General features: G+C 66.8%; 182 protein-coding genes, 3 tRNA genes and 6 pseudogenes (1 of these 191 running past the window's edge). 94 read left to right on the top strand and 97 right to left on the bottom strand.

The window, feature by feature from the left end:
• The first annotated feature begins 156 nt into the window (after window positions 1-156).
• From BMZ69_RS11185 to BMZ69_RS11175, 3 genes are all read left to right on the top strand, one after another.
• Window positions 157-387 carry a hypothetical protein gene (locus BMZ69_RS11185; protein WP_092156694.1) on the top strand — a complete coding sequence of 77 codons (231 nt, stop codon included), beginning with the start codon at window positions 157-159 and terminating at the stop codon, window positions 385-387.
• Window positions 388-845: 458 nt separating this feature from the next.
• Entirely contained in the window at window positions 846-1,196 is a 351-nt protein-coding gene (locus BMZ69_RS11180; RefSeq protein WP_092156693.1) for a hypothetical protein, read from the top strand.
• A gap of 1 nt (window position 1,197) precedes the next feature.
• Window positions 1,198-1,560, top strand: a complete 363-nt coding sequence (locus tag BMZ69_RS11175) for a hypothetical protein (protein WP_092156692.1) — start codon at window positions 1,198-1,200, stop codon at window positions 1,558-1,560.
• 28 nt (window positions 1,561-1,588) lie between these two features.
• Here the strand turns inward: BMZ69_RS11175 and BMZ69_RS11170 are convergent.
• Window positions 1,589-1,678, bottom strand: a tRNA-Ser gene (locus BMZ69_RS11170).
• A 342-nt stretch (window positions 1,679-2,020) separates the two neighbouring features.
• Between BMZ69_RS11170 and BMZ69_RS11165 the strand changes: the two genes are divergently transcribed.
• From BMZ69_RS11165 to BMZ69_RS11155, 3 genes are all read left to right on the top strand, one after another.
• Window positions 2,021-2,707 (top strand): 50S ribosomal protein L21, encoded by a 687-nt coding sequence (locus BMZ69_RS11165; RefSeq protein ID WP_092156691.1) that lies wholly within the window; start codon window positions 2,021-2,023, stop codon window positions 2,705-2,707.
• 99 nt (window positions 2,708-2,806) lie between these two features.
• The gene (rpmA, locus tag BMZ69_RS11160) at window positions 2,807-3,073 is read left to right on the top strand and encodes a 50S ribosomal protein L27 (RefSeq protein WP_091842353.1); all 267 of its coding nucleotides are present in this window, start codon (window positions 2,807-2,809) and stop codon (window positions 3,071-3,073) included.
• Window positions 3,074-3,228: 155 nt separating this feature from the next.
• Window positions 3,229-3,885 carry a GNAT family N-acetyltransferase gene (locus tag BMZ69_RS11155; RefSeq protein ID WP_092156690.1) on the top strand — a complete coding sequence of 219 codons (657 nt, stop codon included), beginning with the start codon at window positions 3,229-3,231 and terminating at the stop codon, window positions 3,883-3,885.
• Window positions 3,886-3,924: 39 nt separating this feature from the next.
• Here the strand turns inward: BMZ69_RS11155 and BMZ69_RS11150 are convergent, their stop codons facing one another.
• Window positions 3,925-5,076 (bottom strand): extracellular catalytic domain type 1 short-chain-length polyhydroxyalkanoate depolymerase, encoded by a 1,152-nt coding sequence (locus BMZ69_RS11150; RefSeq protein ID WP_092156715.1) that lies wholly within the window; start codon window positions 5,074-5,076, stop codon window positions 3,925-3,927.
• 172 nt (window positions 5,077-5,248) lie between these two features.
• Here BMZ69_RS11150 and obgE point away from each other — a divergent pair, with 172 nt between their 5' ends.
• Window positions 5,249-6,292, top strand: a complete 1,044-nt coding sequence (obgE, locus tag BMZ69_RS11145; protein ID WP_092156689.1) for a GTPase ObgE — start codon at window positions 5,249-5,251, stop codon at window positions 6,290-6,292.
• An 80-nt stretch (window positions 6,293-6,372) separates the two neighbouring features.
• Window positions 6,373-6,945, top strand: coding sequence for an invasion associated locus B family protein (locus BMZ69_RS11140; RefSeq protein ID WP_092156688.1), 573 nt, complete (start codon window positions 6,373-6,375; stop codon window positions 6,943-6,945).
• Window positions 6,946-6,951: 6 nt separating this feature from the next.
• On the opposite strand, the gene BMZ69_RS11135 is transcribed toward BMZ69_RS11140, so the two are convergent.
• The 3 genes from BMZ69_RS11135 to BMZ69_RS11125 form a co-directional block, all read right to left on the bottom strand.
• Complete coding sequence (locus BMZ69_RS11135; RefSeq protein WP_244543316.1) at window positions 6,952-8,484, bottom strand: MFS transporter; 1,533 nt, start codon at window positions 8,482-8,484, stop codon at window positions 6,952-6,954.
• A 120-nt stretch (window positions 8,485-8,604) separates the two neighbouring features.
• A complete protein-coding gene (locus BMZ69_RS11130; protein ID WP_092156687.1) occupies window positions 8,605-9,168 on the bottom strand; it encodes a GNAT family N-acetyltransferase in 564 nt (187 codons plus the stop codon).
• On the bottom strand, window positions 9,131-10,951 hold the full coding sequence (locus BMZ69_RS11125; RefSeq protein WP_092156686.1) for an ABC transporter ATP-binding protein: 1,821 nt from the start codon (window positions 10,949-10,951) through the stop codon (window positions 9,131-9,133). Before BMZ69_RS11125 ends, BMZ69_RS11130 begins: the two co-directional genes overlap by 38 nt.
• 107 nt (window positions 10,952-11,058) lie before the next feature.
• Between BMZ69_RS11125 and BMZ69_RS11120 the strand changes: the two genes are divergently transcribed.
• Together BMZ69_RS11120 and BMZ69_RS11115 are read left to right on the top strand one after the other, a co-directional pair.
• On the top strand, window positions 11,059-12,195 hold the full coding sequence (locus BMZ69_RS11120; protein WP_092156713.1) for a DSD1 family PLP-dependent enzyme: 1,137 nt from the start codon (window positions 11,059-11,061) through the stop codon (window positions 12,193-12,195).
• Between the two features lie 2 nt (window positions 12,196-12,197).
• Window positions 12,198-12,992, top strand: coding sequence for a hypothetical protein (locus tag BMZ69_RS11115; RefSeq protein ID WP_092156685.1), 795 nt, complete (start codon window positions 12,198-12,200; stop codon window positions 12,990-12,992).
• On the opposite strand, the gene BMZ69_RS11110 is transcribed toward BMZ69_RS11115, so the two are convergent.
• Together BMZ69_RS11110 and BMZ69_RS11105 are read right to left on the bottom strand one after the other, a co-directional pair.
• Window positions 12,981-13,448 carry a GNAT family N-acetyltransferase gene (locus BMZ69_RS11110; protein WP_211200695.1) on the bottom strand — a complete coding sequence of 156 codons (468 nt, stop codon included), beginning with the start codon at window positions 13,446-13,448 and terminating at the stop codon, window positions 12,981-12,983. The two genes, BMZ69_RS11115 and BMZ69_RS11110, sit on opposite strands and share 12 nt — an antisense overlap.
• A 32-nt stretch (window positions 13,449-13,480) precedes the next feature.
• The gene (locus tag BMZ69_RS11105; RefSeq protein WP_175506759.1) at window positions 13,481-14,638 is read right to left on the bottom strand and encodes a M20 aminoacylase family protein; all 1,158 of its coding nucleotides are present in this window, start codon (window positions 14,636-14,638) and stop codon (window positions 13,481-13,483) included.
• Between the two features lie 226 nt (window positions 14,639-14,864).
• Between BMZ69_RS11105 and BMZ69_RS11100 the strand changes: the two genes are divergently transcribed.
• The 8 genes from BMZ69_RS11100 (at window position 14,865) to BMZ69_RS11065 (ending at window position 23,207) form a co-directional block, all read left to right on the top strand.
• Window positions 14,865-15,731, top strand: coding sequence for a molybdate ABC transporter substrate-binding protein (locus tag BMZ69_RS11100; protein ID WP_210188015.1), 867 nt, complete (start codon window positions 14,865-14,867; stop codon window positions 15,729-15,731).
• Between the two features lie 19 nt (window positions 15,732-15,750).
• A complete protein-coding gene (gene tsaA / locus BMZ69_RS11095; protein WP_092156683.1) occupies window positions 15,751-16,257 on the top strand; it encodes a tRNA (N6-threonylcarbamoyladenosine(37)-N6)-methyltransferase TrmO in 507 nt (168 codons plus the stop codon).
• Window positions 16,258-16,476: 219 nt separating this feature from the next.
• Complete coding sequence (locus BMZ69_RS11090) at window positions 16,477-18,015, top strand: serine hydrolase (protein WP_175506758.1); 1,539 nt, start codon at window positions 16,477-16,479, stop codon at window positions 18,013-18,015.
• 17 nt (window positions 18,016-18,032) lie between these two features.
• Entirely contained in the window at window positions 18,033-18,362 is a 330-nt protein-coding gene (locus BMZ69_RS11085; protein WP_092156681.1) for a hypothetical protein, read from the top strand.
• Window positions 18,363-18,488: 126 nt separating this feature from the next.
• Window positions 18,489-19,517: an amino acid ABC transporter substrate-binding protein gene (locus tag BMZ69_RS11080; protein WP_092156680.1), complete on the top strand. Its 1,029-nt coding sequence runs from the start codon at window positions 18,489-18,491 to the stop codon at window positions 19,515-19,517.
• A gap of 123 nt (window positions 19,518-19,640) precedes the next feature.
• Window positions 19,641-20,804: an amino acid ABC transporter permease gene (locus BMZ69_RS11075; protein ID WP_210188013.1), complete on the top strand. Its 1,164-nt coding sequence runs from the start codon at window positions 19,641-19,643 to the stop codon at window positions 20,802-20,804.
• On the top strand, window positions 20,801-21,847 hold the full coding sequence (locus tag BMZ69_RS11070; protein WP_092156679.1) for an amino acid ABC transporter permease: 1,047 nt from the start codon (window positions 20,801-20,803) through the stop codon (window positions 21,845-21,847). The genes BMZ69_RS11075 and BMZ69_RS11070 overlap by 4 nt, the downstream gene beginning before the upstream one ends.
• Window positions 21,848-21,905: 58 nt before the next feature.
• Window positions 21,906-23,207: a hypothetical protein gene (locus BMZ69_RS11065; RefSeq protein ID WP_092156678.1), complete on the top strand. Its 1,302-nt coding sequence runs from the start codon at window positions 21,906-21,908 to the stop codon at window positions 23,205-23,207.
• Here the strand turns inward: BMZ69_RS11065 and BMZ69_RS11060 are convergent.
• The 5 genes from BMZ69_RS11060 to BMZ69_RS11040 all read right to left on the bottom strand — a co-directional run bounded on the left by BMZ69_RS11060 (window position 23,155) and on the right by BMZ69_RS11040 (window position 26,481).
• Complete coding sequence (locus BMZ69_RS11060; protein WP_092156677.1) at window positions 23,155-23,718, bottom strand: hypothetical protein; 564 nt, start codon at window positions 23,716-23,718, stop codon at window positions 23,155-23,157. The two genes, BMZ69_RS11065 and BMZ69_RS11060, sit on opposite strands and share 53 nt — an antisense overlap.
• Complete coding sequence (locus tag BMZ69_RS11055) at window positions 23,711-24,277, bottom strand: hypothetical protein (RefSeq protein ID WP_092156676.1); 567 nt, start codon at window positions 24,275-24,277, stop codon at window positions 23,711-23,713. Before BMZ69_RS11055 ends, BMZ69_RS11060 begins: the two co-directional genes overlap by 8 nt.
• The gene (locus BMZ69_RS11050; protein ID WP_092156675.1) at window positions 24,274-24,870 is read right to left on the bottom strand and encodes a hypothetical protein; all 597 of its coding nucleotides are present in this window, start codon (window positions 24,868-24,870) and stop codon (window positions 24,274-24,276) included. The genes BMZ69_RS11055 and BMZ69_RS11050 overlap by 4 nt, the downstream gene beginning before the upstream one ends.
• A 71-nt stretch (window positions 24,871-24,941) precedes the next feature.
• Window positions 24,942-25,688 (bottom strand): acetoacetate decarboxylase, encoded by a 747-nt coding sequence (locus BMZ69_RS11045; protein ID WP_092156674.1) that lies wholly within the window; start codon window positions 25,686-25,688, stop codon window positions 24,942-24,944.
• A gap of 10 nt (window positions 25,689-25,698) precedes the next feature.
• Window positions 25,699-26,481: a 3-hydroxybutyrate dehydrogenase gene (locus BMZ69_RS11040; protein WP_092156673.1), complete on the bottom strand. Its 783-nt coding sequence runs from the start codon at window positions 26,479-26,481 to the stop codon at window positions 25,699-25,701.
• A gap of 216 nt (window positions 26,482-26,697) precedes the next feature.
• Here BMZ69_RS11040 and BMZ69_RS11035 point away from each other — a divergent pair, with 216 nt between their 5' ends.
• Entirely contained in the window at window positions 26,698-27,861 is a 1,164-nt protein-coding gene (locus tag BMZ69_RS11035; protein WP_092156672.1) for a patatin-like phospholipase family protein, read from the top strand.
• Between the two features lie 3 nt (window positions 27,862-27,864).
• Here BMZ69_RS11035 and BMZ69_RS11030 read toward each other — a convergent pair whose 3' ends face one another.
• Entirely contained in the window at window positions 27,865-28,176 is a 312-nt protein-coding gene (locus tag BMZ69_RS11030; RefSeq protein WP_092156671.1) for a DUF1272 domain-containing protein, read from the bottom strand.
• A gap of 63 nt (window positions 28,177-28,239) precedes the next feature.
• On the opposite strand from BMZ69_RS11030, the gene BMZ69_RS11025 reads away from it, so the two are divergent.
• Window positions 28,240-29,241: a GlxA family transcriptional regulator gene (locus BMZ69_RS11025; RefSeq protein WP_210188012.1), complete on the top strand. Its 1,002-nt coding sequence runs from the start codon at window positions 28,240-28,242 to the stop codon at window positions 29,239-29,241.
• Here BMZ69_RS11025 and BMZ69_RS11020 read toward each other — a convergent pair.
• Window positions 29,238-29,720 (bottom strand): Lrp/AsnC family transcriptional regulator, encoded by a 483-nt coding sequence (locus tag BMZ69_RS11020; protein WP_092156670.1) that lies wholly within the window; start codon window positions 29,718-29,720, stop codon window positions 29,238-29,240. The genes BMZ69_RS11025 and BMZ69_RS11020 overlap by 4 nt on opposite strands.
• A 121-nt stretch (window positions 29,721-29,841) precedes the next feature.
• Between BMZ69_RS11020 and BMZ69_RS11015 the strand changes: the two genes are divergently transcribed.
• A complete protein-coding gene (locus BMZ69_RS11015) occupies window positions 29,842-32,235 on the top strand; it encodes a transketolase-like TK C-terminal-containing protein (protein WP_092156669.1) in 2,394 nt (797 codons plus the stop codon).
• Window positions 32,236-32,250: 15 nt separating this feature from the next.
• On the opposite strand, the gene BMZ69_RS11010 is transcribed toward BMZ69_RS11015, so the two are convergent.
• The 5 genes from BMZ69_RS11010 to BMZ69_RS10990 form a co-directional block, all read right to left on the bottom strand.
• Window positions 32,251-32,712 (bottom strand): hypothetical protein, encoded by a 462-nt coding sequence (locus tag BMZ69_RS11010; RefSeq protein ID WP_139219031.1) that lies wholly within the window; start codon window positions 32,710-32,712, stop codon window positions 32,251-32,253.
• Window positions 32,713-32,823: 111 nt separating this feature from the next.
• Window positions 32,824-34,215, bottom strand: a complete 1,392-nt coding sequence (locus tag BMZ69_RS11005) for an MFS transporter (RefSeq protein ID WP_092156667.1) — start codon at window positions 34,213-34,215, stop codon at window positions 32,824-32,826.
• A gap of 172 nt (window positions 34,216-34,387) precedes the next feature.
• Window positions 34,388-35,059, bottom strand: coding sequence for an LON peptidase substrate-binding domain-containing protein (locus BMZ69_RS11000; protein ID WP_092156666.1), 672 nt, complete (start codon window positions 35,057-35,059; stop codon window positions 34,388-34,390).
• 20 nt (window positions 35,060-35,079) lie between these two features.
• Window positions 35,080-35,979 (bottom strand): thioredoxin, encoded by a 900-nt coding sequence (gene trxA / locus BMZ69_RS10995; protein WP_092156665.1) that lies wholly within the window; start codon window positions 35,977-35,979, stop codon window positions 35,080-35,082.
• Between the two features lie 86 nt (window positions 35,980-36,065).
• The gene (locus BMZ69_RS10990) at window positions 36,066-36,593 is read right to left on the bottom strand and encodes a prolyl-tRNA synthetase associated domain-containing protein (protein WP_092156664.1); all 528 of its coding nucleotides are present in this window, start codon (window positions 36,591-36,593) and stop codon (window positions 36,066-36,068) included.
• 367 nt (window positions 36,594-36,960) lie between these two features.
• Between BMZ69_RS10990 and BMZ69_RS10985 the strand changes: the two genes are divergently transcribed.
• Window positions 36,961-37,035, top strand: a tRNA-Gly gene (locus BMZ69_RS10985).
• A 629-nt stretch (window positions 37,036-37,664) separates the two neighbouring features.
• Here the strand turns inward: BMZ69_RS10985 and BMZ69_RS10980 are convergent.
• From BMZ69_RS10980 to BMZ69_RS10950, 8 genes are all read right to left on the bottom strand, one after another.
• Window positions 37,665-38,504 carry an ABC transporter permease gene (locus BMZ69_RS10980; protein ID WP_244543314.1) on the bottom strand — a complete coding sequence of 280 codons (840 nt, stop codon included), beginning with the start codon at window positions 38,502-38,504 and terminating at the stop codon, window positions 37,665-37,667.
• Window positions 38,501-39,355, bottom strand: a complete 855-nt coding sequence (locus BMZ69_RS10975) for an ABC transporter permease (RefSeq protein ID WP_092156663.1) — start codon at window positions 39,353-39,355, stop codon at window positions 38,501-38,503. The genes BMZ69_RS10980 and BMZ69_RS10975 overlap by 4 nt, the downstream gene beginning before the upstream one ends.
• An 8-nt stretch (window positions 39,356-39,363) precedes the next feature.
• The gene (locus BMZ69_RS32100; RefSeq protein WP_244543313.1) at window positions 39,364-39,978 is read right to left on the bottom strand and encodes an ABC transporter ATP-binding protein; all 615 of its coding nucleotides are present in this window, start codon (window positions 39,976-39,978) and stop codon (window positions 39,364-39,366) included.
• A gap of 15 nt (window positions 39,979-39,993) precedes the next feature.
• Window positions 39,994-40,461 (bottom strand): ABC transporter ATP-binding protein, encoded by a 468-nt coding sequence (locus BMZ69_RS32095; protein WP_244543312.1) that lies wholly within the window; start codon window positions 40,459-40,461, stop codon window positions 39,994-39,996.
• A 122-nt stretch (window positions 40,462-40,583) separates the two neighbouring features.
• Window positions 40,584-41,189 carry an extracellular solute-binding protein gene (locus BMZ69_RS10965; protein ID WP_244543311.1) on the bottom strand — a complete coding sequence of 202 codons (606 nt, stop codon included), beginning with the start codon at window positions 41,187-41,189 and terminating at the stop codon, window positions 40,584-40,586.
• A 205-nt stretch (window positions 41,190-41,394) separates the two neighbouring features.
• Window positions 41,395-42,798, bottom strand: a complete 1,404-nt coding sequence (gene hydA / locus BMZ69_RS10960) for a dihydropyrimidinase (RefSeq protein WP_092156661.1) — start codon at window positions 42,796-42,798, stop codon at window positions 41,395-41,397.
• On the bottom strand, window positions 42,795-43,496 hold the full coding sequence (locus BMZ69_RS10955) for a GntR family transcriptional regulator (protein WP_092156707.1): 702 nt from the start codon (window positions 43,494-43,496) through the stop codon (window positions 42,795-42,797). The genes hydA and BMZ69_RS10955 overlap by 4 nt, the downstream gene beginning before the upstream one ends.
• Before the next feature lie 44 nt (window positions 43,497-43,540).
• Window positions 43,541-44,302, bottom strand: coding sequence for a maleate cis-trans isomerase family protein (locus tag BMZ69_RS10950; RefSeq protein ID WP_092156660.1), 762 nt, complete (start codon window positions 44,300-44,302; stop codon window positions 43,541-43,543).
• 293 nt (window positions 44,303-44,595) lie between these two features.
• On the opposite strand from BMZ69_RS10950, the gene BMZ69_RS10945 reads away from it, so the two are divergent.
• The 4 genes from BMZ69_RS10945 to BMZ69_RS10930 are packed head-to-tail and all read left to right on the top strand — an operon-like array spanning window position 44,596 to window position 49,086.
• On the top strand, window positions 44,596-45,639 hold the full coding sequence (locus BMZ69_RS10945) for a TRAP transporter substrate-binding protein (protein WP_092156659.1): 1,044 nt from the start codon (window positions 44,596-44,598) through the stop codon (window positions 45,637-45,639).
• Window positions 45,640-45,688: 49 nt separating this feature from the next.
• Window positions 45,689-46,285, top strand: coding sequence for a TRAP transporter small permease subunit (locus BMZ69_RS10940; RefSeq protein WP_092156658.1), 597 nt, complete (start codon window positions 45,689-45,691; stop codon window positions 46,283-46,285).
• A complete protein-coding gene (locus BMZ69_RS10935; protein ID WP_092156657.1) occupies window positions 46,282-47,583 on the top strand; it encodes a TRAP transporter large permease in 1,302 nt (433 codons plus the stop codon). The genes BMZ69_RS10940 and BMZ69_RS10935 overlap by 4 nt, the downstream gene beginning before the upstream one ends.
• 3 nt (window positions 47,584-47,586) lie before the next feature.
• Window positions 47,587-49,086: an amidohydrolase family protein gene (locus tag BMZ69_RS10930; RefSeq protein ID WP_092156656.1), complete on the top strand. Its 1,500-nt coding sequence runs from the start codon at window positions 47,587-47,589 to the stop codon at window positions 49,084-49,086.
• A gap of 342 nt (window positions 49,087-49,428) precedes the next feature.
• On the opposite strand, the gene BMZ69_RS10925 is transcribed toward BMZ69_RS10930, so the two are convergent.
• Genes BMZ69_RS10925 through BMZ69_RS10900 form a run of 6 tightly spaced genes read right to left on the bottom strand, consistent with a single transcriptional unit; the run spans window position 49,429 to window position 54,852 of the window.
• Entirely contained in the window at window positions 49,429-49,734 is a 306-nt protein-coding gene (locus BMZ69_RS10925) for a hypothetical protein (RefSeq protein ID WP_092156655.1), read from the bottom strand.
• Window positions 49,735-49,787: 53 nt separating this feature from the next.
• Window positions 49,788-50,468: an orotate phosphoribosyltransferase gene (locus BMZ69_RS10920; protein ID WP_092156654.1), complete on the bottom strand. Its 681-nt coding sequence runs from the start codon at window positions 50,466-50,468 to the stop codon at window positions 49,788-49,790.
• Window positions 50,465-51,760, bottom strand: coding sequence for a Zn-dependent hydrolase (locus tag BMZ69_RS10915; protein WP_244543310.1), 1,296 nt, complete (start codon window positions 51,758-51,760; stop codon window positions 50,465-50,467). The genes BMZ69_RS10920 and BMZ69_RS10915 overlap by 4 nt, the downstream gene beginning before the upstream one ends.
• The gene (locus BMZ69_RS10910; protein ID WP_092156653.1) at window positions 51,757-52,719 is read right to left on the bottom strand and encodes a dihydroorotate dehydrogenase; all 963 of its coding nucleotides are present in this window, start codon (window positions 52,717-52,719) and stop codon (window positions 51,757-51,759) included. The genes BMZ69_RS10915 and BMZ69_RS10910 overlap by 4 nt, the downstream gene beginning before the upstream one ends.
• Window positions 52,716-53,621: a dihydroorotate dehydrogenase electron transfer subunit gene (locus BMZ69_RS10905; RefSeq protein ID WP_244543309.1), complete on the bottom strand. Its 906-nt coding sequence runs from the start codon at window positions 53,619-53,621 to the stop codon at window positions 52,716-52,718. The genes BMZ69_RS10910 and BMZ69_RS10905 overlap by 4 nt, the downstream gene beginning before the upstream one ends.
• Window positions 53,605-54,852: an MFS transporter gene (locus BMZ69_RS10900; protein ID WP_244543308.1), complete on the bottom strand. Its 1,248-nt coding sequence runs from the start codon at window positions 54,850-54,852 to the stop codon at window positions 53,605-53,607. The genes BMZ69_RS10905 and BMZ69_RS10900 overlap by 17 nt, the downstream gene beginning before the upstream one ends.
• Here BMZ69_RS10900 and BMZ69_RS31090 point away from each other — a divergent pair.
• A complete protein-coding gene (locus BMZ69_RS31090) occupies window positions 54,830-55,135 on the top strand; it encodes a hypothetical protein (RefSeq protein WP_139219030.1) in 306 nt (101 codons plus the stop codon). The two genes, BMZ69_RS10900 and BMZ69_RS31090, sit on opposite strands and share 23 nt — an antisense overlap.
• Before the next feature lie 7 nt (window positions 55,136-55,142).
• On the opposite strand, the gene BMZ69_RS10895 is transcribed toward BMZ69_RS31090, so the two are convergent.
• Window positions 55,143-56,066, bottom strand: coding sequence for a helix-turn-helix domain-containing protein (locus BMZ69_RS10895; RefSeq protein WP_092156651.1), 924 nt, complete (start codon window positions 56,064-56,066; stop codon window positions 55,143-55,145).
• Between the two features lie 244 nt (window positions 56,067-56,310).
• Between BMZ69_RS10895 and BMZ69_RS10890 the strand changes: the two genes are divergently transcribed.
• From BMZ69_RS10890 to BMZ69_RS10875, 4 genes are all read left to right on the top strand, one after another.
• Window positions 56,311-56,676 carry a DUF1127 domain-containing protein gene (locus BMZ69_RS10890; protein ID WP_092156650.1) on the top strand — a complete coding sequence of 122 codons (366 nt, stop codon included), beginning with the start codon at window positions 56,311-56,313 and terminating at the stop codon, window positions 56,674-56,676.
• Window positions 56,677-56,768: 92 nt separating this feature from the next.
• Window positions 56,769-57,611, top strand: coding sequence for a class I SAM-dependent methyltransferase (locus BMZ69_RS10885; RefSeq protein WP_092156649.1), 843 nt, complete (start codon window positions 56,769-56,771; stop codon window positions 57,609-57,611).
• Between the two features lie 400 nt (window positions 57,612-58,011).
• On the top strand, window positions 58,012-58,956 hold the full coding sequence (locus BMZ69_RS10880; protein ID WP_092156704.1) for an ABC transporter substrate-binding protein: 945 nt from the start codon (window positions 58,012-58,014) through the stop codon (window positions 58,954-58,956).
• 33 nt (window positions 58,957-58,989) lie between these two features.
• Window positions 58,990-60,726, top strand: a complete 1,737-nt coding sequence (locus BMZ69_RS10875; RefSeq protein WP_092156648.1) for a cache domain-containing protein — start codon at window positions 58,990-58,992, stop codon at window positions 60,724-60,726.
• A 140-nt stretch (window positions 60,727-60,866) separates the two neighbouring features.
• On the opposite strand, the gene BMZ69_RS10870 is transcribed toward BMZ69_RS10875, so the two are convergent.
• Window positions 60,867-61,550: a Crp/Fnr family transcriptional regulator gene (locus BMZ69_RS10870; RefSeq protein ID WP_092156703.1), complete on the bottom strand. Its 684-nt coding sequence runs from the start codon at window positions 61,548-61,550 to the stop codon at window positions 60,867-60,869.
• 267 nt (window positions 61,551-61,817) lie between these two features.
• On the opposite strand from BMZ69_RS10870, the pseudogene BMZ69_RS31580 reads away from it, so the two are divergent.
• Window positions 61,818-61,949 (top strand): annotated as a pseudogene (locus tag BMZ69_RS31580) (IS3 family transposase); the annotation flags it as partial.
• Between the two features lie 247 nt (window positions 61,950-62,196).
• On the opposite strand, the gene BMZ69_RS10865 reads toward BMZ69_RS31580, so the two are convergent.
• The 9 genes and pseudogenes from BMZ69_RS10865 to BMZ69_RS10825 form a co-directional block, all read right to left on the bottom strand.
• Window positions 62,197-62,991 carry a putative hydro-lyase gene (locus BMZ69_RS10865; protein WP_092156647.1) on the bottom strand — a complete coding sequence of 265 codons (795 nt, stop codon included), beginning with the start codon at window positions 62,989-62,991 and terminating at the stop codon, window positions 62,197-62,199.
• Between the two features lie 4 nt (window positions 62,992-62,995).
• Window positions 62,996-64,351, bottom strand: a complete 1,356-nt coding sequence (locus tag BMZ69_RS10860) for an amidase (RefSeq protein ID WP_092156646.1) — start codon at window positions 64,349-64,351, stop codon at window positions 62,996-62,998.
• Window position 64,352: 1 nt separating this feature from the next.
• A complete protein-coding gene (locus tag BMZ69_RS10855) occupies window positions 64,353-65,039 on the bottom strand; it encodes a DUF2848 domain-containing protein (protein WP_092156645.1) in 687 nt (228 codons plus the stop codon).
• 48 nt (window positions 65,040-65,087) lie between these two features.
• Window positions 65,088-66,371, bottom strand: coding sequence for a TRAP transporter large permease (locus tag BMZ69_RS10850; protein ID WP_092156644.1), 1,284 nt, complete (start codon window positions 66,369-66,371; stop codon window positions 65,088-65,090).
• Window positions 66,368-66,988: a TRAP transporter small permease subunit gene (locus BMZ69_RS10845; protein ID WP_092156643.1), complete on the bottom strand. Its 621-nt coding sequence runs from the start codon at window positions 66,986-66,988 to the stop codon at window positions 66,368-66,370. Before BMZ69_RS10845 ends, BMZ69_RS10850 begins: the two co-directional genes overlap by 4 nt.
• 64 nt (window positions 66,989-67,052) lie before the next feature.
• Window positions 67,053-68,090: a TRAP transporter substrate-binding protein gene (locus tag BMZ69_RS10840; RefSeq protein WP_092156642.1), complete on the bottom strand. Its 1,038-nt coding sequence runs from the start codon at window positions 68,088-68,090 to the stop codon at window positions 67,053-67,055.
• A 44-nt stretch (window positions 68,091-68,134) separates the two neighbouring features.
• Window positions 68,135-69,328, bottom strand: a complete 1,194-nt coding sequence (locus BMZ69_RS10835; RefSeq protein ID WP_092156641.1) for a M24 family metallopeptidase — start codon at window positions 69,326-69,328, stop codon at window positions 68,135-68,137.
• 186 nt (window positions 69,329-69,514) lie between these two features.
• Complete coding sequence (locus BMZ69_RS10830; RefSeq protein ID WP_092156640.1) at window positions 69,515-70,420, bottom strand: LysR family transcriptional regulator; 906 nt, start codon at window positions 70,418-70,420, stop codon at window positions 69,515-69,517.
• Between the two features lie 295 nt (window positions 70,421-70,715).
• Window positions 70,716-71,650 (bottom strand): annotated as a pseudogene (locus tag BMZ69_RS10825) (GlxA family transcriptional regulator).
• On the opposite strand from BMZ69_RS10825, the gene BMZ69_RS10820 reads away from it, so the two are divergent.
• Both BMZ69_RS10820 and BMZ69_RS31575 read left to right on the top strand, forming a co-directional pair.
• On the top strand, window positions 71,649-72,686 hold the full coding sequence (locus BMZ69_RS10820) for an HlyD family secretion protein (protein ID WP_175506756.1): 1,038 nt from the start codon (window positions 71,649-71,651) through the stop codon (window positions 72,684-72,686). The pseudogene BMZ69_RS10825 and the gene BMZ69_RS10820 sit on opposite strands and share 2 nt — an antisense overlap.
• Before the next feature lie 70 nt (window positions 72,687-72,756).
• Window positions 72,757-72,894: a hypothetical protein gene (locus BMZ69_RS31575; protein WP_175506755.1), complete on the top strand. Its 138-nt coding sequence runs from the start codon at window positions 72,757-72,759 to the stop codon at window positions 72,892-72,894.
• A gap of 146 nt (window positions 72,895-73,040) precedes the next feature.
• On the opposite strand, the gene BMZ69_RS10815 is transcribed toward BMZ69_RS31575, so the two are convergent.
• The 5 genes from BMZ69_RS10815 to BMZ69_RS10795 form a co-directional block, all read right to left on the bottom strand.
• On the bottom strand, window positions 73,041-73,871 hold the full coding sequence (locus BMZ69_RS10815) for an ABC transporter permease (RefSeq protein WP_092156638.1): 831 nt from the start codon (window positions 73,869-73,871) through the stop codon (window positions 73,041-73,043).
• 68 nt (window positions 73,872-73,939) lie between these two features.
• Window positions 73,940-75,016 carry an extracellular solute-binding protein gene (locus tag BMZ69_RS10810; protein WP_092156637.1) on the bottom strand — a complete coding sequence of 359 codons (1,077 nt, stop codon included), beginning with the start codon at window positions 75,014-75,016 and terminating at the stop codon, window positions 73,940-73,942.
• 29 nt (window positions 75,017-75,045) lie between these two features.
• Entirely contained in the window at window positions 75,046-76,083 is a 1,038-nt protein-coding gene (locus tag BMZ69_RS10805; protein WP_092156636.1) for an ABC transporter ATP-binding protein, read from the bottom strand.
• Window positions 76,080-76,868 (bottom strand): ABC transporter permease, encoded by a 789-nt coding sequence (locus BMZ69_RS10800; protein WP_092156635.1) that lies wholly within the window; start codon window positions 76,866-76,868, stop codon window positions 76,080-76,082. The genes BMZ69_RS10805 and BMZ69_RS10800 overlap by 4 nt, the downstream gene beginning before the upstream one ends.
• 82 nt (window positions 76,869-76,950) lie before the next feature.
• Complete coding sequence (locus BMZ69_RS10795) at window positions 76,951-77,466, bottom strand: TIGR00725 family protein (protein WP_244543307.1); 516 nt, start codon at window positions 77,464-77,466, stop codon at window positions 76,951-76,953.
• A 190-nt stretch (window positions 77,467-77,656) separates the two neighbouring features.
• Between BMZ69_RS10795 and BMZ69_RS10790 the strand changes: the two genes are divergently transcribed.
• Window positions 77,657-78,442 carry a DeoR/GlpR family DNA-binding transcription regulator gene (locus tag BMZ69_RS10790; protein WP_092156633.1) on the top strand — a complete coding sequence of 262 codons (786 nt, stop codon included), beginning with the start codon at window positions 77,657-77,659 and terminating at the stop codon, window positions 78,440-78,442.
• A gap of 81 nt (window positions 78,443-78,523) precedes the next feature.
• On the opposite strand, the gene BMZ69_RS10785 is transcribed toward BMZ69_RS10790, so the two are convergent.
• From BMZ69_RS10785 to BMZ69_RS10760, 6 genes are all read right to left on the bottom strand, one after another.
• Complete coding sequence (locus BMZ69_RS10785; RefSeq protein ID WP_092156632.1) at window positions 78,524-79,459, bottom strand: glutaminase; 936 nt, start codon at window positions 79,457-79,459, stop codon at window positions 78,524-78,526.
• Between the two features lie 186 nt (window positions 79,460-79,645).
• Window positions 79,646-79,981: a hypothetical protein gene (locus BMZ69_RS10780; protein WP_092156631.1), complete on the bottom strand. Its 336-nt coding sequence runs from the start codon at window positions 79,979-79,981 to the stop codon at window positions 79,646-79,648.
• Window positions 79,981-80,865 carry a DUF6772 family protein gene (locus BMZ69_RS10775; protein WP_175506754.1) on the bottom strand — a complete coding sequence of 295 codons (885 nt, stop codon included), beginning with the start codon at window positions 80,863-80,865 and terminating at the stop codon, window positions 79,981-79,983. Before BMZ69_RS10775 ends, BMZ69_RS10780 begins: the two co-directional genes overlap by 1 nt.
• A gap of 5 nt (window positions 80,866-80,870) precedes the next feature.
• Entirely contained in the window at window positions 80,871-81,698 is an 828-nt protein-coding gene (locus BMZ69_RS10770; protein ID WP_244543306.1) for a carbohydrate ABC transporter permease, read from the bottom strand.
• A complete protein-coding gene (locus BMZ69_RS10765) occupies window positions 81,691-82,563 on the bottom strand; it encodes a carbohydrate ABC transporter permease (protein WP_092156630.1) in 873 nt (290 codons plus the stop codon). Before BMZ69_RS10765 ends, BMZ69_RS10770 begins: the two co-directional genes overlap by 8 nt.
• The gene (locus tag BMZ69_RS10760; protein ID WP_092156629.1) at window positions 82,563-83,687 is read right to left on the bottom strand and encodes a mandelate racemase/muconate lactonizing enzyme family protein; all 1,125 of its coding nucleotides are present in this window, start codon (window positions 83,685-83,687) and stop codon (window positions 82,563-82,565) included. Before BMZ69_RS10760 ends, BMZ69_RS10765 begins: the two co-directional genes overlap by 1 nt.
• A 95-nt stretch (window positions 83,688-83,782) precedes the next feature.
• Between BMZ69_RS10760 and BMZ69_RS10755 the strand changes: the two genes are divergently transcribed.
• Genes BMZ69_RS10755 through BMZ69_RS10740 form a run of 4 tightly spaced genes read left to right on the top strand, consistent with a single transcriptional unit; the run spans window position 83,783 to window position 87,921 of the window.
• Complete coding sequence (locus BMZ69_RS10755) at window positions 83,783-84,574, top strand: FadR/GntR family transcriptional regulator (RefSeq protein ID WP_092156628.1); 792 nt, start codon at window positions 83,783-83,785, stop codon at window positions 84,572-84,574.
• Window positions 84,546-85,847 carry an ABC transporter substrate-binding protein gene (locus BMZ69_RS10750; protein ID WP_092156627.1) on the top strand — a complete coding sequence of 434 codons (1,302 nt, stop codon included), beginning with the start codon at window positions 84,546-84,548 and terminating at the stop codon, window positions 85,845-85,847. The genes BMZ69_RS10755 and BMZ69_RS10750 overlap by 29 nt, the downstream gene beginning before the upstream one ends.
• 32 nt (window positions 85,848-85,879) lie before the next feature.
• Entirely contained in the window at window positions 85,880-87,169 is a 1,290-nt protein-coding gene (locus BMZ69_RS10745) for an ABC transporter substrate-binding protein (RefSeq protein WP_092156626.1), read from the top strand.
• Complete coding sequence (locus tag BMZ69_RS10740) at window positions 87,169-87,921, top strand: SDR family NAD(P)-dependent oxidoreductase (RefSeq protein ID WP_092156625.1); 753 nt, start codon at window positions 87,169-87,171, stop codon at window positions 87,919-87,921. The genes BMZ69_RS10745 and BMZ69_RS10740 overlap by 1 nt, the downstream gene beginning before the upstream one ends.
• A 40-nt stretch (window positions 87,922-87,961) precedes the next feature.
• Here the strand turns inward: BMZ69_RS10740 and BMZ69_RS10735 are convergent, their stop codons facing one another.
• The 9 genes from BMZ69_RS10735 to BMZ69_RS10695 form a co-directional block, all read right to left on the bottom strand.
• Window positions 87,962-88,858: a polyphosphate kinase 2 family protein gene (locus tag BMZ69_RS10735; protein ID WP_092156624.1), complete on the bottom strand. Its 897-nt coding sequence runs from the start codon at window positions 88,856-88,858 to the stop codon at window positions 87,962-87,964.
• A gap of 75 nt (window positions 88,859-88,933) precedes the next feature.
• A complete protein-coding gene (locus BMZ69_RS10730; RefSeq protein ID WP_092156623.1) occupies window positions 88,934-89,926 on the bottom strand; it encodes a hypothetical protein in 993 nt (330 codons plus the stop codon).
• 5 nt (window positions 89,927-89,931) lie between these two features.
• Window positions 89,932-91,047, bottom strand: coding sequence for a GNAT family N-acetyltransferase (locus BMZ69_RS10725; protein ID WP_092156622.1), 1,116 nt, complete (start codon window positions 91,045-91,047; stop codon window positions 89,932-89,934).
• Window positions 91,044-92,264, bottom strand: coding sequence for a hypothetical protein (locus BMZ69_RS10720; RefSeq protein ID WP_092156621.1), 1,221 nt, complete (start codon window positions 92,262-92,264; stop codon window positions 91,044-91,046). The genes BMZ69_RS10725 and BMZ69_RS10720 overlap by 4 nt, the downstream gene beginning before the upstream one ends.
• Entirely contained in the window at window positions 92,261-93,142 is an 882-nt protein-coding gene (locus BMZ69_RS10715) for a ThiF family adenylyltransferase (protein ID WP_092156620.1), read from the bottom strand. The genes BMZ69_RS10720 and BMZ69_RS10715 overlap by 4 nt, the downstream gene beginning before the upstream one ends.
• Complete coding sequence (locus tag BMZ69_RS10710) at window positions 93,139-94,101, bottom strand: hypothetical protein (protein WP_092156619.1); 963 nt, start codon at window positions 94,099-94,101, stop codon at window positions 93,139-93,141. The genes BMZ69_RS10715 and BMZ69_RS10710 overlap by 4 nt, the downstream gene beginning before the upstream one ends.
• On the bottom strand, window positions 94,101-97,508 hold the full coding sequence (locus BMZ69_RS10705; RefSeq protein WP_092156618.1) for an acyl-[ACP]--phospholipid O-acyltransferase: 3,408 nt from the start codon (window positions 97,506-97,508) through the stop codon (window positions 94,101-94,103). Before BMZ69_RS10705 ends, BMZ69_RS10710 begins: the two co-directional genes overlap by 1 nt.
• Window positions 97,509-97,624: 116 nt before the next feature.
• Window positions 97,625-97,903, bottom strand: coding sequence for a YiaA/YiaB family inner membrane protein (locus tag BMZ69_RS10700; protein ID WP_092156617.1), 279 nt, complete (start codon window positions 97,901-97,903; stop codon window positions 97,625-97,627).
• A gap of 38 nt (window positions 97,904-97,941) precedes the next feature.
• Window positions 97,942-98,625: a PspA/IM30 family protein gene (locus BMZ69_RS10695; protein WP_244543318.1), complete on the bottom strand. Its 684-nt coding sequence runs from the start codon at window positions 98,623-98,625 to the stop codon at window positions 97,942-97,944.
• A gap of 117 nt (window positions 98,626-98,742) precedes the next feature.
• On the opposite strand from BMZ69_RS10695, the gene BMZ69_RS10690 reads away from it, so the two are divergent.
• Together BMZ69_RS10690 and BMZ69_RS10685 are read left to right on the top strand one after the other, a co-directional pair.
• Window positions 98,743-99,360 carry a TetR/AcrR family transcriptional regulator gene (locus tag BMZ69_RS10690; protein WP_092156615.1) on the top strand — a complete coding sequence of 206 codons (618 nt, stop codon included), beginning with the start codon at window positions 98,743-98,745 and terminating at the stop codon, window positions 99,358-99,360.
• A gap of 58 nt (window positions 99,361-99,418) precedes the next feature.
• Complete coding sequence (locus BMZ69_RS10685) at window positions 99,419-99,937, top strand: ECF-type sigma factor (RefSeq protein WP_139219029.1); 519 nt, start codon at window positions 99,419-99,421, stop codon at window positions 99,935-99,937.
• Here the strand turns inward: BMZ69_RS10685 and BMZ69_RS10680 are convergent.
• The 4 genes from BMZ69_RS10680 to BMZ69_RS10665 are packed head-to-tail and all read right to left on the bottom strand — an operon-like array spanning window position 99,928 to window position 104,653.
• On the bottom strand, window positions 99,928-102,396 hold the full coding sequence (locus BMZ69_RS10680) for a serine/threonine-protein kinase (protein ID WP_092156613.1): 2,469 nt from the start codon (window positions 102,394-102,396) through the stop codon (window positions 99,928-99,930). The two genes, BMZ69_RS10685 and BMZ69_RS10680, sit on opposite strands and share 10 nt — an antisense overlap.
• Before the next feature lie 12 nt (window positions 102,397-102,408).
• Entirely contained in the window at window positions 102,409-102,744 is a 336-nt protein-coding gene (locus tag BMZ69_RS10675; RefSeq protein WP_092156612.1) for a hypothetical protein, read from the bottom strand.
• An 8-nt stretch (window positions 102,745-102,752) separates the two neighbouring features.
• The gene (locus BMZ69_RS10670; RefSeq protein ID WP_092156611.1) at window positions 102,753-103,322 is read right to left on the bottom strand and encodes a LemA family protein; all 570 of its coding nucleotides are present in this window, start codon (window positions 103,320-103,322) and stop codon (window positions 102,753-102,755) included.
• A 14-nt stretch (window positions 103,323-103,336) separates the two neighbouring features.
• On the bottom strand, window positions 103,337-104,653 hold the full coding sequence (locus BMZ69_RS10665; RefSeq protein ID WP_139219028.1) for a DUF3137 domain-containing protein: 1,317 nt from the start codon (window positions 104,651-104,653) through the stop codon (window positions 103,337-103,339).
• Between the two features lie 298 nt (window positions 104,654-104,951).
• On the opposite strand from BMZ69_RS10665, the gene BMZ69_RS10660 reads away from it, so the two are divergent.
• Window positions 104,952-105,560 carry a helix-turn-helix transcriptional regulator gene (locus tag BMZ69_RS10660; RefSeq protein ID WP_092156609.1) on the top strand — a complete coding sequence of 203 codons (609 nt, stop codon included), beginning with the start codon at window positions 104,952-104,954 and terminating at the stop codon, window positions 105,558-105,560.
• Between the two features lie 9 nt (window positions 105,561-105,569).
• Here the strand turns inward: BMZ69_RS10660 and BMZ69_RS10655 are convergent, their stop codons facing one another.
• Genes BMZ69_RS10655 through BMZ69_RS10645 form a run of 3 tightly spaced genes read right to left on the bottom strand, consistent with a single transcriptional unit; the run spans window position 105,570 to window position 108,813 of the window.
• Window positions 105,570-106,838, bottom strand: a complete 1,269-nt coding sequence (locus tag BMZ69_RS10655) for an acetoin dehydrogenase dihydrolipoyllysine-residue acetyltransferase subunit (protein WP_092156608.1) — start codon at window positions 106,836-106,838, stop codon at window positions 105,570-105,572.
• Between the two features lie 11 nt (window positions 106,839-106,849).
• Window positions 106,850-107,824, bottom strand: a complete 975-nt coding sequence (locus tag BMZ69_RS10650; RefSeq protein ID WP_092156607.1) for an alpha-ketoacid dehydrogenase subunit beta — start codon at window positions 107,822-107,824, stop codon at window positions 106,850-106,852.
• Between the two features lie 2 nt (window positions 107,825-107,826).
• A complete protein-coding gene (locus tag BMZ69_RS10645) occupies window positions 107,827-108,813 on the bottom strand; it encodes a thiamine pyrophosphate-dependent dehydrogenase E1 component subunit alpha (protein WP_092156606.1) in 987 nt (328 codons plus the stop codon).
• A 251-nt stretch (window positions 108,814-109,064) separates the two neighbouring features.
• On the opposite strand from BMZ69_RS10645, the gene BMZ69_RS10640 reads away from it, so the two are divergent.
• Genes BMZ69_RS10640 through BMZ69_RS10620 form a run of 5 tightly spaced genes read left to right on the top strand, consistent with a single transcriptional unit; the run spans window position 109,065 to window position 112,845 of the window.
• Window positions 109,065-109,388 carry an NIPSNAP family protein gene (locus BMZ69_RS10640; RefSeq protein ID WP_092156605.1) on the top strand — a complete coding sequence of 108 codons (324 nt, stop codon included), beginning with the start codon at window positions 109,065-109,067 and terminating at the stop codon, window positions 109,386-109,388.
• Window positions 109,389-109,435: 47 nt separating this feature from the next.
• Window positions 109,436-110,305, top strand: coding sequence for a hypothetical protein (locus BMZ69_RS10635; RefSeq protein ID WP_092156604.1), 870 nt, complete (start codon window positions 109,436-109,438; stop codon window positions 110,303-110,305).
• A complete protein-coding gene (locus tag BMZ69_RS10630; protein WP_092156603.1) occupies window positions 110,302-111,132 on the top strand; it encodes an alpha/beta fold hydrolase in 831 nt (276 codons plus the stop codon). The genes BMZ69_RS10635 and BMZ69_RS10630 overlap by 4 nt, the downstream gene beginning before the upstream one ends.
• A gap of 2 nt (window positions 111,133-111,134) precedes the next feature.
• The gene (locus BMZ69_RS10625; RefSeq protein ID WP_175506753.1) at window positions 111,135-112,070 is read left to right on the top strand and encodes a 3-hydroxyacyl-CoA dehydrogenase NAD-binding domain-containing protein; all 936 of its coding nucleotides are present in this window, start codon (window positions 111,135-111,137) and stop codon (window positions 112,068-112,070) included.
• Window positions 112,071-112,092: 22 nt separating this feature from the next.
• Window positions 112,093-112,845 carry an SDR family oxidoreductase gene (locus BMZ69_RS10620; RefSeq protein WP_092156601.1) on the top strand — a complete coding sequence of 251 codons (753 nt, stop codon included), beginning with the start codon at window positions 112,093-112,095 and terminating at the stop codon, window positions 112,843-112,845.
• Window positions 112,846-112,850: 5 nt separating this feature from the next.
• Here BMZ69_RS10620 and BMZ69_RS10615 read toward each other — a convergent pair whose 3' ends face one another.
• Window positions 112,851-113,630 carry a pyrroline-5-carboxylate reductase family protein gene (locus BMZ69_RS10615; RefSeq protein WP_092156600.1) on the bottom strand — a complete coding sequence of 260 codons (780 nt, stop codon included), beginning with the start codon at window positions 113,628-113,630 and terminating at the stop codon, window positions 112,851-112,853.
• 132 nt (window positions 113,631-113,762) lie between these two features.
• Between BMZ69_RS10615 and BMZ69_RS10610 the strand changes: the two genes are divergently transcribed.
• From BMZ69_RS10610 to BMZ69_RS10560, 11 genes are all read left to right on the top strand, one after another.
• Window positions 113,763-114,527, top strand: coding sequence for a GntR family transcriptional regulator (locus BMZ69_RS10610; RefSeq protein WP_092156599.1), 765 nt, complete (start codon window positions 113,763-113,765; stop codon window positions 114,525-114,527).
• Between the two features lie 353 nt (window positions 114,528-114,880).
• Window positions 114,881-115,720, top strand: coding sequence for a VOC family protein (locus tag BMZ69_RS10605; protein WP_175506752.1), 840 nt, complete (start codon window positions 114,881-114,883; stop codon window positions 115,718-115,720).
• Between the two features lie 47 nt (window positions 115,721-115,767).
• Window positions 115,768-117,372 (top strand): ABC transporter substrate-binding protein, encoded by a 1,605-nt coding sequence (locus tag BMZ69_RS10600; RefSeq protein WP_092156597.1) that lies wholly within the window; start codon window positions 115,768-115,770, stop codon window positions 117,370-117,372.
• A 133-nt stretch (window positions 117,373-117,505) separates the two neighbouring features.
• Entirely contained in the window at window positions 117,506-118,483 is a 978-nt protein-coding gene (locus BMZ69_RS10595) for an ABC transporter permease (RefSeq protein ID WP_092156596.1), read from the top strand.
• A 3-nt stretch (window positions 118,484-118,486) separates the two neighbouring features.
• The gene (locus tag BMZ69_RS10590; protein WP_092156595.1) at window positions 118,487-119,317 is read left to right on the top strand and encodes an ABC transporter permease; all 831 of its coding nucleotides are present in this window, start codon (window positions 118,487-118,489) and stop codon (window positions 119,315-119,317) included.
• Window positions 119,314-120,927, top strand: coding sequence for an ABC transporter ATP-binding protein (locus BMZ69_RS10585; RefSeq protein ID WP_092156594.1), 1,614 nt, complete (start codon window positions 119,314-119,316; stop codon window positions 120,925-120,927). The genes BMZ69_RS10590 and BMZ69_RS10585 overlap by 4 nt, the downstream gene beginning before the upstream one ends.
• 12 nt (window positions 120,928-120,939) lie before the next feature.
• The gene (locus tag BMZ69_RS10580) at window positions 120,940-121,452 is read left to right on the top strand and encodes a cupin domain-containing protein (protein ID WP_092156593.1); all 513 of its coding nucleotides are present in this window, start codon (window positions 120,940-120,942) and stop codon (window positions 121,450-121,452) included.
• Window positions 121,453-121,463: 11 nt separating this feature from the next.
• Window positions 121,464-122,258 (top strand): aspartate dehydrogenase, encoded by a 795-nt coding sequence (locus BMZ69_RS10575; RefSeq protein ID WP_092156592.1) that lies wholly within the window; start codon window positions 121,464-121,466, stop codon window positions 122,256-122,258.
• A gap of 12 nt (window positions 122,259-122,270) precedes the next feature.
• Entirely contained in the window at window positions 122,271-124,061 is a 1,791-nt protein-coding gene (locus tag BMZ69_RS10570) for a cobalamin-dependent protein (protein WP_092156591.1), read from the top strand.
• A gap of 80 nt (window positions 124,062-124,141) precedes the next feature.
• Window positions 124,142-124,519: a CopM family metallochaperone gene (locus BMZ69_RS10565; RefSeq protein WP_092156590.1), complete on the top strand. Its 378-nt coding sequence runs from the start codon at window positions 124,142-124,144 to the stop codon at window positions 124,517-124,519.
• A 283-nt stretch (window positions 124,520-124,802) separates the two neighbouring features.
• Window positions 124,803-125,897 (top strand): lysylphosphatidylglycerol synthase transmembrane domain-containing protein, encoded by a 1,095-nt coding sequence (locus BMZ69_RS10560; protein WP_092156589.1) that lies wholly within the window; start codon window positions 124,803-124,805, stop codon window positions 125,895-125,897.
• Between the two features lie 4 nt (window positions 125,898-125,901).
• On the opposite strand, the gene BMZ69_RS10555 is transcribed toward BMZ69_RS10560, so the two are convergent.
• Window positions 125,902-126,789 carry a DMT family transporter gene (locus BMZ69_RS10555; protein ID WP_092156588.1) on the bottom strand — a complete coding sequence of 296 codons (888 nt, stop codon included), beginning with the start codon at window positions 126,787-126,789 and terminating at the stop codon, window positions 125,902-125,904.
• A gap of 141 nt (window positions 126,790-126,930) precedes the next feature.
• Here BMZ69_RS10555 and BMZ69_RS10550 point away from each other — a divergent pair, with 141 nt between their 5' ends.
• Window positions 126,931-127,485: a helix-turn-helix domain-containing protein gene (locus BMZ69_RS10550; protein WP_210188011.1), complete on the top strand. Its 555-nt coding sequence runs from the start codon at window positions 126,931-126,933 to the stop codon at window positions 127,483-127,485.
• A 6-nt stretch (window positions 127,486-127,491) separates the two neighbouring features.
• Here BMZ69_RS10550 and flhA read toward each other — a convergent pair whose 3' ends face one another.
• Window positions 127,492-129,618: a flagellar biosynthesis protein FlhA gene (gene flhA / locus BMZ69_RS10545; protein ID WP_092156587.1), complete on the bottom strand. Its 2,127-nt coding sequence runs from the start codon at window positions 129,616-129,618 to the stop codon at window positions 127,492-127,494.
• 244 nt (window positions 129,619-129,862) lie between these two features.
• Here flhA and BMZ69_RS10540 point away from each other — a divergent pair, with 244 nt between their 5' ends.
• From BMZ69_RS10540 to BMZ69_RS10530, 3 genes are all read left to right on the top strand, one after another.
• Window positions 129,863-130,165, top strand: a complete 303-nt coding sequence (locus tag BMZ69_RS10540) for a hypothetical protein (RefSeq protein ID WP_092156586.1) — start codon at window positions 129,863-129,865, stop codon at window positions 130,163-130,165.
• An 84-nt stretch (window positions 130,166-130,249) separates the two neighbouring features.
• Window positions 130,250-131,680 carry an MFS transporter gene (locus tag BMZ69_RS10535; protein WP_092156585.1) on the top strand — a complete coding sequence of 477 codons (1,431 nt, stop codon included), beginning with the start codon at window positions 130,250-130,252 and terminating at the stop codon, window positions 131,678-131,680.
• A gap of 188 nt (window positions 131,681-131,868) precedes the next feature.
• Complete coding sequence (locus BMZ69_RS10530) at window positions 131,869-132,150, top strand: hypothetical protein (RefSeq protein WP_092156584.1); 282 nt, start codon at window positions 131,869-131,871, stop codon at window positions 132,148-132,150.
• 64 nt (window positions 132,151-132,214) lie between these two features.
• Here the strand turns inward: BMZ69_RS10530 and BMZ69_RS10525 are convergent, their stop codons facing one another.
• The 8 genes from BMZ69_RS10525 to BMZ69_RS10490 form a co-directional block, all read right to left on the bottom strand.
• Complete coding sequence (locus BMZ69_RS10525; protein WP_092156583.1) at window positions 132,215-133,579, bottom strand: sigma-54-dependent transcriptional regulator FlbD; 1,365 nt, start codon at window positions 133,577-133,579, stop codon at window positions 132,215-132,217.
• A gap of 44 nt (window positions 133,580-133,623) precedes the next feature.
• On the bottom strand, window positions 133,624-133,977 hold the full coding sequence (gene fliN, locus BMZ69_RS10520; protein ID WP_092156582.1) for a flagellar motor switch protein FliN: 354 nt from the start codon (window positions 133,975-133,977) through the stop codon (window positions 133,624-133,626).
• 84 nt (window positions 133,978-134,061) lie between these two features.
• Window positions 134,062-134,670, bottom strand: a complete 609-nt coding sequence (locus BMZ69_RS10515) for a FliH/SctL family protein (RefSeq protein WP_092156581.1) — start codon at window positions 134,668-134,670, stop codon at window positions 134,062-134,064.
• Between the two features lies 1 nt (window position 134,671).
• Complete coding sequence (gene fliG / locus BMZ69_RS10510) at window positions 134,672-135,745, bottom strand: flagellar motor switch protein FliG (RefSeq protein WP_092156580.1); 1,074 nt, start codon at window positions 135,743-135,745, stop codon at window positions 134,672-134,674.
• A 14-nt stretch (window positions 135,746-135,759) separates the two neighbouring features.
• Complete coding sequence (fliF, locus tag BMZ69_RS10505; RefSeq protein WP_092156579.1) at window positions 135,760-137,439, bottom strand: flagellar basal-body MS-ring/collar protein FliF; 1,680 nt, start codon at window positions 137,437-137,439, stop codon at window positions 135,760-135,762.
• A 202-nt stretch (window positions 137,440-137,641) separates the two neighbouring features.
• The gene (locus BMZ69_RS10500) at window positions 137,642-137,917 is read right to left on the bottom strand and encodes a CtrA inhibitor SciP (RefSeq protein ID WP_057191455.1); all 276 of its coding nucleotides are present in this window, start codon (window positions 137,915-137,917) and stop codon (window positions 137,642-137,644) included.
• Window positions 137,918-138,029: 112 nt separating this feature from the next.
• Complete coding sequence (locus tag BMZ69_RS10495) at window positions 138,030-138,704, bottom strand: flagellar hook assembly protein FlgD (protein WP_092156578.1); 675 nt, start codon at window positions 138,702-138,704, stop codon at window positions 138,030-138,032.
• Between the two features lie 14 nt (window positions 138,705-138,718).
• Entirely contained in the window at window positions 138,719-140,329 is a 1,611-nt protein-coding gene (locus BMZ69_RS10490) for a flagellar hook-length control protein FliK (protein WP_139219027.1), read from the bottom strand.
• A 249-nt stretch (window positions 140,330-140,578) separates the two neighbouring features.
• Here BMZ69_RS10490 and mnmA point away from each other — a divergent pair, with 249 nt between their 5' ends.
• The 3 genes from mnmA to BMZ69_RS10475 all read left to right on the top strand — a co-directional run bounded on the left by mnmA (window position 140,579) and on the right by BMZ69_RS10475 (window position 142,556).
• A complete protein-coding gene (gene mnmA / locus BMZ69_RS10485; protein ID WP_092156576.1) occupies window positions 140,579-141,763 on the top strand; it encodes a tRNA 2-thiouridine(34) synthase MnmA in 1,185 nt (394 codons plus the stop codon).
• Window positions 141,760-142,389 carry a class I SAM-dependent methyltransferase gene (locus tag BMZ69_RS10480; protein WP_092156575.1) on the top strand — a complete coding sequence of 210 codons (630 nt, stop codon included), beginning with the start codon at window positions 141,760-141,762 and terminating at the stop codon, window positions 142,387-142,389. Before mnmA ends, BMZ69_RS10480 begins: the two co-directional genes overlap by 4 nt.
• A gap of 90 nt (window positions 142,390-142,479) precedes the next feature.
• A tRNA-Met gene (locus BMZ69_RS10475) sits at window positions 142,480-142,556 on the top strand.
• 379 nt (window positions 142,557-142,935) lie between these two features.
• Here the strand turns inward: BMZ69_RS10475 and BMZ69_RS10470 are convergent.
• Window positions 142,936-143,858: pseudogene (locus BMZ69_RS10470) on the bottom strand (IS630 family transposase).
• 464 nt (window positions 143,859-144,322) lie between these two features.
• Between BMZ69_RS10470 and BMZ69_RS10465 the strand changes: the two are divergent.
• From BMZ69_RS10465 to BMZ69_RS10455, 3 genes are read left to right on the top strand one after another with little or no spacing between them, the layout of a single operon-like run.
• Window positions 144,323-145,201 carry a hypothetical protein gene (locus BMZ69_RS10465; protein WP_092156574.1) on the top strand — a complete coding sequence of 293 codons (879 nt, stop codon included), beginning with the start codon at window positions 144,323-144,325 and terminating at the stop codon, window positions 145,199-145,201.
• 22 nt (window positions 145,202-145,223) lie between these two features.
• The gene (locus tag BMZ69_RS31085; protein ID WP_139219026.1) at window positions 145,224-145,451 is read left to right on the top strand and encodes a hypothetical protein; all 228 of its coding nucleotides are present in this window, start codon (window positions 145,224-145,226) and stop codon (window positions 145,449-145,451) included.
• A gap of 14 nt (window positions 145,452-145,465) precedes the next feature.
• Window positions 145,466-145,981, top strand: a complete 516-nt coding sequence (locus tag BMZ69_RS10455) for a cupin (RefSeq protein ID WP_092156572.1) — start codon at window positions 145,466-145,468, stop codon at window positions 145,979-145,981.
• Between the two features lie 18 nt (window positions 145,982-145,999).
• Here BMZ69_RS10455 and BMZ69_RS10450 read toward each other — a convergent pair whose 3' ends face one another.
• The 3 genes and pseudogenes from BMZ69_RS10450 to BMZ69_RS31080 form a co-directional block, all read right to left on the bottom strand.
• Window positions 146,000-146,311 carry a hypothetical protein gene (locus tag BMZ69_RS10450; protein ID WP_092156571.1) on the bottom strand — a complete coding sequence of 104 codons (312 nt, stop codon included), beginning with the start codon at window positions 146,309-146,311 and terminating at the stop codon, window positions 146,000-146,002.
• Window positions 146,312-146,377: 66 nt separating this feature from the next.
• Window positions 146,378-147,239: pseudogene (locus BMZ69_RS10445) on the bottom strand (alpha/beta hydrolase).
• 309 nt (window positions 147,240-147,548) lie between these two features.
• Window positions 147,549-147,800 carry a hypothetical protein gene (locus tag BMZ69_RS31080; RefSeq protein ID WP_139219025.1) on the bottom strand — a complete coding sequence of 84 codons (252 nt, stop codon included), beginning with the start codon at window positions 147,798-147,800 and terminating at the stop codon, window positions 147,549-147,551.
• Between the two features lie 136 nt (window positions 147,801-147,936).
• On the opposite strand from BMZ69_RS31080, the gene BMZ69_RS10440 reads away from it, so the two are divergent.
• Both BMZ69_RS10440 and BMZ69_RS31075 read left to right on the top strand, forming a co-directional pair.
• Entirely contained in the window at window positions 147,937-148,428 is a 492-nt protein-coding gene (locus BMZ69_RS10440) for a pyridoxamine 5'-phosphate oxidase family protein (protein ID WP_092156570.1), read from the top strand.
• A 41-nt stretch (window positions 148,429-148,469) separates the two neighbouring features.
• On the top strand, window positions 148,470-148,751 hold the full coding sequence (locus BMZ69_RS31075) for a hypothetical protein (protein WP_139219024.1): 282 nt from the start codon (window positions 148,470-148,472) through the stop codon (window positions 148,749-148,751).
• A gap of 24 nt (window positions 148,752-148,775) precedes the next feature.
• Here the strand turns inward: BMZ69_RS31075 and BMZ69_RS10435 are convergent, their stop codons facing one another.
• Window positions 148,776-149,012 (bottom strand): hypothetical protein, encoded by a 237-nt coding sequence (locus BMZ69_RS10435; RefSeq protein ID WP_092156569.1) that lies wholly within the window; start codon window positions 149,010-149,012, stop codon window positions 148,776-148,778.
• Between the two features lie 103 nt (window positions 149,013-149,115).
• Complete coding sequence (locus BMZ69_RS10430; protein ID WP_092156568.1) at window positions 149,116-149,325, bottom strand: cold-shock protein; 210 nt, start codon at window positions 149,323-149,325, stop codon at window positions 149,116-149,118.
• A gap of 152 nt (window positions 149,326-149,477) precedes the next feature.
• Between BMZ69_RS10430 and BMZ69_RS10425 the strand changes: the two genes are divergently transcribed.
• The 10 genes and pseudogenes from BMZ69_RS10425 to BMZ69_RS10375 all read left to right on the top strand — a co-directional run bounded on the left by BMZ69_RS10425 (window position 149,478) and on the right by BMZ69_RS10375 (window position 157,068).
• Window positions 149,478-150,971 (top strand): sensor histidine kinase, encoded by a 1,494-nt coding sequence (locus BMZ69_RS10425; protein ID WP_092156567.1) that lies wholly within the window; start codon window positions 149,478-149,480, stop codon window positions 150,969-150,971.
• Window positions 150,968-151,411 (top strand): response regulator, encoded by a 444-nt coding sequence (locus tag BMZ69_RS10420; protein ID WP_244543305.1) that lies wholly within the window; start codon window positions 150,968-150,970, stop codon window positions 151,409-151,411. The genes BMZ69_RS10425 and BMZ69_RS10420 overlap by 4 nt, the downstream gene beginning before the upstream one ends.
• Window positions 151,412-151,433: 22 nt before the next feature.
• Window positions 151,434-152,477 (top strand): sensor histidine kinase, encoded by a 1,044-nt coding sequence (locus BMZ69_RS10415; protein WP_092156566.1) that lies wholly within the window; start codon window positions 151,434-151,436, stop codon window positions 152,475-152,477.
• A 303-nt stretch (window positions 152,478-152,780) separates the two neighbouring features.
• A complete protein-coding gene (locus BMZ69_RS10410; RefSeq protein ID WP_092156565.1) occupies window positions 152,781-153,077 on the top strand; it encodes a SemiSWEET family sugar transporter in 297 nt (98 codons plus the stop codon).
• A 12-nt stretch (window positions 153,078-153,089) separates the two neighbouring features.
• A complete protein-coding gene (locus tag BMZ69_RS10405) occupies window positions 153,090-153,830 on the top strand; it encodes a Crp/Fnr family transcriptional regulator (protein WP_092156564.1) in 741 nt (246 codons plus the stop codon).
• 33 nt (window positions 153,831-153,863) lie between these two features.
• Entirely contained in the window at window positions 153,864-154,100 is a 237-nt protein-coding gene (locus BMZ69_RS10400) for a DUF6894 family protein (protein ID WP_175506751.1), read from the top strand.
• 153 nt (window positions 154,101-154,253) lie between these two features.
• Entirely contained in the window at window positions 154,254-154,553 is a 300-nt protein-coding gene (locus tag BMZ69_RS10395; protein ID WP_092156562.1) for a PepSY domain-containing protein, read from the top strand.
• Window positions 154,554-154,588: 35 nt separating this feature from the next.
• Window positions 154,589-155,119 (top strand): hypothetical protein, encoded by a 531-nt coding sequence (locus BMZ69_RS10390; RefSeq protein WP_092156561.1) that lies wholly within the window; start codon window positions 154,589-154,591, stop codon window positions 155,117-155,119.
• A 404-nt stretch (window positions 155,120-155,523) separates the two neighbouring features.
• A pseudogene (locus BMZ69_RS10380) lies at window positions 155,524-155,794 on the top strand (PRC-barrel domain containing protein).
• Window positions 155,795-155,968: 174 nt separating this feature from the next.
• Window positions 155,969-157,068 (top strand): IS3 family transposase gene (locus BMZ69_RS10375; RefSeq protein WP_244543304.1). Its coding sequence is split into 2 segments (ribosomal slippage): window positions 155,969-156,230 and window positions 156,230-157,068, totalling 1,101 coding nucleotides; the frame shifts between segments, so codons are not numbered across the junction.
• Between the two features lie 174 nt (window positions 157,069-157,242).
• On the opposite strand, the gene BMZ69_RS10370 is transcribed toward BMZ69_RS10375, so the two are convergent.
• The 5 genes from BMZ69_RS10370 to BMZ69_RS10355 form a co-directional block, all read right to left on the bottom strand.
• Window positions 157,243-157,536 (bottom strand): DUF982 domain-containing protein, encoded by a 294-nt coding sequence (locus BMZ69_RS10370; protein WP_092156558.1) that lies wholly within the window; start codon window positions 157,534-157,536, stop codon window positions 157,243-157,245.
• 126 nt (window positions 157,537-157,662) lie between these two features.
• Window positions 157,663-158,139 (bottom strand): Hsp20 family protein, encoded by a 477-nt coding sequence (locus tag BMZ69_RS10365; protein WP_092156557.1) that lies wholly within the window; start codon window positions 158,137-158,139, stop codon window positions 157,663-157,665.
• A 256-nt stretch (window positions 158,140-158,395) separates the two neighbouring features.
• On the bottom strand, window positions 158,396-158,518 hold the full coding sequence (locus tag BMZ69_RS32360) for a hypothetical protein (RefSeq protein ID WP_280142081.1): 123 nt from the start codon (window positions 158,516-158,518) through the stop codon (window positions 158,396-158,398).
• Between the two features lie 14 nt (window positions 158,519-158,532).
• Window positions 158,533-158,883, bottom strand: a complete 351-nt coding sequence (locus BMZ69_RS10360; protein ID WP_092156556.1) for a hypothetical protein — start codon at window positions 158,881-158,883, stop codon at window positions 158,533-158,535.
• Between the two features lie 100 nt (window positions 158,884-158,983).
• Entirely contained in the window at window positions 158,984-159,253 is a 270-nt protein-coding gene (locus BMZ69_RS10355) for an usg protein (protein WP_092156555.1), read from the bottom strand.
• A gap of 262 nt (window positions 159,254-159,515) precedes the next feature.
• On the opposite strand from BMZ69_RS10355, the gene groES reads away from it, so the two are divergent.
• The 6 genes from groES (at window position 159,516) to BMZ69_RS10325 (ending at window position 164,683) form a co-directional block, all read left to right on the top strand.
• Window positions 159,516-159,830 carry a co-chaperone GroES gene (gene groES, locus BMZ69_RS10350; protein ID WP_092156554.1) on the top strand — a complete coding sequence of 105 codons (315 nt, stop codon included), beginning with the start codon at window positions 159,516-159,518 and terminating at the stop codon, window positions 159,828-159,830.
• Window positions 159,831-159,889: 59 nt separating this feature from the next.
• Window positions 159,890-161,515 carry a chaperonin GroEL gene (gene groL, locus BMZ69_RS10345; protein ID WP_092156553.1) on the top strand — a complete coding sequence of 542 codons (1,626 nt, stop codon included), beginning with the start codon at window positions 159,890-159,892 and terminating at the stop codon, window positions 161,513-161,515.
• 72 nt (window positions 161,516-161,587) lie between these two features.
• The gene (locus tag BMZ69_RS10340) at window positions 161,588-161,803 is read left to right on the top strand and encodes a hypothetical protein (RefSeq protein WP_092156552.1); all 216 of its coding nucleotides are present in this window, start codon (window positions 161,588-161,590) and stop codon (window positions 161,801-161,803) included.
• Between the two features lie 310 nt (window positions 161,804-162,113).
• Window positions 162,114-163,994: a molecular chaperone HtpG gene (gene htpG, locus BMZ69_RS10335; protein WP_092156551.1), complete on the top strand. Its 1,881-nt coding sequence runs from the start codon at window positions 162,114-162,116 to the stop codon at window positions 163,992-163,994.
• Window positions 163,995-164,102: 108 nt separating this feature from the next.
• Window positions 164,103-164,372 (top strand): hypothetical protein, encoded by a 270-nt coding sequence (locus tag BMZ69_RS10330; RefSeq protein WP_175506750.1) that lies wholly within the window; start codon window positions 164,103-164,105, stop codon window positions 164,370-164,372.
• Window positions 164,369-164,683: a hypothetical protein gene (locus tag BMZ69_RS10325; RefSeq protein ID WP_092156549.1), complete on the top strand. Its 315-nt coding sequence runs from the start codon at window positions 164,369-164,371 to the stop codon at window positions 164,681-164,683. The genes BMZ69_RS10330 and BMZ69_RS10325 overlap by 4 nt, the downstream gene beginning before the upstream one ends.
• Here BMZ69_RS10325 and BMZ69_RS10320 read toward each other — a convergent pair.
• Window positions 164,680-165,375, bottom strand: a complete 696-nt coding sequence (locus BMZ69_RS10320; protein WP_092156548.1) for a TetR/AcrR family transcriptional regulator — start codon at window positions 165,373-165,375, stop codon at window positions 164,680-164,682. The two genes, BMZ69_RS10325 and BMZ69_RS10320, sit on opposite strands and share 4 nt — an antisense overlap.
• Before the next feature lie 244 nt (window positions 165,376-165,619).
• On the opposite strand from BMZ69_RS10320, the gene BMZ69_RS10315 reads away from it, so the two are divergent.
• The 8 genes and pseudogenes from BMZ69_RS10315 (at window position 165,620) to BMZ69_RS10275 (ending at window position 173,369) form a co-directional block, all read left to right on the top strand.
• Window positions 165,620-166,483 (top strand): sugar phosphate isomerase/epimerase family protein, encoded by an 864-nt coding sequence (locus tag BMZ69_RS10315; RefSeq protein WP_175506749.1) that lies wholly within the window; start codon window positions 165,620-165,622, stop codon window positions 166,481-166,483.
• Window positions 166,480-167,565 carry a Gfo/Idh/MocA family protein gene (locus BMZ69_RS10310; RefSeq protein WP_092156547.1) on the top strand — a complete coding sequence of 362 codons (1,086 nt, stop codon included), beginning with the start codon at window positions 166,480-166,482 and terminating at the stop codon, window positions 167,563-167,565. Before BMZ69_RS10315 ends, BMZ69_RS10310 begins: the two co-directional genes overlap by 4 nt.
• Before the next feature lie 134 nt (window positions 167,566-167,699).
• Window positions 167,700-168,368: an amino acid ABC transporter permease gene (locus BMZ69_RS10305; RefSeq protein WP_092156546.1), complete on the top strand. Its 669-nt coding sequence runs from the start codon at window positions 167,700-167,702 to the stop codon at window positions 168,366-168,368.
• Window positions 168,369-168,376: 8 nt separating this feature from the next.
• Entirely contained in the window at window positions 168,377-169,018 is a 642-nt protein-coding gene (locus BMZ69_RS10300; RefSeq protein ID WP_092156545.1) for an amino acid ABC transporter permease, read from the top strand.
• 37 nt (window positions 169,019-169,055) lie between these two features.
• Window positions 169,056-169,898, top strand: coding sequence for a transporter substrate-binding domain-containing protein (locus tag BMZ69_RS10295; RefSeq protein WP_092156698.1), 843 nt, complete (start codon window positions 169,056-169,058; stop codon window positions 169,896-169,898).
• Between the two features lie 116 nt (window positions 169,899-170,014).
• Window positions 170,015-170,746: an amino acid ABC transporter ATP-binding protein gene (locus BMZ69_RS10290; RefSeq protein ID WP_092156697.1), complete on the top strand. Its 732-nt coding sequence runs from the start codon at window positions 170,015-170,017 to the stop codon at window positions 170,744-170,746.
• A pseudogene (locus BMZ69_RS31070) lies at window positions 170,745-171,463 on the top strand (efflux RND transporter periplasmic adaptor subunit); the annotation flags it as partial. The gene BMZ69_RS10290 and the pseudogene BMZ69_RS31070, both read left to right, overlap by 2 nt.
• A 196-nt stretch (window positions 171,464-171,659) precedes the next feature.
• Entirely contained in the window at window positions 171,660-173,369 is a 1,710-nt protein-coding gene (locus BMZ69_RS10275; protein WP_092156542.1) for an MFS transporter, read from the top strand.
• A gap of 148 nt (window positions 173,370-173,517) precedes the next feature.
• Here the strand turns inward: BMZ69_RS10275 and BMZ69_RS10270 are convergent, their stop codons facing one another.
• The 3 genes in view from BMZ69_RS10270 to BMZ69_RS10260 are tightly spaced (at most 2 nt apart) and all read right to left on the bottom strand, a layout consistent with a single transcriptional unit that may run on beyond the window.
• Entirely contained in the window at window positions 173,518-174,456 is a 939-nt protein-coding gene (locus BMZ69_RS10270; protein WP_092156541.1) for an ROK family protein, read from the bottom strand.
• Window positions 174,453-175,484, bottom strand: a complete 1,032-nt coding sequence (locus tag BMZ69_RS10265; RefSeq protein ID WP_092156540.1) for an SIS domain-containing protein — start codon at window positions 175,482-175,484, stop codon at window positions 174,453-174,455. The genes BMZ69_RS10270 and BMZ69_RS10265 overlap by 4 nt, the downstream gene beginning before the upstream one ends.
• 2 nt (window positions 175,485-175,486) lie before the next feature.
• A protein-coding gene (locus BMZ69_RS10260) for a carbohydrate ABC transporter permease (protein WP_092156539.1) crosses the window boundary here: on the bottom strand, window positions 175,487-176,072 show its 3' portion. Its footprint extends 236 nt past the window's final position; only the last 586 of its 822 coding nucleotides appear in the window; its start codon lies off the right edge, out of view; it ends in the stop codon at window positions 175,487-175,489.

Genomic DNA, 176,072 nt, shown 5'->3' with positions numbered 1-176,072 from the left:
TCCTTGAATTCCGGTGCAAATCTCTGCGAACTCATGACCAACCTCCTATGCTCAAAGGATAGGTCGGCGATGTCTAACGGACCGGGGGCAGTCCACTCTGCGCAGTTCCGCCGCGTTCATGATGCGTAGCAGAAAATTTGGGAGCGGTTTTACTTTGTGCCAACCGGAAGCGCCGAACGCGATCAGTTAAATATTGAGATCGACCAGCATTACGATGCTTGGGCCGCCGCTTCTGATAGCTGCTATTCGATCGCGCCGCAGACGCTTACCGGCGCCGCCGCCATGCTCGATGTCATCATGATCCGCGATGGCGACAACATCGACGATGCTGTCCTGAAGCCGTTGCTCATCCTTCGGGACAGCCTGTGCGCCATGGTGCAGGCATGAGCCTTGCTCGCATCATAGCCGGCGCGGCAAGGGCAAGCCCGCGCGCTCCTTCGTCGTGAAGCCCATCAGCCTTCCGACCTTCAGCTTCTACGGCCACCTGCCGGTGGTCTACGTCGATGGTCAGCTTGGTCATCGGCAAGCGCGTCATTCCGCTGGAGCGCCGCGCATGAACCGCCAGCAGCTATTGCGCGAGGCGCCGCTGATCGGCGCTGCCATCTACGATCATGAAGTCGAAGCCGAGGCCAAACGGGTCCTCGCGTCATGGCCTGTCTCGATCGCTGCGGCGCGACTTTCGAGGCCGTGCCTGGGTGGCCCAACTGGTACGCCGCCCGTTGGCGAGACGAAGCCAGCTTCGGCGTACACCCCCACCGTTGGGCCTGCTGTGCCGATCTCGAGATGGATCGCGAATGGCCCTTTGCGGTCGCCTTCAAGGCGCGCGTCGAAGCGGGAGCGCGGTCATGAGCCTCGCAGCTGAGAACATTTTCCCGCTGTTCGCTCAGCCCCATGAAGCTGAAGAGCTGACCGCCGCCGAAGCTCGCGACGTGCTCCTGATCTTGGGCGAGGTCGCAGCCCAACTCAGGCGCTGCACCTACAGCGCGCCCGGCATCCGTCGCCGACTCGATGCGATAGCAGGCTCTATCATCGCCTTCATGGATCAGTTCGACGGCGATTGCGAGGATGAAGGCGCCCAATGCGAGGACGAGGGCGGCCAGTGTGACGACGAGGGCGAGCCCGATGACAACGGCATCGCCGACTTCGATGGGGAGGCCGAGCAATGGGGCTACCAGCACCGACAAGGCGGGGGGTGACATGAAGGTGCACGACATCACCGACGCCATCGGCGGCGCTGACAAGCCGACACTGCGGCGGGCGTTCCGCTCGCTCGTCAGCCTTCCCCGCGAAGAAGAGATAGAAGCTTCTTCGCCCGGACTGCTGATCGTCGCTCTAGACCGGGTCTGCGTTGCGCTCGCCGACGACAGCGCCTTTATGCCACCCGTGACCTGCGAATCTCTCGGACTGGAGGCTGGCGAAAGCTACGGGCAGGGTGCAGCGGCAACGAAGGCGCAGTGGAGCCGGGTTTCGCGAGCGATTGTGGATGCGGCTGACCGCCAAACAAATTCGCCCGGTGGGGTAATTGGTGTGGTGACGACTCATCGCCCCATAACTTCCTGAGCGATTTCAATATCATAGAGCTAGAGAGTGGCGGACAGGGAGGGATTTGAACCCCCGATACCCTTGCAGGTATGCCGCATTTCGAGTGCGGTGCATTCAACCACTCTGCCACCTGTCCGCGGTCGCTCTGGTCGAGGCGGGGTGCTTACTACACATTGCATCCGCCCGGCACAAGCCTTTCCGACGCGATGCGTCCACAACACCGTCATCGCCCTGAAATCCTTCGCCGCCATGCTGCTTTTCCTTGACGGCTCGCCCCTGCGCGACTAGGAAGCCGCGTCCGGCGTGGGGAAACCCGCGCCTGATCTCTTTTGGCCGCCGCCGACCGCGCCGCTTCGATACGGCAAGAGCAGCGAGCTTCAAGAGCAAACCCGACCACGCAACCGACTGCCAAAAAGCCGTCCCGCGTGCGCCCTTTTGGGCACATGACCGGGCGGGGCTCAACATGGAGAACACTAAGATGTTCGCAGTCATCAAGACCGGCGGCAAGCAGTTCCGCGTCGCCGCCAACGACCGCATCACCGTCGCCAAGATCGAGGGCAACCCGGGCGACACCGTCGCTTTCGGCTCCGTCCTGATGCTGACCGATGGCGAGAAGTCGACGATCGGCGCTCCCTTCCTCGGCGACATCACCGTTGCCGGCGAGATCGTCGAGCAGGCCCGGGGCGAGAAGGTCATCGCCTTCAAGAAGCGCCGTCGCCAGAATTCCAAGCGCAAGCGCGGCTTCCGCGCCGAGCTGACCGTGGTGCGCATCACCGACATCCTCACCGGCGGCAAGAAGCCGGAGATGAAGAAGGGCGAAGCCGCTCCCGTCGCGCTCAAGGCCGGCAGCGAAGCCGTCAAGGGCAAGGCTGCGCCGAAGGCCGCCAAGGCTGAGAAGGCCGAGGGCCTCGACGCTTCCAACCTCTCGCTGATCTCGGGCGTCGGCCCGACCATCGAGAAGAAGCTGCGCGCCGCCGGCATCACCTCCTGGAACGACATCGCCGCCTGGACCGAGGCCGACGTCGCCAAGTGGGACGAAGAGCTCAAGCTGCGTGGCCGCGCCACCCGCGAGGAGTGGGTCGAGCAGGCCAAGGAGCTGCTTGCCGGCAAGCCGCCGCGGGCCAAGGCCGACCAGGCCGAGCTCGCTTCCGGCGAGGACTACTGACCGGCGCTGACAGGCACCGCGCAGCTTCACGCCCGGTCGGGGTGGCTTTTGCCGCCGATTCGGGTTACATGGACTGAAGAGTTTTTGAGGTAGGGCGTTATGGCTCACAAAAAGGCAGGCGGTTCGTCGCGCAACGGGCGCGACTCCGAAAGCAAGCGTCTCGGCGTGAAGCGTTTCGGCGACCAGGCGGTCGTGGCCGGCAACATCATCATTCGTCAACGCGGCACCAAATGGCACGCCGGCGTGAACGTCGGCATGGGCAAAGACCATACGCTCTTTGCCACGTCGAACGGTCGCGTCCGATTCACGACGAAGCTCGGCCGAGCTTTCGTGAACGTAGTCCCGGCCCAAGAGGCCGCAGAATAAACGGCGGATAGGGAATGTTCTCGATCCGCCGGTTCCATCGAACCGGACGGATCAAGGGAATAAGAACCCCAAACGGGTTTCCCGAAGGTCAAGCGAGGGGGAGATGGGACCAAAGCCCAGCTCCCCCTTTCGTTTGCGCCGACGGAGAGACCAAGATGTTCCCCGAATTGACGAGAGACGACGTCTTCCGGCTCGAGACCAGGCGGCTGTGGCTGCGCTGGCCGCGGATCGCCGACGCCACCGCCATCCTGCGCCTCGCCGGCGAGAAGGCCGTGGCCGAGATGACCGCGGCGATCCCGCATCCCTATCCGACTCAGGCGGTCGATCCCTTCGTCTTCGCCACCCGCAAGGGCAATGCGCTCGGCGAGCATCTCGTGCTGGCGATCACCCCGCGCGAGAAGCCGAACGAGCTGATCGGCATGATCGGCGCGCACAAGCAGGCGAGCGGGCGGCCCTTCATCGGCTACTGGCTCGGCACGCCGCATTGGAACAAGGGCTATGCCACCGAGGCGGTGCAGGCGCTGATCGACACGATGTTCTCGCTGGTCGAGATCGATGCGATCGAGGCCGACACCCGCGTCATCAACCCGGCCTCGCGCCGGGTGCTGGAGAAGAGCGGCTTCCGGCAGGAAGGCTCCTTCCTCAAGTCGCTGCCGGCACGCGGCGGGCTCTTTCCCTGCGAGCAGTTCCGGCTCGATCGCTCGACCTGGTCGGCGCTGAAGAGCTGGAGCGCCTCCGGCTGGGCGCCGCTGCCGGCAGCCGAACAGCAGCAGCAGGCGGAGCGCTTCAGCGAAGAGCCCTGCATGGCTTGAAGCGTCCGGTCCCGCCCTCGGGCGGGACCGGCAATTTGGTCACCGCATCAGCCCGGCCGAACGCAGTGCATCCTCGATGATCTTGCGCACGCCGGCGGCTGCAGGTGGCGCAGCCCACTTGTTGGTCTCGCGCGGCCGTTCAAGCTCCTGCCGCGCCGGACCGGCGGCCATGGCAGGCTCTTGTACCGGGAGCGGAACAGCCGGCGTTTTCACCTCTGGCCTCGCCTTCCCGGCCTCATCGGCCGCCAGCCCCCAGAAACCCGCGATCCGCTGCGTCGAGGAAATGCCGGCAGCCAGCATATACGGCCCCGGTCGGCCGATAACGTCGCCGGCGATCGGCGTGCCGTGGCCCATTCCGGCGATGCTGTACTCCTCGACCAGGTCGCGGCCACCCGCGTCACGCCAGACCCGGCGCCGCTGGCCGTCCACCACTTCGCTTGCCGATGGCTCGGAGCGCAAGCTGTGAACGCCGCGCCATTGCGTGATCAATGCTGCGGCATTGGCGGGACTGACGGTGCGGTCGGCGCTGCCCTGCCAGATCGAGATCGTCGGCCAAGCGCCTTCATGCCGGGATGCGGAGCGCACCAGATCCTGCAGCCTTTTCTCCCCAGGCAGCCCATGGGCCCGCATGCGGTCGAACGCCTCGGGGATCGTCGCAGCCACCCCATAGGGCAGTCCGGCGATGATCGCGCCGCCGGCGAAGAGCTCCGGATAGGTCGCAAGCATGACGGCAGCCATGGCTCCACCGGCCGACAAGCCGGTGATGAACACGCGGCGCCGGTCGAGGCCGTGGCGCGTGATCATCGTTTCGATCATCCGGCTGATCGACAGCGCCTCGCCCCTGCCGCGCTGCGTATCGCCCGGCTCGAACCAGTTGAAGCAGAGATTGGCATTGTTGGCGCGCTGCTGCTCGGGAAACAGCAGCGCGAAGCCGTCGCGATCGGCCAGCGTCGACCAGCCGGAGCCCAGGTCGTAGCCGGACGCGGTCTGGGTGCAGCCATGCAGCACCACGACGAGAGGCGCGCCGGCAGGAAGCTCGGGCGGAAGATGGGTCCGTGCGAGCAGCGCCCCGGGATTGCTGCCGAACTCCGGCAAGGTGCCGAGGCGGCCCGGCGCATCGACGCCCGCCCCGGCCCCCAGCTGCGTACGGTAGGCCGAGAGTCGGGCGATCGTGTCGGAGAGCTTTCGCATCGTCATGGCCCTTGTGTCGTCAGCTGCCGGAGTGGCGCTGGCGGGTGACAACGTCCGAGATGGGCATTCGTTGCTGCACTGCAACATAATTCTGCATGAAGCGCGCTTCGGACCGTCCTGAGACGCGCACGACGCATTGCTCTCCCGCGCTCATGCGACTACCTACTCCTCCATGAAATTCCTCGACCAAGCCAAGATCTATGTGAAGGCCGGCGACGGCGGCGCCGGCTGCGTCTCGTTCCGGCGCGAGAAGTTCATCGAGTTCGGCGGGCCCAATGGTGGCGATGGCGGACGCGGCGGCGACGTCGTGGTCGAATGCGTGCAGGGCCTGAACACGCTGATCGACTTCCGCTTCCAGCAGCACTTCAAGGCCAGGATCGGCGAGCACGGCATGGGCAAGGACCGGCACGGCGCCAATGGCCCGCCGATCGTGCTCAAGGTCCCGCCGGGTACCGAGATCCTCGACGAGGACGGCGAGACGCTGATCGCCGACCTGACCGAGCCCGGCCAGCGCTTCGTGCTGTGCAAGGGCGGCAATGGCGGCTTCGGCAACGCCTATTTCAAGACCTCGACCAATCAGGCGCCGCGCCATGCCAATCCCGGCCTGCCGGGTGAGGAGCGCTGGGTCTGGCTGCGGCTCAAGCTGATCGCCGATGCCGGCCTGGTCGGCCTGCCCAATGCCGGCAAGTCGACCTTCCTCGCCACGGTGACGGCGGCGAAGCCGAAAATCGCCGACTATCCCTTCACCACGCTCCACCCCGGCCTCGGCGTCGTCCGCGTCGATGCGCGCGAGATGGTGCTCGCCGACATTCCCGGCCTGATCGAGGGCGCGCATGAGGGCCATGGCCTCGGCGACCGCTTCCTCGGCCATATCGAACGCTGCCGCGTGCTGCTGCATCTGGTCGAAGGCACCAGCGAGCATGCCGGCAAGGCCTACAAGACCGTGCGCAAGGAGCTCGCCGCCTATGGCGCCGAGCTCGACGAGAAGCCCGAGATCGTCGCGCTCTCCAAGGTCGACGCGCTGACGCCGGAGGTGCGCAAGGAACAGCTCGCCCGCCTGAAGCGCGCCTGTGGCCGCACGCCGATCGCTCTGTCGGCCGCATCGGGCGAAGGTGTCGAGGCGGCACTGCGCGCCGTCTTCGCCGTGGTCGAGGAAGCGCGCGCGCAGGAGGCCAAGGACGAGGCCCCTGCCGAGGAGACCGGCTGGCATCCTTGACAGCCGTTCACAGTCCCGGCTTGCGTCCTGCGCGATCTTCGCCTTGAACTCGACGCTGTCGCAGTCTTCCGGATGCCTCCATGCTCAGACCCTTGACGATCATCGCCCTGTCGGTGCTCGCCGGCCCTGCAGTTGCGCAGGCCCAACGCCCCGCCCCTGCCCAGCGGCCGGCCCCGGCGCAAACCGCGCCTGCGCCCGGCGCCATCTCCCAGCCCGACAACACCACCGCGACCTATGGCGACTGGGTGATGCGCTGCCAGCAGAGCGTCGCAGCCCGGATCTGCGAGATCGTCCAGACCCTGGAGCAGCAGGGCCAGCGCGGCCCGATCGCCCTCGTCGCGATCGGCCGGCCGGTCAAAGACGAGCCGATCAAGCTGGTTATCCAGGTGCCGCCGAACCTGTCGCTCGGCGACAAGGTGAGCGTTCGCGTCACCGTCGCGGACAAGGACGAAGCGGTCGCAATCTTCCAGCGCTGCCTGCCCGGCGGCTGCTTCGCTGAAGCCAGCCTGAGCGATGATGCGCTGAAGCGCTGGCGTGGCTTCGGCGAAGCCGGCCAGATGCGCTATCTCGACGCCGCCAAGCGCGAGGTCGCACTGCCGCTCTCCTTCCGCGGCTTCCCGGCCGCGGCCGAAGCGCTGCTGCGCGAGCCCTGAAAGGCGTCAATGCGCCCCTGAGGGCCTTGCGTCGCGCAAGGTCGTCAACGCCACCGCGAGGCAGAAGACCATGCCGGCGATCGCGATCAGCGCGACCGCATGGAAACCGGTCATGAAGGCCTCGCGCGCCGCCCGAAGCAGATGCGCCGACTGGTCCGGCGCCAGCCGCTCGGCCGTCGCCAGCGCTCCGCCGAGCGTCGAACGTGCCGGCGCCAGCACCGCGCCGTCCACGCCCGCGACCGACAGATCCGACATGCCCCGGCGATAGAGCGCCGTGCCGAGGCTACCGAAAACGGCGATGCCGAGCGCGCCGCCGAGTTCGATGCTGGTCTCGGACATGGCCGAGGCTGCACCGGCCCGCTCCTGCGGCGCCGAACCGACCACGATACCGGTCGTCAGCGCGACCACCGGCGTGAAGCCGATCGAGAACACGATCGAGGAGGCAACAATCTGGACAAGATTCGGCGCGAAGGCGAGCCAGGCGAAGCCGAGACCCGAGAGCACCATGCCGCCGGCCATCAGCGTCGCCGGCTTGAAGCGCAGGGTCAGCGGCGTCACCGCGAACGAGGCGAGCGTGAAGGCGATTGCCGAGGGCAGTGACCAGAGGCCCGCCTCAAGCGGCGTCAGCCCGGCGACGAGCTGGAGATACTGCGCCATGAAGATGAAGCTGCCGAACATCACCATGATGCCGGCGAGGTTGATCGCCAGCGCGGCCCGGAACGCCGGAATCCCGAACAGCGTCAGATCGACCATCGGATCGGCGAGTTGCTTCTGCCGGCGCGCGAAGACGACGCCGAGCACGAGGCCGACGACGATGAAGCTAAGCACATAGGCCGAGAGCCCGAACTCGGCCCAGTGCTTCACCCCGTAGATGACCGGCAGGATCGTCGCCAACGAGAGCAAGGCGCTGGCGAGGTCGAGCCTGCCCGCCTGGGGCGCCTTGTACTCCGGCAGCAGAATCGGGCCGATCACCAGCAGGATCAGCATCGGCGGCACCGCGATCAGGAAGACCGAACCCCACCAGAAATACTCGATCAGCGCGCCGCCGATCAGCGGGCCGATCACGGCGCCGGCCGAGAAGCTGGCGATCCACATCGAGATCGCGAAGGTGCGCTCGGTCTCGTCCTCGAACATCACCGCGATCAGCGAGAGCGTCGAGGGCGCCAGCGTCGCCCCGGCGATGCCGAGCAGCGCCCGCATCACGATCAGCATCTCGGTGCTGGTCGAGAAGGCGGCGACCGCCGAGGCGACGCCGAATGCGGCCGCTCCGATCAGCAGGAGCTTGCGCCGGCCGATGCGGTCGCCGAGCGTGCCCATGGTCATCAGGAAGCCGGCGACCATGAAGCCGTAGATGTCGATGATCCAGAGCAGCTCGCCTGCGGAAGGCTTGAGCTCACGCGTCAGCGTCGGAACCGCCAGGTTCAGCACCGTCAGGTCCATGGAATAGATCATGCAGGGGAAGGCGATAGCGATCAGGCCCAGCCATTCGCGGCGTGTGGCCTTGCGCGCCGGCACGGCGACAGTAGTCGAGGTCGTCACGGAAAATCTCTTTCAAATATTCAGGACAGCACACTGTCAGCGGAATGTGGCAAGTCCTGTCAGCAGTTGCCCGCGCGCGCCGCATGCCCGCCATGCTTGCATCAGAGCCGGCTCACGACCTCATTGCCAGACCGACCGCGGACGCCGAAGCAGCAAAGTCTCCTGCCCCAGGAAGCTCACGGCGCGCTCGTTGCTGAATCCAAAGCGGAGGGCAAGTCGAAGCGACGGCTCGTTCTCCGGCGCGATCAGGCAAACCGAGCTTTCATGAATGCCTTGCGCATCGAGCCAGTCCAGTGCCGCGGCGAGGGCCTCGCTCGCAAACCCCTGGCCATGCGCCCAGCTCGCGAGCACCCAGCCGGCCTCCGGAACGCCACGGATCGACGGCTCGATCGCCCGGTGGAAATCGGCGAAGCCGAGATCGCCGACGAAGCGCCCGCTGGCCTTCTCGGTCAGCGCCCAATAGCCGTAGCCCAGCAGCGGCCAGAGCCCGCGATAGCGCAGGAGACGCATCCAGGCCTCCTGCGCGCTCGAGGGCTGGCCGATATGATGCACCACCGTCGCATCGGCCCACATCTCGCGCAGCGGCTCGAAATGCTCGAGGCCGTGCAGGTCAAGAATAAGGCGCTCGGTCTCCAGGCGAATCGCTCTAGTCCTCCGCGAATTGCAGCCGGTAGAGCCGCGCATAGGCGCCGTCGCGGGCGACCAGTCCGTCATGGTCACCGGTCTCGATCACCTTGCCTTCCTCGAGCACGACGATCTGGTCGGCCTCGCGCACGGTCGAGAGCCGGTGCGCGATGACGAGCGTGGTCCGGCCCTTCATCAGCTTCGCCAGCGCCTGCTGCACCAGCCGCTCCGACTGGGTGTCGAGCGCACTCGTCGCCTCGTCGAGCAGCAGGATCGGCGCGTCCTTCAGGATGGCGCGGGCTATGGCGAGACGCTGGCGCTCGCCGCCGGAAAGCCGCGAGCCGCGCTCGCCGACCCTGGTGTCATAGCCGTCCGGCATCGCCATGATGAAGTCGTGCGCCGCCGCCGCCCTGGCCGCCGCGACGATGTCGTTCTCGCTCGCACCGGGACGGCCGAAGCCGATATTGGCGCGCACCGTGTCGTCGAACAGCACCACATCCTGGCTGACCACGCCGATCTGGCCGCGCAGGCTGCGCAAGGTCACGTCGCGGATATCCTGTCCATCGATCTCGACCCGCCCCTCGGTGGGATCGTAGAGCCGGGGCACCAGCGCCAGCATCGTCGATTTGCCCGAGCCGGAGCGACCGACCAGGGCCGTGGTCTTGCCGGCCTCGGCGACGAGATCGATGCCTTCGAGGCCGCGCTGGTCGTCACGATAGCGGAAGCGCAGGTCGCGAAAGGCGACCTCGCCGCCATTCACCGCTAGCGGCCTGGCATCCGGGCGTTCGATGATGAGCGGCTTCTCGTCGATCAGCGCATAATAGCGCTTCAGCGAGGCGCCGGCCTCCTGGACGATGGCATTGAGGTTGCCGAGCGAGCGCATCGGCTGCGCCGCCAGCAGCAGCGCCGAGACATAGCCGGTGAAGTCGCCGACCGTGGAGCTGCCCGAGGTGATGCGCACGCCGATCGCGGCGAGCACGCCGGCGACCGCAAGCCCACCGGCGACCTCGAGCAGCGGATCGAGCCGGCCGCGAGCATTGGCCGCCTTCATCTTCAGGGTCCGAATCGTCTCGAAGGCGGCGCGGGCACGGCCCTTCAGATAGGGCTCGAGCGAATCGGTCTTGGCGACGCGCGCGCCCTGCAGGCTCTCGGTGACCAGGCCCGCCATGAGGCCGGTCTGCTCTTGCTGCGACGTCGCCATCCGGCGCAGCTTCTTGCCGATCCGGCCGATCGGCCGGGCGACGACCGGCGCGATCAGCAGCACGACGGCCGTCATCTTCCAGTCGATCCAGAGCATGGCGCCGACCAGCGCGATCGTCGTCATCACGTCGCGGACCGCGATGTTGACCAGCCGGGTCAGCGCCTCCTTGACGAAGGTGAAGTCGGTGGTGAAGCGCTGGGTGAGCGAGGCGGGATTTTCCCGTTGGAGCTGCGCGAGATCGGCGTCGATCAGATGATCGTAGAGCGCGCTCTGCATGTCGGCCTCGATCCGGCTGACGACGCTGTTGGTCATCACCGTCTGCGACAGCAGCGAGAAACCCTTGATCGCGGTGACGATCACCACGACCACGGCGACGGCGTTGACGACGCCGATCTCGATGCCGAGTGATTTCGACACCAAGCGCTCGGCGCGGCGGACGAAGCCGGTGGCCTCGGCCGTCAGCGGATCGGCGAAGGCGTCGAACGCCGCCTTGATCAGAAGCGGATAGAGGCTCGTCGTCGCAGCGATGACCACGACGAGGGCAAGGATGCCGATGAGCTGCGGCAGGTATTGCCGCCCACGCTCGCGCCAGATTCTGACGAAGAGCGCAAAGGTATCGTCGGTGACGTGGCCGATCTTCATGGGGCGCGGCCTAACATGGCCGCCATGCGAGCGCCACTGCCGGTCTTGCTCCGGACACGAAGCTGACGTCCGATAGCCTCGGAATGATTCATCAGATTCGAGAGCTCATGCCCCTTTCTCCGCCGGCCCGGCCCGGACAGTCCTTCGCCGAGATCGACACTCCCGCTCTGATCATCGATCTCGACGCCTTCGAGCGGAATCTCGTCACCATGGCGGCCTTCGCCGAGGCGAGCGGCATGCGCCTGCGTCCGCATGCCAAGACGCATAAGAGCCCGGAGATCGCGCTGCGTCAGATCGCCCATGGCGCAGTCGGGCAATGCTGCCAGAAGGTCGGCGAGGCGGAGGTTCTGGTCGCCGGCGGCGTCACCGACGTGCTCGTCACCAACGAGATCGCCGGCGCGGCCAAGCTCGACCGGCTCGCCAAGCTCGCCCGTGACGCCCGCATCGGGCTGTGCGTCGACCATATCGACGGCGTGCGCGAGGCCGCCGAAGCGGCAGCCCGCCACGATGTCGTCCTCGACGTGCTGGTCGAGCTCGACATCGGCGGGCGCCGCTGCGGCGTCGCGCCCGGCGAGGCGGCGGTCCGGCTGGCCGAGGCGGTGGCGCGCAGCAACACGCTGCGCTTTCGCGGCGTGCAGGCCTATCACGGCTCGGCCCAGCACATGCGCTCGATCGACGAGCGCAGCGAGGCGATCGAACGCGCCGGTCTGCTCGCCCGCAATGCGATCGAGCGTCTGGCCCAGGCCGGGCTCGCCTGCGAGACCGTCGGCGGGGCCGGCACCGGCACCTTCGAGCTGGAGAGCCGTTCCGGCGTCTGGAACGAGCTGCAATGCGGCTCCTACATCTTCATGGATGCCGACTACGCCAGGAACCGCATGGCAGACGGCTCGCCCTTCCACACCTTTCAGCACGCGCTGTTTGTGCTCGCCGGGGTGATGAGCAAGCCGGTGCCGGACCGCGCCATCGTCGATGCCGGCCACAAGGCGGCGGCGGTCGATTCCGGCATGCCGGTGCCTTGGCGCCGCGACGGCGTGATCTACACCAAACCCTCCGACGAGCACGGCATCCTGACCGGCGACCCCGTCGCCGTGCCGCATCGCGGCGACCGTGTTCTGCTCGTGCCCGGCCATTGCGACCCGACCGTCAACCTGCATGACTGGTATGTCTGCGTGCGCGGCCTCGGCGGCGCCGACGCGCATGTCGAGGCTGTCTGGCCGGTCGCGGCGCGCGGCGCGCTCAGCTAGCCGTGCTGGCGGAGCTGACGCTGCGAGCCCTGACGCCGGCTGCGCCACTGGCGCGCCGGTTCGGCCTGCTGCGAGAAGGCATCGCCCTCTGGTCGCGCGGCCTCCGCCAGCGCAAGGCCTGGGAGCCGCATCAGGCGCGCTGCCGCGCCATCATCGCCGACATCGCAGCCGCCCTGCCCCGACGTCGCAAGGTCGTGGTGCTCGGCTCCGGCCCCGCTCGCGACATCCCGCTGGAGGCCCTCTGCGCGAGCTTCGACGAGGTCGTGCTCGTCGACATCGTCCATCTGCCGCTGCTGCGCCTTAAGCTCTGGCGGCGACCGAAGGTCATCCTCGTCAGCCGCGATCTCACCGGCGCGATGGCCTGGCTGGCCGGCGAGGCGGAAAGCCGGCAGGACCCGCTCGCCGACCTCGCCAACGACGGCAGCGTCGATCTTGTGATCTCCGCCAACCTGCTTTCGCAGCTCGCCTGGCCGGTGGCCGAATGGCTGGAGGACAACCCAGCCCGAGCCGCCGCTTTGCCCGACGATCTCCCGGGCCGCTGCATCGCCTGGCATCTTGACGACCTCGCCCGCTTCGAGGGCCATGTCTGCCTGATCAGCGATGTCGAGATGGTTGAGCGCGACCGCGGCGGAGCGATCCATGACCGGCTCGACCTGATGTACGGGGTCGCCCTGCCGAAGGAGGACGAAAGCTGGCTCTGGCCCGTCGCGCCCTTCGGCGAGGCCGAACGCGACCGGGAATATGTGCACAAGGTCTGTGTTTGGCGACGATACCAGGGCCGCTCGTCAGCCCTCTGACACCGTGTAGACCTTGTGGACCACACCATTCTCGATTCGGTGGGTCCGGAAGCCTCGCGCCTCGTAATAGGCAAGGCCCAGAGGATTGTCGTCGCGGATCGCAGCGTCGATCCGGCCGATGCCCGCTTCCGAAGCAGCCTGCCGCGTGACCGCGAACAGCGCCGTGCCGACGCCCTTCCGGCCGGCGCGCGGCGAGACATGCGTTCCGATGCTCCCCCAGCCATCCGGCGTCCCATAGGGATCGCCAGGCCGCGCCCGGCGCAGGGACTGGAAACCGACGACCGTTCCGGCCTCGTCGAGCGCGACCGTGCAGGCGACGCGATCGGGATGGGCGATATAGGTCGAAAGAACGAAATCGGGATCGCTGGGGCGCTCTCGCCCATATGCGGCGATGATGGCGCGCAGCACCGCGCTCATCGCTTCCGCGTCGCTGGGGACCGCAGGTCGTGTGCGCATTTTGCCAAGCTCTTCTCCAGCAGGGTTGGTCATCACGCGACAGCCAGCCGGCGCCTGACGATCTCGGCGTGGAAACGCGCGCCGTGGATCAACCCTGCGTCGTCGAAATCATAGCGCGGGTTGTGCAGTGGTGCGCTGTCGCCATTGCCGACGAAGGAGAAGCAGCCCGGGACATGATCGAGGAAGCGGGCGAAGTCCTCCGAGCCGGTGAAGGGTTCGGAGACGGCCGAGACATTCTCAGTCCCGAGCACCGCCCGCGCCGCCTCCAGCGCCGCTTCGGTCTGAGCCGGCTGGTTGAGCAGCGGCACGAATTCCCGCGTATAGCTCACCGACTGCTCGACATTGTAGGCGCGGGCGATGCCTTCGCTGATGACGCGCATCTGCGCTTCGATATCGGCGCTGACCTCCGGGCGGAAGCTGCGGGCGTCGCCGAGAATGCGCGCCTGGCCCGGCAAGGCGTTGCGGGTGCCGTCGGTGATCAGCTCGGTTACCGAGACCACGGCGATCTCAGCCGGGCTCAGGCGCCGCGAGACGATGGTCTGCAGGCTGGTGACCAAGGCGCAGGCAGCGACCAGCGTCTCGTTGCCGGCATGCGGGCGGGCGGCGTGACCACCGACGCCGGTGAGGACGATCTCGAAATTGTCCTCCGCCGACATGATCGGCCCGCAACGCGTCTGGAACTTGCCGACCGTCAGCCCCGGCGCATTGTGCAGCCCGTAGATCTCCTCGAACGGGAAGCGCTCCATCAGCCCGTCGGCGAGCATGGCGAGTGCGCCACGCCCCCATTCCTCGGCCGGCTGGAAGACGAAGCGCACCGTGCCGTCGAAACCGCCCTCCTCCGCCAGCAGCTTCGCCGCGCCGAGCAGCATGGCGGTGTGCCCGTCATGGCCGCAGGCATGCATCACGCCGGGATTGCCCGAACGGTATGGCAGCTCGCTTTGCTCGGATATGCGCAGCGCGTCCATGTCGGCCCGCAATGCGATCGCCCGGTTGCCGCTGCCGCGCGTCAGCGTGCCGACGACGCCGGTGCCCCCGATGCCCTCGGCGACATCGTCCAGCCCGAATTCGCGCAGCTTGCCGGCGACGAAGGCGCTGGTGCGCCTCTCTTCGAAGCCGAATTCCGGATGGGTGTGCAGGTCGCGCCGCCAGCCCGTCATCTCTTGCGCGAGCTTGTCGAGATCGATCGTCACGGGAGGGTCCTTGCCTGCTCAGCCGCCTTGGCAGCCGGTTGAAAGAATAAACCTCCGCCAGCGCAAGAGGCGCTGCAATCGACGGCCCAATTTGCAAGCTTGTTTCGTAGGAATGAATGACGCCGTCCGGCGTGTCCTGTCGGAGGGCGACAAGCGCCCGTTCAACCGGTACGGTCCGGATCGAGCAACCTCGCTGGACGCCGCATGCGGCGCCCTGGCGACGAGATTGACCGCCCGCAGCCTGTCTTCGCTGATGCCGGGCAAACCGGGGCATGACATGATCCGCAGGCTCGCTCTTGTCATCCTGGTCAGCCTGTGGCCTGCATTCACATCCGCACAGCAGGTCCAGAAGCCGGTCCTGCTCCATGCCGCCGGCAGTCTCAAGAACGCCCTGACCGAAGTCGCGCAGGCTTTCGAGACCTCGGCCGGCATCCCGGTCAAGACCAGCTTCCGCCCCTCCGGCCTGCTTCGCGAGGCTCTCGCCAAGGGCGAGCCGGCAGAGGTCTTCGCCTCGGCGAACATGGAGCACCCGCCCATGCTGGCGAAGGACGGCAAGGCCGGCCCGGTCGCGCTCTTCGTCCGCAACGAGACCTGCGCCTTCGCGCGTCCGGGGCTGAACGTGACCAGCAACACGCTGCTCGCCCACATGCTCGATTCCAAGGTCAAGCTCGGCACCTCGACGCCACGTGCCGATCCTTCCGGCGACTATGCCTGGCACATCTTCGCCAAGGCCGAGGCGCTCAAGACCGGCGCCAGGGCGGCGCTGGAGGCCAAGGCGCTGCAGCTCGTCGGCGGCCCGAACAGCGCCCCGCCCCCGCCCGGCCGCAACGCCGCCGGCCACCTGCTGGCGACCGGCGCCGCCGACCTGTTCCTCGGCTACTGCACCAATGCCGATCCGATCGCCCGCGAGCAGCCTGGCATCCGCATGGTCCGATTGCCGGCGAACCTGCTGGTCGGCGCCGATTACGGGCTGACGGTGCTGAACGGTGCCTCGCCGAACGCCTATCGGCTCGCCATGTTCATCCTCTCGCCCGACGGGCAGCGCATCCTGGCGAGGCACGGCTTCGTCGCCCCAGGCCTGCCGCGCGAGTGATGGCAGGGCGGATCGAATGATGGATTGGCAAGCGACCCGGCCAGGCGAGACCGAAGCGCCTTTGCCCGACCGGGCCGACGCCCGCCTCGTCTTCATCGGCCGCATCCGCACCCCCTTCGCGACGCGTGACGATTGTCCGCGCCAGGGCCGGCAGGACGGGCCCCTTTGCCGGGTCGAGATCGACGCGTATTGGCATGCCGCGCTCAAAGGCATCGAAGCCTTCGCCGAGCTCGATCTGCTCTATTGGATGCACGAGGCCAGGCGTGACCTGCTGACGCAGACGCCGCGCGGCGGCGGCACGCTCGGTACTTTCGCGCTACGCTCGCCGGTGCGGCCGAACCCGATCGCGTTGTCCCGGGTGAAGCTGGAGAGCGTCGAGGGGGCGACCTTGCTCGTGCGCGGGCTCGATTGTCTCGACGGCACGCCGCTGCTCGACATCAAGCCGCATCGCTGCAGCCAGTCGCAGGTTCCCTCCCCTCCCTCTTGCGGGGAAGGATCGGGGATTGGGAGGCGAACGATCGGGTGAGCGATCCCCGAGCGGAACCCCTTCCACCCAGAGGGCGGCGGAAAGCTCGCCTTTCTGCCCGGCAAAACGATCTCTCGGAACGAGCGCCGATCCCGTCACAATCTCCTGATCCCGTTTACCTAAGGTCAGAACATGGCATGTGATCTTGGCGCCGCCGGCCGGCTTGCCCGCTTTCGGCAGCATGATCGGTCGGCCTTTGCGATGCCTAGGGGGCAGTGGATGAAGAGCATCATCAGAGCCGCGCTCCTGGTCGGCCTCGCCGCCATCTCCGGCATCTCGGACACAAGCGCGCAGCAGCCCAGCCAGGCTTCGATCGAAGCGCTGCTGCCGGACTTCGAGAAGCAGGTCACTGAGGGCATGAAGGCCTTCTCGGTGCCGGGCCTCGCCATCGGCATCGTCCATGACGACAAGCTGATCTACGCCAAGGGCTTCGGCGTCCGTGAGCTCGGCAAGCCGGACCAGGTCACGCCGGAGACGATCTTCCAGGTCGGCTCGACCACCAAGGCTTTCCTCGCCACGACGCTCGCGCAGGCGGTCGATGCCGGCCGGCTCGGCTGGAACGATCCCGTCATCGACCATGTCCCGGAATTCCAGCTCGCCGATCCCTGGGTCACCCGCGATTTCCGCGTGCTCGACCTCGCCGCCCAGCGCTCCGGCCTGACGGCATACGTCAACGACGCGCTGACCATGCTCGGCTACGACAAGCAGACATTGATCCGCTCGCTGCGCGTCGCGCCGCAGCTCGGTATGTTCCGCTCGGATTTCCGCTACCTCAACATCCCGCACATTGTCGGCGGCGAGATCGTCGCCAAGGTCAATGGCGCGCCGTCCTGGACCGACTCACTGCAGCAGAGCCTGCTCACCCCGCTTGGCATGGGCGCGACCACAGCGACCGCCGAAGCGATCACAGCCGCCCCCAACCATGCACAGGGCCACCGCCTCGCCAACAAGCCCATTCCGGTGCCTTTCCACCCGTCCTTCCCCTATGCGATGGGCCCGGCCGGGGCGCTGAACTCCAACATCCCCGACATGGCGAAGTGGCTGCGCCTGCAGCTCGGCCGCGGCCAGTTCGAGGGCAAGGTCCTGGTCTCCGAGGACAATCTCGACGTCACCTGGACGCCGCGCGTCGCCATGAACGAGCGCACCTCCTATGCCGTCGGCTGGGTCGCGACCGCGACGCCGCGCGGCCGGATCATCTGGCACAATGGCGGCACCGCCGGCTTCGGCGCCCATGCCGGCTTCCTGCCCGACGGCAAGACCGGCATCGTCATCCTGACCAATCTCGAGAATGGCGGCATGCCGGATTCGCTGGCGATGTGGTTCTACGACCGCGTGCTCGGCAATCCCGTCGTCGACAATATCGCGCTCGGCGCAGCCGCGTTGAAAACACGCCGCGAGGCGGCGCGAGCTGAAGCGGCCGGCTTCGTGCCCGGCCCGCTCTCGCCGCTCGCCACCGGCTTCGCCGGCAGCTACGCCTCACCGATCCTGGGCGACGCCACCATAGTCCTCGCGGACGGCAAGCTCGGCCTGACGCTGGAGAAGACCGAGGCGCAGCTTCTGCTCGAGCCGAACAAGGACGATCCCTACCTGTTCCAGGCTCGCCTCGCGCCGACCGGCGCCTTCGTCGCGCCAGCCGAGATGTCCGGCGGAGAGCCGTTCGTCCGCCTGCGCTTCGAGACCGACGCCGCCGGCAAGATCACGCAGATGCGCTGGCTCAGTCCCGAGCTGCCGCATTCCTTCGCGCGCGCGGCGCAGTGACGGGAGGAAGCAGCATCATGACGATCCGTCCCGTTCTCCTGTCGCTCGCCATCGCCCTCACTGCCGCTTCCGACGCCTCCGCAGCGCCGGCCTTCATGCCCGTCCCGAAGGTGACGCCTACCCTGCTGATCGAGCCCGCGCGTTCGATGCTGCGCAAATTCTTCGACGCGCTCGGCGACGACGACGTCCATGACGATCATTACGACTGGAACGATTATCGCAACGCGACCTCGCGCAAGGACCGCATCCGCGACTGGCAGCGCATGCAGCTCGACGCCCAGAAGGACTACTGGCGCCAGCAGAAGGAGATACAGAAGCGGGCGATCAAGGCTCAGCGCGGCTGGTAGATTGCCGGCGCTGCGATTGCGTCAGGCACTGGCAGGAAACTGCGAACGCCCCCTTACCTTCCCCTGCCCGGTTGTTGCATAGTCGCCCAGACGTGGCGTCATGACGCTACAGGATGGGGAACGGACATGAAGACGATCACTTTCGCCGCGGCGCTGCTCGCCGCCGGCACACTCGCCGCTTCCGCGCAGCAGCTCGCGCCCAGCCCGACGCTCGACGCCATCAAGGCGCGCGGCCATCTCGAATGCGGCGTGCATCTCGGCCTGCCCGGTTTCTCCTTCGCCAACGACAAGGGCGAATGGACCGGGCTCGACGTCGATTATTGCCGCGCCCTCGCCGCCGCCGTGCTCGGCGACGCCACCAAGGTGAAGTACACGCCGACCTCGGTGCAGCAGCGCTGGCCGATCCTGCAATCGGGACAGGTCGACGTGCTTTCGCGCAACTCGACCATCACCTTCTCGCGCAACGCCACGCTCGGCCTGAACTTCCAGGGCATCAACTTCTACGAGGGCCAGACCTTCATCGTCCGCAAGAAGGCGAACGTGAAGTCGGCCGAGGAGCTCGACGGCGCCTCGGTCTGCGTCGCCGCCGGCTCGACCGAGGAGAAGAACGCCGCCGACTGGTTCCGCGAGCGCAACCTCAAGGTCACCATCACCAATTTTCAGAAGAACGACGACGCCATCACCGCCTATGACAGCGGCCGCTGCGACGCCTACACCGCCGGCGTCGGCGCCCTCGCCGGCCAGCGCGCCAAGCTAAAGGTTCCGGACGACCACGTCATCCTGACCAAGCCGATCTCGAACGACCCGCAGGGACCGGTCACCCGCTATGGCGACGAACGCTGGCAGCTGATCGTGCGCTGGGTGCTGAACGGCACCATCGCCGCCGAGAATCTCGGCATCACCTCCAAGAACGTCGACGAGATGAAGGCGAACTCGAAGAACACCGAAGTCCGCCGCCTGCTCGGCGCCGAGGGCGGCTTCGGCGCGATGATGGGCCTGCCCGACGACTGGATGTACAAGGCGATCAAGCAGGTCGGGAATTATGGCGAGAGCTATGAGCGCACCGTCGGCATGGGTTCCCCGCTGAAGCTCGAGCGCGGCCAGAACCAGCTCTGGACCAAGGGCGGCCTGCTCTTCACCCCGCCGTTCCAGTGAGATGCTCCCGTCATGGTCGGGCTTGACCCGACCATCTCGGAAACCAGCCTTCGTGTCAGGAGATTCTCGGGTCGCAGCGTTGTCTGCACCCGAGAATGACGCCCCAAGCCGGACGGCCGCCCCTTGAGCAAAGCCTTCGCCTTCATCAACGACAAGCGCGTCCGCGACGTCTTCTACCAGGCGGCGCTGCTGATCGGCCTCGTGGCGCTGCTGGTCTATTTCATCCGTAACGCCTCGCAGAACATGGTCCAGGCCGGCATCGCCTCCGGCTTCGACTTCCTCTGGCGCACCTCCGGCATCGAGGTGCCCTTCGTCCTGACCAACTACACCCAGTCGGACAACATCCTCAGCCTGTTCTGGGCCGGCGTCGCCAATACGATGCTGGTCACGGTGATCGCGCTGGTGCTGTCGACGGCGCTCGGCTTCCTGATCGGCATCGCCCGGCTCTCCTCGATCTGGCTCGTCCAGGCGATCGCCGGCGCCTATGTCGAGTTCGTCCGTAACATCCCGCTGCTGTTCTTCGTGCTGTTCTGGTATTTCGGCGTCATCGCCGCTTTGCCGGCGCCACGCGAGAGCCTCTCGGTCTTCGGCGTCGCCTTCCTCAACAATCGCGGCCTGACCATCCCGCTGCCCGATGCCGGCGCGAACTTCAAAGTCGCCTTCATCGCGATCGCGATCTCCTGCTTGCTGCACTGGCTCTTCCTGCGCTGGGCCAGGCGCCGCAAGGAAGCGACGGGCCAGGACGCACCGATCCTGCGCGTCGGCCTTGTCCTGCTGCTGCTCGTCCCCACCATCGCGCTCGCCTGGGCGACGCTGGCGACGCGCTGGGACATTCCCGTGCTGCGCGGCTTCAACTATCGCGGCGGCTTCGTCGTCATCCCTGAATTCGTCGCGCTGCTCGCGGCGCTCGTCACCTACACCGCCGGCTTCATCGCCGAGATCGTGCGCGGCGGCATCCAGTCGGTGCCGCATGGCCAGATCGAGGCGTCCAGTGCCCTCGGCTTGAAGCCTGGCCAGACGCTGCGCCTCGTCACAATCCCGCAGGCGCTGCGGGTGATGACGCCGCCGATGACCAACCAGTACCTCAACGTTCTCAAGAACTCGTCCTTCGGCGCGGCGATCGCCTATCCCGACGTGGTCAGCCTGTTCATGGGCTCGGCGCTCAACAACACCGGCCAGGCGATCGAGATCATCGCCATGACGCTCGCGGTCTATCTCGTCATCGGCCTCGCCGTCTCGGCCTTCATGAACTGGTACAATGCCCGCATCGCGCTGGTGACCCGATGAGCGCCGCTTCCGCCCTCCGGACCAGCTGGCGCGAGCGCCTGTTCGGCTCCCCGACCATCACCGTGGTGACGCTGCTGCTCGCGGCGCTGATCGCCTGGATCGCCGTGCCGATCATCCGCTGGGCCCTGATCGATGCGACCTGGAGCGGCCAGACCCGCAATGACTGCACCGGCACCGGTGCCTGCTGGGTCTTCATCAAGGCGCGCTTCGGCCAGTTCATGTACGGGTTCTATCCGATCGAGGAGCGCTGGCGGCCGAACCTCGCCGGCATCCTGTTCGCGCTCTCCGGCGCAGCGATCGTCTTCGCGCCGAAGCGGCTGAAGCTGAGCCTCGGCCTCGCCGCGCTCGTCATCCTGCCGCCGCTCGGAATCTGGCTGCTCTCCGGCGGCTTCGGCCTGCGCGCGATCGAGACGCGCGAATGGGGCGGGCTGATGCTGACCGTCTTCATCTCGATCTATGCCAGCCTGATCGCGATCCCGCTCGGCATCCTGCTCGCGCTCGGCCGCCAGTCCGAGCTCAAGGTGGTCAAGCTGATAGCGGTGCTGTTCATCGAGTTCTGGCGCGGCGTGCCGATCATCGCGGTGATCTTCCTGGCCTCGCTGCTGCTGCCGCTGATCATGCCGGCCGGCATTGGCGTCGACCGGCTGGCGCGCGCCGTGATCGGCCTCGGCTTCTGCATCGCCGCCTATATGGCCGAAGCCGTGCGCGGCGGCCTGCAGGCGCTGCCGAAGGGCCAGCGCGAGGCGGCGACCGCGCTTGGCCTGTCCTATTGGAAGGCGACCTGGTTCATCATCCTGCCGCAGGCTTTGCGCATCTCGCTGCCGGCGATCACCAACGAGTTCATCGCGCTGGTCAAGAACACCACGCTGGTGCTGGTGGTCTCGATCCTCGACCTGCTCGGCATCGCCCAGGCCTCCCTCGCCGATCCCAACTGGGTCGGCATGAACATGGAGGCTTATGTCTTCTCCGGCGCCCTCTACTGGCTGATCTGCTTTGCGCTCTCGCGCTGGAGCAAGAGCCTGGAGACAAAGCGCGGGCGATAGCGCTGCGATCGGTCCCGGAGGGTTCACCCTCCGGGCATGAGCCTGTACAACCCAGCCCATGCAAGAGATCGCCGGCCTCGCCCGCCTCTTCCTCCGGCTCTGGCGCCAGGCCTGGCCGTTCCTGCTGCTGCTCGCGGCGCTCGGCTCCATCGCCAATGAGCTCCTGCTGCCGCTGGCAGTGAAACTCGGCTATCTCAACAGCCTCGCCGGCTTCGCCATGCTCGCGCTATTGGTCCTCGCCAAGCTCGTCGTCACCGTGCTGATGTTCATGGCCCTGCGGCCCTATCTGCCTGCGGTCGCGGCCCTGCAGATCGCCGGCGCGAGCCCGCAAGCCGACGCGCCGCAGCCGGTCGGTGCTCGCGCCGTGATCGGCCTCGTCGCACTCGCCCTCGTGCCCTTCTTCGCCTACTACGCCGCCTGGGGCTTCCTCGGCGATACCGTCCGCGACTACTCGGTCAGGGCTCTCGCCGAGGCGGGCCTTGGCGAGAAGGTCAACGTTCTCGACGCGCCGCTCTCGCTCTGGCTCGTGCTCGCCATCGGCCTCGCCTGGCTGGTGCGCAAGCTCGCCAAGGCTGCCCAGACACGCCGGCCCTCGCCCTTCTGGCAATTCCTGATCATCGCCTGCGACGCCAACTGGATCTTCGTCGGCCTCTACGCCCTGTCGCGCTGGAAGGACACGGGCTGGACCTGGCTCAAGACGATCGGCCTGCCCTATCTCAGACTCATCCACGACTGGACGTTCTCACTGGTCGGCAGGGTGCAGGCAGCGATGCCGGAGGCGATCGACCTCGCCGCACCGCCTTTCAGTACAAGCCTGCAGAGCCTCTTCCTCTATGCGCTGCTGCCACTGGTCTGGTTGCTGATGGCCGCGACGATCTATGGCTATGACGCCAAAGACCCGTCTGCGCTGGCCCGCGACCGGCGCGCCGCGGCAGCCCTGGCGCGCTGGCAGGCAGCGCCGAAGGCCATTCGTGACTTCGCCGAGCATTTCATCGGCGGTTATCGCTCGCGCTATCTCCCGGTCGTCAACAGCGTCCGCCTCGCCTTCGGCGCCAGCCTTTCGGTGCTGATCGCGCTGGTCGTTGGCTATCGCCTGATCGGCTTCGCCGCCGCCTGGCTCTGGATCGGCCTGGCGCGCCTGATCGGACCGCTCGATCTCGACAGCTGGCAGGTGATCGCCAACGCCATCGCCTTCCTGCTCGGCGGACCCAGCGACATCCGCGGCGGCATCCTGGTCGAGAGCCTGCGCATCTGCCTGCTCGCCGCGGTGATGGAGGCCGCCGTCGCCGCGCAGAGCCGCGGCAACGCTAGCCCGGAACCTCGAAGCGCAGATAATGCGGCCGCCCAGTCGGCAGGCTGAGCACCGGCCTCACCTGCCCATTCATTCCGCCAGGCAGCACGAAGCCCTCGCTGATCCTGAGCATCGCACCCGCCTGTGGCTTGCTCGCCAGCGCCTGGGTACAGGTCGGGATGGTCTGGCCGCGCCGCTCTGGCAGGCGGTTGACTTCGCTGGGCGTCAGGAATTGCGGCGACCAGCGTCGCCCGTCCGACGCCTCCAGCACCAGCCGGCAGGGCAGCACGGCGAAGGCCTCGGGATCACGCACCACCGCTTCCATGTCGAGCAGCATGACGGCTCGCCCGTCCGAGCGTTCGCCGACACGGCGCAGGCCCACCAGCTTCCACTCGGCGCCGCCCAGGCTCGCAGCGGTCCCAGCCGGAACCTGTCGCGCGAAGAGCTCGCGCGAACGCCACCATTCCCAGGCGTTCTCATGGGATTGCAGAAAGAGGCCGAGCGCCAACGCTAGCGGCAGCATCCACAGGCTGATGCGCCGCATTCTGATGGCGCCGGGCGAGATGGCGGCTTCACTCATAGGCGAGCTCGCTGAGGTCGATGACCAGCGCGGGCGCGTCCGGCTTCACGGGCAAGGCGATCTCGACTTGCGTATCGAGCCGCGGCCAGCGCGAAGCCGCCACCAGCAGCGTCGCACCGTCCACCGCCTCGCGCGGCACTTCGAAGATGAAGACGCCACGCTGTGGCAGGCCAGGTTCGAGCCGGTCTGCCCCAAGCAGCCTCGGCGCGCCCTGAAAACGCGCGCTCGCGACGAAACGGGCGCCCTGAGCGCTGCGCCAGGTCGCGCTGCCGATGGTGATCGAAGCGGGCTGCGCCTCGAGCCGGGCGATCACGAGCGCGAAGACGCCGCCCGTATCGCGCTCGACCTCGCGGCCATAGGCCTTGAAGCGTAGCTTCCGCGCAAGCAGCACCTTGTCGGCCCGCACCGTGAAGCCACGGCCAGCCAGCGTCTCGCCGAATTCGCCCCTGAGCGGGATCGGCCCGGTGATCTCGGCATAGCCCGGCGTATAGCGCTGCATGCCGGCCAGCAGCATTGCAGCCAGCACGAGCGCGCCGAGCTTGGCGAAAGCGCCGCTCACGGCTTCGGCTCCGCGGGGACGACCGGCAGGGTCGCCACTGCGATCGGCTTGCGATTGAACCAGCCCGGCGCCGCGAACAGATTGTCGCGTGGCTTGAAAGTCTCGCCATTGACGACGAGCCGTAAGCGCTCGGGCGCCTTTGCTCCCGGCGCCAAGCGCCAGATCACCTGCACGCGCTCGGGCAGCCCCGGCTGCAAGGCGCTCAGCATCGCCTTGTCGCGCAACAGCCAGAAGGTCGGATTGGGCTGCAGGCCCTCGATCGGCGGCTCAACGGCGACGATGCGGGCGAAGGTGTTGTCGGTTTCCGAGCTGCGATTGGCGATGTCGAGATCGAGTGCCAGGAACTGCGCTCCGCCGGGCGCAGGCGACCCGTCCGGCCGCGAATGCGTGGTCAGCCGCGCCTCATGCAGCACGATACGCCAGCGGCCGGCATCGAGCGGCGTGCCGGCAGCGAGCGCCGGCAGCACCGGCTGCTCCAGAGCCTCGAGCAGGCTCTGGCCAGAGGTGATGGCGAGTGCCAGCAATCCGCCAATGCCGATGGTGAGCTTCGAACTGACGGCCTGGCGCAAGTTCGCCAGCCAGGAGACAATCATGCGCGCTAAAAATCCCTCGCGCCCCCGGCGCGGCAAGATAGTCGGCGCGGCCGCGAGTGCAACCCGTGGTATCAGCCTTTCATGTAGTCATGGATCTTGCGGCCGAAGGGCAGCGTCAGGTCGGCGATGAAGTGATGCGCGCCGAGCACCTTGCGCACCGGCAGATCGGCGACCGGCGCGTTGACATGCGGGATCAGGTGCAACCGGCCGGGGCCGATCCAGGAACCCTTCACCGTGATGTCGGTGAGGTTGAGCGCGACGAGCTGGCAGATCTCCGGCTCGCCGTCGACGCCGGGGATGATCTTCAGGTTGACCTGGGTCTTGGTCAGCATCGCCGTCGTCTTCACGCCGTTGCCGGCCAGGCTCTCATGCTTGTAGCCCATCGTGCCCATGGCGACCTGCTGGCCGGCATATTCGAGCGTGCCGGTCAGCGTGTCCTTGACGACTTCCAGCTTGGGATGGGCGTATTTCTTCGGGAAGCCCCAGATCTCGCGGCCGGCCGAGATCGGCGGCTCGATATCGAGATACATCTGCGAGACGAAGCTGACCTCCTCCTCGCCGAACAGGCAGGGGATGACGATGCCGGTCTCGGTATAGGTGCCGAAGCCGGAGGAATCCGGCATCTTGATCCATTCGTAATGCACGACCGGCTGCGCGATCGGCATCAGCGGCTCGGGCAGGTGGTGGCGGATCAGCTCGGGATCGGTCTCGTAGCTGATCACCATGTATTCGCGGTCGATGAAGCGGTAGGGCCCGGCCGGATAGCTCGGCCCGGCGAGCGGCATCGACGGCAAGTCGAGGATCTGCTGGCGGTTCATGGCGATACCCTCACTGCGCGGTCCAGCCGCCATCGACCGGCAGGATGACGCCGGTGATCGACTTTGCCGCATCGGAAGCGAGGAAGACAGCGAGCGCCGCCACCTCCTCGCTGGTGACGAACTGCTTGGTCGGCTGGGCGTGCAAGAGCACGTCGTTGATGACCTGCTCCTTGGTCAGCCCGCGCGCCGCCATGGTCTCGGGAATCTGCTTCTCGACCAGCGGCGTCCAGACATAGCCCGGGCAGATCGCGTTGGCGGTGACGCCGAAGGTCGCCGCTTCCAGCGCGACCGTCTTGGTCAAGCCGGCGATGCCGTGCTTGGCCGCGACATAGGCCGATTTGAACGGCGAGGCGACCAGCGCATGCGCCGAGGCCGTGTTGATGATCCGGCCCCATTTGCGCTGCTTCATCCCCGGCAGCGCCGCGCGGATGGCATGGAAGGCAGCCGAGAGATTGATCGCGATGATCGCGTCCCATTTCTCGACCGGGAAGTCCTCGACCGGCGAGACGAACTGGATGCCGGCATTGTTGACGAGGATGTCGACGCCGCCGAACTCGGCTTCCGCCTCGGCGATCATCGCTGCGATTGCGCCGCCATGGGCCATGTCGGCCGGCGAATAGCGCGCCTTCACGCCGAAATCGGCCTCGATGCCGACTCGCTCCTGCTCGATCGCCTCCGGCGCGCCGAAGCCGTTGATGACGATGTTGGCGCCCTGCGCCGCATAGGCCCGGGCAATCGCGAGCCCGATGCCGGAGGTCGAGCCGGTGACGACGGCGGTCTTGCCCTTGAGCATGTGTGATCTCCAGCCGCGAGAACGCGACGCAAAACCGCGTCGCAAGGTCCATGCCGCTGAGGTGGAAGAGCAAGCTGACGGGGCGATGAAGCTTGTCTGACGGGCCGGTGACACCGATATCCAACATTGCCCGCGTCACATGCCTGTCACCGCCAGCCCCTCAGACATGGGCAAATCCAGCTCTCCCCTCACGATCGAGCGAACGGAATCTGCGCCATGAACGCCCCTTTTGCGCCGTCCTCCACCGACCGCTATCTCGGCTGGCGCCCCGAGCGCTGCGACCGCGTCGCGCTCGTGCTCCAGGGCGGCGGCGCGCTCGGCGCCTATCAGGCCGGCGTCTATCAGGCGCTCCACGAAGCTGACATCGAGCCGGACTGGGTGTCCGGCGTCTCGATCGGCGCGATCAACTCGGCGATCATCGCCGGCAATCCGCGCGAGCGCCGACTGGAGCGGCTCGAAGCCTTCTGGGATCGCATCACCGACCGCAAGGTCTGGTGGTTCACGCCCGAGGGTGACATCTTCCGTCAGGCGCGCAACGCGACCTCGTCCTTCCTGACGACCATGCTCGGCCAGCCCGGCTTCTTCGAGCCGCGCCCCACCAATGCCTGGCTGGCGCCAGCCGGCGCGAGCGACGCGACCAGCTTCTACGACACCTCGCCGCTGCGCCAGACCCTGCTCGAACTGGTCGATTTCGACCTGATCAACTCAAAGCAGGTCCATTTCTCGGTCGGCGCGGTCAACGCCCTCTCCGGCAACTTCGTCTATTTCGACAACACGCTGGAGGAGATCGCGCCCGAGCACGTCATGGCCTCGGGCGCCCTCCCGCCGGCCTTCCCGACCGTCCAGATCGGCACAGAGCACTACTGGGACGGCGGCATCGTCTCGAACACGCCGCTGTCGCATCTGCTCGCGCAGGACGACACGCTCAACTCGCTGATCTTCCAGGTCGACCTGTTCTCGTCACGCGGGCCGATGCCCAGGACGATGCAGGACGTGATGGGCCGGCACAAGGACATCATGTACTCCTCGCGCACCCGCATGGTCACCGACCTCTTCCAGACTCTGCAGGGCTGGAAGAAGAAGACCCATGAGGCTCTCAGCCACATCCCCGAGGATGCCCTGAGCGAGGATGACCGCAAGCTCCGCGACGAGCTCGCTTTGATCCCCGAGCACACCATCCTGCAACTGATCTACCAGCAGAAAACCTATGAGAGTCACGCCAAGGACCACGAGTTCTCGCGCACCTCGATGAAGGAGCACTGGCACTCCGGCTACGAGGACACCAAGCAGACGCTGACCCGCAAGGACTGGCTGGTGATCCCGCCTGACGGCGCCGGCATCTGGACCCACGACGTCCACCGCGATTTTGAGCGGCGCTGAACGTCACCGTTCCTGCGGCGGCACGTTGCGCAGCAGTTCGCTGCGCTCGCGCCGCTGCGCCTCGGTCCATTGCGAGTGATGGCGCTTGGTCGAGGCCGGGCGGTTGGCGAGGCCAAGGCCAAGCCCGCCCCAGTCGCCGACCGGCCGGATCGGCCGCTGCACGAAGCCGCCGCCGCAGCTCGGGCAGACGTTTTCGAGCAGCCGTTCGGCGCAATCGGCGCAATAAGTGCATTCATAGCTGCAGATCCGCGCCTCCAGCGAGGCCGGTGGCAGGTCGCAGTCACAGAGTTCGCAATTCGGCCGCAGCTCCAACATGGCGTCTTTCCCTCTCGTTGCGGGGACTGGATGCCATGAGGGGACGATGTCATAAATGACAAGATGACCTCGTTTCCTGCCATCCCTGTAACGGCGCCGATCCGCATCGTCATCATGCTCTTCCCGCGCACCAAGCTGCTCGACGTCACCGGCCCTCTGCAGGTCTTCAACGACGCGAAACGCGCCGACGGCAGCGCGGTCTATGAGATCATCCTGACCTCCGAGGACGGCGGCCCGGTCGAGACCGATGCCGGCGTGCCGCTGCCGAGCATCCCGCTCGCCGAGGCTGCGGCCAGGCCGATCGATACGCTGCTGGTCTCAGGCGGCCGCTCGGCACTGGAGGCGGCCGGCTCGGTGGCGCTGCTCGCCTTCCTGCGCGAGCAGAACGGCAAGACCCGCCGCCTCGGCTCGATCTGCCTCGGCGCCTTCATCCTCGCCGCCGCCGGCCTGCTCGACGGCTGCGAGGCGACGACGCATTGGGAATACGCCGAGCGCCTCGGCGCGACGCACCCGGCGACCACGGTCAGGCCGGACGCGATCTTCGTCAGCAATGGCCGGATCTGGACCTCGGCCGGCGTCTCCACCGGCATCGACATGGCGCTCGCCATGGTCGAGGAGGACCTGGGACGCAAGGCGGCGCTCGATCTGGCGCGCGACCTCGTGCTCTATCTCAAGCGTCCCGGCGGCCAGTCACAGTTCAGCGGCGAGTTGCAGCGCCAGTCGCGCGATGCCGCCGGCCGCTTCGAGGCTCTGCACGCCCATATGCGCGAGCATGCCGCCGGCGACCTTTCCGTACCCGAGCTTGCCCGGGTCATGGCGATGAGCCCGCGCCATTTCGCCCGGGTCTATGCGCAGGAAACCGGCGTCAGCCCGGCCAAGGCGGTCGAGGCGGTTCGGCTCGAACTCGCCAGCGACCTGCTTGAGGAAACGAATATCGGCATCCAGCAAATCGCGGTCCGCACCGGCTTCGGCGACGACGAGCGCCTGCGCCGCGCCTTCCTGCGCCGCTATGGCGTCGCGCCAGGGGAATATCGCGCGCGGTTCGGAAACGGACGAGCCGGTTAGCCTCGCCCCAGCCCCACCGGCACCGAATAGGAGCGCTTCACCCGCCCGAGCGCGAAGCTCGATTCGATCGAAGCCACATTGTCGAGCCGCGTCAGCTTGTCCTTGAGGAAGCGCTCATAGGCGGCAAGATCGCTGACGATGATGCGCAAGAGATAGTCACGCTGCCCGGTCATCAGGTAGCAGTCGGCGACCTCGGGCCAGCGCGAGACCGCCGCGGCGAAACGGTCGAGCTCCTCCTCGCGCTGGCGCTCCAGCTTGATCGAGGCGAAGACCGAGACGGGCAGGCCGAGCTTCTCCTGGTTCACGATGGCGACATAGCCCTCGATGATCCCGGCCTCCTCCAGCAGGCGCACCCGCCGCGCGCAGGGGCTCGGCGAGAGCCCGACCTTGCCGGCGAGTTCCTGCACGCTGATGCGCCCGTCGGCCTGCAGGGCCTGGACGATGCGGCGGTCGATCTCGTCGAGCTTGAACTCTGGCATTTTCCCTCGCCTCGCTGTGGGAGCTTAGCGGAAACCGCCAATTCCGTCAGCCGGCGAGGCGGTCTTTAGCTGCCTTCCCCAAGGCAATTGTGCATGATGTCTCGGCCCAAGGAGCACCGCGATGTCCGATCCCCGTCTGCCCATCCTCGCCGAGCTCGAGAAGAAGATCCTCTGGTTGGCGTCGTGGACGATCCACAACGCCAACCACATCCGCGCCAATGAGGACGGGATGAAGGTCGGCGGCCACCAGGCCTCCTCGGCCTCGCTGGCGACGATCATGACGGCGCTCTACATGGCCGCGCTGAAGCCGCAGGATCGGGTCGCGGTCAAGCCGCACGCCTCGCCGATCTTCCACGCCATCAACTATCTGATGGGCCTGCAGACGCAGGAGAAGCTCGAGAACTTCCGCGGCTACAAGGGCGCGCAGAGCTATCCCTCGCGCACCAAGGACATCGACGACGTCGATTTCTCGACCGGCTCGGTCGGCCTCGGCGTCGCCCAGACACTCTTCTCCTCTCTGGTCCAGGACTATGTGAAGGCGCATGGCTGGGGCGGGGATACGCCGGAAGGGCGTATGGTCGCCCTGATCGGCGATGCCGAGCTCGACGAGGGCAACATCTTCGAGGCCCTGATGGAGGGCTGGAAGCACGGCGTGCGCAACACCTGGTGGGTGATCGACTATAACCGTCAGTCGCTCGACGCCGTCGTCCGCGAGGGCCTCTACGACCGGATCGAGCAGATGTTCCGCGCCTTTGGCTGGGAGGTCGTCACGCTGAAATACGGCTCGCTGCAGCAGGCCGCGTTCAAGGAGAAGGGCGGCGAGCGGCTGAAGGCCTGGATCGATTCCTGCCCGAACCAGCTCTATTCGGCGCTGACCTTCCAGGGCGGCGCTGCCTGGCGCAAGCGCCTGATGGACGATCTTGGCGACCAGGGTCCGGTCACCAAGCTGATCGAGAAACGCTCCGACGCCGAGCTCTCGGCGCTGATGTGCAATCTCGGTGGCCACGATTTGCCTTCGCTGCTCGAAGCCTTCGAGGGTATCGACCACGACCGGCCGGTCTGCTTCCTCGCCTACACCGTCAAGGGCTTCGGCCTGCCGCTCGCCGGCCACAAGGACAACCATGCCGGCCTGATGACCAAGGAACAGATGGAAGGCTTCAAGGCCGCCAACAAGGTCCGGCCCGGCCATGAATGGGATCTGTTCGAAGGCCTGACGCTTCCGGAGAAGGAGATCCGCGCCTTTCTCGACAAGGTGCCGTTCTTCGCTAAGGGGCGCCGGCGCCATTCGGCCCCTGCTTTGCCCGTCCCGGCCAAGCTCGAAGCCGGCATCCAGGCGACGATGTCGACGCAGATGGGCTTCGGCAAGGTGCTCGACGAACTCGCCAAGCTCGGCGGCCCGCTCGCCGACCGCATCGTCACCACCGCGCCCGACGTTACCGTCTCGACCAATCTCGGCCCCTGGGTCAACCGGCGCGGCCTGTTCGCACGGGCTTCGATGGCCGATACCTTCAAGGACGAGCGCATCCCCTCGATGCAGAAATGGGAGTTCTCGCCGAAGGGCCAGCATATCGAGCTGGGCATTGCCGAGATGAACCTGTTCATCAACCTCTCGGCGCTCGGCCTGTCGCACTCGATCTTCGGCGAGCGGCTGATCCCGATCGGCACGCTCTACGATCCCTTCATCTCGCGCGGTCTCGATGCGCTGAACTATGCCTGCTACCAGGACGCCCGCTTCATGGTCGTCGCGACGCCGGCCGGCGTCACGCTGGCACCCGAAGGCGGCGCACACCAGTCGATCGCGACGCCGCTGATCGGCATGAGCCAGGACGGGCTCTGCGCCTTCGAGCCGGCCTTCGTCGACGAGCTCGCGGTGATGATGCGCTGGTCGTTCGAATACCTGCAGAAGGATGGCGAGGGCGATCCGGACGAGCGCACCTGGCTGCGCGACGAAACCGGCGGCTCGGTCTATCTCAGGCTCTCGACCCGCCAGGTCGAGCAGCCCAAGCGCGCCATGACCCCGGAGCTGGAGCGCGACATCATCGACGGCGCCTATTGGCTGCGCAAACCCGGCCCGAACGCCTCCGTCGTCATCGCTTATACCGGTGCCGTCGCGCCGGAAGCGATCGAGGCCGTCGGCTTGCTCGGCGAAGACCGCCGCGATGTCGGCCTGCTCGCCATCACCTCCGCCGACCGGCTCAACGCCGGCTGGCAGGCGGCCGAGCGGGCGCGCCAGCGCGGCAACCATGAGGCGACAAGCCATGTCGAGCGCCTGCTCGGCGATCTCCAGCGCGATTGCGGCATCGTCTCGGTGCTGGACGGCCATCCGGCGACTTTGGCCTGGCTCGGCAGCGTCCATGGCCATCGGCAGAAGGCGCTCGGCGTCGAGCATTTCGGCCAGACCGGCACGGTCGCCGATCTCTACCGCCATTTCGGCATCGACGCGAACGCGATCGTCCACGCGGCGAACGCCGCGGCGCCGGGCCGGCCTGTGCGATACCTGAAGGCACTGCCGTAGGGCGCGGCGGCGGCGTTACGCCTCGCCGGTGTAACGGCTGCGCAGATAGGCTTCGAGGTCGGCCTCGCGGCGCGGCGAGAGCAGGAACTGTCGCCACGCCGCGGTCTCATGCGAGACCGCCGTCATCTCCCAGATGCAGAAGGTCCCGCGATGAGCATGCGGCGCGTCGAACGGCGCGAACCCCATCATGCCCTCATCGATGAACTGCACGGTTTCCCAGAGCTCGTTGGTGCCGCGCCAGGTGCAGAGCAGCAGGAAATGGAAATGCTCGCCGCAGCGATGCAGGATGGCGAAGCCGACCTCGCCTTGCCGGCCGGCGGCAAAGCCTTCCGCCGCCTGCCGCGCCAGCGCGACGATCGGTGCCTCGATGCCGGCTTGGGCGATCTCGTACCATTTCAGCACGGACTGCGGCACGACGAGGTTGTCGCCAATTGCCACTACCTTCCGCTGGGCGCCCTGCCCTGCAGGCGCGTCCATCTCCACGATCCGCATCGCAACTCTCCCGCGCCGGCCAGGCTCTGAAATCGCGTGCCGAACACGATAGCGCGCCTGCTGCCAGCTGGAGTCGGCAGTGGTGTCGGGAGAAGCCTACGGTCGCTTGACCTTCACCCCAGCAATCAGCCAGGCGCCGGTCAGGAAGAACAGGATTAGTACCGCCAAACCCGCACGCTGGCTCGCGAAGATCGTCGTCGCCAGCGCGACCAGCGTCGGCCCGAGGAACGAGGTCACCTTCCCGGCCAGCGCGAAGAGGCCGAAGAACTCGCCGATCCTCGCCGGCGGCGCGATGCGCGCGAGCAGACTGCGCGACGACGCCTGCAAGGGCCCCGCGACGAGGCCGATCAGCAGGCCCAAGGCCAGATAGACCTTCTCCGGCAGCGAGGCGAAGAGGCCGTCACCCGGCGTTGCCGGCACAGCCTCGATCACGAAAGCGACCTGCCCGGGCCCGAGCGAGAGGATGCCGATACAGGCGAAGAGCAGGCAGGCGATGGCGCCGAGGATCACCGTCTTGCCGCCGATCGCATCGTCGAGCTTGCCGCCCGCCCAGGCGCCGAGCGTGCCGGTGATGGTCAGCAGGATGCCGAAGACGCCGAGCTCGATCGTCTGCCAGCCGAAGACACCGGCGCCATAGATGCCGCCGAAGGCGAAGAGCGCGACGAGCCCGTCCTGGTAGATCATATTGGCAAGGAGGAAGCGACCGAGCCCGGGCAGCGAGGGCAGTTCGGCGATCGTCGCCTTGAGATGCGAGAAACCGCCGGCGGCCGCCTGCTTCAACGGGATGCCGGTCCGCGGCGAATCCGGCGTCAGCAGGAACATCGGCGTGACGAAGATCACGAACCAGAGCGCGGTGAGCGGCCCCGAGAAGCGGTCGCCCTCGCGTGCCGTGGCGTCGAGCCCGAACAGCGGCGACAGGCCGACCAGCGTCTTGCCCGTATGCGGATCCGCGGCGAGGAAGCCGAGCGTCAGCGCCAGCGAGACCAGCCCGCCGAGATAACCGACAGCCCAGCCCGTGCCGGAGAGGCGTCCCAGCCGCTCCGGCGGCACCAGCCGCGTCATCATCGCATTGTTGAAGATCGTCGCGAATTCGGCGCCGATCGTGCCGATGACGAAGCCTGCGAGCGCGATCGGCACCGCCCAGGGCGATCCCGGCTTGGCGTACCAGAGCATCGCTGAGCCCGCGACCAGCATCGCGCCGAACACCGCGATCCACGGCTTGCGCGGCCCGGTCTTGTCGGCGATGCCGCCCAGCAGCGGCGAGAGCAATGCGATGGCGAGGCCGGCAAGGCCCGTCGCATAGCCCCAGAGCGCCTGTCCCTGCGCCGGATGGCTGGCCAGTGCCGAGGCGAAGAAGGGCGCGAAGACGAAGGTGGTCACCAGAGTGAAAAAGGGCTGCGCCGACCAATCGAAGAAGATCCAGGCGACGACCGAACGCTGCGGCGGATAAGTGACGGGCGGGCTCTCCGCACCGACGGGCTGAGACATCGCCGCGCTCAAAGAACCGAACCTTGATTGAAATAACGCCGATCGTCCCGGACAAGCCGCGCCAGCGGCGCCGATCCGGGACCGATGCCTGAACCTTCATCGGAAAGGCTCAGGCATGGGTCCCGGGTCTCCTTGCAGTCGCCCGGGACGACATGAATGGTGGAAGTCAGGATCACTGCAGCGTCGTGTCCGGATCGGAGCCGCCGCGCGCCAGCTCGATCTCGGTGATCGCGACCAGCACCTCGGCCCGGCTCTTCAGGCTGGGCGCCTCCAGCAGCGCCTGCTTCTCGCGCGGCCCGAACGGGCACATCATCGAGAGCGCATTGACCAGCGCCTCGTTCGGCGCCTCGTTGACGCCCTTCCAATCGATCTTGAGCTCGTTCGCCTTGGCGAAGCTGCGCAGCGCCTTGAGCAGTCCGGCACGGTCGACTTCGTCCTCGCCGGCACGCGCCTCAAAATCGACGAGGAAGTCGCCATAGGAGACACGGCCTTGGCGATAGGGCGTGGTGACCGAGAGCTCCTCCTCCAGCCGGAAGCGCGAGACCCCGGTCAGCGTGATGATGTAGCGGTCGTCGCCGGTCTCGGCGAACTGGGTGATCCGGCCGACGCAGCCGACCTGAAGCAGCCCCGGCACCTGCGGCTGGCGCCCGTTCTCCGGCTCGGGCTGGATCATGCCGATGACGCGGTGCGTGCGCAGCGCGTCATCGATCATGGAAAGATAGCGCGGCTCGAAGATATTGAGCGGCATCTGCCCGCGCGGCAGCAGCAGCGCGCCGGCAAGCGGGAAGAGCGGGATCACGGCCGGGCAGTCGTCCGGCCCGGAATAGACCGCGTTCATGCCCATCGGCGTGCGCTCCTCTCTCCTCACGAAAACAGCAGGCCCGACAGCTTGCGCCGTCCGGCGACGCTGTGCTCGTCCATCGGGCCCCAGGCCTCGAAGAACTGCAGCAGCTGCTTGCGGGCGCCGTCATCGTTCCATGTGCGATCGGCCTTGATGATCGCAATCAGATGATCGACCGCCTCCTCGCGCTTGTCGCGGGCGTTAAGCGCCAGAGCGAGGTCGAACCGCGCCTGATGGTCTTTCGGGTTGGCCGCGAGCTTCGCCTCGAGCTCGGCGGTGTCGCCGAGCGAGGCGGCCTGCTCGGCGAGTTCGACCGCGGCCCTGACCGCCGCCGCCGCCGGATCCTGCGCCTTCGCCTCCGGCACCATGGCAAGGAAGCCCTTTGCACTCTCGATGTCGCCGGCGTCGAGATGCAGGCGCGCCATGCCGGCGATCGCCGTGATGTTCTCGGGCTCGGCCGCCAGCACCTCGGCATAGAGCTCGCTCGCACCGGCGGCGTCGCCCGCCTCCAGCGCCTGCGCCGCCGCGGCCAGCACCTCCTCGACCGGCCCCGGCCCCATCGGCCCGACCAGGCGCTCGATGAAGGCCTTCACCTGGCTTTCCGGCTGCGCGCCCATGAAGCCATCGACCGGCTGGCCGCGCTGGAAGGCGATCACTGCCGGAATCGACTGGATGCCGAGCTGGCCGGGGATCGCCGGATGTTCATCGATGTTCATCTTGACCAGCTTGACCTTGCCGCCGGCCTCATTGACCACCTTCTCGATCACCGGGGTCAACTGCTTGCAGGGGCCGCACCACGGCGCCCAGAAATCGACCAGCACCGGCTGGTTCATCGATTCGGCGATGACGTCCTGGCGGAAGCCCTGCGTCGTCGTGTCCTTGATCAGCCCCTTGGCCGGGGCCGCATCGCCATTGACCAGCATGGCTCGTCCTTCACCTAGCAATCTGTCGGTACTGAAACCGGAAACCGGATGCCCGTCGCGGCGGGCCACCCCATAGATGGGTGGCTTCAGCCGTTCTGTCCATCGTCCGGTGGCGACGGAAGGTCAACGATCATCGGCTCATGTCCGACGGCGCGCAGGAAGGCGAGCATGTCGTCTTTGGAGATGCCGAGCGTCGCCGTGTTGACCAGCGGATGGAAGTTCAGGCGCTCGCCATCCATCAGGGCGGCATCGAGCACCATGGTGACGTCGCGGCCATGGTCGTTGGCCACGGCGAAGGCGGTGACCGATCCCGGCGTGACGCCGAGCTTCTCCATCAGCAGCTCGGCAGAGCCGAAGGACAAGCGCCCGCTGGCGCCGAGGCGCTCGTGCAGCCGCTTCAGGTCGATGCGCGTGCTCTCCAGCGCCGAGACCAGGAAGATCCGCCCCTTCTTGTCCTTCAGGAACAGGTTCTTGGTGTGGTGGCCGGGCACCTTGCCGCGTAGCTCCTTCGATTCGGCGACGGTGAAGACGGCGACATGGTCGATACGCTCGGTCTTGATGCCGAGCTCGTCGAGCCTGGCGATGAGATCGTCGGGAGAGAGCGGCGTGGGCATGGTCGGCCAGCAAGGAGAGGGAAACTGCGCGATGCCTAAGGCCGCAGGCCGGCGCAGGCAAGCGAAGCAAGATGAGAAAAAGGCGTCCCGGCCCGCCCTTCCCCGGCACAGCCTCCGCGATCATGCGTCGAACGGCTTGCGCAGGACCACGAGTTGCCGCGCAACTGCCGATTCTCGGCCGCGGCTGACCCGGCCAGGGCGATAGTGCTGGCCGCCCCCCGAGCTCCCCCTGAAATGACGCGGTTTTCCCGGCGGTTTTGCTGGGCTGTCACGTGACGATCAGAAAATTGCAACAAGGCGCTTGCGCTTCTCATCCGGTTGGGCAATAAACCGGCCGCGCCGCCAACGCGGCGCGACTGTCTCGGATGCGGGTGTAGCTCAGGGGTAGAGCACAACCTTGCCAAGGTTGGGGTCGAGGGTTCGAATCCCTTCGCCCGCTCCAGACAATCTCAACAACATCAAGCGCTTAGCAGACGCCCTTCGGGGCGTTTTCTGCTTCCCGGACCCCTCCGGCGCCGCCGGGGAAGCAGGGGGGAAGCAGCAGAAAGCACTTTTCGCGTTGTGCGGCGCAACAAAAAACTGGCTTGTCAGTTGGCAATTCAGGCGCAGCGCGGACGAGTCGGGCGCCTCTGAGAAGGCAATCACCCTTGATTCCGGCGGCGCTTTCAGCATCGATTTCGTGCTCCCCTCTTCGAACTGGCGCTCTTCCATTTAAGCACGGTTGCTTGAGCGCCGCCGCAAATTAAGCGAGCGACCTCCTGGCTGCATGGCGCCACCGCCTGTGGTGCGCAGGGTAGACGGCTCGCCTTTGTCGTTTTGTATCGCGGCGTTGCCCAACGAGGTTGCACGTGATCACAGGAGGCTTCATCGATCCGATCTAACGGCGACCGCACCGGCCACCATTGGCATCGTTAGCCACACGGCCACGGCTACGGCCAATGGCCAATTGTGGACAGTCCGAATGTCCGCTCCCCGGCGATTCAACACAGGATAGCTCAGACTGGAATTATCGTCGGATTGAACCGCCCCCCGCCGAGCTTCGAGAAATAGCGCATCCTCATGCCCGGAAAGTCAGCGCAGCACGCGGCGCAGGCCCGAGAGCCGGTCGATGACGACCATCACGACGATGGAGATCAGGATCAGCGAGCTCGCAAGCGCCGCACCGACCGCATCGTACTGGAACTTGATGTAGGAGAAGAGCTCGACCGGCAGCGGCGTCCAGCCCGCCGGCGCCAGGAAGACCGAGATCGGGAAGTCGTTCCAGGACAGGACGAAGTAGAGCACCAGGCTGGAGACCAGGCCGGTCTTGATCACGGGCAAGGTGATCGAGACCATGGTGCGGACCGGCCCCGCCCCGACATTGCGCGCGGCTTCCTCGAGCGAGAGATCGAAATTCTGCATGCTCGCCGTCAGGATGCGGACGGCGAAGGGCAGGACATGGATCGAATGCCCGATGACCAGCGCCGGGATGCCGGAGCCGAAGCCGAGCCGGGCGAAGAAGACGTAGAGCGCCAAGCTGAAGATCGTCGTCGGGATCAGCAGCGGCGACATGATCAGCAGGTTGAGCAGCGCCTTGCCGCGGAAGTCGTAACGGACCATCGCCAGCACGACCATGAAGGCGAGCGCGTTGGCGATCAGAGTCGCCGCCACGCCGAGCCACAGGCTGACCCCCATCGCCCGCACGAAGGTATCGGAGGTCCAGGCCTGGCGGAACCATTCCAGCGTGAAGCCGGACGGCGGCAGGATGAACTCCTGCGGATTCACCGAGACCATCAGGGTGATCAGGATCGGGAAGAACAGGAAGCCCATCGCCAGATAGGTAACGAGCCGCAGCGCCAGCGCACCCAGAGCATCGGCCCGAGAGATGGAATCCGCTCTTCGGGAAAACAGTGATGAATCGGGCCGCATCATCGCTTCGCCTCCAGCCGGTTGAGGATCAGCCTGCCGAACAGGAAGGCCATGCCGGTCAGGATCGTCGCATTGGCCAGGATCATGATCACCGACAGGCTCGACGCGAAGGGCAGGTCGTTGTTGAGCAGCGCCTCGCGATAGATGACGAGGCCGATCATCTGCGTGTCGTTGGCGCCGACCATCAGCGGCACCGCGAAGGCCGAGAAGTTCAGGGTGAAGACGATCACCAGGCCGGCATAGAGGCCGGGCAGCGTCAGCGGGAAGGTGATGCTCCAGAAGGCGCGCCAGCGATTGGCACCGACATTGCGGGCCGCCTCGACGAAGGAGGGATTGATCCGCTCGATCGAGTCCAGCAGCGAGAGCACGATGTAGGGCATGCCGATATAGACCAGGAGGATGATCACGCCCTTGAGGTCCCACATATAGCGGACCGGCTCGTCATAGACGCCGATCGCGATCATCAGCGAGTTCAGGAGGCCGCCGCCGCGAAAGATCACGATCCAGCCATAGACCAGGGTGACGAGGCCGATCAGCAGCGGCGCCAGCACCATCGTCATCAGGATGCTCTTCTGCAGGCCGCGCGTCTGGGCGATGTAGAGCGCGACGGGGTAGCCGAGCACGACCGAGATCGCGGTCGCGACGATGGCGACGCGGATCGAGAACCAGAGCGTGTTGACCAGGTACCAGGAGCTGCCGAGGAAACGGACATAATTGTCCATGGTCAGGGCGGAGACCATGTAGGCGCCGTCGACGCCTTGGTTGAAGCTGGTCCGCGCCACCCAGAGCAGCGGCATGACCACGAAGATCAGCAGCGCCACCATCGCCGGAGCGAGCAGGAGCGGAGCCGCCATCCCCTTCCTCACGGCCGGCCTCCCGCGCTGCGGATCAGCCTGAAGTCGCCGGGCTCGACGCCGATGCGGACGCCATCGCCGATCGCAGCCGCGCCTCCGGCATGATGCGTCTCGACATAGACGCTCTCGCCGCCCTCGAGCTGGACGGTGTAGCGGATCGTCGGGCCGTAATATTCGACGAAGCTGATCTTGCCGGGAAAGACGCTGGGGCCGTCCTGGCCCGGCGGATAGATCCGGATGCGTTCCGGGCGCAGCAGCACGCGCACCTGCTCGCCGACGGCCAACGATGTCGGTGCCGCCACATGCAGGTCGAGATTGCCGCGCGTGCGCACGGTCAGGACCCCGCCGGACGCCGCGGTGACCGTCCCGTCGAAGAAGTTCGTGGTGCCGACGAAATCGGCGACGAACTCCGACTGCGGATCGTCATAGACCTCGGCCGGGCGGGCGATGCGGGCGATCTTGCCGCGGTTCATGATCACGACCCTGTCGGACATCGACAGCGCCTCTTCCTGATCATGCGTGACGTAGAGCGTCGTCATCTTCAGGCGCGACTGCAATTGCTTCAGCTCGCGCCGCATCGCGACGCGCAGAGCGCGATCGAGATTGCTGAGCGGCTCGTCCATCAGCAGGAGCTGCGGCTAGAGCGCCAGCGCACGGGCCAGGGCGACGCGCTGCTGCTGGCCGCCGGAGAGCTGGCGCGGCAGGCGGTCCTCATAGCCGGACAGGCCGGTGACCCCGAGCGATTCCTCGATCTTGCGGGCGATGAAGGCCCGGTCGCGCTTGCGCAACTTGAGCCCGAAGGCGACATTCTCGGCCACCGTCATATGCGGCCAGAGCGCATAGTTCTGGAAGACGAAGCCGACCTCGCGCTTCTCCGGCGGCAGATACGTGACGTCGCGGCCATTGACCCGGATCGTGCCGTCGCTCGCCATGATGAAGCCGGCGATCATCCGCAGGGTCGTGGTCTTGCCGCAGCCGGAGGGGCCGAGCAGCGAGACGAACTCGCCATGGCCGACCTCGAAGGAGACGTCGTCCACCGCCATGACGTCGCCATAGCGCCTGCAGACGGAGTCGACCTGGACGGCTTTGTCCTGTGATGCGTTCATGTCATCCGCTTTGCCGGATCGAGGCGGCGCCGAGGCTTTGACCGGCGCGCCCGACGAGCGGGCGACGCCTTGCGAAGGGTGTGGCGCCTGCCCGCTCGTCCGGGAGGCGCTTGCGAGCGCGCTCATTTGCTCGTCATCTGGTTGAGCTGGTTTTGCCACTTGGCCTTGTTGGCCGTGATCTTCTCCTGATCGGGCAGGAACAGCCGCTTGAACTGCTCGTTCTGGACCAGCAGGTCCCGGTACTGGAAGTCGGCCGGGATCGGCGCGTTCTGCACGGTCGGAGCGTAGAGGTTGCGGGTCGCGAAGGCGATCTGGACCTCCGGGCTCAGCACATAGTCGACGAAAGCCTGCGCCTTGGCCGGTTCCTTGGCCGCCTTTATGATGTTGATCGTGCTGATCAGCGGGAAGGTGCCTTCGGCCGGGCGGGCGAACTTGACGATCTTGGCGCCCTTCTCCAGCAGCTCCTTCATCCGCCCGGTCGCTAGCATGCCGAGCCAGGCGTCCTGCGTCTGGAACAGCGAGACCATCTGGCTCTCGACGTCGAGCGAGCCGATCAGGTTGCCGCTCTTGATCAGCGCCGCCATCCTGTCGAGGCCGGGCTGGATATTGTCGATGCCGCCGCCGTTCCGCTCGGCCTGCTGCACGGTCAGGCTGAGCGTCGGGATGTGCTCGAAGCCGTAGATGACGACATGGTTCTTGTAGTCCGGCTTCCAGAGCTCGTCCGACACCGGTTCGCGTGAAGAAAATGCGATAAAACAAAGACCTAGAGCAATTTCGCGATTCGAAGAACTGGGGAAATGCTCCAGGCGCCAAGCCAACGGCGGTATCGGCGCATGCGAGATCCCATCGACGCCGGACTTTACGTCGACTCGCGCCACCAAGCTGCAATCGGTGAGCACGGTGCCGATATCTTCCAAACGCTGAGACGGCGCCTCAGGCGAACTGGCTGATATCGCGCTTGAGATAGATGCCATGGCCCTTCTGGGCTTCGATCCTGCCGTCGCGCGCCACGATCTGCCCGCGCACGAGGGTCATCACCGGCCAGCCGGTGATCCTCATGCCTTCATAGGGCGTGTAGTCGGAGCCGTCGTTCACCATCGCATGCGTCAGCGTCTGCTCGATCTGCGGATTCCAGATCGCGATGTCGGCGTCGGCGCCCACCGCGATCGTGCCCTTGCGCGGCGAGAGCCCGTACATCCTGGCGTGATTGGTCGCGGTCAGCGCGACGAAGCGGTTGATGTCGATCCGGCCCTTGATCACCCCTTCCGAGAACAGGATCGGCAGGCGCGCGCCGACGCCCGGAATGCCGTTGGGCACCCAGCGGAAGCTGGTCCGGCCCTTCGGTGCGAGCTTGCCCTGCGGGTCGTCATAGCGGAACGGGCAATGGTCCGAGGAGAACACCGAGAATACGCCCTGCTGCAGGCCTTCCCAGCAGGCTAGCTGGCTTTCGGCGTCACGCGGCGGCGGCGAGCAGACATATTTGGCGCCCTCCATGTTGAGCCCGTCGAGATCATCAGCGGTCAGCGTCAGATATTGCGGGCAGGTCTCCGCGAAGATCTTGAGACCCTTCTGCTGCGCCCGTCTGATCTCCTCCATCGCCTCGCGATTTGAGACATGCACCACCATCAGCGGAACATCCGACAATTCGGCCAAGGAGATCGCCCGGTAGGTCGCCTCCCGCTCCGCGATGATCGGGCGCGAAGTGGCATGGAAGCGGGGCGCCGTGCTGCCGGCCCGTTCGAGCTGGTCGGTCAGGTAGCGGATGACGTCGTAGTTCTCGGCATGGACCATGACGAGGGCGCGCGTATCGCGCGCCACGGCCATGACCCTGAGCATGTCGAGATCGCTGAGCGCCAGCCCCTCATAGGTCATGAAGACCTTGAAGGAGGTGTAGCCGTCGCGCACCAGCGCCGGCAGTTCCTGTCCCAGCACGCTCTCGGTCGGCTCGGAGATGATCAGGTGGAAGGCGACATCCGTATGGCAGGCACCTTCCGCCTTGGCGTGATAAGCCTTCACGCTCTCGCGCAGCGGAATGCCACTCTCCTGCGTGCAGAAGGGCAGGACGGTGGTGTTGCCGCCGAGCGCCGCCGAACGGGTCGCGCTCTCGAAATCATCGGCCATCACGATGCCTTCGCCGGAAGGCTGCGAGATATGCACATGGCTGTCGATCCCGCCGGGAAGCACCCATTTTCCTGCAGCGTCGATAACGGTGCCAGCGCTGCCGAGCGCCTCGCCCAGCGCGGTGATGCGGCCGTCCTTTATGCCGATATCGCAATGGAAGGTGTCCGACGCCGTTGAGATGCGGCCGCCGCGGATGATCGTGTCGAATTGGGTCATGCCGACCGGCTCCGCTTGCGGCTCTTGTGCGAGGGGCTGAACCGGCCGGTCGTAGCCAACGCCTGTGCCATCGCCTCACCGGTCAGCCGGTTGTGCTCTTCCAGGCGCTCGGCGAGATCGAGCCGGGTCCGGGCGCGCAGCGCAGCCATGATGCCTTCATGCTCGGCATAGGAGGCGGTCAGCCGATCTGAGAGCTCGTTGATGGTGAAACGGTAACGCCAGATCTTCTGCTGCACCGCCTCGTAGTTCTGCGCCAGCACCGGATTGCGCGTCGCCTGCGCGAGGCGCTGGTGGAAAGCGTAGTTGATCCGGGTATAGGCGGCGTGATCCTGCCGCTCCAGGGCATCGCCCAGATCGAGATGGAGCCTTTCGAGCTCGGCAATATCCGCTTCGCTGGCGCGCGAGGGTACGAGCAAACCGATCAGGCGCTCCAGGGCGCCCTTGAATTCGACGAGAGGCGCGACCTCCGTCGGATCGACCGGAGCGACCACCGCGCCCCGGTTCGGGCGCAGGATCACGAAGCCTTCGGCGGCCATGACCTTGAGCGCCTCGCGCAGCGGCGTGCGGGACACCCCGAAGCGCTCGCTGAGCGCGATTTCCGGAATCCGGCTGCCCTCGGGCAGTTCGCCTTCGAGGAAAAGCGCCCGTAGCCGGCTGACCAGACGATCGTGCAGGGTCGCGGGCGCTTCATCCAGCACAAACTCCTCAGTCGGAAGCACAGCGAATACCGGCACGACCTGCCTCACGTGGATGCGGGGAGCGGCGCAAGCCGGCTGGCGAACATCCTGCCGAACCTGCGCAGCGGCAACATATCCACCTCAGTGGCGTCGAGACACCCCCACAGCGTGAAGGCGACCGAATCCAGGATCGGGATGCCGAGCTCCTGCTCCAGTTCCGGCGCGATCAGCGGGCCCCGCATATTGGTGCAGACGATGGCTATGGCGTCCGGCTGCGCCGCGGCGACCTCGCGGCACATGGTGGCGATCTCGGCCTCCGGCACCTCCGCGAAGGAGAAATTGTCCGAGCGGCCGCTATGTCGCTCGGCGACGGTCTCGAAGCCCGCTGCGGCGTAATTGGCCATGATCTTCCGCTGCACGTCCGCGGTATAGGGCGTCACCAGCCCGAGGCGCCGCACGCCCATCGTCCCGAGCAGGCGATTGAGGCCGAGGATCGCGCTGGTCGCGGGAACGCCCGTTCGCTCCGTGATCGCGGCGCACAGCCTCTCGTCGCTGTCGAAGCCGAGCCAGCTCGCCGAGGTCCCGTTCCAGGCGATGACATCGGGACGCGCATCGGCGAGCAGCTCCGCCGCCTGCAGGATCGGTTCCAGCGTGAACTGGCTGTTCGAGGCCTCGTCCAGAGCGATCTTCGTCACCCGGAAGCGACTGAAATGGACGCTGACCCCTGGGAAAAGCGGCGCCGCGAGCGCCGCAGTGTAGGGCTCCAGCACCGTGTTCGACGAGGGGGTGAGCATCCCGATCAGAATCGGCTTCTTGTCATATTGCATGCAGAAATTGCCTATTGACCGGATCGCCTCAAGCTCTCGAATGCGAGCTGGGTGATTTTTATGCAGCGGCTTCGGCCCGCTTGGCAAGCCGTATCTCGATCGCATTATTTTGGTTGTGTGCTGGATTTTTCGCGATAACCTGATCGAAAGCGACGAAAATCAGAACTGCGCGACGCCTTTCAGCTCGCTCGGATCAGGGAGGATTTTGCCTGGGAGAGAGGCTCGCCGGGAATGAGGAGATTTTCGGCAGTGCCTGCGTAAACTGTATTCATAATGCAAAAGGGGAAGGCACAATGAGAAATATCATCGCGAGCGCGGCCCTCGCCGCCGGCCTGGCAATCAGTCTCTCGCCGGTTTCGGCGCAGACGCCGCTGCGGGTGGCCGGCAATTTTTCGCAGAACGTCAAGCAGGTCGACATCGAACGGGCCTTCTTCGACGCGCTCGGCGCCAAGTCGGGCGTTCCGATCGCGATGAACTACAACCCGATGGACGTCGTCGGCGTGAAGGCGCCGGATGCACTGCGCATGCTGCGCGGCGGCTCCTTCGACGTCATGTCCGTGCAGATCGGCATGGCCTCGCGCGACGACCCCTTCTTCGAGGGCGTCGACCTGATCGGCGTCGCCACCGACATGGCGGGGCTGCGCAAGGTCGTCGACGCCTACCGCCCGGCCTTCGACGAGCGCCTGCAGAAGCGCTTCAACGCTAAGGTCCTGGCGCTGTGGCCGTTCGGCCCGCAAATCTTCTACTGCAACCACGACATCAAGGGCCTCAAGGACCTGAAGGGGCTGAAGGTCCGCTCCTTCACCCCGTCCATGTCGGCGATGCTGGAGCATTTCGGCGCGACGCCGGTCACGCTGCAGTTTTCCGAGGTCTATCCGGCGCTGCAGCGCGGCGTCGCCTCCTGCGGTGTCACCTCGCCGACCTCCGGCAATACCGGCAACTGGCCGGAGGTGACGACTCATCTCCTGCCGCTCTCGGTCTCCGGCTCGGTGCAGGGCCACTTCATCAATCTCGACACCTGGAAGAAGTTCTCGCCCGAGCAGCAGGCGAAGCTGATGACGCAGTTCAAGGCACTGGAGGACCAGCTCTGGAATCTCGCGATCACCGCCAATGACGACGCGACGGCCTGCAGCACCGGCCAGGGCGAGTGCAAGGCGCATAAGAAGTTCACGATGAAGCTCGTCGAGATCAGCCCCGGCGACCGGCAGGCCATCAAGGATGTCGCTGAGAAGGTCGTGCTGCCGATCTGGAAGAAGACCTGCAACGCCGTCGACGCCGGCTGTTCCGCCAAGTGGAACGAGACGGCGGGTGCGGCTGCGGGGCTGACCATCCAGTAATCGACAGGGCCGCTCCAGGGGGGCGGCCCTTTTTCCAAGGGATTGGTCCATGACCCCGGAAAACCCGGTCGCACGCGCCCTGCTGCCTACCGCCCGCTGGCTGGCGCTGATCGCAGGCTATCTTCTGCTCGGGCTCGCCTTGCTCGTCACCGCCGAAATCCTGCTGCGGCGCTTCATGAACGTGTCGCTGCAAGGCGGCGACGAATTCGGCGGCTATGTGCTGGCGATCCTGGCGGCCTTCGGGTTCTCCTATGCCCTGCTGGAGCGGGCCCATACGCGGGTCGAGATACTCGTCGAGCGTGTCGGCCGCGGGCCGCAGGCGATCCTCAACCTGGTCTCGGCCTGGTGTATCGCGCTGATGGCCTGCTTCATGGCCTGGCGTTCCTATGCAGCGCTGAGCGAGAGCATCGAATTCCAGGCGCTCTCCGGAACGCCGCTGATGACGCCGCTCTGGCAGCCGCAACTGCTCTGGTTCGCCGGGCTGCTGTTCTTCGCGATCACCGCGACCGCCGTCGCGCTGCATGCGAGCTGGCTGATCGGGCAGGGGCGCAGCCGCCTCAACCGCTTCTACGGCGTCAAGACGCTGGACGAGATCATCGAAGAAGAAACGGTGTCCTCGCTCGAGATGAAGGTGACCGGCCAATGATCGGTGTGACCGGCGCCGCCATCGGCTTCGTGATGATGCTCGGCCTGATGATGATCGGGCTGCCCGTGGCGGTCGCGCTCTTCCTGACCGCCTTCATCGGGGCCTGGGGCTTCCTGGGCTGGCCGACCCTGATGGGCTTCGGCAACCAGATGTGGAGCGGTCAGAACGATTTCATCCTGACCGCCATCCCGCTCTTCGTCTTCCTCGGCGAGATCCTGGTCCGCTCCGGTGTCGCGGACGGGCTCTATCGCTGCCTCTCGGACTGGCTGCGGCGCCTTCCGGGTGGTCTGCTGCACACCAATATCGGCGCCAGCGCGGTGTTCGCGGCGGTTTCCGGCTCCTCGGTCGCGACTGCCGCGACGATCGGCACCGTCGCGCTGCCGCTGCTGCGCGAGCGGCACTACGACGACCGCATGACCACCGGCTCCATCGCCGCCGGCGCGACGCTCGGCATCCTGATCCCGCCCTCGATCAACTTGATCATCTACGGGTCGATGACGAACACCTCGATCGGCCAGCTCTTCGCCGCAGGCATCGTGCCGGGCCTGCTGCTGACCGCGCTGTTCATGGCGCTGATCGTGGTGATGGCGATCCTCAAGCCCAGCGTCGCCGGGCCGACGCTGCCGGCCCGCTCCACGGCGGAGAAGATCCGGAGCCTGCTCGACATCTTCCCGCCCTTCGTGATCTTCGTCATCGTGATGGGCTCGATCTATCTCGGCTGGGCGACGCCGACGGAATCGGCCGCGGTCGGCGTCGTCGGCGCCATCGGCGTGGCGATGGCGCGCAAGGGCTTCTCGCTTTCGCTGCTGCACGAGAGCATGATCGCGACGGTCCGCATCTCGTCGATGATCCTGCTGATCATGGTCGGCGCGCATTTCCTCAACTTCGTCATCGGCGTGCTCGGCATTCCGCAGGCGTTGACCGGCTTCGTCTCGAAGTTCGGCGCGACCCAGCTCGAGATCATCCTGGTCTTGGTGATCTTCTACCTGATCCTCGGCTGCTTCATGGAGACCCTCTCCATGATGATCGCGACCCTGCCGGTCGTCTTCCCGCTGATCGTCCATCTCGGCATCGATCCGGTCTGGTTCGGCATCTTCCTGGTGCTGATGATGGAGATCGGGCTGATCACGCCGCCGATCGGCATGAACCTCTACGTCGTCCAGGGCGTGCGCAACCACGGCTCGATCATGGACGTGATCTACGGGGCGCTGCCCTTCGTGCTGCTGATGCTGGCGTTCACCGGCCTGCTGGTGGCCTGGCCGCAAATGGCGCTCTGGCTGCCGCAGAAGCTGTTCTGAGCCGTGCTCGTTCTCGAAGCGGACCATGTCCTGCGCGATGCCGCCTCGCCCGTGATAGCGGGCGGGGCGGTCGCCGTGCGAGACGGCCTGATCGCCGCTTGCGGGACGGCAGCCGAGATCCGCGCAGCTCATCCCAGGGCCGAGACGGTCTCGCTCGGCCATGCCTGCCTGATGCCCGGCCTGGTCAACGCGCATCAGCACGGGCGCGGCCTCAGCCAGATCCAGCTCGGCTTTCCCGATGACAGCCTGGAGCCCTGGATCGCCCGCCGGCGGGGCCGCGGCGTGCCCGATGTCTATGCCCTGACCCGGCTCGCTGCGCTCCAGATGATCGAGAACGGCGTGACGGCGACCCTGCACGCCAACTATTCCTACGGCTCGGGGGACTACGAGGCGGAGCTGCGGGCTTCGATCTGCGCCTATGACGATGCCGGCCTGCGCGCCACCATCTGCGTCGGCTATGCCGACCGGGGCAGCCTGGTCTATCCGCCAGCGGACGAGGCGGCGTTCCTTGCCACTCTGCCGGCGGAGCTGCGGGCCCTGATTGGCGCGGGCAGGCCCGGCTACCTGTCGCTGGCCGGGACGATCGGCCTGATGGCGCGCCTGCGCGCGGACTATGCCGGGCATCCGCGCCTATCCTTCGCCTATGGGCCGGCCGGGCCGCAATGGGTCAGCGACGAGGCCTGGCGGGCACTGGCAGCCGACGCGAAGGAGCACGGGCTCGGCCTGCATTTCCACCTGCTCGAATCTCCGGCGCAGGCCGCCTGCGCCCGTTCGCTCTATCCCGAGGGCGTGCTTGCGCGGCTCGAACGCCTCGGCGTCTTCGAGACGTGCGCAAGCGCAGCGCATTTCGTGCACGCGAGCGCACGCGACATCGCCGATGCGGCGCGGCTCGGCCTGAGGATCGTCGTCAACCCCGGCTCCAATCTACGCCTCGGCAACGGCGCCCCGCCGGTCGCCGCGCTGATCGACGCAGGACTTCGCTTCGGGCTCGGCACCGACAATTGCGCCCTCGACGACAATGAGGACTATCTGTCGGAGCTGCGGCTCGGGCGCCTGCTCGGACGCAGCGCCACGGTTCCGGCCGACGATCAGCTGCGTACATCCATCGCCGTCGCCACTGAATGGGGCGCGGAGGCTGCCTTTCTCGCTGACACGGGGCGCATCCGCGACGGCTTCAAGGCCGATCTGGTCGCGATCAATCTGGCTGCGCCGGAAGGCGCCTATCTCGATCCGCAGATGCCGATGCTCGAAGCCATGTTGGCGCGGGCCTCCGGCCACGACATCATCATGACCATGGTCGGCGGCCGCATCCTGCATCGGCATGGCGCATCGACCGCGGCGGCAACCGAGAGCATCCGCGCCGCGGCGAGGCTGACCGCCGCAGAAACGCGGCTCGACGCTGGGACCAGGAGCCTGGCGAGCGAACTCTCCGAAGCCTTGAGGCGCCACTACGTCGCCGCGGCAATTGTTCAGACCTGCCGAGTCCCAAGCGGTTCTCAGTAACCGTTTCCATGTGGATGCCGATCAGCGTTTCGTTTGATTTTCCAAGCAGTGATGGTGCATGGCGCGGAGGGGACCACACCCGGCCCCCAATGGCCATCTGACGCGCGAACCTGAATGCCCTGTCCCGGGCAATGACCTGACGTCCGCTCCTGGCGCAAGCCGCCCGTTGTCAGAGCCCTTCGGCTGGCGAGGCATGCTACTCGCGAGCCGTTGGAAGCTCTGACATTGCCGATTGGATCAAGGGTCACTTGGCGATCTGGCGCTGTCTTCAGGAGCGTGTCCTCCCCTTCGAGACATCGCGCTTCGAAGTCGGTCGTCCGCGGCGCCCCAGTCTTGCAACAATCAAACGAGCTCGCTGACCCCGACCTCGTTGAGCAGTGCAAGCTGGCTGTTCGGATCTGCAGCGCTTTCCGCGACCGCCTTGCCGAGAAGGCTGGCGAGCCGGTCCAGCGCACGACCCGCGATCTCGGCGGAGAGCGGCTGGCGGTCATAGGCCTCGACGAAACGGCCGGCGAGATCGGCGAGCAGGCGCAGCAGCGCGGCCTGCTCCGGTGCTTCGGCGCGCAGGGCCAGCGCCCGGTCCTGGAATTCGACATAGGTGCGAAGGCTGCCCTTCTGCTGCAGCAGCCAATTCAGAAGCTCGGTCATGTCATCTCCGCGAGAGTGCGGCCTTGCAGGCGGTTGAGGGAATGGACCGCGGCTCAGTTCCGCGGGGCGAGGCGGGCGCGCCCGCCATGGCGGGTCGACCATGTCACCGGATCGGCCAAGAAGCGCTCGATCTCGGCGCGGTCTTCGGGCGCGAGCGCTCTACCGGCCCCGGCACGAAGGACATCGCCCCAATTCGCGAGCGCATGCAGCGTCAGGCCGGCCTCCCGCAGCCGCTCACCGGCGCCGGGGAAGGCGTCGTGATAGAAGATCGTCAGCACGTGCTCGACCTGCGCCCCCGCTGCGCGCAGGCCGCGGGCGAAGTTGAGCTTGCTGCCGCCATCGGTGGTCAGATCGTCCATCAGCAGGACGCTGAGGCCCTCGACCGGCCCGCCCTCGACCTGGGCGTTGCGGCCGATGCCGAGCGGGCGCTTGCGGACATAGCGCAGCTTCAGCGCCAGCCGGTCGGCGAGCCAGGCGGCGAAAGGGATGCCGGCGGTTTCGGCACCGGCAATCGCGTCGAAGCTGCCCGGCGGAAAGGTCGCTGCCGCATAGCGGGCGGCGAGATCGCTGACCGCCCGGCGCAGATCAGGATCGCCGAGCAGCAGGCGGACATCGACATAGACCGGGCTCGCCCAGCCGGCGGCGAGGATGAAGGGCTGCTGGCGGCTGACATGGATGGCGCCGGCCCTGAACAGCAGCTCGGCGACCTCACGGCCGATCTCGTTCGCGCTCATCGCACCGCCTCCCTGATGGCGTCCCGCATCACCGCGATCCCGGCGAGGAAATCATCGATCGCCATCGCCTCATCCGGATTATGCGAACCGTTCTGGTTGCTCACGAAGATCATCGCGCTGGGGATGCCGGCATTGGCGAAAACAGCGGCATCATGGCCGGCCCCGCTCGGAATGTCCTCGTCGGGCAGGCCGAGAGCGCGGGCGGCGGCCTTAAGCCGGGCGATCCAGCCGGCATCCATCACGGCAGGCTCGGATTCGAGCCGGCGGTCGACACGGAACTCGACCCCTCGCTCCTCACCGATCAGGGCGCATTCCGAGAGGAAGAGATCGTAGAAGGCCTCCAGCGTCTCGCGGCTCTGGCTGCGCACCTCGAAGGAGAAGCGCACGGTGCCGGGAATGCGCGCGATGGCGTGCTCCTGCGGATCGGTGCCGAGCACGCCGGCCGTCACGACCACGTCGCGGCCGCGCTCCAGCAGCGTGCGCCAGTGCCGGTCGAGATGGGTGATCAGTTCGGCGGTGGCGAAGACCGCGTCGCGCCGGAGCCAGCGCGGCACCGCGCCGGAATGGCCGGCCTCGCCGAGGCATTCGACCTGGCGGTGGCGGATATTGCCCCTGATCCCGGTGACGATGCCGATCGGCAGGTCGCGGGCGACCAGCACGGGACCCTGTTCGATATGCAGCTCGATCCACGCCGCGACGGCGGCGGGATCGAGCAGCGGCTCGGCCTTCTCGACGCGGGCCATGTCGACGCCGACAGCGGCCATGCACTCGGCGAGAGTCCGCCCGCTGGCATGGTCGCGCGCGGCAAGATCGGCGGCCGAGAGTGTCCCGAACAGGGCGCTGGAGCCCATATAGGCCCGGCCGAAGCGGGAGCTTTCCTCGCCGCGCAAGCCGAAGACCTTGATGGTCCGGCGCGGGACGAAGCCCTCCTCCTTGAAGCGGGCGATGATGGCGAGCCCGGCGATGACGCCGGCGGCGCCGTCGAAATTGCCGCCTTGCGGCACGGAATCGAGATGCGAACCGCAGGCGAGGAAGGGCAGCTCCGGCTCGCGGCCCGCCAGCGTGACGACGAGGTTGGCGCCGGCGTCGCGCTCGGTCGCGAAGCCGAGTTCGCGCGCCTTCGCCTCGACGATGTCGAGCGCCAGCGACTCGCGTTCGCTATAGGCTTCCCGGGTGATGCCGACGCCGTCGCCCGTCGCCTCGCGCAGGGTGTCGAACAGCGCCTCGGCGAGGGCCCGGTCGCCCGCGTCGCCGCTGAAGACGTTGCGCATCTCGGCCGCTTGCGCGCTCACGAGACCGGGTCCAGCCAGGCGAGGTCGGGCTCGTCGGCCTCCTCGATCACCACGCCATGGATCAGGTCGGCGACGCGCGGGATTTCGCGGCGCAGGCAGAAGGCTGCGAGCCCGTCGATGATCGTCGTCATCGCCGCCGGCTGCAGGAAGGTCGCGGTGCCGACCTGAACGGCGCTGGCGCCGGCGAGCATGTATTCGGCCGCGTCCTCGGCGCTGGAGATGCCGCCGCAGCCGATCACCGGGATCTTCACCGCCTTGGCGCATTGGAAGACCTGGCGCAGCACGATCGGCTTGATCGCCGGCCCCGAGAGCCCGCCCATGATGTTGCCGAGGCAGGGCTTGAAGCTCTTCAGGTCGATCGCCATCGACAGGATGGTGTTGGCGACCACGACCGCATCGGCTCCCGCCGCCTCGGCGGCACGCGCGACCTCGGGCACGTCGCCGGTATTGGGCGTCAGCTTGACCCAGAGCGGCAACGACGTCGCCCTGCGCAGTTCGCGCGTCACCTTTTCGGTCGACTCGGCCCGCATCGCGAAGGCCTTGCCGTCCTCCTCGATGTTGGGACAGGAGATGTTGGCTTCGATCGCGGCGATGCCGGGGATCGAGAGCTCGGCCGCGAGGCTGGCGAAGCCTTCCGCCGTCGGCGCCGAGATCGAGACGACCAGCGGCGTGTCATAGGCCGCATAATGCGGCATGGTCGTCTCGACGAAATAGGGCACGCCTTTCGACGGGATGCCGATGGCATTGATCAGCCCGCCCGGCCGCTCGACCACCCGCGGCAGCGGATTGCCGGCGCGCAGTTCGCGCGTGATCGTCTTGGTGACGAAGGCGCCGAGCCGGTTGAAGTCCATCACCTTCTCCAGCCCCTCGGCGAAGGTGCCCGAGGCCGGCATGACCGGATTGCGCAGGGTGAGCCCGCCGATCCTGACCGAGAGGTCGATATTGCCTGCCCCGCTCATGGCAGCGCCTCCATCAGGTCGAAGACCGGGCCGTCCCAGCAGACGCGCCGGTTGACGATCTCGCCATTGACGTTGAAGTCGCGCACGCAGCAGTAGCAAAGCCCGATTCCGCAGGCCATTTGCTGCTCCATCGCGACCTGGCCGGGCAGCCCGAACTCGCGCGCCAGGCGCTGTTGCACCCGCATCAGCCGGCTCGAACCGCAGGTGAAGAAGGCGTCGCAGCGGCCCTCGGCGATCTGGCGGCGCAGGATGCGCTCGACATTGGCGGGCCCGCTGGTCTGCTCGGCGTCGGTGACGGCGATGACGTCGGCGCCCTGGCGATGGAAGAGCTCGACCGAGACAAGCAATTCCGGCCGCCTCGCGCTGAAGACCGCAGTCACCTGCGTGCCGTTGGCCTTCGCCGCCCTGGCGAGCGGGGCGAGCGTCGCCAGCCCCGCGCCGCGCCCGACGGCGACCATGTGGCGCCAGCTCGGATCCAGCGTGAAGCCGACGCCGAGCGGCCCCATGATGTCGAGCCTGTCGCCCGGCTTCAGCGTGTCGAGCCCGCGCGTGCCGGCGCCGGTCACCTTGTAGAGGAACTCGACCTGACGCTTGTCGGGATCGGCCCCGTAAAGACTCATCGGTCGGCGCAGGAAGGGCTGCTCGCCCGCCGGCTGCGGGCAGAGCAGCTGGAAGAACTGCCCCGGCTGAGCCGCCGCGGCCTCCTCGCTGCAATTGACCACGAGGTGCCGGTACTCGGCGTTGACAGCCTCGTTGCGGACGACCTCGGCGAGCTCGGCGACGATGCTCGCCTTCCATGGCGCCGGAGAAATCCCGCCGCCGATGGCGGCGACGGGTGTCGCCAGGGACTGATCGTGCTGGATCGACATCACGATGCCCCCGCGCTCAGGCGAGCTCGGCACCACGCCGCTCCGGAATCAGGAACCACATGGCGAGGATGTCGAGCACATAGAGCGTCGCCAGCAAGGCGATCGCCATCTCGAAGCTGTAGGCCGCCGCGATCGTCCCGACCACGAGCGGACCGAAGCCGCCGACGCCGCGGCCGATATTGAACAGCACGTTCTGCGCCGTCGCGCGGGCGGCAGTGGGGAACAGCTCGCTGATCAGCGCGCCATAGCCGCCGAGCATGCCGTTGACGAAGAAGCCCATCACCGCGCCGGCGATCAGGAGCTGGAACGGGTCGGTCAGCCGCGAATAGACGATGACCATCACGGCGGCGCCGAGCATGTAGCCGAAGAAGGCCGGGCGGCGCCCGATCCGGTCGGCGATATGGCCGAAGGCGTAGATGCCGACCGCCATGCCGGCGATGGTCACCGAGGTCCAGACGGCCGACTGCGTCAGGGCGAAGCCGAAGCGGGTCGCCAGATAGTTCGGCAACCAGATCATCACGCCGTAATAGCCGAAGTTCTGGACCGAGCAGAGCACGACCATGCCGAGGCTCAGCTTGGTGGTGTCCCAGTCCTTCACCAGCAGGCGTAGCGCCGACTCCTTCGGGCGGTCCTTGCTGCGGGCGACGAAGACCTCGGGCTCGTGCAGCGAATGGCGGATGAAATAGGCGGCGACCGCCGGCAGGATGCCGATGGCGAACATGCCGCGCCAGCCGATCGTCGGCAGCAGGATCGGGGTTGCGATCGCCGCGGCGAGCACGCCGACCTGCCAGCCGAGGCCGACATAGGAGGAGGCGCGCGCCCGCTTCGAGGCCGGCCAGGCTTCCGCCACCAGCGCCATGCCGATGCCGAACTCGCCGCCGAGGCCGAGGCCTGCGATGGTGCGGTAGATCAGCAGGTCCCAATAGCCCTGCGCCAGTGCGCATAGGCCGGTGAAGACGGCGAAGAGGACGATCGTCCAGGTCAGCACGCGGACGCGGCCGATCCGGTCCGACAGCATGCCGAAGCCGATGCCGCCGAGCACGGCGCCGACCAGCGTGGCGGTGACGAGCGAGGCGGCCTGGCCCTGGGTAAGCTGCAGGTCGGCGGAGATCGAGCGCAGCATGAAGCCGAGGATCAGGAGGTCGAAGCCATCCATGGCGTAGCCGATGGCGGCGCCCCAGAGCGCCTTGCGGGCCTTGCTGTCGACCTCTGTCGGAGACGATAGGGCGATGGAGCCGCCCATGGCGGCCTGGTTGTCACTCACGGCGAAGTCCCCCGTTTTGCTTTTCTTTGCGATGCGTGCCGAAACGCCAAAGCACCAGCGCGCGCTTCCGCGCGCGGCTGCCAGCCGGTCTCAAGACGATTGGAGTTTGGGCGCTCGCCCGCTTTCCCAGGGCGCTTGCCTGCGCCGCTTGACGGCCGAGGCGTCGATCTCGGCCGCGAGAAATCAGCAACGGCACGGGAAACCCGATGCCGTGGCGTCATCACTCTATCCCATGCCAAAATCTCAATTGCAAGAACAATCTCAATTTTGCGACAAGACTTGAGCCGGCATCAGACCAGCTCCGAGGATGCCTCCTTCCGCGGCGGCGGCGCGATCGCCGAGCGGTCGAGTGCGGCGCGCAGAACGGCCCCGGCCTCGCTGCCCTTGAGGGCACGGCGCCAGAGCCCATCGGCAATCTCCTCATAGAGGCGTACCGGCTCCTCATCCGCGGTCAGCATGGCGATGCCGGACCGGAGATTCGGCAATTCGCCGCCCAGGCGGAACGGGCTGAGGCCCAGCAGCGTCTTCTCCGCGGTGCGGAAAAGCTGGAAGGTGATGTTCGGCAGCGTCTCCTCGATCAGGCCGATCTGAACCCCCATCGGCTCGCTCTCGATCAGCCCGATCAGATGCTCGACCTCGGCGCGCGCGGCCAGGCGGCGGCGGGCCAGCTCGGCCGGCGGCAGGTTGAAACGGCCGACGACGCCGAGTTTGAGCCAGCGCTCGATCTCGAGCACATTGACGAAGTTGACGACGCTCAGGCGACGGCGCTTGCGGGCGTTTTTGCGCTCATCGAGGATCGCGATGATGGCATCGATTTCCGCCACCGCCTGATCGCGCGCGACGTGGGGTGGCAGCGCCTCCACCAGGGTCTGCCGCAAATGGGCGGAGTAGCCGTCCGAGGTCAGCAGATAGGACAGCGGCGGGAAATGCGCGACGACCTGGTCCGCCTGCTCCTCGATCTGCCGCATGCGCTCGAAATAGCTGAGCGGGCTGGAGTAATACTCGACCCCTGCCCCGAGCAGCGAAGCGACGGTCGTCTCCAACAGCGTCGCCAGCCGCTCCAGGGTCTCGATCTTGACCACGCCCCCGGCTTCGATCCGGTAGACAGCCGCCCGCGAGATCCCGAGACGCTCGGCGACGTCCTCGGCCAGCAGCCCGCGTCCCAGGCGGTAGGCTTTCAGCCGCTCACCGATTTCCTCGAACCGGATTGCCATCGAGCCGACCCCGTCTGCCGCATCATCTGAATCTCAGATTTTAGACAGCGTAGTCGATCCGAGGCCTGATGCGAAGTGCGAAGGCGGCTCTTCCGTGTGCGGCCTCTGGCTCGCCCGCGTCATCGACAATGCCGCCGCGCTGAGACGCCTATGTGCGGCACATCACAGACGCAATGCCCTCCCAACCGCCACAACGCCGCAACACCGCCCGAGGAGGCGGCGGACAACGCAAGGGAGCGACCCAATGTATGCGCTGAGAAGCGACTTTCTTCATGACATCGACGCCCTGGCCGACATGCTGCGGCCTCGCACCAAGTCGGTGCTCGATCGGCTCGCCGGACGCATGGCGGTCGGGCAGATCCTCAGTGACCAGTTCCTCTATGAGGTCCATGGCCCATTCGTCCCGCCTCACCGAAAGCCGGCGCGGCGCCCGCTGACGACGAGACTGATCGAGGCGCTGTCCGGACGGCTGCGCAGGATCGCCCTCGGAGTGCAGATCCGTCACGCGGCAAACGCATTGTCGGGTCTCGACGACAGGATGCTGAAGGATATCGGCATCAGCCGTTCGGAGATCGAGTTCGCCATCCGGCGCGCCGATCCGCAGCCGTGACCGCTGACAACATGGCGCGAGCGCCCCCGAAGCGCGGCGCCTCACCCGTTCATCCAAGCCTACCGAGCCAATCTGAAAAGGAACACCATCCCATGTCCGCCATGCTTCAAGGCAGTGCCGTTCAGAAGATCGACCACGAAGCGATCAAGCTACGCCAGCACGGCGCCTGGTCGTCCGGCGATTATGCCGTCGTCGGAACCACCCTGCAGATCGTCGGCGAACGGCTGTGCGAGGCGCTCGATCTGCGCGGCGGCCAGGCCGTGCTCGATGTCGCCGCCGGAAACGGCAATGCCAGTCTCGCTGCGGCTCGCCGCTGGTGCGACGTCACCAGCACGGACTATGTCGCGACGCTGCTCGAGCGCGGCCGCGAGCGCGCGGTGGCCGAGCATCTCGACATCGTCTTCCGTGAGGCCGACGCCGAGGCACTGCCCTTCGCGGACGGCCAGTTCGATGCGGTCATGTCGACCTTCGGGGTGATGTTCACGCCAGACCAGGAGCGCGCGGCCGCTGAGCTGTTGCGGGTCTGCAGGCATGGCGGCAAGATCGGCTTGGCCAACTGGACACCGGATGGCTTCATCGGTCATCTCTTCAGGACGATCGGGACCTATGTCCCGCCGGCTCCCGGGCTGCGCTCGCCTGCACTCTGGGGCACCGAACAACGCCTGGCCGAGCTGTTCGGCTCGGCGGGTGCTGCCATCCAGACAAGGCGGCGCGACTTCGTCTTCCGCTACCGCTCGCCGGACCACTGGCTCCAGGTCTTCAGCGGCTATTATGGACCCGTTCTCAAGGTCTTCGGGGCGCTGGACGAGCCTGCCAGGGCGGCGTTGACACGGGATCTGATGGCGCTGGTCGAGCAGTTCAACCGGTCGGGCGACTCCACCGTGGTTGTGCCGAGCAGCTATCTCGAGGTCGTCGTTACGCGGGCGCTGAACTGAGTTCGCTCACATTTGTCCGCGCCTGCACCCCGCATCGGTCTCCGGCACGATCCACTCGCGCTTAAACTCTGGTGGCCACGCTGATACCTGCGCTGCGACAGGCGTCCAGTCTATTGCAGCGCTTCCCCGTTCACCTCTGCGCGTCTCGTGCATCGAGCAGGCAAGGCGGCTGACGCTCTGACGGAGCAAGAGCGTCGTAATCCCGTTTAGGTAGGCCGGTGGCGAACCGGTTTCGCGACACGGTTCATCCAGCATGATATGAGGGGGACGGAGCAAGTTGGGCGTTTCCTGACCTGCGCCAATGTCGGTCGGAAGGGGAACGGCCGTGCGGTTCATGCCTTGCTCCTTGCGCCAGGCTGTTCCAACGACGCGGCGCGAGACCATCGCGCTGCTCGGCGCGATGATGGCGTCGACGATCTCGGCCCGTGCGCAGCAAAAGGCCACGCCGGTCATCGGCTATCTCGGCTCGGAATCGCCCGAAGCTTACGCCAGTCGGCTCGTCGCCTTCGCCGAGGGCCTGGCCGAAGCCGGCTATGTCGATGGCCGCAACGTCGCGATCGATTTTCGCTGGGCAGAGGGCGAGTACAGCCGATTGCCGGCGCTCGCACTGGCTCTGGCCGATCGCCAGGTCACCGTAATGGTCGCACCAGGTGGTGCGGAGGTGGCGCTTGCCGCCCGATCTGCAACCAAGACGATCCCGATCGTCTTTGAGATGGGCGGTGATCCGGTCGCGCTGGGCCTGGTCGCCAGCCTGTCCCGCCCGGGCGGCAATCTCACCGGCGTCAGCAGCCTCAGCGTCGAGGTCTCGCTGAAACGACTGGAGTTCATGAGCGAGCTGTTTCCGGCCGCCAGGACTTTCGCCGTCGCGGTCAACCCGGCAAGTCCGACCTCGGCTTCGCAGTCGAAAAATCTGCAGGCCGCTGCAAGCAGTCTTCGGCTGGAGCTGCGCCTCCTCACTGCCAGCAGCGAGCCGGAACTGGAGGCTCTTTTCGTAGCGGTGTCGCAGATGCAGCTGCCAGGGCTGGTCTTCACCTCCGATCCCTATTTCGCCTATCGAAGCCGGCGCCTCGCCGAGCTGGCCGAGCGCCATAAGGTGCCCGCCATCACCCAGGCGCGGGATTTCCCGAATGCCGGCGGTCTGATGAGCTATGGCGGCGACTTCCAGCAATCGCACCGTCATACCGGGATCTATGCCGGCCGGATCATCAAGGGTGAGAAGCCATCGGACCTGCCGGTCCAGCGCGTGACGAAGGTCGAGCTGTTCGTCAATCTGAAGGCCGCCGGACAGCTTGGGCTGACGATGCCCCCATCGCTTCTGAGCAGTGCGGAAGTGGTGATCGAGTAATTTGGCCGGGAAGCCGGCGTATGAGCTGTCACGGTGACTCAAGCGCCACCCGCCCTTCGGAGCTCGCTCTTCGCGAAGTATTTCGTCGCGCTGTTCGCGGCGGTGGTCATACCCCTGCTTGTCGCCGGCGGCAGCGAAGCCTGGTTCGGCCATCGCGACCAGAGAGCGCGGCTGAACGACCTTCTCGAAGCCGAAGCCCGATCTGCCGCCGCGAAGATCCAGGACTTCCTGGACGGGATTCGCGATCAGCTGGCCTGGACAGTTCAATTGCCATGGTCGGACAGCGCTGACGAAAGACGCAGGCTCGACGCCTTTCGCCTGTTGCGTCAGGTCCCCGCCGTGGTCAGCCTGACCCTTGTCGATGCCACCGGCCGAGAGCGCGTATTCGTCTCGCGCATGGGGCTCAACAAGGTCGAGAGCGGCGCGGACCATCCGCTCAGCCCGGCGCTCAAAAATATTCGCCCGGGCGGCGCCTGGTATGGCCCCGTGAGCTTCCATGGCGGCTCGGAACCGTTTTTGACCATTGCCGTGGCCGGCACCCGTTCGGCGGTCGGCGTGGCGGTCGCCGAGGTCAATCTCAAATTGATCTGGGACGTCATCTCGGCGATCCGGGTTGGTCGGACGGGAGCAGCGTTCGTGCTCGACCAGCCGGGGCGCCTGATCGCTCATCCCGATATCAGCCTAGTCCTGCGGGCCGACCAGACCGCAATACGGCCGCTCCAGACTCTTCGGGCGAAGATTGCGGCGCAAAGCGGCAAGGCGGCGTCGGGACGCGACATCGACGGCCACATGGTTCTGGCCGCGATGGCACCCATACCCGGCATCGACTGGAGCGTCGTCGTCAAGCAGCCGGTCGCAGAGGCGTTCGAGCCGATCTATGCGGCTCTGTGGCGAACAAGTGCCTTCCTCATCATTGGCTCAGGGCTTGCGGCCGCGCTCGCCTACTGGCTGACCCAGCGCATGATCGAGCCGATCCGCATTCTGGAAGACGGCGTGGCACGGATCGGTGCCGGGCAGTTCGACCACCGGATCGACATCGCCACCGGCGACGAATTCGAGCGGCTGGCGACGCGCTTCAACGCGATGGCCGGCGATCTGGCGGTATCGCAGGAACGCTCGCAACGGATCGGTCGTCTCAAGCGGTTTCTCGCACCCCAGGTGGCAGAACTGGTCGACCACTCGGGCGACGACAGTGTGCTCGACGGTCGGCGCATCGAGGTGGTGGTTGTTTTCGGTGACCTGCGCGGCTTCACCGCCTTTTCGGCACGCGCCGAACCGAACGTCGTCATGAGTTTCCTCAACGACTATTACGACGCCCTGGATAGAGTGGTGATCGACCACGGGGCGACGCTGACGCATTTTTCAGGCGATGGGATGATGGTCCTGATCAACGCCCCTGTCTCCCGCCCAGACCCGGCTCTATGCGCCATCCGTATGGCGCGGGACATGCAGAAGACCGTCCAGTCCCTGCTGCGCGATCGCGAGCCGCTGGATCATCGTCTCGGTTTCGGGGTCGGGCTCGCTCTGGGGCCAGCGACGGTAGGGCGTATCGGCACGGAAGGTCGGCTCGAGTATACGGCGGTCGGAAGCGTCGTGAATCTCGCAGCGCGCTTGTGCGCGAGCGCGCGCAATGCCGAGGTGCTGATCGACATGGCTGCCGCTGACGCAGTCGACGGGCGCGTGCCCTTGATCGAACTCGATGCCCGCGTCCTGAAGGGCTTCGACAAGCCGGTTCGGGTTTTCGCTGCCGGCGAAGCGACAGCGAGCTAGAGCATTTTCGAGCGAAGTGGGCACCAGTTCGCGTGAAGAAAATGCGATAGAACAAAAGCATAGAGCAATCTCGCGATTCGGAGAGTTGCGGAATTGGCCTAGGTGCTCGAATCGGGCTTTCGCGGCGTTGGCCACTGCCACTAGGCGGCATCGACCTTCGCCAGGCGCCGCAGGTCGTCGATATCCCGGATCAGGACTCGCCCTCGTCCCAACGAAATGATGCCGGTGCGCTTCCAGGACTGGAGATGGCGGTTGACCGTTTCGCGCGTCACTCCAGTAAGAGAGGCCAATTCCTCCTGAGAGGCATGGACATCCGTGCCGTAGTCGGCGGCGAGCACCAGGATGCGTCGTGCCAATCGGATCGCGGACGGCAGGAATGTCGTCTCCTCCAGCCGGCCGATGACATCGCGCAGCCGGGCGCAGAGGAGGTCGATCAGTTGCAGCGCCATCGGCGGCTCGCGATTGAGCAGGCTCAAGAAGTCCTGCCGCGGCAGGAAGAACATGTCGGTGTCCTCCATCGCCACAGCGTCGGCCGTGCGCGACTGGCCGTCGAGCAAGGTGATCTCACCGAAGACATCGCCGCCGCCGAGGACGTTCATCGTCATCTGCTGACCGAGATCATCCACTGTTCCGATGCGGATCAGGCCGCGTCGGATGGCATAAAGCCCATCACCGGCATCGCCCTTGAGGAACAGGATCTCCCGGGCGGCGAGGCGCCGCTGCCTGCAGACCGCCGCGATCTTCTCGAGCGCATCCTGTTCGAAGCCCGCGAAGAACGGGTTCGCGCCCAGAATGCTCACGAGGCGATGAGAGGCATCACTCATCGGAAGGCCCCCGAGAACGTGGACCGAGCCGACATGCATCCGCAGCGCATAGATCGACCGGCTGGCATGGCGCAGAAACCAAGGCAAAAGGCCATCATATCCAGTTGCGACCACGCGCGGCAGATCGCAAACGGAACAGACCATGCTGAATGGCTCGATCTGTCACAACACACTCTTGCGGCTATCGCTCTCGAGCCGCGGCGCAAGACGATAGCGGAGTTGACCCTACTTTGTGGACACCCTTGACGTCATTTTCTGGAGTGTCCGATGCCGCGTTTTCGCAATGCCTATCCGCCGGAGTTCCGGCGACAGATGGTGGAGTTGGTTCGATCCGGACGAACGCCTGAAGAGCTTGCCCTGGAGTTTGAGCCGCCCGCGCAGTCGATCGCCAACTGGGTTCGTTAGGCCGAGCGCGACGCGGAGTGCAGAACTGTCGAGGCAACCTGGCGAAAGCTCGGCGACCTAATCCAGCTCGTCTCGCCCAACGAATGCGCCAAATACATCGCGAACGCAGGATACGCTTCCGTGTAAAAGAAGCGCGCTCTAGAGCATTTTTGAGCGAAGTGGACACCGATTCGCGTGAAGAAAATGCGATAAAACAAGGACCTAGAGCAATCTCGCGATTCGAAGAATTGCGGGAAATGCTCTAGCCCGTCGCGAGCGTGCCGTTGCGAATATCGGTGACGAGCATGTAGCCGGGGGCGTGGGTGATGCAGAAGCCGGGGCGGGTCTTGGCGATGACCGCTTGTGGCGTCACGCCGCACGCCCAGAATACCGGGATTTCGCCCGGCCTGATCTCGACGGGATCGCCATAGTCGGGCGCCATGATGTCCCGGATGCCGATCGCAGCGGGATCCCCCAAGTGAACCGGGGCGCCATGGACCGACGGAAACCGGCCGGTGATCTGGACGGCGCGGATCGCCTCGGCCGGCGTCAGCGGGCGCATCGAAACGACGAGCGGCCCGGAGAAGCGGCCGGCCGGGGCGGTCGCGATCGAGGTCCGGTACATCGGCACGTTACTGCCCTGCTCGATATGGCGCACCGGCAGCCCGGCGGCGAGCATCGCCTCCTCGAAGGAGAAGGAGCAGCCGATCAGGAAGCTGACGAGATCGTCGCGCCAGTAGCCGCGGATATCGGTCGGCTCCGCCACCAGCTCGCCGTCCTGCCAGAGCCGGTAGCGCGGCAGGTCACTGCGGATGTCGAGGTCGCGCCCGAGCGCCGGCAGCATCGGATCGCCGATCTCGGACACCCCGATCAACGGGCAGGGCTTCGGATTGCGCTGGCAGAACAGCATGAACTCGAAGGCGAGCTCGCGCGGCAGGATCGCCAGATTGGCCTGGACGAAGCCCGGCGCGACATTCGCGGTCGGCGCGTCGAAGGCCCCCGAGCGGATGGCAAGGCGAGCCGCATAGGGATCGAGCAAGGGCAGGTTGTCTTCCATGGCCTCAGCTCCCGCTTGTGGCGCGCAGCGCCTGTTCCACCGCCTGCCCGATCGACAGGATCGCGCGATCACGGCCGGCGGCGCCGGCGAGCATCAGCCCGACCGGGGCCTCGCCGGAACGATGGCAAGGCAGGCTCACGGCGCAGCCGTCGAGGAAGTTGATGAAGGTCGGATTGCGCAGGATCAGCAGGTTGGTGGCGCCGAAGGCGGCATCATCCGCGAGCTCGTCGATACGGGGCGCGACGATCGGCACGGTCGGCATGACCAAGGCGTCGAACGGGGCGATCCGCGCCTCCACGGACGCGATCCAGGCGGAGCGCGCCGCCAGCAGGTCGATATAGTCGGCCGCCGAGAGCTCGCGGCCGCGCAGGATCCGCACCCGCACGCGCGTGTCGTAGCGATCGCCGGCCCGCTGGATCAGCTCGCGATGCCAGTGCCAGGCTTCCGCCGCCGCAAGGCCGCCTTTGGCGTTGATCGCGCCGAGCTGCGCGAATTCCGGGACGACGATCTCGCTGATCTGCGCCCCGGCTCGTGACAGAGTGCTGAGCGCGGCTTCGAAGCTCGCCGCTACACTCGTGTCCATGCCGTCGAGCGCGACGGTCCTGGGCACGGCGAGCCGCAGACCGGCGAGGCTCGCTTCGCCGAGCAGGTTCTCGCCGGTTCCGGAGAGAACCGCGTCGAGCATGGCGCAGCAGGCGACGCTGCGCCCGATCGGGCCGATCGAATCGAGACTGGTCGAGAGCGGCAGGGCCCCGTCGCGCGGCACACGCCGGGCGGTCGGCTTGAAGCCGGTGAGGCCACACAGCGCAGCGGGGATCCGGACCGAGCCGCCGGTGTCCGTGCCGACCGCGGCTGCGGCCATGCCGTCGCTGACCGAGACGGCCGCCCCCGAGGACGAGCCGCCCGGAATGCGCTTGGCGGCGCGATCGAACGGGTTCAGCGGCGTGCCGTAATGCGGATTGAGCCCGAGCCCGGAGAAGGCGAACTCGGTCATGTTGGTGCGGCCGACGATGATCGCGCCGGCCGCGATGAGTCGCTCGACCACCGGCGCATTGGCCTTGGCCGGCGGCGCGTCATCGAGAGCGACGCTGCCGGCCATGGTAATGTCGCCGGCGACGTCGAACAGGTCCTTGATCGAGATCGGCAGGCCCTCGACCGGCGAACGCACGAAGCCGGCCTGCCGCAGCGCGTCGGAGGCCTGCGCCGTCTTGAGCGCGCGCTCGGCATAGAGCTTGGTGAAGACGCGAGCGCCTTCGCCATCGCTCGCCCGTGCACGCGCCAGGGCGTCTTCCGTCAAGGCGACGGAAGTGGTGCGCCCCGCGGCAAGATCATCGCGCAGTTCGATCAAGGTCCGGCTCATGTCAGGCGACTTCCGGCAACGAGACGATCCGGTAGCTATGCTCGATGCTGCGGCCGAGCACGGGGTCGAACAGCTCCATGGCGAAGGAGGGCGCCGGCCGAATGCCGCCGATCGCCCCCACCGTGCCGCAGATCATGCCGGTTCCGTCGGGCAGGAGCGCCGCGCCGCCTGTGAAGCCGGCGATCAGCTCGAGCGGCGGGCGCAGGCTGGCCAGCGGCCCTTCCTGATAGAGCACCCGCACGCCGTTCTCCTCGATATGGGAGCGGATGATCATCTCGTCCCAATGGCCGGCGACCTCGGCGAAGCGCCAGGCCTTGCGCGCCAGCGGCTTGGCGCAGACCTGCTTGGAGATCGCGACGCCGATCGTCTCGAGCTTGCGGTCGGTGTGGTCGGAGGCGAGGCTGACATACGTCTGCCCGCCCGCGCTGAAGACGAAGGTCTCGACCTCGCCGGAGCTCTCGGTGCCGAGCACCTGGATGCTCTCGGCCTGCGTCACCAGGGCTTCGGCAACGCGGTAATAGAGTGGCACGGTGCTCGGGCGCGGCACCCCGATGGCGGCGAGTTCCTCGATGTGATGCTCGATCGCGGCGCGGTCGCGCCCGGCCCAGCCGGCGACGACCAGCTCGGTGAGATCGACCTTGAGCGGCTGCGGGGCAGCGCCGCCTTCGACGGTGAAGTTCAGTTCCATGACGTCCTGCGGAGTTTACGGGGATGGGAGAAAGGCGATGCGCCGCGCCTATTCGAAGACGCGGGGCAGGAAGAGTGCGAGGTCCGGGAAGAGCGCGAGCAGCAGCAGCAGCGCCGCCATCGCCGCGACATAGGGCATGCTGCCGACGATCACCGCATTCATCGTGCCGCTCTTGCGCAGGCTCTGGACCACGAAGAGGTTGAGGCCGACCGGCGGGGTGATCAGCGCGGCCTCGACCAGCACGATGATCAGGATGCCCAGCCAGATCGGATCGTAGCCGAGCCCGATCATGATCGGCGCCACGATCGGGATCGTGGTGATCATCATCGAGAGCGTCTCCATGAAGCAGCCGAGGATCAGGTAGAACACCACGATCACGACCAGCATCTGGACCGGCGAGAAGCCGAGCCCCCGGATCGAATTGGTGATCGCGTCGGTGATCCCGGTCGCCGACATCACGAAGTTGAGGAAGGCGGCGGCCAGGATGATCAGCATGATCATCGCGGTCGCCTTCATCGTACCCTCGACCGCTTCGCGCAGCATCGACAGCGTCAGGCGGCGCGACCAGGCCGCCAGGAGCATCGCGCCGGTGACGCCGAGCGCGGCGGCTTCCGTCGGGGTTGCAAGGCCGGCATAGATCGAGCCCACGACGAGGAAGAAGATGCCGAGCGGCGGGGCCAGATGCGCCAGGCTGGCGAAGCGCTCGCCCCAGCTCGCGGTGATCCGGCGCCCGCCCCATTCCGGCTTGACCACGCAACCGATGATGACGGTGAGCATGAACAGGCCGGCCAACAGCAGGCCAGGGATGATGCCGGCGAGATAGAGCTTGGGCACCGAGGAGTTGGTCAGCACCCCGTAGAGCACGAGGTTGATCGAGGGCGGGATCAGGATGCCGAGCGTGCCGCCGGCGGCGAGACTGCCGAGGAAGAGCGGCTCATTGTAGCCGTAGCGCTTGATCTGCGGCAGCGCGACGGTGCCGACCGTTGCGGCGGTCGCGACGCTCGATCCCGAGGTCGCCGCGAACAGGGCAGAGGCGCCGATATTGGCGTGCATCAGCCCGCCCGGCAGCCAGGACAGCCACAGGCTCATCGCGCCGTACATGCGCTCGGCGAAGCCTGAGCGCAGCAGGATCTCGCCGAGCAGGATAAAGAGCGGGATGGCGACGAGCAGGAACTCGTTGTTGGTGCTCCAGGCGAGCTCGCCGATGCCGCGCGTCAGCGGCAGCATCGAGTAGAGCGGGTCGAGGATCAGGCCGAGCACGCCGAGCGCCGCGCCGACCGGGATCGACAGGCCGATCAGGACGAGCAGGAGGATGAGGGTCGTGGCGATCATGCCGCTTCTCCCTTGACCATGCGCTCGCCGGCGGCGGCTTCCTCTTCGGCCTCTTCCTGGGTCGAGCGCACGCCGGCGATCGCCTTCACGGTGGCGATATCGCCGGTCACCAGCGCGACCGAGGCGCGCAGCAGCATCAAAGCGAGGATGACGCACATGAAGAGCAGGCCGGCGAACCAAAGCCCCTGCGGGATCGCCAGCGGCGTCGCCAGCGGCGTATTGGCCCGCGAGCTCTGGGCGAGCGAGGCGCCGACCACGTCATAGGCGTAATAGGTCAGCATCGCCATGAAGACGCCGAGCGCGACCAGCGAGACCCAGTCGAGGACGGCGGCGAGCCGCACGGGGAAGTACTGGTAGAGCACGTCGACGCGGACATTGGCCCGCTGCAGCGTCGCGAAGGCGAGCGACCAGCTCGTGCTGACGGCGAAGGCGTAGCTCGACAATTCGTCCGCACCGCCGGTGGTGAAGCCGAGGAATTTGCGGGCGAGCACGTCGAAGGAGATCAGCAGCACGCTCGCGATCGTCAGCGCCCCGGCACACCAGACGGCGACGCGGGACAGGCTCTCGGCATGGCGCAGCAGCGCCGCCAGAGCGTTAGGCGGGGGCGGATTGGTCATGGAATCCTCGGCTCCCAGGGAGATCGGGGCAGAGACCGGCGCGAGCCGGCCTCTGCCGGGGCGCTCACTTCTTGGCGGTCAGGCCGAGTTCCTTGCCGACCGTGGCGTTGAAGCCGGCGACGCAATCGGCCGAGCAGCGCGCAGCCCATTTCGGCAGCACCTTCTCCTGCAGCACAGTCTTGAGCAGCGCCTTGTCGGCGTCGGTCGGGACGACGAGCTGCATCTTGCCCTTGACCGACAGGGTGCAGGCGGCGGCGCCGGTGTTGCAGTCATAGCCCTGCTGGGTCTGCTGCGCGGCGGCGTCCCAGATCTGGCCGACCAGGGCCTTGATGTTGGTCGCCAGGAACTCGCGGACCTTGGGGTCGATCTTGTTCCAGGCGGCCTCGTTGACCGCGTGGATCTGCTGGTTCCAGTTGATCGGCAGCGCCAGCAGATGCGTCGAGACCTCGTACCACTTGGCCGAATAGCCCGAGAGCGAGCCGGTGATGGCGCAGTCGACGACCTTGTTCTGCAGGGCCGGCACGACCTCGCCGAAGGCCATTGTCACGCTCGAGCCGCCGAAGGCCTCGACGAACTCGGCCTGGGTGCGGCTGGAGGTGCGGACCTTCTTGCCCTTGAGATCGGCGAGGCCCTTGATCTCGGCGTTGCAGAACAGCACCTGCGCCGGATAGGGGGAGATCCCGAGCAGACGGACCTTCGAGCCTTCGCCGTAGAACTTGGCATAGATCGGCGCGAACGCGTCGGTGATCGCGCGAGCGGTCTTGGCGTCGGGCGCGAGGCCGGCGAGGTCGATCGCCTCGTTGATCGGGTTGTCGCTGGCGAAATAGGACAGGGTGGCGGTGCCGAACTCGATCACGCCCTGCGACATCAAACGCAGCAATTCGGGCCCCTTCAGTCCCATCTCGTTGAAGCCCTTGATCTCGGCCGTGACCTGGCCCTTCGATTTCTCGGGGATGGTCTTGGTCCAGAACGGCTGCTCATAGTCCTGATAGGCGGTGAGATTGCTGAGCCCGCCGACCACCTTGAGATTGGCCTTCGGCAGATCCTGAGCAGAGGCTGCGGTCGCCGCGAGCAGACCGGCGGCGAGAATGAAAGCTTTCATCGTTTATCCCCTCGTTGGTGGTTGGTGGTGAAATGCCTCGCGCCCTAGTCCCAGGACTGGCAGGCGCGAGGGTGGCGGAGCAGGCATTCCGGGCCGTCCGGCGTGACGAGAACCATCTCGCCGAGCGCCGCGCCGCCGAGATCGGGCACGAACAGGTTAGGGTGCAGCTCGAAGAGCATGCCGGGCGCCAGCGCGAGATCGGAGGCCGCGGCGGGCGGCGCGCCGGGGTCGAAATGCTGGCGGAAGACCGCGGTCGTCAGCGGCTCCTCATAGGAGAAGCCGAGGCCGTGCCCATTGCGGAAGCGCCGGAGGTTCTGACGGTCACGAGCATCGACACGCTCGGCCAGCACGGCCTCCATGGCCGCTTCGGCGCCCGCCAGCGGCAAGCCCGGACGCAGCGCCGCCAGACCCGCTCCCAGCATCGCCTCGACATGGCCGGCGAGGGCGCGATGCGCGGGTTTCTGCGGCCCGATGCTGCCCATCCGGATGCCATGGCCCCAATGGCCGTCGACCGTGAGAGCGACGCCCAACAGGACCTGGTCGCCGTATTCCGGCACCCGCCGGGCCTCCGCAGGCCAGTAGCGCGGATAGTCCGCCGCCGGTGCGATGGTCAGCCAGGTCCGGCTGTAGTCGGCACCCTGCCTGCGCGCCTCGGTTTCGAGATCGAGCTGGATTTCCCAGGCCGGACGCCGTCGCGCCAGCTCGGCACCGAGCCGACCGAAGAGCAGGTCGCACAGGGCAGCCGCGTCACGATGCCGTCTGAGGGCGGCGGAATCCTTGAGCAGCCGCAGCCGCGCCGCGGCATCATCCAGCGACGGACCGGCAGTGAAGCCATCTGCCGCCAGCGCGGAGTCGACCTGCCGGGGCAATTCGCCGAAGCCGACCGTTGCGACGCAAGTGCCGTTCGTCCGCGCCACGAGCGCCTTGCCCCAGGCCAGCGGCGGACGATATTCGGCGGCGAGATGGGGCCCCAGTTCGCGCGCCAGCGGCAGCATGAACGGGCTGCCGACGATGAGGCGCGCGCCCTCCTCGGTGACGAGCAGCAGCGACAGGCTCTCATGCCCGTCCCAGCCACTGAAGAAACGAAGGGCGCCGTGCGAGGCGCTGCCGGCGCCGAGGGCGCTGCCGAAGCCAAAGACCGCAACGCTGTCGGCACCATGATCACGCGCCAGACACAGCAGAGCTTGCCGCCGCTTCGCGAATACTTCAGCGATGTCGCCCGTTGCCCCGCCCGTCATTGCGGCTCAGGCCGAGATGACGACAGCGGCGCCAATGACCAGGCCTGCCGAAACGATGATGTCTGCAAGGTTCAACGCGTGACCCCTCTGCCGCGACTTTAGAGCCGTCTATGCATCGGCATTGCAGGGCATCGGGGGCGTTGCTGTCCAATCGTATGTTTGGAACCGAGGTATAAGCCGGATTTATCACCCCTTCTGGCCGGCGGGGGACTCCCGTGCGACCGCTTGCGCCATGCGCGCGATGACGCGGGAGGGATGACTGTCGGGCCCGTCGATCCAGCTCGCGGTGAAGCTGAGATCTGGCAAAGGGTCGGCCTCGACCTCGACGATCTGCAATTCGCCGCGCTCCAGTTCGCGGCCGAGGAAGACCGGTGTGATCACGGCCGCGCCGATGCCGTCGAGCACCATGCGCACCACCATCGAGAGCGAGGCGCTGCCATACATGCGCGGCGTCGAGATGCCGGCGCGCATCAGCATGTCGCGGACCTGCCGGTAGGGCGAGCTGTTGGAGGGATAGGTGATGATCGGGAGCCCGGCGATGCGGGCGAGCGTGACCGGGCCGGGGCCGAGGCCGGCGCCGGGCTTGACGACCCAGGCGAGCGGATAGGTGCAGAGCGGCAGGTTCTCCACCCGCGCTTCGAGCACGGGGCCGAGCAGGAAGGCGAGATCGATCTGGCGCGCCATCAGATGCGATTGCAGCACATGGGTGCTGTCGACCTCTATCTCGAGGACGAGCGCCGGATAGGCGACGTGGACCTCCTCGATCAGCTTGGGCAGCCAGGTCTGGACGATGGTCTCGGCGACGCCGATCCGCAGCGTGCCGCTCATCGTGGTCTGGTCGCGGGCGGCCTGGATCATGTCGCGGCGCGCCTGCATCATCCGTTCGGCATGGGCGAGCAGTTCATGGCCCTTGGCGGTCAGCTTCACGCCGCGCGCATCGCGCTCGAACAGGCGCACGCCGAGCGCGGTCTCCAGCGAGGCGATCCGCTGCGAGATCGCGGGCTGGGTCGTGCCGAGCTTCTCCGAGGCCGCCCGCAGACTGCCGAGCGCGGCCGCCCAGAAGAAGGTCTCGATATTGCGCAGGTCGATCATGGCGCGATGATGCCGGGAAACGGGGCGGGCACCAACAAAAAGCCGGCTACGGCCGAGGTCACATGGGGCGGCAAGGTTTGCGTTCGTCGCGTGGTCAGCGGGGTCGACAGCAGCATCCCCAGGCTTCCGGGATAGCGCTGGCGCTGGAGCGGAGGCCCTCCGGCCTCCTGAGCCGGACCTCTCCGCCTCGACTCTAGAGCATTTTCGAGCGAAGCGGGGACCGGTTCGCGTGAAGAAAATATGATAAAACAGGGACCTAGAACATTTCCGCGATTCGAAGAATTGCGGAATTGCTCTAGGACAACATCCGGGCATTGCGCCGGATCGCCTGGGGCGGCTGGCCGAAGCTTCGCAGGAAGGCGCGTCGCATCCGCTCGCGATCGGCGAAGCCGGTCTGCTCGGCAATCGCCTCGATCGGGTGGCTGGTCTGCTCCATCAGCACCCGCGCCGCCTCCAGCCGCAGCGTCTCGACCGCCTTGGCCGGAGACTGGTCGGTTTCGGCATGGAAGGCGCGGCTGAACTGACGCGGGCTCAGCCGCGCCGCATCGGCGAGGTCCTCGACGCTGAGCCGGCCGGACAGATTGCGCCTGGCATAGTCCAGAGCCGACTGGATGCGGTCGGACTTGGCATCCATCTCCAGCAGGGCCGAATGCTGCGACTGGCCGCCGCCGCGGCGATGGTAGAGCACCAGCTTCCTGGCCGTCATCCGCGCGACCTCGGGACCCAGATCCTTCTCGATCATGCTGAGCGCCAGATCGACGCCGGCGCTCATTCCGGCCGAGGTCCAGATCGAGCCGTCGACGATGGAGATGCGGTCCGGTTCCACCTTGATCTTGGGGTAGCGCGCCGCGAGATCGCGGGCCCAGACCCAATGGGTCGTCACCTGGCGGCCGTCGAGAATGCCGGCCTGCGCCAGGACGAAGGTGCCGGTGCAGACCGCAGCACCCGCCGGGCGGTCCGTGCCGAGTGCTGCACGAACTGCGTCACGCCGTCCGGCCCGGCCGAGCCCTTCAGGTCCCCGGCGAAGATCACCGTGTCATAGGGCGTGTCGTCGAACGGGGTCGTCTCGATCGCAGGGCCGACAGAGGTCTTCACCGGGCCGCCGCTCTCCGACAGGAGAGACACATCATAGGCCCCGGGCAGCGCCAGATTGGCGAGTTCGAAGGCCGAGAGCGCGGCCAGGCTCATCATCTGTACGCCTGGGAAAATGACGAAGCCGATCCGGTGCATGGCGACGATGAAACTCCTGAGCGCTGGATTGGGTAGCCTTCTCGTCGCCGGTACCGTCTTCGGCGCGGTCTCGGGCGCGGTGGCGCCCAGGGGCTGGCTGTCCGCCTTGCAGTCGACCACCACGGACAACGCCTATGTCCGCGGCGACGTGACCCCGATCAGCCCTCGCATCGCCGGCTACATCACCGAAGTCTCGATCCGCGACAATCAGGCGATCAAGGCGGGCGATGTGTTGTTCCGCATCGACGACAGCGACTACCGCGCCCGCGTCGACCAGGCCGCAGCGGCCCTCGACACCCGTCGCGCGCTGCTCGCCAATCTGGCAAGCCGGATCGACCAGGCGCATGCCGTCCTCAAAGGCGCCGAGGCGGAAGACGACCGCGCCGCCCGCGATTTCGTCCGCATCCGCGAGCTCAGGCGGCAAGGCTGGGCGCCGCAGGCTCGCAGCGAGCAGACCGAGGCCGACCATCTGCGCGCCGCCGCCAAGCTCGCCGAGGCACAGGCGAATGTCACCTCGGCCCGGCGCCAGATGGAGGTGCTCGACAGCCAGCGCCCGCAGCTCACCGCCGACATCGCCGGCGCCCAGGCCGCTTTACGGCTTGCCGAGATCGAGCTGGAGCACACCACCGTGCGCGGACCGGCGGATGGCTGGGTCAGCGAGCGGCAGGCGCGAGTCGGCCAATATGTCCGGCCCGGCACCCTTCTGATCGCGGTCGTGCCGCGCGCGTTCTGGGTGGTCGCCAATTTCAAGGAGACCCAGCTTCCGGCGTTCCATCTCGGCGGCGCGGTCGCGATCACGATCGACGCTGCGCCGGGCGCGGTGTTCCGCGGGCGCGTCGAGAGCTTCTCGCCGGCGAGCGGCGCTCAGTTCGCCCTGCTGCCGCCGGACAATGCGACCGGCAACTTCACCAAGGTCGTCCAGCGCATCCCGGTGCGGATCGCCTTCGACGCTGGCCAGCCTGAGCTCGAGCGGCTGCGCCCGGGCATGTCCGCGATCGTGACGCTGCTCTCCGCCCGCCACGGCGCAGATCAGTGACATTTGAGACGCAGCCGGCACGCACTATCCGTGCTCGCCACCAACCAGAACGAAAAGAGAGGAACAGAGTATGAGCACCGCCAGCAAGGGCTTCGCCCTCATCACCGGCGCCGATCTCTTCAATCGCCGCGCCGTCTCCGCCACGCTACCGGGCTCGACTGCGGTCAAGGAGATCACCTGCGCGATCCGGGTCGGCGATCGGACCTGACGGAGTCCATCACTCCCATGCGCCGCTGGGTCAGATCGGAAAACTGGGTGAGATTGCCGAGAGCAGCGGGTGCTCGAATACGTCACGCAAGCTTCGAGAACCTGAAAGGAACACGCATGATGGCGCCGGGCCGTCCCCTGCTCTCGTCATCCCCGCGCCTTTCGCCCGCGTCCCACGATCTCGCCGATCGAGACGACCAACGCGCAGATGGCGACCAGGACGAGCGATGCGGCCGAAGCCGCCGGCAGGTCGGTGCCGGTCTCCGAGACCTTGCTGTAGAGAACGAGCGGTAGGATGTTCACCTGCGTGCCGACCAGCGCGAGCGCCGTGCCATAGGCGCCGACCGCGACTGCCGAGGTCAGGCAGAAGGCCGCGACGAGGCTCGGCATGATCTGCGGCAGCATGACGTCGACGAGCGCCCTCGCGCCGCTGGCCCCGAGCGAGCGCGCCGCGGTCAACTGGTTGCGGTCGAAATTGCTGATGGCCGGCAGCACGATCAGCACCACGCGGGGCACCAGATAGTAGGAATAGGCCAGGCCGAGGCCGAGCGGCGAGAAGATGAAGGCCCCGGTCACCGCCGGGTCGAAGCCGAGCTCGGCCAGAAGCAGGGTGACGAAGCCGGAACGGCCCAGCAGCAGGATGAAGCCATAGGCGACGATCAGGCCCGAGAAGGTCAGCGGCAGCGAGATCGCGATCAGAGCCGCCGTGCGCAATCCGGGCGCGAGACGCGACAGGGTCAGCGCGACGCAGAAGCCGACGACCAGGGAGAACAGCGGCGCGACCGTGCCGAGGACGAGCGTGCCGCGCAGCCCGTTCCAGAACACGGGATCGGCCGTGAGCCGCCCGAAGGCGCTGCCGCCATCGGCGAGAGCGCCGACCAGCACGGCGCAGACCGGCAGCAGGAAAAACAGCCCGAAGACGATGGCGCCGGGTGCTGCAAAGGCGGCCAGGGTAGGAGTGGATGCTCGCGCACTCATCGACCGTCTTTCGCCTCGGTGGAGGGGCAGCGCCAGGCTGTCCCATTGGGACAGCCTGGCCGTGGCGGTTACTGGCCGAGGATGGCCTTGGCCCAGCCGGCGTCGATCTCGGCCTTCTTGGCGGTCGCCTTGGCGATGTCCATCGCGCGCACCTGCGGTGCAGCCGGCATCTTGTCGGCGACGCTGGCGGGCATGGAAACCCCGGTGACGGCCGGGCGCACAAAGCCTTCGGCGAAGATCTTCTGGCCTTCATCGCTCATGATGAAATTGAGCCAGAGCTTGCCGGCATTGGGGTTGGGCCCGTTCTTGACCAGGGAGATCGCGTAGGGAGCGGCGGCCGAGGCTTCCTGCGGGATGACCACCGAGATCGCATCGCCCATGCCATCGACGAACTTCGCCTTCAGGCCGTCGTTCTCATAGCCGATCCAGATCGGGATCTCGCCCTTGAGGAACTGGGCATAGGGCGTGGTGCCGACGGTGCGCAGCACGTTGCCGGCCTTGGTCAGCTTGCCGAGATAGGCGATGCCGGGAGCGACATCGTCCATGCTGCCGCCATTGCCGAAGGCGGCGGCGAAGGTCACCACCTGCCCCTGCCCCGTCGAGCGGGGATCCTGATAGACGATCGCGCTCTTGTATTCGGGCTTGAGCAGGTCCGCCCAGCTCTGCGGCACGGTCTTCACCAGCTTTGTGTTGACCAGGAAGGCGACGTTCAGGGTGTGGATCGAGAACCAGCGGCCGTCCGGGTCACGCAAGGTGTTGTCGAGGCGGTCGAAATTGACGGGCTTGAAGCCTTCGACGACGCCAGCCTTCGCGGCATCGAGCGCCGATGCCGCGAAATAATAGGCGGTGTCGGCCTGCGGCCGGTTGCGCGCCTTGTCGAGGGCGACGACCGTCGCCGCGGAACCGAGATCGTTATAGACCATCTCGACGCCGGGATAGCGCTTCTGGAAGGCCTTGAACTGGCCTGCCCAGTTGGCCCAGGTCGGCCCGGTGTCGAAAGAGACGACCAGGCCTTCCTTGCGGGCGCTCTCGTAGAGGGCCTTCTCGCCGGCATAGAGTTCGGCGCCCTCGAAGGCGAAGGCCGCGCCGCCCATGGTTCCGGCTGCGGCTAGGAGGGCGACTTGCAACAGGTGTCGTCTGTTCATCGGAATGTCCTCGCAGTTGGAATGAGGGTCTAGTCGGCGGGCAGCAGCCGCACGGCATCGCGCGGAATGGAAACGGCGGTGACTGGCTCGCGCTGATGGGTTTCGAGGCGGATCAGCCCGCCAGCCACCATGAGGTCGATTCGTCGGATCGGGCCGAGATAGCGATCCGCGGCAGCCTGGCCGGAGAAGCTCCCCGGGCCCTCTGCCATTCCGGCCGCGTCGACCGGCTCGACCCGCTCCGGACGAACGAAGACGATCACCGACTCGCCCGGCGAGCGGCCATGGGTCTCGCAGGCAAGCGGGCCGATCGCGGTCTCGACCAGGCCGGCCCCGGCGATCTTGCCCGGCCAGAGATTGGACTGGCCGACGAAGGACGCGACGCTGGCATTGACCGGCGTCTCGTAGAGTTCGCGCGGCGTGCCGAGCTGGATGAGGCGGCCCTCGCGCATCACGGCGACCTTGTCGGCGATCGACAGTGCTTCTTCCTGGTCGTGGGTGACGAGCAGGGTCGCGATGCCCGCGGAACGCTGGACCCGCAGGATCTCGTCACGCATCTCGACGCGCAGGCCGGCATCGAGCGCCGACAGCGGCTCGTCGAGGAGCAGTCCGCGCGGCTCGAACACCAAAGCGCGCGCCAGGGCGACACGCTGCTGCTGCCCACCCGAAAGCGCAGCCGGCAGATCGTCGGCGCGCATATCCATGCCGACACGGCGCAGCATCTCCACGGCCTGGGCGCGCCGCGCCTCCTTCTTCACGCCCCGCACCTTCAGGGGGTATGCGACGTTCTCCCAGAGCCGCATATGCGGAAACAGCGCATAGGACTGGAACACCACGCCGAGACGCCTCGCCTCGGGTGGAAGCGCGCTGACCTCCGCGCCCTCGATCAGGATGCGACCGCGATCCGGCTTCACGAAGCCGGCCAGCAATTTGAGGATCGTCGACTTTCCCGAGCCGGAGGCTCCGATAATGGCGAGCAACTCGCCGCGGCCGATTTCGAGTGAAATGTCGAAGACGCCGCTGCTCGCACCCGGATAGGTGAAGCTCACATTCTCGTATCTCAGCGTCATGCGACGGGTTCCGCCTTGCTGGAGCCGGCGAACCGGGCGGTCAGGCTGCTGGCGAGCGAGGCCAGGATCGCGAGGCTCAGGAGGACGATGGTGGCGGCGCAGGCAAAGCCCGTCGCGCCGTAGAAGGCCTGGAGCAACACCACCGGATAGGTGCGCGACAGGAAACCCGAGACCAGATTCGAAAGCTGGAACTCACCGATCGACAGGGCGGCGACCGTCAGCATCGCCGACATCAGGCTGGTGCCGAGCAGCGGCAGCGTGACGTCGCGCAGCCGGGCGGCGAACGAAGCGCCGAGCGTCGCGGCGGCGTGCTCGTATTCGTCGAGACGCAACTGCTCCATGTCGGCGACGAGCGCCGTCACGGTGTAGGGCAAGGTCAGGACGAGGTGGCCGGCCGCCAGCAGCCAGAAACTACCGAGCCAGGGCAGCGCGTCGGACGAGAAGACGAGAATGAAGCCGAAGGCCAGGACCAGCTCCGGGACGGCGACCGGCATCAGCGTGACCAGCCGCGCCGCGATGCGGACACCGCCGCGGGCACCTGCCTGAATGGCATAGGCGAGCGGTAGCCCGATCAGCAGATTGAGTGCGCAGGTGGTGCCGACGACCTGGAGGCTGGTAACGAAGGCGCGGCGAAAGCTCGGATCGCTCGCGACCTCGGCATACCAGCGGCCGGTCATGCCATTGGGGAGAAGCGTGTTGCTCCAGTTCTCGCCGAAGGATCCGAGCGCGAGCAGCAGCACCGGCGCCGCCAGGAAGATCAGATAGGCGATCGCGATCAAGGGCAAGGCCGCAACCTTTCATGGACTTCGGCGCTAGACGATCCAGTAGAGACCTGACGTAATAGATTTATGACACATGGAAGAAATCTTACAAGTTCCAGAGAATGCGATCCGCGATCCGCGCCAGTGCGGCCTCGGTGCTGTCCAGGCGCGGCACCCCGTCGACCACGGGCGCATCTGCGAGCGCCAGGACAAGGCGCTTGAATTGCAGGCCCAGCGCCATTTCCGACAGCGTTCCCACACCGCCGCCGATCGCCACCAGGACGAGGCAGCTGCGGGCGATGATCGCATTGCGGGCCGGCCCGATGCCGGTCGCGATCGGGATCGCGACATAGGGGTTCGCCGCCTGCCATTCCTCGTCGGGCAAGAGGCCGATCGGCAGGCCGCCACCAGCCGCATGCCCCTTGCAGGCCGCTTCCATCACGCCATTTTTGCCGCCGCAGAGCAGCTGCAGGCCATGCTGGGCCATGGCGAAGCCAAGCTCTTCGGCGAGTGCGCATTGATGCTGGGTTGCCTCCCGCGGCCCGATGATGCCGATCGGCACACGCCTCAGCGCTTGCGTCGTCGCGAGATGCCGGAGCGCTGCGGTCGCGCTGACGTCCACCGCACCGGCATGATCTGTGTCATCTGCTCGCCAGCTCAGCGTCGAAGGATCGAAGCGCCTGCCGTCTGCGATCAGGGCTCGGATATCTGGCAGCCACCGCAATCCTGTCGACATTCGCTTGCCCCTTTCGCTGCTCGGTTGCCAGCATTGATAACGCAAGCGTAAGATAGTTTACAGTGGAGACGGGTTTATGACCATTCAGGCGGAGCTGGCCGGGGAATTGACGCAGCGCCAGCTGGACATCGTCCGCATCGTCGGCGAGCAGGGCTATGCGACGATCGATGCGCTCGCCCATCGCTTCACGGTCTCGGCGCAGTCCATCCGCCGCGACATCATCCAGCTCGACCGCATGCGCCTGCTCCAGCGCTTCCATGGCGGCGCAGGTCCGAGCGAGACCACCGTCAGGCTGGGATATCTCGAGAAGAGCATCCGGGCCGCCGATGCGAAGGCACGGATCGGCAAGGCGGCTGCAGCGCTCGTCCCCGATGGCGCCTCGGTCTTCCTCGATGTCGGGACGACGGTCGAGGCGGTGGCGCGGGCCCTGCGCGGACGGGTCGGCCTGCGCGTCTTCACCTCGAGCCTTGCGGCCGCGACCATCCTCGCGGGCGAAAGCGAGCTTCAGCTCCACGTCTTCGCCGGCACCGCCCGCGGCGCCGATGGCTCGCTTGCAGGCGCTGCGACGATCGCCGGTATTTCGGCGATTCGTTTCGACCTCGCCTTTCTCGGCTTTTCCGGCTTTGACGACGACGGCACCCTCATGGATTTCGATCTCGAGAAGATCGCTGTGAAACAGGCTGCGCTGCGCCGGGCCGACACAGCGATCGCCGTCGGCGACCACTCGAAATTCGAGCGCCGGGCCATCGCCCATGTGGCGCCTTTGCGTCAGCTCGCGAGGCTGGTCAGCGATGCCCAGCCGCCGGCCGCGCTCACCGAGCAGATCTCAGCTGCAGGTCTCGACCTGCTGGTCGCCAACTGACGTTACGATCGACACCAGGGCGCAGGCGCCACAACGACAGAGGATGCCGCCCGCGCCAGGCAGGATGTGCCAGGCTGTGCGCTACCGCGCGAAGACCGACCAGCCCGTCGCCTCGGTCAGGCGTTCCAGCGCCAGCGTGCCGAGCAGGGAATTGCCGTTGGCGTTGAGGCCGGGCGACCAGACCGCGATTGCGGCCTTCCCAGGCGCAATCGCCAGGATGCCGCCGCCGACACCCGACTTGCCGGGCAGCCCGACCCGGAAGGCGAAGTCGCCGGAGGCGTCGTAATGGCCGCAGGTCAGCATCAGAGCGTTGATGCGCCGGGCCCGCTGCGCCGAGACCACTCGCGCGCCGCCTGGCGCATAGAACCCGCCATGCATCAGGAAGCGCCCAGCCATGGCGAGCTGGCGGCAACTCATGGCGATGGCGCATTGATGGAAATAGACGCCGAGCGTCAATTCCGGCGCATGAGTGATGTTGCCGAAGGCCTTCATGTAGTTGGCGAGCGCGATATTGCGGAAGCCGGTCGTCTGTTCGGCCCGTGCCACGGTTTCGTCGATGATGATGGTCTCGTCATCGGCGAGGTAGCGCATGAAGCGCAGCAGCTCGCCGATCGCAACGCGCGGCTCATGGCCGGCGAGATTGATGTCGGCGACGACGAGCGCGCCGGCATTGATGAAGGGATTGCGCGGCACGCCCTGCTCGCGTTCGAGCTGCACGATCGAGTTGAACGGCGTGCCCGAGGGTTCGCGCCCGACGCGGCGCCAGAGCGTATCACCGACCTTGCCGAGCGCCTGGGTCAGGGCGAAGACCTTCGAGACGCTCTGGATCGAGAAGGCTTCCTCGCTGTCGCCGGCGGCATGGATCTCGCCATCGGACGTCACGACACAGAGCCCGAACCGGCGCGGATCGATGCGGGCGAGCGGCGGGATATAGGTCGCGACCTGGCCGCGCTCTTCGGCGCCGCGCATCTCGTCGGCAATGTCGCGGACGAGCCGCCCGATATCCGTCACGCCCATGATCCCGGCTGTTGCACCTGTCAGGCAAGCCAGAGGCCGAGCGGAGGGTCAAGCCTCGCCGAACCACCCGACAGCGCTTTGCCCCCGTCATCGCGGCCTCGCAATGACCGAATGCGCTTCGAGCGGGCGACGGCTGCTAGCGAGGAGGCGCCTGGTTTTCGCTCCGGCGCCCCTGTACCGAGCCGATCAGGCTTTCAGATGAAGCGTCACAAGCACGGTGATCTCGGCCCCCTCCGGCAATGCCACGGCGACGCGCAGGAAATTGCCGAAATGACTGATGCGCTGGAACGTCACCGCGTCCTTCGCCGCCGGCAGCGCAAACTCCGAGCCCTCGGCGCACCAATGCAAGCCATCTGCGGAAATCTCGATCCGCGCCTTTGGCAGTGCTCCCTTCGGCTGCTTCAGCGCCCGCACGAAGACGATCGCCTCTTTGGCCCAGCCGGCCTCGTAGGGCTCGGTGGCGTTCTCTCCGGTCCAGCTCTCGTTGCGGGCGACGACGGCGGTGAGGTTCTCCGGCAGCATCAGAACTCTCCCGACAGGCAGACGGAATCGAGATAGGCGAAGGCGCGCTTGTCGGTGTCGGTCTCGGCGAAGAAGGCGAGGTTGAGCATGCACCACAGGTTCTTCATCGCGGGGATGCGGATGCAGTCGAAGCCGTCCATGGCGAAGACGCGGTCGTTGACCTGAAACCGTATCGCCTGCATCGCGGCGAGGTCGAAGTCGAAGCGCAGATAGTGCCAGTTCACCTTGGTCGGGATCTCGTTGTAGCAGAGCCGCTGCTCGCCGCCGGGCAGATCCTCCCAGTCGTCGGGCGCGAGGTGGTAGTGCGTGATCGTCTTGCCGGCCGTTCCGATCGGCTTGATCGGCGTCGTCCTGCGCTTGAACTGCCATTTCTGCAGGTGCTCGCCGTCCTGCGCGTTGAGGAAGCGCAAATGTGGCATGACGCGATCGCCCGGCCCTGATGTGTCGCCGATCTGGAGATCGTAGAGGAAGCCGAAGGAGCGGATATCGGTCTCCGAGAGCTGCAGCTCGCTCGCCTCGGGCTTGAAGGTGAAATAGGCTTCGAGACGGATCGGCCCCGGCTTTCGGAAGGTCAGGCGCTTGATCGCGACGTTTTGCGCCCCCTTCCTCGGCCGCGTCGCAATCTTCAGCGCATAGGAGCCGTCGACGCCGCCATGCGAGCCGAAATCCCAGTTCGGCAGGGTCGAGAGCATGGCGTGGCTGTGCTGGGCATAGCCCGGCAGCATCGCGTCGAGACTGTCCTCGTAATTGCCGACGAGCTGGGTCCAGCCGCACATGCCGCGGTCGAAATCATCGAGGCAGATGATGCGGGGCAGCGGATCGAAGCGGCTGAGCTGCGGGTCGGCCTCGCGGATGGCGTGGCGCAGGGCGTCGATGTCGGTCATGGCGATTACCCCTTCACCGCGCCGGCGGTCAGGCCCGCGACGAGATGCTTTTGCATGAGGATGACGAAGGCGAGCACCGGCACGAGCTGCACGGTCGAGGCGGCGAAGAGCACGCCCCATTCCACGCCTTCGACGGCGCCGATCATCTCGGAGATCACCAAAGGCGCGGTCTTGGCCTTGGTCGTGGTGAAGATGAAGGCGAAGAGGAACTCGTTCCAGGCGTAGACGATGACGAAGACCGAGACGGCGAGCATGCCCTGCGCCGCCATCGGCAGGATCACCTTGGCGATGATCTGCATCTGCGAGGCGCCGTCCATCATCGCGGCCTCGTCGAGCTCGCGCGGGATCTGGTCGATGAAGGTGCGCATCACCACCGTACCCAACGAGACGAAGAAGGTGGCGTAGAGCACGATCAGCACGACATGGGTGTCGTTGAGCCCGAGCCAGTTCACCACCGGAAACAGCGGCAGCGTGATCACGATCGGCGGGATCAGCCGGATGAAGATCAGGAAGAAGGCCGAGGCCTGCAGGCTCTTCGAGGCGAAGCGCGAATAGGCGAAGCCGGCGAGCAGCGAGACGCCGACCGCGAGTACCGTCGCACCGACCGTGACCAAAAAGCTGTTCCACAGCCCGAAGAAGAAGTCGCCCCAGCGGCTCCAGAGCGCCTGGTAGTTCGCCAGCGTCGGAGAAAAAGAGAGCGCGCCGGTGGTCGAGAAGATGTCGCGATCGGCCTTGAAGGACGACATGGCGATCAGGCCGATCGGCACCAGCGACCAGGCGACGATCGCGGCGACGCCGACGAGCTTCAGTAGATAACGCAGGAGCTTAGGCACGCGCGAACATCTCCCGGTAGAGCCGGCGCAGATAGAACAGCGCGAGCAGGAGCGAGGCGAGCACCAGCAGCCAGCCGGTGGCGGCGGCCGGGCCGAACGCGTTGTAGCGGAAGGCTTCGAGATAGAGATAAACCGCCATCACCTCGGTCGAGCGCGCGGGACCTCCGCCGGTCATCAGCCAGACCTCGGAGAACAGGCGGAAGGCGAAGATGTAGCGGAACAGCGCAGCGATCAGCAGCGCCGGCATCAGCAGCGGCAGCGTCACCCGGCGGAACGAGGTCCAGGGCGAGGCGCCGTCGATCGCCGCGGCCTCGTAGAGATCGCCGAGGATCGAGAGCCGGGCGGCATAAAGGATGATGAAGCTGAAGGGCAGGTGCAGCCAGATCGAGAGCAGGCTGACCATGGCGAGGCCATGGCTCGGGTTCACCGCCCATTCGATCGGCGGCAGGCCGAGCGACATCAGGAGCCGGCTCATCATCCCGACGTCCGGCTCGAACAGGAAGCGCCACATCACCACCGCCGAGACCTCGCTGACGGCATAGGGTGCGAGCACGATCGCCAGCAGCAGCGGCCGGAACGGCACGCCCGAGGCGAAGAACAGCGCCATGCCGAGCCCGAGCAGGAGCTCGACATGGACCACGACGGCGACGACGATCACCGTGTTGAGGAGCGCCTTCCAGAAATAGGGATCGCCCAGCACCTTGGCGTAGTTGGCGAAGCCGACGAAGCTCGCCGCCTGGCCGAAGGAGGACTGGTTGAGGCTGAGCCAGAAGACATAGATCGCCGGCAGGAAGATGATGCCGCCGATCATCAACTGGACCGGCGAGACCAGCGCGATCGCCGAGAGAGGGGTGCGGGCGCTCATCAGGCGATCCTGAAGCGCATGAGCGCGTCGCGGTCGATCTCGATTCCGAGCCCCGGCCCCTGCGGCACGGAAAGCTTGCCATCGATCAGCTGCGACCCTTCGCCGATGATCGGATGGGTGAAGGCGTCGCGCAGCGGGTTCTGGTAGACCATGCACTCGAAGGTGCGGAAGGTTTCTGCCGCGGCGGCGAGCTGCAGGCTCGCGGCAACGCAGATCGCGCCCGACCAGCCGACATGCGGGGCATAGGCCGTGTTGAAGGCGGCTGCGAGCTCGCAGATGCGCCAGGTCTCGCTGATCCCGCCCGAGCGCGTCACATCCGGCTGGATCAGCCCGAGCGAGCGATCCTGCAGCGAGATCAGCGCATCGCTCGCGACGAAATCGCTCTCGCCAGCCGCCAGCCTGATCGGCAGATGCTGGGCAAGCCGGCGATAGCCCTCACGATCTTGCGGCGCGATCGGTTCCTCGAAGAAGCCATAGCCGAGATCGGCGAGCGCCCGCCCGACGATAAGGGCATCGTCGACGTCATAGGCCCAGTTGGCATCGACATAGAGCGCGATGTCGTCGCCAGCGAGCTTGCGGACCAGCTTGGCGCGGGCGACCGCATCGCGCAGCGGCTGGCCGAGCTTGACCTTGATCTCGCGGAAACCCGCCTTCAGCACGGCCGCGATCTCTGCCTCGACTGTCGCATCGTCGAGCCAGTTGATCGAGGAGGCGTAGGCCGCGACCTCCTTGCGGCCCATGCCGCCGAGCAAACGGTGAATCGGCTGGTCGGACTGCTTGCCGGCGATATCCCAGAGCGCGATGTCGACCGCCGCGATCGCCTCGACGATCTGGCCGCCCGGGCGCCCGGACAGGGCGGCGCGCATCGCCTTCCAGAGCGCCCGCCGATCGGCCGCATCGCGTCCGAGCAGGCGCGGCGCCAGCGCTTCCTGGATGAAGCGGGCATAGCCGGCGGCGCCACGACGGCAGAGCCCTTCGCCGAAGCCGATAGTGCCGTCTTCAGTCTCGACCTCGACCACGACGATCTCGATCGCCGGATAGTCGCCCTGCGACGTCCGCTGGACCTTGGGCAGGGTCGCCCGCAGCGGATGCGCGGTGACCTTCGAGATGCGGCTGGCCGACATGAAGCGGTGTCCTTCGTCTGTTCAACTTATCTGATAGGTTGAACAGTTGCCAAGCTGAGCGGCATCTGTCAATGATCATCGAACGGAGGTGATCGATGAGCGATGCCGCTTCATCCTTGCTCGGTGGCGACGACCCATTCGCTGGCGGCGACGTCGTACCGATGCGGCTGGGCGACGCCGTGATCCAGCGCATCACCCAGGCGATCCAGGATGGCAGGCTGAAGCCGGGCGACGCCTTGCCGTCGGAGGCGCGGATCGCAGCCTCCTTCGGCGTCAGCAAACCGATCGCCCGCGAGGCGATCCGCCAGCTCGCGGCGATGGGGGTGGTGCATATCCAGCAGGGCAAGCCGACCCGGGTGCAGGCGCTCGACGCCGCCCCGCTCGACCGCTTCTATCGCTTTGCCGTGCGCGGCCGTGCCAATGGCCTGACCGAGGCGGTGGAACTGCGCCGCATCCTCGAGCCGCCGATCGCTGCCCATAGCGCCGCGCGTCGCTCGGCGCAGGATATCGAGAAGCTCGACCTGATCCTCGCCCGCATGGAGGATGCGCTCGGCCATGTGCCGCGCTGGATCGAGGCCGATCTCGATTTCCACGAGGCCATCGCGGCCTCCTCGGGCAACCGCCTGCTCGACTTCCAGATCAGGGGCCTGCGGCCGGTGATCCGCGAGGTCATGGAGATCTTCAATTCGCGCGGGAAGCGCACCAGGGACGACTGGCGCCGCACCTATGAGCGCCATGTCCGCGTCATCGAGGCGATTCGTGTCGGCGACCCGACTGCGGCGTTCGCCGCAATGAACAAGCACTTCGAAGCGGCTGAAGCCGCCATCGCGGAACTCGCGAACCATCGGGAGGACAGGCATGAGCACGGAGACAGGGCTGAACCGTAGGCAGTTCGGCGCCGGCATTCTCGGGCTGAGTTTCACGGCGCTGGGCGCCGGCGCGGCCCGCGCGCAGCAAGGCGGGCCGTTCAACGTCTTCGCCCATCGCGTCATGCAGACGGTTTCGACCGGGACGCAGGGCGGCGACATCACCAGGGACTGGGCCGCGAAGAACGGCGTCGGCCTCCAGTGGACGACCTTCGACACCGGCCCGCTGCAGGAGCGGCTCTTCCGCGAGGCGAGCCTCGGCGAGACCTCGGTCGATGCCGGCTTCGTCCTGAACACCCAGGTCGTGCCGCGCGCGGCAAACCTGTTCGAGCCGCTCGACGACTATCTCAAGCGCGATCCGCTCGAAGATGCCGGTGACATCTTCCCCGGCCTGATGCAGGGCATGACCGTCGGCGGCAAGCAGCTCGCCGTGCCGTTCCGCCATGCCTCCTCCGGCCTGCACTACAACGAGGAGATCCTGGCCGAGAAGGGCTTCTCCAAGCCGCCCGCGACGATCGAGGAGATGATCGAGATCGCCAGGGCTTGCAGCTATCGCCGCGCCGACGGCACGCAGGTCGTCGGCCTGTGCATGCCCGGCGTGACCTATCCCAATGTGATCGATCTCGCCCGCGCCTGGGATGGCGAGTTCATCACGCCCGACTTCAAATGCGCCGCTGATCAGCCGCCGATGCTGAACGCGATCCGGACGCTGCGCGAGCTCTTCCAGGCCAACGCCTTCCCGCGCAATTTCGCGACGCTCTCGCCCGAGGACGTCAATGTCTGGATGCAGCAGGGCCGGGCCGCGATGAGCTTGCAGAGCATGGGCCGCAACCGCATCTACAACGACCCGCAGAAATCGAAATTCTCCGGCAAGATCAAGACGATCGCGGTGCCGGCCTCGAAGACGCTGGCGGGCAAATACGAGGCCGCTCCGGCCAAGGTCGAGTTCTGGGGCATGGTCATCCCGAAGAACGCGAAGCGAAAAGACCTCGCCTGGAGCTTCATCAAGGCGATGACCTCGAAGGAGGCGACGCTGAAGGCCGCGCTCAACGGCAACGGACCGGTGCGCGCCTCGACCTATGCCGATCAGAGCTTTTCCGGAACCGTGCCCTATGCGGCCGAGGAGCTGAAGGTGCTGAAGGTGGCGCGCGTGCCGCTGCCGGCCTTCGACGAGGCGGCCCGCGCCGGTGACCTCTTCAAGGAAGAGGCGGAGGCGGCCGTGCTCGGCATGAAGACGCCGGAGGAGGCGATGGCCTCACTGGTCAAGCGCGTGCAGCCGCTGCTGCCGGCCTGACCGCAAGGCGGAACAAGCCCGGAGGAGATGCCATGACCTTCCCGATCTCGCGCCGCCGCTTCGGCGCTCTCGCAGGCGCGGCTATCGCCGCAACCGCCTTGCCCGGCCGCGCCTTTGCCCAAGCCAGGACGCTCACCGTTCTCGGCCATCGCGTCCACCAGACCGCCGCCACGACCGGGCCGGGCGGGGATGCCACCGAAGCCTTCCGCAAGGCGAGCGGGGCGAACCTGAACTGGGTCACCTTCGGCGACGTCAACGCCGTGCATGAGCGCCTGCTGCGCGAGGCCTCCCTGGCAGAGACTTCGATCGACGTCGCCTATCTGGTCAATGGCCGCGCCGTGCCGCGCAATCTCAAGCTGTTCGAGCCGCTCGACGCGTTCCTCAAGGACGCGCCGATCGAGGCTTTCGACGATTTCGCGCCTGGCCTGATCGGCCCGCTCAAGCTCGACGGCGCCCTGCACGGCATCCCGGTCCGCCACGCCACCAACGCGCTGATCTACAACGAGCCGCTGCTGGAGGAGCGCGGTATCAGCAAGCTCCCGACCACTTTCGAGGAGCTGATCGAGACCGCCCGCAAGCTCACCTTCAAGCGCGATGACGGCACGCAGGTCCATGGCCTCGCCTTCACCGCAGTCTTCGCCTCGAATTTCCTGACTTTTTCGCGCTGCCTCGGCGGCGACTACATGACCGCCGACGGCAAGCTCACCGCCAACGAGCCGGCCATGGTCAAGGCGCTGACCATCCTCGCCGATCTCTACAAGGCCGGCGTGCTGCCGCGGAATTTCGCCACGGTGAACAATGAGGAGATCACCACCTGGATGCAGCAGGGCCGCGCGGCGATGACGATCAACCCCTTCGCGCGCCTCGTCTCCTACAACGACCCGGCCAAGGGCAAATATGGCGGGCGCTTCAAGTCGCTGCTGCCGCCGATGGCGGCCAACCTCGCCGGCAAGATCGCCTTCGCGCCGACGGTCGAGTTCTGGTCGCTGATGATCCCGAAGAACGCCAAGCAGAAGCCGCTGAGCTGGGAGCTGATCCGCGCCTTGTCGTCGAAGGCCGGCACCACGGCGATGGCGCTCAACGGCAATGGGCCGACCCGGATCTCGACCTATGCCGACGACAAGCTGAAGGCGGCGATGCCCTACGCGGCCGACGAGGCCGCGGCGCTGAAGGCATCGCGCATCCATCTGCCCGCTTTCGACGAGCAGGCCCGCGCCCATGACATCTTCGTCGAGGAAACGCAGGCCGCGGTGCTCGGCCGCAAGCTCCCGCAGCAGGCAATGGACGACGCGGTCGCGCGCGTGAAGCCGCTGCTTGGCTGATGGCGGGAGAGCTTTCGGGGCGCATCGCCCTCGTCACCGGCGCAGCGCGCGGCATCGGCCTGGCGATCGCGACCCGGCTCGCCGAGGCCGGCACGCATGCGATCATTCATGACAGGGACGAAGCCGCCGCGACTGCGACGGCGACCGATCTGCGGACGAGAGGCCTCGCGGCATCGCCCTTGATCGCCGATCTTGCGGAGGCGACGGCCCCCTTAGCCATGGCGGCGGAGCTGGCGGCGAACGGCACCGAGCCCGACATCCTCGTGCTTTGCGCCTCCGTCGAAACCCTGCAGACCTGGGACATGGTTTCGGAAGCCGCGATGGCTGCGCAAACCGAGATCAACCTCCACGCCACGCTGCGGCTGCTGCAGGCCTTCCTGCCGGGCATGCTGGCGCGCCGCTTCGGCCGGGTGATCGCGATCGGCAGCGTGCAGGAGGCGCGCCCCAATCCGACGCATTTCTATTACGCGGCGACCAAGGCGGCGCAGACCAACATGATCCTCAATCTGGCGCGAACCCTGCGCGCCCCAGACGTCACCTGCAACGTCATCCAGCCCGGCGCGATCCTGACCGATCGCAATCGCGCCGTCCTGGCTCAGCCCGGGCGGGAAGAGCAGGTGCTCGCCCGCATCCCGCTCGGCCGACTCGGCTGCGCCGACGACTGCGCGGGGGCAGCCCTGCTGCTCTGCTCCCTGGAGGGCGCCTACATCAACGGTGCCGAGATCGCGGTGGATGGCGGGATGAGGCTCTGATACCCGTCCCGCGCTTTCGGGCTCCGGTCCCGATCAACCTTCAGCGCTTGCGCCCGCGATCCTCGGCCAGCAGCTCCTTCCGCGCCTTGGCCATGACCTTGCGCGCCTCGTCATCGACCACGGGGAACTGCGGATCGAGCTTTTCCAGCCGGTCGACGATCGTCGCCGCGACGATCAGCCGGGTGAACCATTTGTTGTCGGCGGGAACGACATGCCAGGGCGCGTGCTTGGTCGCGGTCTCGGCGATCGCGTCCTGATAGGCGTCTTGATAGTCGTCCCAGTGCTTGCGCTCGGCGAGGTCGCCCGCATCGAACTTCCAGTGCTTGTCGGCTTCGTCGATCCGCGACAGAAGGCGCCGGCGCTGCTCATCCTTCGACAGGTTGAGGAAGAACTTCAGGACCACCGTGCCGTTGCGGGCCAGATGCTTCTCGAAATCGCGGATGCTCTCGAAGCGGTCGCGCCAGACATGCTTGCCGATCAGCTTGGGCGGCAGGCCCTGCTTGCACAGCAGCTCCTCATGCACGCGGACGACCAGTACCTCCTCGTAATAGGAGCGGTTGAAGATGCCGATCTCACCACGCTCCGGCAGCGCGCAGGTAGTCCGCCAGAGGAAGTCGTGGCGCAGCTCCAGCGAGCTCGGCGCCTTGAACGAGGTGACCTCGCAGCCCTGCGGATTGACCCCGGACATGACGTGCTCGATCGTCCCGTCCTTGCCGGCGGTGTCGATCGCCTGCAGCACGATCAGCACCGACCAGCGCTTTTCCGCGAACAGCCGCTCTTGCAGATCGCGCAGGCGCTTGACGCCGGTCTGCAGGAGGTCGCTCGCACCGTTCTTGTCGAGAGTGAGGCCGCAGGTCTCGCCGGGGTCGAAACGCTTCAGCTTGAAATCGTCGCCATCCGTGACCCTGAAGCGCTTGACCATCTCATCCGGCAGCATGCCTGGCGTCTCCTCGCTGTAAGACCGTATCCCAATCTGTCGTCCTATCGCGGATTGTCCAGCCTTGCCGCGCGATCAGACGATCAGCTCCGCCACCGGCAGCCGTGCCTTGCCCCCTGGGGGCGAGCCCGCAGGCAACCCGAGCCGGAAGACATTGACCAGGCGGCGGCCGGCCGGGACGCTATGTCGTTCAACCAGTTGCCGGTTGCTCGCCGGCCAGTCGGCCAGCACCGAGACCGGGCAGGCGGCGAGCCCCTGCGCGGTCAGCATCAGCCAGGCGCGATAGAAGGCACGCCCGGTCGCGAGCGGGTCCTCGCCTTCGGGCCGATGAAAGAGCGCGACGGCGCTGTTCGCGAACTTGCCCCGCTCGCTGACAAGCGTCGCAGCAAGGCCGAACCGACGCAACGCCGGGAACAGTGGGCCGAGCACCAGCCGCGTGCCGAACGCCACCACACCCGGCATCGCCATCGCCTCGGCGTTGAGCCCGTCGCGCTGGTAAGCTGGGTGGGATCGCGACAGCCGCATCCAGCGCAGCAATTCAGCACGGTGGGCGTCGTCGCATAGGAAATGGAAACCCGCTTCATCGGCGAGCCGCGCGATCGCGTCAATGCTGTCCGCGCCGCGGACCAGCTGCACATTGCCGGCCATGGCGGAAAACCTGGAGAGCGCTGCCTCGCCTGCCTGATCGAATGGCCGGAAGCCCCCGCGCCAGCTCGCCCGCGCGGAGACGACATCCGCCAGCCCATCAAGCTCGTCGCCCGACGCAATGGTGATGCGCGCGATCGGCTGCAAGCCGTCCGACACAGTGACGTCGGTCAGCGGCTCGACCTGTGCGATCTGCAGCCCATGCCGGCCCAACGCAAGCGACAGCCCCTCGATCGCCGCCCCATGCGAGAGCCGAACATCGTGCCCCGAGGGATCGGCTGCCGGCAGGCGCCGCGAAATGTCCCCCAGCAGGAGCAGCGTATCGCGCCCGACCGGCCGCCAGCGCGTCGGCTGGATGTTGTGGACGCTGGGAGCGAGGCGAACCTCGGCGAGCAGCTCTTCGAGCAAGGCGCGGTCAAGCATGGTCGTCAGCCCCGCAGGCTCTTGGCGAAGAGGTGTAGCCGATGCAGCGGCTTGGCGCCCGCTTTCTCCGCCTGCCTGAGGCTCGGCCCGTTGACGTCGGCGATCCAGGTGCCGCCGAGCTCGTCATAGCCGGCCGCCTTGAGCGCCCCCGTCACCTTGTAGAGCATGGCGCCGTTGAGCCCGCGATTATGGAAGGCGCGGCTGACCGACTGGTAGACGATGACGGCGCGCCGGTTGGTCCAGCGATGCCAGAGGAACCGAAAAGGGAAGCTCGCGCCGATCCGCCCGCCGGTCGCCTTCACCAGCGGGTTGAGATCGGGAATCGCGATGATCGCCCCGACCGGCTCGCCCCTATGGTGCACCACCGTCGAGATGCGCTTGTCGATCACCCACATCATGTCGCCGGCCTGGAAGCGGTATTCCTCGGCGGTCGGCGGCACGAACATCGGGTTGGCCTCGAAGCCGTCATTGAGGATGAGGCGCGATTCTTCCAGCCGTTCGCCGAAATGCCGGCGATCGATCGGCATCCAGCGAAAATCGGGATCGGCGAGGATCGCCTTTTGCTTGTCGCCAAGCAGTCCGGAGGGATCGACATCGGCGAGCGCAATCCGGAAGGTCGTCATCGGGAAGGTCGGCGCGTAGCCGTTCGCCTCGAGCAGCCGCGCGATGTGTGGCGGGCTGAAAAGCATGTCGGTGAAGGGGGCGTTGTCGAAGCCGCTGGTGACGACGCCGGCCTGCTGCATCGCGGTCAGGTTGAAGTTGCCGACGAGCTCCGCCATGCCGCGCTCGCGCGCCCATATCTCGGCGGCACCGAGCAGGGCCGAGGCGATCTCGGCATCGTCGGCGCAGTCGAAATAGCCGAACTGGGCCCGGGCCGTGCCATGGCGCGCATTCGAAGCGTCGTGGATCGCAGCGACGATGCGCCCGAGCGGTCGCCCCTCCCTCAGGGCCGTGAACAGCTCGAAGCGGCCATGCCCGTCCCTGACCAGCGGATTGCGCGCGGGATCGAGCATGCGGTCGAAATCGGACCACATCGGCGGCACATAGGGACTGTCGGCCGGATAAACCTGCGCGGTGACTGCGAAGGCGGCCTTGCGGTCGTTGCTGGTGATCTCGATCATGCCAGGACCTTGCTCGGTGCGCTCGCCAAAAGCCGGCGCACCAGCACCAGCGCCGTCTCGGTCGCGGGATCGGCCGAGACCACCGGAACGGTGACCAGCAGCAGATCGAGCGGCTCCTCGCCGAGCACGAGCAGATGGCTGGCGGAATGGGCCGCCATCAAGGCCGCGAGCCGTTCGGCGACCGGATCGGCCGGCGGCCAGGGCCAGCTCCGGCCGGAGGCGTGGAGCACGCCGATCTCGCGCAGTGCCGGCTTCAGGATGGCCGGGTCGTAATCGGCGAGCTCCGCCTCACCGAGCCGGCGGGCGTTGCTGAACAGCGGATGCCCGGCGAGCTGGGCGATCAGCGCCTCCCGCGTCTCGGCGCGCGACCGGGCGAGCGAGCCGAGGACGCCGGGCGCCGCCGCATCGAAGGAACTCGACAGCGCATCGACCGAAAGCGCGATCGCGAGCACGCCGGCGAGCATCACGGCGCAGAGCCTGACGCCGTGGGCGAGATCGGCACCGGGCGTGACATAGGCGGCAGCCACGCCGAGCAGGAGCGCGGCAAGGACGCGTAAGCCCAGCAAGACGAAGCCTTGCCGCCGCGTCGGCGCAGCGCCACCGGTCACGAGCACGATCGAGACCAGCAGCAATGCCCCGACACCACCGAGCCGGACCGGCATGTCCGGCATCAGCCCGCGGAAATCGCTGAGCGCGAAAGGCAGGATCAGGAAGGCGCAGAGGCCGAGCCGCCAGACGCCGGTATTTTCGGCTTCGGTCAGCGAGGCCGGATCGCGCTGGAATAGCAGCAGCCCGCAAAAGGCGACCGTCAGGACCTGAAAGCCGGCCAGCGCCAGATCGTAGGCCCAGGGATGATCGGCGAAACCGATAAGGCTGCCGAGCACGAGCACGCTCGAGCCGGTGAGCACGGCGATCTTGCCGGCACGCGGCGCGTGCCGGCGCAGCATGCCCTCGGTGACGATCAGCGCCCCCAGCGGGAACAGTGCGGCGCAGGACAGCGCCAGCCGCTCCAGCAGGACGCTGCCGCTCCACCAGCTCAGGCCGCGCAGCAGGAAGAGCGCGGCGACGAGCCCCATCGCCACGAGGAAACGGGTCGTCAGCGCCCCGCGCGGATCGCGCCGGCGCAGGGTCAGCATGGCGACGCCGAGCCCTAGCGCGCCGCAGATGTCGACGATGGAATCGGCGACCAAAGCAGGGTTGGCGAAGCCGCCGTTCATGGCCCGGCCACCATCTTGGCCAGCGCCCGCACCACGAACGGTTTCAACAGCGCCGCGACCGCCCCCGGCAGGGGCCGCTCGACCGCCGGTCGGTAAGGGTTGAAGAACCAGCCGCGGCAATCGGTGCCGGTGCGCCTGCCCAGCACAAGCGCGATCGCCTCATAGGCCATCATCATGCCGGTGGTGATCACCATCGGCGCGAAGGACATGCGGCTGCGCCGCCCCGCGGCGACCTCGCCGGCGATGGCGAGGTCGACATGATATCGCGAGCGCGAATGCAGCATGACATGCGTCACCTCGCACAGCATCGCCGCGCGCTTGTCGTCGTCGCTAAGCGTGCGCCAGTCCTTGCCGAGGGTCGGGAAGCCGAGCCGCTCCTCCGGACGCGGATCCTCCGGCCGGACCACGATCACCGAGGGGAGCGGGGCCATATAGGCGTCGATCACGCTGGCCCCCGCCGCCTTCGCCGTGCGGTAGAGATGCAGGCCCGCGGCGATGTCGTCCATGCCGTTGACGATCACCTTGCAGCGCCCCGCGATCTCCGGCAGGCACTCCGCCCATTTCGCGCCGAGCACGTCGATCTCGATCTGCGGATTGATCGCGCGCGCGGCTTCCGCGGCCGCCTCGGCCTTGGGCCGCCCGACCGTGCCGGCATTGGCGAAGACCTGCCGGTTCAGGTTCGAGACCTCGAAGACGTCGATATCGGCGATGACGAAACGGCCGATCCCGGCCCGGGCCAACGCCATGAAGGCTGCCCCACCCATGCCGCCGACGCCGCAGACGAAAATCGTCGCCTGCCGCAGCCGCGCCTGCTCAGCCTCGCTGACGAAGCCGATATTGCGGGTGGTGAAGAGCTCGTAGCTGAATCCGGCAATCATGGCTTCGTCCTCGCGGCGCGTGGACGCAATGTGCCGAAACGCCTGGTGTCGTCGAGCCAGTGCAGCAAGGGCAGCAGCAGTCTCTGCAGCAACAGGAAGGCCGAAGCCCCGATCAGCCCAGGGAGCGAGGCACGCGGTACCTGTCCGAGCAGGTAGCGCCGCGCCGCCGCCAGATCCATGCGGCCGAGCTGGAGCACGTCGTCACCGCGCTCGTAGTTCAGCATCTCCCGGCAAAAATCATTGTATCTGAGCTCACGATGCTGGGCCGCCTGCGCGAAACCTTTCTTCAGATCGTCCGAGCCACCGGTATAGGCGTCGGTGATGACCGAGCGGGTCTCTTCGTAGCCGGCCTCCTCCCCCACGCCGAAGACATGGCGGTGCCCGCGCATGATCTGCCGGGCGAGCGTGAGATGCGCGAAGCTCTGGCGGCTGCCGGCATCGGGCGAAGGGTAGACGTCGGAGAAGGTCTCGCAGACCATGCCGACCACGCTCGGCACCTGCGTCACGTTCGATATCCAGCGCGGCCGCAAACCCCCGCGCACGAACAGCACCAGCACGGTCAGGCCATAGAGCACCCAGGACAAACCGCGCCCGCGCACATCGGGATCGACCATGACGAGGCCGAGATGCGTGACCTGCTCCGGCTCGCCGTTCAGCGAGAGCTGCATCTGCGCCAGGGCGTTGAAGGCGACCGGCTTACCCGTCGCCGTCTCGCTGATCAGCGTGACGATGCTCTGGCTCAGGCGCTCGCGCTCGCCGGAGAAGACGCCATAGGTCAGCGCGCCCTGCGCCAGCGTCCGCCCCGCCACGGTGCGGAGCTGCTCGACCAGCGCCGCAAGCTCGGCATCGTCCAGCACCACGCCGGGCCGCTCGACGATCCGCGTCGTCAGACCGGGCGCGGTCGCGAGCGAGAGGTCGAGCGTCGGCCGCCGCAGCGTCTTGAGCCAGAAGCCGAGCATCAGGCCACCACCGCGGCAGGGGCCTGGGTGCGCTCCTTCACCAGCCGGGAGATGCCGGCGAAGTCGAGCTTGCCGGAACCGAGCACCGGCACGGCCGGCACCACCATCACCTCGGCAGGGATCATCAGATCGGCGGCGCCCTTGCTCTTGGCGAAGGCCTGGAAGGCGGCGCGCGTCGCATCCTTCTGCTGCGTCACCAGCACCAGCCGCTCGCCCTTGCGGGCATCGGGCAAGCTGGCGACGCCGGAGAGCACGCCCGGCCAGCATTCGGCGGCGAGCGCCTCGACCGCGGCGAGCGAGACCATCTCGCCGGCGATCTTGGCAAAGCGCTTGGCGCGGCCCTTGATGGTGACGAAGCCGTCCTTGTCGATCACGACGATGTCGCCGGTGTCGTGCCAGCCCTCAGGCGGCGGCTCGAGCACGCCGGGATTCTCCGACTTGAGATAGCCCAGCATGATGTTCGGCCCGCTGACATGCAGCCGCCCGCCCTCCTCCACGCCCGGCATCGGCTCGAGCCTGGCTTCCATGCCCGGCATGATCCGGCCGACCGTGCCGAAGCGGTTGAACATCGGCGTGTTCAGCGCCAGCACCGGCGCGGTCTCGGTCACGCCATAGCCTTCGAGGATGCGCAGGCCGAACTTCTCGGCATAGGTCCGCCGCGTCGTATCCTTCACCGGCTCGGCGCCGGCCACGATGTAGCGCAGCGAGCGCAGGTCGTAGGGGTGCGCGGCGCGGGCATAGCCGGTGAGGAAGGTGTCGGTGCCGAACAGGATGGTGGCGTTGCAGCCATAGACCAGCTCTGGCACCATCCGGTAGTGCAGCGGCGACGGGTAGAGATAGACCGGCACGCCCGAGACCAGCGGCAGGACGAGCCCCGCCGTCAGGCCGAAGGAGTGGAACACCGGCAGCACGTTGAAGACCTTGTCGCGCCGGCCGAAATCGATGCGCGCCGCCGCCTGCGCCGCATTGGCCAGCATGTTCCGGTGCGAGAGCACCACGCCCTTGGGCGCCCCCTCCGAACCCGAGGTGAACAGGATCGCGGCGCGATCCGAGCCCTTGGCCTCCTCGATCGGGGTGCCGTGGCGCCAGAGTGCCTTGAGCTTGTCGCCGGTCGAGACGGTGGCACGCACGTCTTCCAGATAGACGATGCGGACATCGCCCTGCAGCGCCTCGATCAATGGCCCCATTCGGCCCTTCTCGACGAAGGCGCGCGAGGTGACGATGGTCTTCACCTGCGCCGCCTTGCAGGCCGCGGCGATATTGCTGGCGCCGGCGGTGAAGTTGATCATCGCCGGCACGCGCGCCGCCGACATCAGGCCGAGCAGCGTCACCGCCGCACCATTGGCGTTGGGCAGCATCACGCCGATCGCCTCGCCCTTGCCAGCCAGCGGCATCAGCTTGCGGCCGAGCACCTCGGCGCCGATCAGCAGGCGCTTGTAGGTCAGGCTTCCGGTGATCGGGTCCTCGACCGCGACGCGGCCCTTGCCGTTGACCACAGCCGCTTCCGCCACCGCCAAAAAGACGCTGCGGTCGATATCGGTGGTCTTGAAGATCAGGTCGGACATGATCTGGTAGAGCGCCGCGCCCGCCGCCTGGCGGCGCGGCTTGCCCTTCAGCTCCTCCGGGACGGTCAGCGAGACCGGCTCCAGCACGGTGACGTGCACCTTGGGGAACCAGCGCCGGCGCACCTGCTCGCGGGTCAGGCGCGAAAAGATCGTCGCCTCCAGCCCCTCGATACGCACCGGCACGACCTTGGCGCCCGACTTCTCGGCGATCATGCCGACGCCGTCATAGACCTTCATCAGACTGCCGGTGACGGTGAGGCGCCCTTCCGGGAAGATCACCAGGCTCTCGCCGTTCTTGACGGCGTTGATCAGCGAGCGCGTCGCCAGCGGCCGCGCCGGATCGAGCGGCATGGCGCGGGTCAGCTTCAGGAAGGGCTTCACCCACCAGCGCTGGGCGATGCCGTGGTCGATGGCGAAGACCGGCTCCTTGTCGAGGATCGAGAGCGCCAGCGCCGCATCGAGGAAGGAGACGTGGTTCAGCGCGATGATCGCATTGTCGCCGGCCTTGGCGATGTTCTCGCGGCCGCTGACCTCGACCCGGTAGAAGGCGCGGAACAGGATCGAGAGAAAGTCGCTGAGCGGATTGGTCGGCAGCGTCCGCAGGATCCAAACGGACGCCGCGATGGTCAGCACGCCGATCAGCAGGAAGAGATGGCTGAGCGTCAGCCCCGCCGCCTGCAGCAGCGCGACCACCACGGCCCCGGCAACCATGAAGGCGGCCGAGAGCACGTTGACGGCGGCGACGATGCGGGCGCGCTTGTCGGCCGGGGCCCAGGCTTGCGCCGCGGCGAAGGACGGCACGACGAAGACGCCTCCGGCGATGGCGAGGCCGGCGAGATCGATACCGACGCGCCAGGCGGAGGAACCGGCGAAGAACGCGCCGATATCCTGCGCCGGCTGATGCGCGACGATGCCCGAGACCGCCCAGCCGAGATCGAGCGCGAACAGGCCCATCACCACGCCGGCGACCGGCACCGGCAGCAGCACGATGCGCCCGCTCGACAGGAAGGAGCCGATGCCGGAGCCGACCGCGATCGCGATGGCGAAGATGCCGAGATAGGTCGAGACGACCATCTCGGTGCCGCCCATGCCGTTCTTCACCAGTGAGGGCAGGAGCGACATCACCACCGCGCCGATCAGCCAGAACAGCGAGACCATGACGCCGGTGCGCCAGAGCCGAGCATCGCCCCACAGATCCCTGAGCAGGTCGCGGGTCGAGCGCAGGATGTTGCGGTCGACAACGAGATCGGGTGCCGCCGGCCCGGTCTTCGGGATGAACAGCGTCGCGACCCAGCAGGCCAGCGCGAAGACCAGGATCAGCAGGCTGAGTTGCGCGGCATCGCCCCCTTCGCGCGCTGTCAGGCCGCCGGCGATCGTGCCGAGCAGGATTGCGATGAAGGTCGCGCCCTCGATCAGGGCGTTGCCGGCAGGCAACTCCTCAGGCTTCAGATGGTCGGGCAGGATGCCGTATTTGATCGGCCCGAACAGCGCCGCGATCACCCCGAACAGGCCAAGCGCGACGAACAGCACCGGCACGGAATGCAAGGTGAAGCCGAGGACCGCGACCGCTGCCGCGCCGATCTCGGCGAGCTTCAGCCGCTGCGCCATCACCGCCTTGTCGAAGCGGTCGGCCATCTGGCCGCCTAACCCTGAGAGCAGGAAGAAGGGCGCGATGAAGAGTCCGCCCGCCAGGGTCACCAGCGCTTCGCCATGCGAGCCGGCGAGCTTGTAGAGAATGATGAAGACCAGCGCGTTCTTGAGAAAGTTGTCGTTGAAGGCGGAGAAGAACTGCGCCCAGAACAGCGGGGCGAAGCGCCGCTTCAGCATCAATGTGTCGATCATGGCGATCTCACGGGAAGGGATGGTGAGGTTGCATCGGCCGGGCTTTAGCAACTCTTGCCTGCGCCGGCCGATCTCGGTTTGCGGTTAAGCGGGACTTGCCGGCGCAGCCTCAAAGCTCACAGAGCCGGCTTGCCGGCATCCATCAGCAGGCGCTCGGTGCGGGCGTCCTCGATCCGGTTCACCAGCTTGGACGCCTCGTGCATGTCGCGCACCGTCTTGGTCATGGTGATGCAGGACTGGACGAGCATGACGCAGCCCATCGCCAGATAGCCCTTGGCCCACCAGTCGAGCGGCAGGAACAGGACGCCGGCGCCGACCATCGCGGCGGCGACGAAGAAGGAGGCGTAGGTGAAGCTGACCCAGGCGCCGCTATGGGGCTGTGCATTCTGGTTCATGGTTGTCTCCCGTCGGGTGCGTTTGCAGAGGAAAGAGGTCAATTCGCCTGAAGCTGGCGGCTGCGCAGCCGCTCCAGCACATCGTCGGCCGTACTCCGCAGCCGCGGGCCGAAGCCCTTGGCGGCGAGCTTCTCCGTGACCGAGGCGGCGGCAGCGCCGTCGAGCTCGTCGAGCGCGGTCTCGGCGGCTTCCGCTTCGATCTGGCGCTCGCGCAGGCGCCTCAGCGTCTGCTCGGCTTCGGCCAGCGTCGATTCATGGGCGGGACCGATCTCGATCCGGCCCTGCCGCATCTGGCGCACTGCCTCCGAGGCGCGGGCAAGGCGCCGGCCGCGGTCGAGCTCGGCAATGCGCGCCTGGGCCTGGCCGACATGGCGGCGCAGGCGGACGATCTCGGCGGCGAACAGTGCCTGCGCACCGGACGCCGCATCGCGATCGGCCTCCAGGGCGGCGATCGCCTCGGCACCCTCGCGGGCGAGGCTCTCGTCGCCGGCGATGAGCGCGGAGGCGACACGGTTCTCCAGATCGGCGATGCGGGCATGGCTCGCGGCGAGCCGCTCGCTTTCCTGCCGGTCCTGCGCAATCGCCACCGCGAGCGCCTTCTTGGCGCGTTCGAAGGCACCGGCGGCATCGCGCAGCTGCTGGTCGAGGATAAGGAGCGCGTTGCGATCGGCGAAGCGCTCCTCGGCAATGGCGGCGCCGCCGCGGACGAAGGTGAAAAACATCTTGAGCATTGGCTGTTCCCTGCTATGAACGATGTTCACGAAGAAATGCATAACCCACCTATGAACATCGTTCAAGAAAAATCTTGAACATCGTTCATAAAATTTGAGATCGACGGAATGACCACGACGGCAGAGCGCCGCGAGCGGCAGCGAACCCAGCTGATCGACGCAGCCGAGAAGGCCATCGCCGAGAAGGGATTGGCCGGCCTGAAGGCACGCGAGCTGGCGCAGGAGATCGGCTGCGCGCTCGGCGCGATCTACAATCTCGTCGCGGATATGGACGAGCTCGTCCTGCGCGTCGGCTCACGCACGCTGATGCGGCTCGATGCGGCGCTCAGCGCCGCAGAAGGCGAGAATGCGCCCTCCACTGCAAACGAGGCCGCTGACAGGCTGGTCGCGGTCGCCCTCGCCTATTGCGCCTTCGCCCGCGACAACCTGCAGCTCTGGCGCGTCCTGTTCGAGCACCGCATGGCCGAAGGCGCGGTGGTGCCGGACTGGGCCGTGTCGGAGCAGATGACGATGTTCCGGCACATCCTCGAGCCGCTCAGCATCCTCGTGCCCGATCGTAGCGAGCCGGAGCGCATGCTGATGAGCCGGACCTTGTTCTCGGCCGTGCACGGCGTCGTCGCCATCGGCCTAGAGGAGAAGCTGATTGCCGTCCCGCGCCGTGACCTAGACCGCCAGATCGAAGGCCTGGTCCGCCTCGTCTGCAGGGGATTGGCCGTTCCCGGCTGACCGGCTTATCGCCAGCATCGCGTTGCGGCACCCGGCCCCGGTCGCTATCGTCGCGGCGATGACGGCCGCCGACCCCAGCCTCTCGCTCGATGCCTTGACCGATGCGCTCTATCAGGAGCTTCGCAGAATCGCGCATCGCGAGCGCCTGCGCGCTGGCAGGCCGATGACCTTGCAGACCACGGCGCTGGTCAGCGAGAGCTATCTCAAGCTGCGCCAGAGCGCCGGCTGGACCAGCGAGACGCATTTCCTGGCGAGCGCCGCGACCGCCATGCGACACGCCCTCGTCGACGCCGCCCGCGCCCGGCTCAGCCAGAAGCGCGGCGACGGCCAGCGTCCGGTGCCGCTCGACGATGACCATGATCTCCCCGAGACCGGCGACGACGAGGTCGTCCGGATCAGCGAGGCGCTCGCCGCGCTCGAGGCGATCGACCCGCGCCTGGTCAAGGTCGTCGAATGCCGCTTCTTCGCCGGCTATAGCGAGGAGGAGACCGGGCGCATTCTCGGAATCAGCGACCGCACCGTCCGGCGCGACTGGCTGCAGGCCAGGGCCTGGCTCTATCGCGAGCTTCAGGGCTGACGCGGAGCCTTGCCGCGCAGGGCCTCCTCGATCAGCGCGCGCGTCGGGCCGAGCTCGGCGAGATGCGGCGCGCCGGCGGCGCCGGCTTCGCGCAGGACGGCTTCCGCCTGATCGAGTGCCAGCATCGCCGCAGCCGGGTCGCCCCGCGCCAGCAGGATCTGCGAGCGCGCCCCGAGCCCGATCCCGACATAGGGGTGGCGCTCGCCGAAGGCGGCCCGCGCCGCCCGCAGGGCCTGGTCGATCTCGCCTTGGGCATCGGCCAGCCGGTTCTGCACCATCAGCCCGGTGGCGCGGCTCTGGCGCAGCACGATGGTGACTGGGTTGCTCTCGCCGGCGAGCGGGGCGGCGATGCCGAGCGCGCCTTCGAGGATCGGCATTGCCTCGGCGAAACGGCTGCCGGCCATGATCAGCCGGCCGAGATTGAGCTCGATCGCCGCCAGGGCAAGCGAGGGCCCATAGTCGCGCCGCTGCCGCTCGGCCGCCTGGCGCCATAGCTTTTCGGCTCCGGCCGCATCGCCCTGGCGCAGCGCCAGCGCGGCCCGCAGGTTGAGCGTGCCGATCGCGATCACCGAACGGCCGCGCCCCGATGCCGCCAGCACCCGCTCCGCCTCGTCGAGCGCTTGCGCCGCCACCTCGATCTGCCCGGCCTCCAGCGCGTGCAGTGCGAGATTGTGCTGCAGCGTCGCGATCTCGCCATTGTCGCGGCCGAACAGGGCCGTGAGCTCGGCAATCGCCGTGCGCAACCGCGCCATCGCCTCGGGACGCTTGCCGGCTTCGCGCAGCAGTCCGGCCTCGACCCCGGCGAGCTCCGCCAATTGCTTGGGATGGCGCGCCGGCTCGGTCTGGAAGAACCGCTTCGCCTCCGACAACGCTTCCTGCGCCTTGTCGCGCTCGCCGAGTTGGAAACGGTAGCCGGCCAGCGCCAGCTGCGCTTCGGCCAGCCGGCCGGCGCTGCTGCGCGCTTGCTCGGCATAGCGTTCCATCAATTGCACGGCCGTGTGCGGATCGCCGATCTCGCCATTGAGCTCGGCCAGCGTGCGCAGCAGCAGCGGCGCATGGGCGTCGCCCTCGCGGTGCAATTGCGCCGCGGCGGCGTCGAGCACCTGCCGCGCCGAGGCGAAGCCGGGCCCGCCGCTCTGGGACGCCGCACGCAGCAGCAGCATGAAGCCGTCGCGCAGCGCTGTGGCGCGCTCGTTCTCGGCGGTGCCGGCGAGCCTGGCGATCTCGGTCCGGCGCATTTGCACGAGGACGCCGGCCGCGCCTGCGCCGAGCGCCGCCAGCAGCAGTCCGGCCGCGATCAGCGGCGTCCGGTTGCGGCGCAGGAAGCGGCGGATGCGATAGAGCCGCTCGCCGCGTCGCGCCGCGATCGGTTCCAGCCGACGGAAGCGCCTGAGGTCCTCGGCGAGCTCGTCGACGCTCTGATAGCGCTCGCCCGCTTCGTAGCGCATCGCCTTCTGCACGATGACGTCGAGATCGCCGCGCAGCCGTTCCGGCGCGATGGGAGGCTCGTCGCGCTCGGCTGCGGCCCGGCTCGGCAGCGGCGGCTGGTCCCGCATCACACGCATCGCCCCGGCGAAGGCCGAGTTCGCCAGCTGCCAGGGCGGCCGGCCCACCAGCAGCTCGAACAGGATCGCGCCGAGCGCGTAGACATCGGTCGCGGTCGTCGGGTTGCGCCCCTCGAACTGCTCCGGCGCGGCATAGTCGGGCGTGAACACGACCTGCGTCATCAGCGTCTGACCCGGGGATTCCAGCGCGTGGGCGACGCCGAAATCGAGCAGCTTCACCTGTCCTTCCGGCGTGACCAGCACATTGGACGGCTTGAGGTCGCGATGGACGACGAGGTTGCGATGCGCATAGGCGACGGCCTCGCAGACCTGCTCGAACAGCGCGAGCCGCGCTTCGAGTGAAAGCCCAGCTTCAGCGCAATGCCGCGTGATCGCGGTGCCGGCGACGAACTCCATGGCGAGATAGGGCCGCCCGTCCGGCGCCTTGCCGCCATCGACCAGCCGGGCGATGCCGGGATGCTCGAAGCCGGCAAGGACCTGGCGCTCATATTCGAAGCGGGCGAACTGCTCGGCCGCCTCCGGCCGCAGCAGCTTGAGCGCGACGCTCTGCTCGAAACCGCCCTGCCAGCGCTCAGCCTGGTAGACCTCGCCCTGCCCGCCCCGGCCGATCAGCGCCACGATCGAGAAGGCGCCGACCCGCGTGCCTGTCGCAAGCGACTGGTATTGCACCTCCGGAGCCGGCATGCCCGCAAGCGAACTCGCATCGGCCCGCATGAAATCGCCGGCGCCGTCTGCGGCCGCGAGCAGGGCCCTGGTCTCGGCGATCACCGCGGGCGGCTGCCGGCTCTGCGACAGCACGCGCTCGCGTTCCGCCGGCGAGGCTTCGGCGAGCGCGTCGAACAGGTCGCGGATCGCGGCCCATTGCTCCCGGTCGAGATCGACACGCTGGTTCACCGGGCCGCCCGTTCAATCCTTGCGCGGGCGGACATAGCGCACGATCGGGCGCTCCTCGCCCTCGGTGATCACGTCGATCAACACCGCCTTGCGTCGCCAGACGAAGACGCATTGGCCGAGACCCGTCCCGGCGCAGGCATACATCTCCGGCCGCCCGGCGCAGCGCTTGTCCCCGGCCATGCATTGATCGGCATCGGGCAGCGCGACCGGCCGCCAATCCGCCCGCAGCAAGGCCGCGCGCGCCTTGCCGTAGTCCTGGCCGGCGAGTTGCGGCAGCGCCTCGGCGGCTCCGGCACTCGCCGCCGACAGGGTGACGAAGGCCGCAGTGATGATTCCGGCTATCAGCATCCTGCCCCTCACAGATGGTCGCTCGCCTTGACCGGCTGGCGCGCCGCTTCGCTCGCCTCATAGAAGGGCGGCAGTTCGCGCACACCCGCAAGCCCCGCGAGCAGCGTTCCCGGGAAGATCTGCACCGCGTTTCTGAGGTCCCCGACCGCCGTGTTGTAGAAGCGGCGCGCCGCGGCGATGTTGGCCTCGACCTCGTCATAGCTGCGCTGCGCCTCCACCATCGGCGCCGAGGAGGTCAGCTCCGGATAGTTCTCGGCGACGGCGAAGAGCCGCGTCATGTCGGCGGAGATCGCCTCCTCGGCCTTGAACTTCTCGGCGATGCCGGCGAAGTCGCGCTCGCCAAGCTTCGGCATCGCCCGCGCCCGCAGCGCGGTCAGCTCCTCCAGCAATCCGCGCTCGTGATCGAGGAAGCGGCGGGCGATCGCGAGCACGTTGGGGATGAGATCGTGGCGCTGCTGGAGCTGGGCGTCGATCGCGCCGAGCGTTTCCCCGACGGCGTTCCGGCGCTTCACGATCGCCGCGTACCAGAGATACAGCACGGCGCCGAGGCCGAGCAGGAGGATCAGAAAGAAGGTCACCGCTTCAGGCCCTTTCAGTGCGAGGCATCGCTCGGCGGCTCTGCCGGCCGTTCGGAGAAGGAGGTACCGGCAGGCATGGCGCCGCCCGGCTTGACCGCGACATGCATGGCGATCATCGCGTCGACCAGGCGGAACACCAGCGCGAGCTCGTCTTCGAGATATTGCAGCTGCGTCGCGGCATCGTGCGCCTGCAGGCTCGGCGGCTCGAACAGCAGGCGCGTTCCGGTCTGGGCGACGGCGAAGGTGATGCTGTGGCGCTCGACCAGGCAGGAGGGCGGGAAGAAGTCGCCACCATCGGCCATCGACAGCAGCCGCTCCATCACCGCCGGGGTCAGCACGACGCGCGCCTCGACCTGGTCATTGCCGTAGACGTCGTAGATCGAGGCGAAGCGCGGGTCCTCAAGCCTGACCGGCATCAGCCCGGACGGGGCCGGGCGGCTCTTGTCGAGCACCATGGTCGTGCCGAGAAAGGGCGTGTCGACCGCAAGCACGAGCAGAAGGCCGTTGAACACGGTGCTGGTGTTCTTGCCGCTCTTGCGTTCGAGCTCGATCTCGCTGAGGCACAGATCGTAGCCGGCGTAGCGCCCGGTGAGCGCATCGTCGATCTCGGCCCGGTCGTAGCGCGGCAAGAGGCCCCTGGCGACGAGCTCGCCGACCGCCGGGACCGCGCCCTCGACATAGCGCAGCTCGCCATGATGCCGCAGCAGCAGCGGCATCAATTCGCGCTTGAACGCCTTCGCATAGCGCCCCGCGGGAATGCTGAGCGCGATCAGCCAGGGGACGGCGACGGCGAAGCCGAGCAGGAACGGGATGAGCAGCCACTCTGCGAGCATGCCGGACTTGCCGCCACCCCGGCCGGGCATGACGAGGAAGGCGATCGCCAGCGCCAGGCCGATCGGCACATAGAGCATCACGCGGCGGCGGGTATCCCTGGCAGCCTCCAGCCGCAGCACGTTCAGCCGTGCGATCTCGGCGGCGAAGCGCGCGTCCGCTTCGGACGAGGCCGTCGCAACCGGCAGGTGGTAGTGCCGGTAGATGACATAGACCAGAGCGGCGAGGATCGCGCTGGGGATCAGCAGCGCCAGCGAGTTCTGCAGCAGATTGTAGAAGAAGCCGAAGACCACGGCGACCATGACCAGCAGCGCCGCCGCGACCGGGCCGAGGAAGCCCGCCGACACCACGATCGCGACGATCAGGAGCGGGACGCCGAACAGCGCCATCATCAGGCAGCCGCCATAACGGCCGACCTTGCGCTGCGCCTGGCGCATCTCGACGGCGGTGTAGCGCCGAGGCTTGGTGCTCTGTCCGGTTAGGGGGGCGGGGTCGGTCATGTCGGGCTCAAGGTCCTGGAATTCCTGCGCATCGACCACCGAACACTCGTTCCATTCCCCGGGAAAAACCTTCCGCAGGCACCCGGCGCGTGTCACCGACTGGCGGCAATGACGGCGCGCGCGCCTGGAGCGAGCGAGATACGGCCTTGCTCCAGTGATTACCGACATGGCGAGGCCGCCGCGTCCTTCAAATCGAGGAGCCCGCGCGGCGCGCAAGAAATCACGACCCCGCATGTCCGGATTCGCCGCGCGCTTCCGTCTCCGTCGCTGAGACCATCAGCACCGGAGCAGATTTTCCATGTCGATCGCGCAGACCTACGCCAACAGCAGCGCCTCCCGCCCCGCCTACCGGATGCCGCCGAAGCAGGAGCGGCCGGCACCGGCGGCCGACGCGATCTGCGTGTTCACGCTCGATGCCGAATTGCGCGTCGAGCGGATGAATGCCGCAGCGCTGGCGCTGACGCGGACCGGCGCGATCTCCGCGCTGCGCTTCACGACCCGCGACAGGGAGCTTAACAGCCGCCTGCAGCGCTGGAGCCGGCACGCGGCGCCCGAAGCGGAGCTGCGCCTGGCCTATCGCGACGCCGGCCGCAGCTTCGCGCTCGCCATCTCGCTGGCGCAGGATTGCAACGACCCGCACGAACCCGCCCGCTTCGTCGTGGTGATGCAGGAACAGGCCGGCGCGATCGACCGCAAGCTCGCCGATGTCGCCCGCGACCATGGACTGACCGACGCGGAGACGCGCGTGGCCGAGCGCATCCTGACGGGAGAGAACACGATCCAAGCCGCGCGCAGGCTCGGCGTCGCGCCAACGACGGTGCGCACGCATCTGCAACGCATCCTCGCCAAGACCGACACGCACCGGCAGAGCGAATTCGCCTGCCTCGTCGCGCGCTATGGCCACTGAGCGCGCGCGTCAGCTCGCCTCGGCGCTGCGCGCGTTCTGCAGGATCAGCTGCGCCACGAGGGCCGGCGCTTCGATAGAAGGCATGTGCCCGACGCCGCCGAGCCGGTGGCAGGCGGCATGGCCGGGCAACTCGTCCTGATGCGCCTGCGGAATGATGCGGTCGCCCTTGCCCCAGACCACCTTGAGCGGCCCCGTGAAGCGGTCGAGATCGGCGCCGATCCTGATCGCCTGCGTCCCGTCCGGAAACAGCCTTTGCGCGATCTCGGCCTGCGCCGCGCCGACGCCGAAGCGCTCGCGCTCGCGCAGCACCGCCTGGGCATAGCCGCGCGGCAGCCGGCCGGGATCGGCCGCGAGCCGCTCCAGCCAGGGCATCAGGCTCTCCACCGTCCGCGCCGACAGGAAGCCGGCGAGGAAGCCGCTATCGATCTCCGGACCCAGCCCCGCCGGCGCGATCAGCGTCAGCGAGCGCACGCGCACCGAGAGGTTCGCCGTCAGCGCCGCGGCGACGGCCCCGCCGAGCGAGTGCCCGACGAGATCGCACTCGCGCGCACCATTGGCCTCGATCTGGCCGAGCACGGCCTCGGCGAGCGCCTCCAGCGACGGTGATGTCAGCGCCGGCTCCCGGCCATGGCCCGGCAGCTCCGGCGTCAGCACCGGGCGCCCGTCGAGATGCGGGCGCACCATGTTCCAGGCCGCGGCATTGGCGCCGAAGCCATGGAGCAGCGCTAGAGGAGCGGCCGAGCCTGTCCTCGCGACGGCAGGCGAAGGCACGACCGCGACGGGGGCAGCCGCCGACGCGGCGTCCGTCTGCTCTCGCAAGGTCCGCTCGATGTCGCGGCTCTTGATCCGCCCGCCCGGGCCGGTGCCGGCGATGCTGGAGATATCGAGACCGGCCTGACGCGCCAATCGCCGGGCTAGCGGCGAGATGCTGATGCGCCGAGTGGCTGCCTCGGCCTTGGCCGATGCGTCCGAAACCACTGCCTCAGGCCCCGCGACTGCCGGCTGCGGCACCGCGACGGGTGCTTCATCCGCAAAAGTGCTGTCGGCGATGCGCCCGAGCACGGCACCGATGCCGACCTCCGCCCCCTCCGGCGCAAGGATCGCGGCGAGGACGCCGTCGCGCCCGGCCTCGATCTCGGTCGCGGCCTTGGCGGTCTCGACCACGACGACGACGTCACCCGCCTTGACGGGGTCGCCGATCTTGGCCGCCCAGGAGACGACGGTTGCGCTCTCCATATATTCGCCGGCTCCGCCGGCGAGCGTGATCTCATGGCTCATGCCACCCTCCCTCAGGCCAGGGCCCGGCGCGCCGCCGCCGCGATCTTGGCGGCATCGGGCAGGACGGCGCTTTCCAGCGGCTCGCTGTAGGGGATCGGGATGTCATGGGTCGCGACGCGCTCGACCGGGGCGTCGAGATCGTCGAAGCAGCTCTCCATGATCGTCGCGCTGAGCTCGGCGGCATAGCCGCAGAAGCGCCAGCCCTCGTTGACCACCACGGCATGGTGCGTGCGGGCGATCGAGGCCTTGATCGTCTCGCGGTCGAGCGGGCGCAGCGTGCGCAGGTCGACGACCTCGGCGGAGATGCCTTCCTTGGCCAGCTCGTCGGCCGCCTTCAGCGCGTCGACCACCATCTTCGAGGAGGCGATGATCGAGACGTCGCTGCCGGCACGGGCGATGCGGGCCTTGCCGATCTCGACGAGATGATCGCCGTCCGGAACCTCGTCGCGCGTGTTGTAGAGCAGCTTGTGCTCCAGGAAGACCACCGGATGGTCATCGCGGATCGCCGCCTTGAGCAGGCCCTTGGCATCCGCCGCCGTTGCCGGCGCGACCACCTTGAGACCGGGGATATGGGCAACGAGCGCGTCGAGGCTCTTGGAGTGCTGCGCGCCGGCGCCGGCCCCGCCGCCGCCCTGCGTGCGCAGCACGAAGGGCATCGTGACCTGCCCGTTCCAGATGTAATTGTAGATCGAGGCCTGGTTCATCAGCGCGTCGACGCTGAGCGGCAGGAAATCGGCATACATGATCTCCAGCACCGGGCGGGTGCCGGCCATCGCCGCTGTCACCGCCATCGCGGTCAGGGTCTGCTCGGAGATCGGCGTGTCGCGCACCCGCTCCGGCCCGAACTCCGCCATCAGGTCCTTGGAAACCTTGAAGACGCCGCCATAGACGGCGATGTCCTCGCCCATCAGCCAGACGGATGGATCGCGCTGCATCTCCTCGCGCAGCGCCGAACGCAGCGCCTCGGCATAACGCATCATCGCCATGGTCAGGCTCCCGCAACGGTATAGGGCGCGCTCGGCGCATGGTCGGCGAAGCTCGGCAGCGGGTCGTTCAGCGCCTGCTCGACCGCCGCATCGACCTCGGCGCGCGCCGCCGCCATGACCGCGTCGAGCCGCTCGGCCGAAACGCTGTCGGCCAGCATGGCGTGGGCGAGCACGATCGGATCGCGCTTGCGCCAGAGGGAAAGGTCTTCGTCCTTCTGATAGCCGCCGACATCGCTCGTCGAGAAGCCGACCATGCGATAGGTCTTGGCCTCGATCAGCGAGGGCCCCTCGCCGCGCCTGGCACGCTCGACCGCGGCACCGACGGCGCGATGGACGGCGATCACGTTGTTGCCGTCGACGATCTCGCTCGGCATGCCATAGCCGGCCGCCCGGACGGAGAGGTCGGGCACCGAGGACTGCGTCGAATGATGCGCGGTCAGCCCGTACTGGTTGTGCTCCAGCACGAAGACGACGGGCAGCGTCCACAGCGCCGCGATGTTCATCGATTCATGGCAGATGCCGGTCTGCGCCGCGCCGTCGCCGAAGATGCACATGGCGACGCGCTGGCCGCCGTCGGCGCGGTTCCTCATCTGCAGCGAGACGGCGAAGCCCGTCGCCGCCGGAATGCCGCCGCCGACGATGGCGTTGCCGCCGAGCAGCCCCTTCTTCACATCGGCGATCAGCATGTGCCCGGCCCGTCCGGCGCAGACGCCGGTGGCGCGGCCGAGGATTTCGGCGACGATCGGGTGCAGGCCGACGCCCTTGCCGACATAATGCGCATGGCCGCGATGCGTGCTCGTGAGCAGGTCGTCATCGCCCAGCATCGCGGTCGCGCCGATGCCGACCGCCTCCTGGCCGTCGCAGCGATGGATCGGCCCGCGCGTCTTGCCGGCCTTGTGCAGCTCGCCGAGCCGCTCCTCGAGATGGCGCACCGCCACCATCCGCCCGAGCATGTCGAGCTGCTCGTCCACCGTCGGTGAATTCCTCATCGCCGCCGCGTTCTCCCCTGCTTTCGGCGCCTGACTCTCCGGCTCCGGGCAGGCAGATCGAGGCGCTCATAGCTTTCGCTGCGAGAGACCCTAGCGCAGTCCGCGGCGCGACGCTATAAGTGTCTACACAATATAATGCAGTCTTGCAGCGAAGCGACAGGACCGGCCGCATGACGGCGAACGCGCGCTCCGATCACGAGGCGTCGCCGGAGGAACGGCCGGCTTTCCGCCGGAACCAGAGGAGAAGGACGATGATCTTCGACCACCGCGTCTATACGGCTCGGCCGAACCGCCTGAACGACTTCCTGAAGCTCTATGAGGATGTCGGCCTGCCGATGCAGCGGCAGTATCTCGGCGAGCCCTTCGGCTTCTTCCAGACCCATATCGGCGATCTCAGCCGCGTCGTGCATCTCTGGCAGTACGACAGCCTGGCCGACCGCGAGACGCGCCGCGACGCGATGGAGGCCGATCACGCCTGGCAGGCCTATCGCCGGCAGGTCGTCGAGGCCGACCCGCTGCTCGACATGCGCAACCAGATCCTCAAGCCCGTCTCCTTTTTCAAGCCCAAGCCCTGAGACGGAAAGCCCTGAACCAAGACGATCCCGCGCCGGACATCCAGCCCATGAAACTCGACCTGATCGTCGGCGACGAGCGCTGGCGCATCGCCTGCGATACGGCGCGGGCGCCTCGCACGCTTGCCACGCTCGCCGCGAGCTTGCCCACCGCACTCCAGCTCCACACCCCGAAGATCGCCGGCCAGCACATCTACTGGCATGCGCCTTTCGTCGAGGATGCCGAGGGCGGCGTCGACGTCATGGAGGCGCAGCCCGGCGCCTTCCTGTACTGGCCGGCGCGGCAGTTCCTCGAGCTGATCTTCGCGCCGCTCCAGGCCGAGACGGCGCAGGTCACCCTGCTCGGCCGGATCGAGGGCGGGTTGCCGGAACTCCAGGCGCTCGGCCTTCGCTTGCGCGAGCAGCACGGGCGCAGGCTCTTCGCCGGCAATCTCGTGCCGGTCGAAGGCGTGCAGGCGCCGGAACCGCGGCCCTCGCAGGTTCCGGCCGAACTCCTCGTCCTCCGGCAAGAGCTCTGGAGCGCCGCGCCCGCCGATATCGAGGCTCTGCTGGCCTCCCGCGCGACCATGCATCCAGCCGGTCCGCTCTTCCTGGCGGAATCGGAGGCGCGCATCCTGCACGAACTGCTCTGGTGGGTCCGCGGCGGCCTTGCGACGGAAGAGCCGCGCATCTCCCGCCGCATCGCCGCCGTCGCCTCCAACAAGGCCGCGACCCGGCTGCGCGATTTCTGCCATCTCGGCGAGAGCGCCGCGGCGATCTTCGCGCTGGAGGCCGCCTTCGGCCGCGACGACGTCCCGCTCGCGGCGCTGGTCGACGAAGCCATCCTCTGCGCCGGCCGATTGGCGGCCTGGCTCGACCTGCGCATCCCGTGGTCGGCGGTCAACGCAGCCACCCGCTCCGCCCTCGACGAGGCCGCATGAGAACCGGGCTCGCTCCTCTCGCCGATGGCGGAAGCCTCGCCTACACGCTGCGCGGCGACGGCCCGCCGCTCGTGCTGATCTCGGGCCTGGGCGGGCTGGCGTCGTTCTGGAACGCCTTCGCCGAAATCTGTGCGCCCTATTTCCAGGTCGTCACCTACGACCATCGCGGCGTCGGCGGTTCCTCGGTCTTGGAGGGCCCCACCAGCATCGACGCGATGCGCGCGGACCTGACCGGCCTGCTCGACCATCTCGGCATCGCCAGCGCCGCCATCCTCGGCCACTCCACCGGCGGCGCCATCGCGCAGAACCTGGCGCTCGCCCAGCCGGAGCGTATCACGCGGCTGGTGCTGTCGGCGACCTTCGCCCGCCCCTGCGCCTATATGCGACGGCTCTTCGCCGGGCGGATCGAGTTGCTCGATAAGCTCGGCATCGACGCCTATCGCCGCCATGCGGTGACGCTCCTCAACGCACCCTATTGGCTCGACGCCAATGACGCCGTCGTCGAGGCGGAGCTGCAGGCGGCAGCCGCCCGCTCGAAGCCGACGGATGCCGCGGTGGTGCGCGAGCGCATGCTCGCCGTGCTCGGTCATGATGCGCAGGATCGGTTGGCAGAGATCGCTTGCCCTGTTCGCGTCGTGGTCGCGGCCGACGACATCGTCACCCCAGCCTATCTCTCGCAGCGCCTCGCCGACGGCATCCCGCAGGCGGAGCTCGCTGTGCTGCCGCGCGGCGGCCACTACGCCATGCGGGCCGAGCCCGAACGCTACCGCGACGCGGTGCTGGACTTTTTGCGCGGTAGGTCTTCCGCCGCCGGGACGAGGACATGATCATGGATGTGAACGCGATGCGCGGGCCGATCGGCGTGGTCGGGCTCGGCACCATCGGCCAGCGCTGGGCGGCGACCTTCGCCCATCACGGCTACGAGGTCTCCTGCTACGACCCCGACCCGGCGCGCTGGCAGGCCTTCCAGGCGCTGCATCCGGCGCTGATCGACGATCTCGAACGGCTGGCGCCGGCCCGCACGGCGCGCGGCCCTGTCCGCTTCTCGGATGATCTCGGCAAGGCGCTCGCCGGCGTCGCCTTCGTTCAGGAATCGGGCCCCGAACGCCTCGATCTCAAGCAGGAGCTGCTCGCGGCGATCGAGCGCCATGTCGGCGACGACGTCGTGATCGCCTCCTCATCTTCCGCGCTGCTGGTCTCGGACATGCAGGCGAACTGCGCCCGGCCGCAGCGCATCGTGCTCGCCCACCCGTTCAACCCGGTCCACCTGATGCCGCTGGTGGAGATCGTCGGCGGCCGCGACACGGCGCCGGAGGTGATCGAGCAGACGCGCGCCTTCTACGATGGGCTCGGCAAGAAGCCGGCCGTGCTGCGCAGGGAGATCACCGGGCATCTGGCGCTCCGGCTGATGGGCGCGATGTGGCGCGAGGCGATCGCATTGGTCGAGAGCGGCGTCGCCAGCGCCGAGGATGTCGACCGCGCCTTCTGCTACGGCCCCGGCCCGAAATGGACGCTGCAGGGTTCGTTCATCTCGAACCACCTCAACGCCGAGGGCATCGAGGCCTTCCTGACCAAATACGGCAAGACCTATCAGGACATCTGGGACGATCTCGGCGATGCCAGGCTGGAGCCGGCGACGATCGCGCGCGTCTCCCAGGAGGTTCGCGAGGCCATTCGCAATCGCAGCGACGCCGAACTGCGCGACCAGCGCGATGCCGGCCTCGTCGACCTGCTGCGCGTGATGACGCAGCGCGCCGCCCTCTGACGATCGCAACGGGAGCATCCGCATGGCAACGCCCCTTCCCTATCGCACCGCCCTGGTCACCGGCGCCTCGCGCGGCATCGGCGCCGCGATTTGCGCCCGCCTGACCGGGATGGGCCTCACCGTCTACGGCGTCGCCCGCAGCCGCGAGGCGCTCGCCGGCGTGGTCGACGCATTCGGCGTCGTGCCCGTCGTCGCCGATGTCCGCGACACCGACGCGATCGTCGCCGGGCTCGGCGGGGCCGAGATCGACGTGCTCGTCAACAATGCCGGCATGGTCGCGACGGTGAAGCCGCTTTACGAGCAAAGCGCCAACGAGATCGCCGAGACGATCGCCGTCAACCTGACCGCGCCGATGCTGCTGATGCATGCCTTGCTCGGCGGCATGGTGGCGCGCCGGCGCGGCCATGTCGTCAACATCACCACGACAGCAGCCCGCGGCGTGCTCGCCGGGACCTCGGCCTATGGCGGCGCCAAGGCCGGGCTCGCCCATGCCTGCCGCTCGCTGCGCTACGATCTCGCCGGCAGCAATGTCCGCGTCACCGATCTCGCGCCGGGGCGGGTCGAGACCGAGATCTATCTGCGCGCTTTCGGCGGTGACCGCGAGCGCCTCAACGAGACCATGTACGGCCATGTCCGCGCGCTGCAGCCGCAGGACATCGCCGAGACCATCGCGGCGGTGCTCGCCTTGCCTGAGCATGTCGACGTCACCGAGATCGAGATCTCGCCGACCGACCAGGCGGTCGGCGGCCACGTCTTCAAATCGGTGGAGGGCTGAGCCGTTCAGGCGCGGCGGGTGTTCGCCGGTGCGCCCGTCAGCCTCTCCAGCACGGCGTCGCAGGCGGCGATCCAGCTCGCCTCGACGTCCCCCGCTTCGAGCACCTTCAGGCCGCATTCGGTGATGCCGCCCGGCGTCGCCAGGCTCGTGAGCAGCGCCTCGACCGCCTCCGGCCGCTCGGCGATCATCCGGCCGGCGGCGACGAAGGTCTCCGCCGCCAGCTGCCGCGCCGTCTGCGGTGCCAGGCCATGGGCGAGCGACCAGTCGCGTCCGAGCCCGATCAGCACCTGGGCCCAGCCATAGATCGCGGCGCTGACCGACGCGGTCTCGAATCCGGCTTCGTCGGCGAGCGGGATGACCGCGCCGAGCCGCGTCAGCAGCGGCCGCAGCGCCGGCAGGTCGGGATAGACCGTCGTCGGGCTCGCGCCGATCGAGGCCGCCGTCAGCGGCATGATCCGCGCCACCTCCGCAGGACCGGCTGCCGCGCGCAACTCCGCCAGGGACACCCCGGCGCAGGCCGAGACCAGGATCTGGCCAGGCCGCCAGCCCAGCCCCGTCACCGCGACGATCGCATCGCCCGGGCGCGTCGCCAGCAGCACGATGTCGGCGGCGGCAACGAGCGCGCCATTGTCGCTGGCAAGCGCGATGCCGTGGCGTTCTGCAAGCTTCGGCCCATGCCCGCGCGGCGACAGGATGATCTCACCCGCTGGTAGATCACTGCGCAGGAGCCCGGTGATCATCTCTTCCGCGAGATGGCCGACGCCGAGGAAGCCGATTCGTGTCATGTTGCATCCATGAGTGCGCACACTGCTTGCAGCAATGGCGATCGGTGGTTGATTTTTGCGGGCGAGGCGCTTTCAAGCATGAAGCGTCGAGAGGCCGGACGCGACCGCAGACCGGCCGGACAGAGAGGCTGAATGCCGAAGACCGCCAAGGCCACGACCGCAGAGAAGGCCGACAAGATCGCGCCGCGCCGTGCCGCCGATAGCGCCGAGCGCGCCTACAAGGCGATCCGGCAGCAGCTCGTCGAGTTCAAGATGCGCCCGGCCGAGCGAATCAACGAGGTCCATCTCGCCGAGATGCTCGACCTTTCGCGCACCCCGGTCCGCGAGGCGCTGAACCGGCTCGCCTCGGAAGGCTTCCTGGTGTTCACGCCCAATCGCGGCTTCTGCTTCCGCGGGCTCGACATCGACGATTTGCTCGACCTGTTCGAGATGCGCTCGATCATCGAGACCGGCGCCTTCGCGCTGGCCTGCGAGCGCGCCGACGAAGCCGGCATCGCCCGGCTCCAGGCCTTCTGGGCTGATGCGCATCCGCGCTATGACAAGCGCGACCCGGACGAGATCCTCGAACTGGACGAGGCCTTCCACGTCCACCTCGCCGAACTCGCCAACAACCCCGAGATCGTCCACCAGCTCACCGGCATGAATGCCCGTATCCGCTTCGTGCGCCGGGCGCAGATCGAGAACGCCCCGCAGCACTGGAGCCTGGTCGACGACCATACGCGCATCGTCGAAGCCCTGGTCGCACGTGACCGCGAGCGCGGCGTCGGCATCCTGCGCCAGCACATCTCGCTGACCTTCGCCGAAGCCCGCGCCGCCCTCAAGGAAGCGCTCCTGAAGAGCTATTTGCCGGACGAGGACGCTCCGCCCCGCCGCCGGGGCCGCGCCGCGCGGAAATAGAGCATTTTCGAGCGAAGTGGACGCCGGTTCGCGTGAAGAAAATACGATAAAACAAGGACCTAGAGCAATTTCGCGATTCGAAGAATTGCGGAAATGCTCTAGCGCGGAGCCCTCTACGTCGCCGCATGCGGTCGCGCGGCTGTCGTTCGACCTTGAATTCGAAGCGTTTTTTGTCGGCCCGTCCACCTCGCGGGCCAACGCTGCGCGTGCCACGACCGGCGCTTTCCTCAGCAAGGTTATGCGATTTGGGCAGGGGCTGCGCACGCGATGTCCAAAAGTGCCTGTACAACTGCATGCACTTATGACACGTTCCGTGTATCGGGGAAATCCCGCTGTGAATGGAACCTCCAGGGATGCGCGACCACGTCCTCGGGCTCGACCACATCGTTGTCGCCGTGAGCGAGCTGTCGGCGTCGGCTGCGCGCTTGCAGGCGCTGGGTTTCACGGTCTCGCCGCGCGGTCTGCACAGCGACTATCTCGGCACCGGCAACCACACGATCATGTTCGAGGACGACTATCTCGAACTCCTCGGCGTGCTCACCGCCACCGAGTTCAACGCCCCGACCCGCAGCTTCCTGGCCGATGGCGCCGGGCTCGAGCGCCTGGCCATGCGCACCGACGACGCCGCTGCCGGCCTCGCCGGCCTGAAACGCGACGGCTTTGCCGACAGCACCGGCCCGTTCGAATTCCGCCGCCCCGTCGAGCTCGATGGCGGGCGCATGGGCGAGGCAGGCTTCCGCATCTTTCAATGGCCGCTGGAGCCGGCGCCGGCCGGGGTGCGCCTGTTCGCCTGCCAGCATCTCACTCGCGATACCGTCTGGCTGCCGAGCCTGACTGCGCATCGCAACGGCGCCCGGGCTTTGAAACGGATCGAGATCGTCGCCGCCGATCCACGGGCCGAAGCCGAACTCTGCGGCAAGCTGCTTAATCTGCCGGTCGGCGCAACTGCCGGCGTCCATACCGTCGCCATGCGCCCGCGCGGCGCCGATCTGGTCTTCGTCGATGAAACGGACTTCGCGACACGCTGGGGGCGGCAGGCCGGTGAGCCGCTGCCGCGCTGCGGCATCGTCCTGGCGATCGCGGACATCGAGGCAGCGGCGCCCTTCGCCGAATGGACCGGCCCGAACGCCCTGCTCTGCGCAGGCGTCGACGGCGCGCTGATCGGCTGGGAGGCATCCGCCCGGCGGGAATGACCGCTCGCCGACGACGATCACAAGCAATCACGACAATGGAGGGGACCATGACCACGACATATCCGACACGGCGCCGCCTGCTCGCCAGCGCCGGCGCGCTCGCAATGGCTGCCGCGCTGCCGAACACGACCTTCGCCCAGGAACCCAAGCGCGGCGGCACCATCACCGTGCACATGCCGCAGGAGCAGCGCATCCTGAACCCGGCCCTGCGCGCCTCGACCGGCGTCTACGTCATCGCCTCCAAGATCATGGAGCCACTGGTCGACCTCAACGAGAAGGGCGAGCTGGAGCCGATGCTGGCGACGAGCTGGCAAGGCTCGCCCGACGGCAAGACCATCACCATCAAGCTGCGCGAGGGCGTGAAATGGCATGACGGCAAGCCCTTCACCTCGGCCGACGTGCAGTACACGGCGATGGAACTGTGGAAGAAGCACCTGAACTACGGCACCGCGCTGCATTCGGCGCTGGAAGCGGTCGACACGCCCGACGCCCACACCGCGATCTTCCGCTACAGCCGCCCGATGCCGATGGACCTGTTCATGGGCGCGGCGCCGGACCTCGGCTACATCGCGCCGAAGCATGTCTACGAGGGCAGCAACATCCTCGACAACCCGGCCAATGTCGCTCCGATCGGCACCGGCCCGTTCAAGTTCGCCCAGTATGAGCGCGGGCAATACGTCATCGCCGAGCGCAACCCCGACTACTGGCGCAAGGGCTTTCCCTATCTCGACAAGATCGTCTGGCGCTTCATCACCGACAAGGCCGCCGCGACCGCCGCGATCGAGGCCGGCCAGGTCCATATGAGCAACTATTCCTCGCTGCCGCTCGCCGACATCGATCGGCTCGGCAAGGATGCCCGCTTCGAGGTCTCCTCGCGCGGCAATGAGCGCCAGCCCTTCCAGAACACGATCGAGTTCAACCTGCGCCGCAAGGAGCTCTCGGACGTCCGCGTGCGCCGCGCCATCATCCACGCGGTCGACACCGACTTCTTCATCGAGAACTTCCTGTACGGCAACGGCAAGCGCGCCCATGGGCCGATCCCGTCGGTCTCGACCAATTTCTACAAGGCCGGCGCGCCGGACTATGCCTTCGACGTCAAGAAGGCGAATGCGCTGCTCGACGAGGCCGGCTTCAAGCGCGGCGCCGGCGGGGTGCGCTTCTCGGTGAAGATGCTGAGCCCGCCCTTCGGCGAGGATATCCCGCTCTGGTCGACCTTCATCCAGCAGTCGCTGCAGCAGGTCGGCATCAAGGTCGAGCTCCAGCGTCCGGACGCCGCGACCTATCTCACCGCGGTCTATCGCGACTGGGACTACGATCTCTCGACCGGCTGGCACATCTACCGCGCCGACCCGGCGATCAGCACCATGGTCTGGTACCGCTCGGGCAGCCCGAAGGGCACCGCCTTCACCAACCAGTGGGGCTGGGTCGACCCCAAGGCCGACAAGATGATGGACGACGCCGCCTTCGAGATCGATCCGGCCAAGCGCAAGGCCGCCTATCCGGAGCTCGTCAACCTGCTCAACACCGAAGTGCCGCTGTGGATGGCGACCGAGCGCCAGTTCATCTCGGTCACCAGCAAGAAGCTGAAGAACCACCACAACAATCCGCGCTGGCCGTCGAGCCATTGGGCGGATCTGTGGTTCGAGCCCTGATCCGGCCGAGCCGGAGCGGCCGCCCCTCGACGGGTGGCCGCTCCTCGCCTGACCATCGCCTTTTGACAAGACCCGCCCGACGCTCTCGGATGCCGGCCATCCCGGCATGTCCGGCGCTTGAAGACCACGGCTCATGCACATTCTGAAACTGGCCGGACGACGCCTGCTGAGCAGCATTCCGACGCTGCTCATCCTGCTCGCCGGATTGTTCATCCTCCTGCAGTTCGCCCCCGGCGACACCGTCGATGCGCTGATGGCGCAGATGGGCGGCGGCGACCCGGCGCAGGCGGCCGAGCTGCGGCGCTTCTACGGGCTGGAAGGCAGCACGGCCGTGCGCCTGCTCGACTATCTCTGGCGGCTGGTCCGGCTCGATCTCGGCTTCTCCGCCATCTACAACAAGCCGGTCGCGACCGTGATCCTGGAGCGGCTGCCGGCGACGCTGATGCTGATGCTCTCGGCGCTGAGCTTCGCCTTCTTCGCCGGCATGCTGCTCGGCATCGTCTCGGCGCAGCGCGTCAACGGCTGGGCCGACACCCTGATCTCGCTGCTCGGTCTGCTCTTCTACGCGACGCCGTCCTTCTGGCTCGGCCTGATGAGCATCGTCGTCTTCTCGATCTGGCTGGCCTGGCTGCCGCCGGGCGGGCTCTACGAGATCGGCTCGGGCGCGACCGGTATCTGGCTGGTGCTCGACATCGCCCGCCATTTGATCCAGCCGACGATCACGCTCGCCCTGATCTTCCTCGCCATCTATCTGCGCATCATGCGCGCCTCGATGCTGGAGGTCTCGACGCTCGATTTCGTCCGCACCGCCCGCGCCAAGGGGCTGACCCGCGGCGAGATCGTCCGTCGGCATGTGCTGCGCAACGCGCTCCTCCCGATGATGACGCTGATCGGCCTGCAGGCCGGCACCATGCTCGGCGGCTCTGTGGTGATCGAGAGCGTGTTCTCGCTGCCGGGCATCGGCCGCCTCGCCTATGAATCCGTGGTCCAGCGCGATCTCAACACCCTGCTCGGCATCGTCTTCGTCTCCGCCGTCATGGTCATCTGCGTGAATTTCGTCGTCGATCTGATCTATGCGCGGCTCGATCCCCGCATGAGCGCGGGAGCCTGAGCCATGAAGGCGCTCAAGCATTTCCTGATGAGCCCGGCCGCCATGCTCGGCCTCGTCCTGCTCGTCGTCATCGTCGGCCTCGCCCTGTTCGCCGACGTGCTCTATCCGCGCGATCCGCTCGGCCTCGCCGGCCGGCCGCTGCAATGGCCCAATCCCGCCGGCCGCTTCCTGCTCGGCACCGACGCATCGGGGCGCGACATCGCTGCCCAGATTGCCCATGGCGCCCGCACCACCCTGCTGATGGGCATCGTCTCGACCCTGATCGCGATCGCGATCGGCATCGTCATCGGCGCGCTCGCCGGCTTCTACGGTGGTCTCACAGACGACGTGCTGATGCGCCTCACCGAAGCTTTCCAGACCCTGCCGAACTTCATCCTGCTGCTGGTGCTGGTCGTGGTCGTCGGCTCGAACATGACGGCGGTGACGATCGCGATCGGCGTCGTCTCCTGGCCGGCTGTGGCGCGCCTGACGCGGGCGGAGTTCCTGACCCTGCGCAACCGCGAATTCGTCCAGGCCTGCCGCACGCTCGGCCTGACCAATCGCTGGATCATCTTCCGCGAGGTCCTGCCCAACGCGCTCGCCCCGATCATCGTCTATGGCAGCGTCGTCATGGCGACCGCGATCCTCCTGGAGAGCGCCCTCGCCTTCCTCGATCTCTCCGACCCGAACATCGCCTCCTGGGGCAACCTGATCGGCCAGGGCCGCAAGGTGCTGCGCAGCGAATGGTATGTCTCGGCGATTCCTGGCGTCGCCATCCTGCTGACCATTCTCTCGGTCTCGCTGGTCGGCCAGGGACTGAACGATGCGCTCAATCCGAGGCTGCGCAACCGATGAGCGTTCCCGTGTTTGCCCCGCTCGTCCGCATCGAGGACCTTTCCATCGCCCTGCCCAGGGGCGCCGACCGGCCCTTCGCCGTCGAGAAGCTGTCGCTGACCCTGAACGCCGGCGAGATCGTCTGCGTCGTCGGCGAGAGCGGCTCCGGCAAGTCGATGACCGCCTCGGCGCTGATGGGACTGCTGCCGCCCTCGCTGCCGGTCCGCAGCGGCCGGATCATGCTCGGCGAGCGCGACATCGTCCGCCTCTCCGAGGACGAGTTGCGCGCCATCCGCGGCCCTGAGATCGGCATGATCTTCCAGGAGCCGATGACGGCGCTGAACCCGCTGCGCACCGCCGGCGACCAGATCGCCGAGATGTTTCGCGCCCATACCGACCTGCCGAGGGCTGAGATCGAGGCGCGGGCGCTGAAGCTGCTCGACGAGGTCGGCATTCCCGAGCCGGCCTCGGCCTATCGCGCCTATCCGCACGAGCTCTCGGGCGGCCAGCGCCAGCGCGTGATGATCGCCATGGCGCTGGCGCTCGAACCGAAGATCCTGATCGCTGACGAGCCGACCACCGCGCTCGACGTCACCATCCAGGCGCAGATCCTCGAGCTGATCCGCGACATCCAACGCCGCACCGGCATGGCGGTGCTGTTCATCACCCATGATTTCGGCGTCGTCGCCGAGATCGCCGACCGGGTCATGGTGATGCAGCACGGCAAGGTGGTGGAATCCGGCAGCGCGCAGGCTGTGCTGCACGATCCGCAGCACCCCTACACCAAGGCGCTGATCGCGGCGGTGCCGAGCCTGATGCCCCCGCCGCCGCGCGCTCTGCCCGACCAGACTATCGCGACCGTGCGCGAGCTCTCCAAGACCTACCGCACCGGCGGCGGCTGGTTCGGCCGCAAGCAGCGCGTCACCTATGCGGTGAAGTCGGCGAGCATTTCCCTGCCGAGCCAGGCGACGCTCGGCATCGTCGGCGAGAGCGGCTCGGGCAAGTCGACCCTGGCCCGCTGCATCGTGCGCCTGCTCGATCCCGACAGCGGCGCGATCGAGCTCGGCGGCGTCGATTTCGGCGGGCTCGCGGGCGAGGCGCTGCGGCGCCAGCGCCATCTCGTCCAGATGGTCTTCCAGGATCCCCACGCCTCGCTCAACCCGCGCCGCAGCGTCGGCGATCTCGTCACCCAGGGCCTGATCGCCCGCGGCACGAAGCGTGCCGACGCGATGGCGCGCGCCAAGGAACTCTTCGCGCTCGTCGGCCTCGACCCGGCCGCGACCGACCGCCTGCCACACGAATTCTCCGGCGGCCAGCGCCAGCGCATCGGCCTTGCCAGGGCTCTGGCGCTCGAACCCAAGGTGTTGGTCGCGGACGAGGCCGTCTCGGCGCTCGACGTCTCCGTGCAGGCGCAGGTGCTCAAGCTCCTGGTCGAGCTGCGCGACAAGCTTTCGCTCTCGATGATCTTCATCACCCATGACCTGCGCGTCGCGGCGCAGATCTGCGACCGGATCGCGATCATGCAGCGCGGCGAGGTCGTCGAGCACGGCATCACCGCCGACATCTTCGCCGCGCCGAAGCATCCCTATACCCGCAAGCTGCTTTCCGCCGTGCCGGGACGAGCGAACTGACGGAGCCTCACCATGAGCGAGATCCACGAACCCGGCGAGACCTTCGTCGTCCAGCCCGGCAGCGCGACGAGCTATTGGCAGCCCGTCCCGGCCAACGGCCATATCGAGGTCGCGCTCGACCCGTCCAAGGTCAGGATGGACAATCCGCTCGCCTTCGGCACCCAGACCGTACCGCCCGGCGGCCATGTCCGCGAGCACAGCCATGACCGCCATGAGGAGGTCATCTACTTCCTCAAGGGCAAGGGCCGCGCCGTGCTCGACGGCCAGGACGTGCCGGCCGTGCCGGGCACCGCGATCTTCGTCGGCAAGAGCCGCCGCCACATGTTCATCAACGACGGCACCGAGGATCTGCACTGGGTCTGGCTGATCGTGCCGAACGGCCTCGAAGACTTCTTCCGCCTGATCGGCCGCCCGCGTATGGCAGGCGAGCCGGCCCCGGAGAATTTCCCGCGGCCGGAGAACGTGCTTGAGATCGAGCGCCAGACGGTCTTCGCGGCCCAGCCGAAGGACCAGCGTCAACCTTGAGGGAATCGGTGATGGCGAGCGAACGACGGATCGGCCTGATCGGCTTCGGCACGATCGCCCGGGACATCCATGCCCGGCTCGGGAGCGAGGGCTTCTCCTTCGCCTGCCTGCTGCGGCCGGATTCGCCGAGCCGCGCGAGCGTTCCGGAGGGCATCGCCCTCGTCGCCAGCATCGATGAGCTCCTTGCCTGGGGTCCTGCTTTGGTCGTCGAGGTCGCCGGACAGGCTGCGGTCGCCCAGACCCTTCCCGCGGTTCTCGCCGCCGGCATTCCGGTGCTGCCGGCCTCGACCGGAGCGCTCGCCGACGACGATCTCCTCGCCCGCCTCACCGAAGCCGCCGAGCAGGGCGGGACGCGGCTGATCGTGCCCTCCGGCGCGGTCGGCGGCCTCGATTATCTCGCCGCATTGCGCGAGACGGCAGACGCCCGCGTCCGCTACACCTCGCGCAAGCCGCCGGCTGCCTGGGGTCCGGAACTCGCTGCGCTTGGCCTCGCCGAGAAGGCCGCACAGATCGAGATCGCACTCTATGAGGGCACGGCGCGCGAAGCCGCCAGGCTCTATCCGAAGAACCTCAATGTCGGGCTGACCATCGCGCTGGCGGTCGGGCACGACCGCCTCTCGGTCCGCATCGTCTCCGACCCGAAGGCAGCCGGAAACACCCATGAGATCGAGGCGGAGAGTGCGCTCGGCACGGCGCGGCTGAGCTTCGTCAACCTGCCCGCCCCCGCCAACCCCAAGACCTCGGCCCTGACGGCCGCCAGCCTCACCGCGGCGATCCGCCGGCAATTCGATCGCATCGCGGTCTAGGAGAGGACATCGATGACCGCGCCCGCGCTGCCGAAGCTCGCCGACCTCGTCCCGCCGGATTTGCGGCCGGGCGCCGAGCTGCTGGCGCAGGGCGCCGCCATGGCGCGCGACTGGCAGGTCGGCCGCAACCTCTTCCTCGATACGGCTGGCGTCGCCTGCGAGGCTGACTACAAGCGGCGCATGGCGGGCGAAGGCCGCATCATGCAGCACGCCCATATCGGCTTCCGCAGCGTCGAACGCACGCTGGAGGCGATCCGGACGGTGCACGAGAGCTGCGCGAAGCTCGGCTTCGGGGTCGACCGCTTCGGCATCACGCTCGACTGGTCGATGGGCTATCCGCTTGCCGAGCGCGACAAGCGCCCGCGCGGCACCGGCATCGTGCTCTCCGGCCCCGAGGATTTTTCCCGCATCACCGGCGTCGTCCCGGCCGCGGCGCATTTCGGCGACTTCATGCTCGGCCTGCCCGGCGCGGTCGAAAACACTCGGGCCGCGCTGGCGGCCGGCGTCACCACCGTCGGCAATCTCGGCCAGTATTTCACCTTCCGCCTGCCGGACTGGGACGACGACGTCGCCACGACCGAGGCGACCGTGACGGCGCTCGGCCTGATCGCGGCCCAGCCGGTCGAGGTGCTCGTCCATTCCAATCTCGACGACGGCTTCGCCGGCCTGTTCTCCGACATGAGTTCGGCGCTCGGCATGGTCTTGATCGAGAAATACATCGTCGAGGAGCTGATCGGCGCCCGCGCCTCGCATTGCTACGGCCACCATTTCACCGCGCCGCTGGTGCGGCTCGCCTTCCATCATGCGCTGATGCAGGTGACCGACACCCCCGGCAGCATGATCTTCGGCAATACGGTCAGCTACAAGTCGACGCCGGCCGGCAATTTCGCCAGCCTCGCCAGCTATCTGCAGGCCGATATCTGGTCGCTGCGCCGCCAGCACAGCGGTCACGCGATCAACCCCGTGCCGGTCACCGAGAACGAGCGCATTCCCGACACCGACGAGATCATCGACGCCCAGACCTTCGCCGGCCGGCTGGTCGAGCACGCCTCCGGCAGCCTCGGCCTGATCGACCTCGCCCCTGTCGATGCGATGGCGGACAGCCTCGTCGCCGGCGCACACAAATTCCGCTGCCGGGTCCTCACCGGCCTTGCCGATCTCGGCGTCGACATCGCCGACGCCGCCGCGATCATGCTGGCGCTGCGCCGCATCGGCCCGCGGCGGCTGGAGGCGCTCTACGGCTCCGGCGCGTCCGACCGTGCCGCCTGGGGCGGGCGCCGCGCCGTGGTCGAGGCAGAATGGGTCGAGGAGCTCCGGCACGAGACGGAAGGCTGGCTCGACAAGGTAGCAATGCCCGCCCGCATCGGCATCGGGCAGGCCGGCCTCAAGGTCTGCATCGCCAGCAGCGACGTGCACGAGCACGGCAAGAGCCTGATCGAGCACCTGCTCACGCGATTGGACGCAGAGGCGGTCGACGGCGGCACCTCGGCCGATCCCGACGATCTCGTCGCCATTGCCCTGGCCAATGGCTGCGACGTCATCGCGATCAGCACCTATAACGGCATCGCCTTGCGCTTCGCGACCGAGGTGCTCGCAGCATTGGAGCGCGCCGGCACGAACCTGCCGGTCTGCATCGGCGGCCGCCTCAACCAGATCCCGGAGGATTCGAATTCCGGCTTGCCGGTCGACGTCACCGACGATCTCGCCCGGCTCGGCATCATCCCCTGCCCCACGCCGGAAGGCCTCGTCGCCGAGCTGGAGACGCTCGCGCGGATGCGCTCGGCGCAGGCCGGGGCTGCCTGAGGCGACCTTGGCCGCGTTGCTGACATGATCGGCGCGGAGGGTCCGGGCATGCAAGACCGGCTTCCCGAGAGGACATCAGCATGATCACCACCCGCAACCTCCTGGCGGGCGCCGCCCTTTTCGCCAGCCTCGGCCTGGCCGGCACCGCTCTCGCCCAGGGCCATCAGGGCCATGGCAGTCATGGCGCCGCGACGCCTGCCGATACGGCCGCGACGAAAGACTACAAGGCCGCCAACGACAAGATGCACAAGGAGATGAACATCAGCTTCAGCGGCGATCCCGACGTCGATTTCGCCCGCGGCATGATCCCGCATCATCAGGGCGCGGTCGACATGGCCAAGGTCGTGCTCGCCCACGGCAAGGATCCCGAATTGCGCAAGCTCGCCGAAAGCGTGATCGCCGAGCAGGAGAAGGAGATCGCCTTCCTGCGCGACTGGCTGAAGAAGCGCGGCAAGTGATGCCTGTCGCCTGCCTCCGGATTGGTGACGATCGAGAGGCAGGCTTCGCGCCGCCGCTTGCCCTGCAAGGCAGGCACTGGCAGAGAGACGCTTCAGAGTCTGTTTGACACCTCAGCCCTCATCCCGAGGAGCCGCGCAGCGGCGTCTCGAAGGATGCTCCAGATGGTTCCGGAGCCTCCTGAAACATCCTTCGAGACGCCATGTCTGCGACATGGCTCCTCAGGATGAGGGTTCGGGAGACTTGGCGAACGGTCTTTCTCGCCTCCGGCTGCTCGCGGGTTCGATGAAAAAATACCTCGACTATCTCTGGCCCCTGATCGGCCTCGTCGCCGTCGTCTGGTCGGTCGACCTGCTCTGGGACAAGCTCAAGACCGAGGCCCTGACCAACGAGGCCGTCGCGGCCCAGCTCGAACAGGCCGGCCTCTGGGACGCGGTCAAGATCGTCGCCACCGGCATCGGCCAGAAGATCGCGCTGATCCCACCCGCAGCCTTCTTCCATGCCGGCCTGGCGACGCTCGTCGCCTATGCCGCGCTCGCCTGGTACGACCGGATCGCGCTTCTGCACCTGCATCGCGAGAAGGGCATCTCCTGGGCCTATATCTCGCTCTGCTCCTTCGTCACCTACGCGCTCTCGCATAATATCGGCGCCTCGGTCTTCTCCGGCGGCATGGTGCGCTACCGCGCCTATCACGCGAAGGGACTGAGCGCCGCCGAGATCGCGATCCTGGTCGCGCTCTGCTCCTTCACATTCGCCTTCGGCACGATCATGCTGATGGGGCTGGTGCTCGTCGGCGAGCCGCAGATCCTGCGGCCATTGCACCGGCTCTCGACCTGGTTCGGCATCGGCGACAAGCAGGCCCGCCTGATCGGCTTCGGCTTGCTCGCCTTCTGCGTGCTCTACACCATCGGCGCCTGGCTGCGCTTCAAGCCGCTCAAGATCGGCTCGTTCGAGCTGGTCTATCCGCGCCTGCCGATCGTCGCCCGGCAATATCTCGCCGCGCCGCTGGAGCTGATGGGCGCCGCCGGCATCATCTATTTCGCCCTGCCAGAGCAGGGCAATCCCGGCTTCTTCATCGTGCTCGGCGCCTTCCTGATCTCGTTCTCGGCCGGCCTGCTCAGCCAGGTTCCAGGCGGGGTCGGCGTGATGGAGGCGGTGTTCCTGGCGGTGATGCCGGGCGTGCCGGCTCCCGCCGTCTTCGCGGCATTGCTGGTCTGGCGGATGTTCTACCTGATCATCCCGCTGGTGATCTCGCTGCCGATCGTGCTCGCCTTCGAACGCGCGCAGCTACGCAAGGCCCTGGCGCACGAGACGCAGCTGAAGGCGCAGGAACAGGCGGCGGCCAAGGCCGCGGCCCTGCACATCGACAAGCCGGAGTGACGGTTCAGCGCTTGAGCGCGATCGCCGCCGCCCCGAACATCAAGAGGCTGCCGATCGCCTCGGCCGGTCCGAACGGCTCGCCGAGCGCGAAGACGCCAGCCCCGACCGCGACCGCCGGGCTGATGAAGGCGTAGAGCCCGGCCCGGAAGGCGCCCCAGTCGCGCACCAGCCTGAGATAGATGGTGAAGCCGATCAGCGAGCCGCCGATCACCAGCATCGCCACAGCCGGCAGCACCGGCCACGAGACCAGCGCGCTGAAATGGGCCGGCGTCACAGTCTCCAGCAGCGCCGACATCAGGCAGAGGCCGAAGCCGCCGATCAGCGTCTGCCAGCCGGCAAGCGTCAGCGTCGGGATGCGCCCCATCACCGGCCGCGACCAGACCGCGCCGAAGCAGTAGAGCAGCGTGCCGACGGCGACCGCCGCCAGCCCCCAGAGCTCGAGCGGCCCGCCCTTGGCCGCCGCGAGCCCGCCCAGCGCCCGCGTCGAGAACAGGAAGCCAAGCCCGACCGCGCCGAGCCCGATCGCCGCGAGCTTGCGCCCGCCGATCGTATGCCCTTCGATCAGGTAGCTCGCGATGATGGTGAAGATCGGGATGGTCGCGAAATTGACGATCGCCGCGAGCCCGGTCGGTGCCTGGGCCGTGCCCCAGAACAGCAGGGTGTAGTTGCCGGTGTTGAGCAGCAGCGCTGTCATGACGACGCGCGGCCAGGCTGCGGCCGGCACCTTCAGCACGTCCCGCCCGGCCCAGGCCAGCATCAACGTGCCGGCGATGACGAAGCGCGACGCCGCCAGGAAGACCGGCGGCACATGCTGCGAACCGACCTTGATCGGCAGCCAGGTCAGGCCCCAGACGAGGCACATCAGCGCGAAGAGGACGGCGTTGCGGGACATGAGCTTGCGATTAGCGAGGGTGGCAGGGAAGGACCAATGCTGGCCCGGCATGCGGCCATGGCGTCGATGGAGGGCACCTGCCCCCATCCTCTGGCCAACGCCCGTGCCGCACTCTATTATAAGAGAATCAAGGGTATGATGATGGACGATCTCGGGTCAAGATTAGCGGAGCGGCTGCGCGGCGAGCGCGAGGGTCGCGGCTGGAGCCTGAACGATCTCGCCGAGCGCTCCGGCGTCTCGCGCGCCATGATCAGCCGGATCGAGCGCGGCGAGGCGAGCCCGACCGCGGTGCTGCTCGGCCGGCTCTCCGGCGCCTTCGGCCTGACCCTGTCGAACCTGCTGGCGCGGATCGAGAATGCGGGCGAGCGCGTGCGCCGCGCCAAGGACCAGCCGCTCTGGCGCGATCCGGAGACCGGCTTCATCCGCCGCGCGATCTCGCCAGCCGGCAATGGCGATCTCGAACTGGTCGCAGGGGAGCTGCCGCCCGGCGCGGCGATCGCCTATCCCGCCAGCTCCTACGCCTTCATCCGCCAGCAGATCTGGATGCAGTCGGGAGAGCTCGATTTCGACGAGGGCGGCATCATCACCCGGCTTCAGGTAGGCGACTGCATGGAGCTAGGCCCGCCCAGCGATTGCCGCTTTAGCAATCCCGGCACCGAGCCGGCGCGCTATCTCGTGGTGGTGAGCCGGCGCTGAGCGCCGTCAGACGCTCCCCACCGTCCTGAGCTTCGCCCGCGGGTGGATCTCGCTTTGCGAGAGCACCGGCGTCTCGCGGCGGAAGCGCTCGATGATCTGGCGCACGAAGGGCCGCGCCATGCCGGAGGTGACCAGAGCCGGCATCTCGCCGAGCCGGGCCGCATCCTCGAACTTCTCGCGCACCTGATGGACGAAGTCCTGCAGCCGCGAGGGCTGCATGGCCAGGTGCCGGTCCTCGCCCTGGCCGACGATCGATTCGGCGAAGACGCTCTCCCAGGCCGGCGACATCGTGATGATCGGCAATTGGCCGTGCTGATTGGAGAACTGCGCGCAGATCTGGCGGGCGAGGCGGACGCGGACATGCTCGGCGATATCGCGCGGATTGCGGATGCTGCCGGCGACCTCAGCGATGCCCTCCACGATCGTGCCGAGATCGCGGATCGAGATGCGCTCGGACAGCAGCAATTGCAGCACGCGCTGGATGCCGGTGGTCGAGATCTGCTGCGGCACGATCTCCTTGACGAGGTCGGCATGGTCCTTGGGCAGCTCGCGCAGGAGCTTTTGCACCTCGCCATGCGAGAGCAGCTCCGGCATATGCGACTTCAGCACCTCGGTAAGATGGGTCGAGATCACCGTCGCCGCGTCGACCACGGTGTAGCCGCGCAATTGCGCCTCGTCCTGCAGCGCCCCGTCGATCCAGGTCGCCGGCAGGCCGAAGGTCGGCTCAAGCACATTGTGGCCGGGCAGCGTCACGCTGCCGCCCATCGGGTCCATCGCCATGTACTGGCCGGGATAGACCATGCCGTGGCCGGCATCGATTTCCTTGATCTTGATGAAGTAGTGGTTCGCCTCGAGCTGGACGTTGTCGACGATGCGCACCGCCGGCATGACGAAGCCGAGCTCGGCGGCGAGCTGGCGCCGCAGCGCCCTGACCTGGTCGGTGAGGCGGTCGGCGCCGCCCGGCGCGTTGACCAGCGGCAGCAGGCCGTAGCCGATCTCGATCTTGAGCTCGTCGAGCTTGAGCAGGTCGTTCAGCGTCTCTTCCTTCGCCGTGCCGTCGGCCGCGAGCGGCGTGGCGCCCGGTACGCCCTGCACCGCCGCCTCCGCCTCGCGCGCCTTGGCGAGCTTGCCGAAATGCCGCGCCAGCCAGCCCGCGCCAGCGGCGAGCACGAGGAAGGGCAGCATCGGGATGCCCGGCAGGATGGCGATCAGCAGCATCACCGCCGCCGACATGCCGAGCGCCTTGGGATAGCCCGAGAGCTGCCGGCCGAGCGCCTTGTCGGCGGCGCCGCGCACGCCCGATTTCGAGACGAGCAGGCCGGCCGCGGTCGAGACGATCAGCGCCGGGATCTGGCTGACGAGACCGTCGCCGACGGTGAGCAGGGTGTAGCTGTGCGCCGCGGCGCCGAAGCTCATGCCTTGCTGCGCGACGCCGATGATGATGCCGCCGATCACGTTGATGAAGGTGATCAGGAGGCCGGCGATCGCGTCGCCGCGCACGAACTTGGAGGCACCGTCCATCGAGCCGAAGAAGTTGGCTTCGTCCTCCAGCGCCTTGCGCCTGACCTTGGCCACGTCCTGGTCGATCAGCCCGGCCGAGAGGTCGGCGTCGATCGCCATCTGCTTGCCCGGCAGGGCGTCGAGGGCAAAGCGCGCCGCCACCTCGGCGATGCGGCCCGAACCCTTGGTGATGACGACGAAGTTGACGATGATCAGGATGGTGAAGACGATCACCCCGATCACGAAATTGCCGCTCATCACGAAATTGCCGAAGGCCTCGATGACATGGCCGGCGGCAGCCGTGCCTTCATGGCCATGGGCGAGGATGAGGCGCGTCGAGGCGAGATTCAGCGCCAGCCGCAGCATCGTCACGATCAGCAGCACGGTCGGGAAGGCCGAGAACTCCAGCGGCTCCTCGATGAACAGCGCCGTCATCAGGACGAGCACCGACAGGATGATCGAGAGCGCCAGCAGCATGTCCAGCAGCATCGCCGGCAGCGGAAAGATCAGCACCACGAGGATGCCCATCACGCCGATGGCGAGGAACAGGTCCGGCCGGTTGAGCAGCGCGCCCATCTGGCCGCGCGTCGGCATCTGCATGCCCCCGCCGCTGCCCGCTGTCACATCGCTCATCGAAGAACCGCTCCCACGCGTCACCCGTCGCCGGACGGCTGCCGTACCCGGCAATTCTTGCCGAGCACATGGTTAACGAGTGGTTAGGAACCCTCAAAAAATCCCTTTCGGAACCTTTCCCTGAACGGGCTGTTATCGAATGGCCGCCTTCTGGCCGCATTCGGCCGTCCAATTTCAGGTGGGCCGACGACATTGGCCGCCTGGCCGAAGCATTCTGGAGGATATGTTGGATAGACGTTCATTCATGCTGAGCCTTTTCGGCGGTCTCGCCGCCGCCAGCGTCGGTGGCATGGGCATCGCGCAGGCCGCGACGGCCGCTCCTGCGGCCGCCCCGCTGCCGAGCGCGGAAGACCTCGCTCCGGAGCTGAAGGCCGGTCTCGACAAGGCCGATGCCGATTTCAGCCAGGTCGTCGTCCGCGACCGTGTCGTCGTCCGCCGGCCCCGTCCCTATCGCCGCCCGGTCGTCGTTCGCCGCACCGTCGTGGTACGCCGGCCCAGGCCTTACCGCCGGCCCGTCGTCGTGCGCCGTCGCGTGATCTACCGCTGAGAACAAGCACAATCGACAGGCGGCCTGCGTGCCGCCTGTTGCCTTTGAAGCGGCGCCAAGACCGTCTGTCGAAGGGAAAGCCTTTTGAACGAAGGACGCGAACGCCCAGGCGAGATCGTCACCGACATTCCGGCCCGGCTGGACCGGTTGCCCTGGTCGCGATTCCACACGCTCGTGGTCGTCGCGCTCGGCGTCACCTGGATTCTCGACGGGCTCGAAGTGACGCTCGCCGGAGCCGTCTCCGGCGCGCTCAAGGAAAGCCCGGTCCTGCGGTTCACCAATACCGAGGTCGGCATGGCCGGCGCCGCCTATCTCGCCGGCGCGGTCATCGGCGCCGTCTTCTTCGGCTGGCTCACCGACCGGCTCGGCCGCAAGAAGCTCTTCACCATCACCGTGCTGGTCTATCTCTCAGCCACCGCCGCCACCGCCTTTTCCTGGAACCTGTGGAGCTTCCTGCTCTTCCGTTTCCTGACCGGCATGGGCATCGGCGGCGAATACACAGCGATCAACTCGGCCATCCAGGAGCTCGTGCCGGCGCGCGTGCGCGGCTGGACCGATCTCGTCATCAACGGCTCTTTCTGGGTCGGTGCCGCGATTGGTGGCGTCGCCGCGATCATCGTGCTCGATCCGGCCTTTGTATCGCCGGACATGGGTTGGCGCCTCGCCTTCTTCATCGGCGCCGTGCTCGGGCTGATCATCATGTTCCTCAGGCAATGGATTCCGGAGAGCCCGCGCTGGCTGATGAGCCATGGCCGCATCGCCGACGCCGAACGCATCGTCGCCCACATCGAATCCTTCTCGCCGCCGCAGCCTGCCGCCAAGCTGCCGACCCTGACCTTGCGTCCGCGATCCCGCACGCCGATGCGCGAGGTCGCCCATACGCTCTTCGTCACCCATCGGCCACGCACGCTGGTGGCACTGGCGCTGATGTCCTCGCAGGCCTTCTTCTACAACGCGATCTTCTTCACCTACGCCCTGGTCCTGACCGACTTCTACGCCGTCCCGTCCAATCTGATCGGCTGGTTCATCCTGCCCTTCGCCGCCGGCAACTTCCTCGGCCCGGTCCTGATTGGCCGGCTCTTCGACACGCTCGGCCGTCGCCCGATGATCGCCGCGACCTATATCCTCTCCGGTCTGCTTCTCGCCGGCACGGGCTATCTCTTCGCGCACGAACTGGTCAGCGCCAGTCAACTGACCATCTGCTGGAGCGTCGTCTTCTTCTTCGCATCCGCGGCGGCGAGTTCGGCGTATCTGACCGTGAGCGAAACCTATCCGCTCGAGATCCGGGCGCTGGCGATCGCGGTGTTCTATTCGCTCGGCACCGGGCTCGGCGGCGTCGCCGGCCCCTGGCTGTTCGGCATCCTGATCGACAGCGGCTCGCGCATGAGCGTGTTCGGCGGCTATCTGTTCGGCGCCGTGCTGATGATCGCAGCCGGCCTGATCGCCTGGTTCTTCGCGGTGAAGGCGGAACGCCGCTCGCTCGAGGACATCAGCAAGCCGCTGGGAGCGGTTTGAGAATGAGGCGGACCTTGATGGAGCGATTGCGCCTCAAACCGTCACAACAAGCTAGCGGCCGGACTCCCGCGCCGTCGGCCCTTTGTGAACCATCGTCGCAATGCGAACGTGACGAAAGGTCAGCAAAGGGAATAGAGTGAGGCTCGTGGGAACGCGGCGCCTGGATCGAACCAACTGGAGGCATGAACATGGATCGACGTTCATTCGTGATGGCGCTCTTCGGCGGTCTCGCCGCGGCCAGCGTCGGCGGCATCGCCGCTTCGGAAGCCGCGCAGCCCAAGCTCGCCCCGCTGCCGGCCAGGAAGCCGGAAGAGCTGCCTGAGGAGATGAAGGAAGGCCTCGACAAGACCGACGCCGACTTCAGCCAGTACTATTATTATCGCCGCCCGCGCTATGTCCGGCGCTATTATTACCGCCCGCGCTACTATTACCGCCCGCGGCGCTACTACTATCGTCGCCGCTACTACTGAGCGGTTTGCGACGGGCCGGAGCTCTGCTCCGGCCCGCTTCTCTTTCGGCGCTTGTCGTCGCGTGTCAGAGCGAGTTCGTCCGTGCCTGCCCCGGCTCGGCGACGGGCACGCCGGCGGCGACATACTCGCTGAGCTTGTTGCGCAGCGTTCGGATCGAGATGCCCAAGATCTTGGCGGCATGGGTCCGGTTGCCCAGGCAATGATCGAGCGTATCGAGGATCAGGTCGCGCTCGACATCGGCGACGGTCCGTCCGACCAGGCCGCGCGTCACCGCCTCCGCCGTCTGCGCCGCCCGCGAGGCGACATCGCGCCCGCTGGCCGGGCCGAGCGTCTCGCCCTCCGGCGTCAGCATCGCCTCGGTGCCGATCTCGACGCCTTGTGCCAGCAGCACGGCGCGATGCACGGTGTTCTCCAGCTCGCGGACATTGCCGCGCCAGCTGTTGCCGAGCAGGAGCTTGCGCGCCTCGGCTGCGATCGGCCGCAGCGGCATGCCGTTGAGCTCGGCATATTTCTTGGCGAAGTGGTCGGCCAGCGCCAGGATGTCGCCCGGCCGCTCGCGCAGCGCCGGCAGGCGCAGGTGCACGACGTTAAGCCGATAGAACAGGTCCTCGCGGAAGGAGCCCTCGCGCACCGCGTCGCCGAGATTGCGGTTCGAGGTCGCGATGATGCGCAGGTCGACCTTGACCGGCTGGGTCCCACCGACCCGATCGATCATCCGCTCCTGCAGCGCGCGCAGCAGCTTGGCCTGCAGACGCACATCCATCTCCGAGATCTCGTCAAGCAGGAGCGTGCCGCCATTGGCCTCCTCGAACTTGCCGATCCGCCGGGCGATCGCGCCGGTGAAGGCGCCCTTCTCATGGCCGAACAGTTCGGATTCGAGCAGGTTGTCGGGGATCGCCGCGCAGTTCACCGCGACGAAGGGCTTGTCCTTGCGCAGCGACTTCTGGTGCAGGTGCTGCGCGATCATCTCCTTGCCGGTGCCGCTCTCGCCGGTGACCAGCACAGGGGCATCCGAGCGTGCGATCTGGTTGGCGAGCTGGACGACGCGCTCCATCGCCGGGTCGCGCCAGATCAGGCTCGCCTTGTCACCGGCGACGGCGGCGAGCACGGCGGCGATCAGCTCGGGATCGGGCGGCAGGGGCACATATTCGCGCGCGCCGGCCTGGATCGCCGCGACGGCGGCACGGGCATCGGTCGAGGTGCCGCAGGCGACCAGCGGCGTGCGGATGCGCTCGACCTCGAGCGCCGCGACCAGCTTGGCGATCGGCTGCTCGACATCGACCATCAAGAGGTCGCCGCCCTTGGCGCGCAGCACCGCCAGCGCCTGCTCGATGCTCTCGGCATGGGTGACGGCGGCGCCCTGCGACACCGCGATCTTGGCGGCGGTGATGAGCTGGCCCTTGAGGCTGCCGACGATGATGAGGCGCATGGCTCAGGCCTTCCTTGAAAAATGCAGTCGCTCCGGCCGGTTCGTCACCGGTCGGTCTTGATGATTTCCGTCATGGTCACGCCGAGACGCTCCTCGACCACCACGACCTCGCCGCGCGCCACCAGGCGCTCATTGACGAAGATGTCGATCGCCTCGCCGACACGCCGGTCGAGCTCCAGCACCGTGCCGGGCGTGACGCGCAGGAGATCGCCGACCGCGATCCGCGACGAGCCGAGCACGGCGGAGACCGTGACCGGCACGTCGAAAACCTGTTCGAGATCCTCCGCCGTCTTGACCGGAACCGGCCCCGAGCGCGCCACCGAGTCCGCGGCATTATGGTCGAAGGAGAGATCGGCCGGGTTGAGCGGCGGCAGGTTGAGGTCGTTTTCGTTTGGCATCTGTCTTACCCCGCTATGGCATCGGACCGAAGAGTGGACTCCACTTTCCGGAATAATCCGAGGCGATAACAATGTGATAGATCATCATGACCGCGTCCGTTCGGACGCGTGATGGTCCAGCTGGCCGAAAACGGCCCTGACGGCCTTGTCGACCGCTTCGTCAAGCGCCGCGCTTTCGATCGCGATGCCGCCATCGGCCCATTCGAGCTTGCCGTCACCGAGCGCGATGTCGGGTTCGCCGAGCACGACGATCCGGCCCGCGAAGCCGGTCTCGCGCGCGAGACCGGCGAGCTTGCCTTCGACGGTCTCGACCAGGCTTTCATGCACCCGGATCGCCAGATGCGGCGCGTGCCGGGCATGGGCCAGGCATTCGCGCGCCGCAGCGAGCAATTGCGCCAGCGGCTTGTCGGCGAGGGCTGCACCCGCGAGACTGCGCGCGGTCGCGACCGCGAGCTGCGCGGCCTGTGCCTCGATCTGCGCCAGTCGCTCGTCCTGCTGCGCCAGCAGCCGCTCGCTCTGGCGCACCAATTGCGACAGCAGCGCGCCCAGCTGCTGCTCGGCCTCGCGCCGGGCCTGGTCGAGGCCGCTGCGGAAGGCCTCGGCCTTGGCCGCCTCCAGCGCCGCCTCGTCGACCGCCTTGCGGCTGTTACCGCTGAAGTCGGTGGCGAACATGAACTTTTTCGCTGCTGCCATCTCAGTACACCAGCTCGTCTTCGGAATTGCCCTTGGAGATGACGATCTCGCCCTTCTCGGCTAGGTCCTTGGCCAGCGTCACCATCTTCATCTGAGCCTCGTCGACCTCCTTGAGACGCAAGGGGCCGAGACCCTGCATGTCGTCCTGCAGGTTCTTGGCAGCACGCTGCGACATCGCCCCGAGGAAGAAGGTGCGCATCTCTTCGTTCGCGCCCTTGAGGGCGCGCGCCAGCATGTCCTTGTCGACCTGGCGCATCAGCGTCTGCAGGCCGGCGGAGTCGAGCTTGCCGAGATCTTCGAAGGTGAACATCAGGGCGCGGATGCGCTCGGCCGATTCCTGGTTCGTCGCGTCGAGCGCGGCGAGGAAGCGCATCTCGGTCTGGCGGTCGAAGCCATTGAAGATCTCGGCCATCATCTCGTGCGGGTCGCGCCGGCGCGTCTGCGTCAGCGTCGAGACGAACTCGGTGCGCAGCGTGTTCTCGATATGGTCAAGCGCCTCCTTCTGCACCGATTCCATGCGCAGCATCCGGCTGACCACCTCGATCGAGAGCTCGTTCGGCAGGTTGCGCAGCACATTGGCCGAGTGATCCGGCCGGATGCGCGACAGGATCACGGCGATGGTCTGCGGGTATTCGTTCTTGAGGAAGTTGGCGAGCACGACGGCGTCGATATTGCCGAGCTTCTGCCACATGTTGCGGCCAGCGGGACCACGGATCTCCTCCATGATCAGCGCGACCTGATCGCTCGGCAGGATCTTCTCAAGCAGCGAGATCGTCCGGTCGAAGGAGCCGGTGATCGCGCCGGCGCTGGAGAGCCGGCCGACGAAATCGAGCATCAGCTTCTCGACCTGGTCGGAATCGACCGTGCCGAGTTCCGCCATCGCCCGGGTGATGATGCGGATCTCCTCGTCGTCGAACTCCTGCCAGATCACCCGTCCATGCTCTTCGCCGAGGATGAGCAGGATGACGGCGGCGCGCTGCGGCCCGGTCATGGCATCGAGCGTCGTCGGGCCACCCGAATAGCTGGACTCCTCGTCCGAATCGGCGCTGCGGGTTGCGATGGAGCGTGTCGCCATGGTTCAGGCTCCCGTCACGCCGGTGCTTTCTCGTGGATCCAGCCGCGTAGCACGGCGACGGAATCCGCGGGATTCTGCGCAACCATGGCGCCGATCTTCTCGACCGACTGGGCCTTGAGCTGGCCCTTGATCTGCGCGATCGCGAGCATGCGCTCGGACGGCGCATCGACATCGATCTGGCCGGGCTCGCCGCCGGCGCTCGCGCCAGCGCCAGACGAGAACGTCGAGGGATCGCCGGTGCCCTGGTCGACGATGACCGCGCCATTGCGCATGAAGCTCGGGATGCCGCGGATCTCGCGATCGGGCGCCAGGACCTGTTTGAGCAGCGGACGTACCACAACCATCAGCACGATCAGGACGAGCAGCGCGATCACGCCCATCTCGGCGAAGCGGACGATGTCCTCCTTGGTGAAGGAGGTGAGTTGCTGCATCAGCGTCTGCTCGGTCAGGTCCGTCGGGGCCTGCGGGGCTTCGGCAAAACGCAGATTCACGACCTCGACCTGATCGCCGCGCTGACGGTCGAAGCCGATTGCGGTCCGCACCAATTGCCCGATGCGCTCCAATTCCTCTTGCGAGCGCGGCTGATAGGTCGTCTCGGTGCCCTGCCGGCTGTAGACGCCGTCGACGAGCACCGCGACCGAGAGCTTGCGCACGCGCCCGCCCTCCTGCACCTCGGTGCGGGTGGTGCGCGAGATCTCGTAGTTGACGAGTTCGTCGTTCTTCGAGCTGGTGTCGCGCTGCTGGCCCTGCTGCTGGCCCTGGTTCTGCTGCGCACCCGGTAATTCGTTGCCGACGGTGACGCCTTCGCGCTGTTCGCTGCTGGCGGAGGTTTCGGTCCGGTTCTGGCTGGAGCGGATGACCTTGCTCTCGGGATCGAAGGTCTCGGAGCGGCTCTCGATCCGGTTCGAATCGAGCAGGGCCGAGACCTGCACGCGGGCGCGCCCGGGACCGACGATGCTGGCGACGATGTCGTCGACCTGCGCCTTGATCCGCCGCTCTATCGCGCCCTGGCGCTCGTCCAGCGCCACGCCGATCATGCCCTGCTCACCCTGGGCGCCGTCGGCGAGGAGCCGGCCGCGCTCATCGACGATCGAGACGCGCTCCGGCTTCAGCCCGTCGACGGCCGAGGAGACGAGATGGCGGATCGCCCGGACCTGGGCGTTGTCGAGATCGCCGGCGAGCTTGAGAGCGATCGAGGCGCGCGGCGGCTCGCGATCGCGCTCGAACAGGCGCCGCTCGGGAATGACCAGATGGACGCGCGCCGCCTGGACGCGGCCGATCGAGCGGATGGTGCGCGACAGCTCGCCTTCGAGCGCGCGCAGATGGTTGATGTTCTGGACGAAGCTGGTCGAGGAGAAGGCGTCGCCCTTGTCGAAGATCTCGTAGCCGACGCCGCCGCCGGATGGGATGCCCTTTCCGGCGAGCTCGAGCCTGAGCTTCGGCACGTCGGCCCGCGACGCCAGGATGGTCTGACCGTCGCCGCGCAATTCGTACTTGATCCCGCGCGTGTCGAGATCCTTGGTGATAGCGCTGACGTCCTGGCTCGACAGATCGGCGAAGAGCACGCCCATCGCCGGCTGCGACATGCGCAGCATGACGAAGGCGAAGAAGCCGATCAGCGCCAGCGTCACCGCCAGCATCGCCGCCAGCCGCGCCGCGCCGAATCTCCGGAACTGATCGAGTAGCCCGTTCACGCCGTTCTTCCGTCGCCCGGTGCCTGCGAGACCAACGCGCAGACGCACCACTAGGCAAGTTTTTCCCGGTGCATGGTTAGCGCCCGGTTAACGACGGTTAGGAAACGGCACAGTTCGTTCGGGCCCGGCCCCGTCGCCAGAACGCGAAGGGCGCCGGCCGATTGGCCGACGCCCCGTGAATTCTCTTAGATACCAGAAGGACTTACTGGCGATAATGCTGGATGCGGGTGGTGCGCAGGCCGGCAAGGCCATGCTGGTCGATCGAGGACTGCCAGCTCAGAAATTCGTCGACCGTCAGCGTATAGCGCTGGCAGGCCTCCTCCAGGCTGAGCAGGCCACCGCGCACGGCGGCGACGACCTCGGCCTTGCGCCGGATCACCCAGCGACGCGTGTTCATCGGCGGCAGATCGGCGATCGTCAACGGGCTGCCATCGGGCCCGATGACATATTTGACGCGCGGTCGCAGCGGCTCGGTCATGGTACTCTCACACAACTCAACAGACCTACTGCCAGAGAGCCTAGCCCCGGCGGGCTTAAATTTTGCCTAAAGCAATCACACAGGCTTTCGGCATGGCTCATGGCGCGCCCCGTCAGGGGGTGCTCTTCACCGATTTGACCTTGTCCAGCGAGACCCTGATCGCACCGATCAGCAGTGTCGGCACGGCGCTCGAGAAATCGATGCCGTCGACCTTGCCGGTGATCTCGGTCTTGACCGTGATCGCCGCGCCGGAAAGGTCCTTACCGTCGACCGTGATGGTATATTCTCCCTCCGCAGCCGTGGCGCCAGTCGAGGTCTTGCCGTCCCAGCTATAGGTCTGGTCACCGGCGGTCAGCGTCTTCGTACCGCTGAAGACCACGTTCCCTTTCGCATCTTTGATCGTGATCGTGCCGGTGCCGCCCTTGGAAGCGTTGAGCTTCCACTCGGCCTTGCCGTCCTTGAACTGCGTCGCCGCGCCGTCGGCGGTGACGGTCTGCCCGACGAAGCCGATCGCGCTCGCGCCCGTCGTCGCCTTGCTGACGGCGAGCAGCGCGGTCAGCGTCTCGTTCTGCTTGAGCTGCTGCTCGACGCCGGCGAACTGCACGAGCTGTTGAGTGAACTGGTTGGTGTCGAGCGGGTCGAGCGGGTTCTGGTTGCGGAGCTGCGTCGTCAGGAGGGTCAGGAACTGATCGAAGTTGTTGGCGATCGAGGTGCCGCCGGTCGCGGTGTTGTTCTGAGCGGCGGCGATCTGCTGGGGGCTCCAGGTGCCAGTGTTGGAAACGGCCATATCCCGTCCCTCCTTCAGATGCTGAGATCGACGCCGCCGAGGCGGCTGGCGTTGCGCGGCAGGTTCGCCACCTCGGTGACAAGCGCGCTGTCGTCGGAAATCTGGACCCAGGCACGGCGACCGTGCTGCGACTCGTTTTCATGCCGCTGCTGCTGGCGCGCACCCGACTGGTCGGATTGGTCGCGCAGGCTCATATCGATGCCGCCCTCGGACGGCTTCAGCCCGGCCTGCTCGAAGGCACGCTCGAGCGTGCGCGCATCGCGCTGGAGCATATGCAGCGTCTCGACCCGATCCACGGTCAACTTGGCGCTGACCTCGCCCTTGTCGGAGATTTCCAGGCGAACATCGATCCGGCCGAGCTCGGCCGGATCCAGCCTGATGTCGAAGCGCTTGTTGCCGGCGAGCGCCTGGGCGCCGATCTCGACCGGCACGACATGCAGCGGCGTCGCCCGGCCGCTGTCGCCCGACGGCATCTTGTGGGCGGCCTCCGCCTGCGCATGGGCCGTCGCCTGGGCGGCCGCGTCGAGCTCGGTCAAGGGCACCTGCGGCTGGATCAGGCTCTGTGGTCCCGCGGCAAGAATGGCCTGCGGGCTCAACGGAGCGCTGGTCGGCTGGGCGTTGGCAGCCGACGCAGCGGCGTCCGGGGCGCCCGCCGGGGCCGGCTGGCTTGCGGTCGCCGCCTCACTGACCTTCACCTCGCCAGCCAAGGCGATCGGAGCACCCTTCCCGGCTTCGCCCCCGTCCTGCGGCATGGTCTGAGCATCGGCCGTCTTGGCGTCGCTTGGCGGCGCCTCTCCGGACGCCAGGCCGGCCTTGGTCTTGATCCCCGCCGCTAGGAGTTGCGGCGTTAGTCCGGCTTTGCCTCCGGCCACGGCGACCTCGCCACCCGTGCTGGCCTGACCATCGGCCTTCACTGGCGCGGCCGGCATCGGCACTGCGAGACCGCCCGGCACGGCTTGTGCGGGGGCAACCGCGACAACGCTTGCCGCAACCGTCTGTCCCTCAGGCTTACCCTCGGGCGTGGCGGCGCCCTCCGGCTTGGCCGGCTGTGCGCCCTGAAGCGTCAGCGCCGCCAGCACCAGGAACTCCGCAGCGACATTGAGGACCGGCACGGGCACGGGCTGTGTCACCGCTCCCGCCACCAACTGCTCGTCGGGCCCGACCTTGTCGATCACGGGCGTGCTTTCGAGCGGAGCCGCGAGTGCAGGCTGGTTCTCGTCGCCGATCTTGCCTTCCGCAGGCTTGCTGCTCGCGGCGGCCTTCGCTTGCTCGGTCTCGACGGGAGCAGCCTTCGGCGTAGCCAGTTCTGCGCCGGCACCGTCCTTTGGCTTGCCGGGCTGCTCTTTCGCGTCTGCCGTCCTGCTCTCCTTGCCGGGCTCGCTGGCGCGGGCTGGCGAATTGCCTTCGGCCGCGGTCTTGCGGGCGCCGTCTTCCGGTTTCGAAGGCCCGCCCGTCTCCGCGCTCTCGCGCGCAGCGCGATCATCGTCGCGGCGCGCACGCGGCTGCTCAACCGGCTCCTCCGGTAGGGAAAAAGCCTGCTCCGGCTCGCTCCGCTCCGGCGCGCGGCGGTTGGGAAGCGGGATCTCGGGCAGCGCGGACGAACGCGAGACCGGCGCGGCGGACATGGGGTACTCTCCGGAACAGAACCGTGACGAAGTGGCCGCAGCCATGCCAGCAAGCGGCAGGCCAACCGGAAAGTGCTTTTAATTCAACAGATTGAGTGAATCGTCATGGTTTCCGGCCCGGCAGGAATCGCTTCATGGACGGGCCGACCCGGCAGGAATTGCCGGCCTTGCGCTGGCCCGCACCTGTCAAAACCGCTATAGAACGCCCAAATCCTCGGGCTCTCCAGCCCGAACCCGACCGGAACCCTGATGACCGCCTCCCTCAACTCGCTCGACATCGCCAAGCCGCCATCGGCGACGCGCGTCGTCGCGGCCATGTCGGGCGGGGTTGATTCCTCGGTCGTGGCGGCGCTGCTGAAGCGCCAGGGCTACGACGTCGTCGGCGTCACGCTGCAGCTCTACGACCATGGCGCCGCCGTGCACCGCGCTGGGGCCTGCTGCGCCGGCCAGGACATCCACGACGCCCGCCGCGTCGCCGAGGCGATCGGCATCCCGCATTACGTGCTCGACTATGAGAGCCGCTTCCGCGACGCGGTGATCGAGCGCTTCGCCGAGAGCTATCTCGCCGGCGAGACGCCGATCCCCTGCGTCGAGTGCAACCGCACCGTGAAGTTCCGCGACCTGCTCGGCCTCGCCCGCGAGCTCGGCGCCGATGCGCTCGCCACCGGCCACTACGTCGCCAGCCGCGATCTCGGCACCGGCCATCGCGGCCTGTTCCGTGCCGCCGATGAGAGCCGCGACCAGAGCTATTTCCTCTATGCGACGACGCAGGAGCAGCTCGATCTGCTGCGCTTTCCGTTGGGGGGCCTCGACAAGGCCCAGACCCGGGCGCTCGCCGCGGAGTTCGGCCTCGCCATCGCCGACAAGCCCGACAGCCAGGACATCTGCTTCGTGCCGAACGGTCGCTATGCCGAGGTGATCGAGCGCCTGAAGCCGGGCGCTGCCCGCCCCGGCGCCATCGTCCATCTCGACGGCCGCGTCCTCGGCGAGCACGAGGGCGTGCTGCGCTACACTGTCGGCCAGCGCAAGGGCCTCGGCATCAGCAGCGCCGAGCCGCTCTATGTCGTCGCCCTCGATGCGCAGAACGCCCGCGTCATCGTCGGCCCGCGCGAGGCCTTGAGCGTTGCCCGCGTCGACCTGCGCGATCTCAACTGGATCGGCGATATCGCCCTCACCGATCTGCCGCCCGAGGGCATCGAGGTCGCCGTCCGCGTCCGCTCGACCCGCGCGCCGCGCGAGGCCCGCCTGCTCGCCGACGACAAGGGCGTGCATGTCCTGTTGGCGCAGGGCGAGGAGGGCGTCTCGCCCGGCCAGGCCTGTGTAATCTACGACCATGCCGGCAGCGGAGCCCGCGTGCTCGGCGGCGGCGTCATCATGGCCAACCGGGCGCCCCGCCCAGCGCCGCAGCCCGAGCCCGCCTACGCCATCTCATGACGACGACGAACGGTCTCGACGCGCAGAGGCGCGTCTATGCGGTCTGGGCGAAATTCTACGACCGGATCTATCAGGGCCTGCTCGCCCGCGCCCAGCGCGAGGCGGTGGCGGCGGCCTGCGCCAGCGGCCGCGACATCCTTGAGATCGGCGTCGGCACCGGCCTGACCCTGCCCTATTTCGAGCGCGACAAGCAGGTCGTCGGCGCCGACCTCTCGCTCGACATGCTGCGCGTCGCCCGAGGCAAGGTGCTGAGCCAGGGCCTGACCCATGTCCGCGGACTGATGGTGATGGACGCCTGCCGGCTCGGCTTCGCCGATCGCTCCTTCGACGCGGTCACCGCCCAGTTCGTCATCACGCTCGTGCCCGATCCCGAGCAGGCGCTCGCCGAAATGGACCGGGTGCTGCGCCCGGGCGGCGAGATCGTGATCTCCAGCCGCCTCATCGACGATGGCGGCTTCGCCGCGCCGTTCTGGAAGGCGGTCGCACCGCTGGCGAAGGCGATCGGCTGGAGCAGCGATTTCAAGGTCTCGCGCCTGACCGACTGGGCCGCTAGCACCGGCCGTTACGAGACCGTCCATGTCGGCCAGGGCTATTTCAAGGTGGTCAGGCTGAGGAAGCTGAGCTGATCGGCACCATCAAGGCTTGACGCCGATGCCTGCCGCCCCCTATATCCGCGCCGTCGCGATTGACCGCCGTTCACGGCGCGTCGCCATCGGGGCGGGGTAGCTCAGCTGGTTAGAGCAGCGGAATCATAATCCGCGTGTCGGGGGTTCGAGTCCCTCTCCCGCTACCATCTCTTGTCTTGAACCTCCGATCATGTTCGAGGCTTTGACATCAAGCGATTTTTGGAAAGCGTCGCACGCCTGCGGATTGTGAGACATCTCACAGGGATGTCTCACACCGATTTCTCTCGTTTCCGAGGCTTCGCGTAGCCCGCTCCTCCCATCTCTCCCGCCGTGAAGGCGGCCGCTATTATCTTCAAATACGACTGAGACCGCTTACGCCTTGTTCATCCAGCCGCTTAGAGCATTTCCGCAATTCTTCCAATCGCGGAATGGCTCTAGGTCCTTGTTTTATCGCATTTTCTTCACGCGAACCGGTGTCCACTTCGCTCGAAAATGCTCTAGAGTATCGGACGCTTAATCGGACGCATATTCTGCGTGGATGAAGAGTTATCTGCATTCGACTGCTGTGAAGATGGCGCAGATGTCTCCGACGGCTTTCCAGAGGGTGTCGAATGTTCGGGCGGCTTTGGTCCGCAGATGGGCCTTGAGTTTTGCGAAGGCCATCTCGATCGGATTGAGACCGGGACTATAGGGCGGCAGGAAGAGGAACCAAGCGCCCCTTTCGGCGAGGCATTTGGCCGCGCGGGCGCTCTTGTGGACGGCGAGATTGTCGAGGATGACGATATCGCCCTTCGACAGCGTGGGTGCGAGCTGGATTTCGACATAGAGGTCGAAGGGGATGCGATCCATCGCCTTGTCGACGATCCACGGCGCGGTCAGGCCGTGGCAGCGCAGGCCTGCGATGAAGCTCTGTGTGCGCCAGTGTCCGAAGGGGGCCGACGCCGGCAACCTCTCGCCGCGGAGGCTGCGGCCGCGCAGCCGGACCATCTTGGTGGTAACCGCGGTCTTGTCGATGAAGACGAGCCGATGAGGTTCGAGCCGCATCAGCGGCTGGCGGCGTGTGATCCAGAGATGGCGCTGCTCAGCAATGTCCGCGCGTGCGCGTTCCGATGCCATCAGCGCTTTTTTTATATGTGAAGCCCAGCCGGCACAGGAAGCGCCGACAGAACCGCCGGCGCCGCGCCGACACCCGTCGCCGCGACCAGCCGGGCCGCCAGCTCGGGCATCGTGATGTCGGGCGTCGCCTCGGCCTGCGCCACCAGGAAGGCACCATGCGTATCCAATCGGCTGCCGGTCGGGCGGCCCTGGCGTGCGGGATGCAGCGTCTTCAGCTTGCTCGCCCGCTGAAGCAGCTTGACCGCAAAACTCTCGCTCACGCCGAAATGGCGCGCCGCCGCACGACGCGAATGACCCGCCTCGACGAAGCCCGCAACCCGTTCACGAAGATCGTTCGAATAGCTGCGACCCATGATCCACCTCCGAAAACGGTGAATCACAAAGCAGCACCAAACGGAATCCCAACGAGTCCGATTTCAGGTCCGATGGTCTAGGTCTGGCATCGGCTCCGGCAAATGGACTTTTTTTGCTCCCCGACACCCGCCGCTGGGACGATTGATCTAGCGAAACTACCGAGCTCGCCGACGTGTCAGCGTGACCCGCATCATGGTGCTTCATGGCTGAAGCTTGCGACAGGCCAGATGTCCGCGGTGACCAAAAGCGCTCGCGGATACCGCCTGGAAACCTTGATTGTGCACTGCCAGGCAACAGCCTCAGGCAACATTACGGAACTCACTGACCTCTCCACAGTTCTCCCGGCAGTCCCGCCAGTCGCGCCACCCGGAGAACAGCTATGGACGACATCATCTATCTGGTCGGCCTCGTGGTCGTGGTCATGGCGATCCTCTCCTTCTTCGGCCTGCGATAGGAGCGTGCCATGGCAACCGAAACTGACGTCGTCGTCGTTGCTCCGACCCAATCTGCCTCGCGCTCCGGCTCCTATCTTGAATGGAGCGCGATCTTCGGTGGTGCAGCCCTTGCTGCGGCCATCACCACCCTTTTCACGACATTCGGCTCGGCGATCGGCCTCTCGCTCGTATCGTTCGAACCTTCGCGATCGGCTGGAGTCACCGCGCTGGCCATTGCCGGAGCCCTATGGGCGCTTTGGGTGAGCGTCACAGCCTCGGCGGCCGGTGGCTATCTCGCCGGCCGGATGCGGCGTCCAGCCGCCGATGCCAGCCTGCACGAGCGGCATGTGCGTGACGGTTCGCACGGCCTCGTCGTCTGGGCCGTGGGAGCGCTGCTCATCGCTGGCCTTGCGGCGTCGTCCGTCGCCGGTCTCGCGAGAACGGCTGCTACGGGAGTTGCCGCCGCTACGACGGCCGCCGGCGCGGCGCTCAGCCAACAGCCGGATCCCCTCGCAACCGCGGCCGACACGTTGACCCGTTCGACGGGCGCCGAACCCGTATCACAGGCAGAGCGCGACGAAGCCTCGCGCATTCTGGTGCGCAGTCTCGCGAATGGCCAGCTCGATCAAGCAGATCGCTCCTATATTGCGAGCCGGATGGCGACCCGGATGAACATCGCCCAGCCCGAGGCTGAGAAGCGCATCGACGACGCCTTTGCTCGCCTCAATCAGGCGAAGGAGACCGCCAAGCAGGCTGCCGAACGCGCCCGCAAGATCGGCGTTCTCTCCGCGTTCCTGACGGCGGCGGCCTTGTTGGTGGGGGCGGCGGCAGCCTGGATGGCGGCCCAGCTCGGCGGCAAGCACCGTGACGAAGAACTCGATCTCACGGCCCTCTGGGGGCCGCGCTGAAGCAGAACAAAAGGAGCTCATCATGCGTGATGGACACGGCAATCCACTCAGCCCCGAACAGGAAGCGACGGTGAAATCCCGCCAACCGGCACAGCAGGATGCGAAGGGTCAGTTTGCGCCCTCCCAGGCGAAACCCAATCCAGATGGGCTGGTCAGCGCCAACCCAGTCGTCCTCTCCGGGGATGGCGACGCGACGCCCGGAAACGGTCATGGCCGTGATCGGGACCAGAGCAAACCGCGCTCAGGTTGATCGGCGAGCGATCGATGGCGGTGCCGACGATACTCGTCCTACCCTTCGAGGAGCGCGGGTTGATCCCGAACAATCCGCGCTTCCCGGCTCTCGTCTACCAGCAGGCTTTCCGGCCTGATCAGGCCGATCTCGCCGCCACGATGGAACAGCGCTTTGAGGCAAATGGCTGGCCTCCGGCCTGGCGCAACGGCATCTTCGACTTCCATCACTATCACTCGAAAGGCCATGAGGTCCTCGGCATTGCGAGAGGCTCAGCCGAGCTGGCCTTAGGCGGCGAAGGCGGCCGGGAGCTTAACGTCCGCGCCGGAGATGTGCTTCTGCTGCCCTCCGGCACGGGTCATCGCCGGCTCAGCGCTAGCAGCGACTTCCTCGTCGTCGGCGCCTATCCTCCAGGGCAAAGCGGGGACATTCTCCGCGATCCGCCGACGGTGGAGGCCCGGACTGCGATCAGCCGATTGGCAAGGCCTCCGACTGATCCTGTGTCCGGTCGCGACGGGCCAATGGTCCAGCACTGGAGCGACGGGCTCTAAGAACAGCGTCAAAGCTGCTCACGTCCGACCCGGACCAAAAAGCTGATCAGGCGCGATCGAGATGACACCCGGTTCACGACGGCGCTCCGCCTGGTTTTGTCGGTCCAGCTGGATCGCGGCCCGGAGCAAGCCGCCAGGCACGATCATATCCTGCAGGAGCAGCCAGGCTACGCAATCGACGCTCCGGCCCGACAAGCTTGCGAGCGCATTCAGCATGTCGCCTTCACTCATCTGTAGAAGGAAACGTTCCTTCAACGCTTTGCCGCTCGGAGGAGCACGGGTGTTCAGCAAAGCGACGTGATTGACCAGTTCCGTAGAATGATGGCTCATCGCGCCCTCCTAAAGCAGGCGGATAACGCAGCAGAGGCCGACTGGTTCTCTATTTGCCGCCGCTTCTCACCGTTCGGCGAAAAAATTCCGCAGTGCTCGCGCAACAGCCTCTGGCGCCTCTTCTGCCATGTGGTGGCCGCTGGCGATGGCATGCCCTCGGCGATCGGGCGCCCAGGGGCGCCAGACATCGAGCACATCCCCATAGAGTTCGGGCAGATCATCGCGCTCGGACCAGAGACAGAGCAGCGGGCATCGCAAAGTTCGACCCTGCTTGCGGTCAGCTTCGTCGTGAAAGCGATCGATCGCGGGTCCCGCGCGATAGTCTTCGAGCATGCCGTGGACTGTATCTGGATCCTTAATGGCTGCTAGGAAATCTGCGTAGTTCTCTGACCCCATGGACGCGGGATCACCGCCATACCATGCTACTGCGTCGGCGAGGATCGCTCGCTCGGGCTTGTCTGGCTGGCAGAAGAAGAACCAGTGCCACCAGAGCCGGGCGAACTTTTCAGTGCAGCGTTCCAGGGCCTCGAGGATCCGGTACGCCGTCCATCACGGCCAGTCGCTGCACCGCGTCGGGGTGATCCATCGCCAGTCGAAAAGCCGTGTACGAGCCCCGATCATGGCCAGCGATATGGAAACGCCCGAAACCTAACCGCGCCATTAACTCCAGGCAGTCCCGCGCCTTCGCGCGCTTCGACGAGCCGGCATGGCGCGGCATTTCAGGGGGATGTGAGGATTTCCCGAAGCCTCGCAGGTCGGGACAAACGACGTGGAAATCAGTGGCCAGCAAAGGAGCGACCCGATGCCAGGTCGCATGTGTACGCGGATGCCCGTGCAGGAGCAGCAAGGGCTCGCCCTTGCCGCGGTGCCGCACACGCAATGTGGCCTCGCTCAGCTCTATGACCTCAATGGCGAAGCCTTCAAACATTCACATCCGTTCGTTCAAATCGATTCCGAAATTCTGCGCCAGCTCGGCGCCAGTTAGCGGTCCTGCTGGTGACCCTGATGGGTCGCGTTGATTTTGGTGTTTCCTTGCTGGCCTTGCGAAGTGGCGTTTGACGGCCGATCGCTCGGCTCGGCCCTGTGGGGATCCTTGCTTTGATGCCCCGGCTCGCCAGGTCCTTTATCACTTCGGTTCGCCGGTGGGATCGGGGCTGTTTGCTCATGATGACCTCATATCTTCAAGGGCAACGAGCAGCCGCGACGAGGGTTCCGCCGATTTGCCGCTTTATCCGGCTCAATTGGGCGGGTTCGGCTTGACCGGCGCGACCTGGAGGTCGGTCGGGCTCTTGGGCGCGTCTCTGGGATCGACCTGTCCCGACTGGCGCTCTCGCAGCGTCTCAGCATGATGAAGATTGAAGCCGATGAACAGCGCCACCACCATTGTCGCCAATATCGACACAGCAATCGCCGCGGCATTCCCGGCCCGCCGAGGCGGACGAGGATTGTCAGCCATCACCTTCATCCCCAAAAAATTGACTTTCGACAAGAACTTGCGCGAGGCCTCGTCGTTCCAAATTCTCGCTTACAGACGCGAATAGGAGCTTTAGCGAATAGCGATCGCGGCTGCGGAACTTCGCGCGCGGCTCAAGTGTTGTCCGCGAAACGCCATCGCGGGAGCCGTCATGCCGACACCAAACGACCTCGAAGCCAAACTCTGGAAGGCTCTTCGTTCCGACATGACCGTCATGCTTGGGCTCGAAAGAGCAACAGACAATCTGATGCGACCGATGACGGTGCAGATCGATGGCGATGCCGATCACGGGCCGCTTTGGATCTTCTCTGCTAACGATACCGAATTGGTGAAGGCGCTGGCGGGAGGCGAGAACGCCTTCATATCATTTGCCGACAAAGGGCATAACCTCTTCGCCAAGATCAACGGCACCCTGGCGCTCGACAATGATCGCGCAGTCATTGATCGGCTGTGGAATCGCTTCGTTGCGGCCTGGTATGAGCACGGTAAGGAAGATCCCAAGCTCGCGCTACTGCGATTCGATCCGCACCAGGCGGAGATCTGGGAGAACGAATGGAGCTTAATCGCGGGCATCAAGCTCTTGTTCGGCTCCGATCCCAAGAAGGACTACGCCGACAAGACCGCCAATGTGCGGCTCGACTGACCAGCCATGTGCACTCACCGTCGCAATGCTGAGCGCGAGACATGATCAAGACCATACTCAATAGCGTCGCGACTGCATGGATGGCGCGCGATGCGGAGCGCGGCGATCTCCCTGAGGGGATGTCGGTTCCATTGACGCTGCTCGCGGCGAGGCTGCCAGCGCCGATCCTCGTTGTTGGAGCGATCGGCTACGGTCTCTATCAGCTGAACATGGAGACGCGGGCGCGCCGGGCCAAGGATGTCACGCCGAAACGTCGGCCTACAGCCCCGCGGAAACCTTCAGGCCGAGATCGGCGAGGCAGCCGCGACAAACCTCGCAGCTGACGAGCCGCCACAGCCACTGGCACCTCAGCTCTTTTGGGTGCGCGTCCGATCAGGCAAAGCGTCGATTGCTTCGTCCGCTCCCTGATCCTTGTGGAACACACCTTCGCGTAAGACCTTCCGCGCGGCCTCGTCCTTCCTTTTGGGGTCGGTCCGGATGGGCGTTGTCTGCGGCGTCGCCTCAAGGCCGATGTCCTTGGGCTTTTTGCCAGCATTCTTGGCGCTGGCGGCAAAGGTGGCGAGGGCTTCCGGTTGCTTGGCCATGGCATTTCCTCCGATTGTGATTGCAACCGGAGGGCAAGCTGGTTGTTCCTCGTCTTGGGACGGCCACCAACCGTCGGCTGGGGATACAAGCGGTAGAGGCGGCCTACTCGGCCTTGAGATTCTCTGCAGATGACTTGCCGGACCGCTTGTCCGCTACGACCTCATAAGAAATCTTCTGGCCTTCGAGCAGCTCGCGAAGGCCAGCCCGCTGCACCGCGCTGATATGCACGAACACGTCCTGCCCACCATCATCGGGCTGAATGAAGCCGAAACCCTTCGTCGTGTTGAACCATTTTACCGTGCCGGTCGCCATTCCTGCCTCCTCATCGGGAGCGCCAGCATGACCGCCATGGTCGCGGAGGGCAATCGCCCGGCCACCGTTTTTTATGTTCTTAAAACTCTGTCATTTGCTATTGCGCGCTTCACGCATCCCGGCCATGGAGGCCGGCCCGCAGAGACGTGTTGATGCCTATTTCCCAAGCGCAGTTTCTCAGATCTAACCTCATTCTGCTCGCCGGTGCGGGGATTGCGCTGCTGGTCATCGTCATCGCAGCCTTCTGGCTGACCCGGGCTTCGGAACGCCAGTTTGACGAGGTGGTCGCCTTCCGCGAGACGCGCAGCGCAACGGCTGACCTTCTCTCGCTTGCGCAGGACGCCGAGACCGGCCAGCGCGGCTATCTGCTGTCGCGCGACGCTGCTTATCTTCGCCCCTACACCGATGCGATTGCCCGGTTCGAGCCGACACTGCAGCGCCTCAAGGCATCGGCTGGAGCGGCCGAGCTGGCGCAGGCCGAGGTCTCCCGGCTGGAGGGCGCGCTGCGTGGCAAGCTGACGGAACTGGCACAAACAATTGCCGTAGCGGAGCGTGGCGCCTGGGACGATGCGCTCGCCACGGTCAGGCAGGGCTCGGGCCGCAACCTGATGGATGACGTTCGTGTCGGACTTGGCAGCATTATCGCGCAATCCGAGCAACGGCTTCAACGGGCGATCGCCGGCCAAGAAACGGCATCGACGCGGCTGCGCTGGACCATCACGCTCGGCGCGCTCGTCATCATTTTGTTCGCGGCCGCTGCATTCTGGACTATCGTGCGCTATACGCGCGAGATCATCGCCGCTCGATCCGAGGTCACGGCCCTCAACATCGGGCTCGAACAGCGCGTGCAGCAGCGTACCGAAGCGCTCACCCGGGCCAATGAAGAAATCCAGCGCTTCGCCTATATCGTGACGCACGATCTGCGGGCGCCGCTCGTCAACATCATGGGTTTCACGAGCGAGCTCGAAGCGACTGCGGCGCCGATCAAAGCCTATTTTGATGCCGGCGAAGCGGCGACCCCGGCAGCGCTTGAGGAAGCCCGCATCGCTGTCGATGCGGACCTGCCGGAAGCGATCAGCTTCATCCGCTCCTCGACGCGAAAGATGGATGGGCTGATCAACGCCATCTTGAAGATCTCGCGCGAAGGCAAGCGCGTTCTGCGCGCCGAAGCGATCGACCTTCCTGCCGCGCTGCAGGCCGCTGCGGCAGCCGTGCACCATCAGGCGAGCGAGAATGGCGACGGCATCACCGTCGAATCTCCGCCGCTGAAGATTCGCAGCGATCGGCTGTCGATCGAACAGATCTTCGGTAACCTCCTAGACAATGCGATAAAGTACCGGTCACCGAAGCGCGAGCTCAAAGTGGTCATGCGCGCGAAGCGGGAGAAATCGGGCTGGGTCGTCATCGAGGTCGAAGACAATGGCCGCGGCATCGCACCGACCGATCACGAACGGATCTTTGAGCTCTTTCGTCGATCGGGTGCGCAGGACAAGCCGGGCGAAGGCATCGGCCTGGCGCATGTCCGGACTATCGTTCGCAATCTCGGCGGCGACATCACCGTCAGCTCCGAACTGGACGCTGGCACGACCTTTTCGATCTTGTTGCCGCCTGATCTCAGCGCGGTTCAGCGGAGTACCGCCACATGAGCAATGCAAAGCCGGTTTCGATCGTCATGATCGAGGATGACGAGGGTCATGCTCGCCTTATCGAGAAAAACATCCGCCGTGCGGGTGTGAACAATGAGATCATCCCATTCCAGAACGGCACGGACGCCCTGGCGTTCCTGTTCGGAGCGGATGGGGCCGGCGAAGCCAGCTCGCGCCGGCAGTTGCTCATCCTGCTCGATCTGAACCTGCCGGACATGGCCGGCGTCGACATCCTGGAGAAGGTCAAGGCGAACCAGCATACGCGCCGCTCGCCGGTCATCGTTTTGACCACGACCGATGACAGCCGTGAGATCCAGCGCTGCTACGATCTGGGTGCGAACGTCTACATCACCAAGCCCGTCGACTACGAAGGCTTCGCCAACGCCATCAAGCAGTTGGGGTTGTTCTTCTCGGTGATGCAGGTTCCGGAAACCGAATGATCCAGTCAGTGGCGACGCGGTAATGCCCAACCGCATCATCAAGGCTCTCTATATCGACGACGACGCTGCCCTGGGGCGGCTCGTGCAACGCATTCTTGGCCGCCGCGGCTATCAGGTCGATCACGTCACAACCGCGGAAGCTGGGCTTGTGCGTCTGGCAGACGGCGACATCGACGTTGTCATTCTCGACCATGATCTCGGCACGACCTCGGGCCTCACCGTCCTCGAGGGTCTGAGAGCACGCGAGCAGGCGCCTCCGGTGGTCTACGTCACGGCCTCGACCGAGCTTTCCATCGCGGTCCAGGCGCTCAAGGCTGGCGCCGTCGACTATGTCGTGAAGGCGATCGGCGACGACTTTGAAGTGCTGCTGGTGGCTGCGCTGGAACAGGCTGTCGAACGCGCCCGGCTGATGCGGGCAAAGGAAGAGGCCGAGCTGGAGGTTCGCCAGGCCAAGGACCGGGCCGAGATGCTGCTGGCTGAGGTCAATCATCGCGTAGCCAACAGCTTGGCGCTGGTCGGCTCGCTAGTCCGGATGCAGGCCGGCGCCGTGAAGGAGCCTGGAGCCAAGGCAGCGCTGGCGGAAACGCAGGCGCGCATCACCGCCATCGCGAACCTGCATCGCAGTCTTTACACCTCGACAGACGTCCAGCAGGTCGACCTAGCGGCCTACCTAGACACACTCGTCGGCGAATTGGGCAACTCGATCACGGCCTCAGGCAGGACGCCCATCGTCAAGCTCGACGCCGAGCCCGTGTCGATCAAGACGGACCGGGCCGTCTCGGTCGGCATGATCGCGACGGAACTGGTCACCAACGCCCTGAAATATGCCTACCCGGTTGGAGAGGGCGAGGTTCGCGTCAGCGTTTCGCGAACGCCGTCCAATCAGATCATGCTCAGCGTCGCGGACGATGGCGTCGGCTGGACCGGTGACGGGACGGCAAAGGGGAGCGGGCTCGGTGCCAAGATCATCGCCGCGATGTCGAAAAGCCTCGGCTCGACCCTCGAATATCGCAGCCAGCCGATCGGCACGCTGGCATCCATCACGTTCGACGAAAAGCTGGGATAGGGATGGGACAATGCACGGCGAACGAATGACCGTCAGCATCGTTCTAGAGATTGATCGCGAGCGCCAGCGCCAAGTTGAGCGCCAAGGCCAGGTAGATCCAGAACTCCAACGAAACGCCAAACCGCATCGGATCGTCCCTCACTGGTCGCGAAGAAATTCCGCATCAATCCGATCGTTCCGCGTCCCCCGGTATTTGATGCAAATGCCGGGAATGTTGGTGAACGTTTTGTTGCCATTGCCCGCGATGGGACCTGCCAGAATGCTTGAGCTCGTGTCGCCGTGCACGCGACAGGCGGGCGTAACATGAACTGGATAACGATCGCGGGTTCGGTTGCCGCGCTTTGCTCGATGATCAGCTTCGTGCCGCAAGCTTGGCGTATCGTCAAAAGCCGCGACACCGGCTCGATCTCTCCGGTGATGTACAGCTTCACAGTGTCTGGTTTCGCGCTTTGGACGCTCTACGGGATCGGGCTGGGCGAGTGGCCTTTGATCGTGACCAATAGTGTCTGCCTTCTGCTGGCATCCTTCATCCTGCTGATGACTCTCCTGCCGCAGGCGAAAAAGGACGCGATGGCTGATACGGTGGATCCTGACGCGTGAGATCGAGGGCCCATGGACAAGGACCACTATCTGGAGAGGCTCGTTCGGAAGCTCGAAACGAACTCGCCCTTGCAGTCCGAGGAGCGAGACCAACTGCTTCGACTGCCGCTGGTCCTCAAGCAGTTCGAAGCTGGCCATGACATCGTCAGCGAAGGGGAGCGGACCAAGAACTGCTGCCTCGTCGCCGAAGGCTTGGTTTGCCGGTACAAGATCGTGGGCGACGGGCAGCGCCAGATCCTCTCCCTGCATCTCCCAGGCGATATTCCCGATATCCACTCGCTCCTCATTGAGCAGATGGACCACAATCTGGGAACCCTCACCGCCGCGACCGTTGGCTTCATTCCTCATGAGGCAGTCCGCATCCTAACCCGATCTTACTACCGGATTGCTGAAGCGTTCTGGCGCGAGACACTTGTGGAAGCCGCCATCTACCGGGAATGGATGGTCGGTATCGGCCGGCGCTCGGCACCGAGCCGGATCGCCCATTTGTTCTGTGAGTTCATCACCAAGATGACTGCGATCGGCCTGTCAGATGGAAAAACCTGCGAGCTGCCGTTGACGCAGCCGGAAATCGCCGACGCGCTTGGTCTGTCCACCGTCCACATGAACAAGAAGCTGCGCGAGATTCGGCAGGCGGGGCTTGTGCGCGTACGCTCAAATAAGCTGACCATCCTGGACTGGAAAGGCCTGTGCCAACTGGCTGAATTCGACCCGGATTATCTGCATCTACGGGAAGCCAGTTCCAAAAAGTGAGGCGCGGCTGGAACACCGGACGGCGAGCCGCATTTGACAGGCATGCCCCGGTACTTCTTTCACACGCGCGATGGCGACCATATCGAATTGGACGACGAGGGCACAGAGCTGCCCAATGATCAAGCCGCCAAGAACGCTGCGAAGGAGCTGCTTTCCGGCCTGAACCGCGAAAAGCTTCCCAATGGCGATCACATGGAGCTTGCGGTCGTCGTAAAAGACTCGGCCGGCGCAAAAATTTATACGGTGACCTTGAATCTTGATGGGCACTGATCGCTTGCACTGTCCTTTCATTTGGCCGCGATCGTCGACGGTCGTCCTCAATCACCTCTAGCGACCAGTTTCCCGGGCGCAGATGGAACTTCTGCTGCCTGCTGCCGTTATTCAGGGCAATTAGCTAACTATCTGCCATATAAGGAGATTTCGATGCGCAACGTGGTTCTCGCGTCGCTTTTGTGCGCCTGCATGTCGGCAGCCGCCACCGCCCAAACGTCGACGACAGCGCCGACACCATCACCCAACGCCCCGGCCGACGCCAACGCCCCGCTTCCCGGCGCCAACAGTTTCACCGAAGGCCAGGCCAAGAGCCGTCTCGAGGCGAATGGCTACACGAGCGTCAGTGAACTGAAGAGGGACGACAACGGCGTTTGGAAGGGGACTGCGACGCATTCCGGCGCCCAAGTGACCGTCTCGGTCGACTACCGCGGCAACATCACCCGCAACTGACTTTAGCCTTTCGAGTTAAGAGGAGGAGAATTCTCATGCGTACAGTCACCCGTTCCTATGAGAGTTACGACATCGCCCGACGGGTCGTCGAAGAATTGCAATCGGCCGGGGTTCCAGCGGCCGACATCAGTCTGATCGGCCGGCATGAGAGCGCAGACAACAGCAACGCCGGTGAGGGTGCAGGTATCGGCGCTGCGCTTGGCGGTGCGGCAGGCCTCCTGGCGGGGCTCGGCTTGCTCGCGATACCTGGCATTGGTCCAGTCGTCGCGGCGGGTTGGCTGGCGTCAACGGCCGCCGTTGCCGCAGCAGGTGGCGTCACCGGAGGCCTCATCGGTGCGTTCACCACCGCCGGCGAGGACGAGGACAGCGCCAACTATTACGCCGAAACAGTGCGGCGTGGCGGAACCGTGGTGTCCGTCAAGGCGCATGAGGACCAGGCACCGGCTGCCGAAGCGATTATGGACGGTGCCACGCCGATCGATCGCGATGCGCGGCTCACTGATTATCGGAATGAGGGCTGGACGCGCTTCGACGAGCGCGGAGAACCCTATCGGCCTCTGATCTGAGCGACCTTCGGAGCAAATTGACAGCCCCGTCGGCTCGCGCCGGCGGGGTTTCTATCTGTCTAGACCGCGGCCGCCGCTACCTTGGCGCATGGAGGCGATCAGGATCTTCCGCTGCGGCGACGCGAACGCGTTCCTTATCATCGGCGTGCTGCTCGGCGGCTGGGTCGGGGAAGTGATCTACCTATCCGGTGCCCGCACTCGCATAAGGCGGCTCTGGTTTCTGACTGGCACGGTTGTGGGTGTTTTCGCAGGAAGCGCCAGCTACTGGTCCTTGAATGGCAGCTGTCCATAGTACTCTCTCGGCCCACGCCCCGAGGGCTCATTTGCGGCACGGAACAGCGCGGTGTCCCAGTCGTTCCTTCGTTTCCAGAGTCGAGGAGGAAACCACGGACCATTCCAAGCACGTGCGCCTATCCGCCAGCGAGCTCACCGCCGACACTCTTGACGGCGCGACGATCTATGGCCCAGGCGACGAAGATCGGATCGGTCTCGCATATCCACGGTGCACGGATGAGCGCCCAGGTCGTGATCGATGTCGGCGGCATCGGCGCGAGGCCCGTGGCCGTTTCGGTGAGCGAGCTCGACTTCATGCGTGACGAGGACGGCGAGGTTCACGCGCTCACCAGCTGGACCAAGGACCAGCTGAAGGCGATGCCTGAGCAGATCGATCCGTAGCGGAATCCAAAGTTCGTAGTGATCCGCCCGGTCTCGCTTCGCAGGGCCGGGCCGTTCTGTCTTTGGACGTTGACGTCGTGGGGTTCGGCTGCGCCGAATGAGTGAGCCGCGATGACCTGAGATCCTGATCTTCCTCCAGATTTGAGTAGAGTCCGTCCCTCACGGAGACGGACGATGCGCCCCTCACGATTCACGGAAGAGCAGATTATCGGGATGCTGAAGGAGCAGGAGGCTGGAGCTGCGACAGCGGATGTCTGCCGCAAGCACGGCCTCTCTTCGGCAACCTTCTACAAGTTCAAGGCGAAGTATGGCGGGATGGACGTGTCGGATGCGCGTCGACTGAAGACCCTCGAGGACGAGAACGCCCGCCTCAAGAAGCTGCTGGCCGAACAGATGCTCGACAACGCGATCCTGAAGGATGTCGCCGCAAAAAAATGGTGACGCCCGATGCGAAGCGGAAGGCGGTGTCTCATGCCTGCACGGTGCATGCGGTGAGCCAGCGTCGGGCGTGCCTGGCCTTGACGATCGACCGCTCGACGGTGCGCTACACGAGCTCCCGGCCGGACGATGCCCTGCTGCGCGAGGCGATGAAGGCCGTGGCAGGAGAGCGCCGGCGGTTCGGCTACCGCAGGATCCACATCATGCTGGACCGCCAGGGCATCGTGATGAACCAGAAGAAGCTGCGACGGCTCTATCGCGAGGAGAAGTTGCAGGTGCGCCGGCGTGGCGGCCGCAAACGGGCATTGGGCTCGCGCAGGCCCATGCTCGTGCCTGATCGGGCCAATGCGCGATGGAGCCTCGATTTTCTGTCCGACACGATCTCGGACGGTCGCCGCTTCAGAGTGCTCGCCATCGTCGACGACTACACGCGCGAGTGCCTGGCACTCGTCGCCGACACCTCACTCTCGGGCCTGCGCGTGGCCCGGGAACTGGATGGCGTCATTCGGCTGCGCGGCCGGCCGGGGACGATCGTGTCCGACAACGGCACCGAGTTCACCTCGATGGCGATCCTGCGCTGGTGCCAGGAGACCGGCGTCGCGTGGCACTACATCGCCCCCGGCAAGCCGACGCAGAATGCCTTCGTCGAGAGCTTCAACGGACGCTTCCGGGACGAGTGCCGCAACGACACGCTGTTCTCGACGCTCGTCGAGGCCCGCAGCGCCATCGCCGCATGGAAAGAGGACTACAACCGCCACAGACCACACTCGGCCCTCGGCAACATAACGCCCGCCGAGTTCGCCCTCAAATCCGCGCTGGAAGAACAGGCCGCCTGAGGCCAGAAATGAAACCCAGGACTCTCCCTCAGACCGGAGGAGAAAAGGGTCTCAGGTCACACTTCACGTCGGTGACGTGAAGTAGCAGGGCCGGCTTCCGTGGCATGGCCTCCTCCGATGGCCGTCATCAAAAATAGCACTGTACCCGGCGCCCAGAGGACGCCGGGCAGTTCTTCAGGCGCGGCCTTGCGAGCCTTCCCGGTAGGCCGCGGTAAAGGCCGCTACGTCCGGCGCCAGAATGCCGTATTTCTCCGCCAGCGTCGCGAAGATGCCGCGAACGGTCTCCGCTTCCACTTCGCCGCGCATAGCGGCAAGACAAGATTTTATCGCGAAGTTGTGGGCTGGATCGCGCTTGCTCGGCGGCCAGTCGACCAGGAACATGTAGGCCTCCATGACTGACGAAATCGCCGCTGGATGACCTAGCCCGACGAGTATTACAACCGGGCGTTCAAAGTGTTCGGCATTCATCGTTCTTGGCCCCGGGGGATCAGATCTCGAACGCTCATAGCAGTCCTCCTTGCGTTCAAAAGTACGAAGCGCCTGGCGCCGGGCTTCTCGCCCAGCGCCCGACGTCAGCCTTCAAGCGGCCTCTGCTCAGGCTGCGCGCTTGCCGGTTTCGATCTGCGGCCGATCGGCCTTCGGCAGTGCGGTGCCGGTGGCGATCTCGATCCGGCGCGGCTTCATCTCCTCGGGCAGCTCGCGCTTCAGATCGACCGTCAGCAAACCGTTCTCGAGGTTGGCGACCACGACCTTGACGTGGTCCGCAAGCTCGAAGCGGCGCTGGAAGGCGCGCTCGGCGATGCCGTGATGCAGATATTGGCCATTGTCCTGGCCGGCCTTCTGCCCGAACACCATCAGCATGTTCGGCTCATGCGTGATCGTGAGCTCGTCCTGCGAGAAGCCGGCCACGGCCATCGTGATGCGATAGTCGTCGTCACCGGTCTTGACGATGTCGTAGGGCGGCCAGTTACCGGCCGGGTCCAGCCGGCTCGCAGCTTCGAGCGCGCCGAATATGCGGTCGAAGCCAATACTTGACCGATACAGGGGAGAAAAATCGAAGACGGTTCTCATAGCCACATCCTCCATTGAGCAACATGGGTACAAGTCGGCCATTCCGAGGTCTCACCGACGCCGGCTTGACCGGCCGATCCCATAAGAGGCGATCGGCAATTATCGATTTGGATCAGATCAACCGGTGTTCAAGAGGGTCGGCGACATTTTTGACGCATCGTTCGATGGCTCGGACAACGACGTCGCACGAGGGCCCCCCGAGCGCTGGCACCCTTGAAGCCGGAACTGCCCCGCCGAAAGCTCGGCGGGGTCTGGATCATGTCAGGATGATCGCGAGGATGAATCCGCTCGCAACGACGAGCATCGCAAGTGCAACGAACCGAGCCAGGCTGGCCTTGTCCAAAGGTCGCCTGCTCCGGATGAGTTCGACAGCGGACATCTGCACCTCCATGCTCACATGGAGAGGAGGTCGCCGGGCGCCGTCTGCCTGCTCGTCCTCCCGGCGCCGAGCTGCCTGCCACTCTCGCCGTGATCGAGCGATGTGAGTGCGTCCATCACTTCGTCGAAGCCGATCGGCTGGGCTGCGAAGGGTGGGTGTCGCAGCGCGGGACATGAGTCCACGGCGCAGGCATCGGATGCCCAGGACGACAGGATCGCCCGCTTTTCCGAGTTCGGAAGCGTATCGTCGAGCAGGACATCATGCGGGCGCTCATAGAACCGACTTGGGTGCAAAAGCCGGTCAAGCGCTGCGTCGTCCGTGTCCGGACGAGCCGGCGGCACGATCGCGGTCAATGGCTGGCTCATCGATTGTCCTCCAAAAAGCTCCTTTCAGTTGCTGCGCGAGGCACGCGAGATGAATTTGGGTCCCGTAGGGAAAGCTTCAAGAGGTTCGAGCGGCGCCTCCTTACTGCAGCCGGAACTCGCCGCTCACCGCGCTGAGGTCGGCGGGGCCGATCAGGTCCTTATGGGCCACTGTGATGCGGAACAGCTTGCCGTCGAGCTTGGCCTGCCAGAAGGCGAGGAACTTGTTGAGCTCGGGAAAGCGCGGGGCGAGGTCGTAGTCCTGCCAGATATATTCCTGCAGGATCGATGGGTGGTCGGGCAGGCGATAGAGGATGCCGGCGGTGGTCAGGCCATAGCCCGCGATCTGACGGGCAAAATCAGTGGAAGCCATTCCTTTTCAGCTCCGTGGTTGCGCTGCTCATGGCAGCGCAAATCCAATGCGCCCGCAAGTCGAAAAGTTCCGGTTAGGTCTACAAATTCAAGATGTTAGCACTCGCTCGAAAAAAGTGCTGCCAGCCTCTTGAAGGCGAAAATGGGGCAACCTAGATCATCGCGCGGGCACGGCGCCTCAGGGGCGCGCGGAACCTCGCCGCGAGACCCGCATAGGGCCGGCCCGCTTTGACATGTGACCGACATGGAAACTGGAGGAACTCATGAAGTTTCGGCCACTGCATGACCGCGTCGTCGTGAAGCGCATCGACGCCGAGGAGAAGACCAAGGGTGGGATCATCATCCCCGACACCGCCAAGGAAAAACCGCAGGAGGGCGAGGTCGTCGCCATCGGGCCCGGCGCCCGCGACGAGACCGGCAAGCTCGTGCCGCTCGACGTCAAGGTCGGCGACCGCGTGCTCTTCGGCAAATGGAGCGGCACCGAGGTCAAGATCGATGGCCAGGATCTTCTGATCATGAAGGAGTCCGACATCATGGGCGTCGTCGAGGCGACGGCGACCCTCAAGAAGGCTGCCTGACGGGGCCTTTCATCCCATCTCATCAACCTGAAACCTCAAGTCTGAAGGAGTGAGGAATCATGGCTGCGAAGGACGTGAAGTTTTCGCAGGACGCGCGCGAGCGGATGCTGCGCGGCGTCGACACGCTGGCGAATGCCGTGAAGGTCACGCTGGGCCCGAAGGGCCGCAACGTCGTGATCGAGAAGAGTTTCGGCGCGCCGCGCATCACCAAGGACGGCGTCACCGTCGCCAAGGAGATCGAGCTCGCCGACAAGTTCGAGAACATGGGCGCACAGATGGTGCGCGAGGTGGCCTCGAAGCAGAACGACGCCGCCGGTGACGGCACGACGACCGCGACCGTGCTCGCCCAGGCGATCGTCCGTGAAGGTGCCAAAGCGGTCGCCGCCGGCATCAATCCGATGGACCTCAAGCGCGGCATCGACCTGGCCGTCGAAGCGGTAACGAAGTCGCTCGGCGAGCATTCCAAGGCGATCACCGGCTCGGAGGAGGTCGCACAGGTCGGCACCATCTCCGCCAATGGCGACCGCACGATCGGCGCGATGATCGCCGAGGCGATGAAGAAGGTCGGCAACGAGGGGGTCATCACGGTCGAGGAAGCCAAGACCGCCGAGACCGAGCTCGACGTCGTCGAGGGCATGCAGTTCGACCGCGGCTATCTCTCGCCCTATTTCGTGACCAACACCGAGAAGATGGTCGCCGAGCTCGAAGACCCCTACATCCTGATCCACGAGAAGAAGCTCTCGGGGCTCCAGACGATGCTTCCGCTCCTGGAAGCGGTGGTTCAGACTGGAAAGCCGCTGCTGATCGTCGCCGAGGATGTCGAGGGCGAGGCACTCGCCACGCTCGTCGTCAACAAGCTCCGTGGCGGCCTCAAGATCGCTGCCGTCAAGGCGCCAGGCTTCGGCGATCGCCGCAAGGCCATGCTGGAGGATATCGCCATCCTGACCGGCGGCACCGCGATCAGCGAGGATCTCGGCGTCAAGCTGGAGAACGTTACACTCGACATGCTCGGCCGGGCCAAGAAGGTCCGGATCGAGAAAGAGAACACCACCATCGTCGACGGAGCGGGCAAGAAGGCTGAGATCGACGCCCGCGTTGCGCAGATCAAGGCGCAGATCGAGGAGACCACCTCGGATTACGACCGCGAGAAGCTCCAGGAGCGTCTGGCCAAGCTCGCCGGCGGCGTCGCGGTCATCCGCGTCGGCGGCGCGACCGAGGTCGAGGTCAAGGAGAAGAAGGACCGCGTCGACGATGCCCTGAACGCCACCCGCGCCGCGGTGGAAGAAGGCATTCTGCCGGGCGGTGGCGTCGCCCTGCTGCGCGCGGTCAAGGCTCTCGAAGGGCTCGTGCCGGGCAATGACGACCAGAAGACCGGCGTCGAGATCGTCCGCAAGGCGATCACCGCGCCGGCCAAGCAGATCGTCGAGAATGCCGGCGGTGACGGCGCGGTCGTGGTCGGCAAGCTGCTGGAGTCTTCCGATTATGCCTGGGGCTACGATGCCCAGACCGGCGAGTACGGCGATCTGGTCAAGGCCGGCATCATCGACCCGACCAAGGTCGTGCGCACGGCGCTCCAGGATGCGGCGTCGGTCGCGGGGCTGCTGATTACCACGGAGGCGATGGTCGCCGAGCTGCCGAAGAAGGAAGCGGCTCCGGCGATGCCGGCCGGCGGTATGGATTATTGAGCATGGAGGGCGCCGCGGCTTCCGTGGCGCCCTCTCCAATGCCGCGATCTCCTGGGCATCCCGAGGGAAGCCATGCCCTTTTCATCGCTGACCGATCCCATCGACCTGGCCCGTGCCGAGGCCGCTCTTGAAAAGGCATGGGCGGAACTCAAGCCGTCGCGTCCGGAGGGCTCCGACGAACAGGAGAGAAACAACCTCGCCTATATCGTGGCTTCGCTGGTTCCACTGGCGCTGGACGAGGATGACCTCGCGCAGCGCGCGATCGATCGCTTTCGCGAGAAGGCCTAGGCGAGAGGTCTCGTGAAAGCCCCACCATTCGCCACAATCATCTCAGTCAGCCGACATGGACCGATGCTCTTCAGGAATCGAAGGACATCTCAACCTCCGGCTGTTTCAAGCCCCTCATCACGAACGTCGAGAGCGCAACACATGGGCTTAAAGATAATCTCTTGGCCGTCATGACCCGGGATGGATCGGCAACCTGGCAGACGGTCGCCGCTCACATCGAAGCCCGATTGTCCGGCGCGGGAGAGTTCGCAACCGCGCGGTTGAACGCCATACTCGCCTTGATCAGGACCTTATCTGGAAAATCCGAACGATGACGACCGCCACAGCCGAACATCGCAGCTTCGAAGCCGACGTCTCCCGCCTGCTGCACATGATGGTGCACTCGGTCTATTCCGACCGGGACGTTTTTCTGCGCGAGCTGATCTCGAACGCCGCCGACGCCTGCGAGAAGCTGCGCTACGAAGCGATCGCCCATCCCGCGCTGCTCGGCAAAGAGCCCAAGCTCGCCATCACCATCGAGGTGGACGCCGAGGCGGGCCGGCTCGTCATCGCCGATAACGGCATCGGCATGAGCCGCGACGAGATGATCGAGGCGCTCGGCACCATCGCCCGTTCCGGCACACGCAGCTTCATGGAACGTGTCGCTACCGCTGAGGGCAAGGAAGGCGCCCAGCTCATCGGCCAGTTCGGCGTCGGCTTTTACTCTGCCTTCATGGTCGCCGGCGAGGTCGAGGTCGTCAGCCGCCGCGCCGGTAGCGACGAGGCCTGGGCCTGGTCCTCGGACGGCAAGGGCGAGTTCACCGTGGCGCCTGTTGCATTGGAGGAGGCGCCGGCGCGCGGCACGCGGGTGACGCTCCATCTGATGGACGACGCCAAGACCTATGCCGAGCGTTGGACGCTGGAGCGCATCGTCAGGGAGCAATCCGGCCATGTCCCGGTGCCGATCGCTCTGGTCGAGAAGCCCGGAGCAGAGCCAGCCACGCTTGCCGACGGCGCCGCGCTGTGGACCAGGCCGAAGAGCGATATCTCCAAGGATGAGTATGTCGATTTCTATCGCAGCGTCGCCGGGCAATATGACGAGCCGGCGGCGACCATCCATTTCCATGCCGAGGGCCGGCACGAGTATAGCGCGCTCGCCTTCGTGCCGGGCGCACGCCCGTTCGATCTCTTCGACGCCGAGCGCAAGGGGCGGATCAAGCTCTATGTGAAGCGCGTCTTCATCACCGACGAAGCCGAATTGATGCCGCGTTATTTGCGCTTCGTCCGCGGCATCGTCGACACGGCCGACCTGCCCCTCAACGTCTCCCGCGAGATGATCCAGGACAGCCCGCTGCTCGGCGCGATCAAGAAAGGCGTCACCAACCGGGTGCTCTCCGATCTTGCGAAGCTGTCTGAGCAGGATGCCGCGACTTTTTCCCTGGTCTGGGAGAATTTCGGCGCGGTGATCAAGGAAGGGCTCTACGAGGACTTCGAGCGTCGCGCCCAGCTTCTCGATCTCTCCCGCTTCCGGACCACGGCTTCCGGCGAAGGCTGGCGGAGCCTGAAGGAGTATGTCGCCGCGCTGAAAGAGAACCAGACGGCGATCTACTACATCGCCGGCGACGATGCGGGCCGGATCGCGAACTCGCCACAGCTCGAAGGCTTCCGGGCGCGTGGCATCGAGGTCCTGCTGCTGTCCGATCCGGTCGACAGCTTCTGGGTCTCGGGCATGCCGGAATTCGAGGGCAAGCCGTTCAAGTCGGTGACGCAAGGCGCGGCCGATCTCGGTCTCATTCCCTTGCTCGATGGTGCGGCGTCGCCGTCAACCGAGACGAGCCAGGAGGTCCAGACCCTGCTCCTATCGATGAAGGACGCCTTGGCTGATCAGGTCGCGGATGTTCGGGCCTCGGATCGGCTGACTGATAGTGCGGTCTGCCTCGTCGCGTCGGACAAGGGGCCGGATCGCCAGTTTGAGCGCCTGCTCAACGCTGCCGGCCGCCTCGACAGTGCCGCCAAGCCGATCCTGGAGGTCAACCCGCGTCATGCGGTGGTCACGGCTCTCGCCGGTGTCGAGGACGGCGCGCTACGCAGTGACATCGCACACCTCCTCCTGGATACCGCCCGCGTCCTGGACGGCGAGCGCCCGACAGACGCCAATGCATTCGCCGAAAGGCTGAACCGGCTGGTGACGCGGAGCTTCGGCGATGGCTAAACGGCGATGCTGGAGTTGCCGCGGTTTTGTGGACACGCTTGAAGTCATTTTCTGGAGTGTCCGATGCCGCGTTTTCGAGCTGCATATCCGCCGGAGTTCCGACGGCAGATGGTCGAGTTGGTCCGATCCGGGCGAACGCCTGAAGAGCTGTCGCGAGAGTTCGAGCCAACGGCGCAGTCGATCGCCAACTGGGTTCGTCAGGCTGATCGCGACGCCGGCAAGCGTAGTGACGGTGCGACGACGGCCGAGCGCGAAGAGCTGATCCGTCTTCGCCGTGAGAACCATCGGTTGCGCCAGGAGCGCGATATCCTGTCAAAGGCGGCGGCCTGGTTCGCGCGGGAGAGCAAGGCGAACCCGAACGGGTTTTCCGGTTCATGAGCGCGCATCAGGCCGTGTTCCCGATCAAGACCATGGCCCGTGTCTTCAAGGTCTCCGCGTCAGGCTATTATGCCTGGCGCGGCAGGCCCGCGTCGCTGCGGGCGGCCCGGGACATTGATCTCACCCGGAAGATGCGCACGATCCATGGCGCCTCGCACAAGACCTATGGCGCCCCGCGCATCCATGCCGGGGCGGCTCACCGTCGCAGAGTGAAGGGCGGCGATGTTCGGCGGCTCCTCTGCCGCCGCGAGCTCGACCCGCAGCCGCCAGCCCTCGGCCGCGAGGCGCGCGCCAATCCGGCGGCGCACTAGCTCCGATCTGCCGCAGAGGAACACTCGTCGCTGCGGACATAACGCCACAATACCTCCGCGATCTCCCTTCGCCGGCGGGCCTTCGCTTCCGGCGAGCTCATGTCCCAGCGGAACTGCGCCTCGAAAGTGTGCCGGTTCGCCACCGAGAAGATCGACAGGGCGTTCAGCGTCACGTGCAACTCGTGCGCATCGATCTCCGGCCTAATCGCGCCGAGGCTCTTGCCCTTGGCCAGCACGCGTTCGATCTGGCCGATGATCGGCCGAGTCATCTGCGTCAGCTTCTCGCTGCGCTGGATGTGCCGGCCGCGATGGATGTTCTCGATCGCGACGAGCCGGACGAACTCCGGATTGGCCTGGTGGAAGTCGAAGGTGAATTCGGCGAGCCGGCGGATCGCCGCTTCCGGCTCGAGTGTCGCGAGATGCAGGTCCTCCTCGGCCAGGCGCATCTTGCCATAGGCCATCTCCAGCACCGCGATGAAGAGCTCTTCCTTTGAGTTGAAGTAGTAGAAGATCAACCGCTTGGTGATCCCAGCCTTGGCCGCGATCGCGTCGGCATTGGCGCCGAGCAGCCCACTCTCGGCGAACTCCTCGAAAGCGATCTGCAGAATCTCGGCCTTCGTCTTTTCGCGGTCCCGCCGGCGGACCTTGGCTGGCTTATTCTCCACCGGCCTGCGCGCGCTCACAGTTTTCATCTCGCGGTCTCGACTGCCCGTCCTGGCGATTGCGCCTCCTCCTTAACCGATTTGACGGCGCTTGACAGCAATTATCCGCAAGGATAATTAGGCTGTAATTATCCAATGGGTTAATTACGGGGAGACGCATGACGACCGCGGCATCCAGTCGATCCGCTCGGATTCTCCCATCCGTTTCGGCTGCGGCACGGCATCCCGGCCGGCAGGGCGACCCGTCGCTCGCCCATGGGGAGGCTGCCGGCCGATGAGCGCACTCGGACTCGCCCATTTGACGGCCTTGGAACTCTCCCCGCCGGAGCTGGCGCGGGAGGCGGCGAGCGCCGGCTTCGGCGCCATTGGCTTGCGCGTCCATCCGGCGATGGCCGGCGGCGTCGCCTATCCGATCCGGACCGGTTCATGGGCGCAACGGGAGTTGCGGACGATCCTGGCGTCGGAAGGCGTGCGCCTGAACGAGATCGAGTTCATCCAGCTGACGCCCGGGCTCGACATCGCCGCCTTCGCTCCGCTGCTCGAAGCCGGCGCCGAACTGGGTGCAAGCGCGGTGACCGTATCGGGGGATGACAGCGATCATGTCCGCCTGACTGCCACGTTCGCCGCATTGTGCGATCTTGCCGGCGAGTTCGACCTGCGGGTCGATCTGGAGTTCATGCGCTGGCGCGTGGTCGGGACCCTGGCGCAGGCCGAGGCGATCGTGCGCCAGGCCGGCAGGCCGAACGGCGCCATGCTGGTGGACGCCCTGCATCTCAGCCGCTCGGGCGGAGCTCCCGGCGATCTTGCCGCCGTGCCAGGCGAGCTTCTGCGCGCGGCCCAGCTCTGCGATGCAGCCGCGACCCAGCCGCAGACCGACACCGATGCGATCACCGAAGCGCGTGAGGGACGTCTGCCGTCGGGAGAAGGCGCGCTGCCGCTCGCCGCGCTGCTGCGGGCGCTGCCGTCCGATGCGGCGCTCAGCGTCGAGCTGCCGATGCGCGGGCTCGATGCCCGCGCGCGCATCGCGACCGCCTACAGCGCGACGCGCCGACTGCTCGACAGCCTGCCGCCGCGCGAAGCGCCCGCAACCAGCCGCTCAATGAGCCGCCCGACGACACAGGGACCTGTGAGAGCATGACCAACATCGCAATCGGCGTGATCGGCGCAGGGCTGATCGGACGCAAGCACCTGGCGAAGATCGCCGAGCATCCCGACTTCGATCTCGCGGGGATCGCCGACGTCAATGCCGAGCAGGTCGCAGCCCAGAACCCCGCTGCGCGCGTCTTCGCCGATTATCGCGCCATGCTCGACGAGACCCGCCCGGATGCCGTCATCATCGCCTCGCCCAACCAGCTCCATGCCGAGAACGGCATCGAATGCGCCCGCCGCGGTATCCATATCCTGATCGAGAAGCCGGTCACCGACACACTGGCGTCGGCGAACGCGCTGATCTCGGCGGTCAAGGCTGCCGGCATCCAGTCGCTGGTCGGCCATCACCGCCGCCATCATCGCCAGGTCGCGACCCTGCGCTCGCTGCTGAACGAGCGCCAGATCGGCGATCTCGTCGGCGTCTCCGCCATCTGGTCGGTGTACAAGCCCGATCCCTATTTCAAGATCGCGCCCTGGCGGACCCAGGCCGGCGGCGGTCCCGTCCTGATCAACCTGATCCATGAGATCGACTTCCTGCGCTTCTCGGTTGGCGAGATCGCTACGGTCGGCGCCGTCGTCTCGAACCGCCAGCGCGGCTTTGCCGTCGAAGACACGGCCGGCGTGCTGATCGAGTTCGAGAACGGGGCAATCGGAACCTTCTTCGCCAGCGACAGCGCCGTCTCGCCCTGGACCACCGAGCAGGGCGTCGGCGAGGCGCCGGAATTCCCGTTCAGCGGCGAGAGCAGCTACCGCTTCATGGGCAGCCGCGGCGCGCTCGAATTCCCCAATCTGGTGCAGTGGACGCAGGCCGGCGACGCTCCCAGCTGGAACGAGCCGATCCAGGCGCGGCGGATCCATGCGCCGACGCTCGACCCCTACATCGCCCAGCTCGACCATTTCCGCGACCTGATCCTCGGCAAGGCCGCCTCGCTGCAGCCGGTCGAGGACGGGGCGCGCACGCTGATCGCGACGCTCGCCGTGGCCGAGGCCGCCGCGACCGGCCAGCGGATCGACCTGCGCGAGCGCTGCGCGACCCTGCTTCCGCCCCAGCCGGAGCGAAAGGCCTCGTAAGCCGGGCAGCGCCGGGCACCGGCCAAGGCAAGACCAGGAAAAACGGCGCCGGCCTGCACGGCGCCGAGGGAGAGACGAAACGCAGCCAAGATCCCGGACCCGCAAGAAGGTCCGGCAAGGAGGGGAGAAACGTCTTGAACTACAAGTTCGATTTCGCTCCCGTCATCGACGGGCTTCCGGACCTGTTGTGGGGCTGCCTCGGCACGCTCGGCCTGGCGCTGGCGGGCATGGTGCTCGCGCTCGTCATCGGCATCGGCGGCGTCGTGCTGCGCGACTCGCCCTATCGCGGTTTGCGCTGGCTGGTGATCAGCTTCGTCGAGCTGATCCGCAACACGCCGTTCCTGGTCCAGATCTACTTCATCTTCTTCGCGCTGCCGCTCGCCGGCATCAGGCTCGATCCGACGCCGACGGCGATCATCGCACTCGGCGTCAATGGCGGCGCCTATGCGATCGAGATCATCCGCGGCGGCGTGCAGTCGATCAGCAAGGGCCAGATCGAGGCCGGGCTGGCGCTCGGCCTGCACAAGGGCCAGGTCTTCCGTCTCGTCGTGCTGAAGCCGGCGCTGCGCGCGATCTTCCCGTCGCTGACCAGCCAGTTCATCCTGCTGACGCTGACGACCAGCATCGCCTCGGCGATCTCGGCCTATGAGCTGACCTCGGTCGCGCAGAACATCGAGAACAACACCTTCCGCAGCTTCGAGGTCTACGGCGTCGTCACGCTGCTCTACCTCGCCATGTCCTGGCTGATGATGCGGATGTTCGCGCAGATCACGGCGCGCCATTTCAGCTACCCGGTGAAGTGAGGCGCGCCATGAACCGGAGCGAATTCCTCTTCCTGCTGGTCGGATTGAAGTGGACGATCTTCCTGTCCGCGATCGGCTTCGTCTGCGGCTCCATCAGCGGCCTCGGCATCGCGCTGGCCCGCACCTCCGGCATCCGCCCGCTCGAACGCGGCACGGCCGGCTACATCGCGCTGTTCCAGGGCACGCCGCTCCTGATGCAGCTCTTCGTGGTCTATTACGGCCTTGCCTTGGTCGGCCTGAAGCTCGACGCCTGGCTCTCCGTCGCCATCGGCTTCACGCTGCATGCCAGCGCCTTCCTCGGCGAGATCTGGCGCGGCTCGATCGAGGCCGTGCCGAAGGGACAGACCGAGGCGGCCAAAGCGCTCAGCCTCGGCTATGTCTCGCGCATGCGCGACGTGATCCTGCCGCAGGCGATTAAGATCTCGCTGCCGGCGACGATCGGCTTCCTCGTCCAATTGATCAAGGGCACGTCGCTCGCCGCCATCGTCGGCTTCACCGAGCTCGCCCGGGCCGGGACCATCGTCTCCAACCAGATCTTCAAGCCCCTGCTCGTCTTCGGCGCGGTGGGCGCTCTCTACTTCCTGATCTGCTGGCCGCTCTCGCTCTACGGGGCACGGCTGGAGCGCAGGCTTGCCGCAGCCTCGCACTGATATCGGCGGCATCACCAAGACCAACAAGGAGGGAACGATGACCCATACCACCCGGACCGGCCTCAGCCGCCGCCAGCTCATCGCCACCGGCGCCGCGACGCTGGCCATGCCGATGCTGATCACCAGACCGGCGCTCGCGGTGACGCCGGCCGAGATCAAGAGCCGCGGCAAGGTCATCATCGGCATTCAGGGCGACAACCCGCCCTGGGGCTTCGTCAATTCCGCCGGCAAGCAGGAGGGGCTCGACGCCGATATCTCGGAGCTGTTTTCCAAGGAGCTCGGCGTTCCGGCCGAGTTCGTGCAGCTCGCCGTCGCCAACCGCATTCCGGCGCTGACCTCAGGCCGCGTCGACGTGCTGTTCGCGACCATGGCGATGCTGCCCGAGCGCGCCAAGGCGGTGCAGTTCAGCAAGCCCTACGCCGCCAACATCATCACCTTCATCGCGCCGAAGGACGTGGCGGTGAAGACGCATGCCGACATGGGCAAGTACACGATCGGCGTCGCCCGCGGCAGCGTGCAGGACGCCGACATCACCAAGACCGCGCCCGCCGGCACGACGATCCGGCGCTTCGACGGCGATGCGCCGACGATCCAGGCGCTGCTCTCCGGCCAGGTCCAGGCCGTCGGCGGCAACATCTTCTACATCCCGCGCCTCGAGGAGGCGAAGCCCGGCGTCTTCGAGAACAAGCTCGAATTCACCAAGCTCTACAACGGCGCCTGCACGCGCCTCGGCGAGAAGGAGATCAACGCCTTCATCAACGGCTTCATCGACAAGATCAAAGCCAATGGCGAGCTGGCGAAAATCTATCCGAAGTGGATGAAGAACCCGCTGCCGCCCTTCCCGGACAGCGTGCCGGACATTCCGTTCATCGCGAGCTGAGCAGGCGCGACCTTGGATTTGGCCTGACTTCGTTCCGTTCAGCCGCAAGCGGCTGAACGGGCTATGCGAGCGACCGTTTGAAAGGCGTTGCCATGACCGACCAGAACTCCGCGTCGATGATCGCGATGCAGGGCGTGAACAAATGGTTCGGCGACTTCCAGGTCCTGACCGACATCAACCTGACGGTGCGCACCGGCGAGAAGATCGTCCTGTGCGGCCCGTCGGGCTCCGGCAAGTCGACGCTGATCCGCTGCATCAACCATCTCGAACCCTATCAGAAGGGCGAGATCGTCGTCGACGGCACAAGGCTGATCGAGAATGCCGGCGTCATCGACGCCATCCGCCGCGAGGTCGGCATGGTGTTCCAGCAGTTCAACCTGTTTCCGCACCTGACCGTCCTGGAGAACTGCGTGCTCGCGCCGATGCGCTCGCGCTGCGTCTCCCGCGCCCAGGCGGAGGCGACCGCGCGCCGCCTGCTCGACCGGGTCAAGATCCTCAACCAGGCCGGCAAGTTCCCGGCCCAGCTTTCGGGCGGGCAGCAGCAGCGCGTCGCGATCGCCCGGGCGCTGTGCATGGAGCCGAAGGTGATGCTGTTCGACGAGCCGACCTCGGCGCTCGACCCCGAAATGGTCAAGGAGGTGCTCGACACGATGGTGGGACTCGCCGAGGACGGCATGACGATGATCTGCGTCACCCATGAGATGGGCTTCGCGCGCCAGGTCGCCGACCGGGTGATCTTCATGGCCAGCGGCGCCATCGTCGAGGAAGCAGCGCCGCAGGAGTTTTTCAGCAATCCCAGGCACGAGCGGACGCGCAAATTCCTCGGAGAGATCCTGCCGCGGCATTGAGATCGGCGTCGAGGGCGCCGACACGCCGCTCAAGGCGGGCGATGTGCTGTTCAGGATCGATCCGCTGCCGTTCCAGTCGCAAGTCGATGCGATTGCCGCGCAGCTCAAATCCCGGGAGACGCGGCTCGCCGAGATGACCCAGCTCCAGTCGCGCGGCACCGGCAGGGCTTTCGATGTCGAGCAGCGCGAGGCCGAGATCGATCGGCCCAAGGTGCAGCTCGTCGGCGCGCGCTGGAATCTCGACAAGACCACGGTGCGCGCACCGGCCGACGGCTACGTCACCAATCTCGCGCTGCGCAAAGGCGCCCGCGTCGGCAATTTGCCACCCTCGCCGGTGATGGCCTTCATCGACACCTCCGACACGATCGTGGGGGTCGAGATCAACCAAATCGACGCGCGCTACGTCGCGGCCGCCCAGCCGGTCGAGCTCGCCTTCAAACGGGTGCCGGGAGCCGTACAGGCGGGGAAGGTGGAGAGGTGCTGCAAGCCGTCGCGACAGGTCGGGTTCAGACTTCCGGCGCCGCAGTCATGCCGAAATCAGTGCAGGCAGCGCCTTTCGTGGTCCGCGTGAAACTCGATGACCAAACCTTCGCCAGCGCGTTGCCAGCCGGCAGCGCCGGAGATGCCGCGATCTTCACCGATCGGGTCAGGACAGCGCACGTCGTGCGCAAGGTGCTGCTGCGCCAGATCGCGATCACCAACCACGTCCACCCGTTTGATGTGCCTGCCCGCTGCCGCCCCCAACGACACCGCGGCGGTATCTCTCGAACAACGATGGAATGTCTGCGTTCGGCCAGTGTGCCGTGGCAGATCATGAGCTTGCCGCGAAACGCGTCACAGCGCGGCATGCGGATCAGCGCAGGAATGGCGAAGCGCAGCTTCCCATCGCCTGCCGGCATGCTCTAACTGTGACATGCCGCATGAGCCCGCCACGCAGACCACTGCCGAGACCGCCGAAGCCGACCTCGCCGCCGAAGGCCTGAAACCTCAAGACGGGCGCTATTCGGCTTTCGCGCCGTTGCGCCATCCGATCTTCCGTGCGGTCTGGATCGCAAGCCTCGCCTCGAACTTCGGCGGCCTCGTCCAGATGGTCGGTGCCGCCTGGCTGATGACCTCGCTCTCCAATTCGCCGGACATGGTCGCCCTCGTCCAGGCCTCGACCACGCTGCCGGTGATGCTGTTCTCGCTGGCCGCCGGCGCGATCGCCGACAATTACGACCGCCGCCGCATCCTGCTGACGGCGCAAGGCTTCATGCTCGCCGTTTCGATCACGCTGGCGGTCTTCGCCTGGCATGGGCTGCTCTCGCCCTGGCTGCTCCTGACCTTCACCTTCCTGCTCGGTTGCGGCAACGCGCTCAACAATCCGGCCTGGCAGTCCTCGGTCGGCGACATGGTGCCGCGGCCCGAGCTGCCGGCGGCGGTGACGTTGAACAGCGTCGCCTTCAACATCGCACGCAGCGTCGGCCCGGCAATCGGCGGCGCCATCGTCGCCGCCTCCGGCGCGGTCGCAGCCTTCATCGTCAATGCCTTCAGCTATATCGGCCTGCTGGTCGTGCTGGCCCGGTGGCAGCCGCCGCAGGTCGAGCGCGTGCTGCCGCGCGAGACGTTCCTGATCGCGATGAGCGCCGGTCTGCGCTATGTCGCGATGTCGCCCAATATCCGCGCCGTCATCCTGCGCGCCTTCCTCTTCGGCTTCGGCGGCGTCGTCGGTCTCGCTTTGATGCCGCTGGTCGCGCGCGATCTCGTGCGCGGCGGCCCGCTGACATACGGCATCCTGCTTGGAGCCTTCGGCGCCGGCGCGGTCGCCGGAGCCTTCGTCAGCGCCCGGCTGCGCCGTCGTTTCAGCACCGAGACCCTCGTGCGCCTGACCTTCCTGGCCTATGCGGCCGCGGCCCTGGTGGTGGGGCTGAGCCCGACCCTGTGGCTCACCATGCCGGCGCTTGCGGTCGGCGGCGCCTGCTGGGTGCTGGCGCTCTCGACCTTCAATTCGACGGTGCAGCTGTCGGCGCCGCGCTGGGTGGTGGGGCGCGCGCTCGCCCTCTACCAGATGGCGGCCTTCGGCGGCATGGCCGCGGGCAGCTGGGCCTGGGGCTGGGTCACCCTCCAATATGGCCCGACAGGCGGCCTGTGCGCGGCAGCGGTCGCACTCGTTTGCGGTGCGGCCGCCGGGCTGCGCTATCGGCTGCCGCCGCTCGAGGCGCTCAATCTCGATCCGCTCAGCCGCTGGCGAGAGCCCACGGTCGCGGTCGACATCGAGCCGCGCAGCGGCCCGGTCTTCGTCACCATCGAATGGCGGATCAAGCAGGAGGACGTGGTCGAGTTCCTGAAGGCGATGGAGGAGCGCCGGCGCATCCGCCGCCGCGACGGGGCCCGCCACTGGTCGTTGCTGCGCGACCTGACCGATGCCGAGCTCTGGATCGAGCGCTACGACAGCCCGACCTGGGTCGAATATGTTCGCCAGGCCCAGCGCGCCACCCAGGCCGACGCCGAAATCGGCGACCGGGTCAGGGAGCTGCATATCGGGCCCGAGCCGCCGGTCGTGCACCGCATGGTCGAGCGTCAGACCGGCGCGCTGCCGCGCGAGGTGCTGCGCGCCACCCGGCAGGCGCAGGCGTCGCCCTGAGTGGCGGCGCCAGCGCTCGGCCGACGGGTTTCGCCGGCGTTGCTCAAACGCTCCCGGTGGCGGCCGGCGCCTTTGCCGATGTCCGGATCTGGTGCGCATGCGCATCAACGCGCACCGACCGCCAAGACAATCGTTCAGGCAAGATCGTTCAGGCTTCGGCGCCCTGACGTCGCGCCCGGGCATGCATCGGCGCGGACACCCCCTCGAAAGCGAGCGAAGCCACGCCGAGCAGCCCCGCCGTGTTGCCCAACTCCGCGATACGGATATCGACCTTCGCCGCCAGTGACGGCCAGGCATAAAGGGGGAGAAGAACGCGAACCCGGCTCGCCAGAGCTTCGCCTGCCCCCGATACGCCGCCGCCGAGCACGATCGCCTCGAGCATGAGCGCATTGGTGAGGGCACCCGCCGCCTGCGCGATTCCGTGACAGGCCGCATCGATCGCTGCATCCGCCGCCGCGTCGCCGGCCTCGGCCCGCTCGAACAGGTCGCGCACCGATACGGCCGCTCCTCCCGTCCGACGTTCGTAGGCTTGCAACATGGCAGGCGCCGAGGACAGGGCCTCGAGCGAGAGTGGCGCGCCCGCATCGTCTACACCCACGACGATGGCGCCGAGCTCGGGAGGGTGGCCATTCGGGCCGATGATCGGCTTGCCGTCGAGCACGACGGCGCCGCCGACCCCCGTCCCGATGGTGATCAGGACGAAGCGGCCGAGCGCCCGGCCGGCACCATATCTGACCTCGCCTAGCGCGGCGGCGACACCGTCATTGCCGAACCAGACCGGCAGGCCGAGGCGCTGTTCGAGGGCCTGCGTGATCGAGCCGTCGCGCAGCGCCGGAACATTACCGCCGCCATCGACGACGACGCCACTCTCCGACGAAGCGAAGCCCGGCATCGCGACCGCCAGCGCATCGGCTCGGCTGCCTGCCATCGTGTCTTCATAAAGCCTTGCCAGCTGTTCGCAGAGCGCCGCGAAGGACAGGTCGCGCTCGAAGGGCACCTCGCCCTGCTTGAGCAGGCGGCCATCCTCGGCCACCAGCCCGAATTTGACGGCGGTGCCGCCGATATCGAAGGCGAAGACGGTCTTCATGGCAGGCGGTCGATCTTGATGCCGAGCGTCTTCGACAGGCCGGGGAAACGCATCAGATGCGGCGGGATTCCGCGCCGCGCCGCCATCGCCTGCGCCAGCCGCTGTACCGGTACGATCGCGGCGAGTGCATCGTAGGGTGTCGCCAGCCCGTCGAGCCGCAGCCAGTCGAACGGCGTCGGCTCGTCGGTCAGGTTGAGGATGAGGATGCGGACGTCGAGCGCAGCCATCACGCCGGCGGCATGAGCCGCGAGCCTGCGCTCGGCCGCATCCGCCGCGATCATGACGCAGAGACTCCTGCCCGTCAGTCCGTGCAGGCGGCCATGCATCGCTTCCTCGGTCGGGAAGGCGGCAGCCGGCACGCCGGTCATCTCCGCGAGCTTCAGCGAGGCTTCGAGCGCCGTGCCGAAATGGCGCCCTTCCCCGGTGAATAGCAGGCCATCGACCGCGTCGAGCTCGGCCGCCAGCGCGAAGGCCGGCGGTGTCGCTTCGTCGATCAAATCAGCGATCGTCGCCTCGGCGACATCATGCCCAGCGCAGCCGGAGAGCGCCGCTGCAAGCTCGGCGAGCGCCGCGAGCGAACCGCCATAGCCCTTGGTCTTGGGCCCGACCGGCTCGGGGCCAACAGGCATCACGATCCTGGTCGTCGCCACCTGCCCGATCGGGCTCTCGGCCTCGGCGGTGATGGTGAGGCAGGTCCGCCCGCTCTCCTGCGCGCGCCGGACCGCCGCGACGGTGGTCTCGCTGGTCCCGGTCTGCGACAGCGCGACGACCAGGGCCTCGCGGCCGAGCACGGGCTCGCGCAGCAGGAAGGCACCAGGGTTCAGCACCTCGACGAGGGCGCCGCCGGCTTCCAGCGCCGGTTTCGCCACCATCAACGCGTTGAGCGAGGTGCCGGAGCCGACGAGGACGATGTGCCCGGCCCGGGGAAGTGCAAGCTCGCGCAAGCGCCGGCGCACGGCTGCGATCGTCGCCGGCACGATTTGCGCCTGCGCCCTTATGAAGCCGTCGATGATGCTCTGGTCGACCATGGTTATCCCTTCACCGCGCCGATCGTCAGGCCGCGCACGAGATGGCGCTGAAAGAACAGCATGAACAGCAGGATCGGCAGCATGATCCCGATCGCGCCGGCGGCCGATAGCGACCAGTAGTTCAGGTCCTCGCCGCCATATTCGGCGATGGCGACGGGCAGCGTCTTGGTGTTGCTGCCGGTCAGGATCAGCGCGAACAGGAATTCGTTGTAGGCGAGCAGCAGGCTGAACAGCGAGGTGACGACGATGCCGGGCTTGGCAAGCGGCAGGATCACCTTGGTGAAGGTCGTCCAGGCATTGCAGCCGTCGATGGTCGCGGCTTCGTCGAGCTCGCGCGGGATCTCCAAGAAGAACGAGCGCATCAGCCATACGGTGAAGGGCTGGTTGATCGCCACCATCGCCGCGATCATCGCCGGATAGCTGTCGATCATCGATAGCGAGCGCGCCACGATGAAGAACGGGATCAAGAGCAGGATGTGCGGGAACATCCGGATCACCAGCAGGCCCATCAGATAGGAGCGCGCCATCCTGCTTTCCAGCCGCGACAGGCCATACGCGGCGAGCGTGCCGAGCGGCACCGAGATGAAG

The organism is Allobosea sp. CRIB-10, assembly GCF_900112185.1.
Lineage (GTDB): Bacteria > Pseudomonadota > Alphaproteobacteria > Rhizobiales > Beijerinckiaceae > Allobosea.
This window is presented reverse-complemented; position numbering and strand designations above follow the sequence as displayed.

Coding starts and splice junctions, on each gene's coding strand:
- BMZ69_RS11180 (WP_092156693.1), top strand. CDS start 846: ATGAGCCTCGCAGCTGAGAACATTTTCCCGCTGTTCGCTCAGCCCCAT.
- BMZ69_RS11175 (WP_092156692.1), top strand. CDS start 1,198: ATGAAGGTGCACGACATCACCGACGCCATCGGCGGCGCTGACAAGCCG.
- BMZ69_RS11165 (WP_092156691.1), top strand. CDS start 2,021: ATGTTCGCAGTCATCAAGACCGGCGGCAAGCAGTTCCGCGTCGCCGCC.
- rpmA (WP_091842353.1), top strand. CDS start 2,807: ATGGCTCACAAAAAGGCAGGCGGTTCGTCGCGCAACGGGCGCGACTCC.
- BMZ69_RS11155 (WP_092156690.1), top strand. CDS start 3,229: ATGTTCCCCGAATTGACGAGAGACGACGTCTTCCGGCTCGAGACCAGG.
- BMZ69_RS11150 (WP_092156715.1), bottom strand. CDS start 5,076: ATGCGAAAGCTCTCCGACACGATCGCCCGACTCTCGGCCTACCGTACG.
- obgE (WP_092156689.1), top strand. CDS start 5,249: ATGAAATTCCTCGACCAAGCCAAGATCTATGTGAAGGCCGGCGACGGC.
- BMZ69_RS11140 (WP_092156688.1), top strand. CDS start 6,373: ATGCTCAGACCCTTGACGATCATCGCCCTGTCGGTGCTCGCCGGCCCT.
- BMZ69_RS11130 (WP_092156687.1), bottom strand. CDS start 9,168: ATGCGCGGCTCTACCGGCTGCAATTCGCGGAGGACTAGAGCGATTCGC.
- BMZ69_RS11125 (WP_092156686.1), bottom strand. CDS start 10,951: ATGAAGATCGGCCACGTCACCGACGATACCTTTGCGCTCTTCGTCAGA.
- BMZ69_RS11120 (WP_092156713.1), top strand. CDS start 11,059: ATGCCCCTTTCTCCGCCGGCCCGGCCCGGACAGTCCTTCGCCGAGATC.
- BMZ69_RS11110 (WP_211200695.1), bottom strand. CDS start 13,448: ATGCGCACACGACCTGCGGTCCCCAGCGACGCGGAAGCGATGAGCGCG.
- tsaA (WP_092156683.1), top strand. CDS start 15,751: ATGGATTGGCAAGCGACCCGGCCAGGCGAGACCGAAGCGCCTTTGCCC.
- BMZ69_RS11090 (WP_175506758.1), top strand. CDS start 16,477: ATGAAGAGCATCATCAGAGCCGCGCTCCTGGTCGGCCTCGCCGCCATC.
- BMZ69_RS11085 (WP_092156681.1), top strand. CDS start 18,033: ATGACGATCCGTCCCGTTCTCCTGTCGCTCGCCATCGCCCTCACTGCC.
- BMZ69_RS11080 (WP_092156680.1), top strand. CDS start 18,489: ATGAAGACGATCACTTTCGCCGCGGCGCTGCTCGCCGCCGGCACACTC.
- BMZ69_RS11070 (WP_092156679.1), top strand. CDS start 20,801: ATGAGCGCCGCTTCCGCCCTCCGGACCAGCTGGCGCGAGCGCCTGTTC.
- BMZ69_RS11065 (WP_092156678.1), top strand. CDS start 21,906: ATGCAAGAGATCGCCGGCCTCGCCCGCCTCTTCCTCCGGCTCTGGCGC.
- BMZ69_RS11060 (WP_092156677.1), bottom strand. CDS start 23,718: ATGAGTGAAGCCGCCATCTCGCCCGGCGCCATCAGAATGCGGCGCATC.
- BMZ69_RS11050 (WP_092156675.1), bottom strand. CDS start 24,870: ATGATTGTCTCCTGGCTGGCGAACTTGCGCCAGGCCGTCAGTTCGAAG.
- BMZ69_RS11045 (WP_092156674.1), bottom strand. CDS start 25,688: ATGAACCGCCAGCAGATCCTCGACTTGCCGTCGATGCCGCTCGCCGGG.
- BMZ69_RS11040 (WP_092156673.1), bottom strand. CDS start 26,481: ATGCTCAAGGGCAAGACCGCCGTCGTCACCGGCTCGACCTCCGGCATC.
- BMZ69_RS11035 (WP_092156672.1), top strand. CDS start 26,698: ATGAACGCCCCTTTTGCGCCGTCCTCCACCGACCGCTATCTCGGCTGG.
- BMZ69_RS11030 (WP_092156671.1), bottom strand. CDS start 28,176: ATGTTGGAGCTGCGGCCGAATTGCGAACTCTGTGACTGCGACCTGCCA.
- BMZ69_RS11025 (WP_210188012.1), top strand. CDS start 28,240: ATGACCTCGTTTCCTGCCATCCCTGTAACGGCGCCGATCCGCATCGTC.
- BMZ69_RS11020 (WP_092156670.1), bottom strand. CDS start 29,720: ATGCCAGAGTTCAAGCTCGACGAGATCGACCGCCGCATCGTCCAGGCC.
- BMZ69_RS11015 (WP_092156669.1), top strand. CDS start 29,842: ATGTCCGATCCCCGTCTGCCCATCCTCGCCGAGCTCGAGAAGAAGATC.
- BMZ69_RS11010 (WP_139219031.1), bottom strand. CDS start 32,712: ATGGACGCGCCTGCAGGGCAGGGCGCCCAGCGGAAGGTAGTGGCAATT.
- BMZ69_RS11005 (WP_092156667.1), bottom strand. CDS start 34,215: ATGTCTCAGCCCGTCGGTGCGGAGAGCCCGCCCGTCACTTATCCGCCG.
- BMZ69_RS11000 (WP_092156666.1), bottom strand. CDS start 35,059: ATGGGCATGAACGCGGTCTATTCCGGGCCGGACGACTGCCCGGCCGTG.
- trxA (WP_092156665.1), bottom strand. CDS start 35,979: ATGCTGGTCAATGGCGATGCGGCCCCGGCCAAGGGGCTGATCAAGGAC.
- BMZ69_RS10990 (WP_092156664.1), bottom strand. CDS start 36,593: ATGCCCACGCCGCTCTCTCCCGACGATCTCATCGCCAGGCTCGACGAG.
- BMZ69_RS10980 (WP_244543314.1), bottom strand. CDS start 38,504: ATGATGCGGCCCGATTCATCACTGTTTTCCCGAAGAGCGGATTCCATC.
- BMZ69_RS10975 (WP_092156663.1), bottom strand. CDS start 39,355: ATGGCGGCTCCGCTCCTGCTCGCTCCGGCGATGGTGGCGCTGCTGATC.
- BMZ69_RS32100 (WP_244543313.1), bottom strand. CDS start 39,978: ATGGACGAGCCGCTCAGCAATCTCGATCGCGCTCTGCGCGTCGCGATG.
- BMZ69_RS32095 (WP_244543312.1), bottom strand. CDS start 40,461: ATGAACGCATCACAGGACAAAGCCGTCCAGGTCGACTCCGTCTGCAGG.
- hydA (WP_092156661.1), bottom strand. CDS start 42,798: ATGACCCAATTCGACACGATCATCCGCGGCGGCCGCATCTCAACGGCG.
- BMZ69_RS10950 (WP_092156660.1), bottom strand. CDS start 44,302: ATGCAATATGACAAGAAGCCGATTCTGATCGGGATGCTCACCCCCTCG.
- BMZ69_RS10945 (WP_092156659.1), top strand. CDS start 44,596: ATGAGAAATATCATCGCGAGCGCGGCCCTCGCCGCCGGCCTGGCAATC.
- BMZ69_RS10940 (WP_092156658.1), top strand. CDS start 45,689: ATGACCCCGGAAAACCCGGTCGCACGCGCCCTGCTGCCTACCGCCCGC.
- BMZ69_RS10935 (WP_092156657.1), top strand. CDS start 46,282: ATGATCGGTGTGACCGGCGCCGCCATCGGCTTCGTGATGATGCTCGGC.
- BMZ69_RS10925 (WP_092156655.1), bottom strand. CDS start 49,734: ATGACCGAGCTTCTGAATTGGCTGCTGCAGCAGAAGGGCAGCCTTCGC.
- BMZ69_RS10920 (WP_092156654.1), bottom strand. CDS start 50,468: ATGAGCGCGAACGAGATCGGCCGTGAGGTCGCCGAGCTGCTGTTCAGG.
- BMZ69_RS10910 (WP_092156653.1), bottom strand. CDS start 52,719: ATGAGCGGGGCAGGCAATATCGACCTCTCGGTCAGGATCGGCGGGCTC.
- BMZ69_RS31090 (WP_139219030.1), top strand. CDS start 54,830: ATGGCGGCCTGGTTGTCACTCACGGCGAAGTCCCCCGTTTTGCTTTTC.
- BMZ69_RS10895 (WP_092156651.1), bottom strand. CDS start 56,066: ATGGCAATCCGGTTCGAGGAAATCGGTGAGCGGCTGAAAGCCTACCGC.
- BMZ69_RS10890 (WP_092156650.1), top strand. CDS start 56,311: ATGTATGCGCTGAGAAGCGACTTTCTTCATGACATCGACGCCCTGGCC.
- BMZ69_RS10885 (WP_092156649.1), top strand. CDS start 56,769: ATGTCCGCCATGCTTCAAGGCAGTGCCGTTCAGAAGATCGACCACGAA.
- BMZ69_RS10880 (WP_092156704.1), top strand. CDS start 58,012: ATGATGGCGTCGACGATCTCGGCCCGTGCGCAGCAAAAGGCCACGCCG.
- BMZ69_RS10870 (WP_092156703.1), bottom strand. CDS start 61,550: ATGAGTGATGCCTCTCATCGCCTCGTGAGCATTCTGGGCGCGAACCCG.
- BMZ69_RS10865 (WP_092156647.1), bottom strand. CDS start 62,991: ATGGAAGACAACCTGCCCTTGCTCGATCCCTATGCGGCTCGCCTTGCC.
- BMZ69_RS10860 (WP_092156646.1), bottom strand. CDS start 64,351: ATGAGCCGGACCTTGATCGAACTGCGCGATGATCTTGCCGCGGGGCGC.
- BMZ69_RS10855 (WP_092156645.1), bottom strand. CDS start 65,039: ATGGAACTGAACTTCACCGTCGAAGGCGGCGCTGCCCCGCAGCCGCTC.
- BMZ69_RS10850 (WP_092156644.1), bottom strand. CDS start 66,371: ATGATCGCCACGACCCTCATCCTCCTGCTCGTCCTGATCGGCCTGTCG.
- BMZ69_RS10845 (WP_092156643.1), bottom strand. CDS start 66,988: ATGACCAATCCGCCCCCGCCTAACGCTCTGGCGGCGCTGCTGCGCCAT.
- BMZ69_RS10840 (WP_092156642.1), bottom strand. CDS start 68,090: ATGAAAGCTTTCATTCTCGCCGCCGGTCTGCTCGCGGCGACCGCAGCC.
- BMZ69_RS10835 (WP_092156641.1), bottom strand. CDS start 69,328: ATGACGGGCGGGGCAACGGGCGACATCGCTGAAGTATTCGCGAAGCGG.
- BMZ69_RS10830 (WP_092156640.1), bottom strand. CDS start 70,420: ATGATCGACCTGCGCAATATCGAGACCTTCTTCTGGGCGGCCGCGCTC.
- BMZ69_RS10820 (WP_175506756.1), top strand. CDS start 71,649: ATGGCGACGATGAAACTCCTGAGCGCTGGATTGGGTAGCCTTCTCGTC.
- BMZ69_RS31575 (WP_175506755.1), top strand. CDS start 72,757: ATGAGCACCGCCAGCAAGGGCTTCGCCCTCATCACCGGCGCCGATCTC.
- BMZ69_RS10815 (WP_092156638.1), bottom strand. CDS start 73,871: ATGAGTGCGCGAGCATCCACTCCTACCCTGGCCGCCTTTGCAGCACCC.
- BMZ69_RS10810 (WP_092156637.1), bottom strand. CDS start 75,016: ATGAACAGACGACACCTGTTGCAAGTCGCCCTCCTAGCCGCAGCCGGA.
- BMZ69_RS10805 (WP_092156636.1), bottom strand. CDS start 76,083: ATGACGCTGAGATACGAGAATGTGAGCTTCACCTATCCGGGTGCGAGC.
- BMZ69_RS10790 (WP_092156633.1), top strand. CDS start 77,657: ATGACCATTCAGGCGGAGCTGGCCGGGGAATTGACGCAGCGCCAGCTG.
- BMZ69_RS10785 (WP_092156632.1), bottom strand. CDS start 79,459: ATGGGCGTGACGGATATCGGGCGGCTCGTCCGCGACATTGCCGACGAG.
- BMZ69_RS10780 (WP_092156631.1), bottom strand. CDS start 79,981: ATGCTGCCGGAGAACCTCACCGCCGTCGTCGCCCGCAACGAGAGCTGG.
- BMZ69_RS10775 (WP_175506754.1), bottom strand. CDS start 80,865: ATGACCGACATCGACGCCCTGCGCCACGCCATCCGCGAGGCCGACCCG.
- BMZ69_RS10765 (WP_092156630.1), bottom strand. CDS start 82,563: ATGAGCGCCCGCACCCCTCTCTCGGCGATCGCGCTGGTCTCGCCGGTC.
- BMZ69_RS10760 (WP_092156629.1), bottom strand. CDS start 83,687: ATGTCGGCCAGCCGCATCTCGAAGGTCACCGCGCATCCGCTGCGGGCG.
- BMZ69_RS10755 (WP_092156628.1), top strand. CDS start 83,783: ATGAGCGATGCCGCTTCATCCTTGCTCGGTGGCGACGACCCATTCGCT.
- BMZ69_RS10750 (WP_092156627.1), top strand. CDS start 84,546: ATGAGCACGGAGACAGGGCTGAACCGTAGGCAGTTCGGCGCCGGCATT.
- BMZ69_RS10745 (WP_092156626.1), top strand. CDS start 85,880: ATGACCTTCCCGATCTCGCGCCGCCGCTTCGGCGCTCTCGCAGGCGCG.
- BMZ69_RS10740 (WP_092156625.1), top strand. CDS start 87,169: ATGGCGGGAGAGCTTTCGGGGCGCATCGCCCTCGTCACCGGCGCAGCG.
- BMZ69_RS10735 (WP_092156624.1), bottom strand. CDS start 88,858: ATGCTGCCGGATGAGATGGTCAAGCGCTTCAGGGTCACGGATGGCGAC.
- BMZ69_RS10730 (WP_092156623.1), bottom strand. CDS start 89,926: ATGCTTGACCGCGCCTTGCTCGAAGAGCTGCTCGCCGAGGTTCGCCTC.
- BMZ69_RS10725 (WP_092156622.1), bottom strand. CDS start 91,047: ATGATCGAGATCACCAGCAACGACCGCAAGGCCGCCTTCGCAGTCACC.
- BMZ69_RS10720 (WP_092156621.1), bottom strand. CDS start 92,264: ATGAACGGCGGCTTCGCCAACCCTGCTTTGGTCGCCGATTCCATCGTC.
- BMZ69_RS10715 (WP_092156620.1), bottom strand. CDS start 93,142: ATGATTGCCGGATTCAGCTACGAGCTCTTCACCACCCGCAATATCGGC.
- BMZ69_RS10710 (WP_092156619.1), bottom strand. CDS start 94,101: ATGCTCGGCTTCTGGCTCAAGACGCTGCGGCGGCCGACGCTCGACCTC.
- BMZ69_RS10705 (WP_092156618.1), bottom strand. CDS start 97,508: ATGATCGACACATTGATGCTGAAGCGGCGCTTCGCCCCGCTGTTCTGG.
- BMZ69_RS10700 (WP_092156617.1), bottom strand. CDS start 97,903: ATGAACCAGAATGCACAGCCCCATAGCGGCGCCTGGGTCAGCTTCACC.
- BMZ69_RS10695 (WP_244543318.1), bottom strand. CDS start 98,625: ATGTTTTTCACCTTCGTCCGCGGCGGCGCCGCCATTGCCGAGGAGCGC.
- BMZ69_RS10690 (WP_092156615.1), top strand. CDS start 98,743: ATGACCACGACGGCAGAGCGCCGCGAGCGGCAGCGAACCCAGCTGATC.
- BMZ69_RS10685 (WP_139219029.1), top strand. CDS start 99,419: ATGACGGCCGCCGACCCCAGCCTCTCGCTCGATGCCTTGACCGATGCG.
- BMZ69_RS10675 (WP_092156612.1), bottom strand. CDS start 102,744: ATGCTGATAGCCGGAATCATCACTGCGGCCTTCGTCACCCTGTCGGCG.
- BMZ69_RS10665 (WP_139219028.1), bottom strand. CDS start 104,653: ATGACCGACCCCGCCCCCCTAACCGGACAGAGCACCAAGCCTCGGCGC.
- BMZ69_RS10660 (WP_092156609.1), top strand. CDS start 104,952: ATGTCGATCGCGCAGACCTACGCCAACAGCAGCGCCTCCCGCCCCGCC.
- BMZ69_RS10655 (WP_092156608.1), bottom strand. CDS start 106,838: ATGAGCCATGAGATCACGCTCGCCGGCGGAGCCGGCGAATATATGGAG.
- BMZ69_RS10650 (WP_092156607.1), bottom strand. CDS start 107,824: ATGGCGATGATGCGTTATGCCGAGGCGCTGCGTTCGGCGCTGCGCGAG.
- BMZ69_RS10645 (WP_092156606.1), bottom strand. CDS start 108,813: ATGAGGAATTCACCGACGGTGGACGAGCAGCTCGACATGCTCGGGCGG.
- BMZ69_RS10640 (WP_092156605.1), top strand. CDS start 109,065: ATGATCTTCGACCACCGCGTCTATACGGCTCGGCCGAACCGCCTGAAC.
- BMZ69_RS10635 (WP_092156604.1), top strand. CDS start 109,436: ATGAAACTCGACCTGATCGTCGGCGACGAGCGCTGGCGCATCGCCTGC.
- BMZ69_RS10630 (WP_092156603.1), top strand. CDS start 110,302: ATGAGAACCGGGCTCGCTCCTCTCGCCGATGGCGGAAGCCTCGCCTAC.
- BMZ69_RS10625 (WP_175506753.1), top strand. CDS start 111,135: ATGGATGTGAACGCGATGCGCGGGCCGATCGGCGTGGTCGGGCTCGGC.
- BMZ69_RS10620 (WP_092156601.1), top strand. CDS start 112,093: ATGGCAACGCCCCTTCCCTATCGCACCGCCCTGGTCACCGGCGCCTCG.
- BMZ69_RS10615 (WP_092156600.1), bottom strand. CDS start 113,630: ATGACACGAATCGGCTTCCTCGGCGTCGGCCATCTCGCGGAAGAGATG.
- BMZ69_RS10610 (WP_092156599.1), top strand. CDS start 113,763: ATGCCGAAGACCGCCAAGGCCACGACCGCAGAGAAGGCCGACAAGATC.
- BMZ69_RS10605 (WP_175506752.1), top strand. CDS start 114,881: ATGCGCGACCACGTCCTCGGGCTCGACCACATCGTTGTCGCCGTGAGC.
- BMZ69_RS10600 (WP_092156597.1), top strand. CDS start 115,768: ATGACCACGACATATCCGACACGGCGCCGCCTGCTCGCCAGCGCCGGC.
- BMZ69_RS10595 (WP_092156596.1), top strand. CDS start 117,506: ATGCACATTCTGAAACTGGCCGGACGACGCCTGCTGAGCAGCATTCCG.
- BMZ69_RS10590 (WP_092156595.1), top strand. CDS start 118,487: ATGAAGGCGCTCAAGCATTTCCTGATGAGCCCGGCCGCCATGCTCGGC.
- BMZ69_RS10585 (WP_092156594.1), top strand. CDS start 119,314: ATGAGCGTTCCCGTGTTTGCCCCGCTCGTCCGCATCGAGGACCTTTCC.
- BMZ69_RS10580 (WP_092156593.1), top strand. CDS start 120,940: ATGAGCGAGATCCACGAACCCGGCGAGACCTTCGTCGTCCAGCCCGGC.
- BMZ69_RS10575 (WP_092156592.1), top strand. CDS start 121,464: ATGGCGAGCGAACGACGGATCGGCCTGATCGGCTTCGGCACGATCGCC.
- BMZ69_RS10570 (WP_092156591.1), top strand. CDS start 122,271: ATGACCGCGCCCGCGCTGCCGAAGCTCGCCGACCTCGTCCCGCCGGAT.
- BMZ69_RS10565 (WP_092156590.1), top strand. CDS start 124,142: ATGATCACCACCCGCAACCTCCTGGCGGGCGCCGCCCTTTTCGCCAGC.
- BMZ69_RS10560 (WP_092156589.1), top strand. CDS start 124,803: ATGAAAAAATACCTCGACTATCTCTGGCCCCTGATCGGCCTCGTCGCC.
- BMZ69_RS10555 (WP_092156588.1), bottom strand. CDS start 126,789: ATGTCCCGCAACGCCGTCCTCTTCGCGCTGATGTGCCTCGTCTGGGGC.
- BMZ69_RS10550 (WP_210188011.1), top strand. CDS start 126,931: ATGGACGATCTCGGGTCAAGATTAGCGGAGCGGCTGCGCGGCGAGCGC.
- flhA (WP_092156587.1), bottom strand. CDS start 129,618: ATGAGCGATGTGACAGCGGGCAGCGGCGGGGGCATGCAGATGCCGACG.
- BMZ69_RS10540 (WP_092156586.1), top strand. CDS start 129,863: ATGCTGAGCCTTTTCGGCGGTCTCGCCGCCGCCAGCGTCGGTGGCATG.
- BMZ69_RS10530 (WP_092156584.1), top strand. CDS start 131,869: ATGGATCGACGTTCATTCGTGATGGCGCTCTTCGGCGGTCTCGCCGCG.
- BMZ69_RS10525 (WP_092156583.1), bottom strand. CDS start 133,579: ATGCGCCTCATCATCGTCGGCAGCCTCAAGGGCCAGCTCATCACCGCC.
- fliN (WP_092156582.1), bottom strand. CDS start 133,977: ATGCCAAACGAAAACGACCTCAACCTGCCGCCGCTCAACCCGGCCGAT.
- BMZ69_RS10515 (WP_092156581.1), bottom strand. CDS start 134,670: ATGGCAGCAGCGAAAAAGTTCATGTTCGCCACCGACTTCAGCGGTAAC.
- fliG (WP_092156580.1), bottom strand. CDS start 135,745: ATGGCGACACGCTCCATCGCAACCCGCAGCGCCGATTCGGACGAGGAG.
- BMZ69_RS10500 (WP_057191455.1), bottom strand. CDS start 137,917: ATGACCGAGCCGCTGCGACCGCGCGTCAAATATGTCATCGGGCCCGAT.
- BMZ69_RS10495 (WP_092156578.1), bottom strand. CDS start 138,704: ATGGCCGTTTCCAACACTGGCACCTGGAGCCCCCAGCAGATCGCCGCC.
- BMZ69_RS10490 (WP_139219027.1), bottom strand. CDS start 140,329: ATGTCCGCCGCGCCGGTCTCGCGTTCGTCCGCGCTGCCCGAGATCCCG.
- mnmA (WP_092156576.1), top strand. CDS start 140,579: ATGACCGCCTCCCTCAACTCGCTCGACATCGCCAAGCCGCCATCGGCG.
- BMZ69_RS10480 (WP_092156575.1), top strand. CDS start 141,760: ATGACGACGACGAACGGTCTCGACGCGCAGAGGCGCGTCTATGCGGTC.
- BMZ69_RS10465 (WP_092156574.1), top strand. CDS start 144,323: ATGGCAACCGAAACTGACGTCGTCGTCGTTGCTCCGACCCAATCTGCC.
- BMZ69_RS31085 (WP_139219026.1), top strand. CDS start 145,224: ATGCGTGATGGACACGGCAATCCACTCAGCCCCGAACAGGAAGCGACG.
- BMZ69_RS10455 (WP_092156572.1), top strand. CDS start 145,466: ATGGCGGTGCCGACGATACTCGTCCTACCCTTCGAGGAGCGCGGGTTG.
- BMZ69_RS10450 (WP_092156571.1), bottom strand. CDS start 146,311: ATGAGCCATCATTCTACGGAACTGGTCAATCACGTCGCTTTGCTGAAC.
- BMZ69_RS10440 (WP_092156570.1), top strand. CDS start 147,937: ATGCCGACACCAAACGACCTCGAAGCCAAACTCTGGAAGGCTCTTCGT.
- BMZ69_RS31075 (WP_139219024.1), top strand. CDS start 148,470: ATGATCAAGACCATACTCAATAGCGTCGCGACTGCATGGATGGCGCGC.
- BMZ69_RS10435 (WP_092156569.1), bottom strand. CDS start 149,012: ATGGCCAAGCAACCGGAAGCCCTCGCCACCTTTGCCGCCAGCGCCAAG.
- BMZ69_RS10430 (WP_092156568.1), bottom strand. CDS start 149,325: ATGGCGACCGGCACGGTAAAATGGTTCAACACGACGAAGGGTTTCGGC.
- BMZ69_RS10425 (WP_092156567.1), top strand. CDS start 149,478: ATGCCTATTTCCCAAGCGCAGTTTCTCAGATCTAACCTCATTCTGCTC.
- BMZ69_RS10420 (WP_244543305.1), top strand. CDS start 150,968: ATGAGCAATGCAAAGCCGGTTTCGATCGTCATGATCGAGGATGACGAG.
- BMZ69_RS10415 (WP_092156566.1), top strand. CDS start 151,434: ATGCCCAACCGCATCATCAAGGCTCTCTATATCGACGACGACGCTGCC.
- BMZ69_RS10410 (WP_092156565.1), top strand. CDS start 152,781: ATGAACTGGATAACGATCGCGGGTTCGGTTGCCGCGCTTTGCTCGATG.
- BMZ69_RS10405 (WP_092156564.1), top strand. CDS start 153,090: ATGGACAAGGACCACTATCTGGAGAGGCTCGTTCGGAAGCTCGAAACG.
- BMZ69_RS10395 (WP_092156562.1), top strand. CDS start 154,254: ATGCGCAACGTGGTTCTCGCGTCGCTTTTGTGCGCCTGCATGTCGGCA.
- BMZ69_RS10390 (WP_092156561.1), top strand. CDS start 154,589: ATGCGTACAGTCACCCGTTCCTATGAGAGTTACGACATCGCCCGACGG.
- BMZ69_RS10370 (WP_092156558.1), bottom strand. CDS start 157,536: ATGAATGCCGAACACTTTGAACGCCCGGTTGTAATACTCGTCGGGCTA.
- BMZ69_RS10365 (WP_092156557.1), bottom strand. CDS start 158,139: ATGAGAACCGTCTTCGATTTTTCTCCCCTGTATCGGTCAAGTATTGGC.
- BMZ69_RS32360 (WP_280142081.1), bottom strand. CDS start 158,518: ATGTCCGCTGTCGAACTCATCCGGAGCAGGCGACCTTTGGACAAGGCC.
- BMZ69_RS10360 (WP_092156556.1), bottom strand. CDS start 158,883: ATGAGCCAGCCATTGACCGCGATCGTGCCGCCGGCTCGTCCGGACACG.
- BMZ69_RS10355 (WP_092156555.1), bottom strand. CDS start 159,253: ATGGCTTCCACTGATTTTGCCCGTCAGATCGCGGGCTATGGCCTGACC.
- groES (WP_092156554.1), top strand. CDS start 159,516: ATGAAGTTTCGGCCACTGCATGACCGCGTCGTCGTGAAGCGCATCGAC.
- groL (WP_092156553.1), top strand. CDS start 159,890: ATGGCTGCGAAGGACGTGAAGTTTTCGCAGGACGCGCGCGAGCGGATG.
- BMZ69_RS10340 (WP_092156552.1), top strand. CDS start 161,588: ATGCCCTTTTCATCGCTGACCGATCCCATCGACCTGGCCCGTGCCGAG.
- htpG (WP_092156551.1), top strand. CDS start 162,114: ATGACGACCGCCACAGCCGAACATCGCAGCTTCGAAGCCGACGTCTCC.
- BMZ69_RS10330 (WP_175506750.1), top strand. CDS start 164,103: ATGGTCGAGTTGGTCCGATCCGGGCGAACGCCTGAAGAGCTGTCGCGA.
- BMZ69_RS10325 (WP_092156549.1), top strand. CDS start 164,369: ATGAGCGCGCATCAGGCCGTGTTCCCGATCAAGACCATGGCCCGTGTC.
- BMZ69_RS10320 (WP_092156548.1), bottom strand. CDS start 165,375: ATGAAAACTGTGAGCGCGCGCAGGCCGGTGGAGAATAAGCCAGCCAAG.
- BMZ69_RS10315 (WP_175506749.1), top strand. CDS start 165,620: ATGAGCGCACTCGGACTCGCCCATTTGACGGCCTTGGAACTCTCCCCG.
- BMZ69_RS10310 (WP_092156547.1), top strand. CDS start 166,480: ATGACCAACATCGCAATCGGCGTGATCGGCGCAGGGCTGATCGGACGC.
- BMZ69_RS10300 (WP_092156545.1), top strand. CDS start 168,377: ATGAACCGGAGCGAATTCCTCTTCCTGCTGGTCGGATTGAAGTGGACG.
- BMZ69_RS10295 (WP_092156698.1), top strand. CDS start 169,056: ATGACCCATACCACCCGGACCGGCCTCAGCCGCCGCCAGCTCATCGCC.
- BMZ69_RS10290 (WP_092156697.1), top strand. CDS start 170,015: ATGATCGCGATGCAGGGCGTGAACAAATGGTTCGGCGACTTCCAGGTC.
- BMZ69_RS10275 (WP_092156542.1), top strand. CDS start 171,660: ATGCCGCATGAGCCCGCCACGCAGACCACTGCCGAGACCGCCGAAGCC.
- BMZ69_RS10270 (WP_092156541.1), bottom strand. CDS start 174,456: ATGAAGACCGTCTTCGCCTTCGATATCGGCGGCACCGCCGTCAAATTC.
- BMZ69_RS10265 (WP_092156540.1), bottom strand. CDS start 175,484: ATGGTCGACCAGAGCATCATCGACGGCTTCATAAGGGCGCAGGCGCAA.